The organism is Bradyrhizobium sp. B097, from assembly GCF_038957035.1.
Taxonomy (GTDB): Bacteria; Pseudomonadota; Alphaproteobacteria; order Rhizobiales; family Xanthobacteraceae; genus Bradyrhizobium.
Map to the genome: position 1 here is coordinate 7,227,703 of NZ_CP152412.1, position 230,686 is coordinate 7,458,388.

Below are 230,686 nucleotides of genomic sequence, written 5' to 3' on the forward strand. Positions count from 1 at the left end.
GAGAATATTCGATGCTCCTCTGCCCCTGGGCTTTGACTCACATGTGTGAGCGACCCGCTTGCTTCGATGATGCGATAGAGTTGAGCTCCCCACTTGTCGATTGCTTGGGTTCGAAATCGCAGCTCTCCAACTGCGGATGTCTGTCCCGGCGCATCCACAAATTTGAATTCTATTCCGGAAGCTTGTAGCTCGCGGTTGATCTTGTCGAAGTACTCCTTCTTTCGTTGCTTCCAGTCAGGCGCTAGATTTAGCTTAGCGACATCGATGCTGGACATGCCTTCGATAGCTTGCTCTGTTCCAGAGTCGTCAAAGAACACGTTTACTTTCATTAGATCCGGGAAGAAATGTGAATAGTCCCTAAAGGCCGGCACGGAGCCAAACGCAAGCACAAGAACGAATGCCAGAAGTCGAATGATCCCCCTGTGAAAGTCATGCTCGATTGAGATCCAGTCGAGAAACGATATTCTCACTAGCCCTGCTTTTTCGAATACCGTCTGAGGGAAAAGAAGCAGTACGCAGCACACAAATACTGCAAGCACCGGCCAGTAAAGAGAAAGCAGGTCAGGCCATCGGCTCATCATGGATGGGCAGGTGTGATATTCGTTTTGTTCAAAAAGGCTATAATCAACTCGACAACCAAATCAGGGCACTCCTCTTGAGGCATGTGTCCGCATGCATCGAGCACGTGTAGTTCCGAGGTCGGGATATCGCGTGCTAGTCGCTCCCCATTCTGAAGCGGCACGATTTGATCATGGCGTCCCCAGATAAGGAGAGTAGGAATGGTAATTGTCTTTAGAGCGGGCAGGTATTTGCTTAGATGATCAGGATCGATTTCCCGCGCCATGCGCCGGACGGCATTCCGTGTTTGTGGACGTTCGAGCGTGTGGGAGTATGAGGCCACTTGCGAGTTCGTGATCTTGCTCGCGTCAAAATAGCACTGTTGTAGAACGGACAGAGCTTGCAGTCTTGTTGGCAGAAGCTCGGTCACAACTTGCGATAAAATCGGCGCTCGCAATGCCGCCACGAAAAGCGGAAATCGTTGAGGATAGCACATGCCATCCAAGATGCAGAGGCGTGCGACGCATTGCGAGAAATCTGTATCCCCCTGTATTAACGAAAGGAGTGCAATGCCGGCGCCGAACGAATGGGCAAAGAGAGTGACATTCCGGAGTTCTTTACCCATCACGAAATGTCGGATCAGCTTTGCTAGACTTTCAAGAGAGTAGTCGAACTCGGGGGCCGGCAACGAGTCGCCCACTCCCGGAAGGTCGAGGCTCAGGCAGGTGAGCCGTTGCGCCAAGCGGGCTACCATTGGCTCCCAGGTTTTCCTATTTGCCCCAATTCCGTGAATAAAGACAGCCGGAGTTCCACTTCCGGTGACGTCTACGGCGAGCCGATGGCCCAGCAAAGGATATTCGAAAGTACTAACCGTTGCTGGCGAGGGGTGGAGCATAATCGCAAAACGATTCAAGTAATGGCATTGATTAGTATATCTCTGTTATGCAATTTCTGGTAGAGGCTCCTCAGCTGCAGACTCAGTAGCTGAAGTGGCGAATCGATCTTCCGAAGTTGCGGCGGCTTTGAGCAACCACCAGCTGCTTGCGACTGCGCGATGACTTCGGAAAAGCTCATTAGCTCTCCGTATTGATTACAAACGATGCCGCTGCATTGGCCGCGCAGTCTTCGGCCCCCCGAGCCCTCAAGCACGTCTCGGCGCGGGGCAGCTCTCGCATGGCGAGCATCGCAAAGGTCCAGTAATCTCATTGCTCCCCAAGATTAGCAGGGTGTTTGCACGCCCGAAACAAGTGTAATCGTGATATCGATGTTACGAATTGCTTCCTTTGCGACGGGGACCACGCCGTTCTGAAATCGAACTTCTGGTCCGCCATATATACATCGGCGACGGTCAAGCGGAAATTTATCGATTGCAACTATTGCGTCATTTTCTCCTTTGAACGCCAATGTAACAGTCTGATCGCCTCGCTGAGTTCCTGAACCGTTATAGAAGCTGTATTTCAACGAATAGAAACTGCTTTGCGCCGAATCCGACTTCGCGCTTTGGCCCGTTAAGGACAATACAATGTTACTCAATCGTCCCACGGTATTGCCTTGACCGTCGCGCGCACTAACATCGGAAACACGAATAATTTCGCTCGCGGTATCAAGATTTTTCGCCGTGGTGTCGTCATGTGCGAAGATCAAGCGACTGCCAAGCCAGATCTCAAACGAACCTTGGCTCGTCTTCGGCTGATAGCTAGGCAGGTATACGAGATGAGCCGGAAGCTTTGCATTATCCGCAACTACGCCCAGAATCTTTTCAGCCGCAGGTTTGTCGTCTTCAAAGAAATAACGGATTTCCGTGTCTGGGTGAGATGCAACAGGTTGGACCTCTATGCTTTCCGCAACGACAAAATCGCCAGTTGATGCGAGGCCAGAATTGATGGTCTGCGCAAGCTTCACCTGCGAGCCGTCCGCCACTTGCATGAAAACTCTGTTGGTGGATTTCTCCTGAACAAGGTTCTGACAGATATAGACCGACAGATAATTAGGATATTTTGGGTTCAGTGCATCAGCAGCTTGAATACGAATAGGCACGATCGAACTAGACTGAAGCACCTCCGCCCACTTTTTGTTACTCGGCAACGAGGACGAATATTCCAGGACAATCGAGTCCGGATCAAACGATCGTTTGCTGCTCGAGCCCAACGGGATCGGTTTTACGGCAACCCTGCTCACCATCGCGTTTTCGATCAGCGGATTGATTTTGGCGGTGGTTGCGATTGAAGACGCTACCTCGGATGCCCTCACCCAGCGCGCCTGCGCCAAAGAATCACCACTGCACCAGAAAACGTCTACGGCAAGCTGCGTCACAGTTGCCGGATCCTTTACAATCTTGCCCAAACTCAAAGGCGATTGGTCCAGCAAAATTTGAGACTTCCGCATCTCAGGCAATTCAATAGAAAGATTTGACTGAGCAAACCGAACCTGTACGACCGAGCTACGGGTGGCTGGTTGATCTAGAGCGATGTCGCCGGTCCGCAAAGCCACCTTGGTCGGCGCGGCAGTCCCTTTTAGATCTAACCACCCCTCTTTGATGGCTGGTAACTCTAACCAACCATCTTTGACGGCTGGACTAGGACTGGGATCAGGTTGCGACGCTTCATCGATGCATCCCGCAAAACACCGCGGTGGAGGACGAAAGAATCCTCGACGATCAGGGCGTTGCTCGCGCGCAGTATACCGAGTTTGATCATGAACTTGCGCCATCGTCTCATTAAGAATCTGGTCGATGGTGATGCTCGGGCGAATTTTATGGGTCAGCGCGTCCGCGTAGGGACTGACTGAGCCAAATCCATCTGCGGCCAAATCACCATTCGAGGTCGAGAACGCAGTCACAATCCCATCTGGAGGATTATCAGGCACCCTGAGCGCAGTAACAAGCCAATCTGGATTTGCCTGCACATTCACTGATCGGATTCGTTGCACAAGTCGTCGATTGAGCTCATCGAGAAGTGGATTTTCTCGACACGCATCGAGAACAATCAGGACCGCATTGTTATAGGTTTCCCCGATTCTTCCTAGCAGATACCAGTTCACATCGATTGCATCATTTCCAAAAAGCGTAGCGTTGGCAGATCGAAGATACGTATCCACCGCGTGACCAACGTCCGGACGGGCATCAGTTCCAAATATGTAGTTCTTCTTCGCGACCTCGATGCCATGCCCCGAGAAGTAGAATACCGCCGTCGCCTCGTCCGATTGCTGAAGCCTATCGAGGAACGACTCGATTTCGGTGGCCAACTGCGGCTTCGTAAGATCGCACTTTACCGTAATGTCCTCATCCTTCCAGCCAACACGCTCAAGCTGCGCGCCGACCGCCATTACGTCGCTACACGCGTTATGCAGATCCGGAAGCGATGGATCGCCATTGACTGGCAAGCTGGACGCTGGTTGAGACGGACCGTAAGTGTCGTTTCCAATCAATAACGCAAAGCGAGGACGCGCCGGCACTGTGGCGCTCGCGGCACAACATGCAAGCAAAGTAAGCACGGCAGCCGTCGCAAGCGCCTTCAGAGCAAACGGCTCACGCACACAAACCATGCCAATCATCTCTTAATCCGTTGTCTCACCGTTGAACTGTTCGAGGTTCGGTGCCAGCTCCTTTTCGAGCTCCACATTTAGTTTGGTATCGATAAAGCCTCTGGGTTGCCCAGCAAATCGCGACTCCAAAACGCCCCGAACTCGAGTCGTAATTCGAGATATCGCCTGCGTCGTGGTCCAGGCCGACGGTGACCACAGCTCCCCGCCGTCCAGCAGGGCCTTGTTGCTGCTCCGGATCACGCCGCAGTCGCGAGCTCGCCCGGCGAGGGGTTGGTCTGGACATTTACCATCGAAATAGGCGAAACGATCCGCAAAACCTGCATCAGGCTTGCCTTTGCCTTGAGCCGAAAAGTAGTGAAATCCAATCACGCTCGGAGAGTAGTTCGGGGTTTCATTCGAATTCGCGTCCAGGAAACTTATAAGGACAACCGCGTGTCCGCTGCCCGATGTCCTGTTCAAGTTAACAAAGTCGTATGGCTTCAATTCCGAAAAGCCTTTCTCCTTCCCTAGCCCAAGCTTTTCCAAGGCATGTCCCGTCCCTCGAGAGCCAGTGCCGTCGTACATAAAAATGTTCGCCCGTATCGAAGTCAGATTGCCTCTTGTCCAGCTGGTTAGGGGCAATTTCTGAAACGGACTCTGATCGTTCGCGCTCGCGGCGTAACGGTTCAGGGTTTCAATAATGATTTCCGACACGCCCGCAACACACATGGTCACTGGCGGATCGGTCGCTCTGACGCAGCAGTCACTTCCATACTTCAAATCGCGCGTGAAGGCCTTGTGCAGATCGTACCCGCCACGCGATCGATGCTGACGGAAATCGTCGACCACCTCTTTCACAATCGAATTGAGAGTAGGCGTTTGCGCCGAAGCAGCGCCCGGAATTGCACAGAGGAATAAGAAAGCGATTAGCAATCTCATTGGACATGTCACTTTGTTGAAAACAATAATAGGACAATAGACAATTACAATTGCGCGAAACTACCGCAAGATCAACCCTAAAGTAGTGCAGAAGAGTTGGCCCCGCTGCGAGCCGGTCGGAAACTCGTAAAATCGAGCCGGGCTCGCACCCCTAAGAAATAGCGGCAGCGTACGTATCGTACCAAGCCGTGTTTTTTCCGCATATAGCTCGACGGCGACGGACGGCAGCACCGAAATTCACTCCCCAATTCGGCACTGTTGAGCCTCAACAAGAGGACATCATGAGGGTACTCAAATTGCTTTCCGCTCCTGTACGGAGCATAGCAAACTTTCCGCTCTTTCAGCTTCTCATCGTCATTGCCATCATATTATGGCTGCAGGCTGCTGACGATACTTCGTTGGCCGGCCAACTTTTCAGTGGCCTCGATCGGCTCGTAGACCTGTCAGTTCAACTGTCCTCAAAGCTCCTCACCGTAAAGTCTTTCACAAGAGCGTGGCTTACTTCTGGATTCATGATCGCGTATGTCTATCTGGTCTGCTTGTTAATCCTCGTTGCTTTGCGCGCCTTGATCACCGCTGCTGCGGATATAGTAGGACGGTGGAACGTCCTTTGGTTGAGGAGCGCGATTGCACGCGAGCGGGGCGTTCGGGCTTACCGAGCTTGGCTCCCGCTGGAACGGATTCGTCCGGCCGACGTCCCGCAAAACATTTGGGAAGAAAGGTTTGCATGGCCTGCGAGCGATAAGCCGCCATACCCTCCCCTCCCTCAACGTATTATTCAAGGTATCGCCGTTTACTTAGTCGTAGTCGTCGTGGTGTTTGTTGCGCTGGAGATCTTCATTCCACCAGTGGCTGCTTGGCTAGTTTTAAGCTTTCAATAGGTTGTCCATTCGGTCCCGGTCGGGGAAGCTGAAGTTGTCGAAGCTTTAGCGAACCACGAGAGAAACCGAATGGACATCCATGAGAATGCCCGGCTTACGCCGCGAGGTCGAGAGCGCATTGTTCAGCTGGTGCGGAGCGGGCAGACGCCGAAGGCCGCCGCACATGCCGTAGGCGTTTGCCCGCGGACAATACGGAAGTGGACCGATCGATATCTGCGCGAGGGCCTGCAGGGGCTGCGTGACCGCTCCTCGCGGCCGCATCGCCCGCGCAACCCGACGCCCCAGGCGGTGATCGACCGGATCGAGGCCCTGCGGCGCCAGCGCATGACCGGCCGGCGGATCGCGACGGAGGTCGGGGTGTCAGCAGCGACGGTGAGCCGGGTGCTGAAGCGCCTCGGCCTGAGCAAACTCAAGGCACTGGAGCCGGCCGAGCCGGTGCGCCGTTACGAGCGCGAGAATCCCGGCGAGCTCATCCATATCGACATCAAGAAGCTCGGCAGGTTCGTAAGACCCGGCCACCGCATCACCGGCGATCGCCAGAAGGGCGAAAGCCGTGGTGCCGGCCACGAGTTCGTTCACGTCGCCATCGACGACGCATCGCGCCTGGCATTCTCCCAGATCAGGCGCGACCAGAAGAAGGAGAGCGCCATCGCCTTCCTCAGAGACGCCATCGCCCACTATCGCAGCCTCGGCATCAAGATCACCGGCATCATGACCGACAATGGCTCATGCTATCGTGCCAAGGCCTTCATCAGGACGTGCAGGAAGCTCGGCCTCAGGCACATCTTCACCAGGCCTTACAGACCACAGACAAACGGCAAGGCCGAGCGCTTCATCCAGACAGCGTTGCGTGAGTGGGCCTATGCCCGCGCCTATGACACCTCAGACCAGCGCGCCAAAGACCTGCCGATCTGGCTTCATAACTACAACTGGCATCGCCCCACACGGCAGCCTGGAAGCCAAACCACCCATCAGCCGCCTCCGTCTCCCGGAGAACGACCTATTGAGATTCCACAGCTAGTGCACCTAGTCCAGGTGCCATTCGGCTAAGCAGCTCTCCGGCCTACCTTCCTCTCAGTTTCGCAGTCCCCGATACGCACGCGACGAGCAGGATCGCCAGCCAGCAAAGTCAAATCTGTGCTATAATACTTTCCGTATGACAACGAAGACGCTAGAACTCGCAATAGCAAAGGCCTCTGCACTCCCTGAGGCGGCTCAAGAGAAGATCGGTCACGAACTTCTTGAGAACGTCGAGATGCTGACCCGTCTGCGCACGGATGTGGAGATCGGCATCCGCGAACTGGATGCCGGGCTGGGAGAAGACCTCCATATGCCAGATGTTATCAAGCAAGCGCGCGACATGTATGGCCGCAGCTAGACGGCTCTCCTGGTCCCCCGCTTCCCGCCGCGACTTATTTGACATCTACCGCTACTTTACCGAGGTCGCTTCGCACGAGGTTGCGGAACGCTTGCTTCTCGAAATCGACGAGGCCACAAGAACAGTTAAACACGAGCCATTCATGGGCCCTGCTCGCGATGAGATACTTCCAGGACTTCGCGCGACGTTTGCGCACCCCTATGTTGCCCTTTATCGAGTGACACCGAATGAAATCGAGATCGCCCGCATAGTTCACGAAAGACGCGCCCCTCTTTCGCGCGATGACGTGTGATTCAATTGCTCGAAACCGCGATCGCCAAGTTGACGGATTTGCCGTGCGGGCCATCTGCGACCGGGCTCAGCAGTCCTTCGGAAAGCGCTCAACTTTGTGACATCCTTTTTGATCGAAGAAAGTGCAAGATGGTTTCGAAATCCGCCAGCTCCTTAGACGGGCGGCACAACCTCAGTTGCGAGGCCCGCGAGGCGCAGCCATGTGCAACCATGTTCTGGTTGCACATTCAGCTATCTGCACGTATGTTTTCTCCGCCCGCTAGCTGGTTCCTCAAACCATGGGCGTCGACGCTCTTCATGGAGTGTTCGATGAACATGTTGAGAAGGCTGGTAACGAAGAAGGAGCTGAAATCGATTTACGGTATTCCCTACTCTCCCGCGCATATTGCCCGCCTTGAGAAGGTCGGGAAGTTTCCCATCCGGATTAATCTCGGCACTTGCAGGGTGGCATGGTTCGCGGACGAGGTGGAAGCCTGGATCGCTTCACGTCCTCGCGCTGCATAAATCGCAGACACTTTCTGAAGGGTATTTTTTGGGGCGGCGGGGTTCGAAACTCGCCGCCCAATTTTTCGGTCTCGGAATAGACGAGTGGGAACTCGGGTCAGTATTCCGAAAGGTCGTTCAGAAACGATTGTGCGTCGCCTAAAGAGCGCGCCTCCAACAGTCCGCGAAGCCGTTCGGCTGGCGTGCGACGGAAATGCGGCCGGCGCGCCGAAGAAACCGGCAAAGCGACGGCAAAGCACGCCGCTATACCGTATAGCGAAGCACGGAGCGCGACTTCGCTATGTATTTCAACATCTTCCGCAGACCGGCCATCGAGCATTGCGCCCCGACTCCTATTATTCTTACTTGATCTCTCTTCTCGCGCGCGCCGCGTCCCGCGGACGCGCGCTCGACGAACTATTCCAACGATCAAGCTGAACACTACAAACTAAAGAATCATCAAGAGCTCTGGCACGGCACGTCAACCACAGAAAACTAATCTAAAGTTAGACAGCGGCTTTTGTCTGTTCGATCCGTACAAAGATCGTGCGGAGAACGATCGTTGCAGCGCTAATCGTTCGAGCGCCTCGGAGCGTCAAGCGGCGGACTAAAGGCCCGGCATTTTAAGCGCCAACCACTGACCTCAAGCAACAAGCTTGAAATTTTACAATGCGACTTGCACGGGCACACCGGCTGCGCCACACTTTTCTTTTTATATCTCTGGAGAACGGGATGTTTTTGATTTTGCGGCGCGACCAGCGCAGAAGCTTGACCGGCAAGGTAATCTTTAAGCTTTTCTTCGCCACGCAATTTAACGACGTACAATTCAGTCGCTTGGCGCCTCATGTATCTGCTGGAGAACCCCACGTTCGAGCGGATGTTTTCCAACCCAAAATCCAAGCTCGATCTCTTTACCGAGCTTCAATCCTCCAAAGTTATTCTTATCAACACCGACAAGGATCTCCTCAAAGAGAAGCGGACCGAAATGTTCGGCCGCTTCTTCATCGCCATGCTCGTTCAAAGCGCACAGGAACGCGCTTCGCTCGCCCGAGAAGAGCGCAAGGCGACATTCTGCTACATCGACGAGTGCCACGACTACATTGCGAACGACGCGAATATTACCACCCTGCTCGATCAAGCTCGCAAGATGAACATCGGAGTCATTCTTGCTAACCAGCGCTGCGCCCAGGTCTCTCCCAACGTGCTCGATGCCCTGTGCAACGTGGCAATTAAGCAGGCACGCGCTCTCAGCGACAGCGATGCGCATAGACCCTGATGTCAGGAAGATTCTGGAAGGCAAAATTTCCTCACTGAATCAGGCACCACAGAACCTGATTCTTGAGCGATTACTCGACGCCCTAGGTCTTTCAATCAGCGACGTCGAGACGAAGTCGTGGAAGCACCGCAATATGTCAGCGCACGGCGGAATATCCGATAGTCCCACTGACGCAATCCTTAACAGCAAGATACTCAAAATCCTATTTCACCGAATGCTCGCCGGCATAACACAGTGCAGCGACCGGTATATTGATTATTACAATTTACGGCACCCTATACGGATGCTTTCAGAACCAATTCCCGGACGCTAACAGTTCAGGTATATTCTCCGACCATTTCTGTTGGAAGCCCATCGCACCTACCATGGCGCAGCCTACAGCCTACGCGTCGTCGAGTTCCGGCTTGAGCTTGCCATCGATGTTCACCACGTCAAACACATACCGGGCCTGAGCCACTTGAACAGCCCGCCCTGTGATTCCAGGGCATGATTAATAATAGCGGTTCATACTCGTTGCGCCATTGCCGCCCGAATCTTTTCCAATCGGACTCCGGCTAGAAAAAATGAGTTTGAGCTCAATCAAAACTCATGTCGGGTGTTCGCGCTAGGGGAAAAGGGCTAGGAGCTGGAATATCGCGGACAGAAAGGCGGCAGCTCCGGCCGCCGCGCTCAGGCGCGACTGCTCTGCAAATGTCGCCTTTACCGCCGCGTCATTGGTAATCTGATCGGCCCTCTGCTGCAGGACCTTTAGGTCCAGAACAAATGGCTCGTTGGAGTGGTAGGTGAGGTTGAGTGGCACTTTGGCCGACCAAATCCACAGCGCACCCGATACAAGCGCGAGACCAATGGATAACCACTGAAGAATAGAAACTAGATGCGCGGCTAGAAAGCTCATAAAGCACCTCCGCAAAAGCCCGCTTCGGTTCGACGTTAGCCTACGTTGAGGGTGCCGAGGTATTTCCCCGGTCCGGTCATTTCCTCGTCATCCAGGTGCGAAACTTCGTATGTGTCGTCGGACGCAAAGATATGCACCTTGCCGGTCTCGCATTCGAAAGTGATGTCGCCGGCCGAGTTTTGCGTAAGCGTCTCGTATCCGCCGTGGTCATGCAGGTGACGGGACGGCGCAGTCTAGAAATCCTCATCATCAATAGTCACACCACGCAGCCCCGAGCGAAGCGAATTCCTGCCACTTGGATAGATCGCCGAGCCACTCGCCCTTTGGTCCCATCCACCGCATGCAAATCTTTGGCAAGCCCTTCGAAAGCGTCTCCCAACGCTCGGTTGGCACCGGCGTGGCCGTCCTTTCCTCCCAACGCATGCGCGCGAGGAAGCCCAGGTCTTTGTAGGACGCCACATCCGTCAGGAGAATCTTCTTTGTGCCCGGTGCGAACCACCGATCTTGAAGTCCGACCTTGTCAGGGCATAAGCGCGCGGGAGATATGGTCGGGACAAAGAACTCAATGTACACGTAATCACAGATCTTAAATTCCGGCTGGTCCGGTGTGGTCCCATAGTTGCACTTGAGCCATGTTGCGCGATCAAGCTTGGGGTTCGATCGCATCGCGTCGCTCCTGAGCAGCAGGCCCTGCCTGTTTTCCGTATCAAATCGCGCTGCGTCGAGCGTGGCGTCGCATGATCCCTTTACGAAACGCTGTTGAGGGACAGCTGTTGTCGTTGCGTTATTCCAGAGGAAATTGTTGACCTCCTTGTACACGGAGTATTCGTGCCATTGCCCCGGCGCGGCAATGTTGCGCGCCGTTTCCTTGAGAAAGATGCCGGCAGAAACCAGAGGTATCGGTGGCTTGTCCTCGTGAAAGTGAACATCGCTCAGATTGAAAAACTCGAGTCCGACCGGCTGCTGGTGATCGCAGGGTCTTTCCTCGCCGAACCGCAGATTGTCGCCATCCGGCTGGTAGAGCTCCTTGTTCTCCGTTTCTATCACATGGCACTTGTGTTCAGGTCGTACAATCTCGGGAAGATTATTTGGATTGATTGCGAACAGGCTTAGAGCCCCGAGCAGTACAAGAAGAGTGATTGCCGGGTGGTTTTTGAGAAAGTGCTTCGTCTGGATTCTGACCAGGCGGTAGCGCGCGACGACACCTCTGGCTTTCGGCCATCTCGCAAGCAGGCCCGCCAAATACTCAATCAGCTTTTCCAGCATCTTCGACCAACAATCCTCTTTCCGGCGCGACCGGACGTCTGAGGCCCATTCAACCTTGACGATAATATAAGCAGGATGGCACAAGGAGAGCGTTTCGCAACCATCCTTTGCGGCTACAGCCGATGCCTAACGTAGTGTCAATATTCGGAATATCTTCCATCGGCCTCTGGACGCGCCGTCCGCTTGAATGGCTTGAGCACCGTCATCTCAACCTCCAGTTCATCAGCGCCGGATCGTCCGGCCGACCTAACAACCAAACATTGGAGCAGGCCGCTTATGTTGAACGCGCAATCGTTCGCAGGAAATACGCTTTGTGCGCCTCAGAATAAAACGTGTTTGAATTGGATGTTTCAGCGAAGATCTTGTTGGTCACGTAGACCGACATCGACGATCCGTTCGTATCTACCACCATACAGTTGGCTTGGTTATTTGTAATGAATGGAAGCTTGCGCGAATTCCAGGCACCGTAAGCAAGATACCCGTTATTGGCGTTGCCAAAAACTGTCAGTGCTGGATTGACGATATCGAGAAACTCATAGGACCGATCAGATTTTCTCCCATGATGTGGGGCGAGCAACAGATCTACGTCGCGAACTTCGTCCTCGTGGTTATCCAGTATGTGCTTCCACGTCTTATCGTGAGAATCGCCAGCAAGTAGAATTCGGCCCGCATTCGAACGGTAGAGTGTCACGTAGGATGAATCGTTGAAGTCATCGCACTCATTGCCGGCCTGGATCAACTCCTTGGTAGGTGCGTGTATCTGTAATCCATCGCCTCCCCCAGTACCGTTCTCACCCTGATTGTAGTATTTTCCTTTCGCGCCAGCGTACAGCACCAGTCGCTTTGGATCTGACGAGGAGTCTTGACCGCGCAGATTTTTGTAAAAGAGCCAGTCTTCCTCGTCATGTGGACCGCCGTCCCCAAACTCATCTTTCTCGCAGGTGTTTGCCGTATCCCAAAAATTTGTAGGGCTGAACGTCTCAAAGAAATCCTTGATGCCCCCAATGTGATCCATATCCGGGTGAGTCAACACGAAACGAAATACGCTACTAATATTGAACTGCTTTAAATACTCGATCGGATTTTCCGGATAAGCCTTCTGATTGAAGTTTCCACGAACAGCGTCTGCTTTTGCGAGTTCCTATCGTTCTGCCGGCTCCACAATAGACGCGTTGTAAACGTCGACGACGGTTACGTGCCCAGATGGATGCTGAATAACGGAGCAATCTCCGTTGCGCACATTAAGAAAGTGAAAAACTCCCATAGCTTTTCTTTTCAAATGGCTTTCAAAGCAAGCACGGTATTTACAAACCTGACGCCATAGTTTCGGGCCGCCAGCCCACTAAGGAGGAACTGGAGCAGGAGCGCCGCCACATAAATCAGCTCGGTCTTATACGTCTGCATCGCAAAGGCACCAATCCCACCGAATACGATTAGCAGCATAACCGCCATGCCGGTGTAGTCCCGCGTCAGTAGAAAAAGTCGATGCACATGCAATACGCGCTGGTCATTCTCCACCGACTTGTAGAGTTTGTACCAGAGTGCATTTTGCTCGCTCGGCTTTGTCGGGAACGGCCCTATCTTCGATTTCAGAACCGCAACATCAATGCGCGGATCAAGATGAACATACTTCGAGAATGCGCGGCTTCCCGGCAAAGGATCGCGCCAGCGTCAGAACACCAGCCTCACCTTGGTTTGAACATCAAGCAGACCATTAATCACGCCAATGAGTACGCCCCCCAACCCAGCAGGTATGAGGGCCTGCCAGTGTTTAAGAGCCTCCTGATAGTCTGCCGCTAGAACATGATCCGTTTTCAGCGCAACCGCAAAGATCGCCACGTTGACCACTAGGATGGTGACCAGCGACGGGGTGTTCTGGTCTTTCAGCGACTTCTCTTTGGATCGTTTGGTTTTCTCGCTCATCTTATTCTTCTTGCTCATCCGGATAGGCCTTATTCCGAACCGTGTTCCAACCTCTTTGCGGCGCATTGTTAAACACGGAAAACGCGCCATCCTCCGTCGTCCAGATGAGAGCGCCCCGATGCCGCATCGCGCGCAATACCGCCTTTCTTGGATGATCCTCGTCTTCCGTTGCGGCGCTGATCATGGCTGTGAAGCGCTCTTCACCGTCGGGTAACATCGAAGCTAGTCGTGGTCCGAGCCATCGATCCAAGAGATCAGTTGACACATTTCGCCGGCCACCGTGATGCGGCACCTGGAAGCGATCTACGCCTGGGAGAAATAACCCTGCTTGCGGCGCATACTCTGCCGCCTCAGTTAGCGCGCCTCGCCCCGCATCACCTGTCAACACAATCTTCTGCCCATTCAGGTACGCGAATTGCACTACGCTCATTTCGTTTTCAACACTCGTTTCCTCGTCAGAGAACCGCTCACTCCCCCACCCGGCTTTGATGAAGTTAATGAGCGGCTTGGCCAAGTTGAGTAACTCAGAAAGAATGCCAGCAATCGCCGCAGTCGGCTGCGGCGTCTTTTCGGACGAGATAACGAGCTGTAGATAGCGAGCGCGCGACGGGGCAAGCACTCGGAACGGGCCGATGAAGGCCCCTTGCAACGGCTCTCCGATTGGAATCCCTTTGCGCGTTGCAATCTCTTCGAGAGAAGCGATGTAAACCAAACCGCCAAGAAGCAGCGCTTGCGAGCCAGCGAATTCTCGACTGGAAGATCGCCTTGCAGCTGGGGCGCATAGAACGAGATGCCCATCGCTCACGAAGTGCATGCTGCACTTCGTATCGTGCGCTCCGCTTGACGGCTCTCCATCCCTTTGCGCATCCGATAAGTCACGAGCAGATCCGCGCGCGGACGAAGCCTCAAAGCTCTTGCGCAATCATTGAGTACGAGACGGCTACCCAGCGAGCCATAAGGATATTATTCAATGCGGCTGATTGGCACTATCGCTGTACTCTTCTTCCTCTCTCCCCCGGAGGTGGTAGCCCAACAACCGCAATCATACAAACTCGGACTTGTCTGTAGCAGTGTAGATCAGGAGTATCCCCTGGGTCATTGGGTTTGCAACGACGCCGAAGCTGCGCAACTATCCAAACAGCTGAACGCGGCTTACCATGCAGCACAAATGAAGACTGACCAAGCTGGGCGAGATCAACTCCAGCAAGCGAACGCCGCCTGGCTAAGCGAGATCGATCAACGATGTGAACAGGACCGCAGCAAGAGCTGCGTCACAAACGCGCTCAAGGCGCGTCTCAAGGAATTCGGGATAGCTACACCGTCGACCACCCCCGTAGCGGAAAATGTGCCGCCAACGACCAACAGAGTCGACGTGTTTGCCTTCTGCAGGGCAGCGACGACTCTGGATACCCCTCAAAGCGTGCTGCTGGACGCGACCAGCGAGGTAGCGCTAGCCGCAGCCTCGACTACAAATACTTATGTTTGGCGCTGCATGGATGGTGAGGTCTGGGCCTGTGGTTCTGGCGCGAGCGGCAGCGCGTGCCAAACAATGAGCTCAAGTATGACACCTTCAAAGGCTATATTCGCGTTCTGTGCGCGAACGCCGAATGCCGATTTCGTCCCAATGTCGGTCATTGGCAACTCGCCTGCATCGTGCAAATGCGTGGGATTTAGGCCGCAGGTTCTACAGGCGATGCAGCTCGATAAACGTCACTTCATGACGGACTCTTGGATCAGGGTAGAGCAATCAACTCCTGCCTCGTCCAAGTAAGCCGTTGCGGCCCCACATTCACTGCGCTCTCGCAAAGCGAATTGAATGAATTCCGAGTTATCGACCGCCCTCGGCACATCCCTGCTTCAATGTGCATTTCAAGCCGAAGCAAACAAGCCTCGCCGCATATGATTGACTAATACGACGCCGACGGACGTCCTGACCAGCCAACCCACACCAACAAGAGGGCGCAAACCCGTGACCCGTGGTAGTTGTAGTTCGGTCAATATTCTGCAAATGTGGAGCAGTGTCGAGAAGGCTTGGCGCGATCCGTTTAGATTATCGACGGAGTCGATATCACGAGTGCTTCCCGACTACCAAATGCGCTTGGATGCCATCCCGCGATTTCTCTGTTTAGAGATTCGCACTGACGATCCACTCGAGCTTAACGCTGTACATTATCAACGTGTCCCTAACCTGACCGGGCGAGGGATTCTAAATTTGAAGGACGGGTCATAAGAATGAACAGATCAGCAGCAAAGAAGATGAAGCAGCGCAGTGCCGGCAGGCCGGACATTGAGTTGGGCAAACGGATTCGCCTGCGCCGTGTCGAGCAGAAGATTTCGCAGGCGGAGCTCGGCGACAGGCTGGGCGTCAGCTTTCAGCAAGTTCAGAAGTACGAGAAGGGCGTCAACCGCGTCGGCGCCGCCCGCCTTCAGCAGATCGCCAACACGCTAGATGTGCCGATCACGTTCTTCTACGACGGCGACAACAAGGCCCGCGAAGTCGAGAGCTTGTTGTTCCTCGACAGCGCGTTCAGCCTCCGGTTGCTGCGCGCCTACAGCAAGATCAAGGATCAAACCGTGCAGCGCCAGCTGGTGTCGCTGATGGAATCGATCGTCGGCAATGAGGATTGACTGACGCGAGTCAGAACCCTTTTGATAGGACTGGCCTGAGCCGCTCGTTTCATCCAACGATGGGAAAGAGTGCTGCTTATAGTGCGTCCATGCGAGGTCGGTGATGCGATGGGGCCGGCGTAACGTCCTCGGCATGGCATGTTTCCTGCTCCTGCTACGAACCAAGAGCGCCGCGTTGTCGCGTTCCGTCGGCGTCCAGCCATAGACAGTCTTGAGTTGCTGGCGGGACCGTCGGTCTCGAGACTCAAATCAAAGAATGCAAATACATGATCAAACAGCGCCGCCCTGTGAAGGCGAAGGAATCAATCGACCCGGTTTTCAAAGCGATCGCGCGCCACCGGCAGGTGTCAAAGGACTATGATGACGCTGGCGCTATATGGGCACAATTTATCTCAGGTCCCGAATACGAGGGCGTTGGGAAGATTGTCGACAAAAAGAGTGCGCCTCTAGAACGGCAAACAAAGGTCCTCATGCGTTCAAAGCCGACCACCATGGCGGGCGCCATCGCTCTCACCGGCTACGTCGCTGGTTTGCGGTTGTGGCAGATGCCTAATGAGGAAGATTGGTATAAAGACTTTCTGGGCAGGCTGGCGGAAGTTCTGGGTAAACTTGCGAGCGAAGGGGCCGTTCGACAAGTGAAGGATCATCGGGCGACTGAACGGCAAACGCGCTGCGCTGACTTTTGTGCCGCCTGAGTGTTGTTGATACTGCTATACAAAACGGGAGCCTCGTTGTAACGAGGCTCCCGCGTGGTCGCACTGGTGGGAGCACAGAAGCCCATGCAGAAGCGCTTCCATGGCAAGCCTCCAGACGTAGCCCGCGAACAGCGATTGCCTTGCCAAAGCGGGAATCTGCTCGCGTCGCGATGGCTGGCGATCACGTTCCCTGCTTGCGCAGAGCTCCGACACGCACTGCTCAGTATTCGCTTGCGAGCATCAATGTGAGCACACGGGTCGTCTTGGCGGGATCTTCGGAGCCGGACTCACACGTTGGACCGTAGTATTCAATCTTCCAAAAGAACTTTCGCAAACACAATTCGAAGCTTCCGAAGTCGCGCTCTCCGTGCGGATCGTTGTTCGACGAGAAATCACAGAACTCGGTCACTTTCAGTATCACCGCCGCCACGACCATGGACGGAAGGCTACTTACGCCGGGCGTCATCAGTACTTGCCCGCCGGACAGTGTTTTTCGGAAGGCGTCGTTGAGTGCGGCGATCTTCTCTGACGTTTCAATCTCAGACATGCACTTCTCCTCGCTACCAGCTCCGAGGAATTCGGCGCTGGATCGCAAGGAGAAGCGCGAAACGCTCACGCGACTTCGCGCCGGCTCTCGCCCACCTCTCGAAAGAACGTCAGCGCAAGCGCCGCAGCATCAAAGAGTCCCATGCGGTCATCTTCACTCATCCAGGGTTTCCGCCGCGGCGGCACGTATCGCTCGAATGCCGGAATTCTCTTCGCGATCGCTTCAGCAATCGAATGCTTCGTGACCTGTCCTAGGTCTGCAAAGGTCACATGAACCCGCTCTCGCGTGAAGACACAGACCGGAATATCATTGCAGTCTGCAAGCTCAAAGAATGCAGCATTAAGCGCGGAAGTGCGCTGTGAGCGGCGAGTGCCGGTCCAGGACGTGTCCTGCAAGACAACACAGTCCGGACGACAACGCTCTATAAGTGCAGTCGCAGCTTTGATGCATCGACGGTTCTTGTTCGGTTCGCTGCGCCGGATTACACCCCAATCAAGGGGCGCGAGCGCCCCTTCAAACAAGGCAAATGCGAAGCCGTGCCGCGTGATGTATATAGCCATAATGAGATCGTAACGCTTCAACATATGATACGTTTTTGCTTATTCTTCCTTTTCTCCACTCGTTCAAACATCGCTTCAAGGCAATCCAGCTTAGCCGGAGTTGCTTTCAACGATACGCCCTGCAGGCGCTCGTACAGATCGTTCCCACGTAAGAGTATCGCTCCCTCAGTCTCGGCAAAGAGCGCTGGGAACAATTCAATTACCTCTGTGCCAAAGAGGATGTAGAGCGCGAGCATCTCCGTAAGGGTTGGCTCTCGCGCTCCCCTTTCAAGGTCCGAGAGGCGGTTTCGGCCTTTGCATCCGATGAGGTACGCAAGTTCGGCCTGGCTCAACGCAAACCGCAGGCGATATGAACGGAGATATCTTTTTCTAATTTTCATAATTGTATGCCGACATCGACCGATCGGCATACTCGCTATCTTCGCCTGTCGCTTGTTTTCCCCAGAGAGGTCAGAATGCATCGTTTGGATGCAGCATTGAAATATATAAACGGTCCTTACAAGCGACCAGACGATCGCGGTGAATCACCGAAAGACCGATCCGGGGACGTGGGGACGTAGCAAATGGTAATGTCACGCCGATCGTCGTTCGCTGTATCGACCTTACAGCGCAACAGTCGTCCAGCAAAAAGACGTCCACTAAGACGTCCCCCGTGTCCCCACGTCCCCCAATTGTAAACCGGAAGGAGCACCGCTAAGCCCGCTGTACGCCATAGCGATCGCAAAGTTGCCTGATGCGCTCCCTCTCAATCTCCGGGACCACGTAGATGCCGTGACTTTTGTGCGTCTTAATGTGCAGTCGCCGCCGCAGAATGCCGCCGGTCCAGCGGTTCGTGATGGGGCGATCGTACTCGGTACCAAAACGTCCTATAAACGCGGTGGCAATAAAGGCGATAGAGATTGTCATGCGTTCGGTGTCCAGCACCTCGCTGGCCAATATCTCCAACACCTGCGCTTCTGTCTGCAGTCCCCGCTCTGCAACGATACTTTCCTGGGTGTTGAGCGCGAGCAGACGAAGCTCGTCTCGAAGCGTTGGGTCCTTGACGATACTCAACAGCGGCAGAAGAATTTGATTAGAGCGAGGTTGGAGCTTTACGTCGGCAAGCGACGGATCGATTGCAGTATCAAACCTGCGATGGAATCGGAACAACAAGAGTTTGTTGCGCAGCTCCCGAGCCTCCTCGTGCATCTCATCCGGCAGGTTGATCGGCACGTCACTACGAAGCGGGCGCCCGCCCATGTCTTCGGTGAGGAAACGGCTCTCTAGGGCTTTGTCTTCGTAGATTCCGCGCGTCGCAACTATTTTGGGGCCAAAGACCTGGAATGCGCGCGGATTGAACTCACGCTGCCGGTCGATCATGGTACGCAAAACTGGCAAGCCGCGGACGTTGCCGTTATTCAGTATTTTCGTGATCTCAGCCCGCTCATCGCTGAACCGAAAATCCGCCTCATCGAATATCATAGTTCCACGAAATGCGTCGAGCGTGTGGAAGAGCGGTGAAACAGTGGATGCACCGCTCGCGAAGAACGGCTTGTAGCAGATCGAGCCGATGACGAGGAGCGCACGAGTCTTCCCTGTCCCGAAATCACCGCGCAAGCGCAGGTACGGTAGCTCGGCGAAGGCATCGTACAACCAGGAGAGAAGGACGTAGTAAGTGGCGAGATGCTCAAACGTTGGAGAAAGGTCGACATAGCGGTGGATGAACTGCCGTATCTCAGAGACAAGACGCTCTTCGGTATCGTAGATGCGGGGTTCCGAAGGCAGCAGAACGACATTGTTCTTGATGAGGTTGTTCTCGGGTGAGAAAGGAATGAGGCGCCGAACTGCGGCAAGATCGACATGCGGCAGGAGTGTCCAGTGGGCCGCGCTGTAGAGTGCCAGCAACGTTTTACGTTCTTTGGGCTGATACACCAGCTCGATCATTGAGCCGTCGTCGAGACACTCGGATACGGTCGGCGTCCCCTTTCCTGGTCTTGTTGTTTGCTCCCGACGCTCTCCTTCCATTGCGTGCACTATATGGCAACACAGACCCTTCACCGAGAGGGTCGCATGCATCACATCGATGCAGCTTTCCTTTCCCGATGTCGAGTTTAGGCGGCTTTGATCCACTACCGAAGACAGCCGTACTCCGGGGGCCCGATGACGGCAGAGCTGACCGATGTCCGCTCTACCCCAACGAGTTGACGTGGTCCTGCGTGAATTATCTAGACAACTCAATCTGGACGTGAAATCCTGACTCCGATTTCCAAGTTGATTTGCGCTGCCATTTCTACCGCCTCGATGGGGTAGCAATATGATTGAAGCTGCTGCCGACCCGTCATTACCCGAACACGTCCGACTCTGGCTGTTAGCGCTGCTCGGCCCTGCCGTTACCGCCCTAGGCTTTGCGTTCATATACAAGCAGCTACAGATTTCCGCGCGGCAAGCTGAGGTCGCCTCAAATAGCTATGTTCTTTCAGTAGAAGCAGCCGAGCGCGCGACCGTCCAGGCTGCTGAGCAACAAAACTGGAAGAAGGCTGAATTTCTAGCTAATCAGGTCAAGGACTTCTTCAGTGACGAAAGCGTCGAACGGACGACATACATGCTCGACTGGCATATTAGAAAGCTGGTCATTGCAGATGACGATGACGAAGAAGTGCTTACGCTGCATGATGATGCAGCGTACGTAGAAGCGCAAAATCGGCCTCATCTACACGATCAATTCCTGAAGGAGGGTCGCGCGGTCGTCATCGCGCGAGCTCTTCGAAAGCACGATGATGGAGGCTTTACAGAGCACGAAGCTGTAGTCCGAGATAATTTCGATTGGCTTTTCTTTAGACTCGGACAGTTTCAGCATATGATCCAATCCGGCTTATTTACTTACCAAGAAGTCGATATTCACTTGAGCTACGTGTTGGATCTTGTCTCGGGCGGACTGGATTATGTATCCTCAGAAGTAACGGCCGCCATCGCTAGCTACGTACGTATATACGACTTTCCGGCAACAAAGGCGCTCATGGACTCTCGGATCGAGAGTCGCAAAGGACAGAGAGCAAATCCATCAGATCGCCAATCCTAACTTGGATTTCTACTTGATTGTTCGGTCAAAGTTGCGCTCGGCGGCCGGATGACATTGCTTTTCCGGCATCCGCGCGATAGGCGCCCGGCGCCTTGGCCTAAATAGTCCGCTGAAGAACGCGGACCCGCGCTGATTTAAGCGATGTTTTGAGCCGGGACGGTTTCGGCGAGCGCCCGGATGATGGCACGCAAGCGTGCTGTGAGCCACCGCAGGAGCAGGCCGAAGTTGTAGCCGGCCGCGGCGAGAACGGCGTTGATGCGGTCGCCGAGGCGGCCTTTGAGATAGTTGCGGTCAATGCCGTGCTCGGCCTTGACGCGGCCGATGATGGGCTCGACAGCCGCCCGCGTTGGCAGGCCTGGTTGCGCCGGACCGGTCTGGTACACCGAACCAAAGCGGTCATCCAGAAGCTTGCAGTCGATCAGCGCCGCCAATCGTACCAGAGGGTGCCCCATGTCGATGATTGGATCAAGCGCCGGAAGCAACATGTCTTTCTGGCGATCATCCCGTGGTTTGCTCATCGCCGTCCCCAATGCCGATGATCCGCCGTCAGGGAATCACGAATCGCTCTGAAGCAAAATGCCAAACCGCAAGAAACCGAGGCCCAACACCCCGCTTTCTTGCAAAATCGAATATGCAAGCCAACCGCATAGGTTTGCCACACCTGGAGCACGGAAGAATTCCGATCTCCGCGCTGCTGTATAGCGGATTTGGCTGGACAGATGACATCATGCTTTCCCCTGTATTGGGCGGGAGCACTACCGATCTCTCTGTCGCCGGTAACTGCCTATTCGGACGGCGATGGAGCCAGTCTTGCCCGAGCAACAATCCGGGGCTGGTCAATATTGACCACTATTGAAAATTTCGTTCAGCAAGACGGCCTCCGAGGGGGCGCGGCTCAGTGGGTCAACGTGTTTGAAATGCAATTGGCTGAACTTTAGCTGGATCGAGGGGCGCACCGTAGCTAGGCTATCGAACATCGCCGGGCGGAGGCCCGCGCCAGGCGTTAAACTGGGATCGCGACCGAGCTTGATGCACAAGCGGCAGGGCATGGAGGCGTCCATGAATGAGAAGGATCTCGCGCGCAACATACTGACCAACGTCTTTCCTGAGGAATGCAGGACTGTTGGCCCAAATTCGCTCAACGACCTGCTTTCCGGAGATGTCACGATCGTTCCGCCGGAAGAGGGCCGACCGTTTCCCCTTATGGAAGTTTTCGAATTCCTCAAGGAAGCTGCTCAGTTCATTATCGCTGCCTATTCAGTCTACAAAATTCTCAGGGATCAGTTCGGCCGGAAGCCAACACTACGCGAACTGAAGCAGGAAACAGCAAAACAAGCAAAACGCGGGTCGTTATCGGATAAGCAGATCGAGAACCTTCTCAAGGAAATCCAGAAGCTTGATTAGCCACATGTCAGAGAACGTGGGGTGGTGGCGTTTAGAGCTACAGATTAGAAGACATCCCATAACCCTGTTTCAGTTGGCAGTTTTCGCTCTCCATTATGAGTCTTGGGAGTCGATCGTATTGCTTATCGGAGCTGTCTTGCTAGACCGGCATGTTCTCGATCTCGATAGGGTTGACCACTGGTCATCCGAACTCTGGAAAGTTCTGCGTTTTGTCCAGAAGCACTCCGCCTGCCATTATGAGCGCATCGATCTGGCGACCGTAGTTGCGGAGGATGTTATAAGTCGCTATCGGACGCAGTTGATGACGGAAGGCAAAATGCGACGGGAAAACCAGCTGCGTAGCCTTTTTGGATTGCAACCGTTCAATGAGTGGGTGCGCCGGAGGACCCGCATCTACGTCGTCACAAAAGGAAGCTCGCGGGAGAAGCCTTGCCCGACGACATTTATGACCGATCTTGGCGGTTTTATCTTCGTCACAGAGAGTCCCAAGAATATCGTCGGTTTGCAGCGATTCTTTCTCCTGCACGAACTTGGCCATTTGTCGCAGTTCTCGACATACACGTCCCGAAGGGCACGGGTAGGAGGTTCGCCTTTCTTTTTTCTGTACTTTTGGGCGTTTCCCCAATTGATCTATCCCCAATTTAGCGCGTGGTCGTTTTTGGCTTGGACCATATTTGGACTAGCTATCAAGATGTTTCGTGACGTGTTCTGGTTCTTTGTTCGCAAAGATGGTGATGGATTGAATGAAATGGATGCCGATCGGTTCGCGCTCCAGAACCTCTCCAGAAAGGAGCTGTTGACGGTTGCAAGGTTTTACCAGCACTGGCCCATCCCGGCCGATCCAAGCCTTCTTCCAGCAATCGATGCGGCTAGGCGCGACCTTCTGCGCAGAAATTTAAAGCAAGCATTTGCTACTCAGGGGAGAGATCGAAAATGGTGGGGGCACTCACAACAGGTGAAGACAGAATTGCCTGTGTGGATCTGCTTCGCTCTAGCCGCAGTTCTTGTCCCCTTCGCCAACCCTCCCAGCAACGTGGTTATGGGCGTGGCGGCTTTCATTTGCTTGGGTTCGATGTTCCTGTTTTGGAATTATTGGATACGTGCTCATTTTTTGGAAAGATGGATAGAGCGCGTGCTGGCGGTTGATCCTTCCACCGCGGCAGATGTTGTTCCGCGATGGCCTCAAGAGCCATGGTGGCAGAAACGGCTAAGGGTTGGTCTCGGCTATGAAGCGTACGCAGCGACGGCGATGTCGTCCAAGCGCCCCACATGGAAAAGGCGCTTGGAAAAGTTGTTCGGATTCGACAGGGAAGCCTCGTCACGTGGCGATAGCGCAGATAGTAGCAATGCGAAGGGGCAAGCTAAAGATGACTGAACCCTTGCAGCGAGTTCCGCCTCAACGGGTGCCGGAGACGGGAAGCTATCTTTCGGCAGGAGTACTGCTGAAGTCAGCTTGTGGCCCTTTGCGGACTTCACTTAGGCATCCGTCGATGTCTGCTTTATTGTAAGAGGACCGTAGCGCCCGCTTCCACAGCTGAACCCAATCCAACCACTCTCTTCGAGATCACTTATTGCTCCTCGGGCTGTATCTCCGCCAGGTGGTCGTGGATCCAGGCTGTAAGGCCTTTCTTAATCTCGGGAAATTCAAGCGATGGCGTGTTCGCGAGCCATAGCGCCTTCTCCGTCAGCTCATCCGGACTAACGGCGAGCGCGTGTCCGTTGATACCGAGAAATACCAAGAAGCACAGCGTCGACATACGCTTGTTGTCGTTTAGAAAGATTTGCCGCTTGTTGATGGTATAGAAGATGATGGCCGCTTTTTCCTCAAGCGTTGCATACGCTTCAAAACCGAAGAGCGCTGTTGCGGCGCTGCCAAGAGACTATCGAGATCTGCGGCTTTGGCGTGGGTTATGGACGGAATCGGCTCATCCCCGTTCTTAACGGCAAAGTCAGAGAGAGCGGCATGAATGCCTTCGAGTGCCGCTCTATCGAGATACCGAATGGTTGAGTTTTTCTCCCCGGTCATACTTGGCAAGATCGGCAAACGTCTTTTCGTATTTTTTAAGCGCTGCGCCGGCCACGCGAGTGACCGCGCCTGTGCGCGGTTTTGCTTTGGTACGGGCGTCAGATTTTGGGCTGCGGTAGGGACCGAACCAGCGCCGAAGGAAGGTCATACCTACAGTATATCACAACGCGTATAGTTCCGGTCATCGTGTTCATGGATTCGCCGGTGTACGAAAGGATTATTACCAATCCTATTTTCTGGGTGCTTGGTCGCGATACATAAGGGCAGGCGCGTACGTGCCAACGTGCCCGCAATTCGGGCAATTGAGGTCGGCGATCGTTCGCTGCTTTACCTCGGGCTCCTCATCGGGAGACGGTGATTCAAGGAAAGGAATAGCCTCGTCGCACTTGGCGCACTCGACGACGAAGTACCACTGATTGGGCTTCATTTGTCTGGCGAACACCTTAAGCGCTCTCACTGATCTTGAGCGGCACGATGGCGTCGGCCAACTTGCCCTTTTGGCTGATCAACGCGAGCTTTGCGCGGAGCTATCGCTCGAAGGCTTCCGCCAGCGGCCGGATTTTCTGCTGCGAACGAGACGGCGCTCCTCGGCGCCGCGACCACGGATGTCCTTTTCGATGGCGTAGAACTCGGCGATATGCTTGAGCGCCTCGCTGGCAATGGGCGCGGGACCGGGTGTGGCAATTTCATAGAAGTTACGTCGCATGTGCGACCAGCAGAATGCAAGTTGGACGTCGATTTGACGCTTGTAGGCCATGATCGTTCCTTCCTTAGAGCGTATCAGCGGCGCCGACATCAGCCAGATCAATCGCGTTTCTGAGCGCCTCGATGTGGGGCGGAGGATTCTTGCTGCCGAGGTCGTCCCAATACCGCACATGAGCGAAGAACGTGTCGTGTTGCATCTTGTTCGTATATACAGGCACATCGGCGATATTGCTTCCCGACGTATCTCCAAAGAGCGCGCCGAGCTCCCCACCAATACCATCCCCCCATAACAGCTGCGACGCCGGAAAATAGAGATTCGTCCAACGTGTAAGAGCAAAGAGCCCTCCATGATGGAATTGGCGCCGACCTGTATTCGGATTCGCGAATGTAAGCCGGCAGTCACCATCGAGCAGACGTGGCGGACAAGTTGGAAACTCGCGGTCGGCGACACGACGGTCAAAATCAATGCGGAGCTGCTCCTCGTTCTTGCCACGGCACATCAGGTAGGGAGCATGGGTGAGCGGGCTTCCCAAAGTTACGAAATCGGTGACAAGCCAAGCTCTCATTTTCGAATCGCCGGATTCGATCTTGTCCGACGACGATTTCTCCGTGGTATCGGCGACGATCCGACTGATACGCCTCACCAACTCGCGGCCACTCGCGCGGGCAGCGAACTTTGGCAAGCCACCGTGATCGATATCATCGAGTTCCTTTCCCAAGAGAGCCGGATCCGGAAGCGCGTCCTTGATCCGACTGTAGTAGGAGCGCAGCATATCGTAGGCGACAACTGTGCCCAAGCTGTGCGCGACGACAATGATGCGGTCGTATTTGCCTGATACATGAAGATCCTGCAGAGTTCTGACCGCTTGACGCCGAATCTCGCGCCTGACAGCAACATTGCCGGGCGAGTTACGGAAATAGCGGGCGGCATCACCGAGGTATGGTTGCAAGAAGACCGCGTATAAAACCAAATAGAGCGCAATCAAATAGAACGCTGCAATTGTGCTCCAAAATGAGAATATGCTCCACGGACCATGCCCGTACCCTAGAGCGTCCCAGCCGAGCGTTAAACCAGCCTGCAGGGCCGCAAGGCAAGACAGCCCTACGACGATGATCAACCCGGCAAGCCCCCAACGCCCCATGGTGGCCCTGATCACTCCTGCGGCCAGGACAGTCGGAAGAGAGAGCATCACTACTTTGTGCGCCGCTTCGTCATATACCCGCGTCAGAATGAAGCCACCGACGAAAACAGCGACGATCAACGAAACGATCGCGGCAAGCCTGACGGCGCCCTTCCAGAGCGCGGCCAGGAAGGCCAGCAGAGCGGTGACGCCGATTGCCACAAAGAATACGTAGAGAAGTGAATGCAGGTCTTTGGAGAGAAGCGGCCAGGTCGTGGCATCTGCGATCAGGGCAGAGAACTCAACGACGGCCTGCACCGTGACCAGACTGATCGACAGGACCAACGCAGAAAGAAAGATCAATGCAACCCAATAGAGTGGCGCAATTGAGGGTTTAAGGCGCGGCCCCATACGCGCAAGTTCGAAGAGCCAGAGTAAGACAGCAACAGCGCGCGTCTCGCTCATCAAATGAGCCCAGTACAGCTCGTGAAAATCAATCTGGCGATGTGGGCTTCCGGACAAACGGTTTGTTGTCACGACCGGAAGATCGATGTCATCGACCCCACTTTTCTCGGGATGCGTCCAAATTCTTGGGCGGCCACCCTCAGCATCGCTTCCCTTGAGCCAGACGGCATCGACGATCCCGCGAACGGTCTCGAGTGGACGCTGACTTCCCATGCCGTGAACGACAAGAACCGCCGTCCGCTTTGCGGCTCGCGCAGTCGCTACGGATTCCATGAACTTCCTCCCTTTGCGAGAACCATTACAAGCCTGGTTGCGGGAATCGGAACGCTTTGGGATACCTTGTCCAATGCAGCCGGCGCCTCGGCGCCGACCGCATAATCAACTGGACGTTCGCTTAGGCCCCGGTGAAATGCACCAGCTTGCGGCTGGCAAGATCGACCGTCACGAAGTCGTCGGGTGTCTTTGCTTGATCGCCATCACTCGCCGGTTGGTACTCGATACGCAACTGCTTTGCGGTGACGACTATCCGCAAATAGCCGTAGTCTTGGTCGTCATAGTTCTCAAGGATCACCCTGTCATCATGGCCGGTGATCTGTAGCTGCTGTGGGGTTCGCAAAGGCGGCCCATTCTTCCGCGTCAGCCTCGTAAGGCCGTGACCGCTGTTGCCACACGTCACATACGGTATCTGCGTTTCGCCGTGCAAGCGTGTGAATCGCTGATAGTTATGGGCATGGGCCGACAGGACAGCATGCGGCCACACACCGGTCTTTTTGCAGGTCTCGTCGATCTGGGCGAGCATATCCTGACTCCATCCATGCTTGCCGCCGGCGGTATAGGCGGGATGATGGTGTGCGAGAATAAGCGCACCCTTGAAATTGTCGGATTTGACGCGATTGAGCGCCGCCTCGAGATATGCGAGCTGGGAGTTGCCGATGGTTGGGTTCGCAATCACGCCGGGATCTTCCAGCGTATTGCTGTAGAGGGCCAGAATGCGGAGCAGTGGCGCCTCGAAGGTGAAAAACACGCCCGGCTGAATCTGTGCTGTGCGCGCAAGGCCGCCTGCCTCCGGGGTTACCTCGAACTTTTCGGCGCAGAAGTTATCCAGAAACGCTGTCAGCGTTGTGGCGTTCGTACCCGGCGCGACCATGCCATCATGATTACCGGCGAGCGCGATGATGGGCGCAGGGTAGTCGCGGTACGGCTCATAAAACTGGTCGTAGTAATATTGCGCTTCTCCGAAGCTGTATCGCTTCTCCGAAGCTGTATATGACGTCGCCAAGATGAAAGAAGAACAGCGGCTGTTCCTTCTCTTCATCGGTGAAGTCGTTGACCATCTTGTCCGAGACGCGGTTCTGTGTTTCTGGTCCCCTAGTGTTGCCGGTGTCGCCCGCAGCGTGAAACACAAGCTGCCCGTGGTCTTTGACCTTCTGCGCGAGTGTACTGGGGTCTGTATCGAGCACAGCAGCCAACGTCAGCTTCGGCTCAGGCAGGCCTCGCGGCGGCGGAAATGGAAGAGGAGCAATCTTGTGCTCGCGGTTTAGTTCGTCGATTTTCTTGTAAACCGGATTATCCGAGGGATGCTTGATCTCGAACTTCGCGGGATCTGCCGTTGGATGCGGCTGAGCGAAAACGGGTCTTTCAAGCTCCGTTACGCCCGAATTGTCGATTGGAACCGTATCCGGTTCGGCCTTCTCTTTGCGGGACTTGGTGATGCGAGTCATCGAGACCTCCAATATCAATCGATTGAAATCTGCCGAGTCGCAGCTCCACCAGAGAAAGAGCGGCAGCCGGCAAAATGCAAAACTACCCGAACGGATAGAGCTCATGCAATACAACCTGGTAATGACAGCTGCTTGACGCTGAACAATGAGCCTATGGTCACGAACTACGAAGATCCGATTTCGTTGGAGTTAGCTTCGACAGGATCTTAGGCGTCACTGCTGCAACAAAGGAGTTCTTCAAAATTGGCGGTCTGCGGATCAAGAGTCTTTCGTACGCTTCGTACGAAACGACGTTGCGTCGCGATATGGACACGCCACGAAAGATTGGCTCTCCGCTGCTTGTTGGTGCAGAGTCTTTAAGCGGTATGCTTGATCGATCCGGACGATCGAAACGGAAACGCCTTCCGGTTGCTCGTCTTGATGTCCGCCTCCCAACTCAATTGCGAGCACGATAGGGGATTTGGATGAAGAACACTTTCGACGAAGCGATGCGCTTTTTGCGCGCTGGCATTCTTTGTCTGTTTGCTTGCTGCATGCCTTATAGCAGCGCGGATGCGTGTCAGGGACCACACTCAAAGGGCATCATATTCGACCATGTACCGCCCGACATCGACGCGCCGGTAATCATCGAGGCGACCATCAATGATAAAGCGTTTGTACGCGAGGGCTTCATGTGGGTAATGAACGCTCGCGTGGACAGAGTCATTAAAGGCTCAGTTGATACCACGTCGCTGAAGATCTTTATGCACCCCACGAGCTGCTCCTACGTCGCTACTGGGCACGGCATTGTGCTTGGCACGCTTCGAGACATCCCACACCACGGCCTTATGTTGCAGGCCATCGAAGACGGCTTCCGCATGTGGTAGTCGCCCACACCCGCTTGCTTATCGAATGCGCCTTTGACCCAATGTCGGGAGCACTGTTAGGGGTGGACCGGACATTAATCCGCCGGCGGCTTAATAAGTACGTGCCGGGGCAGACAATTCGCAATCGCGAGATGTGCATCAAATAAATGCAACATCGCCTCATGCCAAACACGGCAGCGCCGTCATACTGAACCGATGTCATCGGATCAGATTGTTCGTCTTGGCAGAGTCGATTACCGAGATGATCGGCGGGAGTTCGGCATCAAACGCGAGGATCGCTTTTCTCATACATATGTTATTGGCAAAACCGGCGTCGGGAAATCTACGCTCTTGGAGAGCATGGCGCGCCAGGATTTGGAGTTCGGTAACGGTTTCGCTCTCATCGATCCACACGGCGATCTAGCCGAGCGCATTGTCGAGAACGTGCCAGCTTCTCGGAGGAGTGATCTGATTTACCTCAACGCCGCCGATCCGTCGCAGCCATGGGGGTACAATCCCCTGCGGCACGTTGCGCCCCAATACGCTGCGCTGGCCGCTTCGGGTCTCATGGAAGTATTCAAAAAGATGTGGCCGGACGCCTGGGGCGTCCGCATGGAGCACATTCTGCGCAATGTGCTCATGGCCCTCCTGGAGCAGCCTTTTGCAACAATGCACGACGTGTTGGAAGTCATTTCGAATAAGGCGTTCAGGCAGCGGTTGACGAGGTCACTGCGAAACGAAACGGTGCGCCGCTTCCTTGCGACAGAATTCGAACGATTCTCCAGTGGATACAGGGCGGACGGCATTGCACCCATCCAAAACAAGATCGGCGCGTTTTTAACGGACCCCTTACTCAACCGTGTCTTAACTGCTCCGGAGCACGACCTGCGTCTCAGGCACGTCATGGATGAAGGTAAGATCCTCGTCGTAAACCTCGCAAAGGGTCGAATCGGAGACGACAGGTCTTCTCTGCTTGGTGGGCTTCTTGTCACCATGATCGGACTAGCAGCGTACACGCGTGCTGATCTTCCTCCGGCATGTCGGCGCGATTTCTTCGTATACATCGACGAATTTCAGAGTTTCACCACGCTCGCACTCGCGAACATGCTCTCAGAATTACGCAAGTATCGGGTTGGCTTTACGATCGCGCATCAATACCTAAATCAGCTGGAGCCAGATAACTCCTCAAAATAGAAACATGATTCATACCTGCCCGATTCTCTTGCCCATGGCGAATCCGATTCAGTTCATCGAATTATTTTCTTGCTTGCGCCGGCTGTCACCGCGACGCCGAAGTTGCTGTTGTATCAATGCACGAACGAGGGAGTGTCAGTTAGATTTGGCGCTCCTGACCCAACTAGTGGCTCTGCACAGTGATTTTCACAGGTTCGGTCCCGCGGTCAGATTAGCTCCGAGAGGAGTTTCGGATCAGGATTGGATCATCAGACGACCAACCGAGATGGGGCCCTGTTCGTGGGCGGCAATCTCATGACTATCCGATGGCACGTGAACCCAATTGGCCCGTGAACCCAATCCGTAACGCGCCGAAGATGAGACGAGTCCAAGCGACGGCTGGAGACACGAGTCGGCTTGCAACCGTTCACGCGCATCCTAAAGACGTTCAATTCATGCGGCGGTGAACGGCCTTACTATAGGAACTCCAGTCAATTGCGAACAATATCTAGCACTCGGAGAGCAGCATAAATGAGCATCGCCCAAGTCCCCGCGCAAAGCAACACGACAGCACGCCATGTGTTGGCCCTGAATCGATTTCGCCATTTGATGAGCTCGCATGCGCAACCACTAAAGCAACGACCGCGGACAACACCGATCATCTGGCCGTAGCCGTCAAACCTGAATTGGGAACGATGTTTTCGGATGTAGTTGATCCTTTCTTGAGGCGAGAGACACCAAGTCCCATATGTAAAGAGCTGCAGCTGCCTGCTGCTCGAGATTGGGCGTCCCGCGCAGTCTACTGTGATGATGACCTACTCCCGAGGCCTTGCTATATGATCTGTTGGCGGTGCGCACGTCGTCGAAGTCTGTAAATCTAGTTTGCATTATCGGGTCGAGCCTGCTTTTGGTCATGTTTCGCGGGCGACGCTACAATATGACTTTACGTCAGCTTCAAGCCAAATTTGACCTACCAGACCTACGAGGCTCCCCTCGACGTCTTGATGAGAGCCATGAGTGCTACTAGGGGCCGTTTCACCATTGAATGTGCTTGGCCAAGTTCTACATGCTTGTGGAGGTTGCCAATCTCTTCGAGCACGGCGAGCATGCGACCAGAGTGTAAGCGCTTTCACTTCGCTGTTGGGCAATAGTTTCAATGCAGGCGACCTCACGTTGAGGACCCATCGCAACGTTTCGGGTTGGCTCGGAAGCGAGCAGCTGCTTTATAAACCGCTCGTACCTGTCAACGGCTTCTCGCATTTCGGCTTGATATTTATAGTTCTGATAGATGCCGACAATACCGCTGCGCGTACCTGATACGTGATTTAAGAGTTGTTCGGTTACTTCGAGCGGGACACCAAGCCGCTGCATGATTGTCGCGTAGGTACGCCGGAGATCGTGGTGCGTCCAGTTGGTCACGCCACAGAGCTTGTCGAGCTTCGGCTTGTACCGCTGCCAGTTGGTCGATGGCCGAACCTTACTGATGAAAGCAACTGCCGTGCCCGGTATCGGTACCGTATGCTCGCGCCCATTCTTGGTGCCGTCAGCAGGAATGGTGACGCAGACGTTCTCGAATTTGTACTCGGGAAAGTGTGACGTCTCGGTGAGACGCTGGCCGCAGAGTGCCAACAGCCATAGGCACCGTTACCAAAACCTCTTTATCTGAATGGCTCACCCGCGTCCATTCTGAAGTCCTGCATGAACTCCAGCGACTGCTTGCGCATGTCCAGACCGGTGTGGAGACCGAGCGAATTCATCTTCGCGCTCGTCGCAGGCCCGATGCCGTGGAATTTGCCGACGGGCAGGGTTTCGACGAACGCCGGTCCCATCTCCGGCATGATGACGTACTGCCCGTTTGGCTTTCGGTGATCCGAAGCGAGCTTGGCCAGGAATTTGTTGTACGAGATGCCCGCGGAGGCGTTGAGCCCGGTCGTTTCCTTGATCTTCGCGCGGATCGCGAGCGCGACGTCCCGCGCCAGTGGGATGTTCTGCAGGTTCTCCGTCACGTCGTAGCTCGCCGCCGCAACGACGCCTCGCCCACGGGATCCGCCGACGGCGACCGGCTTGCCGCGAAGGTCCGGATTGTCGCGCTGCTCGACCGAAGCGTAGAACGCGTCCATGTCGACGTGGATGGTCTTGCGAATACGATCCACTACCATGGCTCGGTGAGTTCAGTCGCCGCCAATGAACATGGGAAGCGCGATATCGGTCACCTTGCGGCAATCCTCTACGGGAATCCGCGTCTGGTCGACCTCTTCCAACGGCTTTCCGAGCACTTCCGGAAAGAGCGCGCCGACGAAGCCGTAGAGAAGGTCGTGCATTCTCCAATTCACCTGTTCGAAGTCCGCGAAAGTCTTGTCGACACCGTTCTTATCGGGATCATCCCCGATCATCCCGAAGACGGTCCTGAAAACGAGAGCGGAGCCCGCATAGTATGGCTGGATGCTGAGCGAGATAGATATGGCTTCTGGAGAGACGAGTTCGGCAGAGGCCTCATGCCGTGATTGGCACATAACAAGAACAAAAGAGTCGAGCATGAATCGGCGAAGCTGAACTCGTTAAATTTTTGGCGGTCCCATATATCTAGCGGTGAAACTTTAGCACCGTGGCACATCTTGCGCGCAAAACATGCGATCATATGTTGAGCGCCGACCTCAATAGCAGCGCGCGGTTGCCGAACCATATTTCAAATACCAAAGCTATTTCAGACAGTTGAGCGAAATGATGGAAAATCAAGAAACTGCCTGGTCCGCGCTTTTTGCGGCGATGGCCGCGCTATCGGAGCGTCGAGCGTGAGCATTACGTATGTGCATCTCTCCGATATCCACTTTGGCCAAGAAAAGGGGGCGGCCGTCGTCATCAATAACGACGCCAAGGAAAGGCTCATCGAGGATGCCGCGGAACAGGTCCTACGGCATGCCGGCGGCGGCGCAAAGGGCCTTATCGTTACCGGCGACATTGCTTTCGCGGGAAAGTCGGAAGAATACGCCGTCGCGGCGAAGTGGCTAGACCGCCTGGCGCGCGCTGTCCGGTGTCCGCCCACGGCCGTCAAAATGGTGCCCGGAAACCACGACATTGATCGGGACAGGCTTTCGGCCGGCTGCACTCATCTGATCGACGAAATCCTGAGCGGTGGAGAGGCGAAGCTCGATGCCTTTCTGGCCAACGACGACGACTGCAAGACCCTCTACAACCGTTTCGTGGGATATGAGCCGTTTGCGCTCGGTTACGACTGTCCGCTTCATCCCGCTGGCGGCATCGCCAGCGACTCGCGAGAAGAATTGGCTCCGGGACGCGCCATCCGCTTCTTCGGTCTCAACTCCGCTCTGATCTGCTCGAAGAGGAAAGACGAGGAAGGCAAGCTGATCCTGGGTGCCGCGCAGCGCGTCTTGCCGTCCGACCCCGGCGTTGAACTGGTGGTCCTCTGTCACCATCCTTTGCACTGCCTGCAGGATAGCGTCGACGCGCGGAAATACGTACGCGGCCGGGCGCGCGTGTTCATTTCCGGCCACGAGCACAACCCGTCCTTGCAGATCGAAGCCGTCGAAGACGGGTGCGACCTGCTTATGTTGGCATCCGGTGCAACCGTTCCGCCGAAGGTCGAGAACGGATATACCTATACCTACAACCTGCTGACTTTCGACTGGTGCTCGAAGGAGGACAAGCTTTCGGTCGAAGTCGTGCCGCGAGCGTGGAACGACGACAAGAAGAGGTTCGAGGCCGACGATGTTCGCTTGGGAGGCCATAAACCGCGAAATCTGCTTGCCAGTCCCAACTTCCGCCGTGGGCCGGTGCCGCCGGCGGGGGGGCAGCCCGAACCCGCGGCACAGCCGGTCCCCGCTGCGTTGCGCCCAGAGCAGGGGAGCGGCGGGGAGCTTCTGGCGGACCGCGTCGCGAAAGCGGACCGCGAGCCGCCGAATAATGCGCCGGTGGATGCGATGAGCGACACGTTCCAGCTTGTCCTGCTCAAATTCTTCCGCGACCTGACAGCCGCGCAGCGCCTCAAGGTCCTGATCGATCTCGACGCCCTGCCCGACGACTGGAACGAAGAACTGACGCTCATGATGGAGCGCAATCTCATCGAAGATCTGGTGAAGGACGGACGTCTCGGCGATCTCGATAGCTCGATCGAACGCAACCGACACTGAGAACACGCACCTTCCGGGGGAAACTTCATGACGCACATTGCCACCCACATCCGAATATTCGCGTCCGATCCGTCCGACGAACTGGTCGAGAAACGCACGGCCGCAATCGGCGAAATCGCGGGCATCTTCAAAGGACGCCGACAGGTCGGGGAGTTGCTGCAGACCGCGAACGATCTTGCCGTTGCCGTCCAACAGGGTGGCAAGCTTTCGGCCGCACTGACAGGGACCATCGAGGGAGCTATTCGAAAGACATCGACGGCATTCGTCGCCGAGGGACATGAGCTCGAAATGCTGGTTTGCGGCATGTCTGGCGCTCTGCAGGCCGTGTCGGGCAGCGCAGCCCTCCTTCACGGCGCGGTATCGATTCCCGACGTACTGTCGTTCGGATTGTGGTCCGCGCTCTCGTACCAGAAGCCGCGGACCGAGCCGAAGATCGAACAGCTTCGCAACGAACTCCTGCAATCCGCGCATGGTCATTGCGCCGCCGTTGCGCGCGACAGTCGGCAACGCATCAAGGTGTCCGACCCCGAATTCAAGGAAGCCCCCAAGAAAGAAGAAGAACCGGAGACCCCGTTCGATGCTTCGGCCATGAAGGAAGGTCTGAAGCCTTTCAAGGACGCTATCGCCAATCTTAGGTCGAACGCCGCCGTCGATCGCGAGGAGATCGACCTCCTGTGGTGGGTGCTGTCCGATTGGAGCTCGCTGCTCGGACGGCGCTTCTCCGACGAGAAGGTTGGCGACGCTGCGGCTGCAGTGGCGTCCGGCATCGAGGCCGGGCGCATGATCCGGAGGGCGCCCGCGGAAGCCCACCGCCATCTGATCCTGCGCTACGTACCGACCGGAAAGGACCTGTCGCTGATCGAGCTCCTGACCGCGATCGGTGGGGACCGCACCGCGCTCGCACCTACCGAGGCGGAAACCTACATCTCGAATTGCCCCGCAGTCTTTCCGCTCTCGAACGCGCTGCGAACCGGGGCAGCCTCGGATCCAAGGGCGAAGATAAAACGCCCGCTGGGCGATTGGGCGGCACGGGCTTTGCTGGAAAGCTCGATCGCGCACCTCTGTTCCAACAATACTGGCGTGTCCGTCTGATGGCCCTCGGCTGCGCCAAGGATAACTGCACCGTCGCGGAGACCGGCATCTGCCTCGCCGAGAATCCGCCGGAGACATGTCCGTTCAGGATGAAGGCTCCGGCCGACGACGGACCCGTGACTTCACCCGAACCGCCGCTTCCGAAACCCGAGCGGAATCCCAGCCTACCCCACAGTCGCGCCCTTACTCCCCCGTTGGCGCAGGACTTGATGGCGCATCGGTACTGCACCCTCGTCGGCATCCTGGGCGATCCGGACGCCGGGAAGACGGCGGCCTTGGTCAGCCTCTACCTGTTGGCGTCCAAGGCCAAACTCAAGGAGTTTTCCTTCGCCGATAGCCGGACCCTGATGGCGTTCAACGAAATAAGCCAGGGCGCCCTCGACTGGAACGAAGACGATCCGCCGGATCAGTTCACGCAACATACCGAGTTGGCCGACGACCGTATGCCCGGTTTTCTGCATCTCCGCCTGCGGCATGGAGCAGAGGAAAAGTTCGACTTCCTGCTGCCGGACCTGCCGGGAGAATGGTCGCAATCTTTCATCGACAAGGACCGAAAGGATCGACTTCGGTTCCTGAACAGAGCCGACGTCATCTGGCTATTTATGGACGGATCGCAACTTCGCGAGCCATCTACGCGCCAATATGTCGTCCACCGAATGCAGCTTCTCATCGACCGCCTTCGCACTTCGATCAATCATGTGCCGCCGCTGGTACTGGTGTTGACGAGGCGGGACAGCGGTGAGGTGCCGGCGTCTTTCATCGAACCGATCGTTCAGGAAGCGGAGCAACAGAACCTGCAGATATCTGTCGCTCAGATCGCCTCGTTCGGTGACCGGGGAGACGTCGACCCGGGCTACGGCCTCGAGGCTCTGATGCGGACCTGCCGGCCCGATGTCCCGGACCGCACGCCGACCTGGCTCGCACCGGGACCAGATATGGAGGAAGGTAGGGCGATGCTGCGCTATCGGCACCCGGAGCACCGTCCATGAGCGAGAGAACCTTCATTCTGGTCGGAGGACCAGATTGCGGCAAAACGAACTATATCGCGCGTTTGTGGGAGTCGATTCGCTCGAAGACCGGTGAGTTGGTCGCGCCGCATCCGCCGCAGAACGTCGAATTTGTAGAGAAGGCGTTGGAGTTTCTCCTGAAGGGCGAATTCGCCCCCCGCTCCAATCGGGATGTGGCGGAATCCACCCACAGCTTCGAGGTCTCTGTACGGAAAGCGGGCGATGCGAACGGGCCGCTGTCGGACATCGTCGTTCCCGATGTAACCGGAGAATTGTGGAAAAAAACGCTCGAGACATACGAAATACCCAAAGACTGGATGCGAAGTCTCGAAGGCGCATCGGGGGCCTTGCTCTTCGTCCGAGAAGGTTCGGAGGAGAACGAGGTAGCTCTCGAGTGGGTGACCTGCGGCAAATTTCTTGCCCAGCGTGCGAAGGCGCGAGCGACACGCAACGCCAAGAATGACGCGGCCGGCGACGGCAACGACGCACCGGCCGACGAGAGCAAAGAGCCGTCCGCCCCTTCCGAGGCTCCCGGCAACGATCAGGAGCAGAGTGGCCAGCCCGACAATGACGAAGGGAAGCTGACCAAGATACCGACACAGATCGCTCTGTGCGAATTCCTGCGATTTCTCGAATTCGGAATGAAGAGAGCGCCATGCGCGCCGCGACCGCGCGTCGCCGTACTGGTCACGGCTTGGGACAGGCTCGACAAGGAGAAACGGGTACAGGGTCCCATGGCATATCTCCGGACCCAATATCCGATGTTCGCGGGGCGGCTCGAAGACATCGAAACGCTCGAAGTGAAGGCTTTCGGCGTCAGCGTCGTGTCGGGCGATTTTGCCGATCCAGTGTTCAAAGCGGAGTTCTACGAAAAGGGTCTGAAGAATGCGGGATACGTCGTCACCGACGACAAGCCCGACGAGTTCGTTCCGGACCTGACCCTGCCGGTCTCCTGGGTGATGACGAGCTAGATGCAGCCGCTCTTCCTAGACCAACAGATCCACGGCTACCGAAGCGGTCATCAGTTGATCGCCTCGACCAGGCGCCTGCCGCATCAAGACCAGGATTTGATCGACCGTCTTTCCGATATCGGCGGCCAATTGCGACCAGGCGAAACGTTCAAGCCCTATCTGACTGCCTATCCCCTGCCGAGCGGAAGCGATTACGTCGTTGCCCGAACGTGGCAAGATCTCGGCGCGCCGAGGTCCGGTTGCGTCCGCACCCGGAGCTTGATCGTCACGATGGCACAATGGCTATCGATGGACGGCATCCGCTCTCTTCTTCCCCTGCTGGTTTCGGTGGAGTTCGACGAGAAGCTGGCACGACTGGCACCGGCGGATCCCTCCCCGTCGACTAGAACGGTATCCGATCCGAGGCGGGCGGAATTGGTCGAGGCTCTGTTCTTCGAACCGCGACAGCCTATCGTCGTCTTCGATAGCGCGGAGGCCGAGCCGATCGTCGAGCGACTTCTCGCCGCGTTCTGGCCGGCGCTGAAGCGGAATTTCTCCGTCTGCACGTACGCGCTGGCGCCGCGCAAGATCGAGGGACGACCGTTCGACCTTATCTTCGCGCCGAAAAGTGCACGCACTCGGTTCTCCGACTGGAGCGGCCGACGAGTCGAAGGTGTGCCGAAGTCGGAACGGCATTCGTGGTCCCGGCTGGTCTCCGAGAAGATATTCGACGCTGAAGATCCGGATCTGCGGACAATCGACACGCTCGGTGCGTTGCGCGCGGACCGGAGGGGCGACGAGGGCGCCTTGAGGCTGTCGTTGATGTGGAACGATCTGGCCGCGAAGTCGCGCACCACACCCTCTGCCGTTCTCGGCATGCTGGACATCCTCAATTCCCGGGCATGGCCCGAATTCGATCGCAGCCGCCTGCAGGGCGTCGTTCAAGGAGCGACGGAGCTCGCCGTCGCCGAGCCGGACGAAGCCGACGCCTTGCGTTTCCTTTCGACGCTTGCGGCCAAGATTGCGAACTTCGACGTCGGCATGCTGGACGACCTCAATCTGTCCGGGCTTGCAAGATCGCTGACCAGGCGTTCGCCGCACCGTGCTCTGTCGTATCTTCGGTCGGAAATCGACGCCGGCCGCGATCCCGTGATTCCGATCGTCACGGGAATGGCCGATGGCCTCGGTGAGGAGCGCTTCGACGACCAGACCTCGGAGTTCGTGCTGCAGCTGCCTCCCGACCTCTCGTCGGTCATGATTTCGCGCAGCGAGAAGTATGCCCGGGAGGTCTGGCAAAGGTGCGGGTCGGACGCGTCGGCATGGGTACCGGCAACCAAAGCGGCGATCGGGTCGATGAGCCGGCATGACCGAGCCGATCTTCTTCAAAAGATTTCCGCATGGATGACGACCGAAGCCCAGGCGCCAGTGATGGAGGCAGCCCTCGACGGCGTGTCCGGCGACGATCTGGTCGGCTTCGCCGTGGCTATCGGAAGGCAGACCGGATTTGACATCGCAGCGTTCGACGAACCTATGGCGAACGCTGCGCGGAATGCGGAATCGCTCAACGGACTTCGTGCTTCGATACTTTCGAATTTCCGCACCGAGGGCGCCGATCGCTTCCTGTTGTCGACCTTGGACCTCTCCGCCGCGGACCTCGCATGGCTCGACGGTGAAGTGGAGAAGACGAGGGCTGTCGGACTGTTGCGTCAACTTCTTGACAATGCATCGCCGAAGGCGCTCGTCTCGGTGCTGCGAGATCCGACCAGCAGAGATCGTATTCTCGGACTGCTGATGGAAGACGTGGCGGGCTCGGCGGGACAGTTGATCCGTGTCGCAGGCTCAAGCGACCTGCCGATCGACCGCTGTCTGGACATCGGACGAACTGTGCTGCCTTTCCTCGCCTCGGAGCAGCGCGACAAAGTGTTCTTGGAGCTGCTTGGTAGAGCGCTGGCCCAAGCGGATCCGGACGACGCGCGGGTGGCGTCAGTGATCGAGGAATCGCACGGCATCGTGTCGCCTCGGCAATTGGTGCATCTGGCAACGCCAAACGGCGTATCCACGCAGCGGGTAGCGGCGAACTTGGTCCTGTTGAGCACGGTGTCCGAGCGGGTCCGGCGTACTGCCGCCGCGGCCATCGAGGATCTCTGCGAGAGATTGATCCATCGGTACGGCGAGAACTTGGGCGAGGCCGGCTATAACGCCTGGGCCGTTCTGCTGAGAGAGTCGGGGAACGTATCTCCCGACATCCAGCTTCGTGCCTCGCTGCCCACGCTTCCGTTCGCGGTGGGAAAGCGCGACTTGCCGGTTAGTGCCCTTATCGGTGCGGCGTTTCCGCCCGTCTACGCCGAGCTTCTCCGATCGACGGGTGACGAGGATTTCAAGCGGTTGCCGGCGCTTCTGTCGCTACCGCTCAGCATCTTCATCGACTGGGACCGCGCCAAGTCGGCGCGGCACGAATTGGTCGACGCGTATCTGTATTCATCGTGGCCCCCCGCTGACTTACTTCTCACGTCGCTCGCCGCGAACATCCAAAGCGAGACGTTGCGTCGGTTGGTCGGAACCCATCGCGGGCGTGACTACCTAGCCGCGATCGACCGGGACAGCTACAGATTGGAGCCGGCTCAGTTCGGCCGCATTCAAGACTGTCTCAGCCGCTTGAATTATCGGTACTAAGCAGAAGCAATCAGCTTTATGCGTCGCAGAGGCAGGGTTACACGTTCCCCAACTCGCGTAGGCACGGCGTCGCGTTGATAACGGTAGGTTAACCAAGACGTAAGCATGCGGCGTAGGCCGCCGGCTGGCTGGTTTGTCCGGTTACCGGCTAAACCTCGTCGGGCTTTTCGGCCTTCGGCTTAACGATCGCCGCGAGCACCTGGCGGCGTTCTTCAATGATCCAAGGAGCGTCCTTGTGGATCTGGATCAGATTTTTGAGGTTCTCGATTCCATCATCGGTGAACGCCATCACCCCGTCTTCACCGACACCGACGACCCATAGCTGGCCATCCTCGGTGTCCATTTCTTCGGCGACCTCGAACAGCCATTCCTCGTCTTCGCCGAGCATCTCAGCGACATGGCTGAGAGTGAACACGTGGCTGACCTTGTTGACGTGCCCCATCAAGCCGCCTGTGCCGCAAGGCCTTGCTGTTGCGCAGTCTTCCAGTTCCAGGGCAGCAGCTCATCGAGCCTGTGGGCGGGGTGGGTGGCGATGCGAGCGAGTACATCGGCGAGCCAGGCCTGAGGGTCGACGTCGTTCATCTTGGCAGAGACGATGAGGCTATGCATGGCGGCGGCTCGGCGCCCTCCGCGGTCGGACCCACAGAATAACCACGACTTTCTGCCCAATGCGATGCCGCGCAGCGCTCTTTCGGCTGCATTGTTCGAGAGGCAAACGCGACCATCGTCGAGGAAGCGTGTGAAGGAGGCCCAGCGCTTGAACATGTAGTTCATGGCCTTGGCCAGATCGTGGCCGCGGGAGAGCTTGGCGCACTGCTCGCGCATATAGGCTTCCAGATCGGCGACGAGCGGTGCGCTCTGCGCCTGGCGAACAGCCTTTCGTTGGTCGGCGTTTTGGCCATTGATAGAGCGCTCGATCTCGAACAGAGCGTCGATGCGGCGCACGATCTCCATGGCGACGGGCGAGATGACGATCTCCTTCTTTCCGGCCGCTTTGCGCCGCGCGTTCTCCTCAAGATCCGCCATGGCGAAGAACGGGCGCCGGGCATGGACCCAACAGGCCGCTTCGCTGATAAGCCCAGGACTTCGCTCGGGCTCGTAGAGCTTGATGTATCCGCCGAAGGCGTCGGCCTGGAGGATGCCGGTGTAGTTGGCCAGATGCGCCTGCGGATGCTCACCACTTCGATCGCGCGAGTAATAAAACATCGCCGCCGGCGGATCTGAGCCGCCGAAGGGGCGGTCGTCCTTCACATAGACCCAGCATCGCGCGACATCGCACTTGCCCAAGGCCAGCACGGGCACGGTGGTGTCATCGCCATGGAGGCGTTCGGCTGCCATGACGTGGGCTTCCAAGAGCCGCGACAGCGGCTCCAATACCGTGCAGCACGCCCCAACGGCGTCGGCTGCGGTCGACAGACTGATCGGCACGCCCTCCAGCGCGTAACGCTCGGTCTGTCGGTTCAGAGGCTGATGCTGGCCGAACTTCTCATAGAGGAGCATGGCCAGCAGGCTGGGCCCCGCCCATCCTCGCGGGATCACATGGAATGGTGCCGGTGTCTGGCTGATTTTCTCACAGTCGCGGCAAGAGAACTTCTCGCGCACTGTTTCGATCACCTTCCACTGACGCGGCACCGATTCCAGCGTCCGGGTCACGTCTTCGCCGAGCTTGCGCAAGCGATTGCCGCCGCAGCATTCGCACGCCGTCGGCGGATCGATCACCACCCGCTCGCGTGGGAGATGATCGGGGAACGTCTGGCGCTCGGCGCGCTTGCGTATAAATCCGCGTACCGTCGTCGTCCTCGCGACTGCTCGTTCCGCCGTCAGTTCGTCTTCTGTGGCGTCAGCTTCCAGCTCTTCGAACGTCAGCGCCAATTGGTCGATCAGCCGTGATGATCGCTCTGACCGTTGTCCGTGGATCTGACGCTCAAGCTTGGCGATCCGCAGCTTCTGCTGGGCGATCAGCGCACCGTCTTCCGAGGCTTTCGCGCGGGCGACCGCGAGCTCCGCTACAACCTCTAACGCCTTCGCGCGCTCGACCGCCAACGCCTCTTTCAGAGCCGCAATGTCATCCGGAACAGCGCCACGATCAGCATCCATGCAACGCAGTGAATCACATATCGAGCGCGTTGTGACTCCCCAAAATGGCCAGTAGCTGCAGATTTCTCAACCCGCACTCTGTGGCCTCCAGCTTAGTTGTGGATTCCTCCAGTCAATTCCTTCCAGCATGTAGGCCATCTGCGCCGCCGAGATTGACACCGCACCAGCCGATGCTGAGGGCCAGATGAACTTGCCGCGGCCCAGGCGCTTGGCATAGAGCGACATGCCTAACCCGTCATGCCATAAAATCTTGACCAGATCGCCGCGGCGACCGCGGAAGATATAGAGGTCGCCAGCATGAGGATCGCGCTTCAAGCTCTCCTGAACCGTCAGGGCCAGACTTTGCATGCCGCGGCGCATGTCGGTGTGGCCGGTGGCGATCCAGACCCTGACGCCGCTCGGGATCGGGATCATTGCCGCCTCAGAAGCTCAAGCACCCGCTGCAGTGCCTCGGCGTCAACATCCCGGTCAACGCGAACGCGACAGCCGCCGCTAAGCTCGATCTCGATTGTTCCGGCGCCTGGACGCTGCGCAGGAGGCGAAGACGGCGGTTGTGGCGCGTACCTCGGTGCCAGAGCCGACGTAAAGGCGATCTCCACAGGAACAAGCGCTGGCTCGGCATCCCCGCTCAGCCGATCCTCGCGCGCCAACCGGCGCCACGTGAACAATTGGCTCGCAGACAACCCGTTGCGCCGAGCCGTCACTGACACCAATCGTGGGCCGCAATAGCTCTCGGCAACGATCCGTTGCTTTTCTTCCAATGTCCAACGGCGTCGAGCGCCCGTCGAGACAACTTCCAGTCGGGAGACCTTCGAATTAGGCGTATGGTCAGTCATACGCCTATGTCTTCACCCTCCATCGCACCGCGCAAGGCGGCCCTCGCCGGAGCGATACACCAAGACTGACCGAGCGAAATCAGTAGAAGAAGTTCATTCCGCGTTTCGCTCGGTCCTATGGTGTCGTTTTGGCCAGATCATGCCGAAAAATGTGACGCACTTATGTGTGTTTTGCGCTCTTATGAGGTGCATCACAATAGCGGCAGGCTCCGTCAGTTTTCGAGTTCGGCATCCCAGTAAAGGAATTCTTGCCAGAACTCGTGCAGGAAGTTCGGCAGGAAGATAACCGCTGCGTCATTGCGAATCCCCCACCGGGAAAGATCAGATGGCCACTTTTCCAGCGAACTAGCATCGACACTGACCTGTAACAAACTCATCGTATTTATTACCAGCAAGGCTTTGTGAGTTGCGATCACAAGCGGCTTTTGCTACCTGCACAGCGTCAATGGACGTGGAGGTCAGTAAATTGAAGCGCGCAAAGAAAAAGAAGACTCAGCTTCGCCGCGAATGGACGACGGCAGATGTCAAGAGCCTGAAGAAGCATTCGAAGGCTCGCACACCTGTCGCGAAGGTCTCGAAGGAGCTTAGACGCACTATCGGTGCAGTACGCGTCAAAGCCTCGCAGTTCGGTATCGGTGTCGGGCATCAACGACAGGTGTAGCGTCAGCCAATATACTGGGGTCCAGATACGAACAGGCCGGGCCTCAACACGTCGCGCGTCTAACGGCCGTGCATAGAGCAGATGAAGCTCGGGCCTGGGCTCCGATGCGCTGGCCTCGCCTCCCTAACTTGATCGAGGAGCGCGGCCACGCTTGTTTGCGTCGCGCGGCGGCACTGAACTCACTAGGCGTGCGTGTTGAGATAGCGAGAACCGCCGAGTTGGCCGCCATCCAATTGAATGAAAAACTCCGACAAACGAGCCCCATAAAGAGAAAGCCCTCGCTATTCACGAGGACCTCCGCAATTCATTTTGCCACATCTAGAGCAAACGCTTCACGATAGTCCTTCCATCCAAATCTGTTGATCATGAAAGAGACTATCTCCGCCTGCGCAATAAAATCGTTGAGCTCTATTCTTTCATTGAGCAGCTTGTCCGTGATGGCAACAACGTCGTCTTTACTGAAAGAGCAAACACGACAGACTCGGCCTTGGTCCTGCTGAGTGACAACCTCCAAAGTTCCGAGCGGCAGCTTCAGGGCGTCACGCGGTTGAGAGATTCGCATGTCACAGTCTCCTAGCTGAAGTCGTATGATTTTCTTCCTATGTCAGGATACAGCGCATCTTGCAGGCTCGCAATGGTGTTGCGCATCTCGCGTCTTACTCGTTGTTGGCCGAGCCTGAGAATCTCCTCGACCTCATCATCGGATAGACTTAAATCGGCCCGCCGTCGGCGCGCCTCAGAAAACGTCTTCTCAAACTGCTGCTTCACCAAATTTCGGGCATCGTCTTCGCCGATCTTCGCCGATCTGTAGGTCGAACGTACGTCCTCGATTTCGTCAGGGCCGGCCATCAAGGAGAAGAGCTGAAAACAGATATCTGTTTCTGGAACGAGCGGCTCGTGCTTTCGCACTTTCTCCACCCGGATCTGCCGGAAGCAGCGATTTAATGATCGTTCGCTTTCGAACACCGAAATGACGTTCTTGTTGGTGCTGGACATCGGCTTTCCATCGACACCGGGCACTCGGACTTCCGAGGGAAAATCGCCCCTTGCGGGCAACGGAAGCAAGGTACGCTTCGCAGCTGAGTTTACGAAATTAGCAACCTCCTCACAGTAAGTAACGTGCCGTTGCTCGTCGTGCCCCACATATATGCGACTGGCACGAAGCCCCAGTATGTCGGTCGCCATCAGCTGAGGATACAACAAACGCGCCAACGAGGGGTCAACGTTCCCGCTAAGCCTGTCGATCAGTTCTCGCGCAGGAGTCTTGCAGCTCAGTAGCCACATTAAAGAGAAGAGTTCTCGAATGTCAGACTGACGATAGATGACGGTCCGCTCTGGATTGAAACCAAGCGCAATGAAATCGCGGATCAGGTTCTTGTTCTGCAGCTTCAGGTTTACGTCGGCATCGAAGTCAACCAAGTAATGCCTGTCGGCGATAAATAGAAAGTTGTTTCGCGGGTACAGATCCTGCCCCTCCAGTGAGCCCTTGAGAGCGCCGAAATAGTTTCCCAGATGAACAGTGGCATCGCTTTTCAGAGCGCTGACACTCCGTTCGAGGTAGACAGCGTCAGGCATATCGGGTCTTTACCAAGAATACATCCGGCTGAGCACCGGCGATGGAGAAAGCTGCGGTCTGAACGGTGTTTAATGCTGCTTCGAAATTTGCTTCTGGCAGGCTTGGCGCCCCCAGAACGACGAAGAGAAGAGACTTGAAAATCTGAGCTTTTGGATCTTTCAACAGCTGCACGCTGGTTCGTTTATCCGGTCCCTGCACATAGGACGCGAATGTACGAACCTGGTCGACAAGGACGAGTTCGCCGGATTTGAGAGCTAGCGTTCGGCCATTTAACGAAGCCAGGTGCTGACCGTCCGTTGCGGTCGTGACCCGGATTGGCAGCTGCATATGAGTAGCGTCGTGGATGCCCATCAGGAGACCGGTGGACAGCTCTAGGGACAAGAGTAGCTTAGCTATCACTGGATCCCGCAGGCCCTTTTTTAACACCTGCGCAAGCTGCCTCTTCAATGGAAAAGTCGTGCTATATTTTGCGAAAATCGGATCATAGTATCGAAACAACTTGCTTAGAGCATTCTGCTCTTGGTCCGACGCTTGTTTTAGCCGCTCATTCACCTGCTTTGCCAAAATATCTGCCGTTTCAATAAGCTTGAGAGCCGGCACATCGTGCGTGACGATAAATCCAATTCTCAGATTCAGAAACTCCTCGGTGCTGACGAACGCATCATCCGTCGACACCACCGCGGCGTCATGAGCATCGGGCCGGCGTCCGTCGAACAGACCTGGGCTCTGAAAATGCTTTTGAAGATAACCAATTCCTTGCTCCCCGGTGCCAACAGTCTCTTTCGGAAGATACCTTCGTGCGATACCGAGATGAACGTTGCGCCAGCTCTGCAGACTTCGATCAAGCGTGAAGAGCTCCGCTCGAATTGCCGGAGCCATCGCCAAGGTTGATTTCTCGACTTCGGATAGCAGCCCGACCAGACTTGCCTCTGGCGGCGGGCTCCAGTCCGCTAGCCAAGAGAGTTCTTTATGTTTCTGCACGGTCTGCTGCAACACCGTGCGCTTTGCATCAGAAAGTCCACGGCTCAATATTTCAACATGCTGGTATTTTTCTGACTGTATCGCACTGGAATCACCGGTTGCTTCACGAAAGCCGTCGAAAAAGCTCTCAACAGGCAACGTACGGAACACGGACAGCACACGAAGCAGAAACTGAGCAAAGAAATTCGACTCCTTGAGAGCGAGCAGCGTCGTGGAGAGTTCACTTCGGTGGAACGATTGAACGGCAGCCCTGATCCCCACGATGATCGCCCACAAGCAGACCTCGAATAGATGTAGCGTTCTAAGAAAAAGGTACTCGTCGTGATACATCGATTGAGGGAGGGCGGTAAGATGCGCGAGCGCTACTTCTTGCTCGACAGCGTAGGAAAGCCAATCGATCTGGTATTTTGAACGCATTCCCGCGTAAACAGGTGGAATTGCGGGGCGTTCAACATTAGTCAAAAATGAGCAGAGAATCTCAAGTTCTTCGATCCTCTCCTTTACGTTCACCTCTTGAAAATTGATCCCGGTAGCGTCGGCCGCACGTCCGCCCTGGATCCTCTCATGACACTCGAGCGCGTGACGCTCGAAGTGCAACCAATCATCACAAATAATGGCAAGCGCAACTCGACACTTTGTCCACGTGCTTTGCACACTCGGGTTAGAGTACACCCCGATAAATCGATTTAGCAGTGCAACGTTTGTATAGATCGGGTATCGGGGTTTGGGATTTTCCGAGAGTGGACGCTCGGAGCTCCACAGATCGTTGACTAGGTTGGAGAGACGCTCCTCTTCAAAGCTTAGATTGGCCGCGTTAGCATATACAAGAGCCACCCGTTCAAGGGCGGATACGAATTCCGCACGCGCGGCTGGATCGACGTTGGCGCGCCCAGTCTCACGCGAGGACCGAACGTAATCGTTCAAGCTGATCGGGCTGAGAATGTTGATAATGGCTTTGGAGATCATCCTGAGCACCAGAACTCGAGGCTACTCGGGCCGCAGCATTTCAAACGAATAGAGGTAGCTTGTAGTCTGATTTGGAGATTGTTTGCTGCTCCACCGGCCCGGTCCTCCTTCCATGACGAAGGACAACTGCTCCGTCTGCACCAACTTATCCAGAGGATGGCTATCGCTTGCAGTGAAGTTCTTTATGGATACCTGCAGCTCATTTGTTTTTTCCTGCCAATCGACGAGACGTATCGAGCGAATGCCGTATTCACATTCATTCTCCCCCTTGTCTTCGGCATAACCGACATAGGAACTTCTGGGCGAGCTGAATGCCAAGATGATCTTCCCGGTCCACACACAACTTCGTTTTTGAGTCGCTGGATCTACGCGTCGCAGGTAAATCTCCCACGTTCCCTCACGTGGATGAGGACTGGTGGAGAGCTGCGTCGCAACTGCAGCCGTACAGGTTCCGAGAATCGCAACGATCGCAGCGCCGAAGATCGATTTACTCATCCAAGGATCGCGAAAAGGCACGATCGATGTTGCGTGTAATGTCCAGAGATAAACGATCGCTGAAAATAGACAAATGCTGCTCGCGACCAACACATCGGCTGGACTGCTCGGCCTGAGCACCACCGCATACAAGATCGACGGAAGCAGTATTCCCGTGGCAAGTGAAAGTGCCAAAAGTATCGCGGCAACTGGCTGATCAGTTACCCGCGAATGGTCGTGGTGATGCTCATCGTTGCTCATACGCGCCATCTCGTGGGTGAATTCACGCCTACTGGTTCGTTATGATCTGACCCCGATTTCCAGGCTGCCCGGGGTCTCCGGCTGGTCCGAAGTCGCCCGGGGGCCCATCCGGACCCGGAGGCCCTCCTCCGCAGTACGTTGTTCCTCCGCCGCCGGGGCCTCCAGGACCTCCCGGCCCGCCCGATCCGCCCAGGCCACCTGGCCCGGGGGCTCCCGGGTTTGCTGAGAATGTGATCAGATCAACCTGAAGAAAGATTTTCCCTTTGAGAACGAGCACGCCACCATCGCCCCCCCTGCCTCCGGGAGCACCCCTCTCGCCTGCTTGTCCTTTGCTTCCCCGTCCCCCGGCGCCTCCGCCACGCGCGCAATCGAAAAGATGATCGGCTCCGCGCTGACCCGGCTCTCCGGGCGCCCCCCTCTGTCCCGGACGGCCCTGCCCTCCCGGTCCGCCGTCACTTCCGTTGAGAGAAATCGTCAGTTGGCTCCCGTTGGCCAACGCGCCATCGAGCAATACTCTGCCGCCAGTGAGGCCGGCGGCCCCAGGGACGCCCACGCGCGATGGGTCCGGCGGACGCACGATCTGCTCATCCTCGAACGCTTTTATGGACCCGCTTTCGGAAACGATGATCGGTGATGAAATTTCCAGAGCTCCGCCATTGGTAATAATTTGTGCGCTGTTACGAAGCTCGAATCGACTCGCGCGGATTGACAGTGAAATCGCGGCACCTGGCCGACCAATCCTGAGTGTCGTTCCATCCAGGATCAGTGCGGGCTGCGCCTTCAGCCACTCCGCATACTGACCTTCGTTCAAATCCGCGGGCGGCCTCCTCAGGACGTCCGGCGGAAACTCCGAAAGAGACGTTTGGGGGCCACGCAGAACGAACTCTTTATCCTCCGCTAGCGCAGAACGGTCGAAGGACAAACAACAAAGAGCGATAGCAACAATCCATTTTGCAAAGGTCACTGAATTCCCCTCAACAGAAGCGACACTCCTTGCACGCAATCAATCGCTGCATACAGACTCCCGGCACGGCGCAAACAAAAAGATCAAAAATATAATCTAGAAAATCCACACCCAGGGGGGATCGCGCTGCAGCTCGAACGGCTTTGTGGGCAGATTCGACCCAGTTGAGTGTGTCTGCATATGGCAAATCCCCGCCATCTGCCCACCTCGGACACTCCTATGGTTTGCGCAGTGCCTGGTTCAGAACCATCGCCAACCGCACACCCGCCTTGCTCAGTTGAATTGCGACGTCATTTGTTGCCGTCGTGACATAATCGTCAGTCAACCTAAAGCTTCCGCGCGCGTTAGGAGCCGGAAGCTGACCATACGCGTCATCTTTTGACAGAGCGAAAGCTTCCTTGGCCCAGTCGTCAGGGTTGCCGGCTTGCCACCGCGCTTGCTGTTCCTTCGTGATGTGGCCGATGAGATCGGAGGCTATCGTTCGAGAATCCGGGCCCAGCTGATCTACAAACTCGGTGTCCCAGAAATGGTGAAGATTGCCGGCGCTAAGCCCGGCCGCCGAAACTAGCTTGGCATTGCCGCCGCGATCATGATCGTCAGAGCTGTGCAGCGGCTGGTGCACGTCGCCGACGAAATGAAGCAAGAATTTGAGCGCGGCGACCTGCTCCTCGATGTCAGTCGCGGGATTGGCGAGTTCGGCCGCAAACTGCTGAATCTTGTCGACCACACAATCGGCCGCCGCCCCATCTGAAGCCGGCGTGCCATTGGGCACGGGTGGATGATTGAAACAGGCCTCGTCGAGATTCGGTGCGGCAATCTCAATATCGACAAAGTGCCACTGCCGCGTCCGCTCGCGTGAATTGCTTGCATTCGCATCCCGGTACTTGTCCGCCCATGTAGCTGCTGACGCAATGTCATGAGCGGTGAGCGGATCGGTATCCGCGGCCAGAAGGGCATTCACCCGCTTGCGCACATCCCCATCCAGAAAGGACTGCGCCACCAAGGCTACAACTTCATGCCCTTCGTCACCCCAAGCGAGTGCGCGGCTTACGTTCGAACAGCTGAGAAATGCGGCACAGGCGAGGATCGCCAGGCGCGTCGCCACTCGTATCATGACCAGCTCCTCAAATTACTGGCAGAACAATGAAGATGGGAAATTCGAGGTCCCTGAGAGGCCCTCACAATATTGACGCAGCCCAACTCTCGCAGAGATTGCGTGAATGTCAACCAGCACTCTACCGGGTGAGCCGTCCGATCAAATCATTTCAAGCGCCGCTGTACGAAACGTACAGTCTTGGAGAGACGTATCCCTATTCGAACTCTTCATTTCGGCTGTAGAATTCCACACTGCGGTCCTCAGAGGTATGGCACCGCATTGGGACAAGCGCGCTCCGATCGGCGCACACGTCCGAGGAATTCTGCAGGGTGATCTCATGCGGAAGAACGACGTGACCTGCCCTGGCTGCGGGGCCGGATTCCGGCGCATCGAACTCACATCTGAGCCTCCGACCAAGGGTGAATATCGCTGCCCTGTTTGTGACACCACGCTAGAGCGCTTCAGTGGCGACAAGCTCATCGCCTACCGTTTAACCGTGCAGCCGGAGTTCTCGCGGGTCCCGAAGTAGTGGGGCCGCCGGTCGCACAAATCGACGGCCCCTTTGCCGCTTGAAATGCCTCTTAACCGAAGTAGGCGGCGGCTATGCCGAGGGGTATGGCAAAGCTACTTTACACCTTTGTGACCTCCGGCAGGGACTCCCCAGCAGGCGCCTTTAGCCGTTCCTATAGGGATCTCTGAGGTGCGCGAGCGTAGCCCGTTTGACTGCGGACCCTACTATAACTCGTCGGCAGCGTCCGACGTGACGTCGCCCCGGGCGCTAGGCGTCCTGACTAGCTCGTTTCCAGAAGGCGTTCGGCTCGGCTTGAGATGAGCGCTTGCACGTCTATTGCTGTTCTTGAGCACATCGCTCAGCCGAAGCTGATACTGGGAGCCATTGGCTATTCCGCATATATAATGATCGTGATGAACTGGATCTGATCGTCCAAGAGCTTTTCGGGACCATGAAGAACGCCGTCCGAAAAGGTGAATGCGTCACCAGGTTCGACGAGAAAGGTTCTGTCGCCAAATCGATACTGCATCCGGCCGCTCAACATATAAATGAATTCCGTTCCAGGATGTTGGAAGCGAGGATAGCTCTCGCTTTCCTTGTCCATGTTGATAAGGAACGGTTCAAAGGCTTTCCGCGGACCTTTGTGATACGATAATAGCCGATAGGTGTGCCCGCGCTTGGTACCTGAGCGGACAACCTCCATTTGGTCAGCGGCTTTGATAAGTTGACCTCGCCCGTCGGTTGCTCCACCTCCCTAAACAAGGTCGACGGGTCCGTTCCCAACGCAGCGCAGATCCGCTCAAGCAGCGCGAGGCTGGCGGTCTACTGACCATTCTCAAAACGACTGATCAACGGGACCGAAATGCCAGCCGCCGAACCAACATCGCTGAGCGTAAGCCCGCGCTCCAGCCGGGGCTCGCCTCATAGCGGCGCCCATTCTCTCATCGATATGCGGTAGCCCTCGATCGATTGAAGCGCGGTGATCGCGTATTTGTCCGGCTGCGGCTGATTCCTGAAGTAGATCAGTAGCCGCTCCAATGCCTCGCTATGCTGCCCCTGCGGCGCGCGTCGATGCTCATCAATCACTTCAGGCGTCAGGAGCCTCTTGAGAACTTCTCGTTGCATCTTGTCATAGCGGCGACGGTAGACGTCATCCACGCTACTGGCTTTAGTCGCTTCCTCGGGCAGCATTTCCCCGCCCTTTTCGGCGCGGGTAGAGCGGCGTTCGCTCTTCTTCTTGTTTCTCCAGCTGCGGAACTGCTGCTTGATGCCGAACAGGCCGTTGCGAAGATCGAGCACAACAAACAGCATGATCAGCCCGATGATAATCAGGCGCATCGGCCCCAGCGTGATCAGGACCTTATCAAAAAAGACTACGATCAGGGTGCCGACCACCGCGCGCTGGTATCCAATCTGTCCCCGCCAGCGGAAGCCGTGTCATGGCGGCTGACACCTCTTTCACGATGACGCGGACCCGCACTGTCCGCGATCGCCTCGATCAGCGCATCGAGTTGGTGCTTGGTCGTCCCCGGCGTCACCACTACATGACTAACGTCTTGAGTGGCTATCTGCCACTTCGCTTTGACACCCTCTTCGACAGGCGGCAAGACAACAGTTAGCGCATGGGGATTACGCCACGCGCCGACACCGCGCTCGTTAAGCTCATCGGCGGTATAGGCAGCCAGTTGCTCGCATTGATCGAACATCCGCTTGATCCCCGCGATTCCCAGACAGCGGATCGCGTACCAGAGGACAATCGGGCTATACGCATTTCGAGATCCGCTCAGCGTCGTATCCGAACTGCCGATATAGTCGATCGCGCGCATGACCCGCCGCACGTTTGACTTACGAGCGAGAACAACACCGCACGGCATCGGCGCCCCAAGAAATTTGTGCCCACTGATTGTGACCGAGTCCGCTCCATCCTCGAAATCGAAGGACGGCTTCGGGTTTAGAAATGGAGCGTATGGCCCGCACAATGCCGCGTCGGCATGGACATAGCTCTCACGAACTCCGACATCCCGCAGGACCGCACGAATTTTTGACGTGTCGTCCCTACCTTCCTTCATTGTGGTGCCGATGTTTGCGACTATCAGAGCCGGCCGATTTCGTTCATTGCTCGCCTTTCGCGCCAGATCGTCATAGTTAATTTCTCCGTGTGATTGCGAATCCACAACGGCGTGCTCCAGCCGGAGCAGACGAGCCGCTTTACTCACACTATAGTGCGAGTCTCGCGAGAAGTACGCGACGCCATCTGGATAAAGTTCGCGACCGAGATACAGCCCATAAATATTTCCCTCGGTTCCGCCGTTTGTGATGTAGCCCCAGAAGCCGTCATCAGGCGCCCGGAATAGCTGAGCGAAAAACTCAACCACTTCGCACTCGAAGGCATGCGAGTTGACGCGATAAGTCCCTGGTTCGAACGGATCTCCGAGGTTGTTTCCAGTGAACTTCAGGAAGCGCCACAACGGCTCATACTTGAAGTCCTTAGCAAACGGGTAGCCCAGAAAGCATGCATTCGCATCCTGCATGGAGTAAAATAGTTGATCAAGTCGTGTGAGATTCTGGGATCCTAGCGTCACGAGTGCCTCGCCGCGGTCCTTGGCTTCAGATTCTGATTCACGAGCGGGCAGACCATGCTGTCTGGACCCGCTCGCTGGCGCCTCGCTCAAGAGGAAGGGCGGAGCATTGGGAAAAACGGCGGCGAACTGCCGATCTGGACTTCACCCACGATCTGCCATCCCAGGCGCTCATACAGACGCGCCGCCCTAAGGCTGGTGGCTTCTGAAAATGCCAGTCCTTTCGCCTCGTCCAGGATGGCGAGACCGTGCCTATAGAGAAGGCCTCCTAAGCCCGATCGCTGGTGTATCGGATCGATGCCCAGCATAGTGAAGTACCAGTGCGGCTCCTTCGGGTGATACTTGCCGAACTCCTCGAATATCTTTTCCGTTTCCGTTCGTCTGTAATCCGGCACACTGCCAAGCAGGAACTTCATCATTGCTGCATCATCGCGAGGCGCCTTGTCGGTTAACCACAGAAGCGCCCCTTTATCGCCGCCATCAAAATACGCTCCGCTTTGATCTGCGTACGGATCGCCGGCATAAAAGTCGAGAAAGCCAGCGAAATGACGTAGAAAGCGGTCCGGCTCTGGGTACAACCACCTCAGTAACGGGCACACCGCAAAAGCTATTGTCAGAATGGCAATGACCCTAGGGCGGTCCTCTGGGGCGACGACCTTGATCGACTCACGCTGTCCCGACTGGGATGACATGATTGCACCTCTCACCAATTGCGGTTGGAATGATCGCGCGACGAAGCGGAGCTAGAAACGCATACGCAAGCGTTCAAACCCAATGTCGATAATCCGCATCACTCGCACCTTCGGACCCGTTCCCCGCACTCAGCAGCCTCGGTCGAGCCGTGCTGCCACAGAGAGCATTGCAGGACTTGGGCCACTCAGATGCTGGCCATTGCCTTACCTTTTCCGAGCCACACGTCGTAATCACGACAGGTTGTCAGGTTGCAATCGTGGAGCCGCGTTTACTTTTGGACAGAAGAACGCGCAATCCGGGCTCATCTATCGAGCTGCGGAAATCGACCGCCGGCACACCGTCCCAACAGTTTGCTGGTGGACACATTCATGCCCTCGGCGGCTCGCATCATGCAGACAGACAGTCGTCCATGCCGTTTCGGGTCCACTTGCCATAACATGGCATCACGTGGCTCTGAAGTCTCAGACCTTATGAATAGCGATAAACACTCAGCCACCCGGTCGCAGCGACGCCGGGTCTCCGCAACAGGATCGCAACAAGGTCGGCTCGCCGCCTGACCATTTTGCGTGTCGCGTGATCCCGATCTCGACCTGCTGGCTACCGGGCGGGGCGGCAGGCGGCACTGCGCGCATCTGGGAGCCGTCCACCACATCTTCGTCGAGGAAGACCAGTCCGAGCGCCTTGCAAACCCGACCATGGCCGCTATTGCCAGTCGCGATTTTTCATCCATATACTCGACGCTGCCGCTAGTGGCTTAATCCACGTGGAGCCAATGAGCAAAGCATCGGCCCTTCCTGAAGCGGCTCGGGAGAAGATCGGCCGCGAATTACTTGAGAGCGTTGAGACCATCGCTCTTCTTAGAGCTGACATCGTAGTTGGCATCCGCGATGCTCGACGCCGGTTTGGATGACGAGCTCCACATGTCAGACGTAATACGGCAAGCTCGCGGTACGTACAGTCGCAGCTAGTGTCTGAACCAGAAGTTCGCAACATCCGGTCGTGTTTTGCCGGGAGATTGTAACGGCAGAAGCGCTCGATGGAAGCAAAGGAATATCATCGGCAGATTTGGTCCATCGGAACGGTTTTGGATTGGCGTTGTGTCGTTCGATGAACGAGGCGACGTCCGCCCTGAGGGCGGCGACGCTTCGATAGACGCCGCGCCTGATCTTCCTTTCGGTGAGGAGCGCGAAGAAGCGTTCGACTTGGTTGAGCCATGACGAACTGGTCGGGGTCAGATGCACGTGCCAATGCGGCCTTTTGGCCAGCCATCTCTGGATCATTGGGGTCTTGTGCGTGGCGTAATTGTCCATGACAAGATGGACGTCGAGTTCGCGCGGCACGGCAGCCTCGATCTCGTCAAGGAACTTGTAACTCGGCGGTGCGGTGGCGCCCGTAGCACTTGCCAATGACCCCACCGGTCGCAATATCGAGGGCGGCGAACAGCGATGTGGTGCCATGCCTTTTGTAGTCATGACTCCTTCGGAGCCGCCTGCCCGGGACGCATCGGCAGCATCGGCTGGCTGCGGTCCAGCGCCTGGATTTGGGACTTCTCATCCACGCACAGAACGATGGCGTGCTCCGGTGGTGAGACGTAGAGGCCCACGACATCGCGCACCTTGGCCACGAAGTTCGGATCGGTCGAGAGCTTGAACGTCTCCATCCGGTGCGGCTGGAGCCCGAAGGCCCGCCAGATGCGTTGTACGGTCGATACCGACAGACCGCTGGTCTTCGCCATGTCGCGGGAGCTCCAATGGGTGGCGTTCTCAGGGCAACTCTCCAACGTCCTCACGATCACGGCCTCGATGCGGGCATCGTCAATCGTGCGCGGCGCGCCGGAGCGCGGCTCGTCATGCAGCCCAGCCACGCGCTGCTCCATGAAACGCCGCCGCCACTTGCCTACGGTCTGCCGGCCCAGCCCGAGCTTGGGCCGCCACCTCCGTGTTCTGACTACCTTCCGCACAGGCCAGCACGATCCCGGCTCTCAGAGCCGGCGCCTGCGCCGTCTTCCGCCGCATTGTCAGCGACGTCAGTTCGGCACGTTCATCATCGCTCAATATCAGGGGAGCAAGTCGCTGGACCGCCATCGCAGACTCCGTCGCTGTTTGCCTCAATCCTTGGCACAGCAACGCGAAGCTACCGCAAATCTATGATTGCGAACTTGTGATTCAGGGCAATGGCTGTACTTAGGCAGCCTTCCGATCATCTTTCATTTCATCGCCAACTTGGGCACGAAGAAAACTTTCAAGATTATGAATACTCTCGCGTATGAACGGTTCGTGTACGCGGAGTTCGGAAAGCCAGGCCGTGGGGTCACAGGTCACCGAGTATGGCAACGGGCTAGATTGCTCGAGGATGAGGCGCGGACGTTAGCACCGAACCTCGCTTGCCATTCGAGTTTAGATAGAACTAGTCACGTGAATCTAAAGTTCACCACATAAAGTCTGGTGGGCTTTGTGGCAGAAGCGTTTGACGGAGGCCAAAATCTGGTCAGCAGACTTAGTCCATTTGAACGGCTTCGGGTTTTTGTTGTGCAGGTCGATGAAGGTGCGGATGTCGGCCTCGAGCTGCTTGACGGAGGTGTGAACACCTCGCTGGATTTGCTTTCTGGTGAGTTCAGCGAACCATCGCTCGACCTGATTGATCCAGGACGCAGAAGTCGGCGTGAAGTGAACATGATAGTGCGGCCGGCGAGCGAGCCACGCTTTGATCTTGGGCGTCTTGTGGGTGGCGTAGTTGTCCATGACGATATGGACAGCGAGCCCCCCAGGGATTTGAGCGTCGATCTCTTTGAGGAACTTCAAAAACTCGACTGCCCGATGGCGCTTGTAGCATTTGCCGATGACGAACCCCGATGCGGCATCGAGCGCTGCAAAAAGCATGGCCGTGCCATGCCGCACGTAGCTGTGCGTACGACGTTCCGGCACGCCGGGCATCATCGGCAAGACCGGCTGCTCGCGATCGAGGGCCTGAATCTGGCTTTTCTCATCGATGCTGAGGACAAGGGCTCGGTTCGGTGGGCAGAGATAAAGGCCGACGATATCGCGTACCTTGTCGACGAACAGCGGATCGCTCGACAACTTGAATGTCTGACTACGGTGCGGCTGCAAGCCGAACGCCGACCACATTCGGCGGCTCGTGGTGTGGGAAAAGCCAGTTTCCGCAGCCATCGAGCGGATCGACCAATGCGTCGCGTCGGCCGGCGTCGTACGCAACGTTCGCTCGATCACGGCGGCAACCTGATCGTCGTCGATGGTGCGAGGGCGGCCAGGGCGGGCTTCGTCAAGCAGGCCATCACAGCGATCCTTCAAAAATCGACGGCACCACTTGTGAACGGTGTGTTCATGGATGCCGAGTTCGGCAGCCACAGACTTGCTTGGTAAGCCATCCGCACATCGCAGGATCGCGCGGCGTCGCTCAGATAGCGACCGCGCAACACGATGACGACGAACTTGCCTCTCTGGGTACGTGCGCTCCTGCGGACTGAGCACTAACGGCGCGATCGGCCGGCCTCTCACCCAGCATTCCCACAAGCGCTCTCCTCGACAAAGATTCGAGCTATCAACTAATGTGACGAACTTCCGTTCCAGATGACTAGGGCGCGTACTCATCTGTGGACGCCCCGCCAGATGCAAGCGGTTTTTGAAGGAGATTGGCACGTAGTCGGATGCTGCCATCTGTCCGGCCTCTGATGCAGCGATGGAGCTGCGGGCCCGTATGGGAGTTCGCGGACCGGAACCAAATCATAAATGCGTGCTCCAGGCACGATGAGTACATCTGGTTCTTCCGGCCCCGTCTCGCCGACTGTTGCGCCATACCCTCCTTCGACCGACTACACCTGCGACGACCTCAGGCCCGCCAAGATCACGCCTTGGCTGCGACCGGAGCCCTGTAGTTCTCCTGCTTTATAAGCAGCGCCCAGACGATCCGCGCCATCTTGTTCGCGAGCGCGACGGTTACCAGCATCCGCGGTTTGCGAGCCAGCATCTGTTCGAGCCACGACCCCTTTGGCGCACCGCGTTTGCTCGCCTGTTGCACGACCGCGCTGCTGCCGATGATGAGGAGGCGCCTGAGCGTGCGTTCGCCCATCTTGGATGTCGCACCGAGCTTCTGCTTGCCGCCTGTCGATCTTTGAAGAGGCGTGAGACCCAACCAAGCGGCGAAGTCACGGCCTTTGGCAAAGGTCTCGGCCGGCGGTGCTAGAGCGGCGATCGCGGTGGCGGAGATTGGGCCAATGCCGGGAACGGTCATTAGCCGGCGCGATACTTCGTCCTCGCGAGCACGTCGCGCGATTTCCTGGTCGAGGTCCGCGACCTTGCCATTGAGGTCGGTCAGCAGGTCCAACATCAATCGGAACATGGCGTGGGCCGCTTTGGGAAGCGAGCTGGCCATCTCTTCTTCCTCGATCAGGTCGGTAAGCATCGCCACGTGCGACGGCCCCTTAGGTGCGACCCAACCATATTCAGTGAGGTGTCCCCGGATCGCGTTGATGAGCTGCGTTCGCTGCCGCACTAACAGGTCACGGGTCCGAAACACCAGACCCGCCGCCTGTTGCTGTTCGCTCTTCACGGCCACGAACCGCATGCTCGGCCGCTGCGCTGCTTCGCAGATCGCCTCGGCATCGATCGCGTCATTCTTTTGCCGCTTCACAAACGGCTTTACGTAGGCGGGAGGGATCAACCGAACTTCATGGCCAAGCTGGGCGAGTTGACGGGCCCAGTGATGGGCTCCGCCACATGCCTCCAGAGCTACCGTGCAACTCGGCTGGGCTACGAAGAAATCCAGCAGCTTTCCTCGGCTGATCCGTTTGCTGAATATAGCTCGCCCTTTCCCGTCTGCTCCATGAGCGTGGAAAACATGCTTGGCGATATCCAGACCGATTATGATAACCTCTGACACGGACGCCTCCCTTAAGTGGTGCTCAACACCTCCACTTTGGCACATCGATGCCGTCGGGCGGGGCGTCCACCCCATCATAAATCGGTCGGCGCTTGGTGCCCGCTTGTGCCCCGGTAGCGGCTCAGAAAGCAGACATGCCGGGAGTTTCAAGAAGGGCCGAAATCGGGCCCTGAGCGAACTTCAACCGGTAGCTACTTTCGTTTGACCTCGACCTCGACGCACCTCTCCATGTTTTCTGCTTCGTTACATCCGCTTTGATCGGCTTCAGGTGTCCGCGTCTTGAGGGCATCACTGGCTCGGTGTTGATGTTTGCAACGACCTTCCGCAGCTCGTTCATCGGCGAGAGAGCGTACATCGAATGTCCGGTGCTGGCCAATCCGCCTGCGACTTGCAAGTCACGTTGATCGATGCACAGACTTGCTGACAAATCCACGCCATCTACAAGCGTACTCGACCGCAAAATCAACTATGCGCTGCTTCAGCGCACTATTCCTGCTCGCTCTCTGGGAAGATTGCACGTTTTTAGCATGATTAAGCGGTATGCTACCTATGGTATGAGACCTCTCACCGAGGAGCCTTCGCCTTCCTGAGAGGAAACGCACCGTGAAGCGAGCCGCTTCACAATGAGAGCGGTTTTTGGAGTAGTCGAAACGCGTGGACTCCTGTACTCTTTGTGGCCGCTGTTATTGTGTTAGCAGAACGCGGCCAGCACCAATCTGACTTTTTGCCGTGTCGGACCGCGTCCTGCCGGTGGTGAACGTGCCATTACGGCAGTTCAGTTCGAATAGTAGCTTGCACCTGCAGATGCTTTCAGATTTGCGGCAACTGCCGCCGTATCCCGCGAGGGTCAGTTCGCCAGGCTTTGGAGCGCCCCTGCGCTGGCAGGATAGTCGAAATCGCAACGATCAACCGCTGGACCGTCGTCCAGCCGGCCAGTCTTGCAAAATTGGCTGGCATATTCGAGCATCCTATTCCGTAGAAGAAGCGCACCTATCACGTCGCTGGTCACTTCGCGACGCTGCCATGAGCTGCATCGGGTCGAAGCAGCATGATCATCGCCTGCATCAACAGCGATCAACGCATCGCGTTTGGCGACTGCGCTTGGACGCTGTATCGCGCCGGGAACATCCTTGTGATCCGTCCCGGAATCGAATCATGGTAGATCATAACGCTCCGACATGACCGATCCAGCTAAAGTCCAGACAGGGGGCGCCGACGGCATCGCGGCTCCGCTGCGGCACGCGACCTTCCGACGCATCTGGCTTGCGAGCCTCCTCTCCAACCTCGGTATCTTGATTCAAGGTGTTGGCGCGGCCTGGGCGATGACGCAGATGACGTCCTCGGCTGACAAGGTCGCGCTGGTGCAGACGGCGCTGTTGCTGCCGGTGATGCTGATCTCGATGCCAGCCGGCGCGATCGCTGATATGTTTGACCGTCGCATCGTGGCGCTGATCTCGCTTGGTATTGCGTTCGCCGGCGCAACCGGACTGACGGTGGTCGCCTGGCTTGGCCTCGTCACGCCGAACCTCTTGCTTGCGCTCTGCTTCGTGGTCGGCAGCGGCATGGCGCTGATGGGACCGGCCTGGCAATCGTCGGTCAGCGAACAGGTGCCCTCAGAAGCGCTGCTGCCTGCAGCCGTCGCGCTGAACGGCATCAGCTACAATATCGCGCGCAGCGTGGGTCCGGCGATCGGCGGAGTCGTGGTGGCGACCGCGGGCGCAGTCGCCGCATTCGCGCTCAACACCTTGCTCTATCTGCCGCTGATGGTCGCGTTATTCCTTTGGAAGCGCATCAGCGCACCCTCGCGCCTGCCGCCTGAGAGACTGAGCCGCGCCATGGTGTTAGGCGTACGTTACATCACCAATTCGCCATCGATCAAAATTGTGCTCATTCGGACCCTGGTGACCGGCCTCATCGGCGGCCCGATCGTTGCACTAATGCCGCTGGTGGCGCGCGATCTTTTGCATGGCGACGCCCAGACCTACGGTATCATGCTCGGCGCCTTTGGCCTGGGTGCGGTGGTCGGCGCGTTGAGTATCACCGAACTGCGCAAGCGGATGAGCGGCGAGGCCGCGATCCGCGCCTGCGCGCTGTCAATGGGCGGGGCGATCGCCGCGGTCGCGCTCAGCCGCCAACCGGTGTTGACGGCGATGGCGCTGGTCCTGGCCGGCGCCGTGTGGATGATGGCATGGACGGTGTTCAGCATTGGCGTGCAGTTGTCGGCGCCCCGATGGGTGGCCGGACGTTCGCTCGCGGCCTATCAGGCGGCGGGCTCAGGCGGAGTTGCCGTCGGCAGCTGGGGTTGGGGCCATCTGACCGACGCGGCCGGGGTTGAAACTGCGCTGCTGCTTTCGGCCGCCCTGATGGTCGCCTCACCACTCATCGGCCGTTGGCTGCCCATGCCCCGCGTCGGTGCGCGGGGTGAGGAGGCCGAGCTGCTCGCCGATCCCGAGGTACGGCTCGCCTTGACCGGACGCAGCGGGCCTCTCGTGGTCGAGATCGAATATAGGGTTGCACAGGAAAATGCGCGGGCATTTCATAATGTCATGCAGGAGGTGCAATTGTCGCGCCAGCGCAACGGTGCCTATGGCTGCTCGATCGCGCGCGACATTGCCGATCCGGAATTGTGGACCGAGCGCTACCACTGCCCGACCTGGTTCGACTACCTGCGCCTGCGCAACCGTCCGACCCAGTCCGAGCGTGCACTGGAGCAGCGAGCAATTCACTTCCACATCGGTCCCGCGCCGGTCCGCGTCCGCCGCATGCTGGAGAGGCCATTCGGCTCAGTACGCTGGAAGGACGACACGCCGGACCACGCGACCGCCGAAATGCCGCCGGAGATCCCAAGCGGCAAAGGCCGTACGCAGCCGGTCGCTCCGGTTGATCAGACAACACAGCCTGCCGGGAGGTGCCGAAAAGCCGCAAGCGGTTTGAAATGACAGAAGCGCGAGTGATCAGCGGGTTTGGCGCGGATCCATCGTGCGACAAGCTGATCCGACGCCCATCGCGACGGCGACTGCATTCACGCCAGACGCCCGGGCGACGTATATCTTTTTAGGGATTTCTCGAAACTCGCTTCGCTCTTCGCCGCGCTGGACCTCGACGAAGTATGCCCTAATGGCGCGGAAAAGATGTCATTGCCTCCTCCTTAAAGGAGTAGGACCAAGATCGATTAATAATCTAGCTGCAAGGCGCAACAAGGCAGCGAGCTGTCGGTCTTTCTTCCCGGCGGCAATCGGAGGGGCATGCGCGATCATGACCTTGTCTCCGGTAGCCTTCACTGACCGTGACGAGCCTCGCGCCACTTTGCTCGAGCCTGCTTGTCTTTGCCTTCATCTAAAGCGAACGGGCTGGTCGCATTGGAACTGCCAGCACGGTTGAGCCTCTCTCAGAAGCTCCACGCGCTCTAAACGCGGCAAGGGCTTTTATCCGGCTGAAGCCGCGAACCTTGCTCTATAGGTGTCACTCGCGGCCAGAACGCGAATACAGCTCCGAGCGCGGTGCATGCGGGCCGAGGCTGGATGAGGCATGCGGATTGTCCTCGATTTGGTCGCGAACGGCCCGAGCATCGCCTCACCTTCCGTGTCGAACGAGCACTTGACCCCTGGGATGGCAGCGCAAGACATGCAGCTTCCCGGCGGACGTCATGAAGGCCAATCGCTGCTACGTGGCTCTTCGACTGAACACCGCTTCGTATTCTGGCAATCTTGAGCAGAGAAACAAGAAGCATCTCATCGTGGGTCCTTCGTTGGTCTGACTTTTGCCATCGCCATCCCGCTGGCTGCTGTTTGACACGAGGTGTCGTAAGGATTTACCAACCATGCAGGATTACCGATCTGGTCGCTAACCAATCGACAATCGTTCTGGCACAACTTGCAGCCGGAATGGAAATGGGAGATTCGAACGTGACCGGGCTGGCTGTTATGGAAAACGTGCGTCGCTACCGAGCAATAGCGTCGCTGTGCCGTCAGGCCGCGACATTCCGTCCGGTTCAACGCATCTCGTTGCTGACGCAGGCTGAGGAGTGGGAGCGGCGAGCGGTTGTCGAGCTCGAAGGATATTTTTGCGCTTTAAACGGATGTCGTGGGTCTAAAATGGGAGGACCGAGCCAGCCGTCGTCAGACTTCCTTGGCTCAAATTTAGCATCGCTCCTTACAACAATCTCGCCAGAGGAATCGTAAGGCTTGAAGCAAATCCCCCCCTCAACCAGCAGCACGAGAAGCGCGGGTATTCGAGGATGTCGTCCTATTCGCGGTGTCTCGTTAACTTCTGTGGCAGGTCTGATTTTTGCCCGGTGCCAGATAGTCGGCGTGCTGAACAGGTCTTTGCGTTGCAGACCTGTTCCAAAAGATTCGATTTTCGGAACAATCCCGACCCCGAGCATCTGCGGCTCTCGCGGCTTGCACAAAGGCGGACCACCTTCACTTTTCGATGCCGTTGAAAGAAGGCTGCTAGATACTGAGTTCTTCGACCTACAGCCGTAGAATCCCTGCGTTGGTCTGTGCGGCGCAATGTCCAAAGCATCATTTTCGAGGAGCCGGAAATCTGACACACCTTTATAATTAGCGTTTCCGGTCGCGGGAGGGGCAACCACAACAAGAAGGTCAGGTCCTCGAACGAATCGACAAAAATGCGGAAAGGCCTCTTCAATTCTGTTCAGCTTGATCGAGCATATGATCTGCGCTTGAAGCGCAACCCCTAGCAACGCACCAAAGGTCAATGCACAGGTAGCCAAACAATCAACCGGAATTCGATCAGATCGTCAGCTGATTCTGATCCCGCCATCGCCCCAATTGGCGTCAACGTGCGATAGCACACGTGGCGCTTGCGGCATTCATCGAGCGCAAGCGAGAGCTGAGAATGTTATAACTCTCATTGCCAAGCCCCGACTTCGGTTTTGTATTACTTTCCAGTGGCGCGGCCTATTGCTTGCCTCCCCCGGGATTGCTTGCGCAGATCGCTAATCAATGCGCGATCACGACTCCAAATCGGCCCTTGCGGGTGAGCTCGTGGCGAGCCCGGTCGGGTTGCCCTTACCAAGAGGTAGAAATGGGCGGCTGCATTCACGACTGAGCGCACGGCGCGAGACCCCTCAGGATGATCGACACGCCCAGGTGGCCGAGTTTGCTGCTCACCTCCGTGCGATCGAATCCGCCTAGATCCATTGATGAATTGGAGCACTCGGCCGGACCATCTCGCGATGGCCGACCGCGCAATCACGTCTCAACCTATTCGTCCAGCCCGCATTGACGAAAAGCTTCAGTTGCTCGGGTAAACACTTGAGCGTGCCAGCCAAGCGGGAATTTCGTCCGGGCTAATGGAGTACGGTCAGCAAGTAGCTCGCTATCTGTCCGCCAACACCCAGACCGATGAGGACTTGTTGTCCCTCGATGTCGACAATATTTTGGAAATGTAGGACAGCCGAAACCTCGACAGCGAGGCTTGCCAGCCACTGCGGGATCGGTCGTCGCATTGACTTACGGCGAATCGGGGGTGACCCTTGCTTTCTTGATGGGCCGAGCACTTTGCGGTGCGTCAGGCCGGTACGGATTCAGTTCGCTGGCGATCCGATAGTCATCCAGATTGCCGCCCAGAAACAAGACCTCGGTCTCCTCGGTCGGTAATCCCCTCACCCAATCTCGCAACTCCCGATCTCCGGGAGCATGCCCGTGCTCTAGAATGTCATTGATTTTTTTAGCCGGCCAAGCGGCAACACTCGGTACCATGTAGGTGTGCAACTCCTTAGCGTTCTCTGCAATTGCCTTCGCGCCATGCTCACTGTCGTCCCTTGAAACGAGCAGCTGTGAGGGGTCCTGGGACAACGACACAAAAGCACTATCTATGTCGCCTTGCGTGTGCATCGCAGCGAGGCGCGCCTTATCGATTTCGTCCTCTTTCTTTTCGTCCTCCTCTTCGTCCTCCCAGCGGAAAGCCTGAGAAACATGCGGGTTTTCGTGACAACGTAAATCCGCCAAGGAACGCGCATGCGCGATGGCACTAACGTCATCATCTAGGCGCGGCTTGCAATCGCTGGCCTCGTCCTGAAAGCGGTGTAGCTGCAGATACGACGATGCCAGCACGTTGTTGAAAACACTGCCGCTATCGACGCCGCCGGCGAAAGATCGGTTTGTTCTTGGCCATTGTGCTGATCGCTGCTCTGCTAGTCTGATCTCGTTCCTGAGCGCTTCAACGTTCGCTCCGCTCAGCGATGCGGCAAGTTCGGCGCGCCCCATAACAAAAGATGGGGCTGGGCACCGTTCGTTCTGCGGGATAGCCCGCGCTCTCAGATTGCCCTTCGTCATAGTCGACCGTGATCCAATCTCAGAATCCGTCGAAGCGGCAGCTGTTTGTTGGATTGGCCGCAGCTCACTTAGCTGCTGGTCAAAGTTCGCTTGATCCGCGGACGGGTGTGGCGGTGAGCTGGCTTGTGAGCTCAAGTCTCCCGGTTGTTGCTGCGCCTGCTGCAGGAGATCGTAAGATTCACTGGAGTCTTCTGCGGTGTTCCGTAGGTCGATATTCATTCTGCCGCCTCGAGCATTCCGTTTCGTATATCTTTCGAGAAGCCACGAGTCAGGGAAAGGAATGCCACCGATACTCACACTCTTTCAGACGCCTCCCCGCTGGGCTCTGGGGAAAGAACGCCCGAATCGCCTCCGAACGACTGGATACTGTGGTCGACTCGAAGAGCCAGAAAAACACAGAACATTTGGGAATGAAGCTGAAGCAAAAGGATTTGCGGGCGAGTCGCCGCCTTCTCGGCCAGCCGCGACGAAAGCACCTCCGGCGCAGTGTTCCAGGAAGAAGAGGTCGGCATCTGGATCAAGGCCGCCGACGATGAGGCCCAAAATCTCGTTCCTGCGGTTACCGTCCAAGGCGGACGCGAGCGCGGACTGATCCTCCACAAACTGATGGAAGAGATCCTGACCGGGGAAATCGATGACGCCGTACCGACCCTGGTCGCTCGCGCGAACGAGCTGATCGGGGAGCTCGGTCGTTCTCCCGTTGCTAATCCAGCGGAAGGTCTTTCGCCGGAAGAACTGGCAGGCTGCGTCGTTCGTACCTTGGTCCTGCCGGAGATCACGGCGTTACGGCCGGCCCTTGTGGCCGAGTTTCCCGTGTACGGCGCCCAAGGGGACAATGGCGAGGAGACGGTGACCGCCGGTATCGCGGACGCACTGACCTTCGCCGCCGATGGCCGCCCCGCCGTGGTGGTCGATTGGAAAAAGCGACGTGAATCCTGATCATAAGACGATCGAGCACTACCGCGCGCAGGTCCGCACCTACCTTGACATAACCGGCGCCGGGCGCGGACTCGTCGTGCTGATGAGCAGCGGCGTCGTGATTACCGTCGTGCCCTCGGACCGGATGATGGCGGCCTGACAGCTATACACAGGAGAACTCAGCAGTAAGCCAGCCGAAGTAAGCAGCGTGGATAGCCGACGTCACAGGTCTTCCTTAGCCGTCACAGGATTCGTACAGTGGCCAACGACCCCCAAGCCGTCCTTGTCGGTAGTATTGGAGGGCACCCGGTTGCGCCGAGTTCATCTTGACGGGGGACTCGGGCCGGATGGGTTGGCTTCGATAGCCGTCTCTTTCTGTCGACCGAGTTAGGCTTGGTACGGCCATCGGACAGAACGCCCTGAGCCTCATCGAAACGGTCGCGCCTTCCCGATGATCGCGCTCGAGTCCTCGCGGACGCGCTGGCGTTCCTATGCACGAGCTTCTCAATCGGAAATTTTTGAGAGAATGAGGTTCAACCCGGCGCGCATTTCAGCGAAATGGCCATCGAGAATCCCGAGCGCGACCAGATCAAGAACTCGATCACCGCTGCGATCGAGGGAATGCCGGCACCGCCGCCGAGCTCCGAACAAGGCGGCTCCGAACACGGCGAGGAAGACGAGCCGGAATCGGCATCGTCCGACTACCTGTATCTGAAGATGCGCGAAGGCGGCTGGCTGGTCGAGGAGTCCGACCGCTGGCTAATCCCCCTAACGATGCCCGATGGGTACCGTCGGCTGATGACGGTGCTGCGCGACCTAACGCTTTCAGCAGGGAGGCGAAGTCACCGCGGATACTGAGCGCCTTTTCTTTCTTTCCTCCAGTCGGTTTCATAGCGAGGCCGCTTCAGGCATTGCGCAAAACATGCTCGAGCTGCGCCACAAGCTTCGCCCTTTGCTCGGCAGGAAGCTTGTCCAGATTGATCTGCTTCCAGCGCACCGCCGGAAGGTCAGCCGCACCAGGGACGCCCAGCATGCTCCAATCGGGCTCGCCGCGCTTGAATCCTGTGAGAAAATCCCTGTGAGCTTGCGGCATTTTTCCCGCTATTTCGGCGATCAGCGTCTCCCGGGCTTCAAGCAACTCGTGCAGCGTTACCGCTTCCGCGGTCATGCCTTCGAAGCCATGCGTGAATTCGTGCTCGATGTCCTTGCGGCGAGGAACGATGACCTCGGAAATTGGCCTGTCATGGCTGATGAGGTAGACGATGAACGCCTTGCGGAGATCGTCCGTGATGCCCTCATTGGCAAGCAGATCGCGGACGTCGAAGATGTCCCGCGGATGCTGCCGGTCGAGCGCCGCGACGAGTTTTCCGGCGTAAAGATCGGCGAACGAAACGACTTTCATCTGTGCGAAGCCGAACGTTTCTTCGACGCTCGGCGACACGTCGCGCAGCTCCGGCTCAAAGACGCGGCCCCTGATCACGGGCGTAACCTCGATCTTGATCTGCGCGTCGCCTTTCTGGACGGTCAGCTTGGTCACGATCTTTTCACGGGCGTTGACGACTTCCGTCACCCGCGCGCCCGGCAATCCTTTCCTGATGGCTGCTGCCATGCGCTTCATCGCCGCATCGATCGCGGCAAGAGATTCGGGGCGCGGAGCCACTGGCAGATAGGTCAAGTCAATATCGACCGACAGGCGCGGCATGTCGCGATGGAAGAGATTGATGGCAGTGCCGCCCTTGAGCGCAAAGTGCGGCTCCGCCGCGACGAACGGGATCGTCTCGATCAACAAGGCCACCTGATGCCGATATTTTTCAGATAGGGGCATTGAGGTCGTGCGGGATGGTTATGAGATATTTGGTGTCGAGTTTGCCGCCCTTGACGAGCATGCGCTTTCCCGTGCCGAGATTGACTTTTGTCTTGTCGATCTGTTTGAGCCAGGAGTGCTGATGCCGTTCCGCGAACCAGAAGAATAGCCGTTTGACCTTGACGCTTTTGCAGTCGTTCAGAAGCGTTTGCAGCCGCCGGGGACTTAGGGTCCTCAAGCCTTCTGCCAGTGCATCGACCTGATGGAAGCTTTCGTAGCGCGGTAATTCGTCGAGCAGCTCAAGGAACGCACGTTCGGGTGTCGATACCGTGAGAGGCCAGTCGAATGTTCCCGGTATTTCCCGCGTCGTGCCCGACTTTGATCCGGGCTGGCTCGCGTGCGTTTTGAACAGGCTTTGCGCGCGATGAACGCGGAACCTCTGTTTGAGCGGGAGCTTGCCAAGCCAGCCGGGAGCAGGCCGCGTTCCGTATAGATGTACGGTCGAAGGACCCGTCTGACTCAAGTAGTGGCCGAGACCTAGCGCTTCGATGGCGGTACGTCCGCCGACAACGAGGTCGGAGCCGAGCAGTCGCTGGAGTGAAATGACAACGCTCTGCCAAGAGAGTTCGCCGAGTGGGCGCTTGAAGGTTCCTCGCGCCGGCTGAACGAGCCAGCCGGCCGAGACGTACTGGCTGCGCAGACTGGTGGAATATCCATGCCGTTCCATCCAGGCGGCATCGACCAGAAGTCCCTGCGGGAGAGTCCTTTCGAGCCTGTTTAGCTTTCTCTCAGTTTGCTCAGCCATACTAAGTAAAATAGTATTTTTTCAAACCAAACGCAAGGTTTTAAACTTGGCTATTTTACATAGTCAGACTAAGTAAAATTTACTGAACTTAAACCTCTCCCCCAAGCGGCCTTAAAATGAATTCAATCATTCACCGAGGATGTGCGGCAGAACCCTCGGGAGACACCTGAATGAGGTTGCCGCTCGGACTGCTCCAAAAATACGCGTCTCGCTTCGCGTTCCGGAGGATCATGATCATTTCGCTTCAGCATCACCCTCGCCTGTGGTTCGGCCCGTCAGCTTATCGACAGCTAGGCCTCATAGCGTCAGCACGTGACCTATCACACTGACGGGTCCTGCTTGATCTCTCCTCGATCTGGCGGCGGATAATGGAATGGATCCTTAATCGATCTCAAGTGAGTCAACGCCCCGGATTCCGTGCGGACGGACTGTGCCCGGCTGCAACTGCTCCGCGCGTGGATGGGATGGCGTGTTCGGCGGGCGGCAATCCGGTCCTTGATCGGCCTGCAACATCATTCATCGCTCATCACCCGTCCGCGCTGACGGCTATCGGCGTCGAAAAGCGCCGATCGGGTGCATTTCCCTGATTTGGCGAAAGAGGCAGTTAATGGACACAGGGCAGGCCCAGCGAGGCATCACCATTGCTCCCGAAGCTTCCGAGCGAGCCCATCGGCAAGGTTGCCTGTGCGGTCTCACCCGGGCAGCAACAGAGTGGGTCGGAGCATTGACCAGAGCGCGCGCCCCCGCCGCCGATCCTGCCGGCAATCCAACGAACGCTGCGGGCCCCGCCGCCAGAGAGCGGTCGCTGGACCAGCTCCTGGAGGGTTGGGCTGCCGAAGAGGGGCAGGGCGAACACGAAGACCGGCAAGAGGCAGTCAGACGAACGAGAGCTTTGCGGGACGCGGCAGCCAACGTGGATGTGCCGCCGTGGCTGGAGCTTTCATCGCTATCCTTGACCAGCTTGTCCGCCGCGTTCCCAGCCGGACTCCTGCGCCTGACCGTCGACGACAATCAGCTGACCAGCCTGCCAGCTCCCCTTCCCGCCGATCTGCGGCGACTCTCCGCCATCAGCAACCGGCTAACTAGCCTGCCCGCCGCCCTTCCGATCGGGCTCCAACGTCTAACTGTCGGCGACAATCAGCTGGGCAGTCTGCCCAATACTCTTCCGACAACGCTTCGGGAGCTCGACGCCAGCGGCAACCGGCTGACCGGCCTGCCCGACCTCCCGGCTGGGCTTCGGCGCCTGAACGTCGATGACAATCAGCTCGACAGTCTGCCCGATAACCTTCCGGCGACGCTTCGGGTGCTCAACGCTCGCGACAACCGGCTGACCAGTTTGCCCGACATCCTCCCGGCTGGGATCCGGCAGCTCGATGCCGGCCGTAATCGGCTGACCACGGTGCCCGAAACGCTCCCAGTCGGGCTCAATTGGCTCAACGTTGGCGGTAACGAGCTGACGAGCTTGCCTAACACCTTCCCCGCTGGGCTCGTAACTCTCTTCGCCGACCACAACGAGCTGACCAGCCTGCCTGAGACCTTGCTGACGCAGCTCGGCGCTGAGTGCACCATTGATCTGGACGAGAATCCGCTGCCCGAGCGGGTGCGGACCAATCTGGCGGCAGTCATCAATACTGCGGGCTATGCCGGCCCGCGGGTCTACTTCTCGATGGGCGAAGGAGCGGCGCACGGTCAGGCGCGGCCGCTGGCCGAGGCAGTCGGCGACTGGCTTACGGACGAGCCGGCAACGGTAGCCGCCTGGCAAGGCTTCGCCGATGAGCCGGGCGCCCAGCAATACTCACAATTCCTCGACCGGCTGCGAGGCACTGTGAGCTATGGCAATGCCGTGTTCCGGGAGACGGTGGCGGAGGATCTGGAGCAAACGGCGACCAGGCCGCAATTGCGCGAGCAATACTTTCAGCTGGCCATCGGAGCGAGTGCGAGCTGCGAGGATCGGATCACTTTGACCTGGAACGACATGCAGACCGCACGCCTGAACGCCGATGTGGAGGACGGGGCCTATGACGAGCGGCTCGACGAGCTCCTGCAGCAGGGCCGCGTCATGTTCCGCCTGGACGCGTTGGAAGGGATTGCGCGCGACAAGGTCAGCTCGCTCCGCTTCGTCGACGAGATCGAGGTCTATCTCGCCTATCAGGTCAAGCTGCGCGAGCCACTGCAGCTGTGGCACATCGCCCCGACCATGCGTTTTTTCGCCGTCTCCCACGTCACCGAGGACGACATTGCCGCCGCCGAGACGTCGGTGCGAAACCAGGAGGCGACGGGATTCGCCGACTATCTGGCAACCCGCTGGCAACCCTGGGAGACGGTGGTGAGCCGCATTGCGCCGCAGGCCCATGAAGCAATGAAGAACCGGCTCCTCGCTGCGATGGGCGGCGAGTTCGATAGCCGCCTGGCGCAAGGGCTTGCCGAGCGCGGCCTGACCGGCGACGAGGATGCCGAGCGGGAGCTCGGCGCTCAGATCAGCAAGGAAATCGCCCGCGAGATCAAGGGCGCGCTGATGCATCGCGTGCTCGCAGACCGCGGCCTCGCGCTGTGAAGCGCGCCGTTCAATCAGGAGACATTACTAAGTCTTGACCAGGCTCCGATCATTGGCCTGCTGGAACCTTAACGAACCGTGCCGCGCGCCGCCGCACCATGAGGCAAGGATTCTGCAACACAGAGCTTCATTGCTTTGTTGAGGCTGTTTTCATCGCATGTACGTCATGCGCGCGCCTTCCGGAGGCTCTAACCTGGTGGCAGCGCTTCAATATGAAGGAAGACACGCCGGTCCTCTGAGTCGAGCTTGATGAATCCCAAGCCACTCTCGACCCATCGACCCCGCTTCGTCACCGTTCCTGATAGCCTTGATTTCAACTTCCTCCCTATCGGAGCTCAAACCCTGGCGTATCACGCTTGCCATTTGCGTCCCCGGGGCCGCGGCTCGCCATGACCGAGTATCACCGCCGAGCGCCTGCGGCCGATGCGAGCGCCCATTGCCTTTGGTCGCATAGAGATCCCGTATTTTGTAGCGGACAGTGCCGACAAAGCAGGGAGCTGCACGTATGCCGTAGGCGCGACCGTCGCCGCAGTCATCCGGCTGATCGTCAAGACGAACAGCGCATCGATCACACGGGACGCACGCCGCGAAGAAGGTCGGCAAATAGGGGGATCGTGGCGCGCCCAAATGCCGGCTTTTTCGGACGATCGATGGGCCAAGACCCCCTCACCGGTCGACACCCACCAATCTCGCAAACCGTTGGATCTCGCCCGCAGTGACAGGACCACGTCGTCCACCCACGACCCGGGGACGCGCCCTTAGGATCAGCCTCGATCCGCGGGACCTTTGGGATGAAAAGGTCGGGAGCAAATCCAACTTTTCGATTTTTTACCAAACCACTTAGATGGCTTAATAAAGATGGACGTCAGGCTATTCAACCCATCATAGGGGGTTGAATAATGGATAATTCAGAAATATAAACCCATCAAAGTGGGTGCATAAAATGAACCTGACTATCCAAGCTTTCTTCGATGGAGAGTGGCACGACGCCGCCGTCGTAGAGATCGAAAAGCCCGAGCTGGGGCATAAGGGATCTTCGAAGACGAGCTACGAACTCGAGTACTTCGCGGAGCATGCCGCCATCGCTTTGGCGGACGGAAAGACCCTGCGGGATCTGCGCGCGTATTCAATCGCTGCACCGGTCGATCTCGACGACCGATACGCCGACACTTGGCCGGCATTCATTCTGGATTTCATCCCGCAAGGGCGGCAAGCCAGACGAATCGCAGAGTTCATGCAACTCGATCCGAATGCCGCCTCGACCGAAATCGAACTACTCAAAAGGTCCGCCGGCGCCCCCGTTGGAAATCTTCGCGTCAAGGAGGCTCATCTTCTGGAGGTCGAGCGGGTCGCCAAGATGACGCCCGTCGGCGTGACCATGGAAGACATCCTGAGCCGCGACGCGACCTTCCTCGAAGTCGCGGATCACTTCTCGATGCTGGCGTCCGGATCGTCGGGTCTTCAAGGAGATTGGCCGAAGGTCGCGCTCACTCAGTCGAAGGATGGTCTTTGGTATCCTGCTCCGATGGTGGAAGATCAGGACGCGCGCGCCCATGTCATCACCAAGCTCCTGCGGAGCACCGAACCCACCGACAAGCGCATCCTCGAGGCCGAAGCCGGCTATCTGAAGGTCGCCAAGGATTTCGGCCTGAACGTCGAAGGCGAAAACACCTACGGCGACGCAGTGCTGGTCATTCCCCGCTTCGATCGCCTAGTCACCGACCAAGGACTGGTACGCTATGGCCAGGAAAGCCTCATATCGGCGCTCGGCGTAGCCGAGTTCGGCGCGCGAGCCCGGCATGAGACCTACATCAAGCTCATTCAAGATGTTTCGGCGGATCCCTTCGAGGATACGGTCGAATACATACTGCGGGACATCCTCAACCTTGCGATGGGAAATCCGGACAATCACGGCCGGAATACCGCGCTCAGGAAGTTCCCGGACGGACGCGTCCGGCTGTCTCCGCTGTTCGACTTCTGCCCCATGAAGATCGACGCGGCCGCGATCCCCAGATCCACGACTTGGGAATGCATGAGGATGAAGAACCGGGACACGAACCCCGATTGGCGCGAAGTCTGCGAGGTCGTAGCCGCTCCGAGCGTTCCCGCCGGACGCTTGATGGAGCGTCTGGCGGCGAAGGAGAGCCTGCTGCGTGCCCTCCCCGATCTCGCAACTCAGCACAAGGTACCGGAGTCGGTCGTGAAGAACGCAATCGTCAGAAACGTCGAAATGGCGGATGGCGTCGCAAAGTTGCGCAGCCTTCCCGCCCAGGGGTGATCGATATGCCCCGATGGCGTAAACCCACCAAAGAGGAAATCCGCGATCGTCGCGCGGCGGTCTCGGCGAAAGCGCGGGCGGGAGAGTTGCGGCTTCCCCACGCGGTCGCGGAGATGCGGCATGCCCTCGGACTATCGCAACCTGAGTTCGCGAAGCTTTTCAAGATGACGACGCGTCAAGTCGCCGAGATCGAGCGCGGCGTGGCGAATCCGACCTCCGAGACGCTTCAGAAGATCGGGCGCGCGTTCGGCTTCCAGATCGGCTTCGTGCCGATCACGTCTTCCAGGCCTGCGCGGAACGCGCAAGCATGATCGCTCTCGGCCCGGAGGGCCGAGCTTCCCCCGTGCGAGAGCGGGCAGCCGGCCTGATCCCGTTCCTGCGGCGACCGGCAGCAGCAGCACCGCCACCATCATGGAGGTGTCGGAACGCGATGATTGCGGCGATCATCGCGGTCCATCACGGGTCTTGCTTGCGTGATAGATCGCCCAGGCTACAACGCACGATATGCACAGAAGGATTCGGGCCAACGATGGATGCTTTTCAAGAGTGCCTTCAACATCGCCGCCGAGCGCGCGGCAAAATACGCACGACCGATAGGGTATCGCCTTCGCGTTTCGCCTGAGCGGTGCAACAAGCCCGAAGACGCGCTGATCAAGGGGTACTATGACGATTTGCGAACGAAGGGACCTCCATTCGCGGTCGACACGTCGGACAAGTATGCACCCTTGACGGCCGAGCAGTTCAGGGAAACGCTTTACGAACTGAAGCCAAAGAAGAAGTCGTCTCCGATGGCGCAATTCGCTGATCTATTCCTTTGGCCAATGTGCGTCGGCGGATATCACGCGAGCAATCGACCGTTCCAGCGTTTGATGGAGGACGGGAAACTGATTGAGTGCAGAATGGCGTCGGAAGAGTGGCCTATGCTCGCGACGAAGTATTAGTGTTTCGAGGGCATCAAACGTAGGCCCTGAACCACAAACGCCCAAGCATTTCTGCTCGGGCGGAAGGGCGGCCACACGCGATGACCTCGTAGGCTAAGCCTACTATTAGGATGGATTCCAACGCTTGATAGTCAACCGGGAAATTTTCACTTCTCAGCAGAACGTTTTAGCGAATTGCTAAATCGGGCCGATATTGCGTCCCTCGAGACCGGGCCGACGCGACATTTGGATCGCGCCACCAGCGAAGCCGGCGGCTTACCTGGCGTGGAAGGAGGCTATCCAACTGATCGGCCCGGCATCCCGCCTCGCGCATGTGCGTCCAAGCGTTTGCGTTCGCCACTGCGGATACGCCTATCGAAGGTCGTAAAACGGCTTCTTGAAGGCGTCGGTCAGCCCTGCTTTGATCGATTCGAGCTCGGACAGTGCGGCGGCGATCGTCATCCAGGGCGGAGAAGCATACGTCCCGTCTCCATGCCGGCGTGCAGCGATATCGTGCGCAATAGCGCGCCGCTCCGCCTCTTCGAGCAGATGCGGGCTCTCGAAGTAGATCAGTCGCCGCCCTAGGCGTTTCAGGCGCACATCTTGGAAGCGATGGACCAGGTCCGACCTCGCCTCCCACGGGAGGCCGTGAAATCGCCGGCACAACTCGGCGTCGGCGTCGGAAAAGAAGGCGCCGCCGTAGATCTGCTCCTCGACGTGATTGGAGGACGCATAGGTCGGCTCGAGGGTTGCCGCCGCCCGGGTGAGGGCAGCCATGAATTCGGGATCGCCGCGAACCGACGATGCTCGTCGCGCGCACTCGTCTTCGGTCAGATCGAGAAAGCGGTCGGCGTCGATGTCCCATAACGGGTATAGCAGGGGCGAGGCATTGACCTTCAGCCGCCGAACCGGCCGGGGCTCCTCTGTCATGCGGGCGGCAAGTTCGCCGTCGTCGAGCTTGCGCAAAGCGTCGATGTCGCTTGCGAGGTCGAGGCAATAATGCGCGTTCGCGTCGCGGGGGCTGATGCCGACCCTCGTGAGGAAATGCATGACCTGCGGGCGCCCGAAGTAGTCGAAATACGCGAATGCGTCCTCGTCGCGGACGAAGTCGATCACCGCCGCTTTCGAGGAGAAGCGCAGGAATGTCGACCAGAGATCGGGCGCGCCGGCGCGCACCAGTCTGCAAAGTCCGAGCATGGTATCGACATCGGCCGCCGCGTCGTGGACTTTGTGCGACACGATGCCGTTCGCCGCAGCGACGGCACCAAGACGATGAGTGGGACGCCCGTCGGACTCGAGGCCGGCATGCACCACGGAAGGATAAAGAGTCGTTGCGGCCCGCATCAGGTTGAGGACGTCGGCGCGGGCATTGCCGTTCGTATTGGTCAGGAAGATTGGATGCAGGCAGTGATAGAACGCCTGCCGCAGAAATTCCTCATCGAATCGGATCGAATTGTATCCGAGGAACGTCGCGGGGCACCACGAAGCGAGCGCATCGACGACCTCGCACATCATGGAATAGTGCGACTGCCTCGAGGGGCTGCTGGCCTCGGCGAGCGTATGGCCGGTGACGAGCAACGCCTGCGGCGACGGAACGACATGGGGCATGAGACGCGACTTCGTCTCCAGTCGGTGGGTCTCATTGAGATCGACGTCGGTTCTGACAGCGGCGAATTGGAGTATCTGGTCGAAGCGCCTGTTCAACCCGGACGTTTCGAGATCGTAGAGGATGAAGGCCACGTTGGACGTCCGCCTACGGCCTTGCGAGCCTGAGCTGGATTGCGGCGAGACTGACGCGGAAGCGCTTCGCTATGCTGATGAGATAGTCGTCGTCCTGGATGTCGCGGGACGATTCTGCCAGCACCTGTCGGACGAGCCGCTCCGGCATCAGAAGTTCGGAAGCGAATGCGTTCGCCTGAATTTCGAGAGGATCGATGCCTTCCGCCGAAACAGAGTCGCGCGGGAGGAAATTCCTGCCCTTATCGACCAGAACCGTCGCTTCAAGCTTCGACCGATGCAACACCACGTGAGCCAATTCGTGCGCGATCGTGAAGCGCTGTCGGTTCGGATGATGGTTCGAATTGACTCCGATGACCGGCTTGCCGTCCCGGATGAACGCCATCCCCGACAATTCGTCGTCGAAAGGCGTGTATTCCACGCGAGCTCCCAGAGCCTTCACAAGCTTCTCCACCGGAACCGGCGGTGCCTTCAGTCCGAGTTTGTTGACCAGGGAACGCGCTTGCGCTCTCGCCTCTTCCAGTTCGCTCATTTTCGGCCACCGCCCGTCCGTCTGACGTACTGCTCGATCTGCGCCCGCTGCGCCTCACTCACGTCGCTGCCCTCGATCATAAGCGGACCGCTCGACTGCTCGAACGAAAAATTGCTCGGGACGAGGTCGGTGATCGACTCAGCCTTTAAGGCCGAGGCCAACCGATAGATCTGGTGAAGCATGATCTTCTGGCGTCCCCGCTCGATGTTCGCCAGCGAAGCTCTCGTGAGACCGATCTGATCGGCGACCTCCGACTGTTTGAGCCGAAGCTTCTTCCGCCTCGCCGCCAGGCCGGCACCGACGATCCTGTAGATCTCCAAATCAGCCATGACGCGAGAGAATCGCAATTCGATTCCCGCGTCAATCCTGCAAACATATTTGTGCTTAATACAAACATTGCCAATATTTAATGTTATCGACATAAATCTTTTGTCGAAATCCCGCTAGGCTGGTGGCTTGGTTCGGGTGCCGATTCCGGAGCGCCCGCGGAAACGGAGTCGATCATGCACGATCACGGAAATAAGGGCGCCGACCGGCTGGACCGTGAGGCAAAGGAACTCGAACGGGAAGCCGGGCGGTTGGAAGAGACCGCTCACTCGATCGAGGAACACGCCCATGATCTCGAGCGGCGAGCTCGCGAACTTGAAGAAGAAGCCCGTCGCGAGCGGGACCACGGGAACGACGACCACGGCAACGACGACCATGGTCACGACCAGGGCGGCGACCACGATCACGGTCACCACGTGAAGATCACGATGGTGGTCAACGGTCAGCCGGTCACGATCAAGGCCACCGAGCAGGAGAAACTCTCCGAGGTCCGGCAGCGCGCCCTGACCGAAACCCAGAACCTGGCCCAGCCGCCGGAGAACTGGGAAATCAAGAACGAGGCCGGCACGGTGCTGGACCCCGACAAGCGCGTCGGCCACTATCACTTCGGCAAGGAGGTTACGCTCTTCCTCAGCCTGAAGGCGGGAGCCGCTGGTGCTGCCGCAGGTCGTTGATCCGGCGGTCTCGCGAGCCAAGTTCGATCGCGAGATCGCGGCATACCGGGAGATGGAAGCCACCTATCGCAAGCGCGGGTGGCTCCTTCTCGACGTCAGTTTTCCCGAGGTCTGCATCGCATTCGCGGTGCCAAAACTGCGTCCCTTCCCGATCGTCGCAGCTGTCGTGATCGACTTCACCGATTACGACCTGCGGCCATTGTCGGTCCGCTTCGTGAACCCCTTCACCCGCGAGGCATTGGTCGCGCGCGACCTCAACTTCTCCATGCCGCGGCGTCAGAGCATGCCGCCCGAAATGTTTGAGGCGATGCTCCAGCAAGGCACCCTTCCGGTCACCAACATCGTGCAGGCCAATGGTCTCGACGACCATCCCTTCATCTGCCTGCCGGGCGTCCGCGAATATCACGACAACCCTGCCCATACCGGTGATTCATGGCTTCTGCACCGAGCTTCTGGCGAAGGCTCCTTGGCCTTCATCCTCGACAAGATCTGGACCTACGGCGTGGAGCCACTGTCGATGTTCCAAATCCAGGTGCAGGCGACCACGCTCCCGCTGGCGGCGAATCCGCAGGCGTTCCGGGAATGATGCGGCTTTCCGACGTCCGTTTGGTCCGGGTACCTCAGAACTGCGCCAGCGCCGTCCACGCCCACTTGCGCAAGGTCGGACGCGACGGCTTCGAGGGTCTCGGCCTCTGGGCCGGCCGGCAGAGCGGCGACGTGTTCACTGTGGAAGAGGCCGTCATCCCGGCCCAGAAACACATCCGCACCGAAGACGGGGTTTGCGTCATCACCGAGGCCCAGGAGCTGCATCGGTTGAACGTCTGGCTCTACCGCAAGAAGCTCTCGCTGATCGCGCAGATCCACAGTCATCCGGGCCGGGCTTACCACTCCAGCACCGACGACCAATACGCTGTCGCGACGACGGTGGGCTGCTTCTCGCTGGTGATGCCCGATTTCGCGACCGGCCCGTTCGCGATCAACCGCCTCGCCTCGTACCGGCTGGATGCTTCCGGCGCCTGGCGGAGCATTTCCGCGTCGCAAGCCGCCCGCATGATCACGATCGTGGAGTAGCCATGGCCTTTGCCAACTTCTTCGACAGGAGCGCCGCGGCCGCCTCGCAGGTTCTCGCGAACTTCCACCTGGAAGATTTCAAGGACCGGCTGTCGGCGCACCGTGTCGCGCTGTCCTTCGACGATGCCGCCGTCAAGTCCCCGGAAGGCCGCGCCACTCTCGACTTGTCGGTACGACTGCTCGCCCGGCTCTATCCGGTGCTGGCCATCCATCCGGTCGGCTCCGCGGCCGCCGAACACGCGGCCCGGCTGCGGGACTTGGCCCTCAGCATCAACGACCGGATCGAGCTGCAAGACGCACTTGTTGGCACCGATATCGTCGTCGCCGTCGGCAACACCAAAGTGGTCGCCGAATTCGCCGCCATCTATATTGGCTCCGATGGGTGGCGCGCGCTGCTGTCGCGGCAGGGCCCAGTACAGTCCGGATTGACGACGAATCCATTCGGTGCCGGTGCAGCCGCGTGTTTCGGCGCCGCCAACGTCTTCAGAAGAATCTTCGCCGGCCAGCTTCCACGCGGCGATCTCGACGACAGGATCGACCTGTCGTTGTCGACCTACCTTCAGGAATCCACGGCCGCATCGCCGCTGCCGGAGAGCTGCGATCTCGGAGACGCCTATCTCGTGGGACTGGGCGCGATCGGCAACGGCGCCGTCTGGGCATTGTCGCGCGTTCCAGCTCTCGCTGGCATCCTTCATCTCGTCGATCACGAGAACGCCGACCTTTCGAACCTGCAGCGCTACGTCATGGCCACGCAACACGATGTCGGTCGCCGGAAGGTCCGGCTCGCCCGCGCGTTGTTCGAGCAGGGCACGCTCAAGGTGAGAGCGCATCCGCAGCGATGGAGCGACTATGTCAACGGTCGCCGCAAGCGCGCCTTCGAACGGGTCGCGGTGGCGCTCGACACCGCCGAGGATCGCATCTCGCTCCAGGCCTCGCTGCCAAAATGGACCGTGAACGCCTGGACACAGGACGTCGATCTGGGCGTCTCCCGGCATGGCTTCGCAGACGACGGCGCATGCCTCGCCTGTCTCTACTTGCCGACGGGCGCCGTGAAGAACGAACACGAACGAGTGGCTGAGGAACTGAGGATCCCCGATGCGCACCAGGAAATCCGGACACTGCTGCAGACGCATCAGCCGGTGTCCGAGGCCTTCGTCCGGCGCGTCGCCACCGCATTCGGCGTCCCCTTCGAAGCGCTCCAGGTGTTCGTCGGCCAGCCGGTACAGACCTTCTACCGGAATGCCATCTGCGGCGGCCTGATGGTCGGCCTGACCGGCAGCTGCCACGCGGGCACGGCCGTCGTGCCCATGGTGTTCCAGTCGGCGCTCGCGGGGATCATGCTTGCGGCCGATCTGGTCAAGCACGCGGCCGGCATGCCGCCCGCCTCGACCACGACGACACGGATCAATCTGCTGCGACCGCTCGCGCCGGTCCTGGGGGACCCGCGCGCCAAGGATACGAGCGGCCGCTGCATCTGCTGCGATCGCGACTTCCTCGATGCCTACAGGCGGAAATACCGCCTGACATAGATCTGGATGCCTATCCGAGGGGCAGCGCGAGATTTCGACGCCGACGACTCGCCTTCACGCGATGGGCGAGTCCGGCGACCGGACGGGGAGCGATGCCTTCGAGGGGATGGCCGGACCCGTCTGCAAGGTTGACTGGTCACGGAATTGCTACCATTGGTCGGAGATGGACAGTCGCTGTCACGTCATGAAAAGGGCTTCCCGCTCGCGTCCGCGAACCGGTTTTCTCGCAAGCCACACCTCTGTCGTGTCTCGCGGACGTCGCATGCCGCCTCAATCGCCCGGGGCGGCCATGAACGGAGCTATCCAAGACATTTACGGTATCTGGTGCGGGTCGGACGGCCTTGCGACGTCAGGCGATGGCCTCGCTCGTCCGGTCGAGGGGTCGGCATGAGCGATCTGTTCGGTTGCGTGCCGCCCGAAGCCTTCAGGATCTTCACCGGCCGTCACGCCTTGGCGGCGGAAGCGGCGCTTCTGCGGCTATGTGCCACCCATTTCGGCGAAATGGCCATCGAGAATCCCGAACGCGATCAGGTCAAGAACTCGATTGCCGCCGCGATCGAGGGAATGCCGGCACCGCCGCCGAACTCCGAACAAGGCTGCTCCGAACAAGGCGAGGAAGACGAGCCGGAATCGGCGTCGTCCGACTATTTGTATCTGAAGATGCGCGAAGGCGGCTGGCTGGTCGAGGAGTCGGACCGCTGGCTGATCCGGGTAACGATGCCCGATGGCTACCGCCGGCTGATGACGGTGCTGCGCGACCTGAAGGAAAACGTCGCCAAGAGCTTCACGGGACTGGTCTCGCAGGTCTCTTCCCTGATCGGCGCGGCCGCCGATGACCCGACGATGCACGCCACCAACATCGATGCCGCGTGGCAGACAGCCGTCGGATTCCGGCGCCATATGGCCGGCATTGATGCGGCGCTTTTGTCCGTGGTGCGTCGGCTCAACTCCGCCGACGGCATGGATGATTCGGTCGACGTGTTCTTCGCCGAATTCGTCGGCAATATCCTGATCCGCGACTGGACCAAGATCCTGTCCCAAAACAACCCGTGGCGGTCCCGCCACCACGTCACCCGCGCCGTCCGCGATATCCTCGGCTCGGCGGCGGCCATGGAGAAGGCGATGGCCGCCTATGTCGAGGCCGGTCATGCGGCGACCAAAGGCGAAGCCGAGGCGCTGATCCGCAGACGGCTTTCCGAGATCTCGACCTCGTTCGACGACATCGAACGCCTGCGCGTCCGCATCGATGAGGGCCAGGTCGGCATCGAAAGCCGCATCCGCGACATCCTCAGATTCATCGGCCGCAATCCGGCGACCATCCGCGAACGCGTCGAGTCCTGCCTCGAGGAATTGGCGCTGCTCGAGGATCACGTGGAGCTTCCCTGCGTTCTGCCGCTGCTCAACTGCCTCGAGCCGGTGGGCGAATCCCGCTTTCCCGAGGCCAGGGAGCCCTTGCCCCCTCCGGAGCCGCGCGTCCTGCGGCGGCCGCCTGAAGATCCCTACAGGAAGCGCTTCATCCAGGATTGCCGCGCGTTCGATTTCGCCTCCGAGCCGACCGCCGGACATGCGCTCGCCTACCTGGGTTCGACGGGCGACGGCGACGCGGTCGCTCTCGCGCCCGGCAACGCAAAGGACTGGTTCACCTGGCGATACATCGCCCTGCTCGCGCTCACCGGCCGCGGCCGACGAATCAAGGGTTGGCTTCTAGCGCCCGCGGAGGGCGTCGCCGCGTGCAAATACGGCGAACTGCCCAACTTCACGGCCACCAGAATCACGGAGCCCCCGCGATGAACGCTCTGTCGGGATTGCAGGAATACGAGGAGGTCCTCGCCAGAACGCGCTATCCAAAGGTCGCCGTCCAGCGCGCTTTCCGCACACTGATGCAGCGGCAATTCATCTTCGGCAACGACTTCGGCTCCAAGGACGTCTACGAGTTGCTCAACGACGATCAGGTCCGCCCCTTCGCCGAGCGATTGTTCGACGTCTTCGGATGGCGGCTTCAGTTCAATACCTCGGGCAACATCAAGATGGTCTGTCTGATGCCGCCGATCGCCGAGGCTCCCGATACGCCGCGCGACAAGCGGCTCGCCCACCAGGCGCCGCCGCTGCGCGTCGATGAGGCCATTGCCATCCTTTTGCTGCGGGCGTTCTACGACAATGCCATCCAGACCACCGGCCTCGTGAACGGTAACGCCGAATGGCATACCGACGGCCTCTACGACCTCTGGAAGGAAAAGACCAGGAAGGATCCGCCCGGCAAAGTCAGGATGCTCGACATCCTGCGGTTCCTGAAGAACCACGGGATTATCCAGGTGTCGCTGCCGCCGACTTTCCACGAGGGAATGCCCTTCACCGTCAGGCCATCGATCAGCCTGGTGGCAGTGTCCGAGCCGCTTGAGGCACTGAAGCGCTATGCCAGGGAAGCGCGGAGCGAATCCGCCGCGTCCGATGTCGGCGGCGAAGGCAGCTCCGGCCAAGAAAAGGCCGACGCATGAGCCGGCAGGAACTCCAAACACCGCAGATCGTCCGTCTGTCCTTGATCGACTTCTACCTGATCGAACGGGAAGACATCGAGCTTTCCGGCAACACCGTCTTCCTCGGTCCGAACCGCAGCGGCAAGAGTTCGTGCGTCGATGCGATCCAGACCGGACTGACCGGCGGCGCGGGCGATCTCGTCGTCTACAACGCCGCGGCGGTGCGGCAGAACCGGCCGGACGCCCACAGATCGCTGCAGGAATACTGTCTCGGCGTCGTCCGGCACGACGAGAACGAGAAGGCCAAGGTGGTTCGCAAGAGCTCCCAGACCTGGATCGGCCTGTCGTTTCGCCCCCGCGAGGGCGCGGAGGTCGCCGGTGTCGTGCACATCGTGGCGCACGAACACCGCGAACGGCCCAACACACGCTTCATGGTCGTGACCGGCGGCGGCGTGACGACCGCGGATCTCGTCTTCATGGCCGAAGACGGCGAGATGGCGAAGGGGTTCGACCAGGCGGTCGACGGCCTGCGGGCAAGTGGCCGAAAGGTCGAGGAATGCGACAGCGCGTCTGACTACTCCACCTATCTTCTCAACCTGCTCACCTACGGTTCGTGGCATGCGGACGCCAGTTCCTATTACAGGGCGGTGAAGCGCGCGCTGGTGTTCCAGCCGGTCGGCGACATCACGGCCTTCATGCGCGCCCATGTCCTCGAGACCGATTTCATCGACATCGGACGGATGCGCGAACGCCTGGCGTTCTATCGCGAGATCGTGCGTACCATCGGGAGCATCAACAAGCAGATCGATTCGCTCGGAACCGTGGTCGATTACTATTCGAAGGCCGCCGAGGACGATCGCGAGGCCCGCGGTCGCGTGGCGGCGGCGACCGAGGCGGCCGTCGGCCAGCGCCAATCCGAGATCGGCGCCATCGAGGAAAAGCTGGTCAACCTGCGGACGCAGGCCGAGGCAGCCGACGAAGCCGAGATGAAGGCGGACGATCGCAAGGAAGAGGCCGGCCGGCGCGTCGACGAGGCGCGCAATTCTGGCGGCGCCGCTGCACTCGAAACGCGAATCCGGGATGCTGAACGTGACCTCTCCGGCGAGGAGACGAGGTTGCGTGACGTCCGAAAGGAGCTCAAACGCCGCGCTGAGGCGATCGATGCGATCCGCACCGCCGTGGGCTACATGAGGGACGCCGATAGCCGCAACGTCCGCAGGATCGCGGACGCCGGAGCCGACTTCCGCCGGGCGCAGGACGACGTAGAAATCCAATCCATGGCTTCCGACGCCGACGCGCTGCAGCGCGCCGTAGAGGCGGTGGGAGCCGAAGCCGTGCGGGAGCTCACGCGTGCTCACAACGCCGCGGCAGCCCGCGAGGAGCGGATCTCGAAGACGCGCGACGATCTTGCGCGCAGAGCGCGCTCGGAGGCCATCGACCAAGCGTTGCTGCGACCCGAGGCGGAAGCTCTGCGCGACGCCCTGGCGGCCAACAAAATCGTCGCGACGGCGCTTTGCGATCTGATCGACATCAGGGAAGGCAAGGAGGAATGGCGGAACGCGGTCGAATCCGTGCTAGGTAACGCCCGCGAGGCCATGATCCTGAAGGACGGCAACGAATACATCGATGCCGTCCGGGTGCAACGGCGCTCAACCCGCAGCGACGGGGTCGAGATCGTCAAGCCATCGGTCCTGACGGTCGGCGCGCAGCCGCCGGCCTCCGACTCGCTGGCCGCCGTCGTCGAAGCCGAAAGCGCCACCGCCGCCGCCTACGTCAACGCGGTGTTGGGGCGCATCAAGCGGGTAAGAACCGAAGCAGACATCGAGCGCGAGCCCAACGCCGTGACAAGTGACCTCATGCGCGCGACTCGCTTTTCCTCCTACAAGATGCGACCGCAGCGCTATCTGCTGGTCGGACGGCGCGGCCGCGCCCAGGCGGCCGCGAACGCCGCGGCGGACCTTCAGCGCCTGCATGGCGAGCTACAGGAAGCAGTAACCGAGAGGAAGGTCTTCGAAGCTGCCAAGGACGCCTATCGGACGCTGATCGGACAGGCCGGGAGTTCCCTGAAGACCCTGGGTTCGGTCGTGGACGATCTGCGGCGGGCGAAGACCGCCGTGGACGGCAGCCGCCAGGAGTTGCAGAAGCTTCGCGGGCAGCGTGATCCCCAAAAAGAGCAGCAAATCCGCGAGCTCGAGGCGGAGCGGAAGAAGCGCGATGAAGAATGGTCGCTCGCACGTGAGGCGGCAAGAAAAGCACACGACGCGGTCACGCGCGCGGAGGCGGAGATCGATGTGGCACGACAGCAGTTCGCCGCCGCCGAACTCGATCGCCAGGCAAAGGCCCTCCGCGAACACGACGCTGCCCACGAGGTGCGCCGGCGCGTCCTCGGCATACTGACCGAGGCCAAGGACTTCTGGCGCGAACACAAGCAGACGCTCGAAACTGCAGAGACCCGCGCCGAGGAGAGCCGCGCCGGGATCGCGCGTGGTCACGAATCGTGGGCGAAACACGCGGCGGACTTCCCGGAGGTGGCAATGCCGGTGCTGAGCGGGGAGGCATGGCGCGAGCGGCTTGGCGAAACGCGGGCGATGCGCGACCTCCTGCAGAACTCGACGCTGCTGGACAAGACTGCCGAGGCCGAGGAAGCGGGCCGCCAGCTCTCGGACGCATTCCGCAACGAGTTCGTCAGCCTGCTGGTGCACGCCTTCTCGAAGATCCGCGACACGCGCGACGACCTCAATCGCGAGATGGAGCAGCACGAGTTCTACGGCGAGAAATACCTGTTCAGGATGAACCCGGTCGAGAAGTTCAGGGCGATCATCGATCTGGTCGAACGTGCGACGGAGGATCCGAACTGGGCGATGCCCTCACTGCACGCGCTCGAGGTCGACACCGAGCAGGCCCGCGCCGTCCGCTCCATCGCCGACATGATCGAAAGCGACGATCAGAGCGCGCTCAACGATCTGCGCGATCCGAAGGCGTACTGGACCTTCGACGTGCTGGTCAAGGACGCCGGCACCGGCGACGTCGTTTCGACGCTGCGCCAGCGCATGAAGAAGGGGTCGATCGGAGAGGGCGTCGTTCCGCAGTATATCGCCATGGCGGCCGCGGTGTCGTCCAAATCGTCTTCGCCCGACCGCAGGAACGGATCGCTCGGCGTCATCCTGCTCGACGACGCACTCGACGGACTGGACACCGAGCACACGGTGAAGATGCTCAAGTTCATGAGCGGCACCAATCTGCAGATCGTCGCCGCGGCGCCCGACACGAAATCCCGCGTACTGGCGCACGCGATGGAGACGTTCATCAACGTCGCCCGCGACGGAGAGGACATCCACATCGTTCCGGAGAAAGTGTCCGACGCGCTGCGGGACGACCTCGCCGAGGAGGATCCGCGGGTCAAGGGCTACGAATCGTACCGCGAACGCGCCCTCGCCTCCGATGAGACCGACGCGCTGGAGGCCGCGCAATGACAATCTCCGGCGGTGAGGCCGCGCGCAGGGCTCTCATCAGGCTGCTCGAATCCGCCGACCGCAATGTGACGGCGACCCGCACGCTGTCGGTCGCCGCAACAGCGCCGAAGGATCCCTCGCCCGCCGTGCAGCGGGCATGGCGGGAAAGGCTCGAGGGTTCCGAACGTGCCGGCGCGGTCGCGCTTGTCCGCGCAAGCGGTAATCGGCGCGACGTCATCGAGCGCGTGCGGCTGCTCGATGCCGACCGCCTGGCGCGCGACCTCGGCATCACCCGCGCCGGAACGCTCGCCGCCGCCGCGGTGGCGGCGGCGCGGGACGCCGCCGCGGGCCGGGATGGGCTCGACGGAGCCATCGAGGATGCCGCCGACAAATGGACCAAGGGAGCCGAGTGGTATCGCCTGCCGGCCGAGGCCGAGCTGGTGCGCAGCGTCTTCGCCACCGCCGCCGGCCTGCTCGACGTCGCGTTCGGGACGCATTTCCGCGTCGCCTCCGCGCGGACCTCCGGGTCGTCGAAATTCCTTGAGCGACACGGTGCGGCGGTCGGCGCCATCCTGCGCCGCGCGCTGGCCCTGCCGGACGACACGCGGCAGGACGAGATCTGGGAGATGTTGGGCCTTGTCAGGTTCGGCCATCCCGTCTGTCTGCGTGCCCCGGTGCGTTTTGCCGACGCAGCGGGAACCGCGGTAAGCGGCTTCGCCCTGCCCTGGAGCGCAGTCAATCCCGACCTGGTGGCGAGCTGCGCGCCGTGCGGGGATGAGCCCGCGTTCATCATGACGGTGGAGAACTGGACAAGCTTCAACGGCCAGTGCCGCGACGTCGAACGGGGCGCGGTGGTCTACACGCACGGCTTCCCGCCACCGCCGGTCCGCATGCTGGTTGGCCAAATGGCGGCGTTCTGGCCGGACGCCCCGTTCTACCACTGGGGCGACGTCGATGCGGGGGGACTCCTGATCGCCGATTCGATCCGCGAGGCGGCCGGCCGGCCCGTCAATCTGCACCTCATGACGGCGTCATTGGCCGAGCAACACGGAGCGCGACGAAAACCGCTGGCGCGGGTGGCACCCCTGGCTGCGAGGAACGACGATTTCGGCGAGCTTGCCCGCTATCTTTCGGGCGACTCCTGTCGCACCTTCGAGCAGGAGATGTTGCGGCCAGTGGACCCATTGGAGATGGCTCAGTGAGTAGACAGTTCACTGACGGGGAGATCGTCGCGGCGATCAGGGCGATCGCCGCCGAAGGGAGGCCGCTGTCGCGCGCCACGGTGCGCAAGCGCCTCGGCGGCGGCGGCTCGACCCGGATTTCCGCGATCCTGAAGGAGTATGCCGCCGGCGCTCACGGTCCAGGTGCTCGGTCCGGACCGAACGGTCCAGTCCGGTCCGGAGCGGCCGGTCCGGCCTCCGCTGCAGCGGAGGGCAAGGCCGTGCGAGCCTCGGCGGATGTCCCCCCGCCGGCGGTGGCGGCGCCGGCCGCGACCTCAGCCCCGTCGGACGGACGCGAGAGCGAGGGCGGCATCGCCCAACTGCAGAGCGAGATACGGGTTCTAAAAATCCTCCTCGAGTCGGAACGCAACGCCCGCCGCGAGGACGAGGCCAGGCACGCCCGGACGATCGAGGCCCTGCAACGCGAGATCGAGATCGCCAGCGGTGGCTGGACGGACCGGGACGCCAGCGGTGCCCGGCCTTCGCGGACGCCCGGCGCGCCGGAACCGCGCTCCAGGACCAGGCCCTGATGGCCGCCGCCGACCGGTTTGGTCCGCCGGTGCGAAGGGTATTGAGGCCCGGCCGCAGACGATTTCGGGCGGAACGAAGGGTCCGGCGCTTGACGGTCCAATAGTTGAAACAGATCACGCCCGGCCTGCCGCGGCGTAGTTGGTATCGCCCGTGTCTGCCTGAAATGCACCGAAGAACTCGCCAAGGTGGGCCTGTCGTTCCATTGCAACGGGGCTTGGTTCGCGCGCCCGTGTCGGTACCCGACTTTGATCCGGGCTGGCTTGCTGTGTTTTGCACAGGCTTTGCGCGCGGTGAACACGGAATTTCTGTTTGAGCTGGAGTTTGCCAGGCCAACCGGGAGCAGGCCGCGTTCCGTATGGACGTACGGTCGAAGGACCCGTCTGGCTCGCCGAGGCCTTGCGCTTCGGTGGCGGTACGTCCGCCGACAACGAGGTCAGAGCCGAGCAGTCGCTTGAGTGAAATGACAACGCTCTGCCAAGAGAATTCGCTGAGTGGGCGCTTGAAAGTTCCCCGCGTCGGCTGAACGAGTCAGCCGGCCGATACGTGTATTGGTACTGGCCGAAAGTGGTCACTCGCCAGAACAAGACAGGCCACTGATTTAGAATCGAAAGGGGCCGCTCACGCGCGGCCCCTTGCCGGTTTAGTCTGAAAATTTGTTCGGGATGAAAAGCTAGCCCCGGCAAGAGTTAGATTAGAATTTTCAACAACCAAGTTGGATTCCGGGAAAATACGGTGTTTCGTCATCGGAACGCGGCGGCCCCACTCGCAGATGCAAAATAGGCCGGTGATAATTCCGGCGCATCCCTAAACCATTCAATCGAATCCTGTCGCTTCAGTTGTTAGGCGAAAAACGAATTCGCGAAAATCGCAAAAAAGAGGCCGCCAAGAGGCGGCCGGAGAGGTTCAAAATGCAGCCGAAGATCAAAGAGCGTATCTGCCCGGCCTGACCTGCAATGGAACGGGCTTCCCGCCGGTTGAGCAGCCTGTTCGGCCGGGCCACAAAATCTATCCGATCAAATGCAAGACCTGCGACGGCAAGGGCAAGATCGCAGAAGACAACTGAGGCGGCCTTATTTCGGCGGCTGAAGCTCGGAGGATCGCAGCCACTCGCTCATGTGCGCGCCGGTCTCAGCCTGTCGGGCCTTCTTCAAAATGACTTCCCGATCAGGCCCAGGTGCGAGCACGTCAGCCTGTAGCCGAAGCCGCTGTGCCTCGTCAGCCAGACGTTCTTCCAATGACTGCGTTTGCTTGAAACGACGACGCTGTTGCATGGCACTGCTCCCTGCTTGTTTGGGCGGGAGCGCAACCGGGCGTTCTCGTCACCGATAGTAGCCACGAGCGGGGGTGATGGGGATATTTAAGCATCACTAATGCCTTAATGGGCCTAGAACATTTACTATACCGTCTCAGTAGTCCTACCGAGAACACCGGCTAAGCCTTGGTTGCCGCTCGCTTAAAGCAAATCAGGCCACTGCAAAAATTTCAGTTTAGGCCACTAGGGATAAAACAGGCCAGCCCCCAGCCGTACCGCCTTGGCGGAAGCGCGCGACCAGTTCAGCGCACTCGCACTCCGGATGATCCGCAATTGCGCCGTTCAGCAGCACGCGCCGCCTCCCGGCCCAATCGTAGACATGTAGGCAGTTTTTCCCATAATGGGCGTGTACTATTCATAGACGCGAGCTTTTCGCGCACACGCCACGCGTTTCTTGGCCTCTTTTTCCGACGACGTATTCAACGCAACCGTGAACAACCTGGCGGGAGCACACGCGCTCCAATTTCCCGGAACGTATCCGGCGATACGCGTTTACGAAGACCGGCTCCGACAGGTGCCACGTGCGATGGCGCGCTCGAGAGGGTTCCCAATCGATCCGAGTAGTTGACTTTTAGGAGATATTATATTATCTGCTGATTGTCATATTCACATTTTATAGCTATGGAAATACCCCTTAAATTGAAGTCCCCGCACGATGTCTCTGCCGGAATCGCGGAGCGTGCAAAGCGGCGGCGGCTGGAGGCCAACCTGACGCAGGAAGGTTTGGCTGCGCGTGCCCAAGTGAGTCTCGGTACTCTCAAATTGTTCGAACGGACCGGCAAATCATCCGTCGAATTCCTCATAGCCATCGCATTCGCGCTCGGTGCCGAGCAGGAGTTCGAGGCCCTCTTTCCTTCCAAACCTCGAAAAACGATAGAAGACGTGATCGCCAAGCCACTGCGGCAGCGAGGACGACGAAAATGACGAATGCCGGATCAAAGCCTTTCGAGAGCATCCAGAAGCTGTCGGTTCTGCTGGACTTCTACGGGGAGCAGATTGAGGTCGGAACACTGGCGTGGAGCAAGGAAGAACGTCGCGCTTACTTTCAGTATCATCCCGACTTCGCGGCAAAGAAACTTGCGATCTCTCCATTCAATTTGCCGTTCGTGGCAGAAGCGAAGGAAGCGCCTCATGCTCCGTTCGGTGGTCTGCACGGAACGTTTAACGATAGCTTGCCCGACGGCTGGGGAAAGCTTCTGCTGGATCGCCGGCTACAGAAGCTCGGACACGATTTCAGACTGCTGACACCTCTCGACCGGTTGGCGTTCGTCGGCCAGAGCGGGATGGGCGCGCTGCGCTACGTTCCGGACAAGTCCTTGAGGAAGTCCGGCAACGGCGCCATAGACATCGATTGGCTCGCCGCTCAGGCTGCAGCGGTCCAGGGCGAGGTCGGCGAAGCCGACATCGACCGTCTGCTGGAAATCCAAGGCGGATCCGCGGGCGTTCGTCCGAAGATCATGATCGGTTTGAACGACAAGACCGGGACGATCGTTGCGGACAACGGAAGCGGCCTTCCGGACGGCTTCGATGGCTGGCTTGTGAAATTCAAGTCAACCGTTGATCCCGCGGAAATCGGACGGGAAGAATACGCCTACTCGCTTATGGCACGAGCCGCAGGCGTCGACATGCCGCCCACGAAGTTGATCAAGACCAATAAGGGCGTCTACTTCGCCGCCCGCAGGTTCGATCGCACGGAAAGCGGATGCGCTCACGTGGAAACCGTCAGCGGCCTCCTTGATGCGGACCACCGAGCGCCATCCATCGATTACGATACGTTGTTGAAGGCGACGCGGGCTCTGACGCGCGACGAGCGCCATGTGCGCCAGATGTTCGTCCGGATGGTGTTTAACGTACTCGCGCGCAATCGGGACGACCACGCCAAAAACCACGCATTCCTCTTGGCCAAGGACGGGGTGTGGCATCCGACACCGGCTTACGATCTCACACTCTCCGAAGGGCCCGGCGGCGAACACAATCTTGCCGTCGACGGTGAAGGAAAGAATCCGACCAACAAGCACATCATGAAGGTCGCCGAGCGCGCATCGATTCCGAAAGCCGAAGCCGAAAGGCTTTTCGAAATTGTTCGGAAAGCAGTCGACCGCTGGCCCGAGTTCGCGAAGCAAGCCGGACTGTCGGAAAAACACCTTCGAGAAGTCGACCTGCTTCTGAATAAACGCGGCTCCACCGCCGCAGCGTCCGTTCCCTAGCCTCTGAGACGCTGTACCGACCTTGGTGTCGGCCCCAAATGACTCGATTGCAGGATGGAGTTAGGCTATTTTCTCGTCTGGGTAGTGCATTTGGATTATTGATATGAAAAATAGAATTTCTTTGCCTTCCGATCTTCGCTCTTGCCTTTGCGACCGACGCCGACGCGGCCGGAGTTTGAGCTCCCTGGGCAACCTGTTCGTCAATTCAAATGAACGGTGCGGCGGCACCGGGTCCCGATCCGATGATCGCCGGGAGTTCGGGACGCTTTCCCGATTACGTAATCGCCGATCGATATGCAGCCTTCCGTCGCGCGGTGGTTCAAGCTGGCACAGGACTACCCCTCAACGCCACCGTTCCTCTCGATTTCTCACTTCAGGTAAGGGTGTCGGTTCAGTCGCTTCTTCGGTGTCACGACGTGAATCCCTGCGGTCCACCGGCGCCCGCGGCCTTGAACGTGCCGCCACTCGACGGATACGAAAATGCGCCAAGAGTGACGAGATAGCCCCTCCGAGCAACAACGAATGATCGAAGAGCCGCCCCGCATCAAGAAATTCAGAGGCGAACTGGTGAAGGTCATTCCACGATTTCCGAACGATCGTGCCTCACTGAAACACATGCAGGAAAAGAGTCTCGGCGACCTGCTGATCGATTTCGTGAGCTGGCGATCACGTTACGTCGGCCGGCGCCCGCGAACCGTAAGCGTCGAGCTGGCCGCGCAGGCCGATCCGCGTTGGGCCGCCCATGCGGACGCGATAGAGATGTTCCTGGAAAAGGTACGAAGCGGCGAGGACCTGACGCCGCATCTTTCCATCGCGCCTCACACCAAGGGATATGCACCAGCCGCTCGAGCCCGGAACGCTCCACCGGCTGACCGGTGGTCCGACAAGGACTTCGTGCTGAACGCGATGGGTTATCATCACTTCCATCTCGGCAAGACCATCCATCCGCGCGGTCATGTCGATCGGACGAACGATCTGATCTTCGCCGAGGTCCATCGTGACAAGTTTCACGTCATCGCGATCTTCGGCCATGAAGTATTCGATCAAGATAGCGCCGAACGAATGCGACTTTGGTCGGCGCACGATCAAGTCGCCTTCCGCAGCGTGCCGCCCGGCTCGGTCGTGATATCGGCCCCGAATACGCAGTCCGGGCATACGCTTCAGTCGGTCCACTACGCCAGCCAATGCGCCAAGTTCATCCGGCGATTGGAGCCCCTGCTCGACGGCCCGATCTTCGAGGCCGGACTCTATGCTCCGGATCATCAGGCGCCGCCTGAGCCGAAGTTCTCGTGGACCTTCTACCATCTCGACTTCATCGTCACCGAAGAGGTCGGGTCGACGAACTTCCTGCTCATGCGAGGCTGGAACTAGGACGTAGGCGCGACCTGATTTCCCAAGCCGCGCGACTCGCCCCGAACGAAAGACTTCGATGCGACGATAATTTTTGAGAATGCGGAGAGTGACATGCCGGATACCTTGCTCTTCATCCACGGAACGGGCGTTCGCAAGAGCGGCTTCGACCAAACAATGGCGCTCTTGCGTGAGGGGTTTCGCGACAAGCTGGCGATCGAGATCGAAGGTATTTGTTGGGGACCGGACCTCGGAGTCAACGTCGACGACAAGGCGATAGAGGACGTTCTACCGCTCGCCCTGGCGAAAGCCGACGAAATCGGTTCTGAGGAAATCGGCTACCGGGCGGCGCTTTGGGGGGAGCTGTTTCGCGATCCGCTTCTCGAATTGCGGATGGCCTCGATGAGACCGCCGGCCCAAAGCGATCAGGACGCCGCCAAGCCCGGAGTGCAGGCGGCGGACATCGCGATGACGGACATGGTCGCCGGGGTGGTTCAGAAAGTTTCGGATCCTCTACCGGGCGGTGTGCAGGCTCAAGCCGTGCGAGACGCTGCGCTGTGGTTGATGAAGGAGCCTCTTCTCAAGTCCGCCGCCGCAGCGACCGGCGACGCGTTGGACGAAGATCTCGTCAATGCGGTCGCACGCGCCATCGCGGCGACGGCTCTCATCGGTTACCGGAACGAGCTCGGCACCGGTCCTAGCGCCCTCTACGTCGCTGCGGACCGCGACGCGCTCGTTAAATCCATCGTCGATCTGTTTCCGCAGACGAAAGGAATTGGCTCCTGGCTGTGGAATGGCGTAAAGGCGCTCGCCGAGGGGGTCGCCACCCATTATGGACGCGATCGGAGAACCGGGTTGATGAACGGCGTGTCTCCGGGCGTCGGCGACATCCTGCTCTACGAGCGCCGCGGTGACGACATTCTCGCAGCGATCGAGAGAAAGATCGTCGCTCTTGCCGAGCAGAACAAGCGCGTCGTCGTGCTCGGACATAGCCTCGGCGGCATCATGATGGTCGACTTGCTATCGCGCGCTCGGCAGCCCGGTCGGTTGCCGGTCGAGAAGCTGATCACGGTCGGATCGCAGGCGCCGGTGTTGTTCAAGTTCGACGCATTGGGCACGATGAGATTGAGGCAAGCGCTTCCCGCCGGAACACCCTATCGGCCATGGCTCAACATCTTTGACCGGAACGATTTTCTTTCGTTCTGCGCGAGCCGCGCATTTCCGGGGGCGACCACGGGTATCGAGGACTTCGAAGTCGAATCGAACGTGTCCTTCCCGGAAGCGCATAGCGCCTACTTCCGTCAACCGTCATTCTACGCAAAAATTGTCGAAAGCTGGCCTAAACCGTGACCTTGAACGCTGACGCGATAATCATCGGTATCGATAGATACGACCGCGCGGACTTTCCGGCATTGCCCGGCTGCGTCAATGATGCCGTCTCCGCGACGAAATGGCTGATCGCGATCGGCGTTCCGCCGGCTCGCATCATCGCCCATGTCGCGCCGCTGGACCCGACGGTATTTCCGACCGGCACCGTCCTGTTGCCAGCCAACATCGATGCCGTCTTGGCGTCGTTTGCCAAGCTTTCAAAGAGCGGAAAGGGCGACAAGCTTTTCATCTTCATGTCGGGCCATGGGAAGTCGGTGCCGGGCGCCGGCCCTGTCTTTCTCTGTCAGGACTATCTCGTAAACGATATTACCCGTGCAAACCTCAAGATCGACGAGTACGCCGAGTGGTTTCAGAGTTGGCGCTACCGCGACCAGTTTTTGTTCTACGACGCGTGTCAGGATCCGACCGCCAGCCTGGGGCAACTCAGCAGCGTTCGTGCGATGGGTCCGGACGCTCAGCCCGGCACCTACAAACCGGATCCCGGCAACGCGTTGACCGTATGCTACGCCTGTTCTGCAGGCGAGCGGGCGTGGGCCGGTGACGGGCGCGGCGTTCTGATCCGATATTCCTTGGAGGAACTCGATCCGCAACTATGGGCTGGCTTACAGGCCGACGATCCCGAGCAGGACGCCATCCAGTACGATTGGACGACCGGAGCGCGCATCATCGATCTGGACAGGCTCTTCACGAACATCATCTCGCTAAAGATCTCTCAGGCGGCGAATAGCGCCCAAAAGTTTCAAACTCCGTTCTGCGAGCGCCACGGCAGAGCGCTGATCGATGGCTTCTCGCCCATCATGGAACTATCGCCCCTGCCTACAGCCGCGGTCAAGGTCGACGTCGACCCGGCCACCGCTGTCGGCGACGTACGCTCGATCAGACTGCAGTCCCACCTGATCCCGCGCGATTGTTTCATGCCCTCGAAGAGCGCACCCTTGAAGATACCGGTCACGCTGCAGTTTCCCTTGCAGGATCTGATCAATGCCGGCTGCACGCTCGCTCGCGAAAGCGCTTGGAAGGCGGTGAACGTCCCTCTCCAGCAGAAACTCGGAACTCCGAATGTCGACATCATATTTCAATTGAGACAGCCGCCTCCCTTTTTTCCGAAGGGCACCGATGGATCGGACGAGATCAATATCGTGGTGGATCCCAGTCCGGGCGGCGGTCCAATGTCGGCGGAGATTGCCAAACAACTCAGCCCCGCCGGCGAAATTGGCGGAGCGAAACTACCGCCGAGCCTGACATTCAGGAAGGATGCCAACGGCCCGTCACTGACCTTCAATCGCATCGACGACAGTTCGATCCGAGATGCGCACGGTATCGCGATAGATTGGCTGAAGATCCTGAGGCGCGAGAGCCCGGGTAAAGGCGGGCACGTGGTCATGTCGCCGCTCGGACAACCCAAGAATGCCGAGCCGAACGTCCACTTCGATTTCGACAAGTCCAGCGCCACGCTGCTCGGCGGCTTTCTGAAGGATGACGAGTGCGTGACCTTGGAGAGCTTCTCCAATGAGATGCCCTCCCGCAAGATATCGCTCCAAGACTTGGAAGACCATCCGATCGAATTGCTCGCTCCCGGCCAGCACCGGATCACCATCGATCTACCCTGGGGCCGTTGGACGCGAAGACTGAGGGTCGACGCCAAGGTCAACACAGTGCAGTTGCCGCAGGAGATCGGACTCGAGCCACTCCGCAATCGCCACCGGCGCAACGACGTCTTCGGCCCGGAGTTGGTATGCGCCGACGAGCCCGACCTCACCGAGGCGACCGTGACACCGATAGCGGTTCGGAGAAAGGACCAATTCGACGTTTGGCTGCTTCCGGCTTTAGCGGCGCCGGTCGCGGTACTCGAGACTGAAAGCGGAATTCGCGCCGAGCCCTATTCGGAAACTTCCCTGAGGGAGTGGGACGAGCTTCTGACGGTCGGACGATTGAACATCGTAGATCCCGCCGGCCTGATCAAAGGACTGGGCGGCAAGATCCCCGACGGAACGGCCGAGGACTTTACTCTCCTCGCAATCGCGGCCGCATATGCAGAGTACGATCGGCGAAACTGGTCTGGTCTTCTGTCGATACTCGAGACGGTCGATGAACGCGCGCTTCGCTGTCACGATATCGGCCTGCTCAAGTTGGCGGCAGACATCGAGCGAGGAAGGATCGTAGGGAACGAGCGCGAGCACGCAATCTATGTCGGCCTCGGTCGTTTTTTCGCGAAACCGCCCGTCTTGCGCTGGGGCGTTATGTTGTTCGCCGAACTGGCCAGACAAGCGGAAATTCAACCGCCCCGGTGGACCCTCGAGGTCGACCCGTCCTCGGTCATGACCTTGATCCGGTGGAAAAATCTCGGGCTGCCGACCTCTTGGTTCGCGGAGCCCCGCAGTCGTCGCATCCGCGTTCTGGCCGGCCACGACAAGCGATCCGCGTCGCCGCATTACCTAGAAGTCGGCTGGCTGCCGAATCTAGACCAAAGAGTGCAAGATTCAGAGGCGAGACGGCGAGAGGTCCTAGGCGAGATCGAAGCAAACGAGGCGGAAGATCGAATCGACGCGCTCCAGAAGCAGAAACGGATGCTCGAGCAACTGGTCGAAGACGAGGATACCGAACAGGTGCAGACACGCGATAACGACGACTCGACATGGTGATTGAAAACAGACGGCCAGGTCGGGGCATCCCGGTTGTCGCCTGTCGGTTTACGAAATTTACCGCAGAGGCAGCTTTCGAATTGATCAAGACCTGTCGAATACGCAACGTTTTTCTGCCCCCACCGCTTTGAAGATGATGAAGCTCCTGCCTGAGGCCGACACGCCTGAAGTGCGCCTTCGCTCGGTGGCAAGCGGCGGCGAACCACTGGGTGCAGAATTGATCGAATGGGGGCATGCGACGCTTGGGGGCGCGATCAACGAGTTTTACGGCCAAACGGAGTGCAACATGGTGGTTTCTTCCTGTGCCGTGCTAGAGCCCCCGTTGCCCGGCAGAATGGGCCGGCCTGTGCCTGGCCACGTTGTCGATGTCATCGATGCTGCGACCGGCATTCGCCAAGCTGACGAGACGGAAGGCGCCCTCGCGGTTTTATCCCCCGACCCCGTGATGTTCATCGGCTATTGGCAAAATCCCGAAGCGACGCGCGACAAGTTCGTAGAAGGCCCGGATGGGAAATGGCTTCTTACGGGTGACCAGGGGGTGCGCGATGCTGAGGGGCGGCTTCGCTTCGTGGGGCGCGCTGACGATGTCATTGGCTCCGCCGGCTACAGGATCGGCCCTGCAGAAGTCGAGGATTGCCTGCTTGCGCACCAAGCTGTGCGTCTTGCCGGGGTCGTCGCCAAGCCGGATCCGCTGCGGGGTGCGGTTGTTGCCGCTTATGTCGTGCTTAAGGATGGATATGTTGGATCAGACGCATTGGCCGACGACATTGCAAGTTTCGTTAAGTCACGGCTAGCAGCGCACGAATATCCGCGCGTGGTACGATTTATTAATGGGATGCCCTTAACAACCACGGGCAAAATTATTCGCTCGCTCTACGGAAGATGGCCCAGGATGAGGCAGCAGCAGAGCATGTTGCAGCGAATGGATGAGAGCGCAGAGGCATTGATTTGCCCGAAAGGCGTTGGTGACTATCCCAGTCGCGAGAAACGACTTCCGCGAATCGAACCTTGGAATGCGTGGATGGTCTGGACGGGCGAACTCAGGCAAGTCCAGTTGAGCTCGGACGTTGCATCCCGCGCGTCCCAGCCGACTTGACTGCTTTCCTTGAGCGCTTCACAACAGCATATGGCAACGACAAAGTCCCCAAAATCCACCGCATTATCGGCGCGGCGGCGTCACATCAAAACACTTCGATCGCTCAGAAGCGGATCGTTGCCGTCCCGAACTTCAGCCCGGTTGCAGCCCCTTGCAACGCGACGGTATCTGGCCTGGATCAGCTCGCTTCAAAAGGAGGGCCACCTCGCCGAACGGGCGATTGATAATGCCGAGCGCCTTGGAAGCCGGACACACGCGGTTACATGTGCGTCCAAACTCCATCGGATCGTCTGCCGATTTGAACCCCCGATCGCTCCAATTGCGGCCGCTGGTGCGATAGCGCACGTGGCGCTTGCGGCATCCCGCGAGCGCAAGCGAGAGCTGGGAATGTTGCGTAACTCTCATTGCCTAGCGCTGGCTTCGGCTTTGTAGTACGATGCGGCGGCGCACGCTATTGCTTGCCTCTCCCGCCTACTTCATCGGCCCGTGATTGGTTGCGCAGATCGCTAAAACGGCGCTCGATGGATGGTCACCACTTCAAAGCAGCCCTTTCGGGTGAGCTCGTGGCGAGCCAGGTCGGGTGATCCTTTTGACAAGAGGTAAAAATGGGCGGCTGCATTTCACGACTGAGCGCACGGCACGAGACCTCTCAGGACGATGGACAAGGCCAGGGAGCTGAGTTTGCTGCTCACCTTGATTCCGTGCGATCAAATCTGCCTCGATCCACTAATGAATGGGAGCATTCGGCCGGACCATCTGGCGAGACCGATCGCGGAATCACACCTCAAAATATTCGTCCAGCCCGCGTTGACGAGAAGCTGCAGCTGCTTGGACAAACACTTGAGCGTGCCAACCAAGCGGGAGTTTCGTCCGGCCTAATGGAATACGGTCAGCAAGTAGCTCGCTATCTGTCTGCCAACATCCAGCCCGACGAGGAATTGTTGTCCCTCGATATCGAAAATATTCATCGTTTGGCGGGCAGTTATAACAAGCGCTACCCGGACCTTAATCTCAGGTACATGGGCTCGCCCGCCAAGTTTCTCGAGGCGTTGGCGGACCGATCATCGAATAGTGCTTGGCGCGCTGTCGTGCGGTTGGCAGACGGCGAGATGCACCACTTTGTTGCTGATGTTCGAACCCGCACCACAGCAGCACCGACGGTCATCGTAATGGAGCCGGCCGACCTTTACACCTTCATCACCCCATACTCCCGATTGCGAAGGGAAACGCGACAGCAGCTGGGAACGGAACCGAAGTGGGCCTTTGTCGGAGTTGGCGCACAGAAATCTTCCGGCGATTGCCTGATGTTCAGCATGCAATTTGCGCTAGCGGCACGCCACAGGTCATCAACCTTCGATGACTGGCATAACAACCTTCATCGGCATGGGACGATTGCCGACGAGGGGGATGTTTCAGGCAACTACATTCCTTCACCCGACGCCATGCTGGAATATGCCGACATAAACCTGTTTCACGGGGAAAACTTCCTCCCCGCGCTGTTTTATAAGCACTCCCACTCGAGCAGGGTCATCGATGAGGCTGCAAGCAACCAAGCTGGTATCAGAGACGAAGATGTGAGCACCAGCAGTCGCGTCCCCAAAACGGAGTCGTTGGCCGAACGGCTCGAAGCTTTTGCTGTCCAGCGCGGCTCCCTAAAGTACAGCGCATCTATCGAGACATCGAGGGCGACCAAGATCCGCACGGCATTGGACGGAATGTTATCCGACTAATACGACTTTTCGTGTCAAGGCTCGGGTGGATGCACCGTTACTGATCTGGATGCGCTGAAGGGAAGGCCGCCGGCATGGCTTGTCGGTGCTCGTCCCGTAAGTTTATAGCTTCATCGACAGCGCCCCTGAAGCCTACACGCGTCATTGGTGATCCACCCGCGGTCGAAGCGGCGAACTTCTCCAACTGCCCCGCATTTACAAAGAAAGAGAGCGCCGAAGCCGCATCCGAAACGTTGCCGGATTGCCCTCATCTCCTCTCCAGAAAATTTGTCATCTTCTCACTTGAAAACTAGGCAACCGCTCTCTCCAAGAGGCGTAACGTCCGTCCCCCCAGCGGACCAAAGCTTCGCAACCGGCACGTCAACACGATGATCTGCTGCTTCTTCCCGGCGCGGCTAAGGGCGTCGAACATGCGCTGTATCCGATCATCGTCGCAGTAGACGAGCGCGTCATCGAGAATGATCGGGACCGCGGAGCCCTTTTCCGCGAGCATCGCTCCCATCGCCAGCCGAACCAGAACGGCGATCTGCTCCTGCGTGCCGTCGGACAGGCGGTCGAAGGCCTCAGCGCGTTCGCGCCGGATGCCCGTGACGGCGAAATCATCCCCAAGCTCAAGCTCTGCGCCCGGAAACAGGTCATTGAGGAACGGCTGCAGATTGCGCCGCACCGGCTCGTGGTAGCGATCGCGGCCTTCCGTCAAGCAGGCCGAGATCGTATCGCGCAAGAGCCTTAGAACCGCAACGCGCTCCTGGAGCTGCGCGCAGTACCGTTCCGCGATCGCGCGCTGTTCCTCCGCCGCAGCCGACGCTTCGCCAACCCCGTCACCGCCGGCTGTTTGGATTTGCCCTGTGAGCCGCCCAATGTCGCGTTCGAGCTGCCGCAGCTCGTCGTTACGGTTGGTGGCGGCCTGCTCAAGCCGGTCGAAACGCGCCTGCCGGCGCTCGATCTCGTCGGCACCGGGCGCTGTTTGGCGCCGCGCCGTGAGCGTCCCTGCCGCAGTCTGGTGCACGGTCTCGGCATCCGCCACTTGGGTCACCAGCGCGGCGTCGCGCGCCGCGCGCTCATCATCCGGGCAAAGCGCGGCATCCTCGGCGATGCGGTTTCGCAAGCTTTCCAGCTTTGATTCCGCGCCGCTCCGGGCGGCGAGAGCGGATTCCAGCGCATCGCGCTGCTGGCGTTGTGTTTCACCCAGACTTTCGCGACGAGCCTCGGCGGTCGTGCGGTCCTGCGCCAGAGACACCCGTTGCCTTTCTATCTCAGCGTTCGTCGGCAAGCGGCCGTCTTCTGCCTCCGCGATCACTGCGGCAATCGCAGCTTCCACATCGTAAAGCGCATTCTTGAGTTTGACGATGGTAGCCTCGGGATCATCGGTCGCGTTGAGAGTCTTTAGTTGCGCGAGCGTGCCTTTACGGCTTGCTTCAAGGTCTCGGCGCTTCGCGAGAAGCGCATGCGCCTCGGTAACTGTGTCAACCCCAGCGGCTCTGAGTAGCGCAAGACGCTGCTCCTCCAGTTCGGCGCGCAGTTCCTGCCTTGGCTGGACAGCAGGCGTGATCTTGATGATGGCCAGATCAGCGACGGTGATCTTAGTGGGCGCCATGATCGCGGCGCTGTACGCCCCCTCGGCGCAAACGGAGCCGATGCGAACCTGTCCGGCTCCCTCGGGCTTCACTTCGATTGTGAGCTGGGCGGCGGCAGCTGACAATTGCGCGTCCAGCGCTGCGATCTGCCGCTCAAGCTCATCGAGGCTTTCCACTGTCTTTGGATTGGCCTTGATTTGGGCAAACCGCGCATTCGTTTCGCGCAATTCCTCAACCGCCGTCTCAAGAGCCTTCAATTGGCGCTCTAGATCCTCCTTGCGTTGGTCACGAAGCACGGCCCCAGCAAGACGTTCAAGCTGGCGCTCGCGCGCCGAAAGCGTGTGCAGGGTCTTTTCGACGCCGACAATATCGAGCTGGGTGCCCGCAAGCACGACGCGCGCCTCCTGCTCCCTCGCTCCTTGTTCCAGTACCTCTCGCACCAGCGCGGCTTCGGTAACACGGTTGACGTCGACGCGCGCGGTGAGGTCGCGAAATTGCTTGAACCGCTGTGCGGCGACCTCAAGCCCGCGCTTGGCTCCGATCTCCTCAGCCTCGAAGCGTCGAAGCTCCTGCGCTGCAGACTGCGCTTCCGCAAGCGCTTCCTTCGCCGCGAGAAGCTCAGCGGAGGTTTGTCCCGTCGCCGCCGGATCAGTCAGGTCGCGGTGGCGGCGCCGATATTGCGCCAACTCCCGGAATTGGCTGTCGAGCGCGGCAAGCTTGCCGTGGTTCTCGGCTTCGGCGGCTTGCCAGCGCTCGACCTCCGCGATGGCTCGGTGTAACGGGCCATCGGTACGTGGCCGTTGTTCTGAGTCGGTGAGGTAGCGCTGCAGCTCCACGTTGATGTCGTCGAGCGCAAGCCTCGCCCGCTCGCCGCCGATGAGCGCTCCAACTTCGGATTCGATGGCCGCATTCATCATAGAGGACGCGCCGGTGCCGAGAACCGGAGTCGTAAAGGAAGCCCCCTGCCCAACCCATAACAAGCCGAAGGCACCATCATCAAGCGCTCGGCCGCTGCCGGGGCTCACGCCCAGAATATCCCACACCGCTTCGTCGGCCTGTTTGGACCTGGCAATTTCGCGGCCGTCTTCGGTGAGGCTCGCGCTGGGCGACCGCAGGAAAGCCTTGCGAATCACATACGCGCGTCCGTTTTGCTCAAAAGCGATCTGCACGGTGGCGGGCAATTGGCTGCCGTCCGAACCAATATCGCGAATCTCCTGCGTCCGGCTATCATGGCGGCAAAAGAGACCGGTTCGGATGGCTTTGAACAATGTAGACTTGCCCATCTCATTGCCAGCGGCGAGAACGTTGACACCGTCGCCAAAGCCATCGACCTGCACCGGGCTCGAGAACCGTCCGAATCCCTCGACGGAAAGCGCCTTGATAAGCATTACGCAGCTTCCTTGCCGTTCTTGTTTGCGACGCGAAGAAAGAGTTCGACGAGAGCTTCCTCGGCGTGGCGCCGCTGGTCTGGCGATTGCGCGAGATCATCGCACGTGCCCTTCAGGCGATCGGCGGCTCGCGCAAGAACGCCGTCGAAGTCGATCGCTTCAAGGTCGGCCTGGGTCGGGCGCACGGCGAGTTCGGTTTGGTCGACGTCAAGGTGGAAGGCCGCCGCCTCGAGATCAACAAGACGGCGCTGCAGGTCCGCGGCTGCAGCAATGGACAACGCCCCTTCGAGCTTGAGGCGGACGATTGTGCGCGCGAGATCGGGTTCGGCGCGCAGGCGCTGGTCGAGACCGGCGCCCCCCTCAGCATCGGCCACCCGCTCGCTGCGGGTGATCCAGCGGTAGGTGCCGGTCGCGAGCGGCGTCACCGCAGGAGGGGCGCCGGCGCCAGCAATATCGACCAGCAGCGCCGTGCCGGTCTCCTGTCGCCCGGCGCGGTCAGGCTCAGGCGTCCCGGAGTACCAAACGGAGGGGCCGACCTGCATGGTGCGGTGCCAATCGCCAAGCGCGAGATAGTCGAGGCCCGCTCGGCTCGGGCGGGCTGGATCGATCGGATTAGAGGCTTCGCCTTCCTGCCCAAAATTGACGATCGACCCGTGCGCGAGTCCGATCCGCACCGCACCTGCCGGCGTCGGCGCGGAATCCATCCACATCGTAACATCGTCATATTCGGTCTTACGGCAAAGAGGTGCCGGCATGAGGAACGCTCCGTCACCAAGAGGCGCCACAAAGGGCGAGAGATGGAGATGGACATGACCGGGCAATCCCAGCTTCGCGATGCGATCCCAAATGCCTTCTGGCCGGTGCGGATCGTGATTGCCCGGCAGCAGGTGCCACTGAATGTCCGGGAACAGCTTCATCCGCTCGATGGGGGCCCGCAGCGTGATCGGATTTGGCGCCTCACTATCGTAGACGTCCCCTGCCACGAGCACGTGGGCCACGCCGTGGGTGTGCGCGAGCTGCCCGAGCCGTTCGACCGCACCAAGACGTGCTTGCCGCAAAGCCTCCTCCTTGGCACCGAACTGCTTAAAGACTTTACCGATTTGCCAATCGGCTGAATGAATAAAACGCATTCCCACTCCCAATCATGATGGTTGTAATCTCAGTATCCAATCCACAGAGGGTGAGCGCTCCGAAAGGGCACCGGAACGGCGGACGCAGGGCCGGACCGACAATCCTCATTTCGAACTCCCGAAGGCCGCAATGGACGACCATTTGCGAGCGGTCGTCTGCAGCAACGCCTGTAAGCCGCTATTGAATAGCTAAACCCGGCCGACTCCCGGCTGCTACGCAGGGAAGGCACAGCCTTAAGCCAGCGCATCAGCAGCACCCCTGATTGACGAGCGGCCGCAACAGCAGGTTTTGCCCCTTGAAAAACGCCCGTAGCTTCGGACCGATGTCGGCGAGGATGAAATGCGTTGGTTTCATCGAGATCTGCCTTTGTGATGCAATATGGAGGCATCATGATAGCCGCCATCGCCTACCTTCAGATCGAATGCGGCAATGGTGCCGGTTAAAGATGAACCCCATCACCGCGTACGACCCTTATCTCGTCCTTGAAGCGCGTGTTGCGTGCACGGAGCCGGGTCGACGATTTCTTCCTTCGCCTCATGGCTTGAAATCATCGCGGCGGAAGGAGGCCTTGAAAGCGGCCTGCAGCGTGTCTGCCGACAAAGGAGCAATCCAGGGCAGTCGCCCCAACCACCGCACCCGGCCGATTTCGCAAATCGCTCTCACAGCATCCGAATTCCTTTCGCCAACGAAGGCGATTCCGAGAATGTCGATCTGACGTCTTCGGAGCGCGTCTATGGAAAGCAGTGAATTATTGACCGTCCCCGGAGCAGAGCTCGCGCACAGCACGACGGGAAGCCGCCATCTCTCGAAGACGTCGATGTAAAGCGTGCCGCAATTCAGCGGCTCCATCAGTCCGCCGGCTCCCTCGATCACGAGCGGCTGTCCTGCGGTGTCCGGCACGTCGAGCGAATCCGTGCTGATGCGAACCTCGTCAATCTCCGCGGAACAGTGGGGCGAAACCGCCGTTTGCAGTCGGTAGCGCTCGGGCACGATGCGATCGGATGGCAGACTGCCAAGCCGAACGACGCGCTCGGTGTCGGTCTCTCCTTCGAGGCCAACCTGGATCGGTTTCCAGAAATTCGCGCCGAGGAGATTGACGAGCCCGGCGCAGAAAACCGTCGTTCCGATGCCGGCGCCTGTACCGGCAACCACAATCCGCTGCTGGCTCATCGAGCTTGACCTCTTGTCTCCTCGACCAGAGTATCGTGCATTGCACGCACGTCATCCTCCGCGACATTCAGCGTCAGTGAACTTCACAAATGGCGCGCCAGTCGAGGGGACCGCCTTACACTTGGGAAGATCGGCAGCCTGCGATCGGCGCACGGCGATCGAGCAACAGCAGCTCAGCGCCCTTACAACCAATTTTCCACTCGCCTAACGCCAAACAGCGGCAATTTATGCAGGATACTCATCACGTTCGCAGCCGCATCGCCCCTGGCCAAAAGAGCCCACCCCGCATACCAACTGACAGGTTGAACCATAGAAGTTTGTTGCGCATACCATCGCGCCCCTCTGAGTTGCGTCTCATGGGTTTTGACAGGTTAAGATTGTTATCGGCGCACAAATATTGTCCGGATAGGACGAAGACATTCATGCCAGGCCGAATGTATCCCAATAGATACAGAACGGTACGCTTCGAACAGCAGCTGCACGTTTCGTGACTGAGGTCGCTTGGTTTGCTGTCATTGAAATAACCCGGCGCTTTGCCTTTCAGGCAGATGAGATCCGATTTTTCCGATCAACCAGCACAACGCGCGGCTTGAACGCACTGGCTTCCGCCACGTCAAAGGAGGCGTATGCAACGATGATTACTTTGTCCCCGGTCATTGCTAGTCGCGCGGCAGCACCATTTAGACCTATGATGCCCGACCCTTCCGGGGCCTCAATTACGTAGGTGGCGAACCGTGCTCCCGTTTCGATGTTGTAGATTTCGACGCGTTCGTTGATCAGGAATCCCGCCGCATCCAGCAGCGTACGATCTATCGATATCGAGCCTTCATAGTGCAAATCGGCCTGGGTCACCGAGGCGCGATGGATTTTTCCCTTCATCAGTGTAACCTGCATGGATCGCCTATCCAGAAGTCTTTGCACAGTGCACTTGCTGCTCCGTTTAGCTCGATCAAGGTTGCGGACCTGATCGTATTCCTGCCCAACAACGAGTGGTGGTCGGCTTAGGGGATTTTGCGGGTCAAAAGCAAGTCGCCGACGAAGATAGCGCGGCACTTTCGTCGATCATGTACTGCCGAGCGGCGGGAGTGCCCGCCACGCTTTTCGGCACCTTGATCCGGGCTGTCGCGGCCAGCCGTGCGCAGCCGTGCCTTTCAGAACGTCCATTCGGCGCCCTGTACGATGACGCGGCCGCTTGCGAACAAAGATCGACGACAGCTTGCGCATTATACAGTGGTATTCGCGATAGCGAATACCAGCGGCTGACGACCGCTTCCGATCACCATTCCTCTTCGTGCGCCACATTCAGACCATCGGGCGCCGGACAACTCCGACATCCAGTTCAAGTAGAAATTCTGCAAGCTTCTGGTGCAAGGCCGGGGCTTCGGACGAAGCGTCGAACACCCTCCTGCTGCCAACGCCTTTCCAGCATTGCGTTGGGCTTGATCCCGATATAAGAACGCAACCAAGTTACGGCGTCACGTTTGCGGCCACCATGATCCGTCACATCGTCTTCTTCACAGCCAAGGATAAGGCCGGTATCGACCAAATCATCGAAGGTCTATCGGTTCTCACCTCAATCCCATATGCACGCCGGCTCGAGATTGCGCGCAACCGCAAGAGCGATCAGCTCGGCAATGAGATCGACGTCGTGGTGTACGGAGAGTTCGACAGCGAGACGGAACTCGCTGCGTACAAAACGCACGATTTGTATCGAGAAGCGATCCGGTGCGTCCGGCCACTTCGCGAGCTGCGGTTTGCCGCTGACTACGAGCTATCAACAGATGTAGATTTCGCTGGGACGGCAGGGTTAAACCAAGTGGCTCGACGCAGCCGACCAGATGGCCGCGGCTAGCTTGATGATCAGCCTCGAGGCTTTGTACGTGTCGGACGGAAATAACCCTTGCTCGCGACAGGACCACGATCGGAACCGGCTTCGCAGCCTGCTGGTCGTCGGCAACCGATAGCCCCATGCACGTCCGCGAGTTGCAGTGGATTGAGCCTGTCAAGGCGCTGCGATGCCTTGCGCAGCGGCCGCAGCTTACCTTTCTCGATAGCGCGGCAGGGCATGAGCTGCTTGGGCGTTACTCATATCTGACCTGCGAACCGTTCGGCACCTATTTGATCGCCGATGGACAGGCAAGTTGGAATGCAGAGGCGCTTGCGGGCGATCCATGGGCGGTTCTTTGCGACCTCCTCGCCAGATACCGAGAAGCGCATCGTTCCGATCTCCCGCCGTTCCAGGGCGGCGCTGCCGGCTTCCTCGCTTACGATCTGAACCGAACACTGGAGCGGCTGCCGGCCCCGTCAATTCCTGGTCTCCGATTGCCTCAATCGATTCTACATTTCTATGACGTGGTAGTCAGCTTCGATCACCGGGACCACAGGTGCTGGATCGTCTCGACCGGATGGCCGGAGCAGGACCCCGCTCGACGAACCGAGCGTGCGCGTCGTCGCGCCGACGAGTTTGCAGCATTGCTTGCCAGGCCAAAGTTGCCGCGGATCATAATCCCGAGCACGGCAGGCACATGGCATTCCAACTTTAGCCGTGAGGGCTTCATGGCGACGGTCCAGCGCGTCGTGGAGTTGATTCTGGCTGGGGAGATATTCCAGGCGAACATCGCGCAATGCTTCAGTGCCAGGGTATCGCCGCTGTTCGATCCGCTCACCTTCTATTGCCAGCTCCGGTCATTGAACCCGGCGCCCTTTGCAGCCCTCTTGCGCTACGACAAGCTGACGATCGCATCGAGCTCTCCGGAGCGATTTCTGAAACTTGACGGACGACAGGTCGAAACGCGTCCCATCAAGGGCACAATCGCGCGTTCTGCTGATTCCGAGGAAGATCGGCGCCGCGCCAAAATCCTTCTTGCGTCCGAAAAGGATCGTGCCGAGAACATTATGATCGTCGACCTGCTGCGCAACGACCTGTCACGCGTGTGTACAGACAATTCGGTCGAGGTTACGGCACTATGCAACCTCGAATCCTATGCCTCGGTACACCACCTCGTCTCGATCGTCAGAGGCGCACTTGCTGCAGATCAAGACGCAGTCAGTCTGCTTCGCGCCTGCTTTCCGGGCGGCTCCGTGACCGGGGTTCCAAAGGTGCGATCCATGGAAATCATTGCGGACGTCGAGAAAGTGGCGCGAGAGGTCTATTGCGGAGCGATCGGCTTCATCGGATTCAATGGACACATGGACACGAACATTGCGATCCGCACAGTGACGATCGACGACGACCTTGCTCGGTTTCATGCAGGCGGTGGAATAACGGCGATGTCGAACCCCGAGGCCGAATATGAGGAGACGCTTACCAAGGCACAGCGGCTCTTTGACGCGTTTGGTTCCGAGGTATCTGGTGCATTTTGATCTTCATCATCGACAATTACGACTCCTTCGTGTTCAACATAGCTCGCTATTTCCGCAAGCTTGGTGCGGAGACGGCAGTGCTGCGGAATGACGCGGTCAGCTTCACCGACCTCGTTGCGCTCAAGCCGCGTGCAATCATCATTTCTCCCGGTCCCTGCACGCCAATGGAGGCCGGTATATCCACTGCCGTCGTCAGCAAGCTTTCGGGTCGTGTCCCAATTCTTGGCATCTGTCTCGGGCATCAGTGCATTGGCAGCGTTTTCGGCGGACGCGTGGCGCGTGCACGTCGTCCCATGCACGGCCGGTCCTCGCACATAACGCATGACGGTCGAGGGTTGTTCAAGGAACTCCCGTCTCCACTTTCTGTTGGACGCTACCATTCTCTCGCGGTCGAACTCGATCAATCAGACCCGACGCATCTCATGGTGACTGCCCGTTCTGATGAAGGCGAGATCATGGCTTTGGCACATCGGTCTCACCCGACCTATGGTGTACAATTCCACCCGGAGTCAGTACTTACTCAGCAGGGTCACATGTTGTTTATGAATTTCTTGCAATTGGCAGAGAGTTTCCCAGCGTGGGGATCGGAGAGTTCGTCGCGCACGTAGCAGCCTAATCCGCACGAGCGTATCGCAAGCTGTCCACTTGATGAATCTGGCTCGGCACAACATCGCGCAAAACAGCTCTGACCTGTTGAAGATGTAACGAGAAAGCGCTCAATTGGTACGCTGCGTACGCAACTTTTTCTTTTCGTGCCGTCTCAATTGAATTATCTGAGCCATCAATGCGTCGCTCACCGCCTCATCTCCATTCGACGAATTGGCGGATCATCCTCCGGCCTTGTCGCAAACTTCTTATTCGAGATCCGCCAAGCGATTGGCGGTGCCTTGCGGTAGCCTCGCTACCGCTGCCCTAGCGGGCGTTTCCTCCCTTGACTTGGCCGCCGGTCCTATTGGATCGGCGGTTTTCTTGTTACGTTAAGGTTCTCATGATTGGGGAATCATAGATCAATCTGCGCCGAACCGACGCAGCGCCGAACAGAAACCACGTCTGTGATCGGGTTGACAAGAATTTATGCAGCACAGAGGCGTACAATTCAGCATTCATGAAGCGCTGCCAGGCGAGTGGCGCTACATTTTCAAGATTGGTAGTAAGACGATCAGCGGCAGGACCCGAACCAGATTGCAGCTTCTGGCGGTCCGTCGGGTCAAGGATCGCATTAATCGCGAGCTGAGTCGCAGCGCGGAAGGTGAGAATTGATATTGGAGTGCGCGCCTCTCCCAGGCGCCCAGTTCGACGAGACGATCGCGAGCTGCTTAATGTGCGAGGCAAGAAACGCGACGAACGTGCTTTGTCCTCGGAGCCGGACGTATTTTGGCGAACGAAAGTGGCAACCGCTCCAGCTCGAACATACGTATGATCGAATCGTTAGGAGCCCAGCGCAGTGCCAAACTTCATAACCACGTACGACCTGGTAGAAACACGCCCAGACCCGCATGAAACCTTTCTGGAGAAGGCGATGGCACGGGGTTGGAGCGTTTGGAAAAAGGGAAGCGACGGCCGCTTGTATCGCCTGCCGAACACGACGTTGACCGGATCGTTCGCCAATCAAGATCTAGCTGTTGCCGCGCTTAAGGCGACACGCGCGGACACGCAAAGGGAGCTTGGGGTCAAGGTGTCCATGGAAAAGTGGATCGTCGCTCAATACAGCGGATCGGTTTTCGCCTCCGATGAGAAGGAAAGACCGTAGACGGGCTAGCTAGCTGATGCTCGATTGCTTTTGTCGGCTCCCTCTCCTATTTCAGTGCGCCCACGGCAACATTTTGTGCGCGTGGTATTGCGCGATCGCGCTCGGCTTCACGCTCGCTGACCAATATCTGTAGATCGTAGGGCAGTGCGTAGAAGCGGTGCCGCACATGCCTGGGCCACGACCGCGGCGGATCGACCTTGGCAATGTCGTCAAGCGCCGATGACACCGATCGATCCGCCGTCGCCTTCTGCCAGCCGGCGCAAGCATAGGCCTCGAGGCATGGTCACTATTGGCCAAATCCTGCGGATGGGCGAGGCCGCCCACGCACCTGTCCTCAAGATTCGTGGTCGCTCTGATGCGGAGATTAGCCACGTTATTCTCCGCGCGATTTGCGGAGAATATCCTGACGGATTCGGGGAAAAAGCGCCATATTCTCCGCAAAGGATGCCGAGAATGCCCGAATACATCCACCCACTAGGTGATTGGCCTCACTTTTCCTGGAATCCGGACGCCCTGGCAAGCCAGCTTGCATCCGTTCGCCTGCGCCAAGGGCAGCTCATAGGGCGGATGCAGGGGCTCGGCTTCCCCCAGCAGGAGGAGGCCGTCCTCACGACCCTGACCGAAGAAGTCCTCAAGTCCAGCGAAATCGAGGGAGAAAAACTCGACAAGGATGCGGTGCGCTCGTCGCTCGCCCGTCGCTTGGGGATTGACGCGGGTGCTTTGTCGTCCACGGATCGCAACGTCGAAGGCATTGTCGAGATGATGCTCGACGCCACTCAGAATTTCAAAGCCGAGCTCACGGCGGAACGACTCTTCGGCTGGCATGCGTCGCTCTTTCCGACTGGGCGCAGCAACATGAAGAAGATTGCTGAGGGGGCCTGGCGCGACGCCTCGGCAGGACCGATGCAGGTCGTCTCCGACGACCACGGGCGAGAGCGCGTTCACTACGAGGCGCCGGCCGCCGAAAAACTTAACGCCGAAATGACCGCGTTTCTCGATTGGTACAACACCGAAGAGAAGATCGATCCGGTCATCAAGGCCGCAATCGCGCATCTGTGTTCGTGACGATCCATCCCTTTGAAGACGGCAATGGACGTATCGCGCGAGCCATTGCCGACATGTCGCTTGCCCGCTCCGAAGGAATTCCGCAGCGCTTCTACAGCATGTCCGCACAGATACGCGCGGAACGGAAGACCTACCACGACATGCTGGAGACCACCCAGCAGGGTGACCTCGACGTCACGCCGTGGCTTGAGTGGTTCCTGGGCTGCCTCGGCCGCGCCTTCAGCGGAGCCGAAATCATTGTGGCGGCCGTGCTTGAAAAAGCGGAGTTCTGGAAGCGGCATGCCACAGCCGCAATCAACGAACGGCAGCGCGATATGCTGAACCGCCTGCTGGACGGCTTCGAGGGTAAACTGACGTCGAGCAGGTGGGCGACGATTGAGAAGTGCTCGCCTGATACCGCTCTGCGCGACATTCAGGGACTTGTCGACCAGGGTATTCTCGCCAAGGACCAAGGCGGGGGCCGCAGCACGAGCTACTCCCTCATCTCCTCGTGAAGCTATCCGGGATACTGCAGGCGTTACCGCGCAAGCTGCGAAATCGTCGAGGGCCCTTAGTGCCGGCAATGAAGGGCACGACATTTCGGTACAACCAGTAGATAAATGTGAACTGGCTTACATTTCGCGACGCACCGCATCGATATGATCCTTGCTTCGAGCGCTGGAACGACATCCAGCCGTAATTCCACATTGGAGCCTAGAAAGCCAAAAAGAGATCACAAAATTGGTCGGGCGTACCCAGGGAGTTGGCCATGCACACGGTCGTAAATCATGGGTTATGCATTGTATCCGGTCTCTTGTTATTTGTGGTTGCGCTAATACGCTTCAGTAGACCGCCGACAAACCGCACAGGAACGACTTTTCTCCTGTTCTACACGGGAGTGCTATTCTACTACGCGCTCCTGATCGAGCTCAGGCTCCTGGTCATCATTCTCGTGAGCGCGGGAGGGTATGGAATCGATGGCATTCCAATCGCCCAATCACTAAAGGCAAATGAGTGGCTAAGCCTCTCGCTTGCCGTCGTAGGCTTTGTTTTGATCACGGTGGCTTCGCAGTTCAAGCTCGTCAGCAAAATGGACACGGCTGCGCGGCAGTTCTGCATCCAGCTCGCTGCAATCCCAGCCGAAGCTGAGCAACTCCTGTCGAATTGGCGCACAGCCAATTGCTGCTCTCTGATCGACCTCTCATCGAAAACGTTTCCAAAGAGATCACAAAGAACATTGGCGCGAACGCCCTTCGCCTCGCCAATGATGGGTCGCTGGAGACGCGCTTTACGCGGGCGGTGTCGCTCTATTGGCTGTTCATCATGCCCGACAATGCCGGCATCCCGCTTTCCTTTCCCACGAACGTCAGCGGGCGATCGACCTATACACGAATAATGCGGCTCAATGAGAAAGCCGTGGAGCGATCCATTGCTCTGTATGACAGCCTCATGGAGAACGCTCTAGCCTGCTCCACGTCGTCAAAGCCGACGCGAGCAATGGAGGAGGCCCTCAAGAAGAACATTCAGGATCTCTCATTGGCGATCTGCAGGCTTATCGCGAGATGGGTGCTCTATCTCGTGACGGAGAACCAGCGACGCAAGCGTCTATCAAACATGGGTCTCAATCCACGAGACCACTCTCCAGCGTTTGGACGCGACCAATGGGTTGCCTCGATTCTGGTCATAATCGTCTTGTTCCTGTTCATGTCGATCGTGATACCCGGACAGCAGCCGTTCAGCCAAACCTTCATGTACTCCGTGCTGATGGCAATCCAGTTGGGAATGGCTGTCATAGCGGGCACGGCGGTAGCTCAACGGTTCATCCGTCGACAGGAAAAGAATGTTTGAAAATTCCCGCCTCTCGCGATAGCGAGGAATGCAGAAAGTGAAAGAAGACCGACGCACGGCAGACCCGGAAAAGCCGCGCGCTGACACATGGAATACGTTCGAGCGTTCGAGATTGTTCAGGATGGCTGGATCTACATCGAGAAGATCAACTGGCCATGAATGCCACGAGAGCGGGCCCAATGTGACAATCCCGCGAGCGGGGAACGAGCTGTTCGCCTACTTTAGGGGTGAAGAACGAAAAGCCCCAGCACCTTCTGGGGGCCGTGGGGGCCGGGATGCTGGGGCCATCGTGGCCTTATCCAAGGGTAGCAAATGGATAGGCAGCCTCATTGTGCATCGCTGACTCGATTCGTCAAACCGGCCGGGATACTTATCTCCCGGGCACGCCAATCACCCGAAAGACGCTCGAGATCCCGCCGGAGGTTGCCCGCCAGTTCGCGCCGGACATGCGGGCCTATCACGCCGAGCAGGATGACGTCCGACGCGACGGGATCGCCGTCGGCAGTAGACCCATTCGCCCGGAGCACAGGCCGGCGGGAATGAAGCTGCGATTGAACGGTTAAGGAGCTGTTCCAGCGATGCTGGTGAGCAGAGCCCGCTGCACCGCCTGCGGCAAGGTCGCTTCGATTGACACGTGGTTGGACTAGGGCGAGGTGATCACCTTTTGCCAAGGCGCGGAATGAGTGGCATGCGATCGCAAATGGCGTGCGCGACGATATCGCGAGCGCGCATAGGGGACACTTGATGACGTGGACGCGGGGCTCCAGCGAGAACTACTCCTGCCCTCATGACGGAACAGTCTGCTCGTTCACGGTGGCCGGACTGCTGCCTGAGGCTGTCGACGACGGAGCCCCTGTGCGGGAACGAGATGGCGAGCTGGACTAGACCTAGAAGGTCCGTTTCATTTCCTTCCTCCGCGAATTGAGCAGAACCAGAATAAGCTCATAAAAATATCGCGGCCAGCGTGCCAAGCGCGCCGAGCGCCAGCCCGATCAGCGAACCGGCCGTCGGCACGTCTCGAAAGAGCAGAAGCGTGAGAATCGGTTCCACCACTAGAATTGCTCCCACCGATATTGCGACAATTATCCAGATATTCTTGAGATGCATGTAGCCCAGCGCGTATCCGCAGACGAGCAGGATACCGCCGCAGGATATCAGCAGGAACAGCGGCAGGAGCGCTGTCAGATGCCCGCCGCCCTTTCCAAACTGCCTTGAGGCAATCAATTCCGCGATTATCGAAAGGGATTCTCCAAAGAAGATCGCCCCCACCGCGACAAATTTCAATATTGAGCTCATCGCCTGACGCGCCGAAATCGCAAGATTAAAGGCCGCTCGCGATAATGAAATCCGTCTCCGGGCTGCCTTTGACAGCTGGAATCGTGAAGGGCCTCGGCGAGGTGCCGCCGTTCATGGCGTTCCGCGCAGGCGCTCCAACGCCTGCCCGATGGGCCACCGGCCCCCGAGATGCAGCGGCTCCTTCGCACCGATCAAAGCCCCTTCGGTACTGTGCAGCGGTGAGACTGATCGAAAGAGGACAAAACCGTGCTGCTGGGTTTCGGCTTCCGCCCAAGCCGGAGTATCACAACCTAGGCCGCAATCTGCACCGGAAGAGCGGAATAACCGTGCACAAAGTTAGACGCAATTCGCTCGGGCTCGCCGACAATCTTGACCTCCAGCCGCGCATTCAACATTTCTTCCCAAAGGATTTTCAACTGCAATTCTGCAAGATGTCGACCAACGCAGCGATGGATGCCAAATCCGAACGAGAGATGCTGCCGCACGTTCTTGCGGTCAATCGCGAATCTGTTTGCGTTCTCGATGACCTCGTCGTCCCGGTTACCGGAGATGTACCACATGACGACCTTGTCACCTTGCCTGATTTGTTTCCCACCTACGATGATATCGGCTGCAGCGTTGCGGCGCATGTGTGCGATGGGCGTCTGATATCTAATCATCTCGGACACGGCGCTCGACACCAGCCTGGGATCATCGCGTAGTTTTCGCTGCTCGGTGGGGTGCTGGTCCATGAACAGGAGGCCCCCGGTAATCGAATTGCGCGTGGTGTCGTTCCCTCCCACGATCAGCAGAATCAGATTCCCGAGAAACTCACTCGGCTCCATTTGGCGAGTCGCAGGCGAGTGCGCCATCATTGAAATCAGGTCGACGCGTGGCTCGGCACTAATGCGCTCGTTCCAAAGACGAGTGAAATAGTCCAAGCACTCGGACAAGATTGCGCTTCGCTTGTCCCAGCTGTCGATCACATGGCCGATTTTCGGGGTTGCAACAGCCACGTCCGACCAGTAGGTCAAGAGCCGCCGATCCTCAAATGGAAAGTCGAATAGCGTGGCGAGCATCTGCGTCGTCAACTCAATAGAGACCATGTCCACCCAATTGAAGGCATCGTTGCGCGGCAAGCCGTCCAGAATCGTCCTGACCCGGCTGCGGATTAAGCTTTCGAGCTTCGTCAGGTTTTCCGGTGCGACTATCGGACTTACAGTATCGCGCTGCTCGGCATGTTTGGGAGGACCCATTTTGATGAAACTCTGAGTCCAGTGCTTATCAGGCACGTCGACAATAGTGACACCGCGCTCAGACGAAAATGCCCTATGATTTGTATCCACCGCTACGATATCTCGGTATTTCGTTACGGACCAATATGGACCATAAGGGCTATCTTGGCAGTAGTGAACGGGATCTTCCTTTCGCAGCCGCTCGAAGCAACCAAAGATGCTATCATCTTGAAAGCGCTTGGCTTCGCTTACATCCAGATTGCCCAGCGGGATGCGGCACGCATCATCGGCTCCATAGTTTGCCAATCGAGTTTTCATGATCGTCTCCGCAGATTTTTCTCTCTCGAGAGCTTACGGATCCACAGGTCACGATTTTATGGTTTCGAGCTGCCGTGGCGTTTGGTTGCGAGCGGGTGGTCGCTCGAACAGACTATCCCAAAGTGCAGCCAGTCCCCCCTACCATGTCTGACAGTGAGGACCGCATTGACTTTCTAAATCGATCTGCTCCAGTGGTCGATGAAATCAGAGCACTTGCCTAGATCTCCGCGTGCACGCAAGGCGTCAGTTTCGAGAAGCTGGCGAAATTTCATTCTCAGGAACGAAAGCGGTATTGATATTAGCCAAAGTCTGCGGCGTCAGTGATGCACCGAAGCACAGCCCGCGATGGTTGTAAGGGGTCCTTGCCTTCAATAGCGTCAGTAGATGATTGACGGCCGCAAACTTGGGGGGCAGGAAAGTAAGCACCTGAGATCGGCTCATGAGCAGACCTGCGCTTGCTTTTTTGGTTGTCTCAGCGACACGGCGAGCGAAGTCGTCGCACAGAACATCCTTCAAGATCGGCGCTGCGGGCGTTCGCAATGAGGCGCATACTTCCAAGCCCCCCGTCCAACGAGCTTGAATCGCACGCCGCGTCATATTGTACGATCTCAAAGTAGGCTACAACCGCCGGCAAGCCAATGTAGGTCATTCCCGCGCACTGACAGCGACGGCGGCCCCCGGATCAACCTGGTTGTGGCAGTTCTCACGATCCCTCCACCTTGCTATCAATCGACATTGCTCATGGACGATCCGTACTGTCAGAGGTAAGACCATGGCCGCTAATCGGGACGACGTATGTGGCCAGGAACAGTCCCAATGTGGCGATCTCGACCACCCGATGACCCGAAACAGACTCCCGATGCGGCGCTTGAGGATCGAACGTTTCCCCGCAGCCCAACTAGCGCCTCTTCAACAAAGCAACCTAGCGAGGGTCACCGCCCGCAGCATCTGGCCCGTGCCGACACGCAACAAGGATGCCAGTGGCAGCCAATGGTGGTGCGGCAGTCTGCGCGTAGAGAGGCGTGTCGACACGCCAGACCGGTGCCATGTTCGGGAGCGAATTGTCGGCGCAGTGTTGGCGATGAGGTAGGAGTTTCGTCCAGGGCATTTCGTCAACGGCCCCATCCTGGAAATTTCAATCCGTGGGGAGCAATGCAAGGCGCTGCGCGCTGAATGCTGAGCTCCTTCTCCTGCAATTTCTTGCTCTGGCAATTGAAAGGACCAGACAAAATGACGGCCTACCCCATGGTGTTCCAAGACTTACGCGCGGTCAATCCCAGTGGCAGGGTATTGGAGATAACCACGACCGCAGGATGCATCGTCCGATGTTCTTATTGCCCCCAGGACAAGTTCGCCAATCGTCAAAGACCGGTATCCCAAGCGAAGCACCTAGGTCTTGGTGATTTCAAGCGATGTCTGGCACGCGTACCAACAAATATCGACATCAGTTTTGCAGGTTACTCCGAGCCTTGGCTTCACCCTGAGTGCACCAGGATGGTTGAGCACGCTTACGCTCGCGGCCATGGCATTCGAATTTTCACGACCGTTGTCGGAATGAATGGAAGTGACGTTCGGCGACTGCAAATGCTGCGGTTCCAGGCTTTCGTCGTACACGTCCTGGATGACGGTACCTACATGAATAGCCGTCTTGTCGGGAAGACGTATCTCAACGTCATGCGCCGACTGGTCGACGCGAACATTCCTTCAATTCGATTCGTCGTCTTTGGCAAAATCCATCCCGATCTCGCCGACATAATTCCTGCTCGAGCGCTAGCGCGCTTGCGCCCGCTTAGCAGCAGGCGAGGACGTATTGATCCAAGTATCATCAAACCACGAGAGCCGATCATCGGAACTCTGACATGTACTGGCGAACGACAATTTCGGAATGTCCTTCTCCCAAACGGCGACATTACTCTGTGCTACATGGATTTTGAGCGACGCCATATCTTGGGCAATCTTCTGCGCGTCGAATACGAAGATCTCTTCGAAGGACCAATATTTCACGAAATCGCCAATCGCATGCACGGAACGGATGGCTTTCTGCTTTGCAGGACGTGCGAATTTGCCAAACCGCAGGCGTCAGAAGGCACGACGGACGCCGACCAAGCCTCTTGAGCGGCTGGCCCGCGAATGCCGATGTTGTGGTTTGTGAGGAACTATGCTCCCAGGAGCGACATGTCGCCCTGCGCCGGTTTTGCACTGCGACCGATCGGAAACTCGCCCACAGCATACTGGTCGCTGCGATCATAGCGCCATGATCACCGCCATCGAGATCGGGAGGTTAAGACGATCACGATCATCAGTGCAGCGGCATGCCGCAAATTGGAGCTCAAATCCTCAACTGATTGCTTTCTTTTGTCATCCGACGTTTCCTTGGTGGACAGGCCGATGGTGCAGCGTCTTTCGAGAAGGGTTTCGTGCCGGCCATCGTTCATTCTACCTCTCACTAGGCCACGTCGGGTTTCGGAGGGCCAACGTTATTGGTCCGCCATCAATCGCGCGGACATCGGGTCATCAGCAACTCCCACAGGCACCTGAACCCGGAGAGTTGTTTGGCGTCGACTGTAGGCGCGGCCCCCAAGAGGCTCGCCTGTGGTGATCGACATGCTCCCAAACCTGGTCGAAAGCGACAAGCTGAGGTCGTCGGTCGGAGTGGCTCAACGGCACAAGCGCAAATCGCCTCACTGCCCGCGCGATCTTCACTTCGAGGTCACCGACCAGTTGTTGAAATTGAAGTTCATCCCTCCCGGGGACGCGGTAATCTCCACGCCATATTGAACTGCACCGACGTTGATGTCGCCAAAGTATCCCTTCGACTTGATCCACTGCAGGATGCTCTTGATGTCCACTGTCCCGCTGTTGGTTTTCGAAGTGCGCAGCAATGAGATGACTTTGTGACCATTGAAGCCTTCAAACACGTTCCAAGTCGCCCCGCCTACATTGACATTGCTGTAGACCGGGATCGCCGCACCAGAAGGGGCATAATGATATGAAATGGGCTTAACGTTGCCGCTTCCGTCCGAGTTTCCGGTGTAGTTTGTCCAGAGCATTATCTCATGCTGGTTTGAGCTGTCCCAGATATCGTAGGCGACGTCCCAGGCTCCGCTAGAAGGAACATCCTGATTGAAGCTCGAGGTCAGAGTGTTGATTGAACTGAGCCGTTTTCCGATATTGAAAGCCTCGTGCGGATAGCTCTTGATGCCAGCAGTATTAGGCTGGTTCGACCAAACGCCCCACTGGGTGACTGCCCCCACCGAAATCGTTTGAGGCCCAGCGCCCGGTCCCCATACGTCGTTGTTCCAAGAGTAGCCATCGCGTGAAAAGTTCCCGTATGGAGCGCGCGAACTCCAAATCGGCGCCCTTGCCGATACAGGCGCGCCAAATGATGGTGACCCGGCTCCATTCAAGGCCTGCCTGAACAGATTGTGATCCTCCTGTGTCCGGACGTATCCCGTTGGGGACGCCTCTGGCGAGCCGGCTCCGTCTATCCGACTGGAATCCATAAAGCTCTCTTTCTGGTTATGAGAACAACGTCTCTTGCAGATTCGCCGAGCGAGCCCCCGAGGTTCGTAACCAGTTCAGTTAGATGGCATCGGCATCTAGAGATCAGGTCCGAATGCTAGGAAGGTTGCCTTTCGAGGAGCTGACGAACTCGAGGAAAACGGAGGACCCGCGCCCGGAAGAGCTGTGATGGGGAAATGCGATCCGGCGGGCGACCCTCGCTCCACGCTCCAGCGCCTCTGTCACAACTTGCGCCTCTACCAGATGAACTTCGCGCCATCAGGCAGTTTGCAAATGAATTCGCCCTGGTTCATCAGTTCGGTCGTCCCGACGACAAGCTTGGACGCCCGCACCGTGAGCTTGCCTTGGCGGCTGAGGCTATGGCGAATGTATTCGGTCACGGCGTGTCCGGAGCCGTCCACCGTTTGGTGCGCATTGGCAAAGCTGATACCGTTCTGGGCGGTCACCCTGAAGGCATTGATGACCAGACCGCCCTGCGTCGCCGGGCCGGGCTTGCCACCCTCGGCGGTGGTGCAGTGATTCATGTCAAGTATGAGCTTCACATTCTTGCCGGTCTGCAGGGCATTGAGCACTTCGGCGTATTTCAGCGAGGGCTCATCGGCCCTGGCCATCGGGCTCATGCTTGGCGCCGAAAGCAAGGACAATAGGATCGACAGGCCTTTGCCAGTAAACCTCATATGTTGATCTCCCTCGATAAGAACCACAGATCGTACAAGCGCAACATTGCAAGCCGTCGTGCTAGCAAGTCGTTTGGCGAATTCCAGACATCGAGCCCGGTCGCGCTTGCGACAAAGACAACCTGTCGCGACCAGGCGCAAGTGGTCGTGACGGCTATTCCAACGTCACAACCTCGTAGGTCAGGTTTGCAAACTCGTCTCCCCTCGTGTGAAGACGCTGAAACGATTTGATCGGGAGGCGGCCACTTGGAAACCACGGACCGCAACGGTCGAGCTAATCCAATGGAGCGCGATATGATTGAGAGGGATGCGGCTCTCACATATGCGTAAGCGCGGGATTTCCGGAGATCACTTCGACCAGCCCGCATCTTGCCAGCTTGTTCACGTTGATACCTGGGGTGGACCCTCTGCCACCTAAACAATAGGTCCGGAATGAGGTTGGCGACGAACCTGACGCCGCGGCGCGAACAAGTCCTGCTCAGTCAAGGCACCTGATCTCGGCCTGGCCGAAACAAGAATGCCAGATGGCGCAACGCAACGTCACCGACTTTTGATCTACCGCTTTGCGCGGCATCCGTCCGGCTGACCGCTCTCGCCGCACCGAACCGAATTCATCCGGCAACCCTCAAGCGGATTCAGGCTTCTTTCCTGGTCCGTCAGCTTCTCGAAAGCTTTAGCTGCAAGAATGTGCACGAGCCACCCGTACTTGAGGGGCAGCAAATGAATATTGATCCACGGAATTCTGCAATAACCCCGGTTGACGTTCACGATGTCCTTCCGGCGCTGTACCGGGTGGACCGGCAGCCAGACGAGCTAGGCGCACAGACCACCTCACCCGTCCGCGGATCCAGCAAGCTTTGAGCAGCAGCTAGATGACTTGCATTCGGTTCACCCAACGTCGGATTCAGTTGCCGCTGCAGCAGATTCCGGGCCTGCCACGTCCTCGGCTGCGCCGAACGAGGCGGCCCCGGAAACCGGTCGCTATCCAGCCGCATCATTTGTGAGCGCGCGCGCAGCTTGCCGCAACGCTGACAGGTGCCACTCTTGATGCGCTCAGAAACGAGATCGCACTGGCCGAGCGGCAATCAGCACGGTGGTCGCCAGCGACCGCGGCTCCCGACGCCAGTGTCGATCGGGGCCGCGTTTTCGACGACGTGGCAGGGTCGTCATATGTCAAACTGCGGCGCTTTCGGAACCATGACAGCGATTGCAAGCCGCGCACGGAAGACAACACGAGCGCAATATCGCATGTCCGTAACACGGCGCGAGATCATTCTTCCGTTGGAGATCCCCTAGAGCGATATCCTATGGACCGGGCCCGCCAAGCCGGATGGCACATGCGCGGCAAGACAACAGCATCTCCGTTCGTGTCGTTGGTTGCGGAACCCTCCAAACTGGTCGTCTCGCGCGACCACTGGGCGCGAGCGATCGCAAACGATACGAGCACGCTGCACACCTACACCGTACCGAAGTCTGCGGTGTGGACGCCCGACGACGTGCTGAGCAGTATCGGGCTGGGAATGAATGTTGAGGATCAGGACAACATCGATGCGGATGTGGATCTTATGTGCTCGCTCGGCAGAACGCCAACCCGAGAGACCGAGCGCTTGTTTCTAGGCGGCAACCTCGACGAATACCGGACCGCCAGCGAAGCAAATCCGTACAAGCGCGGTGGCAATGAGTAGATAACCTGCCGACCGCCCCCATCTCGGAAAGTGCTTTCACCTTCCAACACCAAGACATCTACCTAACGAAGAACCGCAGGATGTGCTATAAGCGCTGGCCTCACGAACAATAGCTCGAGCAGCCTGCGCATAGAGCTACCAGATAACGGCTGAAGCGGCGCCGGCATCCTAAGATGCGGATCCGACGTCTGGGGCCCGCTCGAACCGCTCTTCCCAATCGTTCGTTGGCGTTGCTCGTTCGGGCGCTTCGGGCATCCCGGCAAAGACCCGATCGCTGCAGTCACATTCGAAACCGGGCTCGGTGACGTGAGGCGTTGAAACCCTAGCTTCTACTCATGGCTGTCTCGGCCTGATACTGGACGCGCGTTCGACGAGAAGACCGTCAGACGCGATCGTACTACCAAGCGCGGTAAGAGCCGCATCAGCCATGGCAAACGGTACATCGCGCTACGACCTATCCGCGGTCTGAATGCGTTTCATCAAAACAATCGATTTTGTCGATCTTGCCTGAAGGCCCATAGTCGGGGCCGGGCTTCGGAGCAGCGTCCAAGAATGTGGTGTGACAATCGATTCTCTCTTCAGTCTCTTGCCGGTCAACTTGACCTGGGCAATCGCATCTCTGGGTAATGCCCACGCGTCAAATCGACGCTTCTCCCGGTCGGCCATGGTTTGCTTGCTGACTGTCACGTGAGAGGCGATCGGGCAATCGCACGGTCCCGACGTCCAGGCTTGCCTTAGAGCGTAGCAAGAACGACTGACACTTCGCACACTGCCATCGACTGCGACTCAAGCTCCCGCACGTTTGAGGGTACTGCTGTGAGCAACTGTTAAAGGCACTTGAATCCCACCTAACGTCAGATTGTAGGATTTCCGACAGCCTCGCGGCATAGAACCCCGCTCGCGCGAAACACTTCCTGACAGGTAGCAAGAATTGCGAACGTCTCTAAATCTCAACGCCGCCCCACTCCGGCCCGTCACGCGGGTCGATCACTCCTCTCGAAGGTATGATCTCAACACCGCCTATGTGCAGGACGGAGGAACCGGCACCGCCCGTGTTGCAGCCGGAGCGGGATGTAGCAGTCGAGTAAGCGGACTCGGTTTGCCTCGCCCTGTCCGCGCGCCACCCAACTCCAACTTCGAGCTTCGATCATTCCGCCCTCGTTTATCCCAAGTAATGAGATGCAACTGGCGTAACGACCTCAACCAGATACGGCATGGCCGCGGCGTGCAGCCCTATCCGGCCTTCGTTCGCTGCTTTCGATGGGGTGCAGCGTCCGGAACGTCGGACGCGGCCGAACGTCGGAATCGTTGGCGTCCTGCATGTCTATCACCGGCTAGCGAAAGGCTTTCTCCTTAGCCGCGAGGCGCATCGATTGTTTCGTCGCGCGTCGCGGCCTCAGGAGGCAATGGCCAGATGCGGGGCGTGAACTGTCTTCACGCGGAACAGTTGCTTTGTCATGACCTGGCGACGCTACAGGCTCCATAGCAGAGCAATGCTGACCGCGGGACTGAGGTAAGTGGCGAGGTATCCAAATGTCGGTTTCGCTAGACTATTCAGCCACAAATGTAGTCGCTCTCCCCTGCGCCTGGGCTTCGATTGCACGGCCTGGCGCTGTCGATACCGAACGCGGCGGCTCAATGCGTGCGGACATGGCTACGATTGGCGCACAGCGGCGTCAGCCTGCTGCTACTGCTTTCGGCCTCATGAGGGATTTCGGGGTTCTTCCCGGCACAGGGGATGTGTTGAGTATCGCTGATAACACATACAGTTCCCGGCAGGCCATTGCATCTACCCATCCGGTAACAAGGGAATCGCGGAGATTGACCGCGCGCCACCATGCTCGGCTTCGTCGCTCTCGGGCTTCGGCGTTCACGCCAGAGCGTCCGTCTCTGAGTTTCGTCGAACATCCTGGTCAACCGTGACGCGCTCAGGTCTTGGCGCGGGTGGACGAAAGGCGATGAAATGCGAATTCTCCTGGTTGATCATCATGCGGACTTTGCCCGCGCTGTGAAGGAAGCGCTCCTGAATTGCGGGTTCGCCGTTGACGTGACACGCACCCTGGATGAGGCGGCGGCCGCGCTGGATTGCGCCAGCTACCACATTCTCTTGCTCGACTCGGTTTTGCCGGATGGAGACGGCTTGGACTGGCTGAAGCAATTGCGGCGCGAGGGGCGTTCAATGCCTGCCATGATGATGAGCAGTTTCAACGATCTCAGCCGGCGGATTGCGATTTTTAATGCGGGTGCGGATGATTTCCTGGCCAAGCCCGTCTCTATCGACGAACTCATTGCTCGCATGCGAGCCATTTTGCGACGGTCAACGCAAATGACAGCGCCGGTCGTGACGTTCGGCAATCTGCATTTCGACCCGATCGGGAGGCAAGTCTCGGTCGGCGGTCGAATACTGAGAATTGCGCGCCGGGAGGTGTGCATCCTTGAACATCTGCTCAACCGCGCCGGCCGCACGGTGCCGCGCGCGTCACTGGAGGATAGCTTGTATGCGTTCGACGACGAGGTCTCGACCAATGCGCTGGAAGTGGGGATCTATCGCTTGCGCACGCATTTGAACCAGGCGGGTGCGACGCTAAGGATCAAGACCGCGCGTGGTGTCGGTTACACCCTAGAACTCATTGGCGCAGCATCGGCCGCCTAGCCGATCGAACTTGAAAGCAACAATCCCTTGAAGGTCGTTAACAATGCTGCCGGCGCTGATGAGCCGTCGATGGTCACCAGCGGGCCACGCTCTGCCGTTCTGCCTCGTCTCTGCCACACCCTCTGCGCGCTCGCTCTGCTATTTCCACCTGCTGCCGCGGCCCAGACCAAGGGGGATGGCAAAGGAGAGCCGCCGCGCGCGGCGCCTGGCAGCACCAGCGGCACGCTGAACCTTACTTCCTCACAGGGCAAGACGGTTCATCTGACCGCGCCAGCGGCGAGCATCTTTGTTGCCGACCCGACGATCGCGGATTACCAGGCGCCGTCGAACACGACGATCTTTGTGTTTGGCAAAAAGTCCGGACGGACCAGTCTGTTCGCTTTGAACGACAATGGCGAAGCTCTCGCCGAGCTGCGCGTGGTTGTCACGCAACCGATCGAGGATCTCCGTGCCACGCTGAAGGCCGAGGTCGGCGACTATCCGATCCAGGTCAGCTACACCCCGCGCGGTGCGATCCTTAGCGGGACGGCGCCCAATGCCGATGTCGTCGAAACCGCCAAGAAGGTCACGGAGCAGTTTCTCGGAGCGGGTGCGCTGGTCGTCAACAAGATCCAGGTGGCCGGCTCATTGCAGGTGAATCTCAGCGTGCGGGTGGCAGAAGTCTCCCGCAGCGCTGTCAAGGAGCTCAATATCAACTTCTCCGCCTCGGGCCAAAACGGCGCCTTCATTGTCACCGGCAAAGGTTCTGGTTCCGGCGCAGCGGGCGGCGGTGGCACGATCGGTATCGGGTTTAGCGCCGGCAATATCAACCTGAGCGCTGTTCTCGACGCGCTCGCCAGCGAACACCTCGCCTCGATCCTGGCTGAGCCGAATCTGACGGCGATGTCTGGCGAGTCCGCGAGCTTCCTGGCCGGCGGCGAATTTCCCATCCCGGTTATGCAGGACAATCGGCAGGTTTCGGTGCAATTCCGGCAGTTCGGAGTGAGCCTCGAGTTCGTCCCGACGGTTCTCAACAACAATCAGATCAACGTCCGCGTGAAGCCCGAAGTCAGCGAACTGTCGACAGAAGGTGAAGTCAAAATCAACGGCATGGCGGTCCCTGCCCTCTCGACGCGGCGGGCCAGCACCGTTGTCGAGCTGGCCAGCGGTCAGAGCTTTGCAATCGGCGGGCTCATCAGGCGCAACTTCAACACTGACATCGGCGAGTTTCCTTGGCTCGGCGACGTGCCGATCCTCGGTGCGCTTTTTCGCTCCTCATCGTTTCAAAAACGCGAAACCGAGCTGGTTATTATTGTCACGCCTTACATCGTGCGACCGGGATCGAACCCGACCCGAATGAGTGCGCCGAGCGACCGCATCGCTCCGTCCTCAGACGCGGGGCGCATTTTGACGAACACGCTGGCACGGCCGCCCCGAGACCGCGATGCGCCCCATACGAGCGCACCAGGATTGACGGGCAGTGCCGGCTTTATCATCGAATGAGGATCGTCAAATGACCTTGCTACATTTGCGCCATTTGATCGTTATTGCGGCAACATTAGGCGGATGTGCAAACAGTGCTTCGATCCATTCCGGGCCGGCTGAACAAGCGATCGAGGTGGAGCAGAAGAGCAGTGTCTTGTTCTTGCAGAACCTTCGTGGCTCCGAAAGGCATCGGCTCGTGAGTTTCATTGCGAGTGCGAGTGGCGGCCGGCGGGATGCGCTTCATGTGGATGTCACTGGCTCACCCCGGCTCATTGCCCAGGTGGCCCACGAGGCCCGTGCCATGGGCGTTGCCCCCTATAACATCCGCCTGTCCGCCTCCCTCCTCGATTTGCCCGCTCGTTTCGGGGTGAGGATCGAGGCGATCACCTATGAAGCCCATCCTCCTGTCTGTCCGTCGCTTTCCGTGGTCGGGCCCGCAGTAAACGAGAATTCGTTCGACCCGACGATTGGCTGCTCGACCCGAAACAATCTGGCTGTCATGGTCAACGATCCGCTCGACTTGCTGGACAATCGAGCTGTCATGACAAGTAGTGGCGATCGTGCCGCCACTCCGGTTGCCAACTACGGGACCTTTGCCCGGCGCAACAAGAGCGACGGAGAAGATGGAACGAGCAACAAGGCCGCGCCGGAAGCCCCCGCGGGGGCAACGAGGGACGTACAGCCGCCTCGATGATGGGCGTTCGCAATCGCGGCGCCACGGGCCAAGAAGATCTAGACCAGCCCGGCGGCATAGAGCGCTTTTGCAACCGACTCGAAGTACTGCGAAGGAACCGGGTTGCCGAGCCTTGCTTTGCCCAGGAGCTGGCGCGCCAAGACGTCGTCATCCACAATACTGAGGCGGAGCGCGCGCGCCTCATGCAGAAGCCGTGAAGCAGCGTCGCCTTCGCCACGGCAGACCAAGACCGGCACGCCGGTTTCGCCGCGAACATAGCGCAGCCCAATTAAGGTTGCGGGTCCCCTCAGTATCAATGTGGCGCGATGAACGCCGAGCGGAGCCTCGTTCGCGGACTCCTGCCGCAGACGCCGGTGTTCACGCTTCACCTGCGGATTGCCTTGCTGCTCCTTGTTCTCGCGCTTGGCCTCGGTTTCCGTCATGCGCATGTCCTGCATAAACATCCAGCGTTGGATCAGAAGGTCAGCCAATCCGCCGACCAGAAAGGCCCCAGCGGCAATCCCGGTCAGCAGTTTGACCTCGGTGAAGACGAATCCGAGACAGCCCATGCCGCAGGCCGGCAAGTAAACCAGCGCTTTCCAGCTCGCGGTAACGGTGAAGAAAAAACACGCCCCGAGGAGCACCACCTTGACCAGCGTCTTGCCAAGCTCGATGAACGAACGTTTCGATGCGATCCGCTTCAAGCCTTTGATGGGATCCAGTTTCTCAAGCTTCGGTTTGAGCGGCTCCAAAGCAAACATGAAGCCGCCATTGACCAGAACATTGGCCAGAAGGGCGGCTGCCACGGCACTGGCGAGCAATGGCCCGACCGATGCAATCGAAAGTTCCAGCAAGCCGCTGAGTGCTTGCGAAACGGCGCTATTGAAGGGTTGCTCCTGCAGTTTGTCGATCAGTCGGATCGTTTCCTGCCACTTGTCTTCGATCGCCCCCGCTCTCCACCACAGACAGCCGAAACCGGCGCATGCGCTGACCCCGCTCACCAAATCGGAGCTGCGCGCGCTCTGCCCCTTTTTGCGCGCATCGCGTAACTTCTTGGGAGTCGGAGGAAGCTTTTTCTCCTCGCTCGTACCGCTCATTTCAAGAGCTTCTTCAGATACTCAAGCACGTTGTTTGACGTGAGGATTTCAGTTCCCACGTACTCAAGGAGATAGACGGTGTAGCTGACCATGATGAGCCCGAAGGCGACATTTTTGATCGTCGGGGAGAGATCGTTCAGCTTGAGCTGCGATGCAAAGCGGCCGAGCATCATGATCGATAGGTCGACCAGCAGCAGCAGGGCCAGCACCGGCCCGGCGACCAGCAGCGTCGTCCGCATGATATGATCGAGAAGGGTCAGACATTCCATTGCCCCTTGCGCCGTCACAGCAGGCAGGAACTGATACACGGGCCAGATCAGATAGCTGCCATAAAGGCTTCTCACCATGGTCTGGAGGCCGCCGGCCAGAACGAAGATCGTGACGGCAGTAATGCCAAGAAAAAGCCCGGTTCCCGACGCTTGGCTGTGCGTCGCAGGATCCTCCGCCGCGACCTGGCTCGATATTCCTCGCTGGGTGTCGATAGTGTCGCCGACCGCCTGGATACTCCATAGTGGGATACTGAGCAGGATGCCGAGCAGAAGACCGACGAACACCTCCTTCAGACCGAGCATGGTGACGCTGACCAGACGTGTGTTCGGATCCAGCGCCTGCAGCCCGAGCTTGATCTGCGCCAGACACGGCAGGCCGATCGCAATCGTCAGGCTTCCCCGAATCAGGCCGCTGATGCGCGGCCGGGTAAAGACGGGAAGCACCAGCATGATGCCTAAGGCGCGGGCCGCACTCAGGCCGGTTGCGGCGACGAGTTCGATCGCGCTCCTGACGAGAGCTTGCGCATCTGTGGGGGACAGGCCGGCCATCTAAGCTCTGCTAGTATCTCGCCGTGAGTGCGGGAAACTCGCTGAAGATGCGCTCGGCCTGTTCGATGAGCGGGGCACTAAGCACCGGAGAAAACCCAGCGAGCACGGCGACGACGACCAGAAGCTTCACCGTCAGGGGCAAGGTTTGATCCTGCAGCTGGGTTGCCGCCTGGATGAGGCCGATGATCAATCCGGAGACCAGAGCTGCGACGAGCGGTGGCAGAACCCAGATCATGAAAAGGATGAGCGATTGGCTCAGGTGTGTGAGGATGCTGGCTTCGTTCATTGTCAACCTCCCGGCGTCGTGTAGCTCAATACCAACCCGTGCATGAGACGTGACCAGCCGTCGATGGTGACGAACAGAAAGAGCTTGAAGGGGACGGATATCACCGTCGGGGACACCATCGACATGCCCATGGCCATCAAAATCGTCGTTACGATCAGGTCGATGGTGATAAAGGGAAGATAGAGAAGAAAGCCGATTTCGAAGCCACGCTTGAGTTCCGAGATCAGGAAAGACGGCACAAGAATCACAAAATCATCCACCGTGGCGCTGCCGCGCATCTCCTCCGACCAGACATGTTCGGTCGAGGACAGGAAAAACCGGCGCTGCTCTTCATTGGTGAACTTCTTCAGATGGGCGCGCAGCGGCTCCTGCCCCTCCTTGGCGGCGGTCAGCCAATCATCGAAGGTTTGGTAGCGAAGTTGAGGATCGGTCAGGCGATTGTAGGTCTGCTCAAAGACCGGAGCGCTGATGAAGACGGTCAGGATCAATGCCGCGCCATACAGGACGATGTTCGGCGGTATCGATTGGGTCCCGAGTGCGTTGCGCACCAGAAACAGAACAACGGAGACTTTTATGAAGGCGGTGGTTGTGACGACGGCGAATGCCAGCAGGCCGAGGCCGACCGTCACCGCCAGGAGCGCGAGGATGCTGGGTTGAATCTCAGTCATTGACCGCCAACCTGCCGCGTAACCTGACGGCCAGTTCCTCGCCAATCCGCACGATGTCGCCCCGTCCGATACGCTGGCCGTTGGCAAGGATATCCACCGGACCGTCGAGCGGCCTGCCAAGTTCGAACACATGGCCTTCGTTGATGCTTCGCAAGGTTCCCAGCGGCATCGGCCAGCGGCCGCATTCGAATACAAGCGTGATCTCGAGATTGTCGATATCGGCCTCAGAGGGGAGCTGCTGCGCTTCGGATTGTGTCGTCATATGTCCACTTTTCAGAGGGTGGGATTGCAAACGGAATGGCCCGCGCAGGATCAGCCTGTCGCCGGCAATCTCTGCAGGGGCCCACAATCGGTCCGCGGTGAGGATGACCTGACCGCGAGCAAAGGGAATTGCATCCGGGAGCAGCGCGTCGCCTTGCTGGGCCCGACGAACAAGACCTATTGTGATGCGCAGCGATCCAATCTGGCCTGCAACGATGACAGGGAGTTCAGGACGAAGCTTGGGCGCCTGTCGCGGCAATCGGCCAAGCAGCTCGCCAAGGGCGCTGAACGCCGGCGGAACCGGACCGTCAAAAGACGAGAATAGAAGCAGGCGAGCCTTGCAGGTGAGCGGACCATAAGCGACGTCGAATTCAAGATATGGACCTGACCTCGCCGCTTCATCGGTGCGGATAAGCTGCAAATGTCGTTGGGTTAGCCTCTCCAGTGGAGCGAGCAACGGTTCAAGCGCGAGTTCGAGGATCAGCGAACGACTTGGCTCGGAAGGTAAGGTCAAAGCATTCTGCACGGTCGCAATCAGCGCTTCTGCCAGCGGGCCGGGCAAGGACAAGACGACCGTTTCGCCGCCGGCGTCAAAGACGCAGTCGAGCATCGATGTCGCAACCGGCTCGGCCTGCCAGACCAGCCGGTTCATGCGCAACGATAACGGTCTATCGCCGAGACGGTTTTGCAGTGGGACGCGGAAAGCCGCGATCTCGTTGAGCCACGAGACCACAGCATGAGAGAGGGTCAACGCCGGCCTGAATGGCGCGGGTCCGCACGGCAACTGTGTCGCAGGCGTCGCTTTCACATCACCACCCCCTCGCGCTGGCGTAGGAAAAACGGCCATCAGGTCTACTCGCCTCGCACTTGCGCGCCCAAGCCTCTCCGGTACCGAAGCAAGACTTCATCATCGGCTTCGATTTCGGCGGCGGTTTCACAATGCGCGTTGGCGATGCGCTGAACGTCGCGCTCGATCTCTTGCCATTTGTGGCTCGCCGCCGAACGTTTGGCCCAGAGGGTTCGCGCCTCGAGAACCGCAGCCTCGGCATGGTCTTGAGCGGAACGTGCCTCCTCAAGCGTTCGCTGCGCCGCTGCGATCTCCTCCGTGAGCCGCCCAATGATGAGATGGTAACGGCGCTCGAGTTCGGCGACCGATATCGCATCGGCCGATAACATTTCCCGATAAAGCTCGGCTTCGACGCCTGCGCGGTGTCTTTCGGCATTTGCACGATGCTCGGAAGCTTGTTCGACGGCTTGAACCGCGATGCGGCGCTTGGTTTCCATGTTGGACAGTTCACGAAGGGCGCTCCGCTCCCTCATGTTCTTGACAAGCCGCAATTTCGACGCATGAACGGGATTCAGGCGGTCAGACGCGACATCCATGCGACCGTCTCCTCAAAACTGCATGCCTCGTCCTGCCTCTGGCGCAAAAATGCCCGCAACTCCTCGATCGAGGCGATCGCCCGGTCCGTCAACGGATCAGAGCCTTGCTTATATTCGCCGACCTTGATCAGAAACTCGGCCTCAGCGTAGCGCGAGAGCAGATCACGGAAGACGGATGCCGCCTTGCGATGCGGCACAGACACGATTGCATCCATGACGCGGCTTCGGCTCGACAGCACATCGATAGCCGGAAAATGCTCTCGCGAGGCGAGCGCGCGTGAGAGAATGATATGGCCGTCAAGAATGCCGCGTGATTCTTCGGCGATTGGATCGCCCGCGCCGTCGCCTTCGACAAGCACGGTATAGAATGCCGTGATTGAACCATGCTCGCCCATGCCAGCACGCTCCAACAGGCCCGGCAACAGCGCAAAGACGGAAGGCGGAAAGCCGCGCCGGGTCGGAGGCTCTCCTGCGGCAAGACCGATTTCACGCATGGCGCGGCTAAAGCGCGTCAATGAATCCATCATCAGAACGACGCGCAGTCCTTGATCACGAAAATATTCGGCCAATGCCGTCGCCATATGAGCGCATTGCGTCCGCTCCATGGCCGAACGGTCGGAGGTCTCAACGACGACGACCGAACGGCGCAGCGCCTCGCCAAGATGACGTTCGATGAATTCACGCACCTCTCGGCCACGTTCGCCGATCAGCGCGACGATAGTGACATCAGCGGCCGCGCCTTTGACGATCTGCGCCATCAGCGTCGACTTGCCACAACCAGCGTCGCCATAGATTCCGATCCGCTGGCCTTCTCCACATGTCAAAAGCCCATCCAGGACACGAACGCCGAGCGGAAAAGGCTGTTCGATACCGCGTCGCTTCATGGGGTTGGGAGCCTTGCCGCGCAGCGGGCGAGCTTCGCCAGTCTTTATTGGGCCCCTACCATCGAGTGGACGGCCAAAACTGTCGATCACGCGGCCGAGCAAATCGGGACCGACCGGCACTTCCTGCATTCGCCCGGTCGTGACCACTTCCGCACGGTTGGACAAGCCGACCATGTCACCGATCGGCGTGAGCAACACCCCGTCCGGCAATAGACCGATCACTTCGGCCTCGAGCGACCATCCGCTGCGCGGATCTTGCAAGAGGCACAGTTCACCGACACGGGCCTCCGGCAAGACGGCATGGAGCAGCGTGCCGATCGCCCGCGTGATCCGACCGCGGACGGCGCGCGTGTCGATTTGCTTTGCGGACGATCTTAAGGATGAGAGTGCAGCGTGGACGGCCCCTTCCTCTGCCGCAGCATCATGGATTGGTCGTTGCGTGGTCACGGCTCGCCTTCCTGCGAAGACAAGCCAAGGCCGAGACGAAGCGCGCGGAGCTGCGCGGCAAGTCCAAGGTCGACATTGCCAAACTCGCTCCACAAAACGCACTGGTCCGCCGTCAGCGCAGGATCCGGCTCAATCCGGACCTTGGGCCGACCGTCCCGTCCATCGCAGGCTGCGAACTCACTGGCCAGCAGATCGGCTTTCAGGGGGGATACGTGAAGGCAAACTTCCGTGTTGTTATACTTTTGCTCGATGGCATGACGGACACCCCGCACCAGCATCTCGCCAGGATCAAAGGCGCCCAGCAAATCGCTCACGATCTCAATAATCAGTTGCGGCAATTCCTGCTCCAGAACCGCCTTTCGCTGCGCCAGTTCGCCAGCAGCCTGCCCAATCAGCTGCGCCATTTCCTCCGCGCCCGTCTTTACGCCCTCGGCATGGCCACGCGTCCGTTCTCGCTCGTAAGCTTTGCGCCCCCAGTGACGTACGCGTTGCAAATGCCGCTCGGCAGCGGCCCGCGCGTATACGGCATCATGCCAGATCTTGAGCTCGGCTGCCGGAATCAGGGGCCCGAGCGGGCGAATCTGCGGGGCCACAGGCAATGCTGGGACATCGTCGGTCATCCCCTGGCAACCTCCGTCCCCAAATGGGCGATGACCAAGGAAAGCAGTGGACCTGCGGCACTACGGTATTCGACCGCCGGATTGTCTGCGGCGGTCCCAACGGGCAGGCGTAGAAGCACGCGGGTACGCTCAAGCGCTGGAGCCTCATCGAGCCAAGCGCCGAGACAGCCATGTCCATCGTGCTCAATCTGTCGCGACAGTTGCTCCGGATCGGCAATCGGCGTCGTCGCGACCGCACCGGATAAATGCCGGATCCCAAAAGCATGCGCTTCAGCACCGATCATTTCGACCAAGATCGATAGATCGTGCTTTGAAACCAGCTTCAGGACCGAACGTGCATGCCAGATACTGCCCGCGAGCAGGGCAGCCCGACGCGGATCATGCCCGAGCAGAAGGTCATCATTCCAGCCAGCTCCGCTCACATCCACGTCGTTGCCAAGCAGCAGCTCGGCCAGTCTTGGCTGCAGTCTGGAGCTCTGCTGCAGCCGCAGCAATGTTGGAGGCGACAGCAGGGGATCGAGGCGCGTAGCGACGCGGCTCGGATGGATCGAGGCAGCAAGCTCGCGCAGCCGATCGGAAGCCAGCGTGAACGAACGATTGGGTTCGGTGGATGACATGCCGACATGAGTGTCCTGGCCATGAGTGTCCTGGTTATGTCGCATCGGAAATCATCTTTTTGCCGGCAGCATGGACAACCGGTGCGTTCGAACGTCTGCCAAACATGCTCAGTTTGCGCGATGATTGTCCGAATTGACGAATACGTGCACCCAGCAAGACGTAAGATACGATGCCGAATGCGGCGCCGGCGCCCCCCACCCCGAGCGCAAGCAACGGCGTTGAAGCTGACTTTGCTGGTTGAGCCGAACCGGCTGTCCGCGCCTGGTCAAGTGGGGCACGCTCAACCGGCACGAAGACGACCGCCACCTTGTCGTAGGACAGCCCTTCGATGCTGTTGGCGACAAGCATCTTGATCTGCGGTAACAGCGCCGCGAGCTTCGCGTTGGTGCCATGTCGAATGAAGACCGATGCCGAGGATGGGGTCGCATCTTGCCGCAACAGATCGTTCTTCGGCAGCACAACGTGGACACGCGCCGAAAGGACGCCATCGATATCGCTAATCGTGCGCGACAATTCTTCGCTTAGCGCATAAACGTAACGGGCGCGCTCCTCGATCGGTGAGGCAACCAGGCCCGATCCTTTGAACACCTCGCCCAGATTCTTGAAAGATTGGCGCGGCAGCCCCTCGACATTCAACAGGTCAATGGAATACGCGAGCTGCTTTTCCTCGACCTGGATGGTGCTGGTTCCGTCCTTGGCAACAACACGGACGGCATCGACACCCCTGCCGAGGAGAAGCGCAAGCATCTCATTGGCCTCACGCTCCTGAATCTTGGTGTAGAGATCAGCCTTGCAGCCGATCAACGGAAGAAGAAGCGGCAAGGCAAGACAAATGCGAAGCCGCCGCCACGATTGACGGCCGCCACCGCCATCCCTCCGCAACACACCAGTCATCATCAGCCTCACTCAGCCCGCCGACAGCAGCTTGTTCAACGACGAGCCGACGGCGCTGGTGCTCTTGGAGACGAGGGAAACCTGAACGACGTCTCTGTAGACATCCCGTAGATTCACCATCATCGAATCGAAATCCGCTCCCACCGGTTTAACCGCCGCATGCGCGCCGACGTCGTCCACCTGCAGGAGCGACTGCGCAGCCGGTCCAGGTTGCACGCCATTCGAAGCAGAAGGTGCGCTGCCGACCGCCGGAGGACCGGCATGGCCCCGGTACACGATGGAAAGGGTTTGAAGGACGCGATCGCCCGACGGACTCGCCAGCGCGCTCGCGCGCTGAACCTCCAGCACCGGCGGAACGACTACCGCTCCACCTGCGACTGAGGAGGCGGCGGCCTGATTGGAAGCCGCTTGCGCAAGGGACTGCTCAAAGTGCGCCTGCTCGCCAGGAGCTGCCGGCGAGCAGGCATTTGAAAGACAGTCGACTGAATTCGGAGAGATCGGCGTTGCGCCTACCATCATAGAAGGAATCATTGTGCTCGTGTGATGAGATCAGGCATTGTTGACCGATGAACCGATCAAGAATGTAGATCGGCGAGCTGACGAAAACCTGACGAAGATACCGCTGATTGCGCCATCTAAAGATCACGTTTGGCTTCCAAGTTGGAATGAAATTCTAGGTTTCTTCTCAGGCGGAAGAGCTTCGGGAATACTCGTCCGATCCACGATGGCGCACATTTTGAAGAGAGTTCTCTGTGTCGGGGTTTTCATTTGTCTCGGAATGGTGCGGGCGCTTGGCGCATCCCTATCCCTGCCGTCGACCCCTTATAGCTATACGGTTCTGGATCAGGACCTTTCTGCCGCGTTGCAGGAGTTCGGCAACAATCTCAATATCAAGGTCAATGTCAGCGCCGAAGTAAAGGGCCGGATTCGGGGGCGAATGCCCGACCTGCCACCACGAGAGTTCCTCGAGCGTTTGACTAACCTGTACAATCTTCAATGGTATTACGACGGGCTCGTGCTCTACATATCCGCTGCCCATGAGGCGCAAAGCCGGCTCATTGTGTTGACCCCGATCAGCTTCAACGCGTTCAAGACCGCGCTCGATGCGTTCAACATCTCCGATGAGCGCTATATCGTGCAGCCGGCCCCGGGAGATGGCCTCGTGCTGACTTCGGGCCCGCCACGCTTCATCGCGCTGGTGGACCAAACGCTCAAGGGCCTTGTGGCGGAGGCGCAGGCGCGGCGGAATCCCGCCGCCGCCGAAAAGCCGCCGCGGGAGTCGGTTTTGATGTTGTTTCGCGGCTCCTCGAGCATGGTCATTCGCGACGGACGACCGGAAAGCCATTATTCTTCCGAAGTGCCGCATCAGGACTGCATCGTGCGCGAAGCCGGTGCAGGCCAGAAGTGACTTAATGATGCGAGACGGCTCCAGCCGAAGTCGATCCGATCAGCATTGGCTTAGATCCATATGATCGTCAGCTTCTCGAAAGCTTATTCTCCCAGCATGAGCGCGCGGATGTTTTGACGGCGGTGCCGCCAGCGACCGCAATGGAAGTGCGCGTCCATGCACCGGATGCTCGAGCGGAAGGTGGTTAGCGCCATCCTTGACGCTAGCTCGGGGGCTTAAAGATCAAGGCGAGCCTCCGAAAAACAACTGCTTCGGAGTTCGCAGGACAGGAGCGTTCGCATCGCTCGATGGCGCTCCAACATTTTGAAAGGAGTAACAAGATGGACTTCAATGCGATCGGCCCATCGAATACGAGCCCAGAGCCCGACTCAGCGCGACCGGCCACGGACGCAACCGGCTTTGAGCAGCAGCTCAGCGGTGCGCAAGGCGGTGCTGCGCCGCATCGTGCCGCCTCCCCAGAGCTGCAGGGGGACGCCTATTCGCCATATTTGGACGTAGACCATCCCTATTCGCGGTACTTGGAGGCTGGACACCCCTATTCGCCGTACCTGGATTTAGCGCATCCCTATGCGCCAGACTTGGGTTGGGAGGGTGATCCACACACGCCGACTGCGGTCCACGCCGAACCGGCACCGGAAAGCTCCGCGCAGCACGTCTCGCAGCACACGATCGCTCAGGCGATCGAGGCAGATCCGGGTTTCGACCAAGATCTGATATGGCAAAATGTGGATGTCGGCGCGCCGCACGCAGGGCCGTCGCATGCTGAGCCGCCGCACGTCGGGCCATCACAGGCTGGCCCATCGCATGCCGGGCCCTCCCACGCCCGGCCATTTCAGGCCGGACCATCTCAGGCTGGGCCTTCCGAAGCTGCACCGCCAGAACTTTCCGAGTTCCGTATGTTAAACGGACGTCGCGCCAAGGATTACTGGGTTTTCACCGGCCAAACAGCCACAGGCGCTCAGATCGACATGCTGGAGCGCAGCGGAGTGAAGCCGAGCAAGGACCACCCGACAACAATGTTCACGCTCCTCGGAGTGCCTCACACGGCCGAATGGAGAGAAGAAGGCTTCATTCGTCTCACGCCGTCGCTGGACCAGATCCTTTGGCCTGCAGACCCCGATGAAGATCGACCGGCGGGACTTGGGGGAAGATCCCCCCACCCACTAGCAACCACAGCCGGGGCAGGGTGATGTCCGAAGGCGATAGATTGACCTTGCCAACGGCAGGGGAACTTGGTGACGGCCGCTCTGGCCGGCGGATATTGCGCCGGCCAAGCTCCTTCTTGAAGGGCCACTCGATAAGTGCAGAGACCTGATCGAGGCAGGATAGCTGTACGGATCGAGACGAGTGATCACCAGCTGACCCTCTTCACGCTACTCGCCTCTCCGCCGTCCGGTTTGCTGTACGTGGACACTGCCGCGCAAATCGACCACCTTCATCATGAAGCGCGATTGCCACATGCACGGTAACACTGAAACGAGCTCACGACATTCAGCTCAGGCTTTCGCCGCCCCTTTGGCCAACGGGTGCGTAAACCTGTCCATCGGTCCGAATGGACAAAATCGCGCTTCGAGCGACTTCGATCATGTCATTTGAGGTCCGCTGTGCCTCCGGAAGCAATAGCAGAGCGGACGTCCGCGAACGCCGATACGCACGGGCGCACTAAAACGCTTTGCCGATTGCCTACATACGGCCGAAAGCCGCCCACACCCCGTCTTCGCCATCCCAGCTGCCGCGACTCGTCGCCTTGGAATACTTCGTGGCGCGCTGCTCGAAGAAATTGGCGTGCTCGACGCCGTTGAGAATCTCGACGAGCCACGGCAGCGGATGCGCCTTGACTTGGATGAGCTCGCCCTCCTTAGCCTCAAAGAAGCCGAAAATCGGGGAAATCCGGAGCTGGGTCAGTCGCCAGTCGGCGACATAGCGGACGTAGGCGTGGATCTGCTCCGGGCGCATGCCCTCGATCTTGCCTAGGCCAAAGGCGAGATCGACGAAGTTCTCTTCCAGCTTCACCATGGTCTTGGCGACGTCGACGATGTCGTCGCGGACGGAGCTCGTCACCGCGCCGGTTTCGCGGTGCCATTCGTGAAACAGCTTGATGACGCCCTCGCAATGGAGACTCTCGTCGCGCGCTGACCAGCTTACGATCTGTCCCATGCCGTTCATCTTGTTGTGGCGTGGGAAGTTGAGCAGCATAGCGAAGCTCGCGAACAACGCCATGCCTTCGGTGAAGGCGCCGAACATAGCCAGAGTGCGAGCGACATCGGCCACCGTGTCAACGCCGAACGCATGCAAGTAGTCCGCCTTGGCGCGCATCTCCGCATAGCCGCGGAATGCCTCGAACTCGGTCTTGGGCATGCCGAGCGTCTTGAGCAGCAGCGCATAGGCGTCGATGTGGACCGTCTCCATGTTGGTGAAGGCCGCCATCATCATCTGGACGGTGAGCGGCTGGAAAATCGGGATGTAGCGCTTGAGATAGTTGTCACCGACCTCGATGTCCGATTGAGTGAAGAAACGGAAGATTTGGGTGAGCAGTGCGCGCTCGTTGGCGGTGACGCGGTCCGACGCCCAGTCCTTAAGGTCGCTGCCGAGCGGTACTTCCTCGGCCATCCAGTGGGTCTGCTGCTGGCGCTTCCAGAACTCGTAAGCCCAGGCGTAGCGATCGACGTCATAGCAGCCGGTCGAGTCAAGGAGGCCGACGCGCCCCTTGCCGATCAGCATGCGCGGATCGACGGACGAGAGATCGATCACTGACATGCGAGGCACTCCTCATAGTCGGCGCGCTGCGGCTGCCCCGGCGCGGCCTCGTGGCCGTTGACGATCTTGCCGGCGAACGCGGCGCGCGAGATCGATTTTGAACGGCAGTAATAAAGGCTCTTCACCCCACGCTTCCATGCCGTCCAGTGCAGCATGTGGAGGTCCCACTTATCGACATCGGCCGGCAGATAGAGGTTGATTGACTGGCTCTGGCAAATGAACGCGGCGCGGTCGCCGGCAAGCTCGACGATCCAGCGCTGGTCGACCTCAAAGGCGGTACGAAAGATCGCTTTCTTGTGTTCCACAGGATGTCGAGATGGGCGACCGAACCCTCGTGCGCGATGATCGACTGCCAGGTCGCCGAAGTGTTGGCGCCCTTGGCGGTCAGCACCTTGGCGAGATGAGGATTGCGCACCGAGATGGCGCCCGACAACGTCTTGTGGGTGTAGATGTTAGCCGGCATCGGCTCGATGCAGGCACTGGTGCCGCCGCAGATGATGCTGATCGAGGCGGTCGGCGCGATCGCGATCTTCTGGCTGAAGCGCGCCAACACGCCGCGTTCCAGGGCATCCGGGCACGGGCCACGCTCGCGAGCGAGCGCCACGGATGCCGCATCGGCCTCGCGACGGATTTTTCGGAACATCTTCAGATTGAACGACTTGGCCAAGACACTCTCCATCGGAATGCCCTTGGCCTGGAGGAACGAGTGGAAGCCCATGACGCCAAGTCCGACGGAGCGCTCGCGCAGGGCGGCGTAGCGGGCGCGCTTCATGCCGTCCGGCGCCACCGTGATGAAGTGGGTGAGCACGTTGTCGAGGAAGCGCATGACGTCCTCGATGAAGCCGGGCTCCTCATTCCACTGGTCCCAGGTCTCGAGGTTGAGCGACGACAGGCAGCACACCGCGGTGCGCTCCTCGCCGCGGTGGTCGATGCCGGTCGGAAGAGTAATCTCGCTGCACAGGTTGGAGGTCGAGACCTTGAGGCCGAGCTCGCGTTGGTGCTTGGGGAGCGCGCGGTTCACGGTGTCGATGAACAAGAGGTAAGGCTCGCCGGTCTGCAGCCGGTTCTCCAGGATGCGTTGCCACAACTGGCGGGCATCGATCTCGCGGACGACCTCGTTAGTCTTCGGGCTGCGGAGAGCGAACGCGGTGCCGACGCCCACGGCACGCATGAACTCGTCGGTGACGTTGATACCGTGATGCAAGTTGAGGCTCTTGCGGTTGAAGTCGCCGGACGCCTTGCGGATCTCGAGGAACTCCTCGATCTCGGGATGGTGGATATCGAGATAGGCCGCCGCCGAGCCGCGCCGCAACGAGCCCTGGCTGATCGCCAGCGTCAGGCCGTCCATGACGTGGATGAACGGGAGGTTACCTGAGGTGACGCCGCCCTTCACTTTCTCGCCGATCGAGCGAACATTGCCCCAGTAGGTGCCGATGCCGCCGCCGTTGGCGGCAAGCCAGACGTTCTCGTTCCAGGTGCCTACGATGCCTTCGAGCGAGTCCGACACCGAGTTAAGGAAGCACGAGATCGGCAGGCCGCGCGTGGTGCCGCCGTTGGAGAGCACTGGTGCGGCCGGCATGAACCACAGCCGAGACATCGCGTCGCAGAGACGTTGGGCATGCGCAACATCGTCCGCGAAGGCGCAAGACACCCGCGCGAACATGTCCTGGAAGGTTTCGCCGGCGAGCAGATAACGGTCGGTCAGCGTCAGCTTGCCGAACGACGTCAGCAGATCGTCGCGTGACCGATCGAGCGTGAGGTCGGACACCTTTGGCGATGGCGCGAGGGGCCACGGCAGCGGGGCCGGCGACGGCGGCGGCACAAGACAAAGCTCAGGCGCGGTAGGCTTTGCCTGCGCTGGCCGCGGCCGCAAACTCGGCGACTCAACCAGATGACCATGTTGATCGAAATCGTAAGACGGCGACATCGGCAACCCCGCGATGTTTGGAGCTGAGGCCGCGCGGACGACTTGCGAGGAGACCGGGTAAATGTCCCTGTCTGCAAGCGACCCCACGGGGCACCCCGCCCGAGGACGTTCTGTTCTGTCGCGGCAGGTCTCCTGGCTCGCGGGTCGCTGCGGCTGTCGGCCTTCCCGGCGCTATCGCGCCAGTGACCATCATGACAACCGCTCGCCGCTTACAGTTGCGGGGGCAGCCCCGGAGTAGCCGTTGCCGGCGCACCGGGTTCCCTCTTAGCTTCCGACCTACTAGGTGTGGGGAGCGAAAGACTGTGACTGGCTAGAGATAGGCACTACTCGCCGGGATTCGTCACCTGGAGAGATCAAGATTTAGAAGCAAAAACATACCGACCGCCCGGACCACTCTATCGCCGCTGTCACTTCCGCTGCAGATGATTGGAGATGCCGTTGGGCTGCCTTTCCAGTTTCCGTTAAGTTTGCGCATAGTCGAGGAAATTCTGGCCCACGTGTCGCATTGATGCGATCTATGAAACCGCGCGTCAGTGGAGAGGGAATTCGGCAAGGCGCTCTCCGATCTGAATCGCAGCGCTCCCGCTCGCCGCGACAAATGGCATCTGGACGAAGTCGTTATCCATCGTCGGCGAACAACATCGGCTCTGGCGCGCCTTCGACCAGAACGGCCTTGTTTTTCGACGTCTTGATCCAGCGCCGAAGAGACTCGCGCGCTGCACAGTGGTCCTTAACTGTCAGGGCTCCAGCGCAATCTGCAAGCCCTCGTTGCTTTCAACATGAACGTAACGGGGTCCAATCGGCCGTCCCCTGCCGCTGGCGACGGTGACAACGTCTTCCAGAGGCGTGGCCCGTGCATCCGCCTCTGGGCGAGACAAGATCAGATCGGCATGAAACAGCCCTTCTGATTCGAGGCCGGTCGCATCCACGCCAAGGGCCGCCAAGCTGGCCAAACAACTTTCAAACTCTTCAGCATCGCGAAAGCGACGCTGGATAAACGTCGCGCCGGTAAGACGCTCTGTCACAAGACCACGCTTTGCAAACGCCTCGGCCAACGATTCAAATGGGAACATTCGTAGCACGAAGGAGATGATCCATGGTTGCTTCTCTGTCGCATCGAGAATCTCGCTGAACGTCTTCTCGGTAACGTAGCCGATGCATCCGGTTGACATGATAACATCCACGGAGCGGAGAATGCGCGCGCTGTCGGTCGATAGCGCCTCCTTTTCAAGGTCAGCGACGATGCCCTGCTCCAAGAGGCCAACACTCTTTGCATAGCTGATCGCCCGTGCCGACACATCGAGGCCGATAAAGCGCGCCAACCCGACATCAGGCCAGGCTGCATAAAAACTGCGATCGAGACTCACCAGTGTCTCAGAACTGATCGCCCTCATCTCACGCCGGGCGTAGCGGTGACGCAAGCCCCCGAAGGTCAGCGGAAAGCGATGCACCGCTGCGTTGATGCCGTATGAACATCCAACATCGAGCACGACGGGCTTAAGGCCGGTCGCCGAAGCTTTCGCTGCCAGGATTTGGCGCACAACCGGCTCAGCCACGTCCGGGATCATATAATCCAGGTCTCCGAGGATCGAGAAATATGCCCTCGGATCATCAGAAGCATAAATATCATAGAATATAGCTTTAGACTGATTAATACGCGAAAAATCTATCCGCAACGCAATTTCTCCCATCTCATTTGCAAGCGAGTCGACGGCAGGTGCCCTCGTACTCGCCCGCACTTTGGTATACAGGTCGGTCTTACACCCACCGATGCGACAGCAGAAGCGGCAAGCGGACAAGAGCATCCGCCTGCGTAAGACTATCATGAAACTGGTCCCGCACCGATGAACAGCCGCTGGAGATACATTCGGCCGAGTTGAGAGCGGTCGAGGCAACGGCAGGCAACATGAGAAGAACCGTTTCTCTCGCGTGATAAGATTGGCAGCATTCGTGAGCGCTAATGGGCCAGCACCTTAGGGAAGCGAGCTGACCGAAAGCTGACGAGCGTTCGTTACCTGATGATCGCGGCTGGCTTCCATTTAGGAAGAAGCATCGGCCTCCAAATTTGGGACGAATTTTGGTGCTGTCATCTTGAAGAAAGTGCTATGTGTTACTGTTTTCACCTGCCTGACGTCGTCAGGACGCTCGGCGCGCCGCTGACGCTGCCATCGACGCCTTACAGTTACACGGTTCTGGATCAGGACCTCGCGACCGCACTGCAGGAATTCGGTCACAATCGGAATATCCGGGTCAATGTAAGTACTGAGGTGAAGGGGCGGATTCGCGGGCGGCTACCGGAACTCCCACCGGGAGAGTTTCTCGACCGCTTGATCAATCTCTATGATCTTCAATGGTACCACGATGGGCGGGTGCTTTACATATCCGACGCGCACGAGGCGCAAAGCCGACTACTGATCTTGAATCCGATCAGCTTTGATGCATTCAAGCGGCACTCGATGCACTCAGCATCTCAGATGAGCGTTATATCGTGAGAGCTACACCGAGAGAAGGCCTGGTCTTCGCTTCATGGTCCCCCATCACACTTGTGGTGCAAACGCTGGAAGGACTGCTGGCGGAGACACGGGCACGGCAGAGTACGGCCGGTGTCGACAAGTGGCCACACGCGTCCGCTCTGATGCTGTTTCGGGGATCCTCAAGCACGGTCATTCGCGACGGACGACCGGATGCCCCTGCTTCGCCGCAGGCACCGCATCAAGACAGCCCGGTCCATGCGACCAATTCTGGCCAACAATGACTCGATCACAAAAAGTCGCTTGCGAAGAAATTCAGTGCGTCGTGCATACTCTTCGTCAGGTTCTCGAAAGCTGGTGCTGCCCGGCATGAGCGGGCCGGTATTGAGACGGCGAAGCCGTCGCGTATCGCAACGATGCCACAGGCTTCGAGCAACAGCTGTCCGAGCTAGGAGGTAGCGGCATCCTACATCGCGGCTTGCGGACTTTTTTCTGATGCGAACCTTTGAACTGCTCTAAAAGATTCGTCATACGGATGAAATTCGACGAGTAAGGATGAGAGACGATCCGCTGTCAGGAGTAAACGGACCTCAACCGCCAATAAGCAGACATGCGCGGTCAATCCAAGGAGCTTTGAGCAGGAACTGACGGGACCGCATGAAGCGGACGAATCTAACTAACTAGCATCTGATTTGGTCGAAGCTGGGAGCCGCGCCGTCACGCGCCGAGCCATCATTGAATGGCGGCGAGCGGTCCAGTTCCCGGACGTGCCGCCAAGGACCACTGGTCTTCACTCGCCAAGCCGCCACATTCCTTAGCTCGACATGCTGAGAAACTGCAATGTGATGTCAGGCTGGCACCTCCGGACAACAACTTTCGCCATCGCGGGTGTGCGGCACACGGCCGAATGGCGAGGAGAAGACTTATTCGTCTCACAAGTCGCTAAACCTGCTCTTGGGCCAGTGCGTCCGCCCTTCGTAACCGCGTGATCCAACTGTTATCTGTTACTGAGCCCGCGACGTGGCTTCGATGCAGGGTCGAAGAGCGCGGCGGCCAAGGACGAATAAAAGGACAAAGGCCGGGGCGTCCGAGCTTTGATGTTTGTCAGTGCAACCTGGGTCCGCTCAACGCGTTTGACGATGGAGTTTTTCGAGGACTTAGTCGACGACCGGTATCTGAGCCGACCATGCTGGATGCGCAGCTCAGAAGGCGTCAGCACTTTTTTGGCGCGGGCGCGGGGTGGCTACTGCGAAATCAGCGCCCACCTTAAGATGTTCCGGAGCTCTTGCGAGATTGTTGGACCAAATCAACGAATGCTCCGGATAGGCAGACGTAAAGCTTTAACTCGCTGACATGGCACCAGGCCAGGCGAACGCAACCAAACGAAGCTGGCACCGGCATTGAAATACGTCCAGGCCCCTTGCTGGCAAGGCTATTTCATCAATCACCTTGAAATCGTCTGAGCGCCGTCAGCTTCTCGAAAGGTTGTCCGTTTTACCATACGGCGTGAATATCTAGACGGCGGTGTTCCCATGGATAGTCGCGGAACTGAGCGCTGAAGGCGCACTGAGCAACAGGACGCAAGTGGTAGGACCTGTTGAGCTCTGCCGATCAACACTCCTTGCTCGTCGCGATCTCGGGCCGCGCCGGTGACCGTCTTGTGGTGCACTCTTATATCGGAGGACGTGTAATGTCAGTCGACCTATCGCCAACCGCCAACTCAAGTGTGGCCTTCTCCGGAATGCCCGCCCCGCCCTCTTCGGCGCAGGACTTTTCCAGCTTTCAGGCGATGCTGGCCAGCCTCTCGTCGAAAGACACGACCAGCGATCATTCAGCACCGCAGGAGCCGGCCCCCACAGAATCAACCAAGCAACTGACGGAGGAACTCACGCAGGAGGCGCGGAATATCCTGCCACCAGAGATAAGGGCAGCATTGGATGCATATCAGGATGACCCACAGCCGTCCTGTGCTGCCGGCAGCCCGATCATTGCGGAAGCGCCCGTACAAAGCTCAAGGATCACCTGGAACGGTGGCACGCTGACTAATGCGGAACTGCAGATTGTCTCTGTGCTGAACCGCCACAAGGACAAATGCCCGCTTGATTGGAAGTCTCTGGGAGATTTGGCCGACGATCCCTCGACACCGCCGGATCTAAAGGCGGCGATCGAGGCACTGCAACAGGACCCGGAGCTCTTCTATGCGATCGGTTCGCAAGGCGACGGCCGCTGTGGCGGCAGGATCAAAGGGGGCGATCTCTGCGGCTTTTCCGACCATCACCCTCAAGTTGCCGCGTTCCAGGAGCAGCGGGCGCGGACCTACGAGCAGAACTACATGCCATCCGACGGTACCGGGAACGGTGAGCCATCGGTCATGAACCTGACCGATGCCTTGCGCGAACTCTACCGCTATTCCGATAACCTGCCCAAGAACTTGAGCCTTGCGGATTTCAGGCACATCGTGGACGGCAACGCCGACATTGGCAAATGCCCCCCACAGGTCCTCGCGGCGGCTCAATATTTTCTCGACCACCCGAATCAATGGAAGCAGTTGTACGGCGGCTCGATAGATCAGGTCCACAAAGAGGACTTCCTGCAGGTCGCTTCGTCATCGATGAGTCTCACTCGACCCGAGCTGGGCACACTAAACACGATCAACAAGAACCAGGACGCTTTCTTTGGGAATGGCGTTCTGACCCGGGAAAAGCTCGTGAGTATGGTGGACGACAAGAGCCTTTCCCCCGAGGTGCGAAGCGCGGCTTCCCAGCTGCTCTCGGATCCTGTGCTGTTCGGGTTGATGAACAACGCGATTACTGGCTACAAAACCCACCACAAGTTTTTTGACTTCGGCGGCGGCCATACGGTTGATTCCGGAAACATCAGCAGAAACGATTTCAACCAGTTCTTCAACAACATGTCTGGTGCGAACCGCGCCGCTCCGCAATTGAAAACGCATGCCGCTCAAACGCCGGCCGAACAGGAGGCCACCGCGGACATGATGATTGGCGCGGCAGACCAGCCCGACATCAAGTCTCCCAAGAAGAACGGTGGCGCCCTCATGCACGCACTTAATGACGTGCTCAAGGTAGGCTCGAAGGTACTCGACTGGACAGCGACGGCCGTTGGTGTACTCAGCTTCATTCCAGGGCTGGGCGAACTGGCCGATCTTGCTTCAATGGTGATCGAGGCCGAAGCGCAAGCTGCAAATCTTCTGCACACCGCGATCAGCGGCGGCAACATAAAGAAGGCGCTGGAGGAAGCCGGGCTCAGTCTTGCGGCGCAGGCCGTGGGCTGCATCGCCGGCCCCGAGGTCAAGATAGCGATTCGAGAAGGCTTGGTGAAGCATGCAATTCAAGAAGCGGCGACGGCCGGCATCAACCTGCCGGTGTCGATGGCCCAGTCCTACGTGGAGGACTATCTGAATAACCTTAAGGCACGGATTGAATCCGAGCGCACGCAAGCTACAGGTGCCTACGCCTAGTCGTAGCGCGCTATCGACGCAGGATAATGCTGGATCGAAAGGCCAGCTTGCGAGGCCACCACGCGGTAGGGTCGTCCCCGCCGCGCAGGTCGCGCAAGCATGTTCGATGCTTACACCGACGAACGTGCTTGTCGCTAGCTAAACCAGCGCATTTGTCGGCTGCACTCGAGCGCCCGACGGGCGTTCTCACATCGCGTGCGCCACCGCGAAGATTTCGCCGGGCCGATTGCGCCACCCGTCGCGGACGGTGAACTTGTCGATGCCTTCACCTCGCGACGGAACCGGACGGAGCGGCAAACCTAACCGGTTTACGTCGTCGGATCGAGAGCACATTAGTGGACGTGACGCTCAAGGTCCTTGTCTCCAGCGCTTCCTGATCGCTGTCCACGAAAGTGGTCCATTTTTATGGGTCTGCTACGAGCGGGACTGGAGGATCGCTCTTCGTCGCTGACTCGCATGAGCAACTTTAACCTGCCGCCCCGCCCGGGACAGGATCGAGACAAATCGCTGCCTGGTTCGAGGCAACTAAATTGCCGAACGAGCTGCGAGGGGTCCCGGCCGGGCGGGCCCCGAGATTGGGCCACGTCAAAGCTGAAGCCCATTTTATCCGTCCTGGCGCTCACATTCCGCTCATCAAAGCTGCGCTTTGATGAACAACGGCTTGCCTGATCAAGTGCCACATAGGCGAGATCTTGTACCAACTCACTGATCTGCAGCTTTCGCCGGCACACTGCCGGAATATGAGGCGGCCTGTCCAGAGGCAACATCAAAGAGATTGGCTCACTGTATTTCTGAGGCTCGTCAGCTTGTCGAAAGCTAATGCTTCCATAGTAGACGTGACAGAGACTGCTTCCTCCGCACGAACGAAGTTTTGAAGTAGGAGAACCCGATGCGCATTTCCAGCTCCAGCGCCGCTGGGCACCTTGATTCTGACCTCCACGCGACTGGCGGGGCCAAAAAAGGATCTCGGGCGCCTGGCGAGCACGATGATCATGGCCAATCGCATGGTGCAGGAGCTCCCTTAAATGGCGGCGCGTCTGGTCCAGACGCTGGCTCGCAAGCCGCTGCTATGCAGCAAGCGTTCAACGTCGCTCTCGGCGCCGTCGCTATCCAGTTTGTAAGTAGTGCAATGGGTCGTTTCGACGATACCATGGCCGAGACAGAGGAGGATTCCTGACCTCGCATGTTGCGGCGTCAGGATAATCGGAGCCGCAAGGCGCGGCAATCTTCAAATAAACAGGAGAAACAATATGGCTGATAAGGTTGGTGCTTCTCATGCCTCGACGGCGGGTGGCGCAGCTGGTACTGCTACTGCAGCCGCGGGTTCCGCCGCTGCTGAAGTTGCGGGAGAAGCGGCATTCAACAGGCAGCTCGCCGCCCTGACTGCCAGCAGCACGAAGGCTGCTGAAAGGGATGTAGAACTTCGCGTCGTCTCGACAGAGCTCTCGACCGTCAAGAAAGTGGCCGACGAGCGGGTGCAGTAACGGATGAAGCGGGACGATTATATCCTCCCACTTTTGCCGGCCGCATGATCTGTGAAGTCGCAACAGACCGTACGGCTTTGCCGTACGGTCTCGTTCTTCATTCAGGAGACGATCGTGAATGAACCAGCTTCCCCGGTATTCGAAGTGTTGTCGGGGTGTTATTCCGGGCTGACCGGCAAAGCGGGGAGCGGCTCCTGCTTGATTGGCAGCAGCCTCGATGCTGATTTGGTCTTCATCGAGCAGGGCCTCGAACCGCACCATCTTCGCGTCAGCTGGCATGTCAGCTCGATCGAGATCGAGGCCCTTGCCGCGGACGTCGCGATCGAGGGCCGCGCCCCTATTTCGCCAAATGAGACCGTTGTTGTCCCTCTTCCTGCCGTCATCCATATGGGCGCCATGTCCATTCGCTGCTCGACCGAAGGCACTCAGCAAACCGGCTCTACCGGGCGCTGGCATCTACCGATTATCCCGCTCGCCTTGGTCCTCATCAGCTCTGCCGCAGCTGGCACCCTTTCAACGAGACTTGTCCAGTTCGACAGCGCCGCAGCGCTGAGCACTTCGTCCCGCGCCACGGACATTGCCCCCAAAATCGCGCTCGCGACCCCTGATGTTCCAGCCACCGACGCAGCGGCTCACCGGCTGCAAGGGGAAGTTGACGCAGCGGGCCTACTCGGTATCAAAGTCGGTTCTGGGCCGGGCGTTGTGACCGCCGATGGCACTATTACGCCTGCCTCGCTCGCTAAATGGCGGGAAGTCCAGCAGCGGTTCGATGTCCAAAGCAATGGTGCTTATACGCTCGTCAGCGCGGTCGCCCTCAAGGAGGAGAAGGCGCCCCCCGCAATTGCCGTCCAGGCAGTTTGGCGCGGAAACGACCCTTATCTGGTCATTGCTGGTCAGAAGTACTTCGCGGGCGCACTCCTGAGCAATGGATGGACCGTAAAGGAGATCGAGGACGGACGTGTGCTGCTGACACGCAATGGCCAGCTTGCTGCTTTGTCTTATTAGAGTTTTAGTCCGCGGCCAACGAAGGAACGTTTCATGACTAGGCTGCCGCAGCGGTCCGTAGAGCCTGGCACCGCCTTTCAGGGAATTAACAACGAGCATCATGCACCTGTCATCGCCCCGGCCACACCTCAGGCCAGCAGCATCGGCATCGACAAGGTCCATGGAAACGGCAAGGGTCACACGTCAGTTGTCCAACAGCGCGAAGCGCAGGAGCGGTTGGCTGCCAGCACGATCGATAACGCGCTCGAACTCAAGTCAATCGATCCAATCTCGCGGATCAATCCCACCGATGCCACCGAGCACGCAGGTAAGATCGAAACAAGTTCGGCACTTACCTGGCTGACGGGCCCCAATCTCGCGCATAGCCTGCTCTCCTTCGTCCTTCCACGCCTACGTCATCCGGACGTGCTGCGCGCAGACATGCATGGCGCTCTTCTGGAGCGCTTAACTCAAACCTTGGAGGCGACGCCAGACGACAAGACGGCCTGCGAATGTTTGGCAATCCTGCAGCAAGAACTGCGGCAGCTCCTTCTGCTCCGGCAGAACCAGAACAGCTTGATCAAGGGCTAGCCATGATCGACCCGGATCGCGCACAACATGCCCCTACGTCGGCCCTAGACGTTTCAAACTCCGGCGATAACCTGCTGATCTCCAGGCCGGAGCGTGACCTGCTCTGCGCCCTCTCCTATGTCCACCTTGCGTGCGGGCAGAGCGCACGGAGTCTGGCACTCCTGCGAATCGCAGCGCGCGAGCATTCCCAAGATGTCGATCTACTTCGCATTCTAGCCTACACTCTCATCTCGGAAGGCTTTGGTGATGAAGCACTTGATGTGCTGGATCGGTTGGACGCACTCGATGATCAACCGTCTTCACGCGTGCCTTTGACCCTCTTGCGCAGTCACGCGCTGCGACAGGCAGGCCGCATGACCGAGGCCCGCGACGTCTTCCAACGCTACGTGTCAATGCGCAGCAGCACAGCTCTCATCGAACAGCAATAGGGATATTCATGGCCAACGTCTTGCGTAACTTCATCGCGCGCGCGCCGGCCCACCTGGATTTTATGGTCGCGTTAATGCTGCTTCTGGCGATCGGCATGATGATCATGCCGATCCCGATCATCGTGATTGACATGCTGATCGGCTTCAACCTTGGCTTTGCCATATTGCTGCTGATGGTTGCCCTCAATCTCAGCACGCCGGTTGATTTTTCATCATTGCCGGGCGTCATCCTGATCTCGACGGTATTTCGTCTCGCGCTGACCATCGCTACAACGCGGCTTATTCTTGCTGAGGGCGACGCGGGCAGCATCATCCACACGTTTGGCGACTTCGTCATTTCGGGGAATATCGCTGTCGGAATCGTCATATTCCTGATCGTGACCATGGTGCAGTTCATGGTTCTTGCCAAAGGCGCCGAACGCGTCGCAGAGGTGTCGGCGCGCTTCACGCTCGACGCACTGCCGGGCAAGCAGATGGCGATCGATGCGGACCTGCGCAACAACCATATCGATCAACACGAAGCACGTCGCAGGCGCTCCGCACTGGAGCAAGAGAGTCAGCTTCATGGCGCCATGGATGGTGCCATGAAGTTCGTGAAGGGCGACGCGATCGCCGGGTTGATCGTCATCTGCATCAATATGCTGGGCGGGATCAGCATCGGCCTGCTCTCTAAGGGGATGTCGCTCGATGAGGCGCTGCATCAATATACGCTGCTGACGATAGGTGATGCGCTTATTTCTCAGATTCCCGCGCTGCTGCTGTCGATTACCGCCGCGACCATCGTCACGCGTGTCAAAGGGCCTGACAAGCTCAAGCTTGGTGCCGATATCGTCAATCAACTTAGGGCGAGCACACAAGCACTTCGGTTAGCCGCCTGCATCATGTTATTGATGGGACTCGTTCCTGGCTTCCCTTTGCCCCCGTTCGTCATCCTGGCTGTGCTCTTCGCTGCGGCGAGCTATGTCAAGAATGGAGCGAAAGGCGACAAAGCGGCCGCTAAGACAGGCGCAAATGTCACCGCTCCGGCTCCAGTACAGGCGCAGAAGCAACCCGTTCATGCGGAGGCACTTCCGATCGCGTTATTCCTCGCGCCGAACCTGACGCATTCAATCGACAAGAATGAGCTGGAACAGAGCATCGCGCGCGTTTCAACGCTGGTATCGGCGGATCTTGGCATCACAGTTCCGCGCATCCCGGCCCAGATTGATCAGCACTTGTCCAAGTCGCAATTCAGGGTGGATGTCGACAGCGTACCGGTGGAACGGGATGTCATCGATCCGACGCAACTCGCGCTCAACGACGATGTGGCGAACATTGAATTGAGCGGCATCCCCTTTCGGCAAGACCCGGATACGAATCGGGTCTGGATCGAAGAAGGCCATGCAGCGGCTCTTAAAGCGGCCGGAATCGGGTATCATTGTCCGAGCGAACTTCTTGCCTTACGTCTCCATTCCACATTGACGCGCTATGCACAGCGCCTGGTAGGCATTCAAGAGACCCGCCAACTGCTCGGCCGAATGGAGCAGGAATACACTGATCTGGTGAAGGAGGTGCTGCGTACGACGACAATCCCGCGGATCGCCGAGGTCCTGCGGCGCCTACTCGATGAGGGCATTCCCATTCGCAACACCCGCCTGCTCCTGGAGGCACTGGCAGAATGGAGTGAACGCGAGCAAAACGCCGTCCTGCTCACCGAATATGTTCGTGCGACTCTGAAGCGGCAGATCTGTTTTCGCTATGCCAATGCCCACCGTGTTGTGGCCGCCTTTGTCATCGAGCGTGAGACTGAGGATATTGTGCGCGGCGCGGTGCGCGAAACCGCTGTCGGCCCGTACCTCGTTTTGGACGATTGGCAGAGCGAAAAGCTGCTTGCACAATTCCGTCAGATCCATTCGACCGTCGCGCAAAGTCAGAGCCAGCCCGTCATTCTCGGTTCGATGGATATCCGGCGTTTCGTCCGCGGTTTTCTCACCCGCAACGGGATCGATCTGCCCGTCCTGTCCTATCAGGATCTCGCCTCGGATTTCACCGTCCAGCCGATTGGATCCGTCAAGCTTCCAGCTGCCAAGGACAACGCTCCTTCCTCGGGGCGTAGTGGGCTCCTTACCGCTGCGAATTAACAGAGCACAGCAGGTCATCGTGCGATTGCCTATGAATTCATATGAGACAAGCATCCGGCCGCACTTGTGCTCCTTTCGTCCGGACTCGTGCTCGGCCTTTCTCGTCATGTTCGCCATTGTGCTGCTCGCGGGTTGCGTGACCTCGGAACAGTCGGGTCTCTCACCGCGGCAAACGTTTACATCAGAGCTAGCAGGCGCCAAGGAGGTCGATCCTGCTATGCACGAGCGCATTTCGCGCGCCGTCGGTGTGGGTGCCGATGAGCAGACCCTGCGCGATACGTTGAAGCAACAACCGGACAACGTCGATGCGGCAATTCCTCTTGCGCGGGCCCTGCTGGCGCGCGGATCCCCGGATCAGGCGCTTGAGGTACTTGATGCCGTGTTATTGATAGCATCCGGCGACCTGCGCGCACTGAATGCCAAGGCTGTAGTGCTCGATCACGAGGGCCGCCATCACGAGGCGCAAGCGCTATACCGCCGAGCTCTCGAAACGGAACCGGCAAACCCGATGTTGCACAACAACCTCAAACTGTCGCTCGCACTTGAAGGGAAAACGGAGACCGTGAACGCCAGCCCACAGCCGCAAACGGACGGCAGGCACGCGTTGGCTCGATCGAGATAGCACAGTGCTTGATGCCTGGCTGTCAACTTGCCGACAGCTACGTCGACTAAGAATCGCACGGACGCTCTCGGCCAGCTCCCGCGAAGCTAGGTCGTCGATAGGAGTGCGAATCGCCATGGATAACCGCATCAGTGACTCATCCATGACCCACCCCGCAAGTGCCAATGGCCCGTACGCTGATGACGATAGCCAACGGTTAGCGGACATGTTTTGCACGCTAAATTTGGCGCCGTCGAGTTCGCACGCTGGTTCATCTTCGACGGCAACCCGGCCGTATTCTCTCGTTTCCGAGCCGCCCGTGGTTGAGATCTCAAGGTCTATCTTCGAGGACAAGCTAGCGGAGTTTTATGGCGACGAGATAGGGAATATCGCTGCGCATCCGCAGCGGTACTCAGCTCGCGTCTCCGAGAAGGCCCAACGCACGGCGGACATCGCGTTCCGCTTCGGTACGAAACCCGGTTCGGAGGACGCGCGATATTTCAGCTATCAACTCGGCAGCAAAAGCGTTGGGCTCCTGAGAACGGAAGCCGGAGGTTCCATGAGCGAACTATTCAAAGGCAACAGTGCTTGGCGCGAGAGGTTCCTTGGGTGTGATGAAATCACATCAACGATAGATTTCCGGGTTACTCATCCCCTTGTCGAAAACGCAGGCGATATTCTACTGGAACATCAGCTCCGGATTGATGGCGACGAGCCGCTCGTCCTCACTCATTCTTTCAACTCCGAAGCGAAAGCCCGCGCAGGAGCGTTGGGTTTTGTAGAGGTAAGCGACTCGATGATGGTGCTTGACCCTACCAAGCATGGCGACAAGTGGAAGAAGAACAGAGCCGGCGAATGGCAGCGAGATGGCAAGCCTCCGCTGTATCTTGCCGCAGCTGAAGTCGGTGCCGGCAGTGATGCCAAGCATACCGTGAATGCAGCAAGCCCAGCGCAGGATCCGCACGATGATGAATACGACTTCATGTAGATCGCACCGGCTCGCACTGAGGCAACTCACATGAATAGCCCAATCGACTTTGGCACTGGTCAGGCACGCATCTGCTGCCCTTCGGGAAGTAACACTTTGATCACCGGCACCAAACCTCCTGCATCGGGGTGGACCGGAGGAATTGCGCTTTGCACAACGTGCGTGTTCGCTTTCCTTGCGCGGGGTGGCGCCGGACTCGCCGGCTGGCGCGCGCCATCGACATTCATCGCGCGTTTGTCGAACACGATCTGAGCTCTGTCGGCTCTGCGGAGCAGCTCGCCACGGCTCATCGAGCTTGCAAGCCAGCCATTGCCCTTATCACAAGCATGCGGCGGGATCGCCGCAATGAACTGGGCTGACATCGACCGAAAGCGGCGGCTGGCTGGCTTTCAAGTCACCAAGAACGGACACGCCCGTTCGATTCCGCTGTCGAACGACGCACGCAAGGCACTTCCAAACTGGTCAAGCACAACGGGCCGCCGGCTGAGTTGCACGCCCACCAGAACAAGGAGGCGACGGCGCGTTTTGTTTGTAGCAAATAGGCTTTGCGAGTGTTCGGATGATAATTCGTGCGCCGAGCGCTCGCACCGCTCGCGATAGGGGCACTCGGATGATCACGCCGGTCCGCCGGAACTGGAGTCCAAAACGATTACTCCATGCTCTTACGCCGGCGATGTTCACCGCCGAACCATCGGTGGTATGCGCACGTTGGGATACATTGTGGCCTGATCTGTACACGGAATATGACGCCAGGCATTTGAAACAAGAATTATCGGCCCGAAATCTGATCGCTACCGATGAAGCTGGGGCGTTTTTTAGTGCCTGGGCGGCCGACGAAGAGCGTCACACCGATGGCTTCATCCGCATCATTGAACTTGTCGCTAATGGATCCGAAAAAGCCCTTCGGGAGAGATTGGACACTCGATCCCATGATTTTGTTCCGATCGGTGAACACCTGAAAGACGAATTCTCCCTGATGGTTATGATCGCATTTGATGAGATGTGCACATGCCGCGCCTATGCTGCCGAAAAGCCGTTCTATGACGGCCTTGGAAACGACACGTTCCATCATTGGCTGAGGGAGGTGATTGCCGATGAGGCGGTTCACTCAATGAATGCTGTTAACGTTATCCGCGCTTGCTATAATGACCGCATTGGTGAAGTCGGCGCAACTCTCGATAACCTAATCAGCCGCGTTACCGACAATCTGAATTATTCTGGCACCTTCGTCCTAGATTACTTCGGCGGAGCGTACACCAAAGAGATGTTCGCGAGCTCCCGTCTCGCTATCATGAGAAATGTTGCCAAGCCAATCGCGGCCTAGGTGTTTAGTCCCAGGCTTTGATGGTGCATTCTTGTCGAAGCGATCTAGCACGTGACGGTGTCGATCCCGGCCGAACGGCATGCTTTCCTCGCTTTGCGGGATCCTGGGCCCGGATTTCTCAGCGGAAGCAAAGCCTGCCGCGCGCCTGCAACCTCATGAAGGCGGTCCCGTCGCCGGAGACAATCTTCTCTGGTCGGCCGATGAATGGACTCAGATCGAAGTGCGACGGCGCAGACCGCTAAACGCTTCGAGCGCAAGATTCAAGCTGCAGGCATTGCTGAGCTCGTTACGACCTGCGACCACAGACGCGCGGTTTGTCTTAACGATCACCATCTTTCGTCGCATAGACGACATCGCAATCCGAAAAACCATGGGAATGCGCATCGCGCCTTCTGGCATAGATTCTGCACAGACGGTTCGGTGTAGGAGCGACGCGACAACGCCGGCCGTGGAGCTTCGCTGCGATAGCGCGCATGTTGTTTGTTCATGAGGTGAAATGCGATCTGGAGTTTTTGTTTGCGGCGCGGCAGCCGTTGCGCTTCTCGCATGTGGCGTCGCTAATTCGGCGGATCTCGAGGAGCGATAAAGGCCCCACCGCAACTCTGGAGCTGGACCGGAGGCTATATTGGCGTGCACGGTGGCGGCGGCTACGGCCGGACATTCTTCAGCGACCCCGACGGCCCATCGATCTACGGCGATATCGTCAGTACGCCTGTGTTCCTCGCGGGAGGCCAGATCGGTTACAATTGGCAAACGAATGGGTGGGTTTCTAGTCGGCGAGCGGACTATGGCCGCCGGATCGAGCGGCTGATCCGACTGCAAGGCTCGCGGGCGCGCCCGCGAAGTTGTCGCAGGCCTTTACAGGTCACGGCCAGAAACGCCGAGGTGTCACGAGATCGAGCGATTGCGCCGACGATCCGCGCTTCGCCCGTTTCGCGCTGGCCAAGATGGTAACAGCGCCGTCTTCAAGATCGAGAACAGCCGGTGCCGTGACTTTGCAAGCTATGTTTGCACAAGCATTACCATGCACTCGCTCCCTATCAGCGACGTCGTCCCGCCTCCGCACTCACTTCCAACCAGCGCGCCGTCACATCCGACTTAAGTGTACGGTCACGCATAGCAACGTATCCCTCCGTTGAGGGCCGCCTTGTTTGACGGACACGAGCGCTACAGGTCCTAGGGTAATCCTAGGAGAAGCGCTATGACGATTTCGCGGGCAGAGGTGATCACATCGATCGAGCGGCGGCGTCGGTGGTCGCGGGACGAGAAGGAGCGGCTGGTTGCAGCATCGCTCGAGCCCGGAGCCACTGTTTCCGAGGTGGCTCGCATGGCCGGCCTTCATGTGAGCCAGCTGTTCAGGTGGCGCAAAGAGCTTTGCAAGCACAGTGAGACGAGTATAGCGCCGTTAGTGCCGGTCGAGATTGGGCCATCTGTGCCGCCGCGGGATGTGGCCGAAGCACCATTGACGACGGCGCCGGCGCGTCGCCGGAGGAGCCATGGCATCATCGAGATTGATCTTGGTAGCGGACACCGCATCCGGGTCGATGGCGACGTTGATGGAGACGCGCTGCGTCGAGTTCTCGATGCCCTGGTACGCCGATGATCCCGGTTCCGACAGGCGCGCGAGTGTGGCTTGCGACGGGCTACACGGATATGCGCAGAGGCTTTCCGTCGTTGGCACTCCAAGTGCAGGAGGTGCTGCGCAAAGACCCGCTCGGCGGTCATCTGTTCGTCTTCCGCGGTCGCCGCAGCGATCTTGTGAAGGTGATCTGGCACGATGGCCAGGGAGCATGCCTGTTTACCAAAAGACTCGAGAGAGGGAAGTTCATCTGGCCATCGGTTGCCGGTGAATCGGTAACGATCTCGTCGGCGCAGTTGAGCTATCTGTTGTCCGGGATCGATTGGCGCAACCCTCAAGAAACCCATCGTCCGACGCGGATCGGATAGCCGCTTTTACGGTTTGAATCTGCTGCTCGATCTGATTCAATGGCTTCATGATATCGAAGCCGGACGATCTTCCATCGGACCTTGCGAGTGCCCTGGCGGCGCTGCAGGCCGAGCGTGAGGCGCGGCTGCGAGCCGAGGCGGTGGCTGCCAGTGCGCGAGCGGAGCTGTCGGACAACGAGGCGCTGATCGCGCATCTCGAACTGCGGATCGAGAAGCTCAAACGCGAACTGTACGGGCAGCGCTCCGAGCGCACGGCACGGCTGCTCGAGCAGCTGGAACTGGAGCTCGAGGAACTCGTCACCACGGCGAGCGAAGATGAGCTCGCCGCGCAGGCCGCAGCGGCGAAGACGCAAAACGTCCGCCCCTTCATGCGCAAGCGGCCGGTACGTAAACCATGGCCGGACGACATCGAACGCGAGCGCGTCGTCATTGAGGCTCCAACGACTTGTGCCTGCTGCGGTGGATCGCGGCTGGCGAAGATCGGTGAGGATGTGACCAAGACGCTGGAGGAGATCCCGCGCCGCTTCAAGCTGATCGAGACGGTGCGCGAGAAGTTCACCTGCCGCGATTGCGAGAAGATCAGCCAGCCGCCCGCGCCGTTCCATGCCACGCCGCGCGGCTTCATCGGCCCACAATTGCTGGCGACGATCCTGTTCGACAAGTTCGGCATGCATATCCCGCTCAACCGCCAGAGTGCGCGCTTCAAGGCCGAGGGGATCGACTTGCCATTGTCGACGCTGGCCGACCAGGTCGGCCACGGGAGCTTTGCCGCCATGCCGCTGTTCCACTTGATCGAACGCCATGTGCTCGCTGCCGAGCGCCTTCATGGCGATGACACCACCATCCGTATCCTGGCGAAGGGCAAGTGCACGACCGGGCGGATCTGGACTTATGTGCGGGATGACCGGCCCTTCGCCGGGCCTGCGCCGCCGGCGGCGGTCTATTACGCCTCGAGCGACCGACGAGGCGAGCATCCTCAGAAGCATCTCGCCGCCTTCGCCGGTATCCTGCAAGCCGATTGTTACAACGGCTTCGAGCCGCTGTTCGACCCACAGAAGAAGGCGCGGCCGATTACGCCGGCGTTTTGCTTTGCCCATGCGCGGCGAGGCTTCTTCGAGCTTGCTGACATCGAGAAAAATGCTCGGGAAGGTAAGAAGGGCAAACCGGTCTCGCCGATCGCGCTGGAGGCGGTCAGACGCCTGGATGCATTGTTCGAGATCGAGCGCGCCATCAACGGCCGCGTCGCGGAGGAGCGGCGCGTCGTGCGCCAGGAAAAGAGCAAGCCGCTTCTCGCGGACATGCACGCCTGGTTGCTGCGTGAGCGCGGAACCCTCTCGCGCTCCTCTGAGGTCCTGAAGCCGATCAACTACATGCTCAGGCGCTGGGACGACTTCGCCCGCTTCCTCGACGATGGCAGGATCTGCTTGACCAACAATTGTGCTGAGCGCGCATTGAGGGGCATCGCATTGGGAAGGCGCAACTGGACCTTCGCCGGCAGCCAGCGTGGCGCCGACCGTGCCGCCATCATGCTGACGATGATCACGACCTGCCGCCTCAACGAGGTCGATCCGAAAGCCTGGCTCGCCGACGTCCTCGACCGTATCGCCGATCTTCCCGCATCGCGTCTGCACGAACTGCTGCCCTGGGAATGGAAGCTCCTGCCCCAAGCCGACAAGGCCGCCGATCAGCAGGTCGCCTGGCCTTCACACAACGCCCAGCCATCATAGAGGCCACCGCTCTCACGCGCATGCGCCAATCTGGCGGTCTTCGTCGTATGCGTACATAGCAACCAAACGGTCTCTTTAAGGAGATCCCGTTCCCGAACCTCCTCACAAATGTCAAAAGAAGTGGGCGCGACAACATTCATACCGATCTTGCGTCTCGTCTCCGCCAGCTTCGTCCAATCAGCCAAGCACAGGGCCCCGAAACCAAGATCCATTTCACAAGTAGGCCGATCGTGGGCGGCGGCGATCAGTGTACGGACCTCATCCTGATTGTCGCGACATAGGATCGGGTGATCGTTTGGGATTGCACGGGTCTTATCGGGTCGAGAAGTCAGTAGCCGAAGATCGAAATGGTGTGATGCGCCTATCGACGGGACAGTTGTCCCCGCAGGTCGAAGGCTTCGGCTCAATTTCGGAAAGCTCTGCCTGCAAATTCACAGGATAGCGTGTCAACACCAAGATTGAGTAGGTTCGGTCATAGCCAGGTTTATGTACTGGTTAATCCCCTCGACGTCTTGGCTCGCTTCGTTCTCTTGTGTTCGATCCCGTAACTTCACCGGATACAAGATATCTGCCGTCGAAGCGCTACCTTGTGCCGACGAGTCTAGCTCCATTCACACAAGCGCGTCGCGCGACTTTAGCCTGGCGATGGTCTCAATCTCAGAGCCATTTATTCGTAGACCGGTCGGCACCACTTTGCTGTCGATTGGCCTACTTCTGCTCGGAGCCCTGGCTTACGGGTCTTTGCCTCTGGCTTCTGTCCCAAATGTCGATTTCCCAACGATCTTCGTCTACGCTTTTCGACCTGGAGCTGCACCATCGGTGATAGCAGCGACTGTCGCCGCGCCACTGGAGCGACGGCTTGGCCAAATCGCGGGTGTTAACCAGATCACATCAACGAGCACCCTCGGATCCACCTACATTTCATTGCAGTTCGATCCTGGGCGCAACCTGGACCGCGCTGCACGCGATGTGCAAGGCGCAATCAACACATCGCTGCCGGACCTGCCGAGCGATCTGCCGTCAGTCCCTCGCTTCTACAAGTCGAACACCTCCGGCGCGCCCGTTTACGTCCTGGCTCTCACCTCCAAGACGCTGTCGCCTAGCGACATCTATGATGTAGCTGACACTGTACTCCTGCAACGACTGGCACAGGTGTCGGGGGTGGGAAACGTCTCGGTCAGTGGCGCCGATCAGCCGGCGGTGCGCATCCATTTGAATCCGGTGGCGCTTTCCAGCGCTGGCATTTCAACTGAAGCAGTCCGAGCCGCGATTATTAATGCCAATCCGCTCGGGCCAGTCGGCATCTTCAACGGCGAGCGGCAGGGCGAGATGCTGGAGTTGAACAGGCAGATGCGCCGCGCGCAGGAATTCCGCGGTATCGTAATCAAGAGCTCGAATGGCAATTTCGTGCGCCTCTGCGACGTCGCCGAAGTCGAGGACTCCGTCCGCAACATTCGGTCGGCCGCGTGGTTCAACAACCAACCCGCGGTTTTGATTCATATTAGAAAACAGGCCGACGCCAACGTCATCGACACGGTCGACCGGATCAAGGCATTAATCCCGGAGCTTAAGCGATGGATTCCGGCGGGCGTGGAAATCTCGACGCTGGTCGATCGCACCGGCACGATCCGCGCCAGCGTACTCGACATGTACCTGACCTTGCTTGCGGCTGCCGTTCTGGTAATGGTCGTTATTTTCGTGTTTCTGCGTCGGATCACGCCTACGGTTGCCGCCGGCATCTCAGTGCCGCTATCGCTCGCCGGCACCTGCGTTGGCATGTGGGGCGCTGGCTTCTCCATCGACAATCTGTCGCTGATGGCGCTCGCGATTTCGATCGGCTTCGTGATCGATGACACCATGGTCATGATCGAGAACATGTTCAGCAATCTGGAGCAAGGCATGCTGCCGTTCCGGGCGGCTCAGGAGGGCGCAAAGCAGATAGGCTTCACGGTTGTAACGATCTCACTGTCGTTGATCGCCACCTTCACGCCATTGCTATTCATGGACGGCATTCTCGGCCGCATGCTACGCGAGTTCTCGATAACCCTCACCTTTGCCATCCTGATCTCAACGCTGGTCTCGCTCACGGTCACGCCGATGATCTGCGCACATCACATCCGGCAGACGACCTCAAGCACCGCCACTCTATTCGACCGCGTCATCGAGGGGGCGCTGTCCCGTATCGTCGATAACTATGCGAAGTCGTTGCTTGCCGTAATGAAGTTTCCGATGCTGACGTTGTTGATGTTCTTTGCGACCAGCGCACTGACGGTGATCCTCTACATCGAGACGCCCAAGGGCTACTTTCCGCACGACGATTCTGGTCTCATCATCGGCGTGACGCGCGTCTCCCCCGATACCTCCCTCCAAGCGATGCTGGGTTTGCACCGGCAACTCGCCGACATCGTGATGACAGATCAGGCGGTCGCCGACATTGGATCGTTCGTGGACGGAGCGAGCGGACTTGGTCAAGCGTCCAATGCCGGCTCGATGTTCATCAGCCTGAAACCGCCGGAAGAGCGCTATTACATGTCGACCCAGATCGTGATCGACCGGCTGCGCCGCAAGGTCCAAGGCATTGCCGGCATCGGCCTCTTCATGTTCGCAGTCCAGGACGTTGGCGCTGGCGCTGGCAGGCGACAGAGCAATTCCGACTACCAGTATACGTTGTCGAGCACCGATCTCGATCTGTTACACGAATGGGCGCCAATCGTGTACAAGCGTATAAAGACGGTCGAGGGAATCACGGATGTCTCTGCCGATCGCGAGCCCAGCGGATTGCAGCTCAATCTCACGATCGATCGGCAGATCGCGTCGCAGCTCGGCATCCGTGTCCAGGAGATCGACAACGCGCTCAACAACGCATTCTCGCAGCGGCAGATCTCAGTCATCTATACCCAGCGGAACCAATATGCGATCGTGCTCGAAATAGACCCAAAACTCCAGCTCGATCCATCCAATCTAGATCGCATCTCCGTTACCGGCGCCAATGGCGCGCAGGTGCCGTTGTCTGCGGTCGTGAGCCAACAGCGCGGACTGGCGGCGCTGGCGGTGTACCATTCGCAGTCGTTTCCCTCGACCACTGTCTCGTTCAACCTCCTTCCCGACGTGCCGCTTCAGGTCGCCTTGGCGAACATCCAACGATCGGTCGAGGAGTTGCACATGCCCGAGGGTATTCGCGGCAGCTTTGATGGCGATGCCGGCGATTTTGCCAGCTCCAGCGGACGGCAGCCGCTCTTGATCCTGGGCGCACTGGTTGCGGCATATATCGTGCTCGGCATGCTCTACGAAAGTCTGGCCCATCCCTTGACCATCATCTCGACCCTACCGTCAGCGGGACTGGGCGCGCTTCTGGCCTTGCAGGTCACCAACACGCCGCTCACCGTGACTGCCTTCGTCGGCATCATCCTCTTAATCGGCATCGTCAAGAAGAACGGCATCATGATGGTCGACTTTGCGCTCGAGGCCGAGCGCCAGCGCGGCATGTCTCCAGTGGACGCGATCTTCGAAGCCTGCCAGGCGCGCTTCCGACCGATCTTCATGACGACAATCGCGGCGGTGTTTGCCGGCATCCCGCTGGTCATTGCCACCGGCCCCGGCACCGAACTCCGGCGTCCGCTCGGCATCTCCATTATCGGCGGGCTCTTGGTCTCTCAGATGCTGACCCTCTACACGACGCCCGTGATCTACCTTTTTATCGATGGACTGCGGAAAAGGTCCGAAGCGACCGGCGCTCACTAACGGGTGTGCAGGTATCTGCCGAGGAGCTCTCTTGGTGGGGCGAAAGGCTTCGAAGGTAATGCCTCTGCCTGGTATCCAGTTACAGTGATTATGACTCTTTGGAAGTGGCGGGATAGGCGCCCGCCATTTTGGCGCGAGCCCTGTCTGTTGTGAACATCCATTTGATGCGGGAGCGGGCGGCATTTCGTTGTCATTCCCAAGCGGTGATTTCGCGGCGCAGTCGCTTGGGGCGTCGATCCTGCGATCCAGGCACTGGTCGCGCAGGACGCCGATCTCGACCATATTGAGCCGGCTTGCGTGTTTTGGGGTGTAGTGGAACTCGAGCCGTCGCAAACTCCGCCTGGCTTCGGCGGGCGGGAACGCCTGATAGAGGGCGCCCCCGGAGTGGGTCGATAAATTGTCCTGGACGACCCGGATGATCTCGGCGTCGGGATAATGGATGTCGACGAGATCACAGATGCATTGGACGTAATCTCTTGCCAACTCGCCGCAAGCGCTCGGCGCGCCCGGCCGATCCCGCTCCCGCAGAACACAGACCCCGCGGATCTGCCGCTGCGGACCCAACGTCACATTCCAAATTCGATCGCGACGATACGACGGCTCGAACATGAGGACGTCCGAACGCTGTCGAGATGTCCTTGTTGTGCGATCAAGTTCGACCATACACAGATCATCATTTGTGACGCTGTAAGCCTAGCACAGGCGAGCCCGCAGGCCTCGACGCCCCGACTTCTGCGAGGTCGCCTGGCTCCAATAGGCCGACTGTCCCCGCGCGCCGCGATTTCGGACGTCGACGCCTGTGCCATCAGATAGGTCGTGTCCGCGCATTCCCTCGGCCAAGCCTTTGATCAACCGTTCGGCGTTGCGGCAGCCTCATCCCGATTGCCATTTGCACGAGGGGCTCGCCACCTTCGACGTGTCGCCGGATGAAAAGGCCTATCTCCGAGCGCCCCTCCCCGATCCCTCTCGACGGTGGCACGCGGCGTAATTGGTGACGCCAGTACTCAAAGCGAGGATTGCCAATAAAGATGGCCATCCCGCCCGCCGATGCAAGCACACGAAGATTGCTCATCGGACATCGCTTCACGACGTCAAATCGTCCAATAGGTTCGCTACTTTGGCCCGAGGTTTCGGCTTGGAATTCCAGTATTCGCACCCACGGATAGCTTTGACCAAACTGAGAGTTCGATGCTTTCAATGTCATCTATGAACTGACCAGCCCTCTCACCACCTGGCAGAACACACCACCATGATTGCCGAACGAGATGCTTGATGATCGACGAAGTCATGGTCGCGCGATCATGACTGTCGAAAACCCCTGGACACCTGCGTAGTACCGCTTCGATCATGCTGCCGCAAAGTCTACAATCTGACGCTACGTGAGATTCAAGTCATTTCATGCTGCGCCAAGATCGGCGGCAAACAACAGCTGACAGTGATCCCGATGATCATCCCCAGCGCGCAGTTGATTCTTCGACGAACTGATCTTTCAGCTGCTGCCAAACCTCTCGTGGAGCACGAGTACGAGTGATTAGTTGCCGTTCTCGACCTGCACCGTCGCTGCAATCAAGCGGCCTCACTGGCTTCATGTTGGAAACTGTCGACCAGTCGCGCACCTCTCGTATCAAAGATTCGATTGCCCCTTCTTTCTGCCATGTTCGCATCCAAAGCAGGTACTTGCCGATAGCGTACTTCGCGCACGGCAATAGCGAGTGTCTCAGGAGATTTTCATGGTGAAGCCAGTTGTGATTGTGGTGGGTGCGGACAAGGGAGGAGTCGGCAAGACGACCGTATCACGAACCCTTCTGGACTATTTCAGCGTCAATAACGTGCAAACACGTGCATTCGACACGGAGTCGCCGCGGGGAACGCTGAAGCGCTTCTATCCTGAGATTACCGAGATCGTCGACATGACAACGACCGCGGACCAGATGAAGATCTTCGATACCCTGAACTCAGGGCTATCCGTCACCGTCATCGACGCTCGCGCCGGCTTACTGTCCTCCGCACTGGCCTCTTTGCGCGACATCGGCTTTTTGGATTCGGCGCGGTCCGGACAGATCACCTTTGCCGTATTCCATATCTTGGGATCATCTATCGCTTCGCTGGACGAGATCGCCGAGACCGCTACCTTCATGAGCGGCGCAAAGTACTATCTGGTCAAGAACTTCATCAACGACACTCAGTTCTTCCAGTGGGACCAGTCCACCTATAATTCCTATTTTCACCGTATCAAGCATGCGACCGAGTTGACCATACCGAAACTTAACGAGATGGCCTATGAGCAGGTCGAAGTCGCTTCCGTCCCATTCGTCGACTTCGTCGCAAACAAGGGGCGGAACGATGAGCCGGCGAATAACTCCTTTGTGCTGCGCGGCTATGTCCGGCACTGGCTGGCAAATGTCTGGAGCGAATTTGATCGCATCAGTTTGACCGAACTGGCCGGCGCCAAGCCAGCCATCCGAGGTGGCGAGAAGTAGTCGCATAATCGGCGAGCGACGGGTTAATCCCAGTACGAAACGAGATTGATCTGCTGGCTATGTTAGCGACCCCCATCTACATCATCTGCTCTCCTAGCCCGCAGGTCGGCAAAACCCTCATCGCTCGCCTCGTGAGCGAGTTCTTGCTGCTAAAAAATGGCTCGGCGCTCTCCTTCGATGTCAGTCTGAAGGAGCCGTCATTGCTCGATTACCTCCCCAACATCACGGAGACCGCAGATGTGATCGATACTTACGGCAAGATGAAGTTGATGGACCCGCTGATCATCCATGATGGGGTCGCCAAGGTGATCGATCTCGGCTTCCATGCCTTTGATGAATTCTTCAAGATGTGCGAGGAGATCGGATTTATGAGGGAGACGATGCGCGGCTATGTCGCGCCTATCATCCTCTTCGTCGCGGGGGCTGACCGCATCTCCGCTCGTAGTTATGACATGCTGCGGCGGCGGATTCCGCCGGCGGCACTCGTCACTGTCCACAACGAATTCGTGTTGCGCGGCGGACTACCTGATGCGATGGATGGCGAGCGGGTACTCCGGATTCCCGCGCTGCCGCTGTTTCTCAAGAGATATATCGACCGACTTAGCTTTTCCTTCACCGGATATCTGCGCGACGAGAAGGACTGGTCCACCGAACTGCATCAGTGGATCCGACGAAATTACACCATGTTTCGCGATCTGGAATCGAGTGTGATGCTGCGGCGACCCTATCGCTCCCGAGCGACGAATATCGAGAGCCTACGGAGCACAAGGGCACACTGAAATTCCGGCTCGCCATCCATTTCGCGATGGGAGGTGAACGTGTGGAATTGCGATAAAGGATCCTTCACCCGGATCGAGTAGTCGAGAGTACTTCTTCGAGCCGGCACGCGCCCCCGACGCAATCAAACAAAGGCTGGATTGTGTCTTCGTGGATGACAAGCTCGCCCTATTTGACATCGACCGCGAGGACCGATCCTGCAGCATCGGCTCATGCTGTCGCAGATTTCGGCGGGCAAGCGACGATGACCCGGCTCTTGCCCCGCGGCCATTGCCAACTGATCAATTGAACGGCTGCATCTGCACTGACACAACGGATTTTAGGCAACGCCAGCTCAGTGCAACAGATCCGTGCCGCGGCCGATTAACTCGAGCATTGACTTCGCCTTGTTGATCTTGCGTGAGACGCGCTTCATTATCCGGATTGCCGCCTCTTCCGTCGCGATCAGCCCCGCTCTTTCGCAAGCTAGCCCGAAATGATGCATCACCTGTTCGTCGGATGGCGCGATACGATTTTGCAACAAGCTGGTCGTCAATGATGAGAGCATGTGCTCGACGACATCCTTCTCAGCCTCGATCAAGAACTAGTCCTTCTGATTGTTTGCTCAATTCTGCATAATGTGAACGCTGCCGACCGCATCACCAGGGCGGCGCTCGCTGCGCGGGACTGTCGTGTCGAGACCTCGCCGCATCGTGCGCATTGAACACGGCTGCCGCGAGATTTCGTTGGTCGATTACCTCGTCTGCCGGGACCACTTGTCCCCAACACGGGGCTGCACGGCTTCAGTTTGCGTGAGCTGCAGCTGCCTGATGATCTCCGCTATCGTCCGGTCGCCCGCGGCGTCTTGCGGCCATTTACTAAGGTCATTCAGCAGATTCTCCGATTCCAGCTTGGTAAAGTCAAAGAGCCGGGCACCGCGGCGAAGGACCTCATCGGCGATTGCGATCATGGCTTTGCGAGCGGCACTCTCTTGCGACCATTTGTTGAACCCGATCAGCAAACCCCTGAGGTCTTGGGCAGTGAAACCTGAGAGCCCCGCCTTGCGCTCGGCGCGGCGAACGACCTCGCCCGCGAGCACAACGGTCACTTGACCAAAAGGCAGTTCCTCCGGCCAGTTGCTGAAGCCGTTCACTAAATTCGCCAGTCCCTGCTGTGAGAAATCGCTGAGCTGAGCGGAGCGGCGCAAAACCTCACGCGCGAGTACGACCGCGGCCCGGCGAAAGGTGGTCTCTTCCGGCCACCTGCCAAAGCCGTTCACCAGGTTCGCCAGCCCCTGCTGGGTAAGATCAGGGAGTTGGGCAGCACGGCAAAGCACCTCACCAGCGATCGCGACCGTCGCATTGCGACAGATCGCATCTTCAGGCCATTTGCAAAACCCGTTCACAAGGTTCGAAAGTGCTTGCTGGGTATAGTGAGGAAGCTGGGCGGCACGGCGCAAGAGTTCACTTGCGATCGCCACTATCGCCTGACGAGTGACTGCCTCATCTGGCCATTTACTGAAGCCATTCACTAAATTCGCCAGATCCTGCTCGCTAAACTCGTGAAACCGAACGACACGTCCAAGGACTTCGCCCGCAATCGCGACTGTGACTTGACCAACGGGCAGCTCTTCCGGCCACTTGCTGAAGCCGTTCACCAGGATGGCCAACCCCTGCTGGGCATAATCGCAGAGCCGGCCGGGACGGCGCAGGATCTCGCGCGCAAGCGCGGCCGCGGCTTGGCGTGAGGCCGCCTCTTCCGGCCATTTGCTGAATCCGTTGACGAGGCTCACCAGCCCTTGCTGTGTAAAGTCAGAGAGCTGGTGGCGGCGGCCTGCCCGGCATATGACCTCGCCCGCGATCGCGGCCGCGGCCTGACGAAAGTCTGCCTCTTCCGGCCATTTGCTGAAACCGTTTATCAACGCTGCCAGGCTTAGATTGTTCAATCGTTGAAGCGACCTGCTTTCCTCGCGACAAAAGTTAGCTATTCTGATCGCTCCGTTGCGACAATCCGCTCTACCGGAGTGCCGGCCGAATGATGCTGCAAATATAGAGAGGGCTCTAACTCCGACTTTCCCAATCAGGGCCTGGTCGAGCTGCGACACGCGAGAAGCTATTCTCTCGCAAGCGTCCCGGCCGGCATGGCCTCCGGCCTTTCGGCTCACCGCGTTGCATGTCGTGGCATAGCCCCACGATCTCCCGGCACGGATGCTTTGCTCGAAACTCGGCAGAAATCTAGATTGAAACTCAACGGCGGCCTTTTGCAGAAACGCGGGGTGATCCGCCTTGCGCAGCTGCTTGTCGCACGTGACCACCGCAGTTGAGAATTCAACGATATCGCGAGCGCGATCGATTTCGCGTAACGCCGTCGTCAAGTTGGTTTGAGCGGACATACCACCTTCCGAGCTTTTACCGCAATGTCCTGCACGGCCACGCGCTCAATGCGACCGGTCATCGCCTCTGGCTGGATCCTAACCGCCTATGCAGTTGAGGCATCTGCTTGCGAGGGCCGGGCCTTTCACTCAGCGCGCTCTCGTTGCGCGGTGAGAAATGCGATTGCGGCTGTTGCCGGCTACATTGTGCATCATTCCATCACCTCTTGCCAGGTCGCGAGTCCGCATATTGCAGCGCGATTGAGGATAGCCAGCATCGCGTCGCCTCATACCCATGATGCAACTGGCCTTCGTGCCAGTCGCCCCCAAGCGACAAGGCAATTAGCGTGCCGTCGTTGCCCGATCATTATTTGCCAATGAATCATAGGACGTCTGCCGGCCCGTGCCACCGCCTTTGCCCTTACGAGGCTACAACCTGACGCAACGTGAGATTCAAGCCAATAAATGAGCATCTTGACGCTAAATGTGCACAGCTGTTGACGACAGAAATGATTATCAGTGGCGAGCTTATTGAGTTCGCCACTGATTCTGGCTGACATATCCCCTCTGATAGCTCAGGTCTTAAGCATGGCACTCGCGTTTTCTTTGTTTGAGGCGCGCGTGCGGCGTATCGGGATCAAGCTCGGCTTCCCACAAGGGACGAACATCGCGACCATGCCATTTCGTATGACGTTGGTGAGCTCGCGTACTTCCCTCACTTTGTCGATTGAGACAATGATCGCGATGCCGGTAGCAGCGCGGCACTGACCACTTGTCACTCCCGATGCCGGACGATCGGCAGTTTGTCGACGCCTCGTTTCGACCGTCCCTTTCTTTCCGCCGCGGTTGGCATCACGCGGCGACATTCGACAAGCAAGCTTTTGAAATTGTCTCGAAGACAAAACATGGTCGCGTCCACATCCCCACGTCCTGTAAAGCGGTTGCAGAAGCGCATCACGTCTGGTCTGCAAGACGTCAAGACCTCTTCAGACCTCCGACCGCGCGCGTGACCGTATCCCGTGCACAACATGGCCGCGATCGCAACCGCAGCAAGGGCGGCTGAATGGCGATACGCAGGGGAGGTCCAACCCGTTCGTCGCTTTTGGTTCACCAAACCTCTCTTAAGCCGCATATCCTTCATGATCGTTCTGTGCCCTGCGATTATCGTCCTGTTTGCCGGGAAGCAGGCCCGGCGTTGGCAGCAACCGCCGTGCTATTGCAGGGCGGGCGTCGTCGTTGCCGTGCTTCCGAATCATCGTTCCACCACGCGCAACAGGCCTGTCGCCAAGACTAACGCACAGCAAAAATCGGCCGCACACGCGGCCCGCGCAGTCGGCTATAGCGCTTGAGACATTCGCGATGTGGTCCCCAATATGACACTTCTGCAAAGGCGTCCGATCTTGCTTCGGAAGACCTACAACCTGACGTTACGGTCGATTCAAGCAATTTGAGCGTCGAGCGAGTGTCAATGCGCTCTGAGATGGGCATATCTCCATCATGACGTGAGCCGGTAGAACGCACTCTTTGACAATTGCACGCTTCTCCGGCTGCACCGCGTGCGAAACGTCATCCGGTATCGACCGATGATCGCTCGGCCTACAAGTTGGAGCGCAGCGTATTGTTGAAGGCGCCACAGACGGGCATAGCGATTCCGTCGGGTCGATCACCCGACAAGTGGCGTCGTCGCTGCTCGCTCTGTGTGACTCCGGCCAGCGTCTTAGCGCCTGCACGCTCAACGATGAGCAGGACCGACAGCTTTACGACCTGAACACGAGGTTCGAAGCGATCGGCCCAGAATACCTTGGTCTGGGCTGGTGATTGTCGTATCTGTGACGGACAGTTGATTTCGGAGGTTCAAGCCGCCTGCAGCTATTCCTATTCTGCGGTTCCTTGAGACCAAAATCAGCGCTTAGACCTTGAGCCCGACTGGCACGGCGGTTGCTACTAACAGCGGCAAGCGTGAGACCTGGGTGCAGCCTAGCCACAACACGGAAGATGCCATTTGTCTTTGACTGCTGCCAGCCATTCTGCAGACGGCAGGCCGCGCGAATCCCGCGCGATGTTCGCGATTTCCAGCATCTACGACAACAATAAGGCTCAGTATGAGGAAATCAACGGCACGAGAGCTTTACATGGCAGGCAAGTTATGTGTTGTGGCCGTTGGGATTCTGGTTTCGTCAGCAGCGGGCGGCAATGATGATTTGATGAGCGCCGCGAGGCGGATTTTCAAGCCGATCCCCTCAGTCGCTCCCGCGATGAAGGATAACCCTACCACCCACGAAAAAGTCACGCTTGGCAAATCCCTGTTCTTCGATCCGAGGCTATCGGCGAGCGAGGTCATTAGCTGCAATACATGTCACAATCTTGGGACCGGCGGAGTAGATGCCGGTCCGATGTCGGTTGGTCATCGCTGGCAGCTAGGTTCGCGTCGCGCACCAACGGTCTATAACGCAGTCTTCAACGTGGCGCAGTTCTGGGATGGTCGCGCGGCAGACCTCAAGGCCCAGGCCGCAGGCCCTGTCCAGTCCAGCGTTGAAATGAATACGACGCCCGCTCGCGTGCTCATCACGTTGAATTCGATGAACGATTATATTGTTATGTTCAGTAAGGCGTTCCCCAACGATGCGGCGCCGGTTACCTTTGAAAATTTCGCCAAGGCGATCGAGGCTTTCGAGACGACATTGATCACACCCGCCGCCGCCTTCGACCAGTACCTCGAGGGCGATGCGTATGCGCTTAGTGAGCAGCAGAAAGCAGGATTAAAGCTGTTCATCGAAAAGGGATGCTCCTCTTGCCACAATGGAATCAACGTCGGTGGACAGGATTACTTCCCGTTCGGTGCGATGGAAAGGCCAGCCGCTAGCCTGCTTCCTCGGGACGACAAGGGCCGTTTTGCCGTCACCAGGCTGCCCAGCGACGAGTATGTTTTTCGCTCCGCGCCGTTGCGCAACGTCGCATTGCGCTCCCCTTACTTCCATTCGGGCCAGGTTTGGAGCCTCAAACAAGCGGTTGGCGTGATGAGTGAGATTCAACTGGGCGTGAAGCTTGACGATACAGAAAAAGACGACATCGTCGCGTTTCTGAATTCACTCACCGGGCAGCTTCCTAAGATCGATTATCCGATATTGCCCGCGCGTACCGAAAAAACACCAAGGCCCTCTGTGGACAAATAGAGCCACTACCGTAACAGAACTAGGCGGTCGTCGAATGCTGAGGAATACGGCGCGCCCACGCAAGCTTCTCGTCCGTCCTGCACGGCAGGTTGGCGACGCGAACGTCTGAAACCCAACGATACGATGCGGCCATTCCACACGCTGGGCTCGGACCTATGCGCGGTTCACCATGAGCCAAGCGGGCCGTGCACCGTATTTTTGAACGGCACGCAGATTGCTGGGTAAGGAGCAAGGAGCTGCCGCGACGAAAGCGGTCGCGGCGGACCACCGCCGGAGTTCCAATGAAGCCTATCCAATTGATCCTAATCGATCTGGTCTTGATGCTGCTTGCGCCTGAAATTGCAGAAGCCATGAATAAGGGCGTTGGCGCAAACTTCACATTGGCGGCTACGAAAGCTGTGCCCCCTTTCAAGCGGATTGCCGGCGCCGAAGCGGTATTGAGCTCTGGCGAGAACCGACACCAAACGACGCAAGCCGTGCCATGTCAGCTCTCGGCGGACGCCCTTTCTCCGGCAAAGCTAGCTGAGAATTCCGCGACACTGAAACCCGCTTTATCTACGTCATCGACAAGCGCGCGCGGCAGCGTTCGATTACCAGCGCTCAAGATGCCGGCTGCCGTAACACCATCAATCCGCATTCCTGCGGCCGCACCTGAAGGCCTCCTCGGGGCGGAGACGCCGCGCTGGAGCGAAACAGACCGAATTGTCGGCGGTATGGTGATCGTCGCCTTTGCCGCCATTCTGCTCGTGAGCTTGATGGAAAGATGCAGCACAGGCACAGGTACGTGAGAAACGCAAATCCTGGCCAGATCGAGGTCGCCTTCAACGGCTCTCAGGCAAGCATCCCGCTGGATGCGCAGTTCAGCGTACCGGCCAATGGTGTCACGGCGATCTTCGGTCCGCCTGGGTGCGGCAAGACCACACTCGCGCGCTGCATCGCCGGCGTTCAGCGTCTACCGAGCGGGTTTTGCGCCATCGATGGCGAGATTTGGCAGGATGAGACGACGTTTCTGCCGCCTCATCAGCGTCCCGTCGCATATGTATTTCAGCGACCGATTCTGTTTTCTCATTTGTCTGTCAAGCGCACCCTTCTGTACAACGCGCCAAAATCAAGACCGACACTGATCGACTTTGATGGTGTGGTTGAATTGCTCGGCTTGGCGCCATTGCTTGACCGTCAGCCGTCATTTCTTTCTGGCGCCGAGCGACAGCGACTTGCCCTGGGCAGCGCACTGTTGTCCCAACCTCGGCTCCTTCTGCTGGACGACCCGCTCATTGTGCTCGACCGCCCCGCCAAGCGCGAGATTCTGCCATTTCTCGAGCGAATGCGTGAAGAGCTCACATTGCCTATGATCTATATCAGCCATGACATGGCTGACATCGAGCGCTTTGTCGATCATCTCGTCATGATGAGAGATGGCATTGTGACTGCGACTGGGCCGCTGCATGCCGTTCAGAGCGATCCAGCGCTTGCCGCGCGTGGCGAAGCGGCAGTTTGCGTTGACACCATCGTCGGCGGCTACGACGGGCGCTATGGGCTAATCATCCTCCGCCTCAAAGGCGCGCGTCTGTTGATACCGGGACCGCCGCTCAGACCCGGCGCACAGCTGCGGCTGCGCATTGCAGCCGGCGATGTCAGCGTCGCGTGCGAGGTACCGCGCGCAAGTTCCATCCTCAATATCTTTCCCGCACGCATCAAAGCCTCTCTGCCGTTCGACGAAGCTGAGGTGACATTGGTTCTGGCTCTGGAAACAGGCCGATCGGGCGTGCCGCTTTTGGCCCGCATCCCGCGCCGCTCCTTTGATGCGCTAAAGCTCAGCAATGGAACGGACGTATTCGCCGAGGTCGCGCGCGCCTTGCCGGTCGCGGCCCCCGAGCGGTTGCTCATTACCCCGTCATCACCCGCAGGACTTCTTCAACGGGTAAGCGCCGACACGAGAAACAGACAGCAATAGGACCACGGCCATGATCGGCGATCTTGAAGAAATCGATCCGAATGATGTGGCGGCAGTTTTCTACCAGCCAAACGACGACGTCGATAAGCTGCTTGCCGATTTTGCCCAGGATCTCGCTCGGCAGGGCGTACGCGTCGGCGGCATCGTCCAGCGACACTTCAAGGGCGCAAACGGAACGCACGCGATGGTTGCAGTCGACGTTGCGACGGGACAAGAGATCTCGATTTCCAAGCCACTCGACAGCGGAGCTATGTCCTGTACGCTCGATACAAATGGACTTGCCGAGGCCGCAGCTGTCGTTTCCCGGGCGCTTCACGACAAGGTCGATCTCCTCGTGATCAGCAAATTTGCCAAACAGGAAGCGCTTGGTCGCGGCTTGCGCGCCGAATTCATCGACGCGATCACCCGCGGCGTGCCACTCCTGACGGCCGTTCCAAGAAAATGCCTTGCCGACTGGCGAACTTTCACCGGGGATGTTGGCACGCTGCTACTTTGCGATCGTCAAGTCGTGGAGCAATGGTGGCGCGACAGCTCCACGCGCTTGGCGCGCAGCCGGGTGTTTAGTCCCAGGTGCGGCTATCTGGCGACGATGATACCGGACAGCTTGATGACGGCGGTGAGACTATCGGGCACGCAGGCTCCGAAAGCGCCCGCCCGACTTCTTGGCCGCCTACGAAAAGCGCCTTAACTCCGGCATCCACTCCACATTCTGAGCCAGCAGATGCTCTGCGAGGGCCCTGATGAAACCTTCTAGTCGGCGAGAAGCCACTCCCACAAGCTGGGCGCGCACTATCAGTCGAAGCCCGCATCAGGCCCTTAGTCGGTTCTGCAGCCCGGCCGATCGACGACGAGCTGTTGAGGTCTGCCTGCCATCCTCCCCGCCAATCGCCCAACCGGCGCCCGGGTGTCATCCACTACGAAGACGCCCAATGATAATCGTTCTTCCGCCGGCGCATGCTGGCGGCTTGCAGGTTGGCACCTAACCGTGCTGCAGGCCGATCATTCTCGGGCGGAGTCGGAGTGCGCGCCTCTGGGTCAGAATTTAGGCGCACCACAGCGCATCGGTCGCGTCATCCCATTAGGTTCCAGAATTGCTTCAGCATCGCAACCCAGCTGAACAGCGCACTCGATCTATTCGTTTCGAGCGCGCGAGCATCGCGCATGCACGCGGCACGATTGGATATGGATCTGAGATCCAATCGAACAAAGGTAGATGCTACAGCAGAGCCCCAGGCTGGCGTAGTCGCGACAATCGGATTTGAAAACGCATGGCATATAGCTTGCTTCACAGGTGACGGCACGATCTACACAAAACGGACTTGTGAGGACAGCATGCTTGGAATTGGAAGTCAGTTGCCATCGTTCGAGGTCACAGGCGTGAAGCCCGGCTTTCAGGCGCAGGAAGAAGATGGGCAGAGCGCCTTCGAGACCCTGACCGAAGTGAGCTTTCCAGAAAAATGGAAGATCATCTTCTTCTATCCCAAGGATTTTACCTTCGTCTGCCCGACCGAGATCGCCGAGTTTGCCCGGCTGGCCAAGGAATTCGCCGACCGCGATGCGGTCGTGCTGGGTGGTTCGACTGACAACGAGTTCTGCAAGCTCGCCTGGCGGCGCTCGCATGTCGACCTGCACAATCTACCGATCTGGCAGTTTGCCGACACAAAGGGAACCCTTGTCGATGGCCTTGGTGTGCGTTCACCCGAGGGCGTCGCCTATCGCTACACCTTCATCGTTGACCCCGACAACACAATCCAACACGTCTATGCGACCAATCTTAATGTCGGGCGCAGCCCCAAGGACACGCTCCGGGTTCTGGACGCGCTGCAAACCGACGAGCTCTGTCCCTGCAACCGCGAAGTCGGCGGCGAAACCCTGAAGGTTGCTTGAGGCAGCATGTCGTCGATCGAGCAATTGAATGAAAAGATTCCCGATTTCGCCAAGGACGTCAGGCTCAACCTGACCTCCTTGATGGCCGATGAGACGCTCTCGCCGCAGCGACAATACGGACTACTTCTGGCGAGCGCGATTGCCACCCGCAATGCAGCCCTGATTGCCGCGATGGAGTCGGCTGCAGCCGCAGTGATGACGCCTGTGGCAATTTCCGCAGCGAAATCCGCAGCCTCTGTGATGGCGATGAACAACGTCTACTATCGCTTCGTTCACCTCGTCTCCAACCCGGAATACAGGACGATGCCGCCACGGTTGCGCATGAACGTGATCGGCTATCTCGGCGTGGACAAGTCCGACTTCGAGCTGTGGTCGCTGGCGGTCTCGGCCATAAACGGCTGCGGTTCCTGTATCGACGCCCACGAGAAGACGCTGCGGGCCGCGGGCGTCAGTTCCGAAGCGATCCAGACCGCAGTGCGCTTTGCTGCGATCATGCAGTCAGTGGCGGTTGCGATCGAAGCCGCTGGGCCCACCCCTTCCCAGGCGACGGGCTGATTCCCTTTGCCGCCGGATCGACACTTGGCGCCACTCAATGGCGCCACAATCAGTCCTTCGCTCATACCGAGTGCGCGTAATATCCCCCAGGCTATGTCTTGGGGGGCGTACCCTCGAGTGCCAGCCTCGCTCGAATTTCACCCTCCGTGCAGGGGAGGCGGAATGCGCCACAAAGGCGGTGAGATCCTCCCGCCTATTACGGCGATCACACCACAATTCTTCGTTCCACTCTCACCCAAACTTGAACAGCACGCCATACCCGCCGCGCGGATGGCTCCATTGGATGTCGCCGGTGGGCTCGGCGATCACGCGGCAGGTGCCGCACTCGATGCAGCCGTCGACCGTTATCTCAACCTGGCCATTGTCGTTGAGTTCGTAGCATCGCGCGGGGCAGACTTTCAAAAGCGCAAGTAGCTGCGGCGACGGCGTCGTGTGTGCGCGCACCTTGACGTGCGGGTGACCGACATCGACAAGATAGCGGTTGTAGTACAGCTTGTCTTCGACACGCATTGAGGGTTCGACATTCATGCTTTGACCTTCTGTTGCTGGATTTCACACTGTTTCCGGTCAGCGCCAGGCCCGGGCAAACCGACACGCATCGCCGAACAGACCTGTCCATGACCGCGCCTTGACAAAGGATTTCAGGGTCGCCTTCTCCTTCTCAGCCTTCGGCGTACCATCGACGCGCACAAAGTTCTGCATCGCCTTGGAGATGAGCTGCGGATAGGTAAGAAAGAAGTTTTGCGAATGCGTGTGCATCAGCGTCGGCAAATCCTTGTACTTCTTGAGATCTTTGATGACGAAAGACTCGTCAAGCATCTTTTTGTAGAGCGACAGATTTGTCGCGGTCATCGGCTCGCGGCGCGATTTCACCTGGACGATCGCTTCGGCCGCGATGCGGCCTGAGGTCATCGCGAGATTGGAGCCCTCGCGATGAATGGCGTTGTTGAGCTGCGCCGCGTCCCCCACCACCACCCAGCCCTCACCGTGGAGCTGCGGGATTGCCTTGTAACCGCCTTCAGGAATGAGATGCGCCGAATACTCCTTGACCTCTGAACCTGCGATCAGCGGCGCCACGGACGGATGCTGCTTGAAATGATCGAGCATGCCGTAGGGCGTCTGGCCGGTGCGCTGGAAATCGGCGACGAGACAACCGATGCCGAGCGAAATGCACTCCTTGTTGGCATAGATGAAACCCATGCCGGTCATGCCGCGGGAAATGGTACCGGCCGCCTCGATCACGACGCCTTCATCACCCTTAAGATTGAAACGCGCCTCGATAGTCTCGCGAGGCAAAAAGTGCATTTCCTTCACCGCGAGCGCAACGTTATCGGGTGTCGGCCGCGCGCGCAGGCCCGCGCGGGTCCCGAGCAGGCCATTGACACCCTCCGCCAGCACGACGACGTCGGCATGTATTTCGCCGTCGCGGCGATCTGTACGGACTCCGACCACCCTCTCACGGTCGTCCCGTGCGAGCTCGGTGACTGTCGTCTCGCACAGCACGGTCGCGCCGGCCTCCCTCACCTTCGACGAGAACCATTTATCAAACTGCGCGCGTATGATCGTGTAGCGGTTCGGCCGTTCCTCGTTGAAGTCATCCGAGCGGTAATGCATGCCGACATGGGATCGATCATCCATTATCCAGAACCGCTGTTCGACCAGATGGCGTTCGAGCGGTGCCTCCTCGCGAAACTCGGGAATCAGCTTTTCCATCATGTCGGCATAGAGGATCGCGCCCTGCACATTCTTCGATCCGGGATATTCGCCCCGCTCGAGCTGCAGCACCTTCATGCCGCGCCTGGCCATGGTCAACGCCGCCGCGTTTCCGGCCATGCCGGCTCCCACCACGATCGCATCGAACCTCTCTTCAATCATCTTCATCTCCTCTAGACCGCGATCCGGGCGCGCGAATTCGGCAAAAGCCTGGCGCGAAATGCGGCCGTCAGTGCCGGTAGCAATTGCATAGCGTCACTGACGATCGCGACATGGGCGAAGTCGAGGATCGGCGCGTTCTTGTCAGTGTTGATGGCGACGATCAGATCCGCGCCCTCCACGCCAACCCGGTGCTGGATCGCGCCGGAAATGCCGGCAGCAATATAGAGCTTCGGCCGGATGGTCTTTCCCGTCTGGCCGATCTGCCGGTCAGAGGTAACCCACCCTTTTTGCACCAGAGGACGTGAGCAACCGTACTCCGCGCCAAGCAGAGTTGCGAGATCGCGCACCAACCGAAAATTCTCAGGCGATCCCAGTCCCAAGCCGCCAGCAACCACGACATCGGCATAGGCCAGATTGGACGTTTCTGAATCGCGGTCGGGGATGAACGACAGCACTTTTGTGACGATATCGTCTTCAACAAGGCCAAGCGAATGGATGATGATACGAGCGGCATCGCGCGCGATGCGCTCTGGCATGGGCATGACGCGCGGGCGGACGGTCGCCATCTGCGGACGATAATTCAAGGTATAGATCGTGCAGAGCAGCGAGCCGCCAAAGGTCGGACGCGTCGCGGCAAGCGAACCATCGGCGTCAACGTCAAGCGCGGTGCAGTCGGCAGTGAGCCCCGTCAATAAGGTCGTCGCCACAGAACCTGCGAGATCTCGACCGAGTGTCGTCGCACCCAGCAGCAGGATTTCCGGCTTGTAGGTGTTGACGAGTTCGGTGAGCGCTTTGGTATAGGATTCGTTGCGATAATCCGACAAAACATTCTCGCTCACGAGATAGGCGAGATCGGCGCCATAGCAAAACGATTCAAGCGCGGCGTTGCGCGTGGGCTGCCCCTCCGGACCGATGACGACCGCGGCGAGATTCACCTTTAGCCTGTCGGCGAGCCTTCGCCCCGCACCCATGAGCTCCCAGGACACCGGATGCACCTGGCCGCGCTCCTGCTCGACGAAGACCCAGACATGCTTGTAGGCCTTAAAGTGCTCCGGCAGCTCCTTTTTGGCTGCTGCGCGGCCGGCCGCCGCCGGCATGGCGGTTTTTGTGACATTGCTCATGCTTTAGATTCCCCTCAAAAACTACGCGCGCCTGCGCCACAGGATTGCTTTCTACTTCGGTTAACTGAAGATCACTTTTGATCAGCGGGTGGCCGGCTGCTTGCCCGCCCCGTCTGCTCGCTGCGGCCCGACGGCGCAACGAGACGCCTCACCGCGGTAGACGTACCGGACGGGCCAGATCTTGAGAGGTTCTCGATACTGGTCTCTTGCGCGTTCCATTCGGCGAGCGCCACCGCGGCGGCCGGGCCGCTGCGGTAAATCTGACCGGTCGCTTCGATCCTTGGGTCGGCAAGGCCGCTTACTGCGCAATACCTGCGCCTCTCTTTCGGCCCAGCGCTCCACATTGACTGTGACGACCAGAGTGATCTTGCCACTGCACCTGCCACGCAATCCGTGCCCAGCCTCCAGCGCCGACAACTCGCATAAGCGGACGTTCGTCCCTCGTCCTGACGCAGGTCGACCATGGGATGGATACGGGCCTGCGCGGATTCGGGGACCCTCTTGAAGCGGACGACTATCTGCGCACCCGCTCCAGGTGTAGTGTGGACGAGCGACTTACCCATTGACCACCATCTCACGGTCGATGCTGGCTTCAATCGCGTCAAAGGCCATCTCGAACGGCACTGGCGCTAGCGTAAGCCACGAGATGACGCCGCAGCGCTCGACAGCCAGCAGAAGCAACTCCATAGGTCTTCCTTCAAGTCTCATCTCGGACGGCTACCTTCTGTCGGCATCGATGACGGGATCGGCACGACAACAGCAAGTGTCGTACCAGTTGCAAGAACCATGGAAAATCGGGCGACAGCAATGACTTGGGAGAAGCTTAAGATGGCCGCTGACACCGTGGACACGACCAGTCCAGACATGGGTCGGGAATACGACAGCGCCGCTCGATTCATGGCTGCAGAGAGTCGATCTGGATGAAGACGAAGGTTGCACAAGGGACCGTCACCACGCCACTTGGGACAAATCGCGCTGCGGTGGAGCCCGAGATCACTTCAGCGCACTCAATGGGACAAAGGCCGCCGGCTTCTTGGGGTCTGCGACGGCATCCCTCAAAACCTTGAACACTCGCTGATCGATCGGTGACCTTGCCACGAAATCGGCATAGGCCTGCTCCAGCATCGCTTTGCACCGAGCTCTGATTTCCGGCTCGGCGGCACCAGTGAACTGCTCCATTGCGAAATATTGTCCCATGCGCTTTAGGATATGAAGGCGCGCGACATTGACGATCTTGGGGTCGTAGTCGACGCCTAGCAGCGAGAAAAACTCTTCCGCCGACGAGGCCTTGCTGAGCCGATCCAGGATACCGGTTGGCGGGCATGAGTTGCTCATCGTAAAATCTCCCTTGGATTAGCTCGTCGACATTCGACGAAATGCGGCAGCGCCTGACGATCCTGTCGCAACCCCGAGCCCGTAAAGCTGCTGCGCTGAGATCGCGCTAGGGAATCTGGCATGCGGAGGCAGGCGGTCGTTCCCGCCCATCAGCGACATCAGACACTGTCCTTGCGGCGCTTTGGTTTTCGAACAGCCGGCGAAAACGATGCTGGGCACTGCTCTTCACGCGGGGTTGGTCGCCAAGCATCCGCACACATCGCGCCAGATTGCCGCCACCGTTTCGCGCTCGACCGGCAGCTTGTGCTCGATGGCATGTTTGCGGACTTGCGAGAGGATCTGCCTGGCCTGATCGGCGCTGGCGACGAGCTGCAATTCATTGAGCAACGCGGTGATCGCCGAGAGTCCGGAATGCTTGCCGATCACAAAACGGTTGCTGCGCCCAAGCAAAGCGGGATCAAGCGACTGATAGGTGCGTTGATCCTTCAAAAGGCCATCGACATGAATGCCGGATTCGTGCGTAAATACATGTTCTCCGACAATGGCCTTGTTCAGAGGAATCGCACGCGCGGCCGCGGCTGCCACCACCGCGGCGACATTCTCGAGCTCCGGCAGTATGATGCCGGACTCGCGGCCGTAGAGCTGCTTGAGCGCGACCGCGACTTCCTCGAGCGGTGTATTTCCGGCCCGCTCGCCCAGCCCGATGACGGTCACCGAGGCGTGGCTCGCGCCGACCTTGATGGCGGAAAGCGTATTGGCGGTTGGGAGGCCGAGATCGTCGTGGCCGTGAAATTCGAGTTCGAGATCGGTGGTCGCATGCAAATTCCTGACCAACGCGCAGGTTGTGTCGGGATCGAGCACGCTGAGCGTATCGGCAATACGAAAGCGACGCGCGCCCGCCGCTCTTGCCGCTGCCATCAGTCTGACGAGAAAATCGATGTCGGCGCGGGAGGATTCCTCGCCGCCGACAGCGACCTCAAGTCCCCGCTCACGGGCGTAACCTACCGTCTGCTTCACCTGCTCCAGCGCCAGGTCGCGATGACCGCCAAGCTTGGCCGCGATCTGCACATCGGAAGCCGGGGTCGACATATTGATCATGGACACCTTCGCCTCGATCGCTGCGTCGATGTCCGCCTCCCGCATCCGGCACCAGCCGATGGTGGTCAGCGGAAGATCCGCTTCGACAATGGCACGGATGGCGGCGATCTCGTCGTTGCCCATCGCAGGCGTTCCCGCCTCGATCTCCGTGACCCCGGCTCGCCCCAGGGCCTGCGCGATCGCCAGCTTTTCCTCTGTGGTGAACGCAACGCCAGGCGCCTGCTCGCCGTCGCGCAGCGTCATGTCGTTGAGCACGGTCGGCTCGGCGCGCGCCTGCTCGGACCAAGAGGGTTTGGCGGCGGTGGTGGCGGCCATCACGAAAGGGCACCTCATTGTTTTTGACCAGCATAGGCTTCAGCAACCCGCATGCCAGCCCGTTATCCCTGACAACCAATTGAAGTATCTCCGCTTTCCTCCTCCACCGGATTGTCGCAAACGCGACAGGCGCATCAAGCGGACGCCTCACCATGCCGCTCGCACGCCGAACTGGGAGTTAGCTCGGATCGCACCGCGCAGGATGAACGAATTGTCGCAGGACATTTGGGCCGGTATGGCCTCGATCACATTGTCGCTCGCTCGCATCGAGACGACGTCGGCCGCGCCTCGACCTCCTGCGAAGCACGCCAACCCCGGCCAAGCGTTCTCAGACGGCGCGGTGATCGAGAATCCTTGTGACAGCTCAGATGGGCCAGTCGCCGTCGACGGCCGGACGAGCTGCCTGCAACAGAAAGTCACGCCTGCGCTCGGCCATCCGGCTCTCGCCGCTTTCTTCGCCAAAGCAGAGGTTGAAGTCGTTACATTGCGTGCACACCGGCGTTGTGCACATCACGAGGCCTTCATCCTCGCACAGCATGCGGTAGAAGAAGCGTTTCCAGCGCATATTGTTGATATTGCGCACGGCGAGCGGCGCGAAATGGCGGCTTAGCAGCCGAGAAAGTTCGCCACGATTGCGCAATCCGAGACCTTCCCACAGGTGGTCTGGCTCAATGGCGCGGCGCGCGATCATCGCTGCCAGCCAGCGGCCGATATCGCCTTTCGTCGAGCGTTGCTTGAGCAAGAGATCGTGCACCATTGCGATCTCTTCGTTCTCATCGCACTTGAAGGCCAGAAGCTGCTCCGCGAGCTTGATCTCAACCGACGGAAAATACTGCTCCAGCAAGGCCGCCAGTTCGTGGCCGGACAGGCCGGCCTTCTCGGGAAGCGGACCACCGTCCAACGTGGCAGCCGCCAGAATAGACGCCAGGACATGGCAATCGAAATTGCTGTCAGTGGCAATGTCGGCATCTGCAGGAGGCACACCGGTCAGCAGGCGGTAGGTTGCAATTCCCCTATGCATCTGGCTGTTCGCATCAACGGCACAGGCAGCCATCAACGAAAGGAAGTGCGCTTCGGACATGATTTTGTGGCTTCCACGGCGGTCAGGTTGACCCCGCACCATCCTGGTCTTGGTCACGGGTCGATCGTCAGAATGCCGGCCTCCCCGGATGGGGGTGGGGGAGACCGGCATCCGTCGCGCGCCTTCACAAGGCCGCGACTCGCGACCTTTACGAGGCCGCGAGTTCGGCAGCGGTCTTGCCGACGATGGATTCGTCGACGGGCTTCATAATGCCATGCTCCATCAGCATGTCCTCGAGTTCGTCCATGGAGATCGGGGTCGGAATGATCCCTTTGCCGCCATTGTTGTGAACCTTGGTCGCGAGATTGCGATAGTGATCGGCCTGCTGCGACTCGGGCGCATACTCCAGCACTGTCATGCGGCGCAACTCGGCATGCTGCACTACGTTATCGCGCGGCACGAAGTAGATCAGCTGAGTGCCCAGCTTCTTGGCCAGCGCCTCCGCCAGTTCCAGCTCCTTATCGGTCTGCCGCTCGTTGCAGATGAGGCCGCCCAGTCGCACACCGCCAGAGTTGGCGTATTTTAGGATGCCCTTGGAGATGTTGTTTGCAGCATACATCGCCATCATTTCACCGGACATCACGATATAGATCTCCTGCGCCTTGTTCTCGCGGATTGGCATCGCAAAGCCACCGCAAACGACGTCGCCGAGCACGTCGTAGGAGACATAGTCGATGTTCTCATAGGCTCCGTTCTCCTCCAGGAAATTGATCGAGGTGATGACGCCGCGGCCGGCGCAGCCGACACCCGGCTCAGGACCACCGGACTCAACACAGCGGATGTCCTTGTAGCCGACCTTCATCACGTCCTCGAGTTCGAGGTCCTCCACGCTGCCGGCACTCGCTGCGAGGCTCAAAATCGTGTCCTGCGCCTTGGCGTGCAGGATCAGGCGGGTCGAGTCCGCCTTGGGATCGCACCCCACAATCAGGATTTTCTGACCCAATTCGGCCAGCGCCGCTAGCGTGTTCTGCGAAGTCGTGGACTTGCCGATGCCGCCCTTTCCGTAGAACGCGATTTGTCTCAGTGAAGACATGTTGCTCTCCATCAACCGATTTGCCAAAAGTTGCGCACTTCTCACGCGCGAGCTCGTTTCTCTCTCAGAAACGGGGCACACGGGTTCAAGGGAAGGAGCGCATCGCTCGTCTTACGCGTCGGCGTGCACTCAGCCCTCACTCAGTGTTGCTGCCGCCTACTAGCAACCGCCATGCCAACGCTTGCGCGCGCCCATTAAGCTTCTGATTACGCTTTGAAAACCAACGAGCCGGTGGGGCATCCCAGCTGTATTGGACCCGACAGCATCTGCGCGGTGTTAGAAAACGAACAGGGGCGAGAACCATCAACCGGAAGAAGCCAGTTTGGCATGGCCTGGTCGATGCCTACCCTCATGTGGAACGGAACTTGCTGCTCTTCTTGCAAACCAGCTGGTCGGCGATTTGAGGAGAGTGAAGATGCAGGTCGGAGTCGAAACCTCGAAGGTAGTGGACCGTCGACGGGGACGTGGTCGACGATGACGAGATCAGCCGCGCGACCCTGCAATTGATGCAGCATGATCAGATCGGGACGCGCGCGTTGAAAACGCCGCAGGACGCTTTTCCGAGCGCGCCTACGGGTTGAAGCCAGATGTAGTCCTGCTCGGCGCTCCCTTTCTGAGACATAAGGGGCCGACGCTCATTGATGAGTTAGCGGCTCAGTTTCAGGATGCTCGGATCTTGATCGTTTGCGAACAACCAAGAAGGCCACGCCCATCGAACGCATGAGGCCGACGCACACGGGTACGGTGGTCAAGCCGCTGACTTCGGAGATGGCTCGCAAGAACGTCGAATACGCTCCCGGACGCTGCGGCAACGCCGCGATCGCTCAGTTCAGTGTACCCGCATAAGGTCGACTATGGCGACAATCATCTTTTATCAAAAACGCGGCTGCGTTACCAATGCGCGTCAGATGCAGGCGCTGAAGGTCGCTGGCCACGACGTGATAGCGAAAGATATCCTGAAGGAACGATGGGGCGCGGAGGACTTGCGACGCTTCTTCGGCAATATGCCAACCGCATCCTGGTTCAACCGAGCCGCGCCCCGTATCAAGTCAGGCGAAGTCAATCCCGACGCAGTCGACGCGCCGAGTGCACTCGCGTTGATGCTGCACGATCCGCTCCTGATCCGACGACCGCTGATCAACGTCGGCGGTGCAAGATGCGCTGGATTCGATCATGAGCCCGTGCTGTCGCTGCTTGGCCGGAAGACGCAAGATGATCTCGAGCGATGCTCGTACGAAGGAACGGGCACGCGCTGTTCGCAGACGTGAGGAAACGATCGATCATACGACCAAGCAAGCCAGCCGATGATGCGAACAACGACGTTCTCGCTTCCGGCTCCCTCAGGAGCAGCCGACGGGTCCTTCGCTGAAAAAGCCGGCGTGAGTGGCTCCTCGTAACACAGTGCTCTCACATTGCACTCGGAGTGAATACAGCTTCTCCCGCGCTTGCGGTGTGTGGGATGTCGCCGCGGTTCGACCGCCTTGATTGCTCATGCCCCCTGCTGGCCTGGATTGCATCCAAACACAAAGCCGAGAAACAGTTTCTTGAACAGCTCAGACAGAAGCTTGAAGTGAATAGCGATCCGACCAGATCGACGTTTCGCAGTCGTGATCCATTTGCAACTTTGCTGCATAATTGCACTATGGCGGCTCCATTTTGATCGGCATCAAATCCTTCGCCATCCCCCATGTGTGACAGAGGTCTCGCGCGACTCTTCGCGCGAACTTGGGAATGGAGAACTCGATGAGACCAAGAACAATTCTGACCACGGCATCGTTGCTCGCGCTCGCGACCTCATTCAGTGCCGCCAGCATCTCGGTACAGGCCGCGGATCTGGCCAGGGCACCGGTCTATTACAAATCACCTCCGATCGAACCCTTCAATCCGTGGATGATCCGCCTGCGCGTGCTCGGCGTTTTGCCGGATACCGCAGGCAGCTCGGTCAACGTCGCCGGGGCGCCGCCGCTGTCCTCGCCAAGTTCTGGGCTGTCGATCAGCGATCAAGCGATACCGGAGCTCGACATCACCTATTTCTTCACAAAAAATATTGCCGCAGAACTCATTCTCGGCGTGACCAGTCATCACATCAGCGGCAACGGTACGCTCAATGGGCTAGATATCGGCAAAGCTTGGCTGTTGCCGCCAACGTTGACTCTGCAATATCACTTCACCGATTTCGGGCCGCTCAAGCCCTATATTGGCGCGGGCATCAACTACACCGTGTTTTTGAACCAATCCGCGGCCAATACGTCGCTCGCGGGCCTTGCGGTGACAGATTTGCACATCAACAACCAGTTTGGCGCCGCGGTCCAATTCGGCTTCGATTACATGCTTGACCGTCACTGGGGCATCAACTTCGACGTGAAGAAGTTGTGGCTGCGTCCGGATTATTCGGCGACCGTAAACAATGCGATTGCCGTCAGCGGCCGCGCCAATATCGACCCATGGCTCATCAGCGGCGGCATCACTTACAAATTCTGACGCTGGAACAAGTTCTGCCGCAGAACGGGAGCCAGGGAAGGGATCGGTTTGGTCAGAAGCAAACGAGATGGCGCGTCAAAGACGCGTCATCCCGCCGGACACCGGAAGCCACCCGCAGCATTGCTCGCGTTGTGAGCTACGGATTGGCAGCATGAAGTGACGGAACGCCAGCCAATCGAGCAAATAGTGATCGATGAGCTCGCGCTCTTGATTCGTTGCCCGTTGCGGGGCCCTACTTGCCTATCAAAGGCAGGAATTCAAGCCGGCGCGCCGTTCTGCGGGGCAGACCGCGTCATAAAGGACTTGACGCTCAGGCCTCGCCGACCTCGATCAAGCGCTGCACTCTGATCGAGCCCGCTTCTCACCGAACACTCCCGATGAAATCCAAGGCCATAACGACAAGGTCAATCCCTGCTGTTGCGCGCGTCCTGGCGGCGTAAGGGCACCGTTCATCCTCAAACGATCGAACAGCTCCGAGATGCCAGCCGTTGGACGGATAGGCCGTGCATACATGGTAGCCCGGGCCAAGCGGCGCTAAGAGATGCCTCTAGCTGCGCTTTAGCACCATCACGAGGCGGTCGACACGTTTGCCTTGCTTGAGATGAGAGTTTACGATTTCGTCAACGTCCTCAGGCGTGGTCGCGCGATACCAGACTCCGTCGGGATAGATGACCATCAGGGGGCCGGAATTACAAAAGCCGAGGCAGCCCGCCACCGTGAAGCCGACATCGTTGAGGCCTTGCGATTCGATCGCCTTACCCATCCGATCCCACAGGGGTTGCGCGCCAGAGGCGCCGCAGCTGCCGTGCGGATGAGTCGGCGGACGCTGCGTGTGGCAGGCAAAGACATGATGCCTATAGAGTTGAGGAAGCTCGAATTCGGTCTCTGCGTTCATGCGCTATCCTGTAATCAATGAGTTTCATCTGAAAAGAGACAAGGTCCGAGCGCATCACCCCACAATCCATTCTTCAGTAAAACGCCGCATCGACCAATTGATGCTACGCATTCCCACTCGTGCTTGCGAAGGCAGGGAGACGAGCGGGCGCCATAGTCATCAGAAGATCGGCGATAGATACTTCCACGTCTGGAACAGACTCCTTGATTGGTTTCAACGTCTTCTCCCGTCATCGCAATCATTTTGCTCCCGCATCGCTTAGTCAACCATCCAACATCTCCAAGCAAGTTCCGCACCAGAAGCGTAACGCTGGTTACTGCAACGATCCCTTGCTCTGCCCCGGCGCGACTGACAATTCTTGCCGAGGTTGCGACAAGGTCGTTCCTTTCTGTTTCGGACGTGACAAACCTTGAATCGCGTTTGAGAGGCCCGCTTCAAGCTTTCGCGGTTCGCACGCAGAACAGGTGGAGAGTCTCGGTTGGTCTGTCCAGACCTTGCACTCTCATTTCGCAGAATAGGCAGCGATCCTTATGACCTCGTCCCGTCTCGCGGAGCTTTCACGTTCGGCGATCGGCCCGGCGAATCGAGCGCTCTGCTCGCCCAAGGCGTGATGGGCTAGCCGCATCGTCCGACCGCGCACGCATCGTATCTTCCTCGCCGAACGGCTCAGCTCTGCGCTCGTGCCGCTGCTGATCTATCGTTTGCGTCAAAGATAATGCCCAATCGCGAGCGCACCAACGAGGCGCAGGTGATCGCCGAGCCACGTTTGATACAGGGCAGGCCGGCCGCAATCTCGATTGGCAGCAACGGCAAACCTGCAACACAACAAGGCCAGATCGCGCCCTCCGCTTCGCGCGCTACACCTCGAGATTCGCTTGCCGGATCTTGCGGAGCAATGAGCTCGACCACGCGCACGTGCTCGTCAATGCATTCGACCTTAGCCGGCGCCGTCGGCTGACCATAGTGCCGGCACTCACCAAGGACGTCGCATGAACGGAGGTTTGGCATTGCAATTGCAACGCAGGCACTAACGCCAGCTTTGGCGGACGCCCAAGAACTTCTGACACAGGATCGTCATTCCTCTGCCCAAACGGTCCTGTCAGTCTGGGTCCTCCCATTCTCCCAGCCCAGACGGTGCCCTCGGCGGACTTGTAGCCGCCGAGGGCATTTCCTTCTCGAGCATATTGTGTCCGCCGGCAGCAAGGCGCGCGTCTTGGCCTGCCGGGTCCATTTGGTGGGCTAGAAGATTTTCGAGCGAAGCGGATACCGGTTCGCGTAAAGAAAATGCGTCAAAGCAGGAATCGAGAGCCCCGTTCCGATTCCATCGGAACGGAAACGGCTCTCGCGCCAAAGCACCTCCTCGGTGCCGCGGAGATCGCCGGGTTCATGACCGGAATCTGGCTGGCCGCGTGCTCGCTCTCACACGTTCAGAAGCGGCAACACCGTCTGCGTCAACGCTCACGAGTATGACGGCTTTATCCGACAACAAAGCGCCTAAGGCACCTTGAGCAACAGCCAAGCGATACGCCTATTAATCGGGATGGATCGCAATATCCATGGTTTCGTCACTGTCCTCGAACGGGTTGGAAAGCCGATCGTCCTCCAGCAGCTTGACGCCGCACAGGCAGACATCACCTTCGATCACGGCGAGTGCGACCGGCTCAAGCGCTTGTCCATTGCAGGGCCCATCGATGCACACCCCAGTGTCGATCTCGAATCTCGCACCGTGCCGCCCGCATCTGAGAAAGGAGCGGTCTGGGGAGAAGAATTCACCGGAGCCGATGTTGAGCCAGGCGCTGTCATGCGGACAACGATTGACATACCCGAAATACTCGTTGCCGAAAGTGCGCACCACAATGATCGGAAACGGCCGGCTCGCGCCGCTATCATCGATCCGCGACAGGCTAAAGCCCCTGGCGCCACTCCGCTCGATGGCATCGGCCGGACAGACGGCGAACACCTCGATCTGATCGCTCATCAGGTTGCCGATCATCCCTTCGCTCATCCCGGCCTCGCAGTTTCCTGTTTGAAGGCTTCGATCGCGGTCCGGGTCAACCGAAAAACGCCACGGCCACGAGCGAGCGGCCGATAGGTCGCACTGGCACGGGCGTTGAGAACGTCAAACCATTGGTTCGGCGTGAGCTTCGCCGGGCGCTCGCTGATTTGGACCACCCTCCCGTTCGGAGCGAAGCGGACGTGAATGATGACTTGTTGCGAGTTCATAGCAATCCCTTATTTGGTCAACCTTAAAGGCCCAAGCCAAAACTGAGGATCTCGATTGTGACGTCCTCGGTTTCGAGCACCTGGCGCGTGGGCCTCGAGCGGCGGGTTGGACCTCGAACAGGCTTTCTTCGCGCTCGCATCTGGAGCATTTCTCCCGCGGCCTTCCCAGACGACAATATGACTCCAGCAGCATCCGCCCTACCCCCGCGTTTGTGTGGGACGGCGATCTGCGCGCGAAGCAACGCCGCCACAAACGGCCTGCTCACGGTCGCCTCGCTGAACGTGCGCAATGACAACACCGCGATCATCGCTATTCAATCAGCGTTCGTTCATGCAGTGGATGACGAGCATCTCAGTAGATCGCTGCACCCGCGCCCACGTTGATCGACGCATCTTTCATGGTCTCGACGACAAACTCGATCTTATTGTTCGTGAGATGGGTGTGAAACGGCAGCGCGAGAGCCCGATCGGCGATCTTTTCCGCAACCAGGAAATCGCCGCGTCGATAGCCGAGGTCGAAATAATGGCGTTGCAGGTGCAGCGGATGGCAATAAGCGGCGGCTTCGACCTGGGCGGCGCGCAGATCATCGACAATGGCATCGCGGCCGGATCGCGTGAAGCGCGTTCCCAGATGGACGAGATAGAGCAACCAGTTCACCCCGGTCACATCGGGGCCAACGTAAGGCGGCTTGATGCCCTCAAATGATTGCATATGCGCGTTGTAAAGCTGCTCGACCAATCGACGACGCTCCAGGATTTCATCGAGGCGCTTGAGCTGGGCCAGCCCCAAGGCAGCCGTGAGATCGCTCATGCCGCACTGGTAAGGTGCGGTGGCACCGACGACAACGGAGGAGCGCTCATCCAGGCGGTGGGCACAATGACGACGCAAGCCAACCGCGATGTCGATATCGTCGGTCACGACCATTGCGCCCTCGCCACAGCTTAGGGCCAGGGGCTGGGCAAAGTCGAACACCGCCAGGTCGCCAAACCGGCCGACGAGCTCGCCCTTGTAGCTCGATCCGATCGCCTCGGTGGAATCCTCCAAAAGCGGCAGCTGATGGCGCTGCGCGATCGCGCGCAGCTCCGACCATGGCGCAGGATGACCGTTGGCATTGCCGGCGACAATCGCCCGCGTGTTGACCGTGATGCGCTCTTCGGCCTTCGCTGGGACCAATGTTCCCGACCAATAGTCGATGTCGGCAAATACCGCCCGTGCGCCCGCGAGACCGATGGCATGGACTGTCTCGCGAAAGGAATAGGGCGAGGCAATGACCTCCTGCCCCGGTCCGATGCCGAGCGTCTTCAGCGCAAGCAGGAGCGCGATGGTGCCGCTCGAGACCGCAACCGCATATTTGCGGCCAAGGTAGGCCGCGAAAGCGTGCTCGAACGCTTCAGTGATCCGCCCATTGGAGATCTGCGGCGAACACAGCAGCGTTTCCACGGCAGAGAGCTCGGCGAAGGTGATATCGGGGTCGGACAGTGGAATGAAGGATGCATTTGCCTCCCCACTGTCCGCGCCATCAAGCGGACGCTCTGCGAGTTCAATGCCGCTCACCGCGCAACATTCCTCTTCGCCAATACGATGCCGGTCGCCCGCGTCGGATCGGCCGTAATCTGCGCGCAGTGCTCCGACCCATCGAGTAAGTGCAGGTCGAAACGAGCAAACTGCCGGAACGGCTGATCCGCGACATCCGACGCATCACAGCGCGCCCAGGCAAGCTGGGGGAAGCGTCGCGACAGCTCGACAAAGCAGCTCGTCTCAGCGCCAGCGTCCGCAAGCAGCCGTTCAATTTCGATCAATTCCTCAGCAGTGAGCGCCATCGTGGCTCCTTTATGGCTCGTCAATGGCGGTTCGTCATCGCCAGAACAGACGCTCCGGATCCGCGTTCAATTCGTCGATTGCTGACGTCAGGCGGTGGTAGAGGCTGTAAAATTCCCAGATTCCTTGCGCGTGGTTCTTGCAAAACAACTTCCAGATTCCGCTCACGGCATCATAAAGAATCAACGCGACATCGACTAAACCGCCATCCTTGTCGATATTGCGCGAGCAACAGGGACTCTCGACGAGATAGCCACCCCTCACCGGCGTGACGTTCGGCGAGACATAGAGATAGTGCTTGCGCAAGCTCAAGCCGCGCTCGATCCGCTTGCGATCGAGCTCGTTTGGGTGAGGCACCAGCCCGGTCTTTACCTTCCTCATCAGCGCGGCATTCATCGCGAAAGCCTCCCTTCAAAGCACTGTGATTTCTTCTTCAAGACAGCCGACGAGCAGCCGCTCACCAAAATCGACAGTATAGATCGGCACGTTCGCTTCGGTATGGATAGCGACCCTGATGATCTCGCCGGTCGCCCCAGCGCCGAGCAAGACCCCCTCGGGCTCCGTATTGGGAAAAGAGCCGTCGTTGATGATGTCGACTGCGGTTTTGACGCGTTGGCCCCGCCGATATTTCGGAAAGCAGGGCTCAGTCATGACACGGCCTCTTCCGGCAATGGCAGATCATCAGTCTCCTCGCGCGCGTCCAACGCCGCGAGTTCCTTGCGCTTCATGCCAACGCGGTAGCCGCTTTCCAAGAACTCGACCCCGTAGATGTAGAATTGCTGCAGGAACGTGCCGATCGAGATGACGTAACCTACCTCTCCCTTCTTGACCAAAATGTCGCCAATCTCCTTGCCGCGATAGGTGCCATCATTGCGGATGGTGCGATTGGCTCGCACTTTTTCGCCAAAGTTGAAGACAGGCGGCCCACCGAGCTCGACGACGTCGCTGTCGCGAACAATGCTGCTCACGCTCCACTCCCCCGCGGACATGCAGGGACGCTTCTCGGACCAGCGCAGGCGAGATCCTGCCGAACGTCGGCGCCTGCGGCGGCGCCAACGCGCAGCACGAAACTTACGACGTTTTCAGCAACAGCTCTTGGCATGCCGATCATGGGACTCATTCTTTAGGCTTGCGCCTGGTAAGGCGGCCAGGACGTGTCAATGACGCAGGTACCGTCGACCGGACAGGCCGCGACACATTGCGGTTCCTCGAAATAGCCTATGCATTCGGTGCATTTCGCCGGTTCAATGACGAAGCCCCCCGCCTTCTCCGAGATTGCAACATTCGGGCATAAGGGTTCGCAGGCTGAGCAGCTCGTACATTGCGAGGCAATGATCTTGAATGGCACATAACCCCCCTTACGCCGCCGAGATCAGTGCCCCCTGCCGAATCGCGGCGTCGCCGCGCTTGGCGTGCTGGATCTCACCGCTTTTCACCCTGTCAAGATAAGACCTGAACCAGGCGCTCGCCGACTTCTCGATGTACTCATGCGCATATTGATCGACCGGCTCGATTCCAGTCTTGATCAGATTGCTTTTCGGACAGCCGCCGATCTTGGCTACGAACACCGCATGGCAGTCATCGATGCCACGGATGATGGTCGAAAGCCTATCCTCCTCGCCATGACCGTCTTGGCAATAGACATCCACGCGACGGTGGCCGACGAATTTGACGCCGGATGTGGAAAGCTCGTACACTTGAAATTCCTTTGCATGCCCAAAGTGCTCGTTGATCAGCCCGGAGCCTTTGGTTGCGACTGCGACCAGAAGCGTGATCTCGCTCATCTCGCCGGTGAATTTCGCAAGCCCGTCTTGGTAGGCCGTGACTTTGGCGGCACGCTCATCCTCCACCCTGTCTTGATAAGCTTTGCGCATCTCGAGGTCATATTTGACGTCCATTTTCATGACCTGGCCGATGGTGAACTCTGCGCTACGATCCTCTCCGAGCAGACCAACAGCATCGGCGCGGCACTGACGGCAATGCCGCATCATGGCTATCTCCCCTTCACAAGCATCTTGCAGCACCTTCAATTGCTGAGCCGTCGGGCACCGCTGACCGTTGAGGCCAAATACTGTGCCGTACTGGGGCGCGGAGATCAGCGGCATGATATTGTGAAGGAAGGCGCCGCGCGACTTCACCGCCTTGTTGACCTCGACCAGGTGATGGTCGTTGATCTGTGGGATCATTACCGAGTTGACCTTGCACAGGATACCCCGCTCGCCAAGCATCTCCAGACCTTGCAGCTGACGATCGGCGAGTATCCTCGCCGCGTCGATGCCGGTGTAGCGCTTGTGGTTGAAGAAGATCCACGGATAGATCTTTGCGCCGATTTCGGGATCGATCATGTTGATGGTGATGGTGACATGCTCGATTCTAGACTTGACGATGGTGTCAATATGGTCCGGCAGCGCCAGTCCGTTGGTCGACAGACATAGCTTGATGTCGGGTGCCGCCTTGGCGACCAGGTCGAACGTCCTGAAAGTCTTTTCTGGATTGGCCAAGGGATCGCCTGGACCGGCGATGCCAAGCACCGTCATCTGCGGAATGGTGCTCGCGACCGCGAGCACTTTTCTCACCGCCTGCTCAGGGGTGAGCTTCTCGCTCACCACACCCGGACGGGATTCATTGGCACAGTCGTATTTGCGGTTACAGTAATTGCACTGGATGTTGCAGGCTGGCGCCACCGCAACATGCATGCGGGCGTAATGATGATGCGCCTCTTCGCTGTAGCAGGGATGGTTCTTCACCTTTTCCCAGATCCCGGTCGGCAGATCGCCTTGGCCTGCCCGTGAGCCGCAGCTCGCATGGCCGGTGTTGGCCGACGTGCGGCAGCCCTTATGCTCGGCGGCAGGTTGCATCATCTTGCCGGTAGCTACCGGACCGTCGGCATATTCTCTGCGCCCGACAACCGCATTCATTTTCATTTCTCCCTGCAGGCAGCATCGACTCCCCAAGACCAACCCTGAGCGAGCCTCAAGATGAAGTGTGCAACTCACATGCCATGGCGGCGACGATAACGTTGCGTCCATACGTCAAAGAGTTAGCGCAAATGAACGACGCTGACCCATGCAAGAACAGCACTGATGCACATGTTGGACATACGACGGGCACGTCGTGCTTCTGACACCGAGCTCCATGGCCGGCGCATTCATTCGAGCGCTAAGCTCGCGAGGACCCAGCTCCATCTGCATGGCTTTTTGCGGGATTTGCGGGTTGCGACCTCTCACAATAGGCCGATATGAGCTGGGCGATCCGGCTTCACAACGTTGTTAGTTGGTGAGCAATATCTCTACCGCGCGAGGCAGCCCAATCGCAAGCGGCGTCAGGCCTTGCTCGAGCAGAAAACGGAGCTCGTTGCGCGAGAGCGCGTCCGGATCAACGATCGCAAAGTGCGTGTCGGCCGAACGCTTGATGATCTGCCGCGCATAGCTACGCAACAATTGATCGTTGAAACGACAACCGATGAACAGAAAGCTCTGTCCGGTCCGCCTTTCCTTGATGATGTCAGGTATCGGTGTTTGGATATCGATTTCGGTCAGCACCTCGACATAGTCCGAGTCAGAGATCAGAAAGTTCTTGGCCGGCTGCACGCCGCCATGCGGCTTATACAGAACCGTCGCCCAGCTGCCGGCCACGACACTGTCGACCTCTTGGCCAACCGAGTCATAAAAGCGAAACCAACGGTTTTCGCCGATGCCGGCGCGGGTGATGCCCTGCACTTCGCCCCATCCGTCGCGCTTGTCCAGCGCCGCGCGCATCGCGCCATCGTACCATGCGTCGACTATGACGGGCAGCGACAAAGATGCAAGATGATGGTGCAACCGCGTCGGCTCGACCGTCCGAGCGAAGGCATGCGCCATCAATGCCGTCACGGTGGAGCGATGTTTGTTGATCTCGATATGCTGCGCCGACGCCCACGCATTTCCCTTGGCTCGCCGCGGCAACGCAATCTTGCTGGCGAAGAAGCCGGCTAACGCCTCGGGTGTCGTTGGCACGTCGGGTCTGGAGAGTTCGGCGAGGCCGGGCCCGAGATAGGGAACCACGCTGGTGGCCCTCAGCCCGGCAGCGACGTCCGCGAGAATGGCCTCTGCATCGGTCGCATTGACAAAATCGATCTGCGGGGGCGCCTTCACGGATCGTCCCCGTTCTCTCCCCGTTTTTTGGCGTTGATTGTGATCGGCAATGGTGTGTCGCTCGCCATCTCGGGCAAATCGAGCACCCAACCATTTGCTATTTTGATCCAGCCGCCCCAGAGCGTCTCGTACTCAGATTCCACGATCGGCTCTTCGAGATCCTTCTTCGGCACGTAGATCGACAGGCCTGCATCTGGAGAGCGGCGGATCATGATTTTCACAAGCTCAACTCCCTCGACTGTGACGCATAGGCGGGCAGACCGGCTGACTCCCGCGGATGGCGCGCAGGCGAGCCACGATGTCGGACAGTGCGTACACGACCTCATCGACCTCCGCGACGGAGGTTTCACGCGACAGAGAAAAGCGCACCGCGCCGCGCACGCTCCACGGCGGCACCTGCATGGCGCGCAGAACATGCGATGGCTCCATTGAACCGGCGCTGCAGGCTGATCCGAGCGACACGGCAATGCCCGCACGATCAAGATGATGGGCGATTGCTTCGCCATCGAGATGGTCGAAGGCAATATTGGCCGTGTTCGCTAGCCGGTTGCTGACATCGCCAAGCGCAACACACTCGCCATTGTGCAAGATCCCCTGCTCCAGGCGGTCGCGCAACGCACCAATGCGAACGCGCTCTGGCTCCAGCCGCTCCACCGCAAGCTCCGCAGCCTTTCCAAGACCGACGATGCCGGGAATATTCTCAGTTCCGCCGCGGCGCCGTCGTTCCTGTGCTCCGCCCCAGATCAGCGGCCGGAACTTTGTCCCTTTGCGCAAATAGAGCGCGCCGATCCCCTTGGGTCCATGCAGTTTGTGGGCGGACAGCGACAGCATATCGATCGCACTGTCCTTTAGGTCGACGCGCACCTTGCCCATGGCCTGGACCGCATCGGTGTGAAACAGCGCACCCGCCTCACGGGTCAAGCCGGCTAGAAACTCCACAGGAAAAATCGTGCCGGTCTCGTTGTTGGCCCACATAATGGAGGCAATTGCCGTGCGTGGCCCAAGCGCAGAGCGAAACGCCTCGATGTCAAGCCGGCCGCGGGAATCTACCGGTACGATATGCGTCTTGACGCCTCTTGTCGCCAGTTGCTCGACCAGCGCAAGGACCGCGGAATGCTCAACCGAGGTGGTAACGATCTCGTCGCGACCATCCTGGGCCGCAAGCGCCGAGAGGATGGCGGCATTAATAGCCTCGGTCCCACCGGAGGTGAAGACGATTTCATGATCGTAGGCAATCCCCAGCAGACCCTGCAAGCTACGCCGCGCCTGCTTCAGCGCGGCTGCGGCTTCGCCGCCAACGGCATGGGCGGAGGAGGCGTTGCCAAATTGCTCGGTGAAGAACGGCAACATGGCTTGCACGACGGATGAATCGGTCCGCGTCGTCGCATTGTTGTCAAGGTAAATCGGCACTCGAACCCCGCTCAATCCCGCGCCTTGTCTGCCGCAGCAACCGGGATCGGGCGGACGAATTCGCCGAGCCTGTCAACCAGCCGCGCTTGAATGCCTTCCAGCGCCCCCCTCAAACGCTGACCGAACGCGCAGGCACCGATCAGGCTGACAATGCAGCCATCGACCCCGATCAGCCGACGGTCGCCGCCGTCGCGTTGCAGATAGGAGCGTATCCCCTCGATCACGGCGCGAATGCGTATCTCTCGGCCGGTCGCGGTGGCCGACAATTGCCTCAGTTGTTCTGGTTCGGCCAGCATGCTTTGATTTCTCCTCTTTATCAGCTGAATGATTTGCCGCAGGAGCAGCTCGAGGTGGCGTTTGGATTATGAAAGGTGAAACCTGGGCTCTCCAGCGCCATCACGAAATCGATGGTTGTGCCGACCAGATGCTCATGGCTCTTGTCATCGACAAACACCTTCACACCGCCGCACTCGATCACTGTGTCGTAAGGCTTCGCCTCCTCGGCCAGACCCAGCCTGTATTTGAACCCGTTGCAGCCGCCTGCCTCGACCATAATGCGCATGCCGCTTGCCGGGTGCGTCGACGATGAAATTGCGCTCTTGATCGCATTCACTGCGCTATCCGTCAGGTCAATCATGGCTTATCCCTCATCTGCTCTAGGTCTGCCGGCCAATGGGCAAGTCATGTGCCAGCGAACAGGCGCTTGATGATGCTTACCTTTTCGGATCGCGCCTGTTGGCTTTGGAACTCGTGTCGGGCTTCTGACAAGGCTGCTTGAGGCGATCGCAGCCCACTGTCGCCTGTTCTTTCTGAACTACGCCGAAAGCCGCTGCGCATGCGACGGCAAGCAATTTGCATTGCATCTCGAACCGGCCAGGGCGTCGGTGAGGAGCTTAGATCGAGGACGAATTTAATGACTGCAATCGAGAACACCGCACTCGGCAGACTTGAGAAGGAGGGTCGCCTGCTCAATGCCGTAATCAAAGGCGGGACCACCAAGCCGGGCCGGTTCGGCTTTCGCGGCGATGTCGCACTGAAATTCCAGGCCCAGGTCGCCGACGAGAAACGACCGCCGGACTATTCGATCGAGCAGGTTTTGACGATCGCGCAGGACGGAGAACCCACTATTCCGGTGCTGGCCGGCTATCTGCATTCCTTCGCCTATCTCGCTGACGTCGCAGCTGTCCTTGATGGTGTCTTAAGCCCGAATGGCAGCTACTTCATGTTCTGCAACAACGTAGATTTGCTCGCGAAATACCGAACCAAGCTCGGTGATGTGACTTTCCGCATCCTACCGTGCGATGAATCCACCGTTTGGAAGGAGATGATGGACCTGGTCGGGGTCAGCAAGGACGACATCAAAAAGCTCGATGCGGCCGGGAAGCTCGATTACCTGCTCGATGCGGCAAAGGATCTCGATCTGTCCTACGACGAGATCTCGTACGAAGACGGGCTGAAGAGGATGGAACCCGTGAAAAATCGCAACGAAAACCGGCCGGTCTGAGCGCAGGCTTCATTCATTTGAGGACGCATCGTCTTCGACAAGACGCACGCCGACAACACAGATATCTCCATCCTGAACTGTCAACGCGATCGGCGTGAGCGCTCTACCCTTACATGGACCTTCGACGCACCGCCCCGTGCCGAGTTCGAAGGTCGATCCGTGCTTGCCGCACATCAGCCGGACGCCGTATGGATCCAGGAATTCGTTCCGCTCCCAGTCCAGATTGACGCTGTTGTGCGGGCATTTATTGACATAGCCAAGCACCTTCTTACCCCATCGCAGCACAATGATGGACCACGGCCGGTGGTTGCCCTCGTCATCGACGACCATAAGATGGAATCCCGTGGCCCGGCGGCTTGGAATGTCGTTAAAGCCACAAATCGCATAAATTGCATCTGGCTGCATTCATTGCTCGTTCATTGCAAGACGTTCTTCATTGTCACTGTGCGATCAACCATGCAATGGGAGCGCGCCAGACCGGCTCGGCTTTCCGGCAATCCAACGCGCAAGCTTTGCCAGTGCAGCGCAAATCATTGGCGTAGGTGCACGATTGGGACCAATCCGCACGAGCATTGAGCCTTGCTGCCCTTCGCCTGCCGCCTGCGCAGCTGGAGCATTCGCGCACCAACTTTTCAGACCACTTGCTGGACAGCCAAAACGCAGTGGTCGCTCACGGGGCGACAACGCCCTTTCCGCATGCGTCGAATCGGCCAGCTCGCGCCGCGGATTGTCGTGATCGTCACTTTGGCACATCATTGACGCGAGCGTAGATCGTCTCTCTGCGCCATGTTCCTTGTCATGACGCACTGTTGCGATTGGCCACAAGATTACGGCTCGAATTCGCACTCAACCTTCGCTGGAGGGATTCGAGCTGCACGGCGCCGCAGGCGTGAGAACGCCACCATTTGCGAGATCAAGGATAGGCAGGCGGAAGGGGACGCACGCTGCGAGCGCGCGCCCCCTTAAGGCTAAGAACCTTCGCGCCGGCGCGTGCAATCGCGAAACGCCGGTCATTTCCTCTCCAGCGTCGCTATTGCGGTTTCTCTACTCCATGCGCAGTCCTCTAACGGCGCGCTCCAAGTAGAACGACGGATCATCGTCAGAGGAATCCGATCCGATACTTGCTTCAGTATCGGTATCACCATCCTCGACTTTGGAAAGGTACTTTGTAGGCTTGTCTACTCGTTGCCACTCGTCGTTCTCGTTCTTAGTCCACACTTCGGGATTCCGGTTTGGATCAAGCACCCAGTGATCACGACCAACGTGAACAAAACCCATTTCCGCCAGACGAGGTTCCACGCCGGGTAAGGCAGGACGTGACAAAACCAACGGATGATCGCCGTCCATTCGCAGTTGATATTCCAGCAGAATATCGCCCGCATTCTCGACCAGCGGATGAGTAACCCGCAGGTCTACCACGGACGTGATATCGTTGCACCCAAACTGCTGCCGAAAATGCTCTCCTTTAATCCGAGCGGGACCTCCTGCTCTTAGAAGCCCGACAGTTTCGTCGCCCAACTGATAGCTGAAAAACCGCGCCTGATTATTTGGATCATCGTAGGTGTTGGCGTAACCGCCAGCGACCGTTGCTGCGCGCTCAGCTTTCTCGGACACGAAATCCGAGTACTCTTCTGGGTGACTGGCGATGTGCCTGATGTCACTGCCCAAAAATCTCCGCACTCCTTCCATGAAGGAAGATCGGTCGATCTCTATAATAGGCGGATCGGAAGCGAGAGAATATGGCGCCGGCGACGACCCGCTTGACGCGATGCTGGCAGCTGTTTCCGAAAAGCGGGGGCTATCTCCGGCCTCTGCCGATTCATCGGCTTGGCCGGCACTTGTCGACTGGCTGGATGAGCCAACGATTCTGCCATACATCAGATCGCTCTCCTATCGGCAGAATTGCACGCTGTCGAGCTCGTGCCGCGCAAGCTCTGCCGACGAGGATATGCAACCTAGCTGACCATAACCTGACACACAGGCGCAAAGCATCTGTCCGCACTCCCGCGCGACGACTAAGCTATCCGCGCGCCTCACATCCACGCGCCGTTCATTGAGCTACAATCTGTAGGCGGATAGTGCGTGATATTGCCGACGGTCGATCCATCAGAGAACCGGCCGCTTAACGGCTCAGGCTCTGCACCACCGCCCTCTCATCAGACCGCTCCCGCTCTTGAGACACGGCGCAGGTTCGAACAGACACATTACTCGATGCACCCCGTGTATCGAGAACCGACGGCGCGTGCACATTCGCCGTTCGGTCCTTTTTTCGCGTGCTATCGATGTTCAAGAACCGCACAGGCCCTAGCACCCATCCGCCTGGTCCGGTGCAGAGACATCTCGTGCCAAACCGAGAACCGCCGGAGGAACAGCCAACCTGTCGGCACAAGATTGCGATTCAACGCGATCGGTCGCGGTCAAGACGGACGTGATTGTCCACGGTCGACCCCACCCTGGCCAATGTCCGCTTCTCCTGCCCCTCAACGGAGCAAGCACAAATTAGAATTCGCACCATTTGCTCGAGAAGCGTGTCCCTACTTCGGAATCAGCATTTCGCAATCCGTTGCCATCTGAATCGCGTCTGCCTCACCGATACTCGGAACCGGCGTAGGCCAGGCCACCTTCCACGAAAACGTAGACCTTGCAATTGGAGAATGCTCCGACACGGCGTTGCCGCTCAAGTGCTATGTGCTTGCCTTGCCGATTAAGCTGGATTAGCCGCAATGTCTCCGCTCGCTCCGCCTTGACAATCGAGGCCATCAGAGCGCGCGGGCCCAATTCCTGTTGCGGGTTCACGTGATCAACAATGGGTCTATCCCCTCCCATATTTCGCGTCTGCCGCAAGAGGGACCCGGCCGGTCGGTCAGGCAGCTTCAGCTGTGGCTGAAACGTGGGCCTGGCAGTTGGCCGGGCAAACCCTGGCGCAGGCGCCACAGCCGATGCAGGCGCCCTGGTCATTCAGAACCATGATTTTCTTTTCGATCTCATCGTCCTCGTCATCATCGAGGTCGACAAGTTCGCCCTCCTCGTCGATTCCTTTCAACGTCATGACATCCCGGCCGCACACCTTGAAACAGCGCCCACAGCCGATGCACTTCTTGGCATCGATCGAGATCAGATAGTCTGGCGTCCAGTCGCGGCCATCGCGCGTTGCAAATGACATGAGCAGGGCCTCTCTAGGTATTTTCCAGCGACTTCAAATCATGGCTCTTGCGCTCGAGTTCGGCATAGGCATCGTGCGCCTTCTGCGCCACAGCCATGATCGAGGTCCAGTTGATGGGCAATTCCTCCGAAAGATCGTGCAGATCCATTTTTGCTTGTAGCGCTTTGGCCGACAGTTTCTTTAGTTCTGCCTTTAGTGTTTCACGATCGCTCATGATTGTCCTCAGTAATTCGCCACGTCTGGAAATTTTCGGATCAGGTCGATTCCGTCCCTGACATATTTGTCACCCTCCTGCGCGAGCTTTGCGAGGTTATCGAAGCCGAAGCGATGCACATCGCGCAGTTGCTTGTTCACGGCGATCAAGCGCCCTCCGATCAGCACCATGCGGCCAAAGCCTTCATGATGCAGCTTGAGGATCGGCTGGATCATCACGCCGGTGACCCGTTCGATCGAAAGCGCGACCGCATTGAAGAACAGCTCCAGCCGCCACAGCGTATCGGGATCAGGATCGCCGACAATCGGCAATGCGCGCCGCTTCTCCTTGTCCAAGATATAGGGTTCGAGCAGATCGAGATCGCTCTTGGCCTCCCAGGCTCCGTTGGTATCCTCGGCGCGACAAATTTGGACCAGCTCCTTGAGGAACGGCAAATCGACGGCGCTGCCCAGCTCTATTTCTGCGGTCATATTATCTCATTCGTCGAACTCGAAAGTGCGCCGTTGGTCCCTCGCCATGACCTTGCGTAGCCAGGGAGGTGGCGTTCCCTTCAGGACGCGCTCGAGCTTTTCGAGCAGCACAAGGATGTCTTCTGGCTTGTTCACCTTGATGGGGTGGATCTTGTTGGCGACCACCCGCGCAGCACCGGCACCGCCAATAGCGGCGACGTAAAGGATTGCGCAATCCTTAATGGCATCGATCTTCGGTGCCAACTTGTCGTCGTTGCCGTCTTCCTTGAGATCGCCCTCAAACTCAACCGCTTTGAGAAACACGTGCCCGCTTGGCGCGACATCGTAGATAGCGATATTCCTTGCCCAACCAAAATGGGCATCGACGCGTCTTAGGTCTTGAGTGGCGAATGCGACTTTCATGCAATCGACCTCTCGGCTGCACCGACAGCGCTGCGGTGCCCGGATCTCGGTGGCAGTGCGGCCGCAGCCCGCCATCTGTCGGGTGTAGGCTGATGGTTCTCCTCGCGGTCCGCGATCACGAGATTGGCGATGTCGAAGATCAGATCGCGCGCACCACGATAACCGATGGATAATTGGTGCCCTGCGCCAAGTCGATCGAACATCGGAAAACCCGCACGATAGAACGGAATTTTCAGCCGAGCCGCCGCTTGCCTGCCGTGCGAATGCGTGATCAGCAAGTCGCAATGCTTGGTTCTGGCAAGCTCTTCCAGATCCTCAAGATCGCCAATTAGCACCTGTTTGGCTTTGATCCGCTCGATCACCTGCGACAGCGTGGTCGTTACGGCCGCGCACACCTGCGCACCCATGTCATGCAGCATACTGGAGAGATCAAACAAGAGATCCGGCTCTGCGGCGATCGCGAGTCTGCGACCGCCAATATGGAAGTGGGCGTCCAGCATCGCATCGGTGAGCTGGCCGCGCTGGCGCCGATATTTCAATGGTACGGGCCGACCGCTGATCTCGCTTAGAAAAGTCATGAATTCGTCGTTCGGACTAAGGCCGCAGAGCCGCTCGAAGAGGCGAAATGGCACGCCGCTCTTGGCCTGCATGGCCTCTGCCGCGCGCCGCATCTGCGCGCCGATTGCTATCGTCCACCCGGCGCGGCCCATGCTCGCAATTTCGTCGACACCGATGCCGCCGATGGTCGTTGGCGTAAACTCATCGGGGATATGCCCATCGAGCGATCCCGCCAGATCAGGCAGGAAGGACGGCCGCAACCCAAAATCCTCCAGAATGGCACGGAGTTCGTCAACATCACCCGGCGTGAGGTGACATCCTGGAAGAACATTCACTCGCGAGGGATCGCGAAGGCCATTGACGCTGGGCCGTTCCACCAGCAACTCCACGATGCGCGCCACAGCCTTCTCCCAGCCGTCCTGGAACGCACCCTTGAAATCGGGCGTCGAGACATAGACCAGCGCCAATTTCGCGAGTTGCGGATGCTTGTCCCGGATGAGCTTGAGGTAGGCATCCACATCGTCACCATTGGTCTCGGTGACACCGGTCGAGCAGATTCCGATGATCTTTGGCTTGGCGCGGTTGTAGATATTCAGTATCGCCTGCTCGAGATTCTCATAGCCGCCGAGCACGGTCGAGACCTCACTCATCGCCGTGGTCTGCAGCGGCACGGCCTCCCTGAAATGCCGCACAAAGAGCGTGAGCCCGAAGGAAGTGCACCCTTGCGAGCCGTGCAGAAGCGGCATCGCCTCACGCAGCCCCATGAGGGCGAATGCACCGCCGATCGGCTGGCTCATCTTCAGCGGATTGACCGCGCAGGCTTTTGTCGGCGCCGTGACGATGGCCATGATACCTCCCTATTCTGCGGCCTGTAGCGCGGCAGATGGCGAGGACACCAAGATTTCCTCGATACGTCTCTTGCAGCAGCCACCGACCGCATCAGTGTACTCTCTAACTGCCTCGACGCTCCTCAGACCATGCCCGTAGATCGCATCCTCGATCGTGCCGAGATCGACCGTGTTACAGAAGCAGATTTTCCTCGCGCGGCGCGCCGTTTCGGCGAGCGCCGGATCGCAGGCGATCCCGGCCACCGGCGATTGCATCTGCACCTTCACCCTGGCCAAAGCCTCCCATGGCGCCGGTCGACGTAGCTGTTCCCACATCGGATTGGAGAGCGACTTATCGATCTCCTCCACAAGTTTGACCATGCCGACATAGCCCAGATAGGCGTGGCAACGCTCCTGGTTGATATCGAGCCAGGGCACCGCCGCTTTCAACGCGACGAACTGCGATTTGCCGCCCGATAGCATGACGTCCGCCTTTGCGTCCTTCAACATCTTGTACATTTCCCGGGGCGTCATATCCTCGATCATGTGGGCATCTTGCCCCATAAGCTCCCTGATGCGTTCCTTGTCCTTCCTTGTTGACTTCTTCACACTGGTTCCGACCAGTTCGAGCCCGGCTTCCTGTAGTGCAGCAACGACCGACCACGACTTGACGCCGCCGGTAATCAACAAAGCCTTCTTGCCTTTGAAGCGTGGCTGGTACGGCTCGATCGCAGCCCAGGCCCACGCTTCCTCGCGCGCGATCACCGCTTCGGTGCGCCCGAGCAGCTCTTTCGGCGCGCCGCGTTCAACCAACAAGCGGGCAATCTGACGCAGCGAATCGCTTGAATCCTGGATGCCGTAGAATGACCCTTCGAAGAATGGGATCCCGAAACGTTCCTCCATCTTGCGTGCGACGTTGATCATGGCCTTTGAGCACACCAACATCGCCGCCCGCGCGCGATGGGATGACGCGACTTCGCCATATTTGCCATCGCCCGAGATGCAGGAGAGAATCCGGATTCCGAGCTCATCTAACAATGGCTTCACTTGCCAGAGCTCTCCCGAGAGATTGTATTCTCCGATCAGGTTGATATCGTACGGCGTGGTGCAGTCCGGCTCCCGCGTCCCGATCACATGGTCGAGCAAGGCCTCGCCGGCGAGCTTGTTACCGAGGTTCTTGGAACCAACGAACCCCGGGGAGTTGATCGGGATCACGGGCCTGCCGAACCTTTTGGATGCCGCCTTACAGACCGCGTCGATGTCGTCACCGATCATCGCCGGGATGCAGGTCTGATAGACGAAGATGGCGGGCGGGTCGCACTTGTCCACGATTTCCTTGATCGCTTTACAAAGGCGCTTCTCGCCTCCAAATACGATATCGGTTTCGTTCATGTCGGTTGTGAATGCGGTGCGCCACAGATTCGAGCCGGAAGACACCGCGCCGCGATTGTCCCAGGAGTTACCTTCACACGCGATCGGACCATGCACCAGGTGAGCAACGTCGGTAAACGGCTGCAGCGCAATCTTGGCGCCGTCGAAGGCACAGCCGCCCGCCGCACTGCCCGGCTGCAGCTGCTGAGTGCAGCCCTTCTTGCGCTCGGCCTCCGACTTGCTGCCATTCTTGGCGCAGCCCGGCTCGTCGAAAATATTCTGGACCGTGGCCGCTAGCGAATTCATCCGTTTTTCCTCTCAGCCGAAGCCAATTGCAAGGTCACCCATCGTGCGCCTGTGCCATCGTCGAGTTTTTTCGGCGATGGCATGCGCACTGTTCGTCATCAACGAATGATGTCGAAGCTGTAGTCAGTTTTGCCAAGAACGTTGGTCTTCTTGTCGATTTCGTCGAATATCTTGTCGAGGATCTTCACCAGCACATTCAGGCCGCCCTGATAGCCCCATACAGGGGAGCGGTGATGGTGATGCCGATCAAAAACTGGAAAGCCGATGCGGATCAGTGGCGTTCCAGTGTCACGCTCGAGATACTTGCCATAGGTGTTGCCAATCAGAAGATCGACCGGCTCGGTGAACAAGAGCGAGCGCATGTGCCAGAGGTCCCGGCCCGGATAGGACTGGCAGGTCTGCCCGAACGGTGAGCTTGCAAACAGCGCCTGCATTTTTTCCTGCCACGCCTTATTGCCGTTGGTCGACAGCACATGGGTCGGCTCGGCGCCAAGTTCGAGCAGAAAGGCAGCTAACCCATAGCAGAGATCTGGATCGCCATAGATCGCAAACTTCTTGCCATGGATATGCGCGCTGGAGTCAGCGATGGCATCAACCAAGCGGCCACGCTCTCGCGCGAGTTGCTCCGGGATCTCCTTGCCGCTGATGCGTGATAACGCCACGAGAAAGTCATCCGTTGCGGATACGCCCACCGGGTAATTGAAAGACACGACGTCCTGACCATGCTCGGATACAAACGGCAGCGTTTTTTCCGTACACCACTGCTGCATGGAGATTGTCGCCTTGGCGTGAATCGCGTTGGCCGCGTCTTCCAGCGTGGTGCCGCCGTCATACATGCGGAACTCGCCATCTGTCGGGGTGTCGAAGACTTCCGAATTATCGGCCAGTACCGTGTGTTGGATGCCCATCAATGCCAAGATGCGCTTGATCTCGCGAAGGTTTCCGACGGTGTAGCCATCGAACCCGCCAATGATGTTGATTGCCTCGTTTGGCTTGCGCTCTAGCTTTGGCGCTGTTCCAGCCTTGCCGTCCCAAAAATGCTCCAGAATGCCCTTGAGCGCGTTGTCATAGCCGGTGACGTGGCTGCCGACGAACGCTGGTGTGTGCGCGAACGGCACATCGAACTCCGTCGGAACAGAGCCTTTCTCCTTCGACGTCTTGATGAAGGCGTTGAGGTCATCGCCGATCACCTCAGCCATGCAGGTCGTGGAAACCGCGATCATCTTGGGTTTGTACATGTTGTAGCTGTTGGCGAGCCCGTCGATCATGTTGTTCAGGCCGCCAAATACAGCAGCGTCTTCCGTCATCGACGAAGAGACGCAGGAGCTCGGCTCCTTGAAGTGCCGCGACAGATGGCTGCGGTAATAGGCCACGCAGCCTTGCGAGCCGTGGACGAATGGCAGCGTGCCCTCAAAGCCAACCGAGGCGAATACGGCGCCAAGCGGCTGGCAGGCTTTGGCCGGATTTACCGCCAGCGCCTCCCGCGCAAAGTTCTTCTCGCGGTACTCCGGTGTTTTCGTCCATTCCTTGATACGTTCGACCTCAGCGGGATCGCGGGGATTCTCGAATATTTTCTTGGTGGCCAGCATCTGCTGATATTCTGGACCGCGGAACAGTTCGAGATGATCGAGCACGTGTTCTGCACTCTGCGCCATTGTTAAGATCCTTCACTATCGAAATTGGTATCGCCCCAGCTCTCCGCGGGGAGCGAGATCAGTTGCTTTATTCCGCGGCCAAGAGCTTGACTTTCGGCGCTTCTTTCCAGGGCGCCTTCGTCTTCTTCCAGACCGGCGAGTTGACAGCCATGTCCATGTCGCGCGCGAAGATCGCAAAGCCGTCATAGCCGTGATATGGGCCCGAATAGTCCCAGGAATGCATTTGCCGGAATGGCACACCCATCTTTTGGAAAACGTATTTTTCCTTGATGCCCGAGCCGACCAGGTCGGGCTGGAGCTTTTCGACGAAGCGCTCGAACTCATAGCCAGTGACGTCGTCGTAGATGAGCGTGCTGTCCTTTACGTAGTGCTGGGCGGTGCGCTGATAGTCATCGTTGTGGCCGAACTCGTACCCGGTGCCTACGACTTCCATCCCGAGGTCCTCGTATGCGCCAATCACGTGACGCGGACGAAGTCCGCCGACGTATAGCATCACCGTCTTGCCCTCCAGGCGAGGGCGATATTTTGCGATCACGGCGTTCACCAGCGGCTGGTACTTTTCAATCACCCGCTCGGCGCCTTCCTTGATCTTATCGTCGAAATAGCCCGCAATCTTGCGCAGCGATTCTGCGATCTTTGAAGGTCCGAAGAAGTTATATTCGCACCAGGGGATACCGAACTTTTCTTCCATGTGGCGGGAGATGTAGTTCATCGAACGGTAGCAATGCAGAATGTTGAGCTTTGCCTTCGGCGTCGCCTCGAGCTCGGCGAGCGAACCGTCACCGGACCACTGCGCAATCACCCGCAGTCCCATTTCCTCCAGCAGAATTCGCGATGACCAGGCGTCGCCGCCGATATTGTAATCTCCGATGATCGCAACATCGTACGGCGTCGGCTCGAACTTTGAATTGCCCTCGGGCTCGAGCTTGTCGAAAATCCAGTCGCGCACCGCATCATTGGCAATGTGGTGGCCGAGCGACTGCGACACGCCGCGAAAGCCCTCACAGCGGACCGGCACGATGGTCTTGCCGTCATATTCCTTGGATTTCGCTCTTGATACGGCCTCGATGTCATCCCCAATCAGTCCGATCGGGCATTCCGACTGGATAGTGATGCCGTTGTTGAGTGGAAAAAGCTCCTGGATTTCGTCAATGACTTTGACCAGCTTCTTGTCGCCACCAAATACGATATCCTTTTCCTGGAAGTCGGAGGTGAATTGCAGGGTCACGAAACTATCGATGCCCGTCGTGCCGACGTAGTAATTGCGCCGCGAGCCCCACGAATACTGACCGCAGCCAACCGGGCCATGGCTGATATGGACCATGTCCTTGATCGGTCCCCAGACCACCCCCTTGGACCCTGCATAGGCACAGCCTCTGATGGTCATCACTCCGGGTATGGATTTGATGTTGGACTTGACCCCGCAGTCGGACTTGCCGGCTTGGTGAACGTTGAGGTGCTTGGCGCGCCGTTTCGCGGTCTTCTCCGGATAGACCTTCAGCACCTCCTCAATCAGCTCTTTGTTGCGAGCCCTGATTTCTGCGATGCTCTGGGTCGTGGCGAGACTCATGCTGATGTCCTTCAAGGGTTAGCTATTGGGAGAGCGACTTCCTGAGCAAGACTTTTGCAACGAGCATGCCAATGCGGCGCGAGCACAAAAAGCAGAGTGATTGAAATCGATTAGCGCATTCCGTGGTCTCGGACTGGGTATTGTTGCTAACGCGACATCGCGCTTTGTCCGAAGAACCCTTCGTTTGGTCCTGTTCGAAATGGAACACGGGCTGGCACTACGTGAAATGCACCGCGCGATTTGCGGCGCGCGGCTGTTGATCGCCGTACTTCGCGATCACCCTGGCGGGAGGCAGCCCGCAACGAGGGAAACCGCCCGCAGGGCCGGCTGGCCGACTGCGGGCTTGCCAATGCCATCTATGCTTGCCGAGACCTACAGAGACTTACCTCTACGATGGCGATGATGCCCCATGGGCAAGACCTCATCATCATCCCGAGGTCAATACAAACTGGCCTAGCCACTTAGACGTGGCAAGCTCGCCGGCTCACGAGAACAGCTGCCGCGCCTTGATGAGCGCCAGCACGAGCGTATCAATCTCTTCACATGTGTTGTAAAGTCCGAAAGATGCGCGGCACGTCGCCAGCACGCCGAAGCGCTCGAGCAGCGGCATCGCGCAATGGCTCCCCGCCCGAACCGCTACTCCGGCACGGTCGATGACGGTGGCGATATCATGCGCATGCGCGCCTTTCATATCAAAGGAGATGACCGGCCCCTTCTCGGCCGTCGTCCCGATCATGCGCACGGAGTTGATGTCCCCCAGCTTCTCCTGCGCGTAAGCGAGCAGCGCGTTCTCGTGCTTGCGAATCCGCTCCTTGCCTATTGAATTGATGTAATCCACAGCCGCCCCCAAACCGATCGCCTCGACGATCGGCGGCGTACCTGCCTCGAACCGGTGCGGCGGACCACCATAGATGACGCCCGCACGCGAGACCTGACGGATCATCTCGCCGCCACCGTTGAAGGGCGGCATCGATGCCAGATGCTCAGACTTGCCGTAAAGCACGCCGATCCCGGTCGGACCATAGAGTTTGTGGCCTGTCATCACGTAGAAATCGCAATCGATGTTGCAGACGTCGACGGTCAGATGGACGCATCCTTGCGAGCCGTCGACCAGCACCGGGATACCACGCGCATGTGCGATCCTCACGACGTCTTTGACCGGCAGGACGGTACCTAGCACGTTCGACATCTGGGTGATCGCAACCATCTTGGTGCGCGGGGTCAGGAGCCGCTCAAATGCATCGAGCAGGAAGTTGCCGTCGTCATCCACTGGCGCCCATTTGATGACTGCGCCGAGCCGTTCCCTTAGAAAATGCCACGGTACGATATTGGAGTGGTGTTCCATAATAGACAGAACGATCTCATCACCCGGGGTGATGCGTTCACGGCCAAAGGTCTGGGCGACCAGATTGATGGCCTCCGTGGCGCTGCGGGTGAAGACGATCTCCTCGTTTAGATGTGCGTTCACAAATCGCGCCACCTTGGTACGGGCACCTTCATACGCCTCGGTCGCCGCGTTAGCGAGGTAGTGCAGGCCACGATGTACGTTGGCATACTCGCTGGAATACACCTGCATCATACGGTCAAGCACCGCCTTCGGCTTTTGCGCGGATGCAGCGTTATCGAGGTAAACAAGCGGCTTGCCGTACACCGTCATGGCCAGCGCAGGAAAGTCCGTACGCAGACGGTTGACCTCGTAACGACCATTGCTAATCGCGGGATGCACGCTCATCGCCGCGCCTGCAGCCAGTGTTCAGCTTGAACGGTCACAAAATCGCGTAGATTCTCGGCGGCGATCTCCTCAATCGGCTCGCCAAGGAACGCCTTTATCAGCAGTGCCTGCGCATCCTTCTCGGATAGACCCCGAGCGAGCAGATAGAATACGAGAGTGCCATCCAGCGAGCCTGATGTCGATCCGTGGCCGCAGGTCACGTCGTCAGCCAAGATTTCAAGTTCTGGCTTATTGTCCGCCTCGGCCTGGTCGGACAGAAGCAGCGCGCGCGTCGTCAGCGTGGCGTGCGTCTTCTGCGCGGCGGGACGAACGACGATTCGGCCCTGGAACACCGAGCGGCCGCAATCATCGACGACCGCGCGGAACTTCTCCCGACTGCTGCAATGTGGTGCGGCATGGTCGACGACGATTGTCGTATCGGCGTGCTGCTTTTCCCTGAGAAGATTGATCCCGTTCGCCGAGAGCTTGGATCCTTCGCCGGCCAGCGTGACGAATCCCTGATAGCGACTGATGGAACCGCTGCAGGTCATGTTGAAGAGATTGAGCTTCGCCCTGGCGCCGACTGCGATGATTCCCGACGAGATGTTCACGGCGTCAGCGGCATCGGCTGCCACCCGGATATGCGAAAGGCTCGCCTCGTCACCAACCAGGACGATGATCGCATCGTTGGTTTGATAACCGCTCGCGCCTTCAGCCGAAACGAACGTTTCCACCACAGCCGCATGCGCCCCTTCATCGAGCTGCACATAGGACCGCGTAAAGTTGGACACCGACAATCCGGTTGCTACGTGAACGATCTGAATCGGACGCTTCACCGCATGGCCCTCAGCAACCGTTATCACCAGGCCATCGGTCGCCATTGCGGCATTGAGCGAGATCACCGCATCAGTCGTCGTCGACAGCACCAGACCCGCTATCGCGCTATTGGCCGAGTTCTCCAGAACCTCACGCAACGACCGCACATTGACCCCATTCTCCAGCCTGCCGGCGTCGGATAGCTCAGGCGCGAATATGCCATCCACCAAAACGAGTTTGACCGCCTGATCGGCAGCCGCTTGTTTGGCCGACGTCTGCGCGCGCACCAGCGCAGCTGCGTCCGGTCGCGGAGCGAGTGGCAGTACCTCGCCGATCAGGGCGCGCAGATCGGTGTATTTCCAAGCCTCCATACGCCGATGCGGGAGGCCGGCACGCTCATAGGCCTCGAATGCCCTTGCACGGATACGGGCGACAGGGCCTGTGCCAGGCAGGCGTCCATGCGCCGCGGCGAAGACATTCCCCATTAGGCGTCCGGCGCCGGCTTTGGCTAAAACCTGGTTCATCAGGAAATTCCTTGAGCCGTCAGGCCGCGTCCTCGAATTGGGCGTAGCCACAAGCCTCGAGCTCCAGCGCGAGTTCTTTACTGCCGCTCTTCACCACCCGGCCCTTCGACATCACGTGCACGACATCGGGCACGATGTAGTTGAGCAGCCGCTGATAGTGGGTGATCACGACCATCGCGCGCTCCGGCGAGCGCAGCGCGTTGACGCCGTCGGCGGCAATCCGCAGCGCGTCGATATCGAGGCCGGAGTCTATCTCGTCCAGGATGCACAGACTCGGCTCGAACAGCGCCATCTGCAAAATCTCGTTGCGCTTCTTCTCGCCGCCGGAAAATCCGACATTGACGCCGCGCTTGAGCATGTCCTGTGGGATGTTGAGCGACTTGGCGACCTCGCGGACCTTTTTCAGAAATTCGGGGGTGGAGAATTCCTGTTGGGCGCGCGCCTTGCGCTGGGTGTTCAGCGCGGTGCGCAGGAAGTTCATGGTGGTCACGCCGGGGATCTCGACCGGATACTGGAACGCCAGGAACACGCCCTTAGCGGCCCGCTCATTGGCCTCCATCTCCAGGAGGTTCTCGCCCTTGAATAGGATTTGTCCGCTGGTGACCTCGTAGCCCGGCTTGCCGGCGATGACTTGAGAGAGCGTCGATTTGCCGGAGCCATTCGGCCCCATGATCGCGTGCACCTCACCCGCATTGATCGTAAGATCCAGGCCGCGAATAATTTCGCGGTCCTCGACATCAACATGCAAATCTCGGACTTCGAGTAGCGCCATTCTGATCTGATCCCTGAAATGCGTCATCCGGAACGGCGAGCCGTATTCGGGAGGGCTCGCGGGACGTTTAGTTATCCAACAGATCCCTCGAGCGAGATCGAGATCAACTTCTGTGCCTCCACCGCGAATTCCATTGGCAGTTTTTGCAGAACGTCCTTCGCGAAGCCGTTGACGACGAGGCCGACGGCCTGCTGCTCGCTTAAGCCTCTGTGCACGCAGTAGAACAGCACATCCTCGGAAATCTTCGACGTCGTCGCCTCATGCTCGAGTATCGCCGAGGCGTTCTTGGCCTCGACATAGGGGACGGTGTGAGCGCCGCATTTGTCGCCGATCAGGAGCGAATCGCAGGCGGTGTAGTTGCGTGCGCCGGTGGCTTTACGGTGCGCACTGACGAGGCCGCGATAGGTGTTCTGCGATTTGCCGGCGGCGATGCCCTTGGAGATGATCCGGCTCGACGTGTTCTTGCCGAGGTGGATCATCTTGGTGCCGCTATCGACCTGCTGGAAGCCGTTCGAGATCGCGATCGAGTAGAACTCGCCGCTCGAATTGTCGCCGCGCAGGATGCAGCTCGGATATTTCCAGGTGATCGCCGAACCGGTCTCGACCTGGGTCCAGGAGATCTTGGAATTCCGGCCGCGGCAGTCGCCGCGCTTGGTGACGAAATTGTAGATGCCGCCCTTGCCCTCGGAATTGCCGGGGTACCAGTTCTGCACCGTCGAATACTTGATCTCGGCGTCGTCAAGCGTGACCAGCTCGACCACCGCGGCATGCAGCTGGTTCTCGTCGCGCTGCGGCGCGGTGCAGCCTTCGAGATAGGAGACGTAGGAGCCCTTGTCGGCGATGATCAGCGTGCGCTCGAACTGGCCGGTGTTGCGCTCGTTGATGCGGAAATAGGTCGACAGCTCCATCGGGCAACGCACGCCCGGCGGCACGTAAACGAACGAGCCGTCGGAGAACACCGCCGAGTTCAGCGTCGCGAAGTAATTGTCCGTGGTCGGCACCACGGTGCCGAGATATTTCTGCACCAGCTCGGGATGCTCGCGGATCGCCTCCGAGATCGGCATGAAGATCACGCCGGCCGCCTTCAGCTCCTTCTGGAAGGTGGTCGCCACCGACACCGAATCGAACACGGCGTCGACCGCGATCTTGCGGCTGGGCGACGGCGCGCCGCCGGGCGGCGGCTCGACGCCTTCGAGGATCGCAACCTCGCGCAAGGGAATGCCGAGCTTCTCGTAGGTCTTGAGGATTTCCGGATCGATCTCGTCGATCGAGGACAGCGTCTTCTTCGGCTTCGGCGCCGCGTAGTAGTAGATGTCCTGATAGTCGATCTTCGGATAGTTGACGCGCGCCCAGGTCGGCTCGGTCATGGTCAGCCAGCGGCGATACGCCTCCAGGCGCCATTCCAGCATCCAAGCCGGCTCATTCTTCTTTGCAGAGATGAAGCGGACGGTGTCTTCCGACAGCCCCTTCGGGGCCTTGTCGGACTCGATCTGCGTCTCAAACCCATATCGATACTGGTCGACGTCGATGCGCCGGACGCGCTCGACCGTCTCATGTACAGCTACCATTGCCCACTCCGCTCGCGCAAGGACGACTCCAGCCAGTTCCGCTCCGCCCTCTCCGAGCTGATCGCGCAAGTCTCGGCCAACTCGGGGCCAGCGAGCGAGAGAATCAGGCGTCGGATCCAAAAGACGCACGCCGTCGGTAGTGTCGTCATCATGCTTCGCGCCGGAGCCCCACTCATCAGCTACTCCTTATGTCGGCACGCAGGTCTCGGGCACCGGGCAAACGACGGCGCATTGCGGCGCGTCAAAATGCCCCTCACATTGGGTGCACTTGGTCGGATTGATCACATAGATGTCGTTCTTCAGGCTGATCGCGGCGTTGGGACATTCGAACTCACACGCACCGCAGACGGTGCACTGGGACGCGATTATCTTGTAGGCCATTACTGCGATTCCATAAGCAGAAGGTGCGGGACGGTTTCTTGCGTTCAAGTCTTGTGCCAAAGAGCCTAGGTTTGATTTGTCTCGGCTATTTTCCATAGCGCATGTCGTCGCCTCGACGGCGTGTCGCAAATTCTACAATCGGCATCACAGTAGCTTGATCTCGATGCCGTGGTTTGAGCGCATCGTCGATCTGACGGCGGTCAGCCGACCAGGTGAACCGCGATCGCAGCCCCAGGGCGCCATCCTTCCCATTGCTGCGGTGGCGCGGCTACAATCAGGTCGCCCCGCCTCTTCCCAAGTGCTCCGCTGCTGCGTCAGGTCGCCCTGGCCCATTTTATTGGCTCTGCTCACCGGAACGACGGCGGATTCGGCGCGTCTCCACAACACGGCTAGAAACGGTCGCGGCGATCGCGCCAGATAAAGTCACACTCCGATCATCGCGGGCTCTCTGGGTGAGCGGCTGCACGCAATGTTCAATCCCCGCCGGCAAACCTGCATTCAGGTGCCATGTGTGGGGCGAAAGTACATTGTTTCGCATCACGAGGACGACTGAAATCCAAGCGTGATCGTCTAGCGATCCCGGCTTCGCTCGGCGTTCCAAACAAATGCCAACTGCGCTGAGCGGGTTGATAGAGCCGAAAAAAGGCCACCCCGAAGGGTGGCCCAAGTCAGGGAGGAAACGCCCCGTAAGGGCTTCTGGGATCAGGCCGCAGCCTGTTCGATCGGTGAGAAGGGGAGCCCGAGGCTCTCGGCCACGGCCTTGTAAGTTAGCCGGCCCCGATGGACATTGAGTCCCGCGCGCAGATGCGGATTTTCGAGCACGGCGGAAAAACCCTTATTGGCCAGAGCCAGGCCAAACGGCAGCGTGGCGTTGTTCAGTGCCTCGCTCGAGGTCAGCGGCACGGCGCCGGGCATATTGGCCACGCAATAATGAATGACGCCATCCACTTCGTAAGTTGGATCAGCGTGAGTAGTTGGGTGCGATGTCTCAAAGCAGCCGCCCTGATCGATAGCGACGTCCACGATCACGGCCCTCTTACGCATCGAACTCAGCATGCCCCGCCGGACTAGCTTCGGCGCGCTCGCACCTGGAACGAGCACCGCCCCAATCACCACATCGGCCGCAAATACCTCCTCCTCCACCGAGCCGATGGTCGAGAACCTGGTCCGAACGCGCCCTTCAAATAGCTCATCCAGCTCGCGGAGCCGGGGTATCGAGCGGTCGACGATGGTGACCTCTGCGCCCAAACCGATCGCCATGCGCGCCGCATGCGTACCAACGACGCCACCTCCAATCACCACGATCCGAGCCGGCTGAACGCCCGGCACCCCACCGATCAACAGCCCTCGTCCGCCTGCACTCCGCTTCAGGGCGCTACCCGCCGCTTCGATCGCAAGTCTACCCGCGACCTCGCTCATCGGTGCCAGCAGTGGAAGACCACCATGCGCATCAGTTACGGTCTCATAGGCGATCGCAGTGCATCCGGATTTTAGGAGCCCCTTGGCCTGCTCCGGATCCGGGGCCAGATGCAGATAAGTGAAGAGGATCTGGCTCTCCCGCAGCTGGCTCCATTCGGACGGCTGAGGCTCCTTAACCTTTACGATCATCTCGCTCGATGCGAATACCTCAACTGCGGAAGCTAGAATCGTTGCGCCGGCGTTGCGGTAATCGTCGTCGGTTGCACCAATGCCCGCGCCAGCATTGGTCTCGATCATCACGCGGTGGCCCGCGGCCACGTATTCGCGAACAGCTCCAGGGGTAAGGCCCACGCGATATTCGTCCGCCTTGATTTCCTTGGGAACTCCGACCTTCATTTGAAAACTCCCTGCCCGGAGAGCTTTTCTAATCGGAAGAGCGCAGCGATATTGCGACGCAGGCGCGCAAATGGCGCAGGAATTCGGCGATCTTTGACCAACGGCGCAGGATTCAAACAAACAGATACTGCGCGGATTGAATGACCACTCTGAGCTTAACCATCGTTCCCTCCGCGGCCGACGTCTTGATAACGTCTACTGAATTACCTTCCGCGGCGATGACAATGGGCCTTCCGCTCAGAGCGAACGTATCCTCACCTCATTGCCTGCGAATCACGCGTTGGCTATACGCGAGGTCCATGACTGCATAGAACCTTGGTGGTCAGTCCGTTCTCCCGAGCCGCCTAGACCCAGGAGGGGAGATCGCGAGTCTCTGATCTCAAAGCTGCTCTTGTGCAACAGTAGGCCCAAAATCAAGCGGCACGATGCAAGTCGAAGCCTTGTAAAGAGGCTTGTAGGAGCGGCCTACGCCTCCCTTCAGCCTTGGAGTGGCAAGTGGGAGCAACGACTTTGCCTGGGTTGAGCCACCGCGAGCTGCGCGATGGCATAAGTCGTTTCGGATTGGGTTCTCGGGTCGTGGAAAAGCTAACAACGAAAACCAAGCCTTGCCGAATTTCGTGACGAGTGAACATCGCAGCCTGCCAGTTGAGCAGGACCGGCCGCAAATTTTAGGCTCGTTTGTCGGTGCTGATGGCTAATGACCATTGATCTCAAATTTGGTTTCCCAAAACTCGGAAGATGCGCATGCATGACGCCTTCATGCCCGCCGCAAATGGGCGCGACGTGTTCAACAGATCCGTGGCAATTGTTCGCCCGACAACCAATCGACAATTCGTCCGCCGCCGAAACCGGTCGCCATCTGCACAAATTTGTGATCGTCAGCTACCGCCTCACCAATATCAGCTGCATCACATCCGAGCGGATGCGCCTTCATGGCTGCGAGCACGGCATCGGCCAAATCGGGCGCGACGATCGCAACGAGCTTGCCCTCATTAGCGACATGGATCGGATCAAGCCCAAGGAGTTCGCAAGTGGCCGCAACCGCGGGCTTCACCGGAATGGCCGCTTCCTGCAGACGGAACCCGAGTCCGGATTGATGCGCAATCTCGTTGAGGGAGGCCGCAAGACCGCCGCGCGTGGGGTCACGCATCACCCGGATGCCGCGGCCACCGGCCGCAACCATGACGGCTACAAGGTTATGCAGCGCTGCGGAATCCGAGACGATCTCGATTTGAAAGGCGACGTTGTGGCGCGTTGACATGATCGCCACCCCATGATCGCCGAGGCTACCGGACACCAGGACACGGTCCCCGACTCTTGCTTTGTCGGCGGACAGATCGAGCCCATCGGCCAGAACCCCGATCCCGGTCGTGGAGATGAACAGACCATCCGCCTTGCCGCGCTCGACGACCTTGGTGTCCCCAGTGATGATGTAAGCGCCGGCGCCGCGCGCCGCTTCGCCCATCGAATCCGCAATCGTCTTCAGATCCGAAAACCGGAAACCTTCCTCGATGATGAAGCTGGCCGATAGATAGAGAGGACGCGCGCCGGCCATGACGACATCATTGATCGTGCCGTGCACAGCGAGTGATCCGATATTGCCGCCGGGAAAGAACAGCGGCGAAACCACATAGCTATCGGTCGTCATCACCATCCTGCCTGTCGTAACGTCAAACGCCGACTGATCATTGCAGCGGGCGAGCCATTCATTGCCGAAGGCTTGGTGAAAAAGGCCCGAGATCAGCTGTGCCATGGCACGGCCCCCGGATCCGTGGGAAAGATCAACGCGTCCGTTCTCGAGGTCGAGCTTGCGTTGATCGGCCTTTACGCTCATGACATCCGCCTCCCCCCATCATCGCGAACTCGGCCATATGTCCAATACGCGGCACAAGCACCTTCCGATGAGACCATGCAGGACCCTATGGGAGTTTCCGGCGTGCAGACGGTTCCAAACAGCTTGCAGTCAACCGGCCGCTTGGCGCCGCGCAGGATCGCGCAGCACTCGCACGCCGGATTGTCGGCGACACGCAGCTCGTGCATCGCAAAACGCGCCTCGGCGTCATATCGCGCGTAAGCCCGCTTCAGCTTCAGTCCGCTGTTGGGTACGAGTCCAAGCCCACGCCATTCGAACTGCTCCCGCAGTTCGAATACCTGCAAGACCTCGTCCTTGGCACGCCGATTTCCTTCGCGCGTCACCGCGCGGCTGTATTGGTTCTCCACCTCATAACGGCCTTCGTTCACCTGCCGCACCAGCATCAGGATCGCCTGCATGACGTCGAGCGGTTCAAATCCCGCGATCACGATCGGCTTACCGAATTGTTCCGCCAGAGGCTCGTAAGGCCGCGTACCGATGATCGTGCTGACATGTGCAGGCCCGACGAAGCCGTCAATTGCGACCCCGCCGATATTGCGGATCTTCGGGTTCTCGAGAATGCTGTGCATCGCAGACGGAGTAAGCACGTGGTTGCAGAACACGCTGAGACCCTTCAGCTTCTTCTTCTCGGCAATCCGGATCATCACCGCTGTCGGGGGCGTCGTGGTCTCAAATCCGATGGCAAAGAAGACCACCTCTCGGCTCGGCACCTGTTCGGCGAGCCGGATAACGTCGAGCGTCGAATAGACCATCCGAATGTCAGCGCCGAGCGCTTTGGCTCGCAACAGGGACTGTCCTTGCGACCCGGGCGCGCGCATCAGGTCGCCGTAGACGCACAGGGTGACCTCCGGGCGCTCGACGAGCCGGATCGCCATGTCGATTCGGCTGGCGGGCAGAACGCAGACGGGACAACCCGGCCCGTGAATCATGCGGACATTCGCGGGCAGCAAATCCTCCAGGCCGTAGCGGGAGATCGCATGCGTGTGTCCGCCGCAGAATTCCATGAACCGATAGGCTCTTTGTGGACCGGCCTCGGCGCCAATCGCACGCGCCAGCCCCTGCGCGATGGTCTTGTCGCGAAATTCGTCGGCATATTTCATGATCGGAGCTCCAGCCCTGCGCGGCCCAGTTCTTGCAGGAGCTCCATCGTGCGCTTGGCTTCTATCGGGTCGATCTTGGCCAGCGCATGGCCGACATGGACAAGGACGCAGTCGCCGACGTCGAGTTCGTCGATGAGAGCGATCGATATTTCCAGGCTGACGCCGTCGATGGACACGATCGCCATGTCGTGGGGAAGAATTTTCGCGATCTTTGCCGGGACCGAAAGACACATATCAGGCTGTTCCTTCCAGGGCTGACGACTGTTCAGCAATCTGCAGGGCTGCAATCCAAGCCTGGCCAAGGCTCAAGCCACCATCATTGGGTGGCACCTGCCGTGGCATCAGCGGGATGAGACCGACGCCGCTGCAACCGCGCTGGATTTCATCCGCCAGCACCACGTTCAGGAAGCAGCCGCCGCTTAGAACAACGGTATTGACCCCGGTCGTTCGCGCAGAGTGCGCGACCCAGTCAATGCAGGCGGCGGCGAAGGTACCATGAAACAGCCCGGCTCCGTCCGCGGCGTCAATCTTGTCTGCAATCAAGCGTGCAAACAGCGGACGAAGCGACAGCACGCCGCCATCGATAGTCCAGCCGGCATCGAAAATCGCAGTCCGCCGCACCAGCGCCTCGAGCTTCATCGCAGCTTCGCCCTCATAGCTTTGCACACTCGCAATCCCCAGCAGCGCCGCTGCTGCATCGAACAACCGGCCCGCGCTGGTCGTGGTGGCCCCGCCCGGCTGATCAAGTAATGCCTGCACGCGCTCAGCCTGCCGTTGCGCTGCAAAGCGAGGCCCGATTTCGTTTCCCCGGCCGACCAACTGCAATATTGCGCTCGCCATGCGCCACGGCTCGCGGGCTGCACGATCTCCGCCAGGCATTTGCAGGGGCGCGAAATGCCCGATGCGTCGACACCTCATCCCTTCGCACAACAATAGCTCACCGCCCCAGTTGCCACCGTCGGAGCCAAAGCCATGGCCGTCGAGCACCAGCGCAAGCGCAGGTCCCGCATGGCCATGCTCAGCGATGACGGCCGCAGCGTGTGCGTGGTGATGCTGGACAGCGACCCGCGCCCGGCCGCTTGCTTCCGCAAACCGGATAGACGCCATATTGGGATGCAGATCATGGGCGATGACGACAGGCTCCACGTCAAGGGTCGATGTGAGGTGCCGGACCGTCTCCTCGAATACACAGATGCCTTCGGCCGTATCGAGATCGCCAATATGCTGGAACACGAAGGCTTCGTTGTCCCGCGTGATGGTGACGGTCGATTTCAGCGCGCCGCCGACGGCGAGCACGGGCGGCACAGACCTCGCAAGCCGGATCGGTTCGGGAACATAGCCACGAGCGCGACGAATGAATTGGGGCCGGCCCGCCACCACCGACACCACGGAGTCATCGGGACGCGTTAGGATCTCGCGATCATGGGTCACGACAAGGTCGGCGATCCCCTCGAGTCGTCGCAGCGCCTGCACGTTGTCGATCAGTAGCGGTTCGCCGCAAAGATTGGCACTGGTGGCGACGATGACGGGGCCGGGCCCCTCAAGCCATGCTCCTGTCGAGGCAAGCGCATGAAAGATGAGGTGATGCAGCGGGGCTACAGGCAGCATGACACCCACACGCGATAAGCCAGGAGCTATGCCGGGCGCTAGATGATTGCGTGTAGGTAGAAGGACGACGGGGCGAGCTACGGATTCGAGTAGCGCAAGCTCGGGCGCATTCGCGTCCGCGATCTCATTGACCCGCTCTATGGAACCGACCATGACCGCGAACGGTTTCTCAGGGCGCTGCTTTCTGCTGCGCAAGCGCTGCACGGCGCCCTGGTTGCGCGCGTCGCACAGCAGCTGGTACCCGCCCAGCCCCTTTATCGCCACGATTTGGCCGCCGGCGATCGCCGCGACAATGGCGTTGATCCCATGGCTGAGCCGAGGGCCACATGTCGGACACGCGATCGCCTCCGCATGGAACCTGCGGCTCGCCGGATCGACATATTCAGCCACGCAGGCGGCACAAAGCCTAAAAGCCTCCATAACCGTGTTGCGGCGATCGTATGGAAGCTGCTCGGCGATGGTATAGCGCGGGCCGCAATGCGAGCAACTGATGAAGGGATAAAGGTAATGGCGACTTTCTGGATCGAACAACTCACTGAGGCATTGCTGGCAAGTTGCGGCATCGGCGACGATCCGCGTTGACAACTTGCCACCTTCGCTCGTGCCGATCGAAAAGTCTTTCACCGCGAGCGCCGCGGTCTCCTGAACGCAGACGTGGTCGATGCGCGCCAGTGGAGGTGCCTCGAGCGGCAAAGCGGCGACAAACTCCGATGCACGGTCACCCTCGACCTCGATCGTGACGCCCTCGGGGCCATTGATGACAAATCCCGCCAAACCGTACCGCGTGGCGAGGCCATAGACGTAGGGACGAAAGCCGACCCCTTGCACAGCCCCGCTCACGCGCACGCGCAGCCGTTTTCGGTCGCCGCAAGCGGCGGTGGCGCTCATCGCCTTGTGTCCTCCGCGGCGCGCCTCAGATGCGCCGCCTGTTTATCGATCCAAGCGTAGAGCGCGCCAAACCCCTCGCCGGTACGCGCCGAAACCGCGAGCACTTCGATCGTTGGATTGACGCGCCTTGCATATTCGATGGTCCTGCCCAACTCGAACTCAAGCACGGACACCAGATCAATCTTGTTGATCAGCATAAGCGAAGAAGCGGCAAACATATCCGGATATTTGAGCGGTTTGTCTTCACCTTCGGTAGTCGATAACACCACGATCTTGCAGGCCTCGCCAAGATCAAAGGCTGCGGGACAGACCAGATTACCGACGTTCTCGATGAAGAGAATACCTCGCGTGAGCAGCGGCAAGCGGCGATAAGCCTCGCCAATCATTGCAGCATCGAGATGGCAACCCTTGCCGGTATTGATTTGAATAGCTGGCACGCCGACCGCCCGAATGCGTTCGGCATCGTTCGAGGTCTGCTGGTCGCCTTCGATGACCCCGATCGGGCGGCTGCGCCTGAGCTCGGACGCGGCGCGGACAAGCAGCGACGTTTTGCCTGCACCGGGACTGGACACAAGATTAAACACGAGCAGATCATCGGCCACGAAGCGCGCGCGGTTGTCCACCGCGATCCCGTTATTCTTGCCAAGGATGTCGCGCCCGATCTGAATGACCCGCTCGCTGCTCATGCCCGAGACCTTCAAGGCAGCCGGGCCGGCGCCGCAGCTCGGAAACGCCTGCCCACCATGAGCCTGCTGATGGCCAGGACGATCGTGGTGATTATGACTGTGGCGAGCCCGATATGAATGCTGCAGGCTTTGGTCACCATGCAGATGGACGTGATGGCGATCGCAATCGTCCTGCACATGAGCACGGCAACACCCCTGGCCTTGCCCATCATCCGCTTCGGCGTGTCCGGTTAAAGACGCCTGTTCGCCGCAACCACATACGGTACACATCAATCGATCTCCAGCTCTTTCACTCGCATCTGTTCGCCCGCGGTTACCTGCAACTGATAGCTGCCGCAGCAAGGACAGCACTCACCTCGCCGCGCAATTTCCACGCTCTTCGAACAGGTCATGCACCAGGCCAGGCCGGGGAGTTCGACGATTTTTAGAACCGCGCCATCGGCAACGGTCCGCGTTGCAACGGCTGCAAAGCAAAACATGATCGCTTCGGGCGCGACATGGCTCAGCGCCCCGATTTCCAGGCAGACGCTCCGAACCTGCGAAAACGATCGGCGACGCAACTCTTGCTCGACGATTTCGATGATGCCCAGACAAAGCGCCATTTCATGCATCGCCAACTTCGCGAAGATTGAGTGTGAAGCCGACGCAGGGGTCGAGCGATGCAATCGCCGCACGAACCGCATCCTGATGTCGTCGCGCCGTCAGCACCGCGCCCTGCAGGCTCCGGACAAGCGGTCCGCGCCGATGGAAATTCCATTCCGTCGGCGGAAGAAATTCGAAGCGGGATATCTGGCCCTGAGGATCAAGCTCAACCGCGTGATAGAGGCGACCCCTGGCGCATTCGACCGCGGCCGCTGCACGGCCAGGGCCTAGTCTGTAGCTTTCGATGATCCCGTGCTCGGCCGAATCGATGTGAGCACCGGCCTTGAGCCAAGCGCATAGCCGAACGATTTCCGCAATTCTGGCCTTCAGCCGTTCGACCGCCCCCGACCGACCCGGCGGGAGCCGATCACGCGTCATCTGGCGCGCCCATGGACCCGTCTCGGGCGCATGCCCCTCAAGATCGGGACAATAGCAAAATGTCGCGTCATTCGCGAGCAGCCGTTCAACGATGTTGCGGTCGTCGGCAACCGACAGGAACGAGTGCTCGATCGGGACTGACTTCAAGTCGACCTCATCAAGCGCCGCAATGCGAAGCGCGAATGGGCTACCTGGCCTCAGCGCGCCATCTTCATTCGTTATGCCGAGCGCGGCGAGCGCGGTCACAATCTGCGCTATCGCTTCGCGTCGAGCAGAGCCGCAGGCTGGCTGTGCGCTGCCCACAAGCACTGAGATTCCCCGCATCAGGGAGCGGATCGCAGCCGCATTGGCGATGTTCGGCGTGAGATGTCCGACAAAGAGACTACGCAGCAATTCTGCGATGCGCTCGGCAACGACGAGGGTAATACGACGCTGCTTTGTCGAGCGGATGATCTCTTGGTCGCGCGCGGCCTCGACCGCGGACAGCAATGCAGTTTGTTGCGCAACGGCACATAACGCGAAGAGCCGCGGCAGGGCCTTGAGCAACGACAAGGCCTGCTTGCCGGCGAACAGCCGTGCCAGCGGCGGCCGGACTCGTGGCAGGATCTCGACTGCGGCGATTACGTCAGCAGCAAGCGATACGGTGACTTCGATCTTGTTGCGGGCGGTGAAGCTCATGCGCACCGTTCCGCCATCATCTCGCGCAAGAAACGCCAGCGGTCGCGCGAACTGAGATCTGGCGAATGGATCCGATGTGACGCTGGCCGGTCGTCCCGCCACATCATGGCAGGGACCGCCACTTCGGCACGGGCGGACCGCATGTCTTCGTGCGCGAAGAACGCCGACAACAGCGCGCAACAGGCAATCAAGCCCAATAGCGCGATCTCGCTGACAATAAGTTCAATTTTGCCGGCTCGAACTCTCGATTTCCGCTCAACACGTGGTTGCCGAGTGCCGTTACGCAGGATGACAACCACCTTCATAACCCAAGGCGCGCCCATCATGCCAACGACCCGCGCTCACGCGTGCGAAATCTGATCACTTCGACCCCGAACGGTTCGTTCGAGCGTCGGGGGAGATGCTTGCGGCAACCTATTGGGATATTGCGCCACCGTGCATGCGCGCGCCGTCCGCGAGAGCCCGCCGGATGCCAAATATTCTCTAAGCTCTTCATGTGAAGTAAGCCTCGATGATTTCCTGCAAGCGTTCGGCGGAATCCTCGAAATCCTCGTCGGCGGCCAGCGCTACAATCGGCACGCCGCCGACCTCCAGCGTATCCAGGATGATGCTGTCCATAGAATTGAAGAACTGCACCGACCAGACGTTCCGGATTCCGGTCGCCTGGACTCGGCATGAACCGTAGCCGCGGAAGATGAGCTGGACCGGACCTTTGCCTACGCTTTGCTGCAGAAATGCCAGGTCGACAGCGCTCATCGGCAGCAGCGTGAGATTGATGACATGCGCGCCCATGCCAGAGCGCCAGCTGCGGGCCCGCTCGCGTATTTCGGCGAGCACCGGGAGCACGTTCATCGCGCCGTCCGGCGCCGAGCCTATCACGAGATCGGTGGACGTCAGGTCGGTTGCGGCGCGCCGCACGATCTGCGGGATCGCCCCGATCTCAACATATTCGTGTGCCGGCTCCGACCCGATGCGCACGCGCCAGATGCCCGCCAGCACGGCCTCCCGGATTTGCACCAAAGAGCCATCTGGCAGCGCAACGACGCCGGCAACCTCGCCCTCCCCAAGCACTTCGGAAATCAGCTTGCGCTCGAGATCGCTGAGATTCGCCAGTTTGTACAGTTGCGTCCGTGCGCCGCTTTTCTGGCCGCCAACGGCAGCAGCGGCGCTCGATAACAGCGCGGTGGCATTCGGACAGATTCTCGCAAGCTCGTCGCCTTCGCGCCAATCGCGCTTGGTGAGCGCCCCCACAGCCGTCGGCCCACTATGGATTACGCCGAGACTTTCCGCGTCGAGTGGGAAGTCGCTTACCGCCTGGTCGGCGCCTTCGGATGCGACGCTGGCCGCTGTTTTCATGATGCGACGTTCCGTTGGATGTGCCAGGAGGCAAGGCTCTTGGCGATACAAGCGCTAGGGGCGTGTGGCCGAACGATCGGTGCCGAGATGCGGTCGATCTTGACCAAACGGACCTGGTTCTTGCCGGTCAGGCGGAATGTATCGTGCTGATGGCACAAGATCGGCGTCGGCTGGCCACGCAGCCCGAGCCGTCCGTTCAGTTCGTCACTGGCGCCGCGCGCAGTCACTGCGCCTCGCATGCGCCGCCGAAGCGCCTTGATCAGTTCAGAAAGGAAGATTGCGACGTGCATGGCCCAGAGCGAATACAGGGGATCGGCCGCCGACAGCAGCACCACGACCGCCCTCACGGGATCGTGCGTGGCCAGACGCCCATCGGCGCTGCCGCTCCCCACCTCGGACAGACCGGCCGTGCCAGATCATGCTGCGCTGGCTGGAACTTCATCGGACGCCTTCTAGTAATCTTTGGTTCTGCTAGGGAGGGGTATGAGCAAGGCACATGCCAATCATCGTCTCGCTGCGATCGCGCTCCCCCGCTCGGATCAGCGGCTCAAAGCGCTTGACATTTTTCGTGTAAAGGGTGCCTGCGATTGCGGTTCGATTTGTGAGCAAGCGTGGGCAGCGCAACGTCCGCAAGCGCCACCACTAGCGTAGGTGCTCGGGCAATTGCGGCTCATGACCGATCAAGTCCGCAAAGAAGCGATCGCAGTCCTCGCCGTTGAGGCCGGCCTCAAGCCCGTCGAGTGCTTGCGAGATCAGCCTTGCTTCATCCCCGTCCAACAGCCGCACCGCGGTATCGATATGGACGAGCACCTTGGCGCCGAGCGACGCGTCGGAGAGCAGCATGACCGAGACACGCCGCTGTTCATTGCCATGCTCGCACAGCGCCGTGATGCCGTCTGTCTCAACAATCGTCATTGGCAAGCCAAGGCACATGGTCAGCCGCGGGCCGCTAGATCGGCCGCGCTCTTGTTTCATAGTTTGCACGGTCGATATTGTTCGCCAACAGCCGTTCTGATGCAGGCAGCGGCGCGGTCCGCAGTTTTGCCGGTGCGCCCCACTGCACCAACAGTTCGCAAGCCAGTTCAATCGCAGGCGCAATCTGAAACCGCACCGGAGCAGTCAGCGGACCGCCCCAATGCTCCAGGTCCAACGGCTGACAGCCGATGAGAGCGAGCTCTCGCGGGCAGCGGCCAAGCAGGTCGGCCGCACTCAAGACCTCCTGAAAGCCGGTCTGATGCAGGCTCACCTTCTTGGCTGCGGTAAATTTCGGCACTTCGTCATCTCGCACGAGCTTCAACTGCCCGGGCGGCAGTCCATAGTCGACGGCATCGAACACGATCAGGCAGTCCGCCCACTCAAGAAAACTGACGAGGTAGAGCCCCTGCGTGCCACCATCGAGGATGGTGACGTTGTCATGGGTGAGGTAGCGGCGGTGAAACTCCTCGACCACTCGCACGCCGAATCCCTCATCGGCCCACAGGATATTGCCGATGCCGAGCACCAGGATCCGCTTCTTGTTCTCCGAACTCAGCATCCGCTTCCCAGTCAATCGCGAAACTCGCGTTCACCCGAAATCATGGAGGAGATACTTCGGCGCGACATGACGTCTTCCCGGATCACCGCGTAGATATGGACGAGCGCAAAGCTCACGATTACCCACAGGCCGAGATGATGCCAGGTATGGACGTCCTGACTGTTCGGCCAGATTGCAAACACCCAGCCGAACAACTCGTACTGCCAGCTGTCACTACCGGCGCCCTGCCCATAAAGTGCAAAGCCTGTGACGACCATGAACGTGATCGTCTGCGTAAACATGAAGAAGATTGCGAGTTGAGCTAGGCGATTGTGCCCGACACGTCTCTCGGGCTCGACTGCAAGGAAAGCATACCAGAGAATCTCGTGGTACACCTCGCGCCAAAAACTCCTGCGCCAGAGTGGCGCGCAAAAGATCTGCATGGCATACGGGTTTCCCATCAGGGCCCAGTAGATGCGCAGCAGAAAGCCGACGCCGAGCACATATCCCGCAGAGAAATGCGCAACGCGGATATAGCCAAACAGGAAATTGCCGCTTGCCTCTCCCGGCATCGCCGGTGTCCCGGTTCCAATGAGATAACCGGATATACCCAGCACCAGAATGGCCGCCGCGTTGACCCAATGGCACAGTCGCGCCGGCGCCTCATAAACGTAGGCGACGCCATGGCCGTCACTGCGAGCGGTCGGTGCCGCATCGACCGCCGTAAGGGGGTGCGGAGCCTTGTCCAGCATGTGCCTAACGAACATTGACTGAAGCCATTTCTTGGCCGGCAGGACTGATCACGTGGGTCGAACACGCCAAGCAGGGATCGAAGGAATGGATCGTTCGCAAGATCTCGACCGGCCGACGCGGATCCGCCATCGGAGTACCGATCAGGGAGGCCTCAAAAGCGCCAATATTGCCCCTGGAATCGCGAGGCGACCCGTTCCACGTCGTCGGCACAACACATTGGTAATTGCCGATCTTGGTGTCCTTGATCTTGATCCAGTGCCCGAGCGCACCGCGCGGCGCCTCAGTGAAACCGTAGCCCTTGGCCTCCTTGGGCCAGCTTTCCGGCTTCCACTTGCTGACATTGGCAGTTGCGGTATTGCCGGCCTTGATGTGGAGCACCAGCTTGTCCTGGAAATAACGCATCTGATGCGCCGCCCACTGACATTCGAGCGCTCGGGCCGCGGTACGGCCAAGCGTCGAAAACAGCGCAGTCAGGGGAAGATTGAGCCCCTTGAGCAGTCTCTCGGCCGGCTCCTTGAACTCGGCTTTACCTTGCGCACAACCGATGATGTATCGTGCCAACGGCCCGACCTCGACGGCGTGGCCGCGCCAGCGCGGCGCTTTGATCCAGGAATACTTGCCGCCTTCGTCGAGTTCCTTGATGTCTGTCCTGCTGCCTTTGACCTTTCCCCCAAGCTGAAAGCTCGGCTCGGTGACGCCATCCCAGGGATGCAGACCGCAGGACTCGCTCGGGTACTTATACCAAGAATGGGCGACGAATTCCTGGATCTGCTCGGGATCGCCATGGTCAATCGGCAAGATCTCCTTGAGATTGCCATCAAGAATGACGCCGCGCGGCAACTTGAGACTTCTCGCGGAACAGTCGTTGGCGCTTTCGGGGATGTCGCCATAGGACATCACGCTTTTGCCCGAAAGCCCGCCGCCATAGAGCCAGTCCTTGTAGAACGAGCCGATCGCTGCAATGTCGGGCACATAGACCTGCTCGACAAACTCGATCGAACGGTCGACGATCGAGGACACGAGGTTAAGCCGCTCCATATGGATCGCGCCCACCGCGCCAGTTCCATCGATATTGATCGCGCATGGCACGCCGCCGACCAGCCAGTTCGGATGCGGGTTCTTGCCCCCATAAATGGCTTGGATCTTGACGATCTCCTTCTGGAAGTCGAGCGCTTCCAGATAATGCGCCATGGCCATCAGGTTCGCTTCCGGTGGTAGCTTGTAGGCCGGATGACCCCAATAGCCATTCTTGAACGGACCAAGTTGACCTGATCCAAAGAATCTGGTGAGCCTGATCTGCAAATCCTTAAAATAGCCAGGAGACGACAGCGGCCAGGGCGAGATAGACTGCGCCAGCGCGGAGGTCGACTTGGGATCGGCCTTGAGCGCGGAGACCACGTCGACCCAATCCAGCGCGTGCAGATGATAGAAATGCACGAGGTGATCATGCACAAGCAGGCACAGCTGCATGATGTTGCGGATCGAGTTGGCATTCTCCGGAATGGAGATCCCTAGCGCATTCTCAACCGCGCGCACAGAGGTGAGCGCATGGGTGCCGGTGCAGACACCGCAAATCCGCTCGGTGAACGCCCATGCGTCACGCGGATCGCGCCCGCGCAGGATGACTTCGATGCCGCGCCACATCGTCCCGCTCGAGACTGCATTGCGGATCACGTTGTCGGAATCGAGATTGGCCTCGACACGCAGGTGGCCTTCGATCCGGGTCAGCGGATCGATGACAATTCGCTTACCAGAAGAATCGAGGTTGAACCCATTCGGTGTCCTGACGCCCACCGTCGCCCTCCCCTCAACTCGGTTTACTTCTGTGAGCTGCGCGATCCGGCTTGTGGGTCAAGCGCTTCACGGCCGTGACCGCCGCGTGCGCGGCGACGGTCAGTCCAACCGCGCCGGCAGCGGCCATGCCGATCTGATCGGCGTTGCTCTCGATGCCGAACTGCTTGATGGTCGTGAGCCGGTCGTAAAATGAACCTTTGTCCCAAAAGCCGTCTTCGGAGCAGCCGAAGCAGCCGTGGCCGGATTGAACCGGGAAAGAAACGCCGCCGTTCCATCGAACGGCCGAACAGGCATTGTAGGTGGTCGGCCCCTTGCAACCCATCTTGTACAGGCAGTAGCCCTTGCGTGCGCCCTCATCATCCCACTCCTCGACAAATTGCCCAGCGTCGAAATGGGCACGCCGATAGCACTTGTCGTGGATGCGCTCGGAATAAAACATCCTTGGACGTCCTTGGCGATCGAGCTCCGGAAGCTTTCCGAACGTGGTCATGAAGGTCACCAGGCCGGTCATGACCTCTGCGATGGGCGGGCACCCGGGCACCTTGATAATCGGCTGGTTGGTGATCACCTTATCGATCGGCGCCGCGCCAGTCGGATTTGGCTTGGCCGCTTGCACGCAGCCCCACGACGCACATGTTCCCCAAGCGATGATCGCCATGGACTCTTCCGCCATCGACCTGAGCTTTTCAATGAACGGCTTGCCGCCGTCTATGCAGAACATGCCACCCTCGTTCAGCGGCGGATTGCCTTCGACGGCAAGCACATACTTGCCTTTGTACCTGGCACGGGTTTCCTCCAGGATGGCTTCGGCCTGATGTCCTGCCGCCGCCATGATCGTATCGTCATAGTCGAGCGAAATCATCGACAACAGCGCATCTTTGATCAAAGGATGGGCCGAGCGGATAAAGCTTTCCGAGCAGCAGGTACACTCGAGCCCGTGCAGCCAGATGACGGGCACACGCGGTTTGGTCTCCAGAGCGGTGGCAATACCGCTTGCGGCGAGCGGACCGAGCCCGAAGCTCGCAGCCGTCAAACTGCAGAATCTGTTGAAACTGCGACGCGTGATACCCTGACGTCTGATCACGCTGTAGAAAGTTTCCGTCGCCCCGCCCATGAACCCTTCCAAGTGCTCGTCGGCCGTAACGAATTACTGACGTCCAGCAGCAAGAAACAGGCCACGGCATAAGAAGCACTTGGCAGATGCCAAGCCGCCGCTTGGCAGTCTGCAATGCGGACTGGCGAGCCCAGCTAGCGAGGTACAAGCTCGCGTCTGATCGCGCCCATCGTGTTAGTGGTCCGGTTTTGAACGTCGACGTGGGAACTCCAACAAAGCAGCACAACGGTTTACTGCTGCGCGGCGAATGCGTCATACTCGCTTTAAGCAAGGCGCGCGGC

200 protein-coding genes, 9 pseudogenes and 1 riboswitch (1 of these 210 cut by a window edge) are annotated in these 230,686 nt (G+C 58.8%); of the genes and pseudogenes, 82 read left to right on the plus strand and 127 right to left on the minus strand.

Annotated elements, in window-relative coordinates; genetic code table 11:
- From AAFG07_RS33170 to AAFG07_RS33185, 4 genes are all read right to left on the minus strand, one after another.
- On the minus strand, positions 1 to 581 hold the 5' portion of the coding sequence (locus tag AAFG07_RS33170) for a hypothetical protein (RefSeq protein WP_342723908.1). 265 nt of this gene lie to the left of the window's left edge; only the first 581 of its 846 coding nucleotides appear in the window; the start codon lies at positions 579 to 581; the stop codon falls past the left edge of the window.
- On the minus strand, positions 578 to 1,312 hold the full coding sequence (locus AAFG07_RS33175; RefSeq protein WP_342723909.1) for an alpha/beta hydrolase: 735 nt from the start codon (positions 1,310 to 1,312) through the stop codon (positions 578 to 580). Before AAFG07_RS33175 ends, AAFG07_RS33170 begins: the two co-directional genes overlap by 4 nt.
- Before the next feature lie 464 nt (positions 1,313 to 1,776).
- On the minus strand, positions 1,777 to 4,110 hold the full coding sequence (locus AAFG07_RS33180; RefSeq protein ID WP_342723910.1) for a caspase family protein: 2,334 nt from the start codon (positions 4,108 to 4,110) through the stop codon (positions 1,777 to 1,779).
- A 3-nt stretch (positions 4,111 to 4,113) separates the two neighbouring features.
- On the minus strand, positions 4,114 to 5,019 hold the full coding sequence (locus AAFG07_RS33185) for a hypothetical protein (RefSeq protein ID WP_342723911.1): 906 nt from the start codon (positions 5,017 to 5,019) through the stop codon (positions 4,114 to 4,116).
- Positions 5,020 to 5,300: 281 nt separating this feature from the next.
- Between AAFG07_RS33185 and AAFG07_RS33190 the strand changes: the two genes are divergently transcribed.
- The 4 genes and pseudogenes from AAFG07_RS33190 (at position 5,301) to AAFG07_RS33205 (ending at position 9,328) form a co-directional block, all read left to right on the plus strand.
- Positions 5,301 to 5,900, plus strand: a complete 600-nt coding sequence (locus tag AAFG07_RS33190) for a hypothetical protein (RefSeq protein WP_342723912.1) — start codon at positions 5,301 to 5,303, stop codon at positions 5,898 to 5,900.
- Positions 5,901 to 5,969: 69 nt separating this feature from the next.
- A pseudogene (locus AAFG07_RS33195) lies at positions 5,970 to 6,921 on the plus strand (IS481 family transposase).
- Between the two features lie 135 nt (positions 6,922 to 7,056).
- Positions 7,057 to 7,278, plus strand: a complete 222-nt coding sequence (locus AAFG07_RS33200) for a hypothetical protein (RefSeq protein ID WP_342723913.1) — start codon at positions 7,057 to 7,059, stop codon at positions 7,276 to 7,278.
- Positions 7,279 to 8,896: 1,618 nt separating this feature from the next.
- Positions 8,897 to 9,328: a hypothetical protein gene (locus AAFG07_RS33205; RefSeq protein ID WP_342723914.1), complete on the plus strand. Its 432-nt coding sequence runs from the start codon at positions 8,897 to 8,899 to the stop codon at positions 9,326 to 9,328.
- A gap of 604 nt (positions 9,329 to 9,932) precedes the next feature.
- On the opposite strand, the gene AAFG07_RS33210 is transcribed toward AAFG07_RS33205, so the two are convergent.
- From AAFG07_RS33210 to AAFG07_RS33235, 6 genes are all read right to left on the minus strand, one after another.
- On the minus strand, positions 9,933 to 10,223 hold the full coding sequence (locus AAFG07_RS33210) for a hypothetical protein (RefSeq protein WP_342723915.1): 291 nt from the start codon (positions 10,221 to 10,223) through the stop codon (positions 9,933 to 9,935).
- 249 nt (positions 10,224 to 10,472) lie between these two features.
- Entirely contained in the window at positions 10,473 to 11,489 is a 1,017-nt protein-coding gene (locus AAFG07_RS33215) for a hypothetical protein (protein WP_342723916.1), read from the minus strand.
- A 274-nt stretch (positions 11,490 to 11,763) separates the two neighbouring features.
- Entirely contained in the window at positions 11,764 to 12,504 is a 741-nt protein-coding gene (locus AAFG07_RS33220) for a hypothetical protein (protein WP_342723917.1), read from the minus strand.
- Between the two features lie 260 nt (positions 12,505 to 12,764).
- Complete coding sequence (locus AAFG07_RS33225) at positions 12,765 to 13,145, minus strand: hypothetical protein (protein ID WP_342723918.1); 381 nt, start codon at positions 13,143 to 13,145, stop codon at positions 12,765 to 12,767.
- A gap of 15 nt (positions 13,146 to 13,160) precedes the next feature.
- Positions 13,161 to 13,412, minus strand: coding sequence for a hypothetical protein (locus AAFG07_RS33230; RefSeq protein WP_342723919.1), 252 nt, complete (start codon positions 13,410 to 13,412; stop codon positions 13,161 to 13,163).
- 1 nt (position 13,413) lies between these two features.
- On the minus strand, positions 13,414 to 14,226 hold the full coding sequence (locus AAFG07_RS33235) for a hypothetical protein (protein ID WP_342723920.1): 813 nt from the start codon (positions 14,224 to 14,226) through the stop codon (positions 13,414 to 13,416).
- 156 nt (positions 14,227 to 14,382) lie between these two features.
- Between AAFG07_RS33235 and AAFG07_RS33240 the strand changes: the two genes are divergently transcribed.
- The 3 genes from AAFG07_RS33240 (at position 14,383) to AAFG07_RS33250 (ending at position 16,735) form a co-directional block, all read left to right on the plus strand.
- Entirely contained in the window at positions 14,383 to 15,183 is an 801-nt protein-coding gene (locus AAFG07_RS33240) for a lysozyme inhibitor LprI family protein (protein WP_342723921.1), read from the plus strand.
- 461 nt (positions 15,184 to 15,644) lie between these two features.
- A complete protein-coding gene (locus AAFG07_RS33245) occupies positions 15,645 to 16,040 on the plus strand; it encodes a helix-turn-helix transcriptional regulator (RefSeq protein ID WP_342723922.1) in 396 nt (131 codons plus the stop codon).
- Positions 16,041 to 16,306: 266 nt separating this feature from the next.
- Positions 16,307 to 16,735 (plus strand): hypothetical protein, encoded by a 429-nt coding sequence (locus tag AAFG07_RS33250; protein ID WP_342723923.1) that lies wholly within the window; start codon positions 16,307 to 16,309, stop codon positions 16,733 to 16,735.
- A gap of 220 nt (positions 16,736 to 16,955) precedes the next feature.
- Here AAFG07_RS33250 and AAFG07_RS33255 read toward each other — a convergent pair whose 3' ends face one another.
- The 3 genes from AAFG07_RS33255 to AAFG07_RS33265 all read right to left on the minus strand — a co-directional run bounded on the left by AAFG07_RS33255 (position 16,956) and on the right by AAFG07_RS33265 (position 19,765).
- Positions 16,956 to 17,282 (minus strand): DUF3768 domain-containing protein, encoded by a 327-nt coding sequence (locus AAFG07_RS33255; protein WP_342723924.1) that lies wholly within the window; start codon positions 17,280 to 17,282, stop codon positions 16,956 to 16,958.
- A 65-nt stretch (positions 17,283 to 17,347) separates the two neighbouring features.
- A complete protein-coding gene (locus AAFG07_RS33260) occupies positions 17,348 to 17,866 on the minus strand; it encodes a hypothetical protein (protein ID WP_342723925.1) in 519 nt (172 codons plus the stop codon).
- A 669-nt stretch (positions 17,867 to 18,535) separates the two neighbouring features.
- Complete coding sequence (locus AAFG07_RS33265) at positions 18,536 to 19,765, minus strand: hypothetical protein (RefSeq protein WP_342723926.1); 1,230 nt, start codon at positions 19,763 to 19,765, stop codon at positions 18,536 to 18,538.
- 370 nt (positions 19,766 to 20,135) lie between these two features.
- On the opposite strand from AAFG07_RS33265, the gene AAFG07_RS33270 reads away from it, so the two are divergent.
- Positions 20,136 to 20,900 carry a hypothetical protein gene (locus AAFG07_RS33270; RefSeq protein WP_342723927.1) on the plus strand — a complete coding sequence of 255 codons (765 nt, stop codon included), beginning with the start codon at positions 20,136 to 20,138 and terminating at the stop codon, positions 20,898 to 20,900.
- A gap of 134 nt (positions 20,901 to 21,034) precedes the next feature.
- Here AAFG07_RS33270 and AAFG07_RS33275 read toward each other — a convergent pair.
- Positions 21,035 to 21,244 (minus strand): annotated as a pseudogene (locus AAFG07_RS33275) (IS5/IS1182 family transposase); the annotation flags it as partial.
- A gap of 715 nt (positions 21,245 to 21,959) precedes the next feature.
- On the opposite strand from AAFG07_RS33275, the gene AAFG07_RS33280 reads away from it, so the two are divergent.
- Entirely contained in the window at positions 21,960 to 22,304 is a 345-nt protein-coding gene (locus AAFG07_RS33280) for a hypothetical protein (RefSeq protein ID WP_342723928.1), read from the plus strand.
- A 4-nt stretch (positions 22,305 to 22,308) separates the two neighbouring features.
- Entirely contained in the window at positions 22,309 to 23,679 is a 1,371-nt protein-coding gene (locus tag AAFG07_RS33285) for a hypothetical protein (RefSeq protein ID WP_342723929.1), read from the plus strand.
- Between the two features lie 1,181 nt (positions 23,680 to 24,860).
- Here AAFG07_RS33285 and AAFG07_RS33290 read toward each other — a convergent pair.
- The 4 genes and pseudogenes from AAFG07_RS33290 to AAFG07_RS33305 form a co-directional block, all read right to left on the minus strand.
- Positions 24,861 to 25,063, minus strand: a pseudogene (locus AAFG07_RS33290) (transposase); the annotation flags it as partial.
- Between the two features lie 37 nt (positions 25,064 to 25,100).
- A complete protein-coding gene (locus tag AAFG07_RS33295; RefSeq protein WP_342723930.1) occupies positions 25,101 to 26,894 on the minus strand; it encodes a hypothetical protein in 1,794 nt (597 codons plus the stop codon).
- A 121-nt stretch (positions 26,895 to 27,015) separates the two neighbouring features.
- Positions 27,016 to 27,936, minus strand: coding sequence for a metallophosphoesterase (locus AAFG07_RS33300; RefSeq protein ID WP_342723931.1), 921 nt, complete (start codon positions 27,934 to 27,936; stop codon positions 27,016 to 27,018).
- Positions 27,824 to 28,342, minus strand: coding sequence for a hypothetical protein (locus AAFG07_RS33305; protein WP_342723932.1), 519 nt, complete (start codon positions 28,340 to 28,342; stop codon positions 27,824 to 27,826). The genes AAFG07_RS33300 and AAFG07_RS33305 overlap by 113 nt, the downstream gene beginning before the upstream one ends.
- Before the next feature lie 464 nt (positions 28,343 to 28,806).
- On the opposite strand from AAFG07_RS33305, the gene AAFG07_RS33310 reads away from it, so the two are divergent.
- Together AAFG07_RS33310 and AAFG07_RS33315 are read left to right on the plus strand one after the other, a co-directional pair.
- Positions 28,807 to 29,208, plus strand: coding sequence for a hypothetical protein (locus AAFG07_RS33310; protein ID WP_342723933.1), 402 nt, complete (start codon positions 28,807 to 28,809; stop codon positions 29,206 to 29,208).
- 195 nt (positions 29,209 to 29,403) lie between these two features.
- Positions 29,404 to 30,381, plus strand: coding sequence for a type IV secretion system DNA-binding domain-containing protein (locus AAFG07_RS33315; protein WP_342723934.1), 978 nt, complete (start codon positions 29,404 to 29,406; stop codon positions 30,379 to 30,381).
- Positions 30,382 to 31,422: 1,041 nt separating this feature from the next.
- Here the strand turns inward: AAFG07_RS33315 and AAFG07_RS33320 are convergent.
- The 3 genes and pseudogenes from AAFG07_RS33320 to AAFG07_RS33330 form a co-directional block, all read right to left on the minus strand.
- A complete protein-coding gene (locus tag AAFG07_RS33320; protein WP_342723935.1) occupies positions 31,423 to 31,989 on the minus strand; it encodes a hypothetical protein in 567 nt (188 codons plus the stop codon).
- Positions 31,990 to 32,057: 68 nt separating this feature from the next.
- Positions 32,058 to 32,519: pseudogene (locus tag AAFG07_RS33325) on the minus strand (DNA polymerase IV); the annotation flags it as partial.
- Between the two features lie 12 nt (positions 32,520 to 32,531).
- Positions 32,532 to 32,753 carry a hypothetical protein gene (locus AAFG07_RS33330; protein WP_342723936.1) on the minus strand — a complete coding sequence of 74 codons (222 nt, stop codon included), beginning with the start codon at positions 32,751 to 32,753 and terminating at the stop codon, positions 32,532 to 32,534.
- 399 nt (positions 32,754 to 33,152) lie between these two features.
- Here AAFG07_RS33330 and AAFG07_RS33335 point away from each other — a divergent pair, with 399 nt between their 5' ends.
- Genes AAFG07_RS33335 through AAFG07_RS33355 form a run of 5 tightly spaced genes read left to right on the plus strand, consistent with a single transcriptional unit; the run spans position 33,153 to position 40,230 of the window.
- Positions 33,153 to 34,508 carry a metallophosphoesterase gene (locus AAFG07_RS33335; protein WP_342723937.1) on the plus strand — a complete coding sequence of 452 codons (1,356 nt, stop codon included), beginning with the start codon at positions 33,153 to 33,155 and terminating at the stop codon, positions 34,506 to 34,508.
- 27 nt (positions 34,509 to 34,535) lie between these two features.
- Positions 34,536 to 35,600 carry a GTPase-associated system all-helical protein GASH gene (locus AAFG07_RS33340; protein ID WP_342723938.1) on the plus strand — a complete coding sequence of 355 codons (1,065 nt, stop codon included), beginning with the start codon at positions 34,536 to 34,538 and terminating at the stop codon, positions 35,598 to 35,600.
- Complete coding sequence (locus AAFG07_RS33345; protein ID WP_342723939.1) at positions 35,600 to 36,589, plus strand: hypothetical protein; 990 nt, start codon at positions 35,600 to 35,602, stop codon at positions 36,587 to 36,589. The genes AAFG07_RS33340 and AAFG07_RS33345 overlap by 1 nt, the downstream gene beginning before the upstream one ends.
- Positions 36,586 to 37,578 carry a hypothetical protein gene (locus tag AAFG07_RS33350; RefSeq protein ID WP_342723940.1) on the plus strand — a complete coding sequence of 331 codons (993 nt, stop codon included), beginning with the start codon at positions 36,586 to 36,588 and terminating at the stop codon, positions 37,576 to 37,578. Before AAFG07_RS33345 ends, AAFG07_RS33350 begins: the two co-directional genes overlap by 4 nt.
- The gene (locus AAFG07_RS33355; protein WP_342723941.1) at positions 37,579 to 40,230 is read left to right on the plus strand and encodes a hypothetical protein; all 2,652 of its coding nucleotides are present in this window, start codon (positions 37,579 to 37,581) and stop codon (positions 40,228 to 40,230) included.
- 148 nt (positions 40,231 to 40,378) lie between these two features.
- Here the strand turns inward: AAFG07_RS33355 and AAFG07_RS33360 are convergent, their stop codons facing one another.
- The 5 genes from AAFG07_RS33360 to AAFG07_RS33380 all read right to left on the minus strand — a co-directional run bounded on the left by AAFG07_RS33360 (position 40,379) and on the right by AAFG07_RS33380 (position 43,579).
- Positions 40,379 to 40,672 carry a hypothetical protein gene (locus AAFG07_RS33360; protein ID WP_342723942.1) on the minus strand — a complete coding sequence of 98 codons (294 nt, stop codon included), beginning with the start codon at positions 40,670 to 40,672 and terminating at the stop codon, positions 40,379 to 40,381.
- Positions 40,672 to 42,327: an IS66 family transposase gene (locus tag AAFG07_RS33365; RefSeq protein ID WP_342723943.1), complete on the minus strand. Its 1,656-nt coding sequence runs from the start codon at positions 42,325 to 42,327 to the stop codon at positions 40,672 to 40,674. Before AAFG07_RS33365 ends, AAFG07_RS33360 begins: the two co-directional genes overlap by 1 nt.
- A 66-nt stretch (positions 42,328 to 42,393) precedes the next feature.
- Positions 42,394 to 42,741 (minus strand): IS66 family insertion sequence element accessory protein TnpB, encoded by a 348-nt coding sequence (gene tnpB / locus AAFG07_RS33370; RefSeq protein ID WP_342723944.1) that lies wholly within the window; start codon positions 42,739 to 42,741, stop codon positions 42,394 to 42,396.
- Entirely contained in the window at positions 42,738 to 43,163 is a 426-nt protein-coding gene (locus tag AAFG07_RS33375) for a transposase (RefSeq protein WP_342723945.1), read from the minus strand. The genes tnpB (AAFG07_RS33370) and AAFG07_RS33375 overlap by 4 nt, the downstream gene beginning before the upstream one ends.
- Before the next feature lie 212 nt (positions 43,164 to 43,375).
- Complete coding sequence (locus tag AAFG07_RS33380) at positions 43,376 to 43,579, minus strand: hypothetical protein (RefSeq protein ID WP_342723946.1); 204 nt, start codon at positions 43,577 to 43,579, stop codon at positions 43,376 to 43,378.
- Between the two features lie 29 nt (positions 43,580 to 43,608).
- On the opposite strand from AAFG07_RS33380, the gene AAFG07_RS33385 reads away from it, so the two are divergent.
- Positions 43,609 to 43,824, plus strand: coding sequence for a hypothetical protein (locus tag AAFG07_RS33385; protein WP_342723947.1), 216 nt, complete (start codon positions 43,609 to 43,611; stop codon positions 43,822 to 43,824).
- 304 nt (positions 43,825 to 44,128) lie between these two features.
- Here the strand turns inward: AAFG07_RS33385 and AAFG07_RS33390 are convergent, their stop codons facing one another.
- The 12 genes and pseudogenes from AAFG07_RS33390 to AAFG07_RS33445 form a co-directional block, all read right to left on the minus strand.
- Complete coding sequence (locus tag AAFG07_RS33390; protein ID WP_342723948.1) at positions 44,129 to 44,386, minus strand: hypothetical protein; 258 nt, start codon at positions 44,384 to 44,386, stop codon at positions 44,129 to 44,131.
- 11 nt (positions 44,387 to 44,397) lie between these two features.
- Positions 44,398 to 45,399, minus strand: a complete 1,002-nt coding sequence (locus tag AAFG07_RS33395) for a hypothetical protein (RefSeq protein WP_342723949.1) — start codon at positions 45,397 to 45,399, stop codon at positions 44,398 to 44,400.
- Entirely contained in the window at positions 45,392 to 47,347 is a 1,956-nt protein-coding gene (locus AAFG07_RS33400) for a hypothetical protein (RefSeq protein WP_342723950.1), read from the minus strand. Before AAFG07_RS33400 ends, AAFG07_RS33395 begins: the two co-directional genes overlap by 8 nt.
- 21 nt (positions 47,348 to 47,368) lie before the next feature.
- On the minus strand, positions 47,369 to 48,082 hold the full coding sequence (locus tag AAFG07_RS33405; protein WP_342723951.1) for a hypothetical protein: 714 nt from the start codon (positions 48,080 to 48,082) through the stop codon (positions 47,369 to 47,371).
- 1,181 nt (positions 48,083 to 49,263) lie between these two features.
- The gene (locus AAFG07_RS33410; protein WP_342723952.1) at positions 49,264 to 50,160 is read right to left on the minus strand and encodes a S1/P1 nuclease; all 897 of its coding nucleotides are present in this window, start codon (positions 50,158 to 50,160) and stop codon (positions 49,264 to 49,266) included.
- Positions 50,161 to 51,041: 881 nt separating this feature from the next.
- The gene (locus tag AAFG07_RS33415; RefSeq protein ID WP_342723953.1) at positions 51,042 to 51,356 is read right to left on the minus strand and encodes a cupin domain-containing protein; all 315 of its coding nucleotides are present in this window, start codon (positions 51,354 to 51,356) and stop codon (positions 51,042 to 51,044) included.
- A gap of 218 nt (positions 51,357 to 51,574) precedes the next feature.
- A complete protein-coding gene (locus AAFG07_RS33420) occupies positions 51,575 to 52,048 on the minus strand; it encodes a hypothetical protein (protein WP_342723954.1) in 474 nt (157 codons plus the stop codon).
- On the minus strand, positions 52,033 to 53,235 hold the full coding sequence (locus AAFG07_RS33425) for a histidine decarboxylase (protein WP_342723955.1): 1,203 nt from the start codon (positions 53,233 to 53,235) through the stop codon (positions 52,033 to 52,035). Before AAFG07_RS33425 ends, AAFG07_RS33420 begins: the two co-directional genes overlap by 16 nt.
- 86 nt (positions 53,236 to 53,321) lie before the next feature.
- A complete protein-coding gene (locus AAFG07_RS33430) occupies positions 53,322 to 53,924 on the minus strand; it encodes a GNAT family N-acetyltransferase (RefSeq protein ID WP_342723956.1) in 603 nt (200 codons plus the stop codon).
- Between the two features lie 1,050 nt (positions 53,925 to 54,974).
- Positions 54,975 to 56,009 (minus strand): annotated as a pseudogene (locus AAFG07_RS33435) (IS630 family transposase); the annotation flags it as partial.
- A 336-nt stretch (positions 56,010 to 56,345) separates the two neighbouring features.
- Positions 56,346 to 57,455, minus strand: coding sequence for an IS630 family transposase (locus AAFG07_RS33440; RefSeq protein ID WP_342729315.1), 1,110 nt, complete (start codon positions 57,453 to 57,455; stop codon positions 56,346 to 56,348).
- Positions 57,456 to 57,786: 331 nt separating this feature from the next.
- The gene (locus AAFG07_RS33445; RefSeq protein ID WP_342723957.1) at positions 57,787 to 58,821 is read right to left on the minus strand and encodes an IS110 family transposase; all 1,035 of its coding nucleotides are present in this window, start codon (positions 58,819 to 58,821) and stop codon (positions 57,787 to 57,789) included.
- A 1,178-nt stretch (positions 58,822 to 59,999) separates the two neighbouring features.
- Here AAFG07_RS33445 and AAFG07_RS33450 point away from each other — a divergent pair.
- Together AAFG07_RS33450 and AAFG07_RS33455 are read left to right on the plus strand one after the other, a co-directional pair.
- Positions 60,000 to 61,760, plus strand: coding sequence for an MFS transporter (locus AAFG07_RS33450; RefSeq protein ID WP_342723958.1), 1,761 nt, complete (start codon positions 60,000 to 60,002; stop codon positions 61,758 to 61,760).
- A gap of 984 nt (positions 61,761 to 62,744) precedes the next feature.
- A complete protein-coding gene (locus AAFG07_RS33455; protein ID WP_342729316.1) occupies positions 62,745 to 63,002 on the plus strand; it encodes a hypothetical protein in 258 nt (85 codons plus the stop codon).
- A 1,296-nt stretch (positions 63,003 to 64,298) separates the two neighbouring features.
- On the opposite strand, the gene AAFG07_RS33460 is transcribed toward AAFG07_RS33455, so the two are convergent.
- Positions 64,299 to 65,342, minus strand: coding sequence for a hypothetical protein (locus tag AAFG07_RS33460; RefSeq protein WP_342723959.1), 1,044 nt, complete (start codon positions 65,340 to 65,342; stop codon positions 64,299 to 64,301).
- Positions 65,343 to 65,609: 267 nt separating this feature from the next.
- Here AAFG07_RS33460 and AAFG07_RS33465 point away from each other — a divergent pair, with 267 nt between their 5' ends.
- The 3 genes from AAFG07_RS33465 to AAFG07_RS33475 all read left to right on the plus strand — a co-directional run bounded on the left by AAFG07_RS33465 (position 65,610) and on the right by AAFG07_RS33475 (position 66,899).
- On the plus strand, positions 65,610 to 66,062 hold the full coding sequence (locus AAFG07_RS33465; protein WP_342723960.1) for a hypothetical protein: 453 nt from the start codon (positions 65,610 to 65,612) through the stop codon (positions 66,060 to 66,062).
- A complete protein-coding gene (locus AAFG07_RS33470) occupies positions 66,052 to 66,201 on the plus strand; it encodes a hypothetical protein (RefSeq protein ID WP_342723961.1) in 150 nt (49 codons plus the stop codon). Before AAFG07_RS33465 ends, AAFG07_RS33470 begins: the two co-directional genes overlap by 11 nt.
- A gap of 398 nt (positions 66,202 to 66,599) precedes the next feature.
- On the plus strand, positions 66,600 to 66,899 hold the full coding sequence (locus AAFG07_RS33475) for a hypothetical protein (RefSeq protein WP_342723962.1): 300 nt from the start codon (positions 66,600 to 66,602) through the stop codon (positions 66,897 to 66,899).
- A 46-nt stretch (positions 66,900 to 66,945) separates the two neighbouring features.
- On the opposite strand, the gene AAFG07_RS33480 is transcribed toward AAFG07_RS33475, so the two are convergent.
- Entirely contained in the window at positions 66,946 to 67,866 is a 921-nt protein-coding gene (locus AAFG07_RS33480; protein ID WP_342723963.1) for a nucleotidyl transferase AbiEii/AbiGii toxin family protein, read from the minus strand.
- Positions 67,853 to 68,650: a type IV toxin-antitoxin system AbiEi family antitoxin domain-containing protein gene (locus AAFG07_RS33485; protein WP_342723964.1), complete on the minus strand. Its 798-nt coding sequence runs from the start codon at positions 68,648 to 68,650 to the stop codon at positions 67,853 to 67,855. Before AAFG07_RS33485 ends, AAFG07_RS33480 begins: the two co-directional genes overlap by 14 nt.
- 607 nt (positions 68,651 to 69,257) lie before the next feature.
- Between AAFG07_RS33485 and AAFG07_RS33490 the strand changes: the two genes are divergently transcribed.
- The 4 genes from AAFG07_RS33490 (at position 69,258) to AAFG07_RS33505 (ending at position 74,423) form a co-directional block, all read left to right on the plus strand.
- Entirely contained in the window at positions 69,258 to 71,204 is a 1,947-nt protein-coding gene (locus tag AAFG07_RS33490) for an NEL-type E3 ubiquitin ligase domain-containing protein (protein WP_342723965.1), read from the plus strand.
- A gap of 943 nt (positions 71,205 to 72,147) precedes the next feature.
- Positions 72,148 to 73,482, plus strand: a complete 1,335-nt coding sequence (locus AAFG07_RS33495; protein WP_342723966.1) for a HipA domain-containing protein — start codon at positions 72,148 to 72,150, stop codon at positions 73,480 to 73,482.
- A 5-nt stretch (positions 73,483 to 73,487) separates the two neighbouring features.
- Positions 73,488 to 73,793 (plus strand): helix-turn-helix transcriptional regulator, encoded by a 306-nt coding sequence (locus AAFG07_RS33500; protein ID WP_342723967.1) that lies wholly within the window; start codon positions 73,488 to 73,490, stop codon positions 73,791 to 73,793.
- A 222-nt stretch (positions 73,794 to 74,015) separates the two neighbouring features.
- Positions 74,016 to 74,423 (plus strand): hypothetical protein, encoded by a 408-nt coding sequence (locus AAFG07_RS33505; RefSeq protein ID WP_342723968.1) that lies wholly within the window; start codon positions 74,016 to 74,018, stop codon positions 74,421 to 74,423.
- A gap of 351 nt (positions 74,424 to 74,774) precedes the next feature.
- Here AAFG07_RS33505 and AAFG07_RS33510 read toward each other — a convergent pair whose 3' ends face one another.
- Genes AAFG07_RS33510 through AAFG07_RS33520 form a run of 3 tightly spaced genes read right to left on the minus strand, consistent with a single transcriptional unit; the run spans position 74,775 to position 77,000 of the window.
- Positions 74,775 to 76,142, minus strand: a complete 1,368-nt coding sequence (locus AAFG07_RS33510; protein ID WP_342723969.1) for an exonuclease domain-containing protein — start codon at positions 76,140 to 76,142, stop codon at positions 74,775 to 74,777.
- A gap of 13 nt (positions 76,143 to 76,155) precedes the next feature.
- A complete protein-coding gene (locus AAFG07_RS33515; RefSeq protein WP_342723970.1) occupies positions 76,156 to 76,671 on the minus strand; it encodes an ImmA/IrrE family metallo-endopeptidase in 516 nt (171 codons plus the stop codon).
- Positions 76,668 to 77,000: a helix-turn-helix transcriptional regulator gene (locus tag AAFG07_RS33520; RefSeq protein ID WP_342723971.1), complete on the minus strand. Its 333-nt coding sequence runs from the start codon at positions 76,998 to 77,000 to the stop codon at positions 76,668 to 76,670. The genes AAFG07_RS33515 and AAFG07_RS33520 overlap by 4 nt, the downstream gene beginning before the upstream one ends.
- Positions 77,001 to 77,174: 174 nt before the next feature.
- On the opposite strand from AAFG07_RS33520, the gene AAFG07_RS33525 reads away from it, so the two are divergent.
- The 9 genes from AAFG07_RS33525 (at position 77,175) to AAFG07_RS33565 (ending at position 87,948) form a co-directional block, all read left to right on the plus strand.
- Positions 77,175 to 77,672: a DUF2604 domain-containing protein gene (locus AAFG07_RS33525; protein WP_342723972.1), complete on the plus strand. Its 498-nt coding sequence runs from the start codon at positions 77,175 to 77,177 to the stop codon at positions 77,670 to 77,672.
- A complete protein-coding gene (locus tag AAFG07_RS33530) occupies positions 77,653 to 78,258 on the plus strand; it encodes a putative metal-binding protein (protein WP_342723973.1) in 606 nt (201 codons plus the stop codon). Before AAFG07_RS33525 ends, AAFG07_RS33530 begins: the two co-directional genes overlap by 20 nt.
- Positions 78,258 to 78,743, plus strand: a complete 486-nt coding sequence (locus AAFG07_RS33535; RefSeq protein WP_342723974.1) for a Mov34/MPN/PAD-1 family protein — start codon at positions 78,258 to 78,260, stop codon at positions 78,741 to 78,743. Before AAFG07_RS33530 ends, AAFG07_RS33535 begins: the two co-directional genes overlap by 1 nt.
- Positions 78,744 to 78,745: 2 nt before the next feature.
- A complete protein-coding gene (locus AAFG07_RS33540; protein ID WP_342723975.1) occupies positions 78,746 to 80,272 on the plus strand; it encodes an E2 ligase fold family C protein in 1,527 nt (508 codons plus the stop codon).
- 564 nt (positions 80,273 to 80,836) lie between these two features.
- The gene (locus tag AAFG07_RS33545; RefSeq protein ID WP_342723977.1) at positions 80,837 to 82,063 is read left to right on the plus strand and encodes a Wadjet anti-phage system protein JetA family protein; all 1,227 of its coding nucleotides are present in this window, start codon (positions 80,837 to 80,839) and stop codon (positions 82,061 to 82,063) included.
- A complete protein-coding gene (locus AAFG07_RS33550) occupies positions 82,060 to 82,767 on the plus strand; it encodes a DUF4194 domain-containing protein (RefSeq protein ID WP_342723979.1) in 708 nt (235 codons plus the stop codon). The genes AAFG07_RS33545 and AAFG07_RS33550 overlap by 4 nt, the downstream gene beginning before the upstream one ends.
- Positions 82,764 to 86,219, plus strand: coding sequence for an SbcC/MukB-like Walker B domain-containing protein (locus AAFG07_RS33555; protein WP_342723980.1), 3,456 nt, complete (start codon positions 82,764 to 82,766; stop codon positions 86,217 to 86,219). The genes AAFG07_RS33550 and AAFG07_RS33555 overlap by 4 nt, the downstream gene beginning before the upstream one ends.
- Positions 86,216 to 87,400 carry a Wadjet anti-phage system protein JetD domain-containing protein gene (locus AAFG07_RS33560; RefSeq protein ID WP_342723981.1) on the plus strand — a complete coding sequence of 395 codons (1,185 nt, stop codon included), beginning with the start codon at positions 86,216 to 86,218 and terminating at the stop codon, positions 87,398 to 87,400. The genes AAFG07_RS33555 and AAFG07_RS33560 overlap by 4 nt, the downstream gene beginning before the upstream one ends.
- Positions 87,397 to 87,948 (plus strand): DNA-binding protein, encoded by a 552-nt coding sequence (locus AAFG07_RS33565; protein WP_342723982.1) that lies wholly within the window; start codon positions 87,397 to 87,399, stop codon positions 87,946 to 87,948. The genes AAFG07_RS33560 and AAFG07_RS33565 overlap by 4 nt, the downstream gene beginning before the upstream one ends.
- Before the next feature lie 1,071 nt (positions 87,949 to 89,019).
- Here AAFG07_RS33565 and AAFG07_RS33570 read toward each other — a convergent pair.
- Positions 89,020 to 89,220 (minus strand): hypothetical protein, encoded by a 201-nt coding sequence (locus tag AAFG07_RS33570; RefSeq protein WP_342723983.1) that lies wholly within the window; start codon positions 89,218 to 89,220, stop codon positions 89,020 to 89,022.
- 680 nt (positions 89,221 to 89,900) lie between these two features.
- On the opposite strand from AAFG07_RS33570, the gene AAFG07_RS33575 reads away from it, so the two are divergent.
- From AAFG07_RS33575 to AAFG07_RS33605, 7 genes are all read left to right on the plus strand, one after another.
- Positions 89,901 to 90,185 (plus strand): helix-turn-helix transcriptional regulator, encoded by a 285-nt coding sequence (locus AAFG07_RS33575; RefSeq protein ID WP_342723984.1) that lies wholly within the window; start codon positions 89,901 to 89,903, stop codon positions 90,183 to 90,185.
- Positions 90,182 to 91,468 (plus strand): type II toxin-antitoxin system HipA family toxin, encoded by a 1,287-nt coding sequence (locus AAFG07_RS33580; protein WP_342723985.1) that lies wholly within the window; start codon positions 90,182 to 90,184, stop codon positions 91,466 to 91,468. Before AAFG07_RS33575 ends, AAFG07_RS33580 begins: the two co-directional genes overlap by 4 nt.
- Positions 91,469 to 91,990: 522 nt before the next feature.
- The gene (locus AAFG07_RS33585) at positions 91,991 to 92,839 is read left to right on the plus strand and encodes a hypothetical protein (protein ID WP_342723986.1); all 849 of its coding nucleotides are present in this window, start codon (positions 91,991 to 91,993) and stop codon (positions 92,837 to 92,839) included.
- Positions 92,840 to 92,932: 93 nt separating this feature from the next.
- Positions 92,933 to 94,168 (plus strand): hypothetical protein, encoded by a 1,236-nt coding sequence (locus AAFG07_RS33590; protein ID WP_342723987.1) that lies wholly within the window; start codon positions 92,933 to 92,935, stop codon positions 94,166 to 94,168.
- A complete protein-coding gene (locus AAFG07_RS33595; RefSeq protein ID WP_342723988.1) occupies positions 94,165 to 96,849 on the plus strand; it encodes a caspase family protein in 2,685 nt (894 codons plus the stop codon). Before AAFG07_RS33590 ends, AAFG07_RS33595 begins: the two co-directional genes overlap by 4 nt.
- Positions 96,850 to 96,982: 133 nt before the next feature.
- A complete protein-coding gene (locus AAFG07_RS33600) occupies positions 96,983 to 97,945 on the plus strand; it encodes an AMP-binding protein (RefSeq protein ID WP_342723989.1) in 963 nt (320 codons plus the stop codon).
- A gap of 605 nt (positions 97,946 to 98,550) precedes the next feature.
- Complete coding sequence (locus tag AAFG07_RS33605; RefSeq protein WP_342723990.1) at positions 98,551 to 99,675, plus strand: YopJ family acetyltransferase; 1,125 nt, start codon at positions 98,551 to 98,553, stop codon at positions 99,673 to 99,675.
- A gap of 289 nt (positions 99,676 to 99,964) precedes the next feature.
- On the opposite strand, the gene AAFG07_RS33610 is transcribed toward AAFG07_RS33605, so the two are convergent.
- From AAFG07_RS33610 to panD, 4 genes are all read right to left on the minus strand, one after another.
- The gene (locus tag AAFG07_RS33610; protein ID WP_342723991.1) at positions 99,965 to 102,640 is read right to left on the minus strand and encodes a hypothetical protein; all 2,676 of its coding nucleotides are present in this window, start codon (positions 102,638 to 102,640) and stop codon (positions 99,965 to 99,967) included.
- Positions 102,640 to 103,770, minus strand: coding sequence for a metallophosphoesterase (locus AAFG07_RS33615; RefSeq protein WP_342723992.1), 1,131 nt, complete (start codon positions 103,768 to 103,770; stop codon positions 102,640 to 102,642). Before AAFG07_RS33615 ends, AAFG07_RS33610 begins: the two co-directional genes overlap by 1 nt.
- Before the next feature lie 535 nt (positions 103,771 to 104,305).
- Positions 104,306 to 104,941, minus strand: coding sequence for a dethiobiotin synthase (locus AAFG07_RS33620; RefSeq protein ID WP_342723993.1), 636 nt, complete (start codon positions 104,939 to 104,941; stop codon positions 104,306 to 104,308).
- Between the two features lie 540 nt (positions 104,942 to 105,481).
- Positions 105,482 to 105,835, minus strand: a complete 354-nt coding sequence (panD, locus tag AAFG07_RS33625) for an aspartate 1-decarboxylase (RefSeq protein WP_342723994.1) — start codon at positions 105,833 to 105,835, stop codon at positions 105,482 to 105,484.
- Positions 105,836 to 106,433: 598 nt separating this feature from the next.
- On the opposite strand from panD, the gene AAFG07_RS33630 reads away from it, so the two are divergent.
- The 7 genes from AAFG07_RS33630 (at position 106,434) to AAFG07_RS33660 (ending at position 112,946) form a co-directional block, all read left to right on the plus strand.
- A complete protein-coding gene (locus AAFG07_RS33630) occupies positions 106,434 to 106,793 on the plus strand; it encodes a Dabb family protein (RefSeq protein ID WP_342723995.1) in 360 nt (119 codons plus the stop codon).
- 116 nt (positions 106,794 to 106,909) lie between these two features.
- On the plus strand, positions 106,910 to 108,304 hold the full coding sequence (gene pabB / locus AAFG07_RS33635) for an aminodeoxychorismate synthase component I (protein ID WP_342723996.1): 1,395 nt from the start codon (positions 106,910 to 106,912) through the stop codon (positions 108,302 to 108,304).
- On the plus strand, positions 108,301 to 108,912 hold the full coding sequence (locus AAFG07_RS33640; RefSeq protein WP_342723997.1) for an aminodeoxychorismate/anthranilate synthase component II: 612 nt from the start codon (positions 108,301 to 108,303) through the stop codon (positions 108,910 to 108,912). Before pabB ends, AAFG07_RS33640 begins: the two co-directional genes overlap by 4 nt.
- 836 nt (positions 108,913 to 109,748) lie before the next feature.
- On the plus strand, positions 109,749 to 110,054 hold the full coding sequence (locus AAFG07_RS33645; RefSeq protein ID WP_342723998.1) for a hypothetical protein: 306 nt from the start codon (positions 109,749 to 109,751) through the stop codon (positions 110,052 to 110,054).
- Between the two features lie 453 nt (positions 110,055 to 110,507).
- Complete coding sequence (locus AAFG07_RS33650) at positions 110,508 to 111,119, plus strand: DUF4172 domain-containing protein (RefSeq protein WP_342723999.1); 612 nt, start codon at positions 110,508 to 110,510, stop codon at positions 111,117 to 111,119.
- Complete coding sequence (locus AAFG07_RS33655; RefSeq protein ID WP_342724001.1) at positions 111,116 to 111,613, plus strand: Fic family protein; 498 nt, start codon at positions 111,116 to 111,118, stop codon at positions 111,611 to 111,613. Before AAFG07_RS33650 ends, AAFG07_RS33655 begins: the two co-directional genes overlap by 4 nt.
- A gap of 649 nt (positions 111,614 to 112,262) precedes the next feature.
- Entirely contained in the window at positions 112,263 to 112,946 is a 684-nt protein-coding gene (locus tag AAFG07_RS33660; RefSeq protein WP_342724002.1) for a hypothetical protein, read from the plus strand.
- 942 nt (positions 112,947 to 113,888) lie between these two features.
- Here the strand turns inward: AAFG07_RS33660 and AAFG07_RS33665 are convergent.
- The 3 genes from AAFG07_RS33665 to AAFG07_RS33675 all read right to left on the minus strand — a co-directional run bounded on the left by AAFG07_RS33665 (position 113,889) and on the right by AAFG07_RS33675 (position 116,290).
- A complete protein-coding gene (locus tag AAFG07_RS33665) occupies positions 113,889 to 114,242 on the minus strand; it encodes a hypothetical protein (RefSeq protein WP_342724003.1) in 354 nt (117 codons plus the stop codon).
- A 290-nt stretch (positions 114,243 to 114,532) separates the two neighbouring features.
- Positions 114,533 to 115,774, minus strand: coding sequence for a cytochrome P450 (locus AAFG07_RS33670; RefSeq protein ID WP_342724004.1), 1,242 nt, complete (start codon positions 115,772 to 115,774; stop codon positions 114,533 to 114,535).
- A gap of 243 nt (positions 115,775 to 116,017) precedes the next feature.
- Positions 116,018 to 116,290 (minus strand): hypothetical protein, encoded by a 273-nt coding sequence (locus tag AAFG07_RS33675; protein WP_342724005.1) that lies wholly within the window; start codon positions 116,288 to 116,290, stop codon positions 116,018 to 116,020.
- 714 nt (positions 116,291 to 117,004) lie between these two features.
- Between AAFG07_RS33675 and AAFG07_RS33680 the strand changes: the two genes are divergently transcribed.
- On the plus strand, positions 117,005 to 117,889 hold the full coding sequence (locus AAFG07_RS33680) for an SPASM domain-containing protein (protein ID WP_342724006.1): 885 nt from the start codon (positions 117,005 to 117,007) through the stop codon (positions 117,887 to 117,889).
- Between the two features lie 584 nt (positions 117,890 to 118,473).
- On the opposite strand, the gene AAFG07_RS33685 is transcribed toward AAFG07_RS33680, so the two are convergent.
- Positions 118,474 to 119,277, minus strand: coding sequence for a glycosyl hydrolase (locus AAFG07_RS33685; RefSeq protein WP_342724007.1), 804 nt, complete (start codon positions 119,275 to 119,277; stop codon positions 118,474 to 118,476).
- Positions 119,278 to 119,532: 255 nt separating this feature from the next.
- Entirely contained in the window at positions 119,533 to 119,973 is a 441-nt protein-coding gene (locus AAFG07_RS33690; RefSeq protein WP_342724008.1) for a VirK family protein, read from the minus strand.
- 1,337 nt (positions 119,974 to 121,310) lie between these two features.
- Here AAFG07_RS33690 and AAFG07_RS33695 point away from each other — a divergent pair.
- From AAFG07_RS33695 to AAFG07_RS33710, 4 genes are all read left to right on the plus strand, one after another.
- The gene (locus AAFG07_RS33695; protein ID WP_342724009.1) at positions 121,311 to 121,658 is read left to right on the plus strand and encodes a hypothetical protein; all 348 of its coding nucleotides are present in this window, start codon (positions 121,311 to 121,313) and stop codon (positions 121,656 to 121,658) included.
- Positions 121,659 to 123,621: 1,963 nt separating this feature from the next.
- Positions 123,622 to 124,311 (plus strand): response regulator transcription factor, encoded by a 690-nt coding sequence (locus AAFG07_RS33700; RefSeq protein ID WP_342724010.1) that lies wholly within the window; start codon positions 123,622 to 123,624, stop codon positions 124,309 to 124,311.
- Positions 124,312 to 124,338: 27 nt separating this feature from the next.
- On the plus strand, positions 124,339 to 125,793 hold the full coding sequence (locus AAFG07_RS33705; RefSeq protein WP_342724011.1) for a type II and III secretion system protein family protein: 1,455 nt from the start codon (positions 124,339 to 124,341) through the stop codon (positions 125,791 to 125,793).
- A gap of 10 nt (positions 125,794 to 125,803) precedes the next feature.
- Positions 125,804 to 126,469, plus strand: coding sequence for a CpaD family pilus assembly lipoprotein (locus tag AAFG07_RS33710; RefSeq protein ID WP_342724012.1), 666 nt, complete (start codon positions 125,804 to 125,806; stop codon positions 126,467 to 126,469).
- A gap of 38 nt (positions 126,470 to 126,507) precedes the next feature.
- Here the strand turns inward: AAFG07_RS33710 and AAFG07_RS33715 are convergent, their stop codons facing one another.
- From AAFG07_RS33715 to AAFG07_RS33765, 11 genes are all read right to left on the minus strand, one after another.
- Complete coding sequence (locus AAFG07_RS33715; RefSeq protein ID WP_342724013.1) at positions 126,508 to 127,545, minus strand: EscU/YscU/HrcU family type III secretion system export apparatus switch protein; 1,038 nt, start codon at positions 127,543 to 127,545, stop codon at positions 126,508 to 126,510.
- Positions 127,542 to 128,363, minus strand: coding sequence for a type III secretion system export apparatus subunit SctT (gene sctT / locus AAFG07_RS33720; protein WP_342724014.1), 822 nt, complete (start codon positions 128,361 to 128,363; stop codon positions 127,542 to 127,544). Before sctT ends, AAFG07_RS33715 begins: the two co-directional genes overlap by 4 nt.
- Positions 128,364 to 128,373: 10 nt before the next feature.
- A complete protein-coding gene (locus AAFG07_RS33725) occupies positions 128,374 to 128,649 on the minus strand; it encodes a flagellar biosynthetic protein FliQ (RefSeq protein ID WP_342724015.1) in 276 nt (91 codons plus the stop codon).
- A 2-nt stretch (positions 128,650 to 128,651) separates the two neighbouring features.
- Positions 128,652 to 129,317, minus strand: coding sequence for a type III secretion system export apparatus subunit SctR (sctR, locus tag AAFG07_RS33730; protein ID WP_342724016.1), 666 nt, complete (start codon positions 129,315 to 129,317; stop codon positions 128,652 to 128,654).
- Positions 129,310 to 130,311: a type III secretion system cytoplasmic ring protein SctQ gene (gene sctQ, locus AAFG07_RS33735; RefSeq protein WP_342729317.1), complete on the minus strand. Its 1,002-nt coding sequence runs from the start codon at positions 130,309 to 130,311 to the stop codon at positions 129,310 to 129,312. The genes sctR and sctQ overlap by 8 nt, the downstream gene beginning before the upstream one ends.
- A gap of 119 nt (positions 130,312 to 130,430) precedes the next feature.
- Positions 130,431 to 130,961, minus strand: a complete 531-nt coding sequence (locus AAFG07_RS33740; protein ID WP_342724017.1) for a hypothetical protein — start codon at positions 130,959 to 130,961, stop codon at positions 130,431 to 130,433.
- The gene (gene sctN, locus AAFG07_RS33745; protein ID WP_342724018.1) at positions 130,937 to 132,292 is read right to left on the minus strand and encodes a type III secretion system ATPase SctN; all 1,356 of its coding nucleotides are present in this window, start codon (positions 132,290 to 132,292) and stop codon (positions 130,937 to 130,939) included. The genes AAFG07_RS33740 and sctN overlap by 25 nt, the downstream gene beginning before the upstream one ends.
- Positions 132,289 to 132,912 carry a type III secretion system stator protein SctL gene (gene sctL, locus AAFG07_RS33750; protein WP_342724019.1) on the minus strand — a complete coding sequence of 208 codons (624 nt, stop codon included), beginning with the start codon at positions 132,910 to 132,912 and terminating at the stop codon, positions 132,289 to 132,291. Before sctL ends, sctN begins: the two co-directional genes overlap by 4 nt.
- Positions 132,909 to 133,529, minus strand: coding sequence for a nodulation protein NolU (locus AAFG07_RS33755; RefSeq protein ID WP_342724020.1), 621 nt, complete (start codon positions 133,527 to 133,529; stop codon positions 132,909 to 132,911). Before AAFG07_RS33755 ends, sctL begins: the two co-directional genes overlap by 4 nt.
- Before the next feature lie 34 nt (positions 133,530 to 133,563).
- Positions 133,564 to 134,424 (minus strand): type III secretion inner membrane ring lipoprotein SctJ, encoded by an 861-nt coding sequence (gene sctJ, locus AAFG07_RS33760; protein WP_342724021.1) that lies wholly within the window; start codon positions 134,422 to 134,424, stop codon positions 133,564 to 133,566.
- A gap of 12 nt (positions 134,425 to 134,436) precedes the next feature.
- Positions 134,437 to 134,943 (minus strand): nodulation protein NolB, encoded by a 507-nt coding sequence (locus tag AAFG07_RS33765; RefSeq protein ID WP_342724022.1) that lies wholly within the window; start codon positions 134,941 to 134,943, stop codon positions 134,437 to 134,439.
- Positions 134,944 to 135,148: 205 nt separating this feature from the next.
- Here AAFG07_RS33765 and AAFG07_RS33770 point away from each other — a divergent pair, with 205 nt between their 5' ends.
- Positions 135,149 to 135,832 (plus strand): nodulation protein NolW, encoded by a 684-nt coding sequence (locus AAFG07_RS33770; protein ID WP_342729318.1) that lies wholly within the window; start codon positions 135,149 to 135,151, stop codon positions 135,830 to 135,832.
- Between the two features lie 1,683 nt (positions 135,833 to 137,515).
- Here AAFG07_RS33770 and AAFG07_RS33775 read toward each other — a convergent pair.
- From AAFG07_RS33775 to AAFG07_RS33790, 4 genes and pseudogenes are all read right to left on the minus strand, one after another.
- The gene (locus AAFG07_RS33775; RefSeq protein WP_342724023.1) at positions 137,516 to 138,553 is read right to left on the minus strand and encodes a ribonucleotide-diphosphate reductase subunit beta; all 1,038 of its coding nucleotides are present in this window, start codon (positions 138,551 to 138,553) and stop codon (positions 137,516 to 137,518) included.
- A 26-nt stretch (positions 138,554 to 138,579) separates the two neighbouring features.
- Positions 138,580 to 138,714: a hypothetical protein gene (locus AAFG07_RS33780; RefSeq protein ID WP_342729444.1), complete on the minus strand. Its 135-nt coding sequence runs from the start codon at positions 138,712 to 138,714 to the stop codon at positions 138,580 to 138,582.
- Between the two features lie 42 nt (positions 138,715 to 138,756).
- Positions 138,757 to 138,894 (minus strand): annotated as a pseudogene (locus tag AAFG07_RS33785) (hypothetical protein); the annotation flags it as partial.
- 35 nt (positions 138,895 to 138,929) lie between these two features.
- Positions 138,930 to 140,516, minus strand: a pseudogene (locus AAFG07_RS33790) (ribonucleoside-diphosphate reductase subunit alpha); the annotation flags it as partial.
- Positions 140,517 to 140,620: 104 nt separating this feature from the next.
- A riboswitch (cobalamin riboswitch) is annotated at positions 140,621 to 140,836 on the minus strand.
- 102 nt (positions 140,837 to 140,938) lie between these two features.
- Between AAFG07_RS33790 and AAFG07_RS33795 the strand changes: the two are divergent.
- Positions 140,939 to 141,240, plus strand: a pseudogene (locus AAFG07_RS33795) (DDE-type integrase/transposase/recombinase); the annotation flags it as partial.
- Between the two features lie 13 nt (positions 141,241 to 141,253).
- On the opposite strand, the gene AAFG07_RS33800 reads toward AAFG07_RS33795, so the two are convergent.
- Positions 141,254 to 142,207: a class I SAM-dependent methyltransferase gene (locus AAFG07_RS33800; RefSeq protein WP_342724024.1), complete on the minus strand. Its 954-nt coding sequence runs from the start codon at positions 142,205 to 142,207 to the stop codon at positions 141,254 to 141,256.
- Between the two features lie 327 nt (positions 142,208 to 142,534).
- On the opposite strand from AAFG07_RS33800, the gene AAFG07_RS33805 reads away from it, so the two are divergent.
- The 14 genes from AAFG07_RS33805 (at position 142,535) to AAFG07_RS33870 (ending at position 162,400) form a co-directional block, all read left to right on the plus strand.
- Positions 142,535 to 143,008 (plus strand): hypothetical protein, encoded by a 474-nt coding sequence (locus AAFG07_RS33805; RefSeq protein ID WP_342724025.1) that lies wholly within the window; start codon positions 142,535 to 142,537, stop codon positions 143,006 to 143,008.
- A 1,768-nt stretch (positions 143,009 to 144,776) separates the two neighbouring features.
- The gene (locus AAFG07_RS33810; protein ID WP_342729319.1) at positions 144,777 to 146,465 is read left to right on the plus strand and encodes an HrpF/NolX family T3SS translocon protein; all 1,689 of its coding nucleotides are present in this window, start codon (positions 144,777 to 144,779) and stop codon (positions 146,463 to 146,465) included.
- 1,250 nt (positions 146,466 to 147,715) lie between these two features.
- Complete coding sequence (locus AAFG07_RS33815) at positions 147,716 to 147,949, plus strand: hypothetical protein (RefSeq protein ID WP_342724026.1); 234 nt, start codon at positions 147,716 to 147,718, stop codon at positions 147,947 to 147,949.
- Between the two features lie 114 nt (positions 147,950 to 148,063).
- Positions 148,064 to 148,954 carry a hypothetical protein gene (locus tag AAFG07_RS33820; protein ID WP_342724027.1) on the plus strand — a complete coding sequence of 297 codons (891 nt, stop codon included), beginning with the start codon at positions 148,064 to 148,066 and terminating at the stop codon, positions 148,952 to 148,954.
- Between the two features lie 33 nt (positions 148,955 to 148,987).
- Positions 148,988 to 149,524 carry a hypothetical protein gene (locus AAFG07_RS33825; protein ID WP_342724028.1) on the plus strand — a complete coding sequence of 179 codons (537 nt, stop codon included), beginning with the start codon at positions 148,988 to 148,990 and terminating at the stop codon, positions 149,522 to 149,524.
- 2 nt (positions 149,525 to 149,526) lie between these two features.
- Positions 149,527 to 149,952 carry a hypothetical protein gene (locus AAFG07_RS33830; protein ID WP_342724029.1) on the plus strand — a complete coding sequence of 142 codons (426 nt, stop codon included), beginning with the start codon at positions 149,527 to 149,529 and terminating at the stop codon, positions 149,950 to 149,952.
- 8 nt (positions 149,953 to 149,960) lie between these two features.
- Positions 149,961 to 152,072 carry a type III secretion system export apparatus subunit SctV gene (gene sctV / locus AAFG07_RS33835; protein ID WP_342724030.1) on the plus strand — a complete coding sequence of 704 codons (2,112 nt, stop codon included), beginning with the start codon at positions 149,961 to 149,963 and terminating at the stop codon, positions 152,070 to 152,072.
- 106 nt (positions 152,073 to 152,178) lie between these two features.
- Positions 152,179 to 152,694: a tetratricopeptide repeat protein gene (locus tag AAFG07_RS33840; protein WP_342724031.1), complete on the plus strand. Its 516-nt coding sequence runs from the start codon at positions 152,179 to 152,181 to the stop codon at positions 152,692 to 152,694.
- Positions 152,695 to 152,809: 115 nt separating this feature from the next.
- The gene (locus AAFG07_RS33845) at positions 152,810 to 153,661 is read left to right on the plus strand and encodes an Effector protein NopP (RefSeq protein WP_342724032.1); all 852 of its coding nucleotides are present in this window, start codon (positions 152,810 to 152,812) and stop codon (positions 153,659 to 153,661) included.
- A 610-nt stretch (positions 153,662 to 154,271) separates the two neighbouring features.
- Positions 154,272 to 154,985: a hypothetical protein gene (locus AAFG07_RS33850; RefSeq protein WP_342724033.1), complete on the plus strand. Its 714-nt coding sequence runs from the start codon at positions 154,272 to 154,274 to the stop codon at positions 154,983 to 154,985.
- Between the two features lie 1,201 nt (positions 154,986 to 156,186).
- Positions 156,187 to 156,588: a transposase gene (locus AAFG07_RS33855; protein WP_342724034.1), complete on the plus strand. Its 402-nt coding sequence runs from the start codon at positions 156,187 to 156,189 to the stop codon at positions 156,586 to 156,588.
- A gap of 50 nt (positions 156,589 to 156,638) precedes the next feature.
- The gene (gene tnpB, locus AAFG07_RS33860) at positions 156,639 to 156,932 is read left to right on the plus strand and encodes an IS66 family insertion sequence element accessory protein TnpB (RefSeq protein ID WP_342729320.1); all 294 of its coding nucleotides are present in this window, start codon (positions 156,639 to 156,641) and stop codon (positions 156,930 to 156,932) included.
- Positions 156,933 to 156,979: 47 nt separating this feature from the next.
- Positions 156,980 to 158,659 carry an IS66 family transposase gene (locus AAFG07_RS33865; protein WP_342724035.1) on the plus strand — a complete coding sequence of 560 codons (1,680 nt, stop codon included), beginning with the start codon at positions 156,980 to 156,982 and terminating at the stop codon, positions 158,657 to 158,659.
- 645 nt (positions 158,660 to 159,304) lie between these two features.
- Positions 159,305 to 162,400 (plus strand): efflux RND transporter permease subunit, encoded by a 3,096-nt coding sequence (locus AAFG07_RS33870; RefSeq protein WP_342724036.1) that lies wholly within the window; start codon positions 159,305 to 159,307, stop codon positions 162,398 to 162,400.
- Between the two features lie 88 nt (positions 162,401 to 162,488).
- Here the strand turns inward: AAFG07_RS33870 and AAFG07_RS33875 are convergent.
- Positions 162,489 to 162,880 (minus strand): annotated as a pseudogene (locus tag AAFG07_RS33875) (transposase); the annotation flags it as partial.
- A 1,250-nt stretch (positions 162,881 to 164,130) separates the two neighbouring features.
- Here AAFG07_RS33875 and AAFG07_RS33880 point away from each other — a divergent pair.
- Both AAFG07_RS33880 and AAFG07_RS33885 read left to right on the plus strand, forming a co-directional pair.
- Positions 164,131 to 164,880 (plus strand): hypothetical protein, encoded by a 750-nt coding sequence (locus tag AAFG07_RS33880; RefSeq protein WP_342724037.1) that lies wholly within the window; start codon positions 164,131 to 164,133, stop codon positions 164,878 to 164,880.
- A gap of 59 nt (positions 164,881 to 164,939) precedes the next feature.
- The gene (locus tag AAFG07_RS33885) at positions 164,940 to 165,659 is read left to right on the plus strand and encodes a hypothetical protein (protein ID WP_342724038.1); all 720 of its coding nucleotides are present in this window, start codon (positions 164,940 to 164,942) and stop codon (positions 165,657 to 165,659) included.
- Positions 165,660 to 165,991: 332 nt separating this feature from the next.
- Here AAFG07_RS33885 and AAFG07_RS33890 read toward each other — a convergent pair whose 3' ends face one another.
- The gene (locus AAFG07_RS33890; protein ID WP_342724039.1) at positions 165,992 to 166,237 is read right to left on the minus strand and encodes a hypothetical protein; all 246 of its coding nucleotides are present in this window, start codon (positions 166,235 to 166,237) and stop codon (positions 165,992 to 165,994) included.
- A gap of 153 nt (positions 166,238 to 166,390) precedes the next feature.
- Positions 166,391 to 168,028: a hypothetical protein gene (locus tag AAFG07_RS33895; protein ID WP_342724040.1), complete on the minus strand. Its 1,638-nt coding sequence runs from the start codon at positions 168,026 to 168,028 to the stop codon at positions 166,391 to 166,393.
- A gap of 2,111 nt (positions 168,029 to 170,139) precedes the next feature.
- Between AAFG07_RS33895 and AAFG07_RS33900 the strand changes: the two genes are divergently transcribed.
- From AAFG07_RS33900 to AAFG07_RS33925, 6 genes are all read left to right on the plus strand, one after another.
- The gene (locus AAFG07_RS33900; RefSeq protein WP_342724041.1) at positions 170,140 to 171,180 is read left to right on the plus strand and encodes a cytochrome-c peroxidase; all 1,041 of its coding nucleotides are present in this window, start codon (positions 170,140 to 170,142) and stop codon (positions 171,178 to 171,180) included.
- 281 nt (positions 171,181 to 171,461) lie between these two features.
- Positions 171,462 to 171,968, plus strand: a complete 507-nt coding sequence (locus tag AAFG07_RS33905; protein WP_342724042.1) for a hypothetical protein — start codon at positions 171,462 to 171,464, stop codon at positions 171,966 to 171,968.
- A complete protein-coding gene (gene modC / locus AAFG07_RS33910) occupies positions 171,965 to 173,134 on the plus strand; it encodes a molybdenum ABC transporter ATP-binding protein (RefSeq protein ID WP_342724043.1) in 1,170 nt (389 codons plus the stop codon). The genes AAFG07_RS33905 and modC overlap by 4 nt, the downstream gene beginning before the upstream one ends.
- A gap of 10 nt (positions 173,135 to 173,144) precedes the next feature.
- Positions 173,145 to 173,822, plus strand: coding sequence for a DUF2478 domain-containing protein (locus tag AAFG07_RS33915; protein WP_342724044.1), 678 nt, complete (start codon positions 173,145 to 173,147; stop codon positions 173,820 to 173,822).
- Between the two features lie 644 nt (positions 173,823 to 174,466).
- Positions 174,467 to 175,021, plus strand: coding sequence for a peroxiredoxin (locus tag AAFG07_RS33920; protein ID WP_342724045.1), 555 nt, complete (start codon positions 174,467 to 174,469; stop codon positions 175,019 to 175,021).
- Positions 175,022 to 175,027: 6 nt separating this feature from the next.
- Positions 175,028 to 175,576 (plus strand): carboxymuconolactone decarboxylase family protein, encoded by a 549-nt coding sequence (locus tag AAFG07_RS33925; protein ID WP_342724046.1) that lies wholly within the window; start codon positions 175,028 to 175,030, stop codon positions 175,574 to 175,576.
- A gap of 231 nt (positions 175,577 to 175,807) precedes the next feature.
- Here AAFG07_RS33925 and AAFG07_RS33930 read toward each other — a convergent pair whose 3' ends face one another.
- The 8 genes from AAFG07_RS33930 to nifH form a co-directional block, all read right to left on the minus strand.
- Positions 175,808 to 176,104: a ferredoxin family protein gene (locus AAFG07_RS33930; RefSeq protein ID WP_342709698.1), complete on the minus strand. Its 297-nt coding sequence runs from the start codon at positions 176,102 to 176,104 to the stop codon at positions 175,808 to 175,810.
- Positions 176,105 to 176,143: 39 nt separating this feature from the next.
- Entirely contained in the window at positions 176,144 to 177,451 is a 1,308-nt protein-coding gene (locus AAFG07_RS33935; RefSeq protein WP_342724047.1) for an FAD-dependent oxidoreductase, read from the minus strand.
- Positions 177,452 to 177,462: 11 nt separating this feature from the next.
- On the minus strand, positions 177,463 to 178,572 hold the full coding sequence (locus AAFG07_RS33940) for an electron transfer flavoprotein subunit alpha/FixB family protein (RefSeq protein ID WP_342724049.1): 1,110 nt from the start codon (positions 178,570 to 178,572) through the stop codon (positions 177,463 to 177,465).
- A gap of 555 nt (positions 178,573 to 179,127) precedes the next feature.
- Complete coding sequence (locus AAFG07_RS33945; protein ID WP_342724050.1) at positions 179,128 to 179,259, minus strand: hypothetical protein; 132 nt, start codon at positions 179,257 to 179,259, stop codon at positions 179,128 to 179,130.
- A 306-nt stretch (positions 179,260 to 179,565) separates the two neighbouring features.
- A complete protein-coding gene (gene nifW / locus AAFG07_RS33950; RefSeq protein ID WP_342724051.1) occupies positions 179,566 to 179,907 on the minus strand; it encodes a nitrogenase stabilizing/protective protein NifW in 342 nt (113 codons plus the stop codon).
- Between the two features lie 225 nt (positions 179,908 to 180,132).
- Positions 180,133 to 181,320 carry a homocitrate synthase gene (nifV, locus tag AAFG07_RS33955; protein WP_342724052.1) on the minus strand — a complete coding sequence of 396 codons (1,188 nt, stop codon included), beginning with the start codon at positions 181,318 to 181,320 and terminating at the stop codon, positions 180,133 to 180,135.
- Positions 181,321 to 181,684: 364 nt separating this feature from the next.
- A complete protein-coding gene (locus tag AAFG07_RS33960) occupies positions 181,685 to 182,401 on the minus strand; it encodes a nitrogen fixation protein NifQ (protein ID WP_342724053.1) in 717 nt (238 codons plus the stop codon).
- A gap of 148 nt (positions 182,402 to 182,549) precedes the next feature.
- Complete coding sequence (nifH, locus tag AAFG07_RS33965; protein ID WP_342724054.1) at positions 182,550 to 183,434, minus strand: nitrogenase iron protein; 885 nt, start codon at positions 183,432 to 183,434, stop codon at positions 182,550 to 182,552.
- Positions 183,435 to 184,288: 854 nt separating this feature from the next.
- Between nifH and AAFG07_RS33970 the strand changes: the two genes are divergently transcribed.
- Both AAFG07_RS33970 and AAFG07_RS33975 read left to right on the plus strand, forming a co-directional pair.
- Positions 184,289 to 184,702, plus strand: coding sequence for an ArsC/Spx/MgsR family protein (locus AAFG07_RS33970; protein WP_342724055.1), 414 nt, complete (start codon positions 184,289 to 184,291; stop codon positions 184,700 to 184,702).
- A gap of 475 nt (positions 184,703 to 185,177) precedes the next feature.
- Positions 185,178 to 185,915, plus strand: coding sequence for an OmpW family outer membrane protein (locus AAFG07_RS33975; protein WP_342724057.1), 738 nt, complete (start codon positions 185,178 to 185,180; stop codon positions 185,913 to 185,915).
- Positions 185,916 to 186,462: 547 nt separating this feature from the next.
- Here the strand turns inward: AAFG07_RS33975 and AAFG07_RS33980 are convergent.
- From AAFG07_RS33980 to AAFG07_RS34050, 15 genes are all read right to left on the minus strand, one after another.
- Entirely contained in the window at positions 186,463 to 186,810 is a 348-nt protein-coding gene (locus tag AAFG07_RS33980; protein WP_342724058.1) for a (2Fe-2S) ferredoxin domain-containing protein, read from the minus strand.
- A 1,531-nt stretch (positions 186,811 to 188,341) separates the two neighbouring features.
- Positions 188,342 to 188,815 carry a Rieske 2Fe-2S domain-containing protein gene (locus tag AAFG07_RS33985; protein WP_342724059.1) on the minus strand — a complete coding sequence of 158 codons (474 nt, stop codon included), beginning with the start codon at positions 188,813 to 188,815 and terminating at the stop codon, positions 188,342 to 188,344.
- On the minus strand, positions 188,812 to 189,033 hold the full coding sequence (locus tag AAFG07_RS33990; RefSeq protein ID WP_342724061.1) for a hypothetical protein: 222 nt from the start codon (positions 189,031 to 189,033) through the stop codon (positions 188,812 to 188,814). Before AAFG07_RS33990 ends, AAFG07_RS33985 begins: the two co-directional genes overlap by 4 nt.
- A gap of 352 nt (positions 189,034 to 189,385) precedes the next feature.
- Entirely contained in the window at positions 189,386 to 190,579 is a 1,194-nt protein-coding gene (locus AAFG07_RS33995; RefSeq protein WP_342729321.1) for a DegT/DnrJ/EryC1/StrS family aminotransferase, read from the minus strand.
- 5 nt (positions 190,580 to 190,584) lie between these two features.
- Positions 190,585 to 190,854, minus strand: a complete 270-nt coding sequence (locus AAFG07_RS34000; protein WP_342724062.1) for a hypothetical protein — start codon at positions 190,852 to 190,854, stop codon at positions 190,585 to 190,587.
- Positions 190,855 to 190,888: 34 nt separating this feature from the next.
- Positions 190,889 to 191,248: a DUF3024 domain-containing protein gene (locus tag AAFG07_RS34005; protein WP_342724064.1), complete on the minus strand. Its 360-nt coding sequence runs from the start codon at positions 191,246 to 191,248 to the stop codon at positions 190,889 to 190,891.
- A 15-nt stretch (positions 191,249 to 191,263) separates the two neighbouring features.
- Complete coding sequence (locus AAFG07_RS34010; protein WP_342724065.1) at positions 191,264 to 191,503, minus strand: nitrogen fixation protein NifZ; 240 nt, start codon at positions 191,501 to 191,503, stop codon at positions 191,264 to 191,266.
- A complete protein-coding gene (locus AAFG07_RS34015; protein ID WP_342729322.1) occupies positions 191,500 to 191,820 on the minus strand; it encodes a nitrogen fixation protein NifZ in 321 nt (106 codons plus the stop codon). Before AAFG07_RS34015 ends, AAFG07_RS34010 begins: the two co-directional genes overlap by 4 nt.
- Positions 191,821 to 191,975: 155 nt before the next feature.
- Positions 191,976 to 192,200, minus strand: a complete 225-nt coding sequence (locus AAFG07_RS34020) for a 4Fe-4S binding protein (protein ID WP_342724066.1) — start codon at positions 192,198 to 192,200, stop codon at positions 191,976 to 191,978.
- A 10-nt stretch (positions 192,201 to 192,210) separates the two neighbouring features.
- The gene (gene nifB / locus AAFG07_RS34025; RefSeq protein WP_342724067.1) at positions 192,211 to 193,770 is read right to left on the minus strand and encodes a nitrogenase cofactor biosynthesis protein NifB; all 1,560 of its coding nucleotides are present in this window, start codon (positions 193,768 to 193,770) and stop codon (positions 192,211 to 192,213) included.
- 351 nt (positions 193,771 to 194,121) lie between these two features.
- Positions 194,122 to 194,985 (minus strand): SIR2 family protein, encoded by an 864-nt coding sequence (locus AAFG07_RS34030; protein WP_342724068.1) that lies wholly within the window; start codon positions 194,983 to 194,985, stop codon positions 194,122 to 194,124.
- The gene (gene nifT, locus AAFG07_RS34035) at positions 194,982 to 195,206 is read right to left on the minus strand and encodes a putative nitrogen fixation protein NifT (protein WP_342709678.1); all 225 of its coding nucleotides are present in this window, start codon (positions 195,204 to 195,206) and stop codon (positions 194,982 to 194,984) included. Before nifT ends, AAFG07_RS34030 begins: the two co-directional genes overlap by 4 nt.
- A 4-nt stretch (positions 195,207 to 195,210) precedes the next feature.
- Positions 195,211 to 196,410, minus strand: coding sequence for a cysteine desulfurase NifS (gene nifS / locus AAFG07_RS34040; protein ID WP_342724069.1), 1,200 nt, complete (start codon positions 196,408 to 196,410; stop codon positions 195,211 to 195,213).
- Positions 196,407 to 196,691 (minus strand): NifU family protein, encoded by a 285-nt coding sequence (locus AAFG07_RS34045; RefSeq protein WP_342724070.1) that lies wholly within the window; start codon positions 196,689 to 196,691, stop codon positions 196,407 to 196,409. Before AAFG07_RS34045 ends, nifS begins: the two co-directional genes overlap by 4 nt.
- A gap of 20 nt (positions 196,692 to 196,711) precedes the next feature.
- Positions 196,712 to 197,032, minus strand: a complete 321-nt coding sequence (locus AAFG07_RS34050) for an iron-sulfur cluster assembly accessory protein (RefSeq protein ID WP_342724071.1) — start codon at positions 197,030 to 197,032, stop codon at positions 196,712 to 196,714.
- A gap of 276 nt (positions 197,033 to 197,308) precedes the next feature.
- On the opposite strand from AAFG07_RS34050, the gene AAFG07_RS34055 reads away from it, so the two are divergent.
- Positions 197,309 to 197,899 (plus strand): hypothetical protein, encoded by a 591-nt coding sequence (locus tag AAFG07_RS34055; protein ID WP_342729323.1) that lies wholly within the window; start codon positions 197,309 to 197,311, stop codon positions 197,897 to 197,899.
- A gap of 9 nt (positions 197,900 to 197,908) precedes the next feature.
- On the opposite strand, the gene AAFG07_RS34060 is transcribed toward AAFG07_RS34055, so the two are convergent.
- From AAFG07_RS34060 to AAFG07_RS34210, 31 genes are all read right to left on the minus strand, one after another.
- On the minus strand, positions 197,909 to 198,304 hold the full coding sequence (locus AAFG07_RS34060; RefSeq protein ID WP_342724072.1) for a Rieske 2Fe-2S domain-containing protein: 396 nt from the start codon (positions 198,302 to 198,304) through the stop codon (positions 197,909 to 197,911).
- Between the two features lie 639 nt (positions 198,305 to 198,943).
- Complete coding sequence (locus AAFG07_RS34065) at positions 198,944 to 199,777, minus strand: host specificity protein (RefSeq protein ID WP_342724073.1); 834 nt, start codon at positions 199,775 to 199,777, stop codon at positions 198,944 to 198,946.
- Between the two features lie 985 nt (positions 199,778 to 200,762).
- Entirely contained in the window at positions 200,763 to 201,062 is a 300-nt protein-coding gene (fdxB, locus tag AAFG07_RS34070; protein WP_342724074.1) for a ferredoxin III, nif-specific, read from the minus strand.
- Between the two features lie 13 nt (positions 201,063 to 201,075).
- Positions 201,076 to 201,276, minus strand: a complete 201-nt coding sequence (locus tag AAFG07_RS34075) for a CCE_0567 family metalloprotein (protein WP_342724075.1) — start codon at positions 201,274 to 201,276, stop codon at positions 201,076 to 201,078.
- Between the two features lie 8 nt (positions 201,277 to 201,284).
- On the minus strand, positions 201,285 to 201,746 hold the full coding sequence (locus AAFG07_RS34080) for a NifX-associated nitrogen fixation protein (RefSeq protein WP_342724076.1): 462 nt from the start codon (positions 201,744 to 201,746) through the stop codon (positions 201,285 to 201,287).
- A gap of 6 nt (positions 201,747 to 201,752) precedes the next feature.
- The gene (gene nifX, locus AAFG07_RS34085; RefSeq protein ID WP_342724077.1) at positions 201,753 to 202,148 is read right to left on the minus strand and encodes a nitrogen fixation protein NifX; all 396 of its coding nucleotides are present in this window, start codon (positions 202,146 to 202,148) and stop codon (positions 201,753 to 201,755) included.
- Positions 202,145 to 203,554, minus strand: coding sequence for a nitrogenase iron-molybdenum cofactor biosynthesis protein NifN (nifN, locus tag AAFG07_RS34090; RefSeq protein ID WP_342724078.1), 1,410 nt, complete (start codon positions 203,552 to 203,554; stop codon positions 202,145 to 202,147). The genes nifX and nifN overlap by 4 nt, the downstream gene beginning before the upstream one ends.
- A gap of 9 nt (positions 203,555 to 203,563) precedes the next feature.
- Positions 203,564 to 205,210 (minus strand): nitrogenase iron-molybdenum cofactor biosynthesis protein NifE, encoded by a 1,647-nt coding sequence (nifE, locus tag AAFG07_RS34095; RefSeq protein WP_342724079.1) that lies wholly within the window; start codon positions 205,208 to 205,210, stop codon positions 203,564 to 203,566.
- A 98-nt stretch (positions 205,211 to 205,308) separates the two neighbouring features.
- Positions 205,309 to 206,865, minus strand: a complete 1,557-nt coding sequence (nifK, locus tag AAFG07_RS34100) for a nitrogenase molybdenum-iron protein subunit beta (protein ID WP_342724080.1) — start codon at positions 206,863 to 206,865, stop codon at positions 205,309 to 205,311.
- A gap of 67 nt (positions 206,866 to 206,932) precedes the next feature.
- On the minus strand, positions 206,933 to 208,435 hold the full coding sequence (gene nifD / locus AAFG07_RS34105; RefSeq protein WP_342724081.1) for a nitrogenase molybdenum-iron protein alpha chain: 1,503 nt from the start codon (positions 208,433 to 208,435) through the stop codon (positions 206,933 to 206,935).
- Positions 208,436 to 208,919: 484 nt separating this feature from the next.
- Positions 208,920 to 210,167, minus strand: a complete 1,248-nt coding sequence (locus AAFG07_RS34110) for a cysteine desulfurase (protein ID WP_342724082.1) — start codon at positions 210,165 to 210,167, stop codon at positions 208,920 to 208,922.
- Positions 210,164 to 211,486: a Fe-S cluster assembly protein SufD gene (gene sufD, locus AAFG07_RS34115; RefSeq protein WP_342724083.1), complete on the minus strand. Its 1,323-nt coding sequence runs from the start codon at positions 211,484 to 211,486 to the stop codon at positions 210,164 to 210,166. Before sufD ends, AAFG07_RS34110 begins: the two co-directional genes overlap by 4 nt.
- Before the next feature lie 19 nt (positions 211,487 to 211,505).
- Complete coding sequence (gene sufC / locus AAFG07_RS34120; RefSeq protein WP_342724084.1) at positions 211,506 to 212,258, minus strand: Fe-S cluster assembly ATPase SufC; 753 nt, start codon at positions 212,256 to 212,258, stop codon at positions 211,506 to 211,508.
- 71 nt (positions 212,259 to 212,329) lie between these two features.
- Positions 212,330 to 213,826 (minus strand): Fe-S cluster assembly protein SufB, encoded by a 1,497-nt coding sequence (sufB, locus tag AAFG07_RS34125; protein WP_342724085.1) that lies wholly within the window; start codon positions 213,824 to 213,826, stop codon positions 212,330 to 212,332.
- 186 nt (positions 213,827 to 214,012) lie between these two features.
- Positions 214,013 to 214,207: a 4Fe-4S binding protein gene (locus AAFG07_RS34130; RefSeq protein WP_342724086.1), complete on the minus strand. Its 195-nt coding sequence runs from the start codon at positions 214,205 to 214,207 to the stop codon at positions 214,013 to 214,015.
- A 702-nt stretch (positions 214,208 to 214,909) separates the two neighbouring features.
- Positions 214,910 to 216,022 carry an alanine dehydrogenase gene (gene ald, locus AAFG07_RS34135; protein WP_342724087.1) on the minus strand — a complete coding sequence of 371 codons (1,113 nt, stop codon included), beginning with the start codon at positions 216,020 to 216,022 and terminating at the stop codon, positions 214,910 to 214,912.
- 787 nt (positions 216,023 to 216,809) lie between these two features.
- Positions 216,810 to 217,856 (minus strand): hydrogenase expression/formation protein HypE, encoded by a 1,047-nt coding sequence (gene hypE / locus AAFG07_RS34140; RefSeq protein WP_342724088.1) that lies wholly within the window; start codon positions 217,854 to 217,856, stop codon positions 216,810 to 216,812.
- Positions 217,853 to 218,995 (minus strand): hydrogenase formation protein HypD, encoded by a 1,143-nt coding sequence (gene hypD / locus AAFG07_RS34145; RefSeq protein ID WP_342724089.1) that lies wholly within the window; start codon positions 218,993 to 218,995, stop codon positions 217,853 to 217,855. Before hypD ends, hypE begins: the two co-directional genes overlap by 4 nt.
- On the minus strand, positions 218,992 to 219,228 hold the full coding sequence (locus AAFG07_RS34150) for a HypC/HybG/HupF family hydrogenase formation chaperone (protein ID WP_342724090.1): 237 nt from the start codon (positions 219,226 to 219,228) through the stop codon (positions 218,992 to 218,994). Before AAFG07_RS34150 ends, hypD begins: the two co-directional genes overlap by 4 nt.
- Position 219,229: 1 nt before the next feature.
- The gene (gene hypF / locus AAFG07_RS34155) at positions 219,230 to 221,491 is read right to left on the minus strand and encodes a carbamoyltransferase HypF (RefSeq protein WP_342724091.1); all 2,262 of its coding nucleotides are present in this window, start codon (positions 221,489 to 221,491) and stop codon (positions 219,230 to 219,232) included.
- The gene (hypB, locus tag AAFG07_RS34160) at positions 221,488 to 222,447 is read right to left on the minus strand and encodes a hydrogenase nickel incorporation protein HypB (protein WP_342724092.1); all 960 of its coding nucleotides are present in this window, start codon (positions 222,445 to 222,447) and stop codon (positions 221,488 to 221,490) included. Before hypB ends, hypF begins: the two co-directional genes overlap by 4 nt.
- On the minus strand, positions 222,447 to 222,788 hold the full coding sequence (hypA, locus tag AAFG07_RS34165) for a hydrogenase maturation nickel metallochaperone HypA (protein WP_342724093.1): 342 nt from the start codon (positions 222,786 to 222,788) through the stop codon (positions 222,447 to 222,449). Before hypA ends, hypB begins: the two co-directional genes overlap by 1 nt.
- Positions 222,781 to 223,875, minus strand: coding sequence for a hypothetical protein (locus tag AAFG07_RS34170; RefSeq protein ID WP_342724094.1), 1,095 nt, complete (start codon positions 223,873 to 223,875; stop codon positions 222,781 to 222,783). The genes hypA and AAFG07_RS34170 overlap by 8 nt, the downstream gene beginning before the upstream one ends.
- Positions 223,872 to 224,180, minus strand: a complete 309-nt coding sequence (locus tag AAFG07_RS34175) for a hypothetical protein (protein WP_342724095.1) — start codon at positions 224,178 to 224,180, stop codon at positions 223,872 to 223,874. Before AAFG07_RS34175 ends, AAFG07_RS34170 begins: the two co-directional genes overlap by 4 nt.
- Positions 224,181 to 224,367: 187 nt before the next feature.
- Entirely contained in the window at positions 224,368 to 225,231 is an 864-nt protein-coding gene (locus tag AAFG07_RS34180; protein ID WP_342724096.1) for a hydrogenase expression/formation protein, read from the minus strand.
- Positions 225,228 to 225,566 (minus strand): hypothetical protein, encoded by a 339-nt coding sequence (locus tag AAFG07_RS34185; RefSeq protein ID WP_342724097.1) that lies wholly within the window; start codon positions 225,564 to 225,566, stop codon positions 225,228 to 225,230. The genes AAFG07_RS34180 and AAFG07_RS34185 overlap by 4 nt, the downstream gene beginning before the upstream one ends.
- A gap of 307 nt (positions 225,567 to 225,873) precedes the next feature.
- Complete coding sequence (locus tag AAFG07_RS34190) at positions 225,874 to 226,164, minus strand: HypC/HybG/HupF family hydrogenase formation chaperone (RefSeq protein WP_342729324.1); 291 nt, start codon at positions 226,162 to 226,164, stop codon at positions 225,874 to 225,876.
- 16 nt (positions 226,165 to 226,180) lie between these two features.
- Positions 226,181 to 226,765, minus strand: coding sequence for a HyaD/HybD family hydrogenase maturation endopeptidase (locus tag AAFG07_RS34195; protein ID WP_342724098.1), 585 nt, complete (start codon positions 226,763 to 226,765; stop codon positions 226,181 to 226,183).
- Positions 226,766 to 226,776: 11 nt separating this feature from the next.
- Positions 226,777 to 227,496, minus strand: a complete 720-nt coding sequence (gene cybH, locus AAFG07_RS34200; RefSeq protein WP_342724099.1) for a Ni/Fe-hydrogenase, b-type cytochrome subunit — start codon at positions 227,494 to 227,496, stop codon at positions 226,777 to 226,779.
- A 4-nt stretch (positions 227,497 to 227,500) separates the two neighbouring features.
- Positions 227,501 to 229,291, minus strand: a complete 1,791-nt coding sequence (locus tag AAFG07_RS34205; protein ID WP_342724100.1) for a nickel-dependent hydrogenase large subunit — start codon at positions 229,289 to 229,291, stop codon at positions 227,501 to 227,503.
- A gap of 13 nt (positions 229,292 to 229,304) precedes the next feature.
- Positions 229,305 to 230,405, minus strand: coding sequence for a hydrogenase small subunit (locus AAFG07_RS34210; RefSeq protein WP_342724101.1), 1,101 nt, complete (start codon positions 230,403 to 230,405; stop codon positions 229,305 to 229,307).
- Positions 230,406 to 230,686: the final 281 nt, after the last annotated feature.

What these genes read in the sequence shown, in the direction of transcription:
- AAFG07_RS33280 (WP_342723928.1), top strand. Translation starts at nt 21,960, where the DNA reads ATGAATGAGAAGGATCTCGCGCGCAACATACTGACCAACGTCTTTCCT.
- AAFG07_RS34080 (WP_342724076.1), bottom strand. Translation starts at nt 201,746, where the DNA reads ATGACCGCAGAAATAGAGCTGGGCAGCGCCGTCGATTTGCCGTTCCTC.
- AAFG07_RS34065 (WP_342724073.1), bottom strand. Translation starts at nt 199,777, where the DNA reads ATGTATGGCAGAATCGTTGGCTCATCCAGCCAGTCGACAAGTGCCGGC.
- nifE (WP_342724079.1), bottom strand. Translation starts at nt 205,210, where the DNA reads ATGAATTCGCTAGCGGCCACGGTCCAGAATATTTTCGACGAGCCGGGC.
- AAFG07_RS33300 (WP_342723931.1), bottom strand. Translation starts at nt 27,936, where the DNA reads ATGAAGAGAAGGAACAGCCGCTGTTCTTCTTTCATCTTGGCGACGTCA.
- hypA (WP_342724093.1), bottom strand. Translation starts at nt 222,788, where the DNA reads ATGCATGAAATGGCGCTTTGTCTGGGCATCATCGAAATCGTCGAGCAA.
- AAFG07_RS33400 (WP_342723950.1), bottom strand. Translation starts at nt 47,347, where the DNA reads ATGATCTCCAAAGCCATTATCAACATTCTCAGCCCGATCAGCTTGAAC.
- AAFG07_RS34110 (WP_342724082.1), bottom strand. Translation starts at nt 210,167, where the DNA reads ATGAGCGTGCATCCCGCGATTAGCAATGGTCGTTACGAGGTCAACCGT.
- AAFG07_RS33255 (WP_342723924.1), bottom strand. Translation starts at nt 17,282, where the DNA reads ATGTCTGAGATTGAAACGTCAGAGAAGATCGCCGCACTCAACGACGCC.
- nifV (WP_342724052.1), bottom strand. Translation starts at nt 181,320, where the DNA reads ATGGCCGCCACCACCGCCGCCAAACCCTCTTGGTCCGAGCAGGCGCGC.
- sufD (WP_342724083.1), bottom strand. Translation starts at nt 211,486, where the DNA reads ATGAACCAGGTTTTAGCCAAAGCCGGCGCCGGACGCCTAATGGGGAAT.
- AAFG07_RS33710 (WP_342724012.1), top strand. Translation starts at nt 125,804, where the DNA reads ATGACCTTGCTACATTTGCGCCATTTGATCGTTATTGCGGCAACATTA.
- AAFG07_RS33590 (WP_342723987.1), top strand. Translation starts at nt 92,933, where the DNA reads ATGCCGGATACCTTGCTCTTCATCCACGGAACGGGCGTTCGCAAGAGC.
- hypD (WP_342724089.1), bottom strand. Translation starts at nt 218,995, where the DNA reads ATGAAATATGCCGACGAATTTCGCGACAAGACCATCGCGCAGGGGCTG.
- AAFG07_RS33985 (WP_342724059.1), bottom strand. Translation starts at nt 188,815, where the DNA reads ATGAGCGAAGGGATGATCGGCAACCTGATGAGCGATCAGATCGAGGTG.
- AAFG07_RS33475 (WP_342723962.1), top strand. Translation starts at nt 66,600, where the DNA reads ATGGCCATCGAGAATCCCGAGCGCGACCAGATCAAGAACTCGATCACC.
- sctJ (WP_342724021.1), bottom strand. Translation starts at nt 134,424, where the DNA reads ATGACTGGTGTGTTGCGGAGGGATGGCGGTGGCGGCCGTCAATCGTGG.
- AAFG07_RS33825 (WP_342724028.1), top strand. Translation starts at nt 148,988, where the DNA reads ATGACTAGGCTGCCGCAGCGGTCCGTAGAGCCTGGCACCGCCTTTCAG.
- AAFG07_RS33375 (WP_342723945.1), bottom strand. Translation starts at nt 43,163, where the DNA reads ATGACTGACCATACGCCTAATTCGAAGGTCTCCCGACTGGAAGTTGTC.
- hypE (WP_342724088.1), bottom strand. Translation starts at nt 217,856, where the DNA reads ATGAGCGTAAAGGCCGATCAACGCAAGCTCGACCTCGAGAACGGACGC.
- sctR (WP_342724016.1), bottom strand. Translation starts at nt 129,317, where the DNA reads ATGACTGAGATTCAACCCAGCATCCTCGCGCTCCTGGCGGTGACGGTC.
- AAFG07_RS33560 (WP_342723981.1), top strand. Translation starts at nt 86,216, where the DNA reads ATGACAATCTCCGGCGGTGAGGCCGCGCGCAGGGCTCTCATCAGGCTG.
- hypB (WP_342724092.1), bottom strand. Translation starts at nt 222,447, where the DNA reads ATGTGTACCGTATGTGGTTGCGGCGAACAGGCGTCTTTAACCGGACAC.
- AAFG07_RS33355 (WP_342723941.1), top strand. Translation starts at nt 37,579, where the DNA reads ATGCAGCCGCTCTTCCTAGACCAACAGATCCACGGCTACCGAAGCGGT.
- AAFG07_RS34195 (WP_342724098.1), bottom strand. Translation starts at nt 226,765, where the DNA reads ATGCTGAGTTCGGAGAACAAGAAGCGGATCCTGGTGCTCGGCATCGGC.
- AAFG07_RS33235 (WP_342723920.1), bottom strand. Translation starts at nt 14,226, where the DNA reads ATGCACTTCGTGAGCGATGGGCATCTCGTTCTATGCGCCCCAGCTGCA.
- AAFG07_RS33680 (WP_342724006.1), top strand. Translation starts at nt 117,005, where the DNA reads ATGACGGCCTACCCCATGGTGTTCCAAGACTTACGCGCGGTCAATCCC.
- AAFG07_RS33865 (WP_342724035.1), top strand. Translation starts at nt 156,980, where the DNA reads ATGATATCGAAGCCGGACGATCTTCCATCGGACCTTGCGAGTGCCCTG.
- AAFG07_RS34130 (WP_342724086.1), bottom strand. Translation starts at nt 214,207, where the DNA reads ATGGCCTACAAGATAATCGCGTCCCAGTGCACCGTCTGCGGTGCGTGT.
- AAFG07_RS33650 (WP_342723999.1), top strand. Translation starts at nt 110,508, where the DNA reads ATGCCCGAATACATCCACCCACTAGGTGATTGGCCTCACTTTTCCTGG.
- AAFG07_RS33715 (WP_342724013.1), bottom strand. Translation starts at nt 127,545, where the DNA reads ATGAGCGGTACGAGCGAGGAGAAAAAGCTTCCTCCGACTCCCAAGAAG.
- AAFG07_RS33925 (WP_342724046.1), top strand. Translation starts at nt 175,028, where the DNA reads ATGTCGTCGATCGAGCAATTGAATGAAAAGATTCCCGATTTCGCCAAG.
- AAFG07_RS33570 (WP_342723983.1), bottom strand. Translation starts at nt 89,220, where the DNA reads ATGCAACAGCGTCGTCGTTTCAAGCAAACGCAGTCATTGGAAGAACGT.
- AAFG07_RS33620 (WP_342723993.1), bottom strand. Translation starts at nt 104,941, where the DNA reads ATGAGCCAGCAGCGGATTGTGGTTGCCGGTACAGGCGCCGGCATCGGA.
- AAFG07_RS33485 (WP_342723964.1), bottom strand. Translation starts at nt 68,650, where the DNA reads ATGGCTGAGCAAACTGAGAGAAAGCTAAACAGGCTCGAAAGGACTCTC.
- AAFG07_RS33670 (WP_342724004.1), bottom strand. Translation starts at nt 115,774, where the DNA reads ATGAAAACTCGATTGGCAAACTATGGAGCCGATGATGCGTGCCGCATC.
- AAFG07_RS33740 (WP_342724017.1), bottom strand. Translation starts at nt 130,961, where the DNA reads ATGGATGTCGCGTCTGACCGCCTGAATCCCGTTCATGCGTCGAAATTG.
- AAFG07_RS33850 (WP_342724033.1), top strand. Translation starts at nt 154,272, where the DNA reads ATGATCACGCCGGTCCGCCGGAACTGGAGTCCAAAACGATTACTCCAT.
- AAFG07_RS33185 (WP_342723911.1), bottom strand. Translation starts at nt 5,019, where the DNA reads ATGAGATTGCTAATCGCTTTCTTATTCCTCTGTGCAATTCCGGGCGCT.
- AAFG07_RS33270 (WP_342723927.1), top strand. Translation starts at nt 20,136, where the DNA reads ATGATTGAAGCTGCTGCCGACCCGTCATTACCCGAACACGTCCGACTC.
- AAFG07_RS33960 (WP_342724053.1), bottom strand. Translation starts at nt 182,401, where the DNA reads ATGTCCGAAGCGCACTTCCTTTCGTTGATGGCTGCCTGTGCCGTTGAT.
- AAFG07_RS33755 (WP_342724020.1), bottom strand. Translation starts at nt 133,529, where the DNA reads ATGTCATCCACCGAACCCAATCGTTCGTTCACGCTGGCTTCCGATCGG.
- AAFG07_RS33695 (WP_342724009.1), top strand. Translation starts at nt 121,311, where the DNA reads ATGCGCGGCAAGACAACAGCATCTCCGTTCGTGTCGTTGGTTGCGGAA.
- AAFG07_RS33515 (WP_342723970.1), bottom strand. Translation starts at nt 76,671, where the DNA reads ATGAGCGAACTGGAAGAGGCGAGAGCGCAAGCGCGTTCCCTGGTCAAC.
- AAFG07_RS33230 (WP_342723919.1), bottom strand. Translation starts at nt 13,412, where the DNA reads ATGAGCGAGAAAACCAAACGATCCAAAGAGAAGTCGCTGAAAGACCAG.
- AAFG07_RS33460 (WP_342723959.1), bottom strand. Translation starts at nt 65,342, where the DNA reads ATGAATATCGACCTACGGAACACCGCAGAAGACTCCAGTGAATCTTAC.
- AAFG07_RS33490 (WP_342723965.1), top strand. Translation starts at nt 69,258, where the DNA reads ATGGACACAGGGCAGGCCCAGCGAGGCATCACCATTGCTCCCGAAGCT.
- sctT (WP_342724014.1), bottom strand. Translation starts at nt 128,363, where the DNA reads ATGGCCGGCCTGTCCCCCACAGATGCGCAAGCTCTCGTCAGGAGCGCG.
- AAFG07_RS33765 (WP_342724022.1), bottom strand. Translation starts at nt 134,943, where the DNA reads ATGATGGTAGGCGCAACGCCGATCTCTCCGAATTCAGTCGACTGTCTT.
- AAFG07_RS33940 (WP_342724049.1), bottom strand. Translation starts at nt 178,572, where the DNA reads ATGAGCAATGTCACAAAAACCGCCATGCCGGCGGCGGCCGGCCGCGCA.
- AAFG07_RS33365 (WP_342723943.1), bottom strand. Translation starts at nt 42,327, where the DNA reads ATGGATGCTGATCGTGGCGCTGTTCCGGATGACATTGCGGCTCTGAAA.
- AAFG07_RS33175 (WP_342723909.1), bottom strand. Translation starts at nt 1,312, where the DNA reads ATGGTAGCCCGCTTGGCGCAACGGCTCACCTGCCTGAGCCTCGACCTT.
- nifH (WP_342724054.1), bottom strand. Translation starts at nt 183,434, where the DNA reads ATGTCTTCACTGAGACAAATCGCGTTCTACGGAAAGGGCGGCATCGGC.
- AAFG07_RS33700 (WP_342724010.1), top strand. Translation starts at nt 123,622, where the DNA reads ATGCGAATTCTCCTGGTTGATCATCATGCGGACTTTGCCCGCGCTGTG.
- AAFG07_RS33555 (WP_342723980.1), top strand. Translation starts at nt 82,764, where the DNA reads ATGAGCCGGCAGGAACTCCAAACACCGCAGATCGTCCGTCTGTCCTTG.
- AAFG07_RS33210 (WP_342723915.1), bottom strand. Translation starts at nt 10,223, where the DNA reads ATGAGCTTTCTAGCCGCGCATCTAGTTTCTATTCTTCAGTGGTTATCC.
- AAFG07_RS33205 (WP_342723914.1), top strand. Translation starts at nt 8,897, where the DNA reads ATGTATCTGCTGGAGAACCCCACGTTCGAGCGGATGTTTTCCAACCCA.
- AAFG07_RS33345 (WP_342723939.1), top strand. Translation starts at nt 35,600, where the DNA reads ATGGCCCTCGGCTGCGCCAAGGATAACTGCACCGTCGCGGAGACCGGC.
- AAFG07_RS33520 (WP_342723971.1), bottom strand. Translation starts at nt 77,000, where the DNA reads ATGGCTGATTTGGAGATCTACAGGATCGTCGGTGCCGGCCTGGCGGCG.
- AAFG07_RS34075 (WP_342724075.1), bottom strand. Translation starts at nt 201,276, where the DNA reads ATGAGCGATCGTGAAACACTAAAGGCAGAACTAAAGAAACTGTCGGCC.
- AAFG07_RS33815 (WP_342724026.1), top strand. Translation starts at nt 147,716, where the DNA reads ATGGCTGATAAGGTTGGTGCTTCTCATGCCTCGACGGCGGGTGGCGCA.
- AAFG07_RS33240 (WP_342723921.1), top strand. Translation starts at nt 14,383, where the DNA reads ATGCGGCTGATTGGCACTATCGCTGTACTCTTCTTCCTCTCTCCCCCG.
- AAFG07_RS33260 (WP_342723925.1), bottom strand. Translation starts at nt 17,866, where the DNA reads ATGTTGAAGCGTTACGATCTCATTATGGCTATATACATCACGCGGCAC.
- AAFG07_RS33770 (WP_342729318.1), top strand. Translation starts at nt 135,149, where the DNA reads ATGGCGCACATTTTGAAGAGAGTTCTCTGTGTCGGGGTTTTCATTTGT.
- pabB (WP_342723996.1), top strand. Translation starts at nt 106,910, where the DNA reads ATGCACGTCCGCGAGTTGCAGTGGATTGAGCCTGTCAAGGCGCTGCGA.
- AAFG07_RS33975 (WP_342724057.1), top strand. Translation starts at nt 185,178, where the DNA reads ATGAGACCAAGAACAATTCTGACCACGGCATCGTTGCTCGCGCTCGCG.
- AAFG07_RS33970 (WP_342724055.1), top strand. Translation starts at nt 184,289, where the DNA reads ATGGCGACAATCATCTTTTATCAAAAACGCGGCTGCGTTACCAATGCG.
- AAFG07_RS33415 (WP_342723953.1), bottom strand. Translation starts at nt 51,356, where the DNA reads ATGGAGGTTGTCCGCTCAGGTACCAAGCGCGGGCACACCTATCGGCTA.
- AAFG07_RS33585 (WP_342723986.1), top strand. Translation starts at nt 91,991, where the DNA reads ATGATCGAAGAGCCGCCCCGCATCAAGAAATTCAGAGGCGAACTGGTG.
- sctL (WP_342724019.1), bottom strand. Translation starts at nt 132,912, where the DNA reads ATGACCGACGATGTCCCAGCATTGCCTGTGGCCCCGCAGATTCGCCCG.
- AAFG07_RS33665 (WP_342724003.1), bottom strand. Translation starts at nt 114,242, where the DNA reads ATGAGCTCAATATTGAAATTTGTCGCGGTGGGGGCGATCTTCTTTGGA.
- AAFG07_RS33840 (WP_342724031.1), top strand. Translation starts at nt 152,179, where the DNA reads ATGTTCGCCATTGTGCTGCTCGCGGGTTGCGTGACCTCGGAACAGTCG.
- AAFG07_RS33845 (WP_342724032.1), top strand. Translation starts at nt 152,810, where the DNA reads ATGGATAACCGCATCAGTGACTCATCCATGACCCACCCCGCAAGTGCC.
- AAFG07_RS34170 (WP_342724094.1), bottom strand. Translation starts at nt 223,875, where the DNA reads ATGAGCTTCACCGCCCGCAACAAGATCGAAGTCACCGTATCGCTTGCT.
- AAFG07_RS33395 (WP_342723949.1), bottom strand. Translation starts at nt 45,399, where the DNA reads ATGCCTGACGCTGTCTACCTCGAACGGAGTGTCAGCGCTCTGAAAAGC.
- fdxB (WP_342724074.1), bottom strand. Translation starts at nt 201,062, where the DNA reads ATGTCATTTGCAACGCGCGATGGCCGCGACTGGACGCCAGACTATCTG.
- AAFG07_RS33810 (WP_342729319.1), top strand. Translation starts at nt 144,777, where the DNA reads ATGCTGGCCAGCCTCTCGTCGAAAGACACGACCAGCGATCATTCAGCA.
- AAFG07_RS33550 (WP_342723979.1), top strand. Translation starts at nt 82,060, where the DNA reads ATGAACGCTCTGTCGGGATTGCAGGAATACGAGGAGGTCCTCGCCAGA.
- AAFG07_RS33690 (WP_342724008.1), bottom strand. Translation starts at nt 119,973, where the DNA reads ATGAGGTTTACTGGCAAAGGCCTGTCGATCCTATTGTCCTTGCTTTCG.
- AAFG07_RS33870 (WP_342724036.1), top strand. Translation starts at nt 159,305, where the DNA reads ATGGTCTCAATCTCAGAGCCATTTATTCGTAGACCGGTCGGCACCACT.
- AAFG07_RS33525 (WP_342723972.1), top strand. Translation starts at nt 77,175, where the DNA reads ATGCACGATCACGGAAATAAGGGCGCCGACCGGCTGGACCGTGAGGCA.
- AAFG07_RS33895 (WP_342724040.1), bottom strand. Translation starts at nt 168,028, where the DNA reads ATGTCCGCTCAAACCAACTTGACGACGGCGTTACGCGAAATCGATCGC.
- AAFG07_RS33385 (WP_342723947.1), top strand. Translation starts at nt 43,609, where the DNA reads ATGGACGTGGAGGTCAGTAAATTGAAGCGCGCAAAGAAAAAGAAGACT.
- nifN (WP_342724078.1), bottom strand. Translation starts at nt 203,554, where the DNA reads ATGGCCATCGTCACGGCGCCGACAAAAGCCTGCGCGGTCAATCCGCTG.
- AAFG07_RS33410 (WP_342723952.1), bottom strand. Translation starts at nt 50,160, where the DNA reads ATGATACGAGTGGCGACGCGCCTGGCGATCCTCGCCTGTGCCGCATTT.
- sufB (WP_342724085.1), bottom strand. Translation starts at nt 213,826, where the DNA reads ATGGTAGCTGTACATGAGACGGTCGAGCGCGTCCGGCGCATCGACGTC.
- AAFG07_RS33630 (WP_342723995.1), top strand. Translation starts at nt 106,434, where the DNA reads ATGATCCGTCACATCGTCTTCTTCACAGCCAAGGATAAGGCCGGTATC.
- AAFG07_RS34000 (WP_342724062.1), bottom strand. Translation starts at nt 190,854, where the DNA reads ATGGCGCTCACTGCTGAGGAATTGATCGAAATTGAACGGCTGCTTGCG.
- AAFG07_RS34150 (WP_342724090.1), bottom strand. Translation starts at nt 219,228, where the DNA reads ATGTGTCTTTCGGTCCCGGCAAAGATCGCGAAAATTCTTCCCCACGAC.
- AAFG07_RS34055 (WP_342729323.1), top strand. Translation starts at nt 197,309, where the DNA reads ATGACTGCAATCGAGAACACCGCACTCGGCAGACTTGAGAAGGAGGGT.
- AAFG07_RS33495 (WP_342723966.1), top strand. Translation starts at nt 72,148, where the DNA reads ATGAACCTGACTATCCAAGCTTTCTTCGATGGAGAGTGGCACGACGCC.
- AAFG07_RS34210 (WP_342724101.1), bottom strand. Translation starts at nt 230,405, where the DNA reads ATGGGCGGGGCGACGGAAACTTTCTACAGCGTGATCAGACGTCAGGGT.
- AAFG07_RS33220 (WP_342723917.1), bottom strand. Translation starts at nt 12,504, where the DNA reads ATGGATCACATTGGGGGCATCAAGGATTTCTTTGAGACGTTCAGCCCT.
- sctV (WP_342724030.1), top strand. Translation starts at nt 149,961, where the DNA reads ATGGCCAACGTCTTGCGTAACTTCATCGCGCGCGCGCCGGCCCACCTG.
- AAFG07_RS33580 (WP_342723985.1), top strand. Translation starts at nt 90,182, where the DNA reads ATGACGAATGCCGGATCAAAGCCTTTCGAGAGCATCCAGAAGCTGTCG.
- AAFG07_RS33920 (WP_342724045.1), top strand. Translation starts at nt 174,467, where the DNA reads ATGCTTGGAATTGGAAGTCAGTTGCCATCGTTCGAGGTCACAGGCGTG.
- AAFG07_RS33480 (WP_342723963.1), bottom strand. Translation starts at nt 67,866, where the DNA reads ATGCCCCTATCTGAAAAATATCGGCATCAGGTGGCCTTGTTGATCGAG.
- AAFG07_RS34010 (WP_342724065.1), bottom strand. Translation starts at nt 191,503, where the DNA reads ATGACTGAGCCCTGCTTTCCGAAATATCGGCGGGGCCAACGCGTCAAA.
- AAFG07_RS33360 (WP_342723942.1), bottom strand. Translation starts at nt 40,672, where the DNA reads ATGGGGCACGTCAACAAGGTCAGCCACGTGTTCACTCTCAGCCATGTC.
- sufC (WP_342724084.1), bottom strand. Translation starts at nt 212,258, where the DNA reads ATGGCGCTACTCGAAGTCCGAGATTTGCATGTTGATGTCGAGGACCGC.
- AAFG07_RS33545 (WP_342723977.1), top strand. Translation starts at nt 80,837, where the DNA reads ATGCCGGCACCGCCGCCGAACTCCGAACAAGGCTGCTCCGAACAAGGC.
- AAFG07_RS33610 (WP_342723991.1), bottom strand. Translation starts at nt 102,640, where the DNA reads ATGCTTATCAAGGCGCTTTCCGTCGAGGGATTCGGACGGTTCTCGAGC.
- AAFG07_RS34060 (WP_342724072.1), bottom strand. Translation starts at nt 198,304, where the DNA reads ATGCAGCCAGATGCAATTTATGCGATTTGTGGCTTTAACGACATTCCA.
- AAFG07_RS33455 (WP_342729316.1), top strand. Translation starts at nt 62,745, where the DNA reads ATGGAAAACGTGCGTCGCTACCGAGCAATAGCGTCGCTGTGCCGTCAG.
- AAFG07_RS33200 (WP_342723913.1), top strand. Translation starts at nt 7,057, where the DNA reads ATGACAACGAAGACGCTAGAACTCGCAATAGCAAAGGCCTCTGCACTC.
- AAFG07_RS33540 (WP_342723975.1), top strand. Translation starts at nt 78,746, where the DNA reads ATGGCCTTTGCCAACTTCTTCGACAGGAGCGCCGCGGCCGCCTCGCAG.
- AAFG07_RS33505 (WP_342723968.1), top strand. Translation starts at nt 74,016, where the DNA reads ATGCTTTTCAAGAGTGCCTTCAACATCGCCGCCGAGCGCGCGGCAAAA.
- AAFG07_RS33600 (WP_342723989.1), top strand. Translation starts at nt 96,983, where the DNA reads ATGATGAAGCTCCTGCCTGAGGCCGACACGCCTGAAGTGCGCCTTCGC.
- AAFG07_RS34175 (WP_342724095.1), bottom strand. Translation starts at nt 224,180, where the DNA reads ATGAAGGTGGTTGTCATCCTGCGTAACGGCACTCGGCAACCACGTGTT.
- AAFG07_RS33945 (WP_342724050.1), bottom strand. Translation starts at nt 179,259, where the DNA reads ATGGAGTTGCTTCTGCTGGCTGTCGAGCGCTGCGGCGTCATCTCGTGG.
- AAFG07_RS33880 (WP_342724037.1), top strand. Translation starts at nt 164,131, where the DNA reads ATGGTGAAGCCAGTTGTGATTGTGGTGGGTGCGGACAAGGGAGGAGTC.
- AAFG07_RS33685 (WP_342724007.1), bottom strand. Translation starts at nt 119,277, where the DNA reads ATGGATTCCAGTCGGATAGACGGAGCCGGCTCGCCAGAGGCGTCCCCA.
- AAFG07_RS33215 (WP_342723916.1), bottom strand. Translation starts at nt 11,489, where the DNA reads ATGCTGGAAAAGCTGATTGAGTATTTGGCGGGCCTGCTTGCGAGATGG.
- AAFG07_RS34045 (WP_342724070.1), bottom strand. Translation starts at nt 196,691, where the DNA reads ATGCTGGCCGAACCAGAACAACTGAGGCAATTGTCGGCCACCGCGACC.
- AAFG07_RS33450 (WP_342723958.1), top strand. Translation starts at nt 60,000, where the DNA reads ATGACCGATCCAGCTAAAGTCCAGACAGGGGGCGCCGACGGCATCGCG.
- AAFG07_RS34050 (WP_342724071.1), bottom strand. Translation starts at nt 197,032, where the DNA reads ATGATTGACCTGACGGATAGCGCAGTGAATGCGATCAAGAGCGCAATT.
- cybH (WP_342724099.1), bottom strand. Translation starts at nt 227,496, where the DNA reads ATGCTGGACAAGGCTCCGCACCCCCTTACGGCGGTCGATGCGGCACCG.
- AAFG07_RS34190 (WP_342729324.1), bottom strand. Translation starts at nt 226,164, where the DNA reads ATGTGCCTTGGCTTGCCAATGACGATTGTTGAGACAGACGGCATCACG.
- AAFG07_RS33990 (WP_342724061.1), bottom strand. Translation starts at nt 189,033, where the DNA reads ATGAACTCGCAACAAGTCATCATTCACGTCCGCTTCGCTCCGAACGGG.
- AAFG07_RS33390 (WP_342723948.1), bottom strand. Translation starts at nt 44,386, where the DNA reads ATGCGAATCTCTCAACCGCGTGACGCCCTGAAGCTGCCGCTCGGAACT.
- AAFG07_RS33915 (WP_342724044.1), top strand. Translation starts at nt 173,145, where the DNA reads ATGATCGGCGATCTTGAAGAAATCGATCCGAATGATGTGGCGGCAGTT.
- AAFG07_RS33605 (WP_342723990.1), top strand. Translation starts at nt 98,551, where the DNA reads ATGGGCGGCTGCATTTCACGACTGAGCGCACGGCACGAGACCTCTCAG.
- AAFG07_RS33330 (WP_342723936.1), bottom strand. Translation starts at nt 32,753, where the DNA reads ATGATCGGGGATGATCCCGATAAGAACGGTGTCGACAAGACTTTCGCG.
- AAFG07_RS33800 (WP_342724024.1), bottom strand. Translation starts at nt 142,207, where the DNA reads ATGGGAGAAATTGCGTTGCGGATAGATTTTTCGCGTATTAATCAGTCT.
- AAFG07_RS33830 (WP_342724029.1), top strand. Translation starts at nt 149,527, where the DNA reads ATGATCGACCCGGATCGCGCACAACATGCCCCTACGTCGGCCCTAGAC.
- AAFG07_RS33250 (WP_342723923.1), top strand. Translation starts at nt 16,307, where the DNA reads ATGATCAAACAGCGCCGCCCTGTGAAGGCGAAGGAATCAATCGACCCG.
- AAFG07_RS33885 (WP_342724038.1), top strand. Translation starts at nt 164,940, where the DNA reads ATGTTAGCGACCCCCATCTACATCATCTGCTCTCCTAGCCCGCAGGTC.
- nifW (WP_342724051.1), bottom strand. Translation starts at nt 179,907, where the DNA reads ATGAGCAACTCATGCCCGCCAACCGGTATCCTGGATCGGCTCAGCAAG.
- AAFG07_RS33935 (WP_342724047.1), bottom strand. Translation starts at nt 177,451, where the DNA reads ATGATTGAAGAGAGGTTCGATGCGATCGTGGTGGGAGCCGGCATGGCC.
- nifD (WP_342724081.1), bottom strand. Translation starts at nt 208,435, where the DNA reads ATGAGTCTCGCCACGACCCAGAGCATCGCAGAAATCAGGGCTCGCAAC.
- AAFG07_RS33775 (WP_342724023.1), bottom strand. Translation starts at nt 138,553, where the DNA reads ATGCTGATCGGCAAGGGGCGCGTCGGCCTCCTTGACTCGACCGGCTGC.
- AAFG07_RS33350 (WP_342723940.1), top strand. Translation starts at nt 36,586, where the DNA reads ATGAGCGAGAGAACCTTCATTCTGGTCGGAGGACCAGATTGCGGCAAA.
- nifX (WP_342724077.1), bottom strand. Translation starts at nt 202,148, where the DNA reads ATGAAAGTCGCATTCGCCACTCAAGACCTAAGACGCGTCGATGCCCAT.
- AAFG07_RS33900 (WP_342724041.1), top strand. Translation starts at nt 170,140, where the DNA reads ATGGCAGGCAAGTTATGTGTTGTGGCCGTTGGGATTCTGGTTTCGTCA.
- AAFG07_RS33980 (WP_342724058.1), bottom strand. Translation starts at nt 186,810, where the DNA reads ATGAACGCAGAGACCGAATTCGAGCTTCCTCAACTCTATAGGCATCAT.
- AAFG07_RS33305 (WP_342723932.1), bottom strand. Translation starts at nt 28,342, where the DNA reads ATGACTCGCATCACCAAGTCCCGCAAAGAGAAGGCCGAACCGGATACG.
- AAFG07_RS33245 (WP_342723922.1), top strand. Translation starts at nt 15,645, where the DNA reads ATGAACAGATCAGCAGCAAAGAAGATGAAGCAGCGCAGTGCCGGCAGG.
- AAFG07_RS34005 (WP_342724064.1), bottom strand. Translation starts at nt 191,248, where the DNA reads ATGAATGCCGCGCTGATGAGGAAGGTAAAGACCGGGCTGGTGCCTCAC.
- AAFG07_RS33930 (WP_342709698.1), bottom strand. Translation starts at nt 176,104, where the DNA reads ATGAATGTCGAACCCTCAATGCGTGTCGAAGACAAGCTGTACTACAAC.
- AAFG07_RS33190 (WP_342723912.1), top strand. Translation starts at nt 5,301, where the DNA reads ATGAGGGTACTCAAATTGCTTTCCGCTCCTGTACGGAGCATAGCAAAC.
- ald (WP_342724087.1), bottom strand. Translation starts at nt 216,022, where the DNA reads ATGAAGGTCGGAGTTCCCAAGGAAATCAAGGCGGACGAATATCGCGTG.
- panD (WP_342723994.1), bottom strand. Translation starts at nt 105,835, where the DNA reads ATGCAGGTTACACTGATGAAGGGAAAAATCCATCGCGCCTCGGTGACC.
- AAFG07_RS33905 (WP_342724042.1), top strand. Translation starts at nt 171,462, where the DNA reads ATGAAGCCTATCCAATTGATCCTAATCGATCTGGTCTTGATGCTGCTT.
- AAFG07_RS33285 (WP_342723929.1), top strand. Translation starts at nt 22,309, where the DNA reads ATGTCAGAGAACGTGGGGTGGTGGCGTTTAGAGCTACAGATTAGAAGA.
- AAFG07_RS33315 (WP_342723934.1), top strand. Translation starts at nt 29,404, where the DNA reads ATGTCATCGGATCAGATTGTTCGTCTTGGCAGAGTCGATTACCGAGAT.
- AAFG07_RS33265 (WP_342723926.1), bottom strand. Translation starts at nt 19,765, where the DNA reads ATGATCGAGCTGGTGTATCAGCCCAAAGAACGTAAAACGTTGCTGGCA.
- nifB (WP_342724067.1), bottom strand. Translation starts at nt 193,770, where the DNA reads ATGAATGCGGTTGTCGGGCGCAGAGAATATGCCGACGGTCCGGTAGCT.
- hypF (WP_342724091.1), bottom strand. Translation starts at nt 221,491, where the DNA reads ATGAGCGCCACCGCCGCTTGCGGCGACCGAAAACGGCTGCGCGTGCGC.
- AAFG07_RS33615 (WP_342723992.1), bottom strand. Translation starts at nt 103,770, where the DNA reads ATGCGTTTTATTCATTCAGCCGATTGGCAAATCGGTAAAGTCTTTAAG.
- AAFG07_RS34180 (WP_342724096.1), bottom strand. Translation starts at nt 225,231, where the DNA reads ATGAAAACAGCGGCCAGCGTCGCATCCGAAGGCGCCGACCAGGCGGTA.
- AAFG07_RS33180 (WP_342723910.1), bottom strand. Translation starts at nt 4,110, where the DNA reads ATGATTGGCATGGTTTGTGTGCGTGAGCCGTTTGCTCTGAAGGCGCTT.
- AAFG07_RS33340 (WP_342723938.1), top strand. Translation starts at nt 34,536, where the DNA reads ATGACGCACATTGCCACCCACATCCGAATATTCGCGTCCGATCCGTCC.
- AAFG07_RS33430 (WP_342723956.1), bottom strand. Translation starts at nt 53,924, where the DNA reads ATGTCATCCCAGTCGGGACAGCGTGAGTCGATCAAGGTCGTCGCCCCA.
- tnpB (WP_342729320.1), top strand. Translation starts at nt 156,639, where the DNA reads ATGCGCAGAGGCTTTCCGTCGTTGGCACTCCAAGTGCAGGAGGTGCTG.
- AAFG07_RS33855 (WP_342724034.1), top strand. Translation starts at nt 156,187, where the DNA reads ATGACGATTTCGCGGGCAGAGGTGATCACATCGATCGAGCGGCGGCGT.
- nifK (WP_342724080.1), bottom strand. Translation starts at nt 206,865, where the DNA reads ATGGCGCAGAGTGCAGAACACGTGCTCGATCATCTCGAACTGTTCCGC.
- AAFG07_RS33310 (WP_342723933.1), top strand. Translation starts at nt 28,807, where the DNA reads ATGAAGAACACTTTCGACGAAGCGATGCGCTTTTTGCGCGCTGGCATT.
- AAFG07_RS33725 (WP_342724015.1), bottom strand. Translation starts at nt 128,649, where the DNA reads ATGAACGAAGCCAGCATCCTCACACACCTGAGCCAATCGCTCATCCTT.
- AAFG07_RS33295 (WP_342723930.1), bottom strand. Translation starts at nt 26,894, where the DNA reads ATGGAATCCGTAGCGACTGCGCGAGCCGCAAAGCGGACGGCGGTTCTT.
- AAFG07_RS33500 (WP_342723967.1), top strand. Translation starts at nt 73,488, where the DNA reads ATGCCCCGATGGCGTAAACCCACCAAAGAGGAAATCCGCGATCGTCGC.
- AAFG07_RS33805 (WP_342724025.1), top strand. Translation starts at nt 142,535, where the DNA reads ATGATCGCGGCTGGCTTCCATTTAGGAAGAAGCATCGGCCTCCAAATT.
- AAFG07_RS33405 (WP_342723951.1), bottom strand. Translation starts at nt 48,082, where the DNA reads ATGAGCAACGATGAGCATCACCACGACCATTCGCGGGTAACTGATCAG.
- tnpB (WP_342723944.1), bottom strand. Translation starts at nt 42,741, where the DNA reads ATGATCCCGATCCCGAGCGGCGTCAGGGTCTGGATCGCCACCGGCCAC.
- AAFG07_RS33535 (WP_342723974.1), top strand. Translation starts at nt 78,258, where the DNA reads ATGCGGCTTTCCGACGTCCGTTTGGTCCGGGTACCTCAGAACTGCGCC.